This is a genomic window from Bacillus cereus group sp. RP37 (genome assembly GCF_040459695.1).
In the GTDB taxonomy this organism is placed as follows: Bacteria; Bacillota; Bacilli; order Bacillales; family Bacillaceae_G; genus Bacillus_A.
Genome location: NZ_JARVHP010000001.1, coordinates 681,565 through 912,250, shown reverse-complemented (window position 1 = coordinate 912,250; position 230,686 = coordinate 681,565). Strand labels below are relative to the sequence as shown.

Below are 230,686 nucleotides of genomic sequence, written 5' to 3'. Positions count from 1 at the left end.
GCACGCTTCACATCAGGAACAGTAATTTCAATGTACTCTGTTTGTTTTCCGTTAATGCTCTTCATTGAAACTTCTTTTATTAGTTTTCCATTTTGAATCACACCAATTGTATCTGCCATTAGTTCCATCTCACCTAAAATATGACTAGAAACTAATAATGTAATACCGTATTCTTTGCAGAGCATTTTAAATAAGTCTCTTAATTCTTTAATACCAATTGGATCTAAACCGTTAATTGGCTCATCTAAAATGAGTAACTCTGGCTTTGTCATGATCGCCCTTGCAATACCAAGTCGTTGCTTCATCCCTAATGAAAAATCTTTTACTTTTTTATCATCTATACCGTGCAGTTTTACTAAATGTAAAGCATGATCAATTGCGTTCTTATCGTAATACCCCATATATTCACAATGTAATTCTAAGTTTTCCTTCGCCGTTAATTTATCATAAAAGATTGGATATTCGATAATTGTCCCCATGCGCTTTAACAATTCATAAGATGTATCTGTTAACTTCTCACCAAAAATTTCAATATCACCGCTCGTCGGTTTTATTAAATTTGTGATCATTTTCATAATCGTTGTTTTACCTGCACCATTCGGCCCTAAGAAACCGTATATCTCTCCTTTTTTCACATGCATGTTAACGCTAGAAATAACTTCTTTCCCTTTAAATACTTTCGTCAGTTGGTTCGTTTTTAATATATATGTCATGTCACTTACCCCTTTCGCACTACTTTATATTTCTATAATAGACAACAGAAATCTCTTTTTTCTTACCCGTTTCTTACAAATTCCTTACGCTGCAAAAAAGCTTGTAGAATCTACTTCTCTACAAGCTAAAACAGCATCTTTGTTAATACAACTGTAAAAATTGTTTTTTCATACGGCTTACTAGAAAGGTGAATTTTCCCATCCATCGCTTCCACAAGCCTTTTCGTAATCGTTAACCCTAAACCGCTCCCTTGGTACAATCTATTTCTTGAATCTTCAAGTGTGTACATACGCTCAAACACTTTATCAATATGAGATTCATCAATTCCTTTTCCTGTATCCCATACGTCTATATACACATTTGTTTCGTCATCTCTTAACGTCATACCGAGTGTCTTTCCATCGTCTCCATATGTAATCGCGTTTGATATTAAATTATTCAATACTCTACCTAATACTTCTACATTTCCAAGTGCATATATATTTCTTTCTGGTATATCAATATGAACGTGAAACCCTTTCGTCGTCACTAAATCATAAAAAGATAAAATCTTCTCACGGCAAATTTCATTCATATTTACTTTTATCATCTCGATTGCCTTGTCACCAGATTCTAATTTTGCTAAATCAAAAAACTTATGAATTAGTTCCATTACTTCTAGTGTTTTCACATGCACCTTTTCAAGTAATATTTGCTGTTCTTCTTCATTTATCGTTTTATCCTTATTTAACATTTCTGTATATCCAAGAATAACTGTTAGTGGCGTCTTTAAATCATGCGAAATATTTGAAAGCATTTTTCTCATCGAAATTTCTACTTTTGCATGATCTGCATTCGTTTTCTGTTTTGCATCTAATAATTGATTAATTGCAACTAATAACTTTTGTAATTCTAGATCATCTGTCATAACGAGTAACTTCTCGCCTGTTTTTTCATTTACAATACTTTCTAACTTTTCATATGTGTATCGTAAATTTTTACTACTATTTTTTCTCATTTTATACTGTATGTAAATGACACATAACAATATAAAAATAATACCTATTAACAGATTGACCATATTACATCACTTCCAACTTATAGCCGATGCCCCATAACGTTTTAATATATTCTGGATTAGATGGATCACTTTCAATTTTCTCACGCAATCTTCTCATATGAACATTAATAACATTATCGTCACCGTAATACTCTTCATTCCAAACTAACGTATATATTTGTGCTTTTGTAAATACACGATTTTGATTTTTTACGAACAGTTTTAAAATCTCAAATTCTTTTAAAGTAAGCTTGAGAGGCTTCCCTTTTTTTTCCACAGTAAAATTAATTGGATCGATTGTTAAATCACCAATCTGAATCATCTTTTCTGTTGTTTCTGTAGCCGAATATTTCGTAGACCTCCGAATACCCGCTTTTACACGTGCAGCTAATTCAATCATAGAAAACGGCTTACAAATGTAATCATCTGCTCCAAGTCCTAATCCAACAGCTTTATCAACATCTGTATCTTTTGCCGACATCATTAAAATCGGAACGGCACTTTTTTCTCGAATGATTCTCACGACCTCTAAGCCATCTAGCTTTGGCATCATAATATCGAGGATAATCAAATCAAATGAACCTTTTAAATATGTATTCACCCCTTCTTCTCCATCAGATGCGATTGTAACTTGAAAGCCTTCTTTTACTAAATATGTTTCAACCATCTCTTGAATTGAAACGTCATCTTCAACTAATAAAATATGATGTGACATATTTCTATCCCCTTTTTTACAAACATTAACACTTTAATTGTATCGTAACGAATGAATACTGGAAAGAATTATGTGAATTTTCAAACCAACTTCCCTTCCTTCCTTAACAATGATATGATAAAATTCACTACTATTGTTCATAATTAACTTTATATAAAGGAGACTTATCATGTCAGAAAACAAAAAAGTAAGCTTAGCTGATTTAATGCGCGAACAACTTGCAAAGAAAAAGCAAGGTAACGGTAATGGTCAAAATAACACAAACCAAAGCCAAGCAACGAAAAAATTACAAAATCAACAAACGAAAAAAACGAACAACCAACGTAGACGTACAGGTGTATAAATGAACGGACAAAAACGTTCTAATATCGCACCCGGTCTTGAAGTTGATATTGTACTAAAACAAGATCAACGAACTGGTAAATTAACACGTGGAATTGTAAAAGATATTTTAACGAACTCCCCTTCTCATCCGCATGGCATTAAAGTACGATTGCAGGATGGGCAAGTCGGTAGAGTACAAAATATCGTTCAATAAGAAAAGGAGCTCATGTAAACTTGAGCTCCTTTTCTTTATTAACCTTTGATTTTCTCGATGAAAACTACTTTTAAATAGTCCCCTTCTTTAAATTGATCAATTGTACGGAAATCTTCTGGTAAAGAATGTTCTTCTAATATTTTATATTTGCCATTCATTTCTTTAAATGCTGTATCGATAAAGCCTTTAAACTTTTTCATATCGAATGCGCTACAATTTGTAGAAGCAACGATAATACCGTTATTTTCTGTAATGGCAATTGTTTCTTTTAATAAATTTTTATAATCTTTCGCTGCACTGAATGTATATTTTTTTGAGCGTGCAAAGCTTGGAGGATCAAGTACAACCATATCAAATTTCATCTTTTTCTTAGCCGCATATTTGAAGTACAGAAAGACATCTTCTACAATAATATCTTGTGCTTCATAATCAACTTCATTTACACTAAACTGCTCAATCGTTTTACTTAAACTACGATTTGCAAGGTCCACACTCGTTGTTTTACTCGCTCCACCAAGTGCTGCAAATACAGAGAAAGCACCTGTATAAGAGAACATATTTAACATGGTTCTCCCCTTTGCATACTTATCACGAATTTGTTTTCGAACGTTACGCTGATCTAAAAATACACCAACCATCGCTCCGTCATTTAAATAAACCGCAAAATTCACACCATTCTCTTTTACGATAAGCGGGAACTCACCGCGCTCTCCAGCTACGAAATCATCGCCTTCAATGTATTTCCCTTTCGTATCAAAACGCTTTTTCTCATAAATCCCTTTAAAGTTTGCTACTTTTTGAAGAGCTGCTATAATCTCATCTCTAAAAGTATAAATTCCTTCACTATACCAACTCACTACGTAATAACCGTCATAATAATCGATGATTAAGCCTCCAAGACCATCACCTTCACCGTTTAGGGCGCGGAATGCTGTTGTATCACTTGATTTGTAAAATTGCTTTCGTTTATGTAAGGCAGATTTTATTTTACTTTCAAAGAAAGATTGATTAATTTGTTCACTCTCTTTTCTCGTTAAAATCCAGCCATATCCTTTATTTTGTTTTCCATAATAACCTTTTCCGACAAAGTGGTTCTTCTCATCTACTACTTTAATGATTGTTCCTTCTTCCCGAACATCATTTAAATTTTGAATCGCATCTTTTAAAATAAGCGGATATCCACTTTTAATTTCTTTTATAAATTTCGGCTTTATTTTTATAGTTACTTCAGATCGCATGTAATGTCTTCCTTTCCATTTGAATGCTTTCTAATTAGTAGGAAGCATGTAAAAAAACGAGGCTGAAAAACAGCCTCGTTTCACTATACCATATTATCGCTTTACTAGTACAACCCACTCATTGTTGCACCTAATCGCCATATATTTACTAACTTATGAAATAAATATCGTACTTTCAAAAAAAAACTTATATATTTCATCATTACCATTGACAATGATAATGATTTTCATTATCATTTAATGTATATGAGTTCTCGAAAATAAAGGCAACATTTATAGGAGGAATAAAACATGATTATTGTTACAAATACAGCTAAAATTACAAAGGGAAATGGACATAAATTAATTGAGCGTTTTAATAAAGTAGGTCAAGTCGAAACGATGCAAGGCTTTTTAGGATTAGAAGTTCTTTTAACGCAAAATACAGTTGATTATGATGAAGTAACAATTAGCACACGTTGGAATGCAAAAGAAGATTTCCAAGGTTGGACGAAGAGCTCAGCATTTAAAGATGCTCACTCACATCAAGGCGGGATGCCAGAATATATTCTTGATAATAAAATCACTTACTACAATGTTGAAGTTGTACGTATGCCAATGGCCGCAGCACAGTAAACATATTTCTTTTTTAAAGTATAGAATATGAGAAGCGTTACCGCTTCTCATATTCTATACTTTTTTATTTACTGTCTTTTTACTAGTTTCGCATGCACGACTAACCTTCCTGCTTCCGGATCAAGTGCATAGTCACACGTCGAAAGTGTTACGATTTGATCACTTGCTGTCAATTTTGTATCCGTTTTGTACAGCGATTTTTCTTGAATTTTCTCCAAAAATGATGTGTATTCCGTATCACTGCTAAAATCCGTTTCAATGTAATAAAAATCAGTTGTTGTTGTATACACCGAGAACACTTCAAGATCATATCCTTCAAATAAGGTATCGTAATATAATTTACGATGCGACATGAAGAACTCTTCATCTAACATTTTCTTTAAACTTCCAAACATAGAACCATCTTTCATACGGTGACCATATAAAATAGTATTTCGATTTTGAGATTTCACATCATTACGATAGTCCATAAAGATGCTTCCTGCTCTCATATCTTCACCTTTATAATTACGAAATAAATAGTAATCATTGTCTTTCGCTTGAACGATTGGATAATTAATTTGTGTATCGTCCATCGTAACCCATCCAACTATTTCTTGGTTAATTTGCTGCAGAGGTTTGAACTGTTTACGCACTTCCCCATCTTGTGATTGCTCTTCCATCGGACTTTTTTCATAAATGTTTTGTGCTTCGGCCATTACTTTACGATTTTCATAGTAATCCATGAAAATATCACCTAATTCATATACTGAATAGAAAAAGGTACCTAAAAAAACAACTGTAAGTATTCGTTGAAAAAAAGAATTCTTCTTCCGTTCTTTTTTACTACTCAAATTATCACCTCAAAACGGATTGTTCGCATATTTAAATACCCATTGGGACCATATACAACCCTGTATCTTCATCTTGCTTTACAACGACATCTACACCGTATATCGTCTTTATCATACTTTCTGTCACAACATCATTTGGCTTACCTTTCGTAACAATTTCGCCGTCTTTCATAACAATGATATGATCACTATAGCGAATCGCCTGATTAATATCGTGTAATACCATAACGATCGTCAATCCATGTACTTCATTTAACTCTTTTACTAGCTCTAATATTTCAAGTTGATAATAAATATCTAAATAAGTTGTCGGTTCATCTAAAAAGAGCATTGGTGTTTTCTGGGCTAACGTCATAGCAATCCAAACACGTTGTCTTTCTCCGCCAGATAACGCATGAATCTCTTTATCACGTTTACTTAGCAAATTCGTACATGCTAAAGCCCTTTCGATCGCTTCTCTATCTTCATCAGTTTGCGAGGAAAAAATATTTTTATGAGGCATACGGCCAAAGCTTGTTAATTTCTCTACCGTCATATCTGCCGGTGCTTCATTTTGTTGATGGACAACGGCTAACTTTCTAGCAAACTCTTTCGGTTTATATTGGCTGATCGCCTTCCCATCCAGTATTACCTCTCCGCTACGAGGATCGTGATTTCTTGACATCACGCCAAGTAATGTCGATTTCCCGCAACCGTTTGGACCAATAATTGTTGTAATTTTACCAATTTCTATTTCACTACTAACCGACTTTAATCGATCCGTTACATTATCATACGAAAAGGTTACATTTTTAATTTCCATGAACTTTATCACTCTTTCTAAGCAAGAATATTAAGAATGGACCACCAATAACTGCCATAATCGTCGCCGCTGGAATTTCGTTAGGTGGCACAATTAACCTTCCAATCGTATCCGCCGTCAAAATTAGTAACGCTCCTGCAAGAGCAGAAAATGGAATTAATACTTTATGATCTGAACCGACTAATTGTCTTGAAATATGCGGAACGAGTAATCCCACGAAAGCAATAACACCCGCAATCGCTGTTGATACTGCCGCTAGGAGTACTGCAATAGCAGAAATAATAAGACGAACTCTCGTCACGTGCAAACCTAAGTTTTTCGCAGTCTTATCTTGTAGCGATAATAAGTTACACCAAGCTCCTACAAACAGAGCAAGAATAAGACCAATTGTTCCATACGTAACCATTATTTCTACATCGCCCCACGTCTTCATCGTTATATTAGAAGTCGTTGTTTGCTTAATACTTTTAATGAAATATCCGCAAATGGTAATGAACGATTCATTTAATCCAGTGAACATCGCATTAATAGCTATACCCACTAAAATAATGCGAAGTGGACTTAACCCTGACTTCCATGAAAATGCATAAACGAGATAACATGCAAACGCACCACCTAAAAAGGCGAATACTGGTGTCCAGAAAAAAAACTGCGGGAATAACGTAATAATAACAAGTGTCATAAAACTTGCTCCTGAAGATATACCGATCACTCCAGCATCAGCGAGTGGATTTTTCATAACAGCTTGAAAAAGCACACCTGAAACAGCAAGTGCCGCCCCAGTGAACAGTGCAATAATAATACGCGGGAAACGTAAATCTTTAATCACTTCAACATCTTCATTTCCCCCTGTAAATACCCCTTGTACAAGCTCAACAATACCTACTTCTAAACTCCCTTTCGTTGCTGACAATGATGTCATAACAATAAGTAATGCAGTAACGATGAGGAAACTCCAAGTTTTTTTATTCATTCCACTCTTCCTTTATATTAAAATGCATCACGGATACATCATTTTTTTCAATTCATCTAACGCTTCAATTGCTGCTAAGTTTCCTGTCGTTCCAAATAAACGCTCTTCTAAATCGTAAACACGATTATTTTTAACTGCCGCAAAATGTTTCCAAATGTCATTCGTTTTAAATTCTTTATCGAACATTTTTACAACTTCATCAGGCATACCGTGTGCTGCTCGTAAAATAATATCTGGATCAGCTTTCTTTAAATACTCCGTATTAGAAGCTAAATACTCTACTTGTTCACCTTGTACAATGTTTTTACCACCTAGTTGTTTTACTAAATCTCCAATATAAGAATGCTCTGTTGCTACCAAGTAACTTCCTGGCACACCTAATAAAATAAGTACTGTCGGTTCTTTCTTCCCTTTTACTTCTTTTTGAATGCTAGCAACTTTTTTATCTAACTTAGTTACTACTGCTTCAGCCTGCTTTTCACGTCCATATTTTTTACCTAAATCGTTAATTGAATTTTGCATGTTTTTCAAACTTGTTAAATCTAAAAAGTTTGCTTTCATACCCACACCATCAAAAACTGGCTTTAATTCATATTCAAGTGTTGTCACCGATAATACTTCTGACGGCTTTAATGATTTTACTTTTTCCATATCAGGGCTCATCGGATTCCCTACGTCTGGTAAACCTTTATATCGTTTTGGTAAAGTTTTAGAACTTGTTGGAACACCAACTAAATCTACTTCTAATGCATCCATAATTTCAGTTACAGCGACTGTCGTTGCAACAACTCTCTCTTTACTCTCGCTCTTTACCTGCTTCGCTGTTTCTTTCTTTGGTGATGAGCACCCAGCTATACTCACTAATAAAATGATAGCCATTAGTACACTTGCAATTTTCTTCACTCTCAATCACCACTCCTTTCCAAATAATATGAAACAAGTCTTGATGCATGCGGACATGCATCAAGACTTCAAAAATTACAATCTACCTGCTCTATATTTACGAACTAGTAAAGCAAGTGAACCTAGCAGTAACACCATGTATAAACCAAGTTGTGCTGTATCTGCTGTTTTTGAGTTTTTCTCTTTTTTTGAATCATTTTTTGTATCTTCTTTTTTCTTCTTATCATCTGCATTGCGGTTAAAATCAGGAGTACCAACTGTTTTTACATTGTCTACTTTCGGTGTAGTCACTGGATTTTTCGGATCATTTTTTGGATCTTTTTTTGGATCCTCTTTAATAGTCCCTACCGCTCCGATGTTATTTGTATCGAATTGAATTTGTACATCGTAGAAGTGGTGGTAGTTCATTGAATCGATATCTACCTTTACTTTTGCATTTAATTTTGCAAATAAGTCATTAACCTCAAATTCTACTACTCTTGTATTTGCAGCCTTATCTTCACTTACTACTTTTGCATCTGCAAATCCACCATTATTTTCTGTTTGGAATTTTGTAATCCATTCACTATTTTTTAGTGTCATTGCAATATACTTCTTACCATCTTTCACCGTTAATCTTGCTGGACTTACAACATATTGATTCATCATTGAAATTTCTTCAGTCTTATCTTTTAACACTTTAAAAGCAATATCATACTGACCATCTTTTAAATTTTTCGGATCAACTGTTGGGTTTTCATTTAGATTATTCGTTCCATCGTGGTTGTTACTTCCACCTTGATTATTGTTATCATCTTGGTTGTTGTTTCCACCTTGGTTGTCATTTTCGCCTTGGTTATCATTTCCAGGTTGATCACCTAAAGCTTTAATACTTCCTTTATCAAATGCAAATTGAATGTCATAGAAGTGATGATAATTCATCGCATCAATGTCCACTTTCACTTTTGCATTTAACTTTTTCGATAAATCATCTACTTCCACTTCTACTACTCTTGTATCTTGCTCTTTATTTGTACCTAATACTTTTGCATCGACGAACGCACTATTCTTTTCAAACTCAAACTTCGTAATCCATGAACTATTTGTTAATGTGAAGGACACATATTTCTTACCATCTTTCACTTTTAATACACCTGGACTCTTCGTATATGTGTTCATCATTGAAATTTCGTCTGTTTTATCTTTTAACACTTTAAAATTGATGCTGTATTCACCATCTGTAAGAGCATTGGGATCAATTGTTTTGTTATCGTCTTGGTTGTTGTTTCCGCCTTGATTGTTGTTTCCACCTTGGTTGTCATTTCCGCCTTGATTGTTGTTTCCACCTTGGTTGTTGTTTCCACCTTGGTTGTTGTTTCCACCTTGGTTGTCATTTCCACCTTGGTTGTTGTTTCCACCTTGGTTGTCATTTCCACCTTGGTTGTTGTTTCCACCTTGGTTGTTGTTTCCACCTTGGTTGTCATTTCCACCTTGGTTATCTACCGGCTGAATGCTATCTTTATCAAATGCAAATTGAATATCGTAAAAATGATGGTAATTCATTGAATCGATATCTACTTTCACTTTTGCATTTGATTTTTTTGATAAATCTGCTATTTCTACTTCCACTACGCGTGTATCAGCTTTTTTATCTTCACTTAATACACTTGCATCAAGAAATGAACCATTTTTCTCAAATTCAAACTTTGTAATCCATGAACTATTCGTTAATGTGAATGATACGTATTTTTTACCATCTTTCACCTTTAACACACCTGGACTCTTTGTATACGTGTTCATCATTGAAATTTCTTCAGTCTTATCTTTTAGCACTTTAAAACCGATGCTGTATTCACCATCTTTAATTGTTTCAGCATCTGGCTGCTTGTCTCCGCCTGGCTGTTTATCTCCATCCGGTTGTTTGTCTCCATCTGGCTGTTTGCCTCCATCTGGTTGCTTATCTCCATCTGGCTGTTTGCCTCCATCTGGTTGTTTATCTCCATCCGGTTGTTTGTCTCCATCTGGTTGCTTATCTCCATCTGGCTGTTTGCCTCCATCCGGCTGTTTGTCTCCATCTGGTTGCTTATCTTCACTTTTAATTGGTTCAAGTTTGTCTTGTTCAAATACAAGTTGTACGTCATGCGTTTGTTTATAATTTTTTGATGCCATCTCAATAAATACTTTTGTATTTAGTTTTTTTGATAAATCAGCTACTTCAAACTCTACTACTCTTGTATCTTTTTCTTTATCTTCACTCACTACTTTTGCATCAACAAATGCACCATCTTTTTCTGTTTGGAAATTTTTAATTAATGAGCTACTCTTTAGCGTTACAATTGCTTTTTTCTTACCATTTTCTACTTTCAATACTCCTGGATTTTTCATGTAACTATTCATTTTAGATTCTTCATCTGTTTTATCTTTTAATACTTTGAAAGGAATACTGTACGCACCATCTTCAATTGTGTTAGAATTTGGTTGTTGATCTGGGTCAGGCTTTTGGTCGGGCTTCTGACCTGGATCCGTAGTTTCATTTGGATCTGGCTTATTAGCTGGGTCCTCTTTTTCATCTGGTTTTTCTACATGAATTGGTGTAATACTATTTTGGTCGAATGAAATACGAATGTCATAGTAATGATGATAATTAAACGCATCAATATCAACTTTTACTTTTGCATTTAATATCTTCTCTACATCTTCTACATCAAATTCTACTACTCTTGTATCTTTTTCTTTATCCTCACTAATTACATTTGTCTCAACGAGCTGACCTGCTTTTTCTGTTTCAAATTTCGTAATCCATGAACTATGCGTTAACGTAAAGGATACTTTCTTTTTCCCATCCTTCACTTTTAAAGTTCCTGGACTTACAGAGTATTGATTCATCATAGATTCTTCATCTGATTTGTCTTTAAGAACTTTGAAACCAATTGAATATTCACCGTCAGCTAGTTGACTAGCAGCTTGAACCGCGAGGGGTTGTAATGTTGATACGAATGTAAATACCATTAAAAACATCGCAACAACCATTTTAAAATATTTATTCAATGGAATACCGCTCCTTTATTTAGTTTTGACGTACTTTACGGATTAAGAAAACACCTGAAATTAGAATTAGCGCTGCAAACAATCCAATACGTGCTTCATCGCCTGTTTTGGGGTTATCTGTTTTTTCAGCTTTTCCATTTTCATTTTTTGTTTCTTTGTTCGCTTCTTTAGCTGTTTCCTTACTCTCTACTTTTGTTTTCTCTTCTTTTACTTGTGTATCTGTTTTCGCTTGGTCATTATTTTTTGTTGTTGCAGCTACACCGTTATCGCCACCTACCGCTTTTACATTTGCATCAAACGCAAAGCGAATTGTGTAGTGATGGTCATAATTCACATCTGGTACAACAACATGAATCTTTACAGCTGCTGGTTTAGATAAGTCGTCTATTTTAAACTCTACAGTTCTTTTATCTGCTGATTCATCTTTACTAACAACTTTCGCATCAATAAAATTCCCATTCTCAGGTGCTTTAAATTCTGTAATCCAAGCACTATGATTCATCGGAATTTGTACTCTCATCTCACCATTTTTTACAACTAACTTAGCTGGTTTTTCAAAATAATCATTTGCCATTGAAGCTGAATCATTTTCCGCTTTTTGAATGACATAGTTAATATCATAAGTACCGTCAGCTAGTTGTGCTGAAGCTTTCCCATATGGCATGACAAGAAAAGCTAGCATACATACGAACGTTATAATAAAAGCGGGTAATACAGAAATCTTTCTCATTTGGCTTACTTCCTCCTTGTTTATCTTTCATCCATACTTTTTTTGAAAATGATAATTATTCTCAATTTATAAGAAAAAAATAATAATCCTCTATCATTATTTAATTGTACTTTCTTTATGTACTGTAGATATTATTGATTATCATTCTCACTTGATGTTAAAAATAATATCCCTCTCTATTCCGTATAAAGAGCGATTCCTATTTTAACATAAGTCCCTATCCCATTTGTTGATTATCATTCTCAATGAAACTCAAAAAAATAAAACTATCCATTTTCCTACTCTATCACCTCTATCTACAAAAATGATATTGTTATAGAAAACCTTATACCTTTCACTCCTCACTTTCCTTCCAATATTTCCACAACTAAGTCAATCTTAGCCTACTCGTAAATTTTTTGTCAACTATATTACGTATAAAATTTTTAATATCTAAATTTCTCTATATACGGCTTTTTCTACAAAAAAAGAGGCTTTCTTTCATAGAAAGCCTCTTTCCTCTATTTTTCTACAGCAATTTCCTGCTTTTGAAACTTAGAAACTATATAACCAAATCCTATACCGATTATGCCTGGAACTAACCAACCAATGCCTACACTATATAATGGAATCTTATCTAAAATAGGGGCTAGCGCTGCAATTTGAAGGTTTGCATTGTGTAATCCATCAAAGAAACTTATTGCAAATGCTCCTACAATACCACCTACATACATCGCTAATGGAAGACGAACGTAGTTTTCAACAAGTGATAATACAATCAGCACGATACCAATTGGGTAAATTGCAATTAAAATCGGTAATGCTAATGCATTTAACTGAGTTAATCCAAGATTCGCTACCATAAATGCTAATACACAGAAAATGAAAACGACCTTTTGATAAGAAAGCTTTGGTAATAAGGAAGAAAAATATTCCCCACAAGCTGCAACAATACCTACAGAAGTTGTTAAACATGCTGCTGTAATTGCAATTCCTAATAATAAAGTTCCATAACTACCAAACAAATGATTTACAACGTTTGTTAAAATAATTCCTCCGTTTGCTCCCATTCCAAGAGACACACTAGAAGCTCCCAGATAAGCAAGCGCTAAATAAACAAGTAGTAAACCAAGCGCTGCAATAAATCCTGCAAAGATTGTTACTTTTGCAATGCTGTTCTTATTTGTAACACCTTTTGCTTTTAACGCATTAATCACAACATTTCCGAAAACAAGTGCTGCAAGTCCATCTAAAGTTAAATATCCATCAATAAAACCTTTAAAGAGCGGAGCACTATACGCTTCTGTCGGTGCACCAAATTCTCCAATTGGTGTAATAAGTGCTTTACCTACGATAATTGCAATAACAGCTAACAAAATTGGAGTTAACACTTTACCAATACGCCCCACTAATTTCGACGGATTTAAAGCTAGATAGAAAGTTACGGCAAAGAAAATAAATGTAAAGATAACAAGTGGATATGATTGACCAGCTATCTCACTTGGTAAAAACGGTGCAACACTCATTTCATAAGCAACAGTTCCTGTACGCGGTACACTTACGAATACGCCTAAACATAAATAAATTGCAGTGATAAAAACTAGTGCGAATATAGGGTGTACACGCCCTGCTAGCTCATTAATATCTCCCTTTAAAGCTATAACAATTACCCCTAATAACGGTAGCCCAACTCCTGTTACGATAAAACCAAACAACGCGATCCATACATCTGTTCCAGCACCTTGTCCTAATGCTGGTGGAAAAATCATATTACCTGCACCGAAAAATAGTGCAAATAACATTAAACTTATTGCAAACATCTCAGAAAACTTTAAAGATGATTTCATTTCTACTAACCTCCTAATTTTTTATTTAACAAAATATTCTGAATTAAAATCCGTCATATATCCTCTTTCAAGCATACTTCCCCATAAAAGAACGCAAAAAACACCCGTCCCTAACAAAGGGACGAGTGTTGAAATCGTGGTTCCACCCTTATTCTAATAAAATGAATTTATAACGAAATAAGCTCATTTTATAGCTCGTGTAAATTGATAACGGTTTTATCCGCCAAGAATTACAATGCATCATGCATGCAGTTCACTCTTGAAGTTTAGAGGTGGTAAGCTTGTCTTTTCGTATTAGGAAGCTCACAGCCTAAGGCTTCCCTCTCTGAGAATCGTAGAAAACAACTCATGTCCTCATCATTACTTTTATAAAATATCTTGTCGAAACTTGTTGTTTTTTATTATATGGGCTATTTTTTAAAAAATCAATAGTTTTATTTTTTCTGACAAAAAAATATAGGGAGAAAATTTCCCCTCCCTATAACTGCCCTATTAATAATTCTAATTCTTCAGCTGTAATGTCTCTCCACTTTCCTACTTCAAGATCATTTAGCTCTATATTCATAACGCGTTCTCGCTTTAGTTTTGTCACAGTAAACCCGAAAGCACGGCTCATTCTACGAATTTGTCTGTTCATCCCTTGCGTTAAAACGATGCGAAATGTAGACTGATCAACTCTCGTCACTTTACATGGCTTCGTCATGCCATCTTTAATCTTTACACCGCTGGACATCTCCTCAATAAACCAATCTGTAAAAGGTTTATCGACTGTGACCATATATTCTTTCTCGTGCTCATGATCACCATGTAAAATTTGATTCGCAATCGCACCATCATTGGTTAATAAAATAAGTCCTTCTGACGCTTTATCCAATCGCCCAACAGGAAAGATACGCTCTGGGTAATTGATATAGTCAATAATATTATCTTCAATATGATCGGCTGCTGTACAAGTAATGCCAACTGGTTTATGAAAGGCAATATACACCTTTTCCTTCTCTTCTTTTGCAATAACCTGTCCATCAATCGTCACGACATCACCATCGCTCACAGGTGCACCGTGCGTACATATTTCACCGTTAATAGCCACGCGTCCAGCTTTAATAAGACGATCTGTCTCACGTCTTGAGCAGGATTTTGCTTCGCTTATGTATTGGTTGATTTTCATGTCTTATTCCTTTTCACATATATTAAAAGCGTCAATCTATGGCAATATCATTATGCCACGATTGACGCTTTTTCACTTCGCAAAAACAACTAAATAAATAACCCCAATCACCAAAAATATTCCACAACAAGCTAACAATACTTTTGCAAGTTTGTCCATAAACATATAATGGTTTCCCCTTTGTTTCGTTGTTTTCTATTTTAATTCGACAACTGTTACGCCTAGGCCTCCCTCGCCCATGTCACCGTAGCGGTAGTTTTTCACGCCGCGATGTTTCTTCAAGTAGTCTTGTACACCTTGGCGAAGCGCTCCTGTTCCTTTACCGTGAATAATTGAGACGCGAGGATAGCTTGCAAGCTGGGCATCGTCTAAATATTTTTCAACACGCATCATTGCATCTTCATAACGTTCACCACGAAGGTCAAGCTCTAAGGAAACGTGATAATCTCTTCCCTTCACACTTGCAACTGCTTTTTTCTCAGTTTGCTTCGGTGTATTAATGTATTCCATATTGGATTCTTTCACTTTCATCTTCAGAATACCAATTTGTACGCTCCACTCTGTATCACTTACCTTTTCAAGTAATTGACCTTTTTGGCCGAACGTTAATACTTTTACTTCATCACCTGCGCGTAATTGTTGTTTCGGCGCTGTGTTTTTCACGTTTACTTTTTGTTTCTTCACAAGCTCTGGCGCCGCACCTTCTAGACGGCTCTTCGCTTCAATAAGCTCATGGTCTTTCACGTTTACAAGCTGTGCTTTACGCAATTGACGAAGTTCTTGAATAATGCCTTCTGCTTCTTTCTTTGCAGCTTCGACTTTTTCTTCTCCTTCTTTTTGCGCTTTTAATAATTTTTCATCGCGCTCATCGTTAAATTCAATAATTTGACGCTGTAATTCGCGATGCAGTTTTTCAGATTGCTTACGAAGTGCTTCTGCTTCGTTCCAGTCACGTTCTGCGTTCTTTTGACTTTCTTCTAACTTCGCAATCATATTTTCAATTTTGTTTGTATCTGTACTAATGTGGTTACGAGCTTGATCAATCACGCGATCAGATAATCCAAGGCGTTTCGAAATTTCAAAGGCATTACTACGTCCTGGTACACCGATTAATAATTTATACGTTGGGCTTAATGTGTTTACGTCGAACTCAACGCTCGCATTAATAACTTGCTCACGGTTATATCCGTATGCTTTTAATTCTGGGTAATGCGTCGTTGCAACAACGCGAGCACCACGATTACATACTTCATCTAAGATTGAAATTGCTAATGCAGCCCCTTCTTGCGGGTCTGTTCCAGCTCCTAATTCATCGAATAAAACTAAGCTTTCAAAATCAGCTTTTTCTAAAATATCAACAATGTTCACCATATGTGAGGAGAACGTACTTAAACTTTGTTCAATCGATTGCTCATCACCGATATCAGCAAAGATATTTTTGAATACACAAATCTCTGATTCATCCATTACTGGAATATGAAGACCAGATTGCGCCATTAGTACACAAATACCAACTGTTTTCAGCGTAACTGTTTTACCACCTGTGTTCGGTCCTGTAATAACAATTGTCGTGAAATCTTTACCTAACATAATATTATTTGGCACGATAATTTCCGGATCAATAAGCGGATGACGTGCTTGTCTTAAATCCATATAGCGCTCGTTATTTACGATTGGCTTCGTTGCTTTAATACGCTTGGCATAAAAAGCTTTCGCAAAGATGAAGTCAAGATTCGCAACTACTTCTACGTTCGATAAAACGATATCCGCTTCTACTGCCACTTCTTCTGTTAACATCAATAAGATGCGTTCAATCTCTTGTTTTTCTTTCACTCGTGCTTCTTGAAGCGCGTTATTTAATTCTACAATGACTTGTGGTTCAATAAATAACGTTTGTCCAGAAGCTGATTGATCGTGAACAATACCGCCATATACGCCGCGATATTCTTGTTTTACTGGGATTACGTAACGTTCGTTACGAATCGTTACAATCGCGTCAGACAGCATCTTTTGCGCGTTGGAAGAACGCGTCATGTTTTCTAACTTTTCACGAATACGGCTTTCCGCAGTACGAATTTGAGTACGAATACCACGCAGTTTATCACTTGCGCTATCGACTACTTCACCGCCATCACCGATGCAATTTGTAATCTTCTTTTCTAAATCATATAAAGATACAATTTGAGCAACATGAGTTTCTAAAATGGGAAGCTCGACACCATTATCAACCATATCTTCAATGAAACGTTTCATATTGCGACTACCATACATCGTATTGGCAATATCCAGTAGTTCATTCGGGCTTAACATACTTCCAATCTTTGCACGCTTCACATTTGAGCGAATATCCGTAATACCACCTAATGGTGCATTACCTTTCAAACGAATGACTTTCGCTGCTTCATCCGTTGTATCTTGCATTTCTACGATTTCTTCAAAATCAGTGCTCGGCACTAAATGCTTCACTTTGTCACGGCCAAGTGAAGAGGCTGTATGTTCAAGTAATTGTTCTTTTACTTTATTGTATTCTAATACACGCAACGTTCTTTCTAACATGTTGCAGGTCCCCCTTGTGTTACTTATTACGTTTAATATAGTCTAATAAACGTTCAATATCCCATGTGTTAATTACGTTATCTTTTTGAATCCAACCTTTACGTGCCGCTGCTACACCTGTTTCCATATCTTCTAACATTTCAAGCGTATGAGCATCCGTATTAATCGCTACTTTTACACCAGCATCTTGTGCTTGTTTTAATAATTTCGCGCTTAAATCTAGACGGTTTGGATTCGCATTTAATTCTAAAACTGTATTTGTCTCTTTTGCGAGTTCAATTAATAAATCTGTATCTACATCATAACCCTCACGACGTCCAAGAAGACGTCCTGTCGGATGAGCAATCATTGTGACATGCTTATTCTCTAGCGCAGCGCGAAGACGTTTCATAATCGTTTCACGGTCTTGTGAGAAGCTAGAGTGAATCGCTCCAATAACATAATCTAATTCTGCTAGTACTTCATCATCAAAATCAAGTGTTGCATCCGGTAAAATATCCATTTCAATTCCGCGTAAAATTGTAATGTCTGGATACTTTTCATTCATACGTTCAATTTCTTTCGCTTGTTCACGAAGGCGCTCTTTCGTTAAACCGTTCGCTACTTTCAAGTATTGTGAGTGATCAGTGATTGCCATAAACTTATATCCACGAGCGCGGCACGCTTGTACCATTTCTTCAATAGAAAAAGCACCGTCACTCCACGTTGTATGCATATGTAAATCACCTTGTATATCGGAAAACTGAATTAAGTTTGGATACTCTTTAATTAATTCAATTTCTTTTCCATCTTCACGCACTTCTGGCGGGATAAACGGAAGACCGAAATGAGCAAAGAACTCCTCTTCTGTTTCAAACGTCTTCACTTCACCTGTTTCTAAGTTTTCTACACCGTACTCACTAATTTTCTCGCCTTTATCTTTTGCGATTTGACGCATTTTCACGTTATGGTCTTTTGATCCTGTGAAATGGTGAAGCGTTGTAATAAATTCTTCTGGTTTTACTAAACGGAAATCGATTGAAATATCATATTCATATTGAAGACGAACAGAAACTTTCGTATCTCCACTTGCGATTACTTCAATCATATTATCGAATTGCAGTAAATGCTCACGTACTGCTGCTGGTTCTGTCGTTGCAATGATAAAGTCTAAATCTTTCACTGTTTCACGAACACGGCGCAAACTACCAGCGCGAGAGAAACGAATTACTTCAGCAATATTCGACAATTTCTCCTCTATTTCCCCGGCAATAGGCAATACCATCGCGATTGGTAAACGCTCTGGACGAGAGCCTACTTGATCAATTGCTTCTAATATTTTCTCTTCTGTCTTCTTACCGAAACCTGCTAAAGCTTGTACTTTATTTTCCTCACAAACCGCTTTTAGCGATTCCATATCAACAACACCAAGTTCTTTATATAACTTAGCTACCTTTTTACCACCAAGGCCTGGTAATTTTAATAACGGTAATAAGCTACTTGGCACTTCTTTTTCAAGCTCTTGTAATACTTCAGATGTTCCCGATTCTATATATTCTTGAATAACTGCCGCTGTTCCTTTTCCGATACCTGGAATCTTCGTGAAATCTTCAATTTCAGAAAGACTGCGATCGTCACTTTCTAATGCTGCTGCCGCCTTACGAAATGCAGATATTTTAAATGGATTTGCGCCCTTTAGTTCCATAAAAAGCCCGATTGTCTCTAGTAATTTAATAACTTGTTTTTTATTTACTTTCATCATTACCCCGCCTTTCTTTCATAGAAAAAAACTCCTCTTTCCGAAAAAAGAGAAGTTATACTCTGCTACCTGTCTGCCATAGTTCCTTCACCTTTTCAGAGAGAATCGGTGTATCGTCTACAATTATTTTGCTAATTGATGATTTTTGTAATGGTGTTTGTACTTGTTCAATCGGAAGAATGTTTCCAATGATAATTAAGACAAACAAAATAATATATACTTCTAAAAATCCGAGGATTGCCCCCGCAAACGCATTTACTTGCTTTAAAACCGGTATTTCTGCAAACATATTTAACAAATTACCAAGTAACGAAAGTGCAATTTTTGTGATAATAAACAATATGATAAACGCAAGCGCTTGATAAAATACTGTCTCAATATTATTTGCATCAATCCATTCTGGAACAGATACGTTTTTATCAAATGGATACGGAATAAATTTCGCAAGTGCTGGCGCTAAATCTTTACAGTACCAGTATGCAACAAGGTATGCGATAATAAAGCTTGTTAACTTTACAAGTTGCAGAATAAACCCTCTGCGTAAGCCGAGGAAAAATCCCATAACAAGCAGTAAAATGATAATAATATCAATCATGTTATTCCATTCCTTTTTTTGTCATACTTTCTTTCAATTTCTCATGTTCTTCTTTTAATTTTATGTAATCGTGTATGACGTTTACCGCCGTCAATACCGCTAGTCTACTCGTGTCAAGCGAAGGATTCTTGGCATTGAGTTCGCGCATTTTATCATCCACAATCGCTGCTACCATGCGGATATGACTTGTACTTTCATCGCCAACAACTGAATATTGCTGACCATAGATTTCTACATTAATTCGACTTTTCTTTCCCTTTTGTTGTGACAACTCACCGGCCTCCAATCACGTACAGAATCCTAAAGTTTATCATACCATGAACCTTCATAATATGGAAACAGAAAGAACAATCCGATATGATAAAAATAACAATATAAAAAAAGGGGCGACCATTATGTCAAATTCTATCGTAATTCAAACAAATTCTACAGTAATTGAAGACATGAAACAACAATATAAACACTCGCTTAGCCCGAAAATCCCGCAAGGCGGGATCTTCATGGCAAAGGTACCATCTTGCACAATTACAGCGTATAAATCTGGAAAAGTAATGTTCCAAGGCGGACGTGCTGAAGCAGAGGCTTCTCGTTGGCAAACTGTCTCTCAAACACCGAAAACAGCTGTAAAAAAATCTGTCGATTCACACCGTTATGCACCGCCTACTTCCATTGGTACAATGTCTATCGTAGGGTCAGATGAAGTTGGTACTGGTGATTTCTTCGGGCCGATGACAGTAGTTGCTGTATATGTGGATGCGAAGCAAATTCCACTTTTAAAAGAACTTGGTGTAAAAGACTCTAAAAACTTAAATGACGATCAAATTACTGCCATTGCGAAACAACTTCTACACGTTGTTCCTTACAGTTCTCTTGTCCTTCATAATGAAAAATATAACGAACTATTTGATAAAGGAAACAACCAAGGTAAGTTAAAAGCTTTACTACATAATAAAGCTATTACAAACTTATTAGCTAAAATTGAGCCTACAAAACCTGAAGGCATCTTAATCGACCAATTCACACAACCTGATACATACTACAAATATTTAGCAAAACAAAAACAGGTACAGCGTGAAAATGTTTACTTCGCGACGAAAGGCGAAAGCGTCCATTTAGCAGTAGCCGCTGCTTCTATTTTAGCTCGCTACTCATTCGTAAAACAGTTTGACGAATTAAGTAAAAAAGCTGGTATGCCACTTCCAAAAGGTGCTGGTAAACAAGTTGATATCGCTGCTGCTAAATTAATTCAAAAACTTGGTAAAGAACGATTACCTGAGTTTGTGAAACTGCATTTTGCTAATACGGAGAAGGCGTTTCGCTTATTAAAATAGTATCGACAAAAACAGGAGCCTACAAACTCCTGTTTTTTGTTTCACCCTACTATCGACCTTATATTTTTGTTACAATATAAATATACAGATTATTCAAATTAAGGAAGGGGATTCCCATTGCTACTTCTACAAATGATTCTAAATATCTTACTAGGTGATCCACACGAAAGACAGTTCGAAATTAGAGAAAACATTCAGCTACTAAGTGAACAACGAGAGTTCAACGATTTAATAGAACGCTATGGCCGATCTTTCTTATTAAACTTTCGGATCCGAAGATTTATCGGGAAACACGATGCCCGCTCGTTAATACATAATCCAGCAAAACTACAACACTTCTGTGAGGAACTTGAATGTATGATAAGAAAAAGGAGGTTTTTCATATGAACGCTGTAAAAGTGAAAAAGTTATTATATGTTTTCGTACACCTAGTAGGCCCGCTTTCTTACTTCATTATTTCTACCATTTGGGGAGTTTTATTCACTACTAAATCCACATTCGAAAACATATCTGATAATCTTGGCGTTATGGCCATCTATTACGTGTTCATAAGCTTACTGTGGTTTTTCTATTTAGATCGATTAGACAAAGATGTAGATAACATTACAAAAGAAATTAACGATAATAAGATGTAACACATAAAAAGGAGAGCCGCCAAGACTCTCCTTTTTTATGTTAGCTTCGTTTCTGCTTCTTATTTGATGAAGATACTTTATGAGAACCTGTTTCATGTGTCGTCGTTCCTTGTCCTTCTATTTCTGGAGAACCAAGGCTTGATCTTGAATGATCTTTTTTCACTTTTTTACTCATTTATATTCACCCCTTCGCGTTACTTTTTGCTACGAGGTACTAAACTATTCAAAATAAAAAGCGAGAGGAAATCCTCTCGCTTTTTTCATATTTTAGAACTCAGAAGAACCTGGAGTTCTTGGGAATGGAATTACGTCACGGATGTTAGCCATGCCAGTGATATACATTAGGAAGCGCTCGAAACCTAGACCGAATCCAGCGTGTTTTGTACCGCCGTATTTTCTAAGTTCTAAGTACCACCAGTAGTCCTCTTCGTTCATACCTAATTCTTTAATTCTGTCTACTAAAACGTCCATTCTTTCTTCACGTTGACTTCCGCCGATTAATTCGCCGATGCCAGGAACTAGAAGGTCAGTAGCAGCTACTGTTTTTCCATCTTCATTCATACGCATGTAGAACGCTTTAATGTCTTTCGGATAGTCAGTTACGAATACAGGGCGTTTGAAGATCTCTTCTGATAAGTATCTTTCATGCTCTGTTTGTAAGTCAATACCCCATTCTACTGGGTATTTGAAGTCAGCACCTGATTCTTGAAGTACTTTAATTGCTTCTGTATATGTGATACGACCGAAGTCAGAGTTAATCACATTGTTCATACGCTCTAGAACTGTCTTATCAACGAAGCTGTTGAAGAATTCCATTTCTTCTGGCGCATGCTCTAGTACGTATTTCATTGCATATTTCAGCATATCTTCTGTAAGATCCATTACGTCACCTAATTCAGCGAATGCAATCTCAGGCTCAACCATCCAGAACTCAGCAGCGTGGCGAGTTGTGTTTGAGTTTTCTGCACGGAATGTAGGTCCGAATGTGTATACATCACGGAATGCTAATGCATAAGCTTCAGCGTTCAGCTGTCCACTTACTGTTAAGTTTGTTTCTTTGCCGAAGAAGTCTTTTGCTTCATCAACTTGTCCGTCTTCACCTTTTGGTACGTTGTTTAAATCTTGCGTTGTTACGCGGAACATTTCGCCAGCACCTTCTGTATCACTACCAGTGATGATTGGTGTGTGAACATGTACGAATCCACGCTCTTGGAAGAACTGGTGAATCGCAAATGCTGCGATAGAACGTACGCGGAACGTTGCAGAGAATGCATTTGTTCTTGGACGTAAGTGAGCGATTGTACGTAAGTATTCAAACGTATGACGTTTCTTTTGAAGTGGGTAATCAGAATCTGATAAACCCTCGATATCAATTTTTTCTGCTTTAATTTCAAATGGTTGCTTCGCTCCAGGCGTTGCAATTACTTTACCTTCTACTTTAACTGAAGAGCTAAGTGGAAGTTTTGCAATTTCTTTGAAGTTCTCTAATTCTGTATCGAAAACGATTTGAACGCTTTTGAAGAAGCTACCGTCGTTTAATTCGATGAAACCAAATGCTTTTGAATCACGTAAGTTACGAATCCACCCTGATACTTGTACTGTTTGACCTGCGTATTTATCTGTATCTCTATACAGACTTTTTACTAATGTGTTTTCCATAGTGAAATTCTCCTTTGCTGATATATTTAAATACAAAAAAACCTTTCATCCATAAAGGGACGAAAGGTTAAACTTCGCGGTACCACCCAATTTGTCATAAAGACCAACTTTAACTCGTATGTAATACATACTTCCCGGTTTGTAACAGGCCGGATTCCCGTCTAAGTCTACTCTTGAATACAAGATTCAATTTCGGTTAGCAACTCCAAGGTGTTCTTCACATATACCGCCTCATCAGGCTCTCACCATCCCTGACTCGCTTTGGATTATAGTATATACTACTTTTCCTTATCATCGTCTTTCGTTTTGTTAAACTAAAATTAATGTACTACATTCGAGAGAAAGATGCAAGATGCCAGAAAATATATAAGCGATTTTTATAATATATCGACTTACCGACATCTTTAGACGATTGTGCAATAAAAAAATTGCCGGAATGAATCCGGCAATTTTCTAATTACTTACGTAACTCCGCACCGAATTTCTCTTCTACCGTTGTTAACACACGGTTATGTGCTTCTGTTACTTCTTCGTCTGTTAACGTACGTTCTGCATCGAAGTAGGTCATAGAGAATGCAAGTGATTTCTTGCCTTCTTCCATTTTTTCACCTTCGTATAAGTCGAATAGCGTTACGTCTTTCAGAAGTTCTCCGCCAGTTTCAGCAATAACTTGCTTCATTTCACCAGCTTTTGTTTCTTTCGTTACGACAACAGCCATATCACGTGTCATAGATGGGAAACGTGGAATTGCTGAGTAATAAGTTTCCTCTGCGTCTGCACCGAATACTTTTACAAGAGATAATTCGAATACGAATGTATTTTTCACATCTAATTGTTTTTCTGCTTCAGGATGCAATTGACCGATGAAACCAATTACTTCGCCATCTAATACGATGTCAGCTGTACGACCTGGGTGCATACCTTCACGTTTTGCTGGTGCATATGTGATTTGGTTTGAAACGCCAAGTACGTCGAATAGTCCTTCTAGTACACCTTTCATAACGAAGAAGTCTACTACTTTCTTCTCACCTTGCCATGCATGGTGAAGAGCAAGACCTGTCATTACACCTGCAAGATGTTGTTCTTCTTTCGGAAGTTCTCCTGCTTCTGTTGGCAAGAAGATAGAACCTACTTCGTATAAAGCAACGCTATCGTTTTTACGTGCAACATTGTATGAAACTGCTTCTAACAACTGTGGCACTAAGCTTAGACGAAGTTGGCTACGCTCTTCACTCATTGGAAGTGCAAGGTTTACAGGAGCTTTTTCATTTGGCTCAACCATATATTGCTTCGCTTTATCAGCGCTTGTTAATGAATATGTGATCGCTTCATATAAACCAGCACCCTCTAGGAAGCGACGTACTTTACGACGTTTCGTTTGTGCTGCTGTTAATTTACCACGAGTCATCGTTCCAGAAGGTAATGTAACTGGAATGTGATCATAACCGTATAAGCGGCCCACTTCTTCTACTAAGTCTTCTGAAATTGTAATATCAGGACGACGTGCTGGTACATTCACATGGAATGTTCCTTCTACTTCTGTGAATGGGAATTTCAAGTTTGTGAACATTGTACCCATTTCACTTGCAGAAATATTTGTACCTAATACACGGTTTACTTTTTCAGCAGTAACAGATACTGTACGCTCTTGTACTTGTAAGTTGTCAGCTTCTACTACACCTTCAAGTGCTTCTCCTCCAGCGTATTTCGCCATTAAAGCAGCTGCGTGTTGAATTGCTTCAAATGTACGTGTTGGGTCGATTCCTTTTTCAAAACGTGCACTTGATTCACTGCGAAGACCTAAGTCTTTTGATGTACGGCGCACTGTTTGACCTGCGAAGTATGCAGATTCAATTAAAACGTTTACTGTCTCATTTGTAACTTCAGAATCCGCTCCGCCCATTACACCAGCAACAGCTAAAGCTTTTGTGCCGTTTGTAATTACAAGGTGGTGGCTTTGTAATGTACGCTCTTGATCATCTAACGTTTCAATTTTTTCGCCTTCTTTTGCAAGACGAACAACGATTTCTTTTGAACCTAATTTATCGTAATCGAATGCATGTAACGGTTGACCGTATTCCATTAAAATGTAGTTTGTAATATCAACTACGTTGCTAATTGGACGAATGCCAGCTGCCATAAGGCGAGTCTGCATCCACATTGGTGATGGACCAATTTTTACGTTTTTAACCATTTTTGCAATATATAATGGGTTTTCTTCTTTCGCTTCTACGCTTACAGAAATGTAATCAGAAGTTTTTTCTGCAGTTTCTTGTAAGTCGATAGCTGGAAGTTTTACTTCACGGCCATAAATAGCAGCTACTTCATATGCAACACCTAACATGTTTAAGCAATCAGCACGGTTTGGTGTTAAACCAAGCTCAAGTACTTCATCATGTAAGTTTAAAATTTCAAGTGCATCTGCACCAACTTCAGCGTCACTTGGGAAGATGAAGATACCATCTGCATATTCTTTTGAAACTAATTTCCCATCAATGCCAAGCTCTTGAAGAGCACAAACCATACCGTGAGAAGCTTCACCACGTAGTTTTGCTTTTTTAATTTTGAAGTTACCAGGAAGTACAGCGCCAACTTTTGCAACTGGTACTTTTAAACCTTTTGCAATATTCGTAGCTCCACAAATAATTTGAACTGGCTCTTCTTCACCGATATCGATTAAGCATTTGCTTAATTTATCAGCTTCTGGGTGTTTTTCACACTCTAATACGTGACCAACTACAACACCTTTTACACCTTTATTTAATACTTCAACACCTTCTACTTCAATACCACTTTTCGTGATTTTGTCTGCTAGTTCTTGTGCTGTTACATCTTTAATATCTACATACTCTTGTAACCAACGATATGATACGAACATACTTATCCTCTCCTTCCCTTACGCTCGTTTGAATTGTTGTAAGAAACGTACATCATTTGTATAGAAATGACGAATGTCATCTACGCCGTATTTCAACATTGCGATACGCTCTGCGCCCATACCGAATGCGAAACCTTGATATTCTTTTGAATCATAACCAGCCATTTCAAGTACGTTCGGGTGAACCATACCTGCGCCTAAAATTTCAATCCAGCCAGTTCCTTTACAAGTGCCGCAACCTTTGCCGTGACACATCATACAAGAAATATCCATCTCTACAGATGGCTCTGTGAATGGGAAGAAACTTGGACGAAGACGGATTTCACGATCTTCACCGAACATCTTTTTCACGAATACTTGTAGTGTACCTTTTAAGTCACTCATGCGAATGTTTTTATCAATTACAAGACCTTCAATTTGCATGAACTGATGTGAATGTGTCGCATCATCGTCATCGCGGCGATACACTTTACCAGGACAAATAATTTTAATTGGGCCTTTTTCTTTATTATTTTCCATCGTACGTGCTTGCACAGAAGATGTATGTGTACGTAATAACGTTTCTTCTGTAATGTAGAATGTATCTTGCATATCACGCGCTGGATGATCTTTCGGTAAGTTTAATGCTTCGAAGTTGTAGTAGTCTTTTTCTACTTCTGTTCCTTCAGCTACTTCATAACCCATACCGATGAATACATCTTCAATTTGCTCAACAACAGCTGTTAACGGATGGTGACAACCTGTTTCAACAGGGCGACCTGGTAGTGTAACATCAATTGTTTCAGTAGCTAATTTCGCTTCAATTACTGCTTTTTCTAAGTTACCAATTTTGTCGTCTAGACGCGTTTGAATCGCTTCACGTACTTCATTTACTAGTGCTCCCATACGTGGACGCTCTTCTGCTGATAATTTTCCCATGCCGCGTAATACTTCTGTAATTGGGCCTTTTTTCCCTAAATACGCTACGCGTACGTCATTTAAGCCCTTTAGCTCTTTCGCTTCTTCAATAAGCTCTAACGCTTTTTGCTTTAGCTCTTTTAAACGTGCTTCCATTTGGAACCCTCCTAATTTTAAAAATAAAAAAACCCCGCTCCCAAAAAGGGACGAGGTAAATTCGCGGTACCACCCTAAATTGACAGAACATGTCTGCCCACTCATTAGTTATAACGATCAATTCTGACCGGAACGCCTTTACATATACATGGTCCTGGCGCCAACTCCAGAGGTGAATTCACTTCCGTCTACCATAAGAATGCTTTCAGTCTAAGGCATTCTCTCCCTATATGGCGATTTTGTAAGTTACTCTTCTCTATCAACGTTTTTCGTTATTTAACTTTTAATATAATATACTTCAACTTATTATAAGAAGTTTTTTATTTGTTCGCAACTGGGCTTTGTAAATAATACGTTAAAATCCCTGCTGCAACTGCAACATTTAATGATTCTGCCCCGCCGTAAATCGGAATATACAAGTTTTGATCCGTTTTCGCAAGAATTTCTTGGCTTACGCCGCTTCCTTCATTTCCTACAATTAATGCAAAACTACCGACCGGTGTTACTTCACCATACGGAACTCCATTTTCAAGAGCTGTTCCATATACAGGAACGTGTTGTTCTTTTAGCTTGTCTACCCATTCTTCTAAGTTACCTTTTACAACTGGTAAATGAAAAATAGAACCTTGTGTAGAGCGAAGCACTTTACTATTATATGCATCAACGCACCCTTCTCCAAGCACAACGGCATGAATACCAGCTGCATCAGCTGTACGAATAATTGTCCCTAAGTTGCCTGGGTCTTGAAGGCCATCTAATAAAAGAAACTTCCCATCTGCAAGAGCTACTTCACTCTCGTGTTTCTCACAAACAGCAAATACACCTTGCGTCGTTTCTGTTTCACGAAGTACTTTTACGATTGCTTCAGGCACGATATACATTTCCACATCATTAACTGTCCAATCTTTCGGAAGATCTGTCTGATCAGAAACGATAAGTTCTGTTACAACTCCTGCTTTTAAAGCTTCCTCCACTAAGTGGAATCCTTCTACAAAAAATAAACCTTTTTTATCGCGCTCTTTTTTCGTCTGCAGCTTTTTCCACTGCTTCACGCGCGGATTTTGTACTGAATCAATGTTTTTCATAATATGTATTTCCCTCTTTTCTTGTCCTATCATTATAGCCTATTTTTCATACATATTTACATAAAAAAGAACAAAAACTAACGTCAGTTTCAATTCTGAAGAAGAGGTGAGAGCTATGAGTTTTAATTTACGTGGTGCTGTATTAGCGAATGTATCCGGAAATTCACAAGACCAATTACAAGAAACGATTGTCGATGCAATTCAAAGCGGTGAAGAAAAAATGCTGCCAGGTCTTGGTGTTTTATTCGAAGTCATTTGGAAAAACGCTGATGAAAATGAAAAGCACGAAATGTTAGAAACGCTAGAGCAAGGATTAAAAAAATAAGCAATTTGAAAATCACCTTCGCATAAGCCAAGGTGATTTTTTTACGAAAATTTTTTTCTTCTCCTAAACATTTCTACTTTACTAACGCTACCCCGATGGAGTACAATGTTCAAAATACATTTAAACCGATCGATTTTTCTTCATATACACCATTAGATTAAAGGAGTGAATGTTTTATGCACCGTATTACGCTTGAACAAATTTTCAAACACCATATTACACAAAAATACGTAAATCGTTCTGGGATGGTCCACGCGATTGCTGTCGCTTACCATGCGTTTCACTTAGCTAAAAAGCATCACGCCTCAGTCGATGCTGCGACAAAAGCCGGTTTCCTTCATGATATCGGACATCATACGTGGTACACAGGCGGCGAATGGGACTATGACTTATATAAAAAGAATGATATACACGCAATTAAAGGAGCAGAAAGAGCTCATAAATTGCTTATTAGATTAGGAGAACATCCGAAACTAGCAAAAGAAATTTCTATTGCAATTCTTCTTCATACAGATTCTTTCTTAATACAACAAGAAATTGAAAGAACATCTCTTCAAAACATTATTAAATGGGCAGACGAAGCAGATGAAGAACCGGGCGGAGCGCACCATTATAGAACAATTTCTTATGAAAAAGCACTAAAAGCGATTCAGCAGTTAGATCGATTGGTAGAGCGTGAATTGCAAATAGAGCAATCGAAATCGAACAATAAGGCAGAACATAGTTATCAATAAGAAAGAGGCATCACTATAGGGTGATACCTCTTTTATTATTTTATGGAAAATACACCTTTGTATGTAATATTTAAACATTACACCCGAAAACGAAATACTTTATAATTAAATATATAAATTTAAAGAGGTGATTCTACATATGCAACCCGCTACACAACTTTCTAATGAACAGAAATACTCTATGTCATGGGGACAATTTATTAGCTCCGTTTTATTCGCTTTTTTCGGAACCGGACTTATTACTGTGTTCCTCGCAATGCCCTTAACAATTTATACAGCAGGTCTTACAGATAAAAAACAAATTGCCCTGTATGAATCTATCGTAAATACCGCAAGTATCGTATTACAACTAGCCGTGTTGTTATTCTTCATTTTTAAATTCGAACCCGCAAAAAAATTACTACTAAAATCATTTAACTTTAAAGCACTGAAAGAATGGCGTACATACGTATACTTACTTCTTTTCTTCGCTATAAACATTTTACTCAATTACATCTTATTAAATTATATGTTCCAAGACGCAACAAAGCAGCAATCTTCCGCACTAAACTTAGACGTTTTTAAGCAGTATCAAATATTATTACTTCTCGGTTTCGCTATACTTACACCAATTTTTGAAGAACTTATTTTCCGTGGCTTTATACTTCGCTTCTTCTCAGAGCGCTTTCCATTTTGGATTGCAGGGATCTTAACAAGCTTCTTCTTCGGTATCGCTCATACATACTCACTTGGAGTAATGGTCATTACTTTCTTCATGGGATTATTAATGGCCATTTTATGTAAAAAAACAAAATCCATTATTCCAGCTATGTTATTTCATATTATGAATAATATGTTGGCATTCTTGAGTTAGAAAGAGGTATCATCGCGATACCTCTTTTTATTCTTTTATCACAACCTCAAACTCTTCCGTTTGCACAGAACATCAATGTAAAATTATTAAGGTCTGTAAATATTAGCTTCAAAATATCATTTTTACTACAATGATGACTTTTTTGTATAAATATTCTATAATCTTTATATATAACTATTAAATCAACAAGGATAGGTGATTCACTATTATACAAGCCACGCAACTAACTTACCCACAAAAGCACTCTATGTCACTCTCACAATTTCTATTTTCGCTTGTTTTCGCGATTTGGGGAACAGGATTTCTAGCCGATCTCTTTATAGGCCTTCCTACCGTTATTTATACAGAAGGTCTAACTGATCCAAAACAAATTACTTTAGCAAAATCACTTACTACTTTTGGAAGGCATTTATTTGTATTGTGCATTTTATTAATTTTAATTTATGCATATAAACCGTTAAGAAATTTAATTGTCCCAACACTAAACTTTACAGCATTAAAAAAAGTAAGCACATACATCTATATCATCCTTTTTTACGGACTACATATCGTTAATGATACATTTATAATTAATAATATTTTTCCTGATGCGGTAAAAGAACAGTCATCCGCTTTAGACCTAGAAATGTTAAAACAATACAAACTGTTATTGCTAATAGGTGGCGCTATACTTGTACCTATTTTTGAAGAACTTATAGTCCGCGGTATTATTCTTCACTTCCTACAACAGCGCTTCCCCTTTTGGATTGCAGCACTTGGATCTAGCTTCCTCTTCGGAATAGGTCATATATACTCAACTGGTGTGATGTTTAGTATGTTCATCATGGGTCTATTTATGGCCATTTTATGTAAAAAAACAAAATCCATTATTCCAGCTATATTACTTCATATTATGAATAATATGTTAGCCTTTTTAGGATAAAAAGAGGTATCATCGCGATACCTCTTTTCACTCTTTTATCAAAACTTCAAACTCTTCTTCCGTTAACACTTTTCGATAATTCGTTTTCTTTTCTCCCTCTTCACCAGAAGTTAGAACAGGCGCCAGTACAATTTTCGTTACACGATCTTCTAGTTTTTCAAATCGCCAATAACACATCATCCATACATTCCTCTTGCACATCTTCGAACGAAGCTAAATGCTTCTGAATAATACTTTTTATAAGTCCGCCGTACTGGTCGATAATAAAATATAATGCTTTTTCGTTCCTTTTCCTTAGCTGATTCACAACGTTCTCTTCTGTAATTTTCACGAGCCCCCTCCTCTCTAACTTACTCTACATCTATTAATTCGTATCGGTACTACTCATTTCTATCAATTTATACATATTCATTAATAATATCCAAAATAAACCTTATGCAGTAAAATATAACTCATTAACTAGAGGGAGATTATATATGCACGTTTTGAGCTTACTTTGGATTTTCTATGTACCACTTCTTACTCTATGTGGGCTTTTTGGCGGTATTTTTTTAATTATTGCAGGAATTAAACATCGCAAATTGCTCATTTGTTTAACAGGGATACTCAGCCTATCCTTTACCTTGCTACCTTATGTTTTTTGGAGCATGGGGATTAATGGTGATACAATCCTTCCTATTCCAACTTCTCTATACTGGATCCTTTTTTCTTTAACTGGATTATTAGCGGGATTCATTGGGTTAAAAGCAAAAATTAAAAGTATACGCAATATGGGATTCATTATTTTTATTGCAGGAATATTAGGGGTTATTTTTTGGGGACTCATTTCTGCAGAGGATTCATTCTATATTTAGTTGAATTCCTTTTATAAAAAGCACAAAAAAGCAGGGAAATTAATTCCCTGCTTTTTTATTTGTTTTATTGCCTGATGGTAAGAAGAACGATAACACCCAAGCAATCCCTGCTAATATCGTCGCAATTAAGAAGGCATCGTTAATACCGTTAATTGCAGATAGTTTTGAAATTTGCCCATATAATAGTTGCGTGCTCATCGCATCTCCTGCTTGCGCTGATCCAGCTAAGGCCGCTAAGCTTTGCCCCATGCCGTGTACTTTATCAACTAAAATTGGATTTGATGTTGTTAACATGTTGCCGTAATCTGCTACGTGAGCAGTCGTTTGTTGCGTCATAAGTGTAATTAATATCGCCGTTCCAATTGAACCAGCTACTTGTCTTGACGTATTTTGCGTTGCTGTACCGTGAGAAATTAATTTCATCGGCAGTGCGTTCATACCAGCTGTCATAATTGGCATCATAATGAATGACATACCAATCGAACGTATAATATAATCCGTCATAATAACGCTATACGGTGTATCCATCGATAACGTTGTGAATTCATATGTCGCAAATGTTGTAATGGCTAATCCGACAATTGCTAACGGACGAATACCATACTTATCAAATAGTTTACCTGCAATAGGTCCCATAATCCCCATAATTAATGATCCTGGAAGTAATAATAGACCTGATTCTATCGGTGTGAAACCGCGAATGTTTTGCAGATATACCGGAAGCAATAACATGCCTCCGAATAATGCCATCGTAACGATTGCGTTAATTACTAAAGTGAAAGTAAATACTGGATATTTAAATACTTGTAAATCAAGCATTTTATTGTCCGTTGTTAATTCTCTCCAAATAAATAACGCTAAACCAATTACACCGATAACAAGTGAAATAACAACTTCGGCACTAGTCCAACTATTATTTCCAGCTTCACTAAATCCATACAGTAAGCTACCTAGTCCAATACTTGAACTAATCACACCAAATACATCTAATTTTGTATTAGACACTGGCTGAGCAAGTGTAAAGAATTTTAAAGATAAGAACGTAATAATTAAACCAATTACAAACATTCCGTAGAACATTAAGTTCCAGCTATAGTTTTCAATAACCCAGCCCGTTACAGTTGGTCCGATAGCTGGTGCTAAAATCATCGCAACGCCTAGTAATCCCATCGCTGCCCCGCGCTTATGAGGCGGGAATAACGTCATGAAGATGTTCATACCAACTGGCATTAAAATACCTGCACCGACCGCTTGAATAATACGACCTGTCATCATCATTGTAAAGTTTCCTGATGTAGCACAAATGATAGATCCTACAGTAAAGAATAACATTGCTGCTACAAATAATTTACGATACGTAAATCGTGAAACTAAAAAGGCACTAATCGGTACTAAAATACCATTTACAAGCATGAATCCTGTAATTAACCATTGCGCCGTTGACGTTGATACGTTAAATTCATTCATTAACGGAGGTAATGCAACGTTAATGATCGTTTGGTTTAAAATAGAAACGAACATACCGAGAATTAATACTGTTACAACTGCTTTTACATTTACATTCTCTATCGGCATAGACGTTTGTTTTTTCGGCATTTCTTTTACTTCTTTTGTTTCTTCTTGCTTGCTTGTTTCTAACTCAACTACATTAGAAATTTCTACTTCTTGCTTTCGTTCATTTTCTTTCTCTTCTGTTTCTTCTTTACTTACTTCTATTTTACTTACGGCTGGGACTTGTTCTTCTCCCACGTTCGTTTTTTTCTTTCGTAAAAGACGATTTACAAGGAAGAAGACGATTATACAAAATAGTGCATATCCTACAATTGCAATTGAGGACATCTCATCTCCCCCTTACTTATGAATACGAACTGACACATTCATTCCAGGAACAATATTTACTGACTTACTATGATCTAAAGAAATTTTAACTGGTACAACTTGCTTTACTTTTGTATAGTTCGCTGTTGCGTTACTTGATGGTAACATTGAGAATGTATTTGCTGTTGTTAATCCAACTTGTTCTACTTTCCCTGTTAACGTTGTATCTGGGTATGCATCTACATATACATCTACTGTTTGACCTTTTTGAACATCGTCAATCACTGTTTCTTCAATGTTTGCTGTTACCCATAAATTGTTCATATCGAATGCGTAAGCAATCGGGCTACCTGCTCCAACAAAAGCATTTGTCGTCGCGTTTGATTGTACAACTGTTGCATTTTGCGGAATTGTTACATCTACTGTTTGTTCTCCATTAGCTGCCGCTACAGTAACAGCACCTAATTTATCGTTCTCATTGTAGTTTTTTCCTACTTCAGCTTTCCAGTCCGTTAATTTACCCGCTACTGGTGAAGCAATCGGAATTACCTTTCCATCAATTTTTGCATTGTCTGTTTTTAAGTAATTTTCCGTTTGGTTGTAATAGTAATAACCGCCAATACCGCCGCCAACTAGTACAATTAATGTGATAATGTTGATAATTACCATTCTTCGAAACTGATTCATTGCATTCCTCTCCTTATATCGCATATAATTTTTTTCTAAACTATTTACGTCCTTATTGTTTAGACTGTTTAATTGTTAATTATATTAACCTTTAAACAAAAAAATCACACCATTTACAGCGTAAACGAAAATATGTCTACCTGCGAGCGGTGCTGATTTCTGAAGGACTATCGTTTATAATTATAAATAATTATTTTGAATCTACAACCGACAATTTCCATATGAAATGTTGCTTAAACAACAATATAATATCAATATGTTGTTTAAGTATAGAAAATTAAACGAGGAGAAGTAAAAATGTCTATTAAAAATACAAATGATCCACGTGTAAAGCGGACGAGACAACTCATACAGGATGCTTTTGTCGCTTTAGTAGGCGAAAAAGGATTTGACGATGTAACTGTTCAACATATCGCAGAACGTGCTCCTGTAAACCGCGCTACGTTTTATAGCCATTACCATGATAAATATGATCTATTAGACAAAAGCATCGAAGAAATGTTAGAGAAATTAACAGAAGTTATTAAACCAAAAAATAGAAATAAAGAAGAGTTTCAACTTACATTTGATTCACCAAATCCAACCTTTTTAGCTTTATTCGAACATATTGCAGAAAATGTGAACTTCTATAACGTTATGCTTGGCGATAAGGCAGCCGGGAACTACTCTTATAAAATGATGAAAACAATCCAAACTCATTTAACACTAAGCTTATCTATTTCACAGCCAGATGATAAAGACCTTATGGTTCCTCGTGATATTTTAATTAGTTATGTGACAGGAGCTCATATCGGGATGATTATGTCCTGGTTAAAAAGAGGGATGATTTATACCCCGCATTTTATGGCCATGCAATTAACTCGTTTAATTATTTTAGGAGCTCATACTGCCGCTGGATTAGAGAGACCTTTTTAAAACATAAAAAAGCGAAGGAGAGGCTCCTTCGCTTTTTCTATTAATTAAATGTAATGTTATGTACAGCCTCTTTATCAAGACGTTTAATAACTTCTACAATTAACTTCACTGCATTTTCATAGTCATCACGGTGTAACATTGCCGCATGAGAATGAATGTAGCGCGTTGCAATTGTAATTGCCATAGACGGAATACCATTTACAGCAATGTGAATTGCACCTGCATCCGTTCCTCCGCCCGCTACTGAATCATATTGATACGGAATTTCTAATTCGTCAGCAACATCAACTACAAAGTCACGTAAACCAGTATGACCAATAACAGACGCATCATATAAAATAATCTGTGGTCCATCACCCATTTTACTTTGCGCTTCTTTTGCCGTTACACCAGGTGTGTCACCAGCGATACCAACATCTACTGCGAATGCGATATCTGGTTTAATATAGTTTGCAGATGTTTTCGCGCCACGAAGACCGACTTCTTCTTGTACAGTCCCTACGCCATATACAACGTTTGGATGCTTTTCATCTTTTAATTGTTTTAATACGTCAATTGCAATTGCACAACCAATTCGGTTATCCCATGCTTTTGCAAGTAACATTTTTTCATTCTTCATCACTTGGAATTCAAAGTAAGGTACAACTTGATCTCCTGGTCGTACGCCCCACTCCATCGCTTCTTCTTGGCTAGAAGCACCAATATCGATGAACATGTCCTTAATATCAACTGGCTTTTTACGTGCTTCTGGAGGTAAAATGTGCGGTGGTTTTGAACCAATTACACCTGTTACATCTCCTTTACGCGTTACAATTGTCACGCGCTGCGCAAGCATAACTTGTGACCACCAGCCACCAACTGTTTGGAAACGAAGGAAACCTTTGTCATCAATTTGCGTAATCATAAAGCCAACTTCATCTAAATGACCTGCAACCATAATTTTCGGGCCGTTTTCTTCCCCTACTTTTTTTGCAACTAAACTCCCTAAATTATCAGTAGAAAGTTCGTCTGCAAACGGCTCGATATATTTCTTCATTACTTCACGTGGTTCACGCTCGTTACCAGCAATACCACGTGCATCTGTTAATTCTTTTAGCATTGTCAATGTCGTGTCTAATTTTGTCATTGCCAACACCCTCCTTTTTCTTCAGTCACTTCATTATACAATAATTAAATTGAAATATTCAAAAATTAAATCAGTATCCTTGTGTTTGACGCTGATGATTTACTTCATTTTTATCTAAATATGCCTTCTCAATCTCTTCTTGCTCAAACTCAAGCGCTTGTCCAAGTCGAAGGTAGCTTGTAAATAATTCAATATAGTTCGTAATAGATGGTTGATCTGTAAAACGAATTACTTTTGCATATGTGTCTAAGAAAATTTCCACTTGTGTTTTATTCGTCTGTGCACATTTATAGAATAGGAAGTTTTTATCAATACCTAAATCAATTCCGATGGATAAAATAAAATGCAAACCATCTACGTATTCTTCTAAGATTACTTCACGTTCTGATGCTGGTTTGTTGCTCCAATATTTAAAACAACGTGTTTCGTTTGCAAGTTCTCCAATTTCCACAAGAAGAGCTAACATCTTTTCTTTTAACAACTTTTTCGGTTGTAAGTCATGCTCTTTCACAATACGGTCATCTAATTCTTTTTGTAATTTAAATAGTTGTAGTAAGTCCATTCTATTGTCCTCCTCCAACATCGCATTTTACGCAACAATGTTGTTTCATCTCAAAGTTCATTATTATTTTTCATTTCTTATTAATAAGTCAGCCATTTATCTCTTTACAAAATAGCTTGTCCTTAATTTACAAATACGTTTCAATCATCACGATTAGATTGTTCACTCCGATTGGTGATAGTTAATCATTATCGGGGGATTGCCCACTAATAAAAATTTTATTTTATCTGATGAAAGTTCCATATCATCTTTCCATTATAGCAGTGTCGTTTCAGGTAGGAAAGATACTCTTCTTTCCAAAGGGGTAGAATTAAAAAAAGCCAGGAGGATTCTCCTGACTTCATATATATATTCTTCTATATTGCTATAGCTTTTAGATTGATTTTGTCATATCAGTAACGACATACCTCTCTTTGCATACAAATAAAAAAACCTTAGAAGAAAAATCTTCTAAGGTTTCAACTAATTAATTAGTTAATGTTGTTTTTTGCAACTGTTGCTAATTCAGCGAAAGCTTTTTCGTCATGAACAGCTAAGTCAGCAAGCATCTTGCGGTTAACTTCGATGCCAGCATTTTTAAGACCGTGCATTAAGCGGCTGTAAGAAAGACCATTCATACGAGCTGCTGCGTTGATACGTGTGATCCATAATTTACGGAAGTCACGTTTCTTTTGACGGCGGTCACGGAATGCATACATTAGAGATTTCATAACCTGTTGGTTAGCAACCTTGAATAATGTATTTTTTGAACCGTAGTAACCTTTTGCTAATTTAATTACTTTTTTACGACGTTGACGAGTAACTGTACCACCTTTTACTCTTGGCATAATATTACCTCCTAATTGTTCTATATATCAGCCGAACTTATTTTAAGTTGTCAAGCATTTGACGAATGCGTTTGAAGTCACCAGCGCTTACTACACCAGCTTTACGTAGTTTACGTTTAGCTTTTGTAGATTTGTTAGCGAATAAATGGCTTGTGTAAGCGTGAGAACGTTTCAGTTTACCTGATCCAGTCTTTTTGAAACGCTTTGCAGAGCCGCGATGAGTTTTTTGTTTAGGCATAGGTATTTCCTCCTCTATCTATTGCTTATCGTTTTTCGGTGCTAAAACTAAGAACATACTACGTCCTTCCATTTTAGGCTTAGATTCAATTGTACTAACTTCAGCACAAGCTTCTGAGAAGCGATCTAAAACACGTTGACCGATTTCTTTATGAGTAATGGCACGTCCTTTAAAGCGAATTGACGCTTTAACCTTGTCGCCTTTCTCTAAAAACTTGATAGCATTACGAAGTTTTGTGTTAAAGTCGTGTTCATCAATTGTTGGACTTAAACGAACTTCTTTCATGCTAATTACTTTTTGATTTTTGCGCTGTTCTTTTTCTTTCTTCTGTTGCTCAAAGCGGAATTTACCGTAGTCCATAATGCGGCATACTGGCGGTTTCGCATTTGGAGCAACTAATACTAAATCAAGATTAAGATTTGCAGCTAAGTCTAAAGCGTCATTACGAGACTTGATTCCAAGTTGATCGCCATTTGCACCAACTAAACGTACTTCACGTGCACGAATTTGCTCGTTAATCATCATATCCTTGCTAATAGTAAGCCACCTCCAAGGTTTTTTCAGAACATATTTTGTAGTCATAGAACCCGACAAAAAAAGTGCGGGCATACGACACCCACACTTGTAAAATCTTAAGTAAGAAATACATTTACCTGTAAACTGCGAATGCGTCCATCAGGTGAGAAGCGGGTGCTTCTACTTGTTCCACAAAACAATATTCTATTATCCTTGATGAGTTTATCATAGGACATGACGTCTGTCAAGAAGACGCAATGTGTTTTACTAACAACAAGAAATATTGTAACAAACAACTAACATACTTGCAATACTTTTTTACGATAAGTGTTACATGGTTATTTTTTCTAATTCGCCTTACCTACATTACATAGAAAAGCCGCGGTATCCCGCGGCAATTTCTTATCGTTTTCCTTCTACTTTAATCATATCAACAAAAGCATCTAATGCGATTGTTTCTGATTTTTGTTCACCATATTTACGTACGTTTACGCCGTTTTCAGTTACTTCATTGTCACCTACTACAAGCATGTACGGAATTTTTTGCATTTGTGCTTCACGAATTTTGTAACCAATTTTCTCTTCACGAGTATCTAATTCAACACGGATACCAGCACGGCGTAATTCATCTTGCACTTTCTTCGCATAGTCTAAATGTACTTGCGGAGAAACTGGAATTACTTGTGCTTGAACTGGAGCTAACCAAGTTGGGAATGCACCTTTGTATTCTTCAATTAAGAAGGCTACGAAACGTTCCATAGTTGATACAACACCACGGTGAATTACAACTGGACGATGTTGTTTACCGTCTTCACCAACGTAAGCTAATTCAAAGCGTTCTGGAAGTAAGAAGTCTAATTGTACAGTTGAAAGTGTTTCGTCTTTTCCAAGAGCAGTACGAACTTGAACGTCAAGTTTTGGACCGTAGAATGCCGCTTCACCTTCAGCTTCATAGTAATCAAGACCCATTTCATCCATAGCTTCTTTTAACATACCTTGTGCTTTTTCCCACATCTCGTCATCAGCATAATACTTTTTAGTGTCTGCTGGGTCACGATAAGATAGACGGAATGAGTAGTTCTCTAAACCGAAATCTTTGTACACTTCTAGAGTTAAGTTTACAACACGTTTTAACTCTTCTTTAATTTGATCTGGGCGAACAAAAATGTGTGCATCGTTTAAAGTCATTCCACGTACACGTTGTAATCCAGATAACGCACCTGACATTTCATAGCGGTGCATTGTTCCAAGTTCCGCAATACGGATTGGTAATTCACGGTAGCTGTGAATATCGTTTTTATAAACCATCATGTGGTGAGGGCAGTTCATTGGACGAAGAACTAATTCTTCATTATCCATTTCCATTGATGGGAACATACCATCACGGTAGTGATTCCAGTGACCAGAAGTTTCATAAAGCTCTCTGCTTCCTAGTACTGGAGTGTATACGTGATCATAGCCTAAGCTAGCTTCTTTATCAACGATGTAACGCTCGATAATACGGCGAATTGTTGCACCTTTTGGTAACCAAAGTGGTAAACCTTGCCCTACTTTTTGGCTATTAGTAAATAGTTTTAATTCTTTACCTAATTTACGGTGATCGCGCTCTTTCGCTTCTTCAAGCATACGTAAGTGCTCATCTAATTCTGCTTTCTTAACGAATGCAGTACCGTAAATACGTTGTAGCATTTTATTATTGCTATCGCCGCGCCAGTAAGCACCCGCAACGCTTAATAATTTAAATACTTTAATTTTCCCTGTAGACGGAAGGTGAACACCACGGCAAAGGTCGAAGAATTCGCCTTGCTCATAGATTGAAATAACTGCATCTTCTGGAAGATCGTTAATTAAATCTAATTTTAACTCATCGCCGATTTCTTCAAAGCGACGAAGTGCTTCTGCACGTGGTACTTCATGACGAACGATTTCTAAGTTCTCGTTCACAATTTTTTGCATTTCTTTTTCGATTTTCTTGAAGTCTTCAACCGTAATTGCTTCTTCCATATCGATATCGTAGTAGAAGCCATTTTCAATTACTGGACCAATGCCAAGCTCAAGCTTAACATCTTTATATAAACGTTTTAATGCTTGTGCTAATAGGTGGGCTGTTGAATGGCGTAAAATGTATAAGCCATCTTCAGAATCTAATGTAATAATAGAAACTGCACCATCTTCTTCGATTGGTGTAACAAGATCAATCATCTCATCGTTTAATTTTCCAGCCACAGCTTTTTTCTTTAAGCCTGGGCTAATAGAAGCTGCGATTTCTTCAGTTGTTACGCCTTTTGGAAACTCCTTCACAGCTCCATCAGGGAAAGTAATTTTAACTACATCTGCCATCACTGGTCACTCCTCTTTTTTTTCAAAATAAAAAACACTCATCCCGTAAAAAGGGACGAGTGTTGAATTCGTGGTTCCACCCTTGTTCCAATTAACCTTATTGTTAATTGCTCAAGTTCAACATAACGGTGTTGTCCGTTAGCAATTACTAGAAAAACCGTTCACTGCTAAAGTTTAGAGGTGGTAAGTAATAATCCCGTACTAGGAAGCTCACACCCTAAGGCTTCCCTCTCTGAAAATCGTAGAAAACTACTCATGTCCTCATCATGACATTTCAATATATTTCATTTATGTAGGTAATTATATGCTCAAAAACTTAGAAAATCAAGGGCGTTACCTTTATTTTTTAATTTTTTCACATTGCGCTCAAACTCATGTAATCCATGTAATTGTACCCGCTCTTGAAATACATTTCGCAAAGTAATAATCATATTATGGTCTTGTTCTTTCGTATATAAATAAATTTTTTTCGGCGAAATAGAAAGAAGTGGTGCAATTACTTTCGTATCAATATATACATCCTTTTGCTTTAATAAGTCTTCATCTATATATTGAACCAATTTCTCTTGTTTTAAACGTCTACCTTTATCATCATAGAAAATAAAACTTTCATCAAAAATAAGATGCACACTGGACAACCGTGATTTTCGGCTACGTACTTGTTGCCGGAGCGTCTCAATAAACATTTGATATTCTTGTTCCAACTTATACTCATCAATCGCCACTTCAGCAATCTTAGCTACCATTTCCCTATATGTACGAAGACGAAAACGAACATATGATGAAAACGAGAACGAAAGCGGATCACAAAGCCAATTATTTAAAGAAGACTTAATATATGATTCGAATGCATGACGTGTTAATTCACGAGCAACCCCTTTTCTTCTTCCCTTTAATATCTCTTGTGCCATATGCAATATTTGATGACACTCTTCCTCTTCTTCATAAAAAAACTTTTCTTTTAAGATTGTATAAATCCACTCGTTTTGCTTTACATTCACAATGAAATATACCATTACTGGCAATAAAATCTTTTCAATATAATTCGATTCACATACTGGTATATGAATTACAATCTTTTGTTCCTGTAAATATACACTCGTTTCCTTATATAACAGTTCCGCTCTTTTCAGTAGCTGTCTATATACATGCATAGCATCATTTTTTTCTTCGAAGCAAATTTCAATCACTCTTGTCCCCCCTTTTATCCCTGCTCTAAAGGACTGTATCTATACGTTACAAATCCTATAAGAGTCCGTCCCGTGGAAGTTCACTCTTAGTAGAATTACAGTTCTTATCGCTAGAAAATCCACTCGATATGGCTTGCTAATTTTATATATATTAAGGGAGGGAGAAAAAAATGATACAAGCTACAATGAATTTTCCATAAGAACTTTTCGTTTTACAATTCACCTAGTCTGAAAAGTGTTCAAAACGAAAAAAGAGCAAGCTTCTCAGCTTGCTCTTTTACTTATGACGTCGGTTTTTCCCGCCAATTGGAATTGGTTTCGCTAAATATTTAATTCGTTCCATAATACGTGCTGCTTTCATTTGTTCTGCTTCACCACGTTGTGTATACGTTAAATGATGTTCCAATTCCTTGAAATCAAAGTTAGACGTAAAGAACGTCGGTAAGTTTTCTAACATACGGAATTGCAAAATTGCGCCAAGCACATCATCACGCACAAAGCTTGACATCGCTTCTGCTCCAATATCATCTAACATTAAAACTTGTACGCGTTTCACTGCATCAATCTTTTCCCCAATCGAATTATCTTGAATCGAACTTTTAATTTCACGTAGAAATTCAGGGAAGTATACGAGCATCGAACTTATTTTCTTTTGAGCAAGCTCATTCGCAATTGCTCCTAACAAATACGTTTTCCCTACACCAAATTTACCGTACAAATACAAACCTTGCACTTTTTTACCAGGTTCATATGTACTTAAAAATTCATTAGCTGCACCAATTGCATCAATACGTGCATCTAAATCTGAAGGGTCTAAGTTTTCCATCGTCGCTTGTAAAATGTCAGTTGGCATATATACACTTTGAACGAGTTTTTCATATTTCTTTCTCTCGTCATATGCTACTTTTCTAACGCAACGATCGTATTGAATATCAATCATCTTCCCTTGAATAACGAGCTTTGGCTCATATCCTTGCAGCATGTTTTTACACGAACCTAGATCCGGACAATCCGCACAACCTACACTTTGTCCAATATATTCGTATAACTTCACAAGGCTGCGCTCAATCATAGAAGTTGTTACTTCACCTTTATGTTCGTCTATAAATTCTTTCACACGCGGATGTGCCATTACTTCCGCCTTTAATACTTCATATCTATTTTTAAAATTTTTATTTTCCATTAACTTTGCAAATGAATTTTGAATATGCTCCATTTTCTCACCTCAAAGAGCGTTCATTCTCTTCTATTAATCACGCTTATATTTTTTCAACACTTCTTCTAGTCGTTTTCGTTCATCATCTAACGTACTTGCATCTTTTTTCTTATTTACATCTTTCTTCACTGTTTCTTTCTCTTGTTCTTTCGGCTCTTCTTTCAGCCAATCTGGCACCATTTCTTTTCGCACTGTTTTCCTCGAGGTACGGCCTTTTTTCTTCGTCTCAGCCCATTCTTGATATTGACGATTTTCTTCTTTCGCTAACGCCATTGCTTCAGCTACTGTACCGACCTTTTTACGTGCCCAATGCCCAGCAATCTTCTCCACATACGTTTTCGCAAGTTTCATATCTGAGCGTAGCATAACGTAATAAATAAGTACATTCACAACACCTGGCGTTAACTTTTGATTGATCATTACATCTTCAACGATTTGCAAGTCAGCCTTCGTCGCCTCTGCACCACCAGAAATTTCTTTCAATAGTTGTTTTGGTGAGATTTCCTCTAACTGTTGCATTAACATCTCTTCTTGTGTAGAAGGCTCTTTCTCTTTCATCACACGTGCAGCATGAGGCTGTACTCTTTCACTTAATACAGGTAACGCTTGACCATTTTCGAACTGATACCAATCACGTGCTCCTTTTCTAAGCCTTTCGATATCAATTGTCTGCATCTCTGTCACCGCACCAAGAACGATATTTTGCATCGATAACACATCTACATCATACACGTAAGCGAGTGTAATGACACATTCTCGCACTTGATCTGTAATCGCCTTTTTAGGGACAAGAGCGGACAAACCATCTACAAATAAGGAGAAATCAAAGAAATCATTCCAAACTTTTGGAGCGTCTCCCTTCTTGTTACTTGGCATCACTGTCGTTTTTGGAATACGAAGGTCCTCTTGCGCATGCTCAAGCTGTCCTGGATTAAACGAACCAAACACATCATTGAAAGAACGCGTAACATTCTCATAAGAAGCAAAATCAAATTCTTCTTCTAAGAAATATTGCTTTACTTGATTATATTTTGTCCGGCTCAATCGATTGTATAAAAAGATACTTAACACAATATCATCAAAAAATTGCTTTGGAGATAAAGGTGGTTGCAGCTCGTATATAAACATTCGAATATCTTTTTCTTTCTTAATATATACTTTTAAAAGCCCAATTGCCTCTAACTTTACTCGTTCCTCATATATTTCAGGAAGCTGCATTTGCATGGTCACCATAAGGGAATGATGTGTATTCTCTTTTCCAAATACACGATCTTGCTCTAACTCTCCCCATAGCGTCATGTACAAGCTAAAAGCTCTACTACCTATTAACGGCTGATACAACATCGTTAATACTTTTCGGTCGTAATTATGCAGTAACCCTTTCGCACTTACTTTATAACGATCAATTGGCAATAGCTCCATCCATGACTGTTTTTCCATTCTTGCTTTTCCTTTCTCTCATCCAATCTATACTCTACTTCATTCGTTCTATCTTCATTATATAATTTCTTAGCGAAAAAGAGCTATTAGCTTTCGCTTCTAGCTCTCTTATCTCATTACTTACGGTATGTAAGAGAATAAAATACAGCTTCTATTCTCTTTCTTTTTGCAGTATATCTTTTAATTCTTCAATAAATACATTTAAATCTTTAAATTGGCGATATACAGAAGCAAAACGTACGTAAGCAACATCGTCGATATCACGCAGTTCTTCCATAACAATTTCACCAATCATATCACTTTTCACTTCTGATATACCTAAATTACGAAGTTCACGTTCCACACTTTGAGTTACTTCTTCTAATTGCCTTAAAGATACTGGTCTTTTTTCGCACGCTTTAATTAAGCCGCGCAAAATCTTTTCTTTATTAAACTCTTCTCGTGTGCCTTCTTTTTTTACAACGATAAGAGGTGATTCTTCTACTCTTTCAAATGTCGTAAAGCGACTTAAACAACTTTCACACTCTCTCCTTCTTCGAATAGAGCGCCCCTCGTCTACCGGACGCGAATCTAACACTCTTGTACCATTATGAGAACAGGATGGACAACGCAATATATTCACTCCTTTACACTATACTCTTTATTTTTTCTCTACTTACTTCATCTACAATATATATACAGTATTATATAACTCATTCTAACTCTCTTACCACTTTAAGTTTCAGCACATTACTTTAACATCTCGTTTTTAAAAATAAGATGGTAGATGGGGTGATAACTTATTCGTAAGAGCTCAATTTATCTCACTAACGAGTACGTTATATGTTTCCTTTTTTATAAACTAAAAAAGAGGTGCATTATACACCTCTTTACATTTTAAATCAATTATGTTCTTTTTTAAAGAGCTTTTGTTTCTCTCTGCTTAATTTCGAAGCTACCAGTGCCTCGAGGAAGCTCGATGCTCTCACGCGTTTTCGCGTTTAAACCTTCTGCAATATATTCTGCAGCAACATTTGGATCAATACGATCCCCACAAGTATAAACATCAATACTTGCGTAACCGTGCTCCGGAAAGCTATGAATTGTTAAATGTGATTCCGAGATAATTACTACTCCACTTACACCTTGTGGTGCAAATTTATGGAAAGCAACCTCACGCACTTCAGCACCAGCTCTTAGTGCTGCATCCACAAATAATTGTTCAATATACGGCATGTCATTAAGCTTGTCGAAATCGCAATCCCAAAGTTCAGCGATCACGTGACGACCCATCGTATCCATAGTATCCATTCTACAGTTCCCCCTTGTAAATTTATTCTAACTGTTCGAATTGAAAACTAATTTGCAATTTGGCTTGCTCCACTACCACGGGGGAAAGTTAGTCCAGAGAGGTCCTAACCCTTTAAGTAGTGACTACGTACCTCAGCTCTTAAGTTTACGAGTGTTAGTATACTTTGTTTATTTTCATTTTGCAACAACAGTTTTTTCGATTTTCTGTCATATTTTCCTCTTTACTTTTCCCTAAAAAAAATAAACGATTCACAAATACAGTAATCACAACGTTTCGTGGTATGTCCACTTTCAAAAATATACTTATATAATTTTTTTCCTTTTCAGAAAAAAATAAAAAAAGAGGGCAAATATTCCCTTGCCCTCTCCCTTATTCACTTAAATATGTTGCACATTTTCTTGTTTCGCTAATTCTTCAACAACTAGCGTTACAAGATCTACAACACGACGAGAGTAGCCCCACTCGTTATCATACCAAGCAAGTACTTTCACTTTACGATCACCCATTACCATTGTAGATAAACCATCAATAATAGCTGAGTGTGTATTTGTATTAAAGTCAATAGATACTAAAGGTTCTTCACTGAATTCTACAATACCTTTTAACGCACCGTTTGCAACAGTTTTGAATGCTTCATTAATAGCTTCAACTGTCACATCACGTTTTACATCTACTACTAAGTCAACAAGAGACACGTTTGGTGTTGGTACACGAAGTGCCATACCATGAAGTTTTCCGTTTAAGTGCGGAAGAACTTTTGCAAGCGCTTTCGCGGCACCTGTCGTTGTCGGAATGATTGATTGTCCGCAAGCACGTGCTCTTCTTAAATCTTTATGTGGGTTATCAATATTTTTTTGGTCATTTGTATAAGCGTGAACAGTTGTCATTAAACCGTTTTCAATGCCAAACTGCTCATCTAACACCTTAACAACAGGCGCTAAACAGTTTGTTGTACAAGATGCATTTGAAATAACAGTATGTTTTGTAATATCTAATTGGTCTTCGTTCACACCAACTACAATTGTTACATCTTCATTCTTACCAGGCGCTGTTAAAATAACTTTTTTCGCTCCAGCTTCAACATGAAGAATTGCTTTTTCTTTTGAATTAAATTTACCAGTTGCTTCAATTACAACTTCAACACCTAAATCTGTCCAAGGCAATTCCTTTGGATCGCGGTTGTTTAAAAGGCGAATCATTTTCCCATCAACTAATAAGTGATCTTCAAATGCTTCTACTGTTCCGTCAAACTTGCCGTGAACTGTATCATATTTAATTAAATGTGCTAACGTTTCAGATGGATAGCTTGCATTGATTGCTACAATTTCGAATGCGCTTTCTTTTATTGCCTGACGAAATACCATTCTCCCAATACGTCCAAATCCATTAATTGCCACACGAGTCATAATATGTTATCCCCCTTGAATGCGTTATACTATTTATCTCCAATGCCAATAATAGTATAACACAAAAAGAGGATATGTCACTAAGCATTTTCATTAATTTCACAATTTTTTAGTCAATAATGTTCCAATTCTTTAAAATCACCTGTAATTGTGTTTTCGTTCCCATAATTGTGCCATCATTATTTATCACTTCATCTGCATTTTTCACTTTTTCTTCTAATGGCATCTGAGATTGAATACGAGCTGTTGCTTCTTCTTCCGAAAAATTATTTCGTTTCATTAAACGTTCTAATTGCGTATGCGACTTAACTGCTACAACTAAAACGCGGTCAACGAGACTTGTTAATTTACTTTCAAATAAGAGAGGAATATCTAAAACAACCGCTTGCGCACCTTCTTTTATGTACATTTCCTTTTGCCTATTCATTTCTTCACGCACTGCAGGATGAACAATTTTGTTTAACTGCAATCGTTTTTCTTCATTATAGAAAACGACACTTCCTAATTTTGGACGATCCAGTTCTCCATCTTCTTGTAATACTTCCGTTCCAAACACTTCTACAATTTTGTTATATGCTGGTTTTCCTCGTTCTACAACTTCTCGCGCAATAATATCTGCATCAATAACTGGTATACTCAGTTCACGAAACATTTGAGACACTGTACTTTTTCCACTTGCAATGCCTCCCGTTAATCCAATTACTACTGTCATCATAATCCTCCTCACAATATAAAAGGCGCGAAACTAATGTTCCACGCCCATACTTACATTTTCCAAATTCCAATAATAATGAGTAATACCCCAGGCAGGAATGTAAATTTTTGTAACCATTTCATATTTGATAAAACCGTTCCAAGTTTCATTCCAATAAATAAAAACAAAGAACTCATCACTGCAACTAATATCGCCATCATAGCAGGTGCATACCCTAATAAAGATGCACCAATTCCAGCACCGAACGAATCTATAGAAAGAGCGATACCAAGAAGTAACGCTTCTCCTGCAGAAATGGTGCCTGATTTATCAAAATCTGCAACAGTCGGTTTCCGTAAAATTTGAATCACTAGCCCGAGTGAAGCAATTTCTAATTTCCAAACCTTCTCCTCTTGCTTCGGTTCTTCTTTTTTTTCACTTCGAAAAAATTGGTATAACACCCAAATTCCAATTCCAATAAGAACAAGCCCACCGATACGCGTTGCGATAGCAGGTGAAAATATTTTCGCGATCATATGTCCAATTCCCATTGAAACAAGCATAACAGCCGCTGAACACATTCCGATAATTATAATTGATCTTAGTGGAATTCTTACGCTTCTTAAACCATATGTTAGCCCTACACTACAGCTATCTAAGCTTAATGTAAAAGCTAATAAAATAAGAGATAAATAAAGGTACATCGGTAAGCTCCTCCCTTATACATAGCCCTGCTGTATGTATATGACAAATGCCTATCCGATGTTATCTCTTTTCTATATTCTCGGCTGACAAATTGGACAGTAATGCGTTCCTCTTCCGCCAACAACTGTTTTTTCTAATATCGTACCGCAAGTTACACACGGTTCTCCCTTTTTTCCATATACATTTAGAAGTTCTTGGAACGAACCAATTTGCCCTTGCGAGTTGATATACGTTCGAATTGTACTTCCGCCTCGCTTCACTGCTTCACCTAACGTTGTAACAGTCGCCTCGTAAATTCGTTCAATTTCTTCTGCTGTTAAAGACGAAGCTTCTCGTTCCGGATGAATTTGAGAACGGAATAAAACTTCATCTACATATATATTTCCAAGCCCTACTAAAAGTCGCTGGTCTAATAATACGACTTTTATTTTACGATTCGTCTTTTGCAATCTTTCTTGTAAATACTGTGGTGTCAATTCAGCATCAAACGGCTCCGGACCTAAGTCAGCAAGAGGCATTTGATTCAACTCTTCACCTTTCTTAAAGAGATGCATCGTACCAAACTTTCTCACATCTTTATAATGTAATTCAGTTCCATCTGTAAATAAGAAACGGACGTGCGTATGCTTATCAATTGGTTCACCCTCTTGATGCAGTAAAAACTTACCTTCCATACGCAAGTGTGAAACAATAACATAATTCGTTACATATAAAAGCAAAAACTTTCCTCTTCGCTTTATACTTTCAATCTTCTCGCCTCTTAGCATTTCTTTAAAAATTTCTGCATCATCCGGTCGTTTTACTATTTTCGGATAAGTAACAATGACATCTTCAATTGTTTTTCCTGTCACAAGATTTTCAAGTGTCCGTCTGACGTTTTCAACCTCTGGTAATTCAGGCATTTCATCACTTCCTTATTTTGCGTCGTACCAAGTTGGACCGTAAGAATAATCAACTTTCAGCGGAACTACGAGTTCAATCGCATGCTCCATTACTTCTGGTACAAGCTTCTCTAATTTTTCAATCTCTTCTTTTGGTGCTTCAAATATCAATTCATCGTGTACTTGCAGAAGTAGACGCGCCTGTAATCCTTCTTCTTCTAGACGGTCTGCCATAATAATCATCGCTTTTTTAATAATATCTGCCGCAGTCCCTTGAATTGGTGTATTCATAGCCGTACGCTCAGCAAAGCTTCGTAAATTGAAATTACGACTCGTAATTTCCGGAATATAACGGCGGCGATTTAATAATGTAGCCACATATCCTTTTTGTTTCGCATCTTTTACGATGTCACTCATGTATTCTTGTACACCAGGGAAACTTTCTAAATACTTTTCAATAAATTCCGCTGCTGCTTTTCTTGTAATTCCTAAGTTTTGTGAAAGACCATAATCACTAATACCATACACAATTCCGAAATTAACAGCTTTCGCTTGTCGTCTCATATTCGACGTTACTTCATCTTTTTCAACGCCAAATACATCCATCGCTGTTTTCGTATGAATATCCATATCATGTTGGAACGCTTCAACTAGCCCTTTATCATTTGCAATATGAGCTAATACGCGAAGTTCAATTTGTGAATAATCTGCCGCGTACATAATCCATCCTTCTTCTGATGGAACAAATGCCTGACGAATCTTTCTTCCTTCTTCTAATCGAATCGGGATATTTTGTAAGTTCGGATCCGTTGAACTTAATCGACCCGTTTGCGTTAATACTTGATTGAAACGAGTATGGATTTTAGATGAATCTTCATGTACAACTTTTAATAAACCTTCAATATAAGTTGAATTTAGTTTCCCTAATTGACGATAATGTAAAATGTTTGGAATGATTTCATGGCGATCCATAAGCTTTTCTAGTACATCAGCTGACGTAGAATAACCTGTTTTCGTCTTTTTAATAACTGGTAAGTTTAAGTTCTCAAACAGAATAACACCAAGCTGCTTCGGTGAATTAATATTAAATTCTGTTCCTGCAAGCTTATAAATTTCCTGTTCCATTTCCTTTAATCTACCTGCAAGTTCTTCTCCCATATTACGAAGACGCTCTGTATCAACTTTTACACCTTTTACTTCCATATCAGCTAATACACGTGCAAGTGGTAATTCTAACTCTGTAAACAGTTCATATTGCTCATTCTTTTCTAACTCTTCAACGAATGTTTGCTTTACATCATATAATACATGCACTTTACGAGCTACATGCTCCGCTACTACTTCTAACTCTGGAACAGCACGCTTCGCGCCTTTTCCGTAAACTTCTTCATCCGATTTCACAGCATGCGTTTCTTTCATTTTCGCTACAGTACGGAAATCTTTATCTGTGTCAGCCGGGTCAAGTAAATAAGCAGCGATTAATAGATCAAAGTCAATCCCTTGCATATCTATCCCATTCCATTTAAGCGCAACAATCGCACGCTTCGCATCAAATGTATGCTTTCTCATTTCTCCATTTGCAAGCCATGCTTTGAAAGCATCCGATGCAAATGCAATATCCTTCTGAATAAAGTAACAGCCGTTTTCATTTTGAATACCAAAACCTTGAATATCTGCTTTATGATAGTTATCTTCTTGTACTTCAACAATAAGCGCACTATCTTGCTGAAGCATTTCTTCTGTAACTTCTTCCACAATATCAAATGTAATATCATCTAATTCCGCTGGAGCCGTTTCTTCTGGCGTAACACCTAATTTATTTAAAAGAGATGTAAATCCTAAATTCTCGAACATTGGAATCACATCACTTGCTTCATACCCTTTATACTCCATATCATCCACATGCACAGTAATTGGTGCATCTGTAATAATCGTTGCAAGATCTTTACTCATAAGAGCTTGGTCTTTATTTGCTTCCAGTTTTTCTTTTAATTTCTTCCCACTCACTTGATCTATATTTTCATACACTGCTTCAACCGTTCCAAACTGTGTTAACAATTTAATCGCAGTTTTTTCACCAACTCCTGGTACACCCGGAATATTATCTGACTGGTCTCCCATTAAACCTTTCATATCGATAATTTGCTTTGGTGATAAGCTGTATTTCTCAAATAAAGCTTCCGTCGTATATTCATCCACTTCTGTAATCCCTTTTCGAGGAATACATACAAGCGTGTTATCAGAAACCAGTTGAAGTAAATCCTTATCTCCTGAAATAACTTTTACATTTGCCCCTTGTTCACTCGCTTCTTTCGCTAACGTTCCCATAATGTCATCCGCTTCATAATTTTCTAATTCATAACGCGGTACATTGAATGCATCAAGCATCTCACGAATAAACGGGAATTGTTCTGATAATTCAGGCGGAGTCTTTTGACGTCCTCCTTTATAATCACTATACGTTTTATGACGGAACGTTGTTTTACCCGCATCAAACGCTACTAACATATGCGTCGGTTTTTCTTCCTCTAATATTCTCATTAACATCATTGTAAAACCGTAAATTGCGTTCGTATGTATACCTTTGTCGTTATTTAAAAGCGGTAGTGCAAAGAAAGCACGATACGCGATATTATTACCATCTACTAATACGACTTTTTTTTCCAAATCAGAAACCTCCCCATACAAATTTGAAATGGTTTTTTTCACAGAAAAAAACCGTTCCTTTCCTTTCTCTATATTAACATGACTAATAGAGAGAAGAAAAATAACGGCTATTTTCTATCATATATAAAAACGTTTACTAACATAAAAGGGAAGTGACGAGAACAGCATAACTATTCTCGTCCAAAATTACTCCTTGGATGAAGGGGTTTTCATGTATTATATTAACAGAGCTTTATTAATATTTAATTAAGCCATTGTTAATATATTGTAAACATCCTTCATCCTATTTTTCAGTTGCTGATTTCGGTAAAACAACTGTAAATGTTGTCCCTTCCCCAACTTCACTATCTACTGTAATCATACCGTGATGCGCCTCAACTAAATGCTTTACAATCGATAATCCAAGACCTGTACCACCAGTATTTCTACTTCTCGCTTTATCCACTCGGTAAAAGCGTTCAAAAATACGTGGAATTTCATCTTTACTAATACCAATTCCAGTATCTGACACTTTTATATAAGCATTATATTTATCTTCTGCTAATTCTACAGAAACAACGCCTCCAGCCGGCGTATATACGATTGCGTTATTCATTAAATTAATAAAGATTTGCTTCAAACGACTTGGATCTCCAATGACAGAGACACGTTTTAGCGCATTTACTTGTAAAGAGATTTCTTTTTCTCCCGCTTTGTTATCAAGCACCATATGAATGTCTTCAAGAAGTCCCTTCATATCAACGGTCCCCATACTCAATTTAAATCCTTGTTGCTCAATCTTTGATAAATCTAATAAATCTTCAATTAATCCTTGCATGCGTTCACTTTCTTTTAAAATAATGTGTAAGAAATGTTCGCAGAATTTCTTATTATCCATCGCTCCATCCAAGAGCGTTTCTGAAAAACCTTTAATAGAAGTAATCGGTGTCTTTAGTTCATGAGAAACATTCGCTAAAAAGTCTTTTCTCATTTGTTCTAATTTCTTTAGCTCAGTAATGTCATGGAATACAAGGACAATTCCTTTCCATTCATGGTTCGTCCCAATAATCGGTGCTCCATATACTTCGAAATGCTTTCGCTCAATCCCAAGCGGCAATAACATTTGTTTACGCACTTTCACTTCTGTCATAAAGATTTCTTCCACGAGCTCTATAATTTCTGTATGATGAAACGACTCATAATATAAACGATCTAAATATTCTTCATCTGTTACGTGGAAAGTCTCCTTATACGAACGGTTTACAAGGTTTATATAACCGCGGCTATCAATTAAAATCATTCCGCTTCCCATATTTTCAATTAACGTATGTAGACGATCTTGTTGCATTTCTTGTTCAAGTGTCATCTCTTGTAAATTACGAGCTAAAATATTAATCGCTTTACTTAACATTCCCGTTTCATCAGAATGACTTTCATAAGCGCGTGCTTTATAATTGCCCTTCGCTAATTCAATAGCCACTTTCGTAACCGATTCAATCGGCCTAATATATTGCCCTGTAATTTTCATACCTAAAAATACGACGACGAGACACGCGATAACAAATCCGATAATTAATAATCCCCACGTTTTTTGATGAACGGCTTTCAAAGGCTCAATTGTACTTTTCACCAAAATATACCCTTGTTTCCCTGCTACATCTTGAACGAACACCGCATGGTAAAATTCATTATTCTGATCTGTTTCTTTCGTAATGACTTTATTCCTTTGTTTCATTGTTTCAGAAGAAAGTTCTTTAATTATCTCTTGGCTAAACGCAGACTGTTCTCCGCCGCTATATTGAATTTTCTTTTTTTCATCTACAAATGCAATAGAAGCCTGTATTTTTTCTTCTAACTTTTCAAATACATATGGATTTTTTAAAACATCATCAAAACCTTGTTCTTCTGCTAATACCGCAACATACTCTGTCTCTTTTATCATTCTCTCTTTTGCATGATCAATATAGTAGTTTTCAAACACGGTTTCCAGCAATAAACCGAGTCCGACTAAAATAAACACAATAAGAGAAACAAATGTAAAAAGAAGCCTGGAACGAAATTTATTCATCCCCTTTTGGCTCCTCTAATTTATATCCTAAACCACGTATCGTTTTAATGTACGTCGGTTTTTTCGTATTTTGTTCAATTTTATCGCGCAAATGGCTAATATGAACGTCAACAATTCGTGTATCACCAGCAAAATCATAGTTCCATACAGCACTTAATAATTGATCACGTGTCAACACGCGACTTTTATTTTTCGCAAGATAAACAAGTAATTCAAATTCTTTTGGTGTTAATTCAAGCTTTCTTCCTTGGAAATAAGCCTCATAAAATTCCGGCAAAATTTTAAGTTCAGCAAGTGTGATGCTCTCTTCATCTGACGTTTCTGCAACTTGTTCTTCTTGTTGTAATTTCGTGCGGCGCAAAATTGCCTTCACACGTGCAACAACTTCCCTTGGGCTAAATGGCTTCGTCATATAATCATCTGCCCCAAGTTCAAGACCTAGCACCTTATCAAATTCATCATCTTTTGCTGTTAACATTAGAATTGGCGTCATAACGCGCTGCAATCGTAATTCTTTACACACTTCCATACCATCCATTTTCGGAAGCATTAAATCTAATATAATTAAATCTGGGCGTTCTGTTGTCGCTTTTTGAAGCGCCATTTCTCCATCCATAGCTGTTATCACTTCAAACCCAGCTTGTTGTAAATTAAATTCAATTAAAGTTAAGATAAACTCCTCATCATCAACTACTAAAATACGATTGTTCATTCTTTTCCTCCAAGTTATAGACTTGAAACCTTCTTCATCCTAGTATTTTCCCCGTTATTCTCATCATACTAGAAAACAAGGTCCCTCTCAATATAATTGTCTATTCATGGATTCAGATTGTTCTATCGTTATTACTCATTCACTCCAATTAACGTGTTGTTATCCATACTTTATACACCTCTATATTTTCATTAAATTCTACTTCCGTATGAATATTGAATTCTCGATTTTTCGCTAGAAAAAACGCAAGAGCATACGCTATTTTATAATCTAGTGTTTCATATCCATCAAATACTCTTCCATACATTTCATTCACGACCCCGTCTGCCCACACTTCAGCTTCTCTTATCGTATCAAAGAAAACGTCCTCTCTTTTCCATCTCACCTTAAAAACCACTTCTTTCATTGACTTCAATTACCGATGAATATATTATTAATTTAAATATATAAATAAATACGATTCGAGGGCTATTATGCGAGTATTACTACCTATTTTAACTTTAGTAGTAACATGTTTCCTTACTTTTAACGTACCAAGCTGGGATACGATTAAAACAGGTTGTTCAGAATTTGTCGAAGGTTTTAAAGAAGGATTTTTCAACTAAAAATAGCGCTAGCCCCTTATAATAAGGTATGCTAGCGCTATTCATATTTTCATGTTTTAAAAATTATCTAATGCTTTTTCCATAATAGAAACTGATTTAAAAGGCGGCGTTACTGTTAAAGCACCTTTTACAACCGTTTCCCCTTTTTCATCATGAGCAGATACAAGCATATCAATTGTATGTTCCTCCTCAGAAACAGCCACAACTTCAAAGTGGATTTGTAACGTTTCATAATGGTGAACATGCTTCACGAACGTAAGGTCCTTCCTCGTAATATGGCTACCTGGACCTGGTAAATATTTCGTAACTGCCGTTGTAATCATTCCAGTTAGCATAATGCTTGGTACAATCGGCTTTTCATACGGAGTTTGGGATGCGTAATCATGCTGAATATATAATGGATTGGCATCATTCGTTAACCCTAAGTACAATAACAAATCTTTATCCTCAATTTTTTCAGTGATAGATAATTTCTCTCCTACTGTAATTTCATCCATTCTACGACCAATTTGAACTTTTTTCTTTAACATGTTACAACCCCCTCCGATTTTTTCACCTTATTATCCTACTAAAAGCGATACCTTATCCGAAATTTACTATGATGAGGGCAATATATAGTATAAATCTATAGTTTCATTATAGGATACATTAAATGATAGCGTTTTCATGTTATTTCAAAAAAACATTTGAGTAAATAGTAGAAAAAGATTCGGGGCCCCGAATCTTTTTCCAATTATATTTAATTATTAAACAAGAACCTTCATAACATTACGTACAGATTCTACAGAACGATCTAACGCTTCTTTTTCATCTGCAAGAAGTTCTAATTCAATAATTTTTTCAATTCCGTTACCACCTAGAATTACTGGTACCCCTAAGTAAAGGTCGCTATAACCGTATTCACCTTCAAGGTACGCAATAGCCGGTAATACACGGCGTTGATCTTTTAAGATTGCTTCTGTCATTTCAACTAAAGAAGCAGCTGGTGCGTAATATGCACTACCGTTTCCTAGTAAGCCTACAATCTCGCCGCCACCTTTACGGGTACGTTCTACGATTGCTTCTAAACGCTCTTTCGGAATTAACGTTTCTAACGGAATGCCACCTGCATAAGAATAACGTACAAGAGGTACCATATCGTCACCGTGTCCACCAAGAACAAATCCTGTAATGTCTTTCACAGAAAGATTTAATTCTTGCGCGATGAATGTACGGAAACGAGCTGTATCTAACACGCCCGATTGACCGATAACACGCTCTTTCGGGAATCCAGCTTCTTTAAATACAGAATATGTCATTGCATCAACTGGATTTGTTAATACAACAATAATCGCATTTGGTGAATGTTTTGCAATGTCGCGCGTAATACTTTTCATAATTTTAGAGTTTGTTGCTACTAAGTCATCACGGCTCATACCAGGCTTACGTGCAATACCTGCTGTAATAACGACAACGTCAGAATCAGCAGTATCTGCGTAATCAGATGTTCCAATAATGTTAGCATCAAAACCTTGTACTGGGCTCGCTTCTAACATATCTAACGCTTTCCCTTTTGTTGGATTTTCCAGTTGTGGAATGTCCACTAATACAACATCTGCAAGTTCTTTTTGCGCTAATAAGAATGCTGTTGTTGCTCCTGTAAATCCTGCACCGATGACTGAAACTTTCTTGCGTTTGATTGTCATAATTTACCCCCCGCTTTAATTATGCGTTTTTGATTATCGCTACATCCATGTTTTTAATAAGTTCATTAGCGAACTCAGAACATTTCACTTCTGTTGCACCTTCCATTAAGCGTGCGAAATCATAAGTTACTACTTTTGAAGCAATTGTTTTCTCAACTGAAGCAGTTACTAATTTCGCAGCTTCGTTCCATCCTAAGTGCTCTAATAATAATACACCAGAAAGAAGAACTGAAGATGGGTTTACTTTATCTAAACCTGCATATTTTGGAGCTGTACCATGTGTAGCTTCAAAGATAGCATGTCCAGTTACATAGTTAATGTTTGCACCAGGTGCAATACCAATTCCACCTACTTGTGCAGCAAGTGCATCAGAGATATAGTCTCCATTTAAGTTCATTGTTGCAACAACATCGAACTCACGTGGACGAGTTAAAATTTGTTGTAAGAAGATGTCTGCAATAGAATCTTTTACGATGATTTTTCCAGCCACTTCAGCGTCTGCCATCGCTTTATTCGCTACATCTTTGCCATCTTTCTCAACGATGCGGTCATATTCAGCCCAAGTGAATACTTTGTCGCCGAATTCTTGTTCCGCTACTTCGTAACCCCAGTTTTTGAAAGCACCTTCTGTAAATTTCATAATGTTTCCTTTATGAACTAATGTAACAGAAGAGCGTTTTTCGTTAATTGCATATTGAATTGCAGCACGAACAAGACGCTTTGTCCCTTCTTCTGAGATTGGTTTAATACCAATACCAGATGTTTCTGGGAAGCGGATTTTATTAACACCCATTGCTTCTTTTAAGAAAGCAAGAACTTTTTCTGCTTCTGGAGATCCTTGTGCGTATTCAATTCCAGCATAAATGTCTTCTGTATTCTCACGGAAAATAACCATATCAGTATCTTCCGGACGTTTTACAGGTGAAGGAACGCCTTCAAAATAACGAACTGGACGTAGACATACATATAAATCTAATTCTTGACGAAGTGCTACGTTTAGAGAACGAATACCACCGCCAACTGGAGTTGTAAGTGGACCTTTAATCGCGATTAAATATTCACGGATTAAATTTAAAGTTTCTTCTGGTAACCACTCGCCTGTTTGGTTGAATGCTTTTTCCCCTGCAAGCACTTCTTTCCAAACGATTTTCTTCTCACCATCATAAGCTTTTTCAACTGCTGCTTCTAGTACACGAGATGCAGCTGCCCAAATATCAGGACCAATTCCATCTCCTTCGATAAATGGAATAATCGGATTGTTTGGTACATTCATAACACCATTAGTTACAGTAATTTTTTCACCTGTCGTCAATGTGATAACCCCCATGTTTGAAATTTCATATGTATGAAACTGAGGGAATAACCCCTCAGTTCAAACCGTTAGTCAAATTAAAATATTCTAATCATTACATCTTCCCAAAAAAATCAGACTTTTGAAAGCGTATTTTCACTATCGAAATAGTGTTTTTCGCTTATCGTTGTGCAATTGGAACGTACACTTGATGTGTTGGTCCATTATAATCAGCACGCGGACGGATTAAACGGTTGTTTTCATATTGTTCTAGAATATGAGCTAACCAGCCTGACATACGGCTAATTGCAAAGATAGGTGTAAATAAGTCATGGTCAATTCCTAAACAATGGTATACAGAAGCTGAATAGAAATCAACATTTGGTGGAAGACCTTTTTCTTTTGTTACAATGTCTTCAATTTTGATAGACATATTATACCATTTGTCTTCTCCTAAAAGCACGCATAATCTCTTAGACATTTCGCGTAAATGTTTTGCTCGCGGATCACCCTGCTCATATACACGGTGGCCAAAGCCCATGATTTTCACTTTATTTTGAAGAGCATTATGAATATATGATTCTACATTTTCTTCTTCGCCAATTTCAGTTAACATCTTCATTACATTTTCATTTGCCCCGCCGTGAAGAGGACCTTTTAACGCACCGATTGCTGCTGTAATACCAGAATATACATCTGAAAGTGTAGCTACACAAACGCGTGCAGTAAATGTAGAAGCGTTTAACTCATGATCTGCGTGAAGGACAAGTGCCTTATCAAAAGCTTCAATTTCAACTTCATTTGGCTCGCGATCATTTAACATGTACAAGAAGTTTGCAGCTAATGATAAATCGTTTCTAGGCTCAACAACATCTAAACCTTTACGAATTCTTGCATAAGCAGCAACTAAAGTTCCCACTTGAGCCTGTAATTTAACCGCTTTCAAATAATTGGACTTTTCATCCATAATTTCAGCGCTCTCATCGTATAATGATAGCATGGAAATTGCAGTTCGTAAAACAGACATCGGATGTGCGATCTTTAAATCTACTTGTTTCAAATATGTTAAAATCTCACCTGGAACTTTATAGTATTCCGATACAGTTTCTTTAAATTTCGCTAATTCTTGTTCGTTAGGAAGCTTGCGATGCCATAATAAGTACACTACTTCTTCAAATGTAGCATTCTCCGCTAAATCATCAATATTATACCCAACATAAGTTAATGTATCATCAATAATAGAGCTCACAGATGATGTTGTTGCTACTACCCCTTCTAAACCTCGAATAACAGTCATGACATTCTCTCCTTTTCCTGAAAATTCTCCCAACCTTGCTCCTTATATCTATTTGCTCCCCTTTTGAATTATGAACGCCCGTTCACTCTTTAGGCAAGCAAAATGCACGATCATGCAAATTTGTTGCGATGTTCCCCTCTTATTGTCCATTGTCTACATGGAAAGCATGAGCGTGAATGTCTCCCCGAATCCTCACGCTCAAAAAAACAAGTTAGTGAGGAAAATAAATTCCGAAGAGTTTTATGATAAAAACAACATAAAACAATATCATTATAAAATTGTTTTATGTTGTTTTTATTTTATCTGGTGTAAAGTCTCTGCTGTTATGTAACTTTTCAAAGTTTCTAATCCTATTATAAACAATTATCTGACTTTTGTGAACAGAAAGAATTCAAAATTTTTATATTACTATAAAATTCCTTATTTAAACATCTGTATAATACTCATAATCGCATAGGCAATTCCAGCCCCAATTAATGGACCGACAGCAACTCCATTAAATAAAGCAACCGCTATAATTGTCCCGAAAACGAGCGCAGTTGTAATATGAGGATCCGTCGTCAATAATTGCACGCCGCCTTTCGCTAACAAAGCAACCGCTACCCCTGAGGCTAAAGCAATCCATGCATAATACGATTTCGCCGCTTCTCCAAGTTGTTTAAAACCTATTTCCCCCGTCGCAATCGGTACGAGCACTGCTATTGTAATAACTGTAACACCGAGGTTAATCCCTTTCGTTTGTAGATAAGGAAAGACTTTATCTCCTAGAAACGTAAACTTCAATAAAAATAACACACCAATAGCTACAGTAAGCGATTGGTTTTTCGCAATAAGTCCGATAATAAGTAGTATGAATAAAAATAACGTTGACTGACTAATCATGTTTGCACTTCCTTTCTGAAAATAATGAACTCATTTCCAAACAAAAATACCTTTAAACTTATCGTTATACATGCTATATCGATGTATATTCAACAGTAACCACTTCATTTTTTTATGTATTTTAAAATGAAAAACTGAGACTTTTACCATCAAAAATTTAAGCATGTATACATTTTTTTAAAACAATTGTCTCTCCTTTCTTTTCTAATAAGAAACAGGTAAAATAAAAAGAAGAGAAAATGAAGTTTTTACCATATAGTAGAAGCATCAACACCAAGCTTTTCCAGTCACTCATGTACTGAAAAAGCAGGAAAAATCCATCATTCCACTATAACATAAAGTGAAACTTTAATCAGTGGGGCATTTTTCACTGATTATTAGTTGAACCAATCGGGCATTTACGGGCGGTTTATCTCCACCTAACTCCTTTGATCCAGCCGCACTTCAGGTAGGAGATTTACTTCCCGTTAATACGGGATAAAGTGAAACTTTAATCAGTGCAGCACACTCGTTATAAGTTGAACGAATTAGGATAATCCATATTGGAATGGGAGGTATACATCTTTGAATCGAAACTTACTATATATGATATTGCGACTCATATTCGTCATTATAGCGACGGTAGCAGGGTTCTATGCATTACTATATATGTCAGGACTTATCTACCCTTTTATTATCGCTTTCGCATTTGCTTATTTGATTAATCCTGTCGTCAATTTCCTTAACCAAAAACTACAATTCCCTCGTGCACTAGCAGTACTCGTTAGCTTAATTCTCGTATTCGGAGCTATCGTTGGACTTGTTACATATCTTGTAACGGAAGCAATATCTGCCACAACATACTTACTTCAACTTGTTACAATAAAGTTTCCAGATATCGTTACATTCGCGCAACAATTTGCACTTAATCATATTATGCCTCTCTATGATGATTTAATTTCTAAATTTAATCATCTTGGGGAACCACAGCGCTATACGATTACACAAAACATTCAAAACTTAGGAACTGAAGCAACGACGCAAATGAAAGAACTTTTAACAGCTATTATAAGCGGGTTAACAAATTTCATTAGTGCACTACCAACAACTTTAACTGTCCTTGTATTCGTTTTATTAGCGACTTTCTTCATTAGTTACGACTGGCACCGCCTTGCTCAGAAAGTAAGAAATCTTTTGCCCAATCGTGTTCATGGCTATGGAAAAACTATTTTTGTCGATTTAAGAAAAGCTTTATTTGGTTTTGTTAAAGCGCAACTTACACTCGTATCTATGACAACTGTTATTGTACTAATCGGGCTGTTAATATTACGCGTACCTTACGCCATTACTATCGCGATTATTACAGGGGTTGTAGATTTACTCCCATATTTAGGAACAGGCGCCGTCTTCGTTCCTTGGGTTATATACGTATTTTTCACTGGCGACACCGCTTTCGCCATCGGTCTTCTCATCTTATACATCGTCGTGATTGTCCAAAGACAAATTATGGAGCCAAAAGTACTTTCCTCTAATATCGGTCTTGATCCATTAGCAACACTGATCGCTCTATTTGTCGGCTTTAAGCTTTTTGGCTTTTTAGGATTAATCATCGGTCCAGTCACCTTAGTACTACTTAATACATTGCACAAAGCTCGTGTATTCCATGATTTGTGGAAATATATTAAAGGCTCACCTTCAAAATAATAGTTTCTAACTCATATACAACAAAAACTTACATGTAATCAGTGGGAATTTCCCACTGATTATTCCTTGTACTTATTTTTCACACTCATTACATACAACAAGAGAATTGCCCCCCAAAAGGATAGTTCTCTTATTTTTTTGCATAGAAAACGCATATTTCGAGGTATTTTTACATATTTATTCTATTATTTTTATAATTATTACTTACATTTATTACTTTTTATGTAAATGAATAAATATGCAAAATAACATAAAACGAGACTTAAACTAACAATTTTCCTACTCTTATCTAAGCTATTCCATACCAATTGATTCTTTTTATATACAAAAACAGGCTTGAGCTCAGAAGAATTTTTCTACAGCACACTCATTAAGAGCTACCAACTCCTCAAATCACATATCCAATCGAAAAATACACAGCAAATACATTAAAGTAAAACTTTAATCCGCAGGGATTTGTCCACTACTGATCATTACCCTTCACCAACCAGACTTTTATAGGTAGTCCGATTCCCCCCCCTTCACACTCAGCAAATCCCAAGGCAGACGTCTTCTTACCTTCAAATAGCCAGAGTAAAGCAAAACTTTAATTAACCGCTCTTTAACCACCCCCTCTCATCCTTTTACAGGCAAAAAAAATAGTACTTAGATCGCTATAATCTAAGCACTATTTCTGCACAATAATAGTAGAGTTCTTTCTAAACTTCCATTCCATCCACTTCATAACAAACGGCTTCAACAAAGCCCTCGTCATAGGGATAACAAAAATAAAACCTATTATATCCGTTACATATCCAGGAAGTACCAAAAGAATACCTCCTACAAAGATAAAAATACCATCCAGTACTGCCCCTCCTGGCATTTCTCCTCTATTTAACTTAGATTGAATCTCTCCAAGCACTTTAAATCCTTGCCTTTTCGCCAAATAGACGCCAACAATACCCGTAAATATAATCATTGCGAACGTAGACCATAAACCTATTACATGACTCGATCCAATTAAGACTGTAATCTCAATCGCTGGTATTAAAATAAACAAGAATAGTAACCACTTCATAGTTCCACACTCCTCTCACACATCACTTTAAACGCCCTCACGGCGCCCATATACATCATACAAAAACTAAACATCTTTTCCTATTAAAGCTCATAACAAACAGCTTTTAGAAGCAATTTCAGGCGTTTTAAGCTAGTTTTACCTCGTTTTTGTGTAAAAAAAAAGAGAAGGACTCCGATCCTTCTCTCCGTATTACTTATAGCACTTCCGCATGTCCATTATAAACAATTCCGCGTGCCGCATCAACTGTTACTTCTTGGCCATTTTTTAAAGTTGCTGTTACGCCGTTTACACCAACGATAACAGGAATACCGATTGATACACCTACAACAGCCGCATGGCTTGTTAGACCGCCTTCTTCTACAACTAGAGCAGCAGCTTTTTCGATTGCAGGAATCATATCTTTATCAGTGCTTGTTGTAACAAGGATATCACCTTCGTTTACGTTCGCTACAGCTTCAGCAGCTGTTTTTGCTACAACTACTTTACCTTTTGCAGCTTTACGACCGATTCCTTGTCCTTTAGCAACTTCTTCACCAACAACATGGATTTTCATTAAGTTTGTTGTGCCAGTTTCAGCAACTGGTACACCAGCAGTGATTACTACAGTGTCTCCAAGTCCGATTAGACCTGCATCCATACCTGTTTGAATTGCAGTATCTAACATTTCGTCAGTAGACGCTGCACGTTTTCCAGCCATAAATGCTTGTACACCCCAAACAAGTGCAAGACGACGTCCTACTTGCTCGTCAGATGTTACAGCTACGATTGGAGATTTTGGACGGTATTTAGAGATCATTTTCGCAGTATGTCCACTTTCTGTTGGAGCTACGATTGCAGCTACATCAAGAGCAAGTGCTGTATGCGCAACAGATTGGCTAATTGCATCTGTGATTGTTGGCGTGAACTCTTTAATACGTTTTTTGAACATATCTTCATATTGTAATGATTTTTCAACACGTACTGCAATGTTAGCCATCATTGTTACTGCTTCTACTGGGTATTGACCAGCAGCTGTTTCACCTGAAAGCATGATTGCATCTGTACCATCGAAGATTGCGTTCGCTACGTCACTTGCTTCCGCACGAGTTGGACGTGGGTTACGTTGCATAGAATCTAACATTTGTGTCGCAGTAATAACTGGTTTACCTAACACGTTACATTTTTTGATTAGACGTTTTTGTACTAATGGTACTTCTTCTGGTGGAATTTCTACACCCATATCACCACGAGCTACCATTAAACCGTCAGAAACTTCTAAGATTGAATCGATGTTGTCGATACCCTCTTGGTTTTCGATTTTTGGTACGATTTGGATGTATTGAGCGTTATGCCCTTCTAATAATTCACGGATTTCTAATACGTCAGATGCTTTACGTACGAATGAAGCTGCGATGAAATCAACTTTTTGCTCGATACCGAAGATGATATCTTTTACGTCTTTTTCAGTGATACCAGGAAGCTTAATGCTTACGTTTGGTACGTTAACACCTTTTTTATTTTTTACAGTTCCGCTGTTAAGAACTTTTGTACGGATGTTTCCGTCAGCTTTTTCGATTACTTCTAGTTCGATAAGACCGTCATCGATTAGAATACGAGAACCTGGGTCTACATCGTCATAAAGACCAGCATAAGATACAGAGAACTTCTCTGCAGTACCTAATACTTGCTCAGTAGAAAGAACTACTTCTGCACCTGTAACAAGCTCAGCTTGTCCGTCTACGAAGTCGTGAGTACGAATTTCTGGACCTTTTGTATCAAGTAAGATACCAACTGTTTTACCAGTTTTCTTTGAAGCTTCACGAATGTTTTTAATACGAGCGCCGTGCTCTTCATGGCTACCATGAGAGAAGTTTAAACGAGCAACGTTCATACCCGCTTCGATTAATTGTTCTAATTTCTCAATACTTTCACTAGCAGGACCTATAGTACATACAATTTTAGTTTTACGCATATTGCACCTCCGAAAATTATGAAACCGTTCCCAAATATCCGACATTAAGCCGATTAGATGGATAATTCTTTAGATAATTGATACATATCTTTATCGATTGTATGCTTTTGAGCTAACGCTTCGATAATATCATGATCAACAAGTTTATTATCTTGAATACCTACACAACGTCCACCTTTACCAGCAATTAATAATTCAACTGCTCTTGCGCCAAGACGACTCGCTAATACGCGGTCTTGCGCACTTGGTGATCCACCACGTTGTACGTGACCTAATACAGTTACACGAGTATCAAAGTTTGTTGCTTCTTCAATGTGCTTACCGATGTCAATTGCACTTCCAACACCTTCAGCCACAATGATAATACTGTGTTTTTTACCACGTTCACTACCGCGCTTCAGACGAGCAATAACATCTTCCATGTCATACTCTTCTTCTGGAATTAAGATTGTTTCAGCACCATCAGCTAAACCAGCCCATAATGCGATATCTCCAGCATGACGCCCCATTACTTCGATAACATATGTACGTTCATGAGATGTAGCTGTGTCACGAATTTTATCAATTGCATCAATAACAGTATTTAAAGCTGTATCGAAACCAATTGTGAAGTCTGTTCCAGGAATATCATTGTCGATTGTACCTGGTACACCAACACATGGGAATCCTTGTTCAGTTAATTTTTTAGCACCTTGGTAAGAGCCATCTCCACCAATAACAACAAGTCCTTCAATACCGTGTTTCTTTAATTGCTCGATACCCTTTAGTCGTACTTCTGGATCTTTAAACTCAGGACATCTTGCTGTATATAATTTTGTACCACCACGGTGGATAATATCGCCAACAGAACCAAGTTCTAATTTTTCAATATGACCAGAAATTAAACCAGCGTATCCATGGTAAATACCATATACTTCAATATCATGGAAAATCGCTTTACGAACAACTGCACGAATGGCAGCATTCATACCAGGTGAATCTCCACCACTTGTTAATACACCAATACGTTTCATTTGTACTCACCTCATAAAGATTATTTGCCTTATAATAAAATAACACGAAAAAATATAAAAACACAATGGAGAAGATGTGTCTTTTCATAATAAAAACGTGCATTCGCGAAGAGGAACGCACGCTTTTCTTATTTTATCCCAATGGAAGCGTTTGAAAACGAAACTTGCCCAATTTTCATATATTTTTCATAACGTTTTTCGATTAATTCATCTTTCGAAATTCCGCTTAATTGTTCAAAAGTTTTCTTAAGCATTAAATCTATATTTTCTGATTGTTTTAAAACATTACGATGCGCTCCGCCTTTTGCCTCTGGAATAATTTCGTCAATTACACCTAATTCTTTCAAATCTGATGCTGTAATTTTCATCGCTTCTGCAGCTTCTTTTGCTTTACCAGCGTCTTTCCAAAGAATTGCCGCCGCACCCTCTGGTGTAATAACAGAATACGTAGAATTTTCCAGCATATGAATGTAATCTCCTACTCCAAGACCTAACGCACCACCACTACCACCTTCACCGATAACAATACAAATAACAGGTACAGTTAAACCCGCCATTTCAAATAAATTACGGGCAATTGCCTCACTTTGTCCACGTTCTTCAGCTGCTTTACCAGGATAAGCTCCCTTCGTATCGATGAAACAAATAATAGGACGATTAAACTTTTCCGCTTGTTTCATTAGACGCAGTGCTTTTCGATATCCTTCTGGATGAGGCATCCCAAAATTACGACGAATATTTTCTTTCGTATCTTTTCCGCGTTGGTGCCCAATTACAGTTACAGGCATCCCTTTATATTTCGCAATGCCGCCGACAATCGCTGCATCGTCGCCAAATAGGCGATCTCCATGACATTCAAAAAAATTAGTAAATAAGTGCTCAATATAATCGAGCGTTGTCGGTCGTTCTGCATGACGAGCAATTTGAACACGGTCCCATACTTTCATATTGCCGTATATATCTTCCTCTAATTTTTCTAGCTTGTCTTCCAAAATACGAATCTCCTCACTGAAGTCCATCTGGCTGTTTTTCGTATAGTCTTTCAGTTCACGAATCTTATTTCTTAGCTCAACAACTGGTTTTTCAAATTCTAGCTCTGCCATACAGCCATTTCCCCTCCTTGATGAACTTCTAAAATCTTACGGAGCGATTCTCTCATATCATCACGATGCACCACCGCATCTAATTGACCGTGCTCTAGTAAAAATTCTGCCGTTTGGAAATCTTCCGGTAGCTTCTCACGCACTGTTTGTTCAATTACACGTCTACCAGCAAATCCGATAAGTGCACCTGGCTCTGCAAGATTGTAATCACCAAGTGAAGCGAAACTCGCTGAAACCCCGCCCGTCGTTGGGTGAGTCATAACAGAAATAAATAACCCTCCTGCATTACTATGCTTTTTCAAAGCTACGCTTGTTTTTGCCATTTGCATTAAACTTAATATCCCTTCTTGCATACGGGCACCACCCGACGCAGTAAAGATAATAAATGGAACTTGTAAGTCGTATGCTTTTTCAACTGCACGGGCAATTTTCTCTCCTACAACGGAGCCCATGCTGCCCATTCGAAAACGAGAATCCATTACTGCAACAACAACAAGCATGTCATCAATTGTTCCTTCACCAGTTACAACCGCTTCGTTCAATTCAGTCTTCTTACGATCGCTCTCTAGTTTCTCTTCATATGCTGGAAACTCGAGTGGATTTAATGAAACCATTTCTTTGTCATACTCACGGAATGACCCTTCGTCCAATATACTATCAAGACGTTCCCATGCATTCATAGAATGATGATATCCACAATTCACACATACTTTTAAATTTTTTAGAAGCTCTTTCGTATACATGATTTTTTTACATTTCGGACATTTTGTCATAACGCCATCTGGTACATCTTTTCGTACTTGTTCTGAAGGTATTGCAGCGTACTTTTTCTTTTTCACGAATAAATCTCTTAGCACAATTTGACCCCCTTCGTTGAGAGCTAAGGTTAGCGCAAGAAGAAAATTGGGCTAACACCAAAGTTTGATGTTAGCCTTATCTTCTCAATCTGTCTAATAACCTCACTCTTTACGTTTAACTTTAACCGCTACGCGATAGAATGTTTGTCATAACGTGTCATGGTCATTTCGACAAATTTTATACATTACGAGTGAAACTGTATATTCTCTACTAATTCATCGTAAATTTTTAGTGCATCATTTTCTTGTTTTTCTTCCAAGGTAGCATAAAGCTTTCTATACATATCAATAGAATCTCCTGAAACTTTACAAGAAAGAGTTGATACGTAATCATTTACGATCATCCAAATGCGATATAGTAAATAATTATCGACTTGTTCAATAAGTGTTTTAAAGAACGTTTGATGAAGCGTCGGAATTGAGTTTTCATTTTCTTCAAGCACTTGATGTAATTTACTTAGCACTTTAGAAAACGTTTCTTTCGGTAAATTACATACAATTCGAATCATATCTTTCTCAAGCAATCGTTTTGTTTGTAATAAATCACGAATTGTTTTCTCATCTTGCAGCAAAAACGGAGCAATCAATTGTACAAGACCGTTATCATAAAAGTTTCGAATAAACGTCCCTTCACCACGTCTCGTTTCAATCAATCCTACCAGTTCTAAAGCACGCAACGCTTCTCTTACAGAAGAACGTCCTACGTTTAAACGTGAACTTAACTCACGCTCAGACGGTAAACGATCCCCTGCTACCAATCCATCCTCTTCCATAATGGAACGGATTTTTTTTACAATTTCGAGATATACTTTTGTATTTGATGATGTCAATGGAAATTCCTCGCTTATTCTTTACCAATCAGCGCTAATTGTTTTGTTTTCTCAGCAACCTCATTTGGATCTACTTGACGGCGAGCTACTCCTGTTTCCATTGCTGCCTTCGCAACGTAAGCTGCCACTTGAGGCGCCACACGCGCGTCAAACGGTGCTGGAATGATATAGTCTGCATTTAACTCATCTTCTGCTACAAGCTCAGCAATAGCCTGTACAGCTGCCATCTTCATTTCTTCGTTAATTTGTGTCGCATGTACGTCAAGTGCACCGCGGAAAATACCAGGGAACGCTAGTACATTATTTACTTGGTTCGCAAAGTCAGAACGACCTGTTCCAACAACAGCTGCGCCCGCTGCTTTTGCCAATTCTGGCATAATTTCTGGAACTGGATTCGCCATTGCAAAAATAATTGCATCGTCATTCATTGTACGAACCATCTCTTCTGTTAATGCACCTTCTGCAGATACACCAATGAATACGTCCGCACCTTGTACAACATCAGCTAAAGAACCTTCGATACGATTCTTATTTGTATATTTTGCAACTTCATCCTTCACCGGATTCATACCTGTAGGACGACCCTCATAGATCGCGCCTTTACGGTCACACATAATAATGTCGCGTACGCCATAGCGATATAAAAGTTTAATAATTGCAATACCTGCTGCACCTGCGCCATTTGCGACAACTTTAATGTCAGACATTTTCTTTCCAACTAATTTTAGCGCGTTTACAAGACCTGCTACTGTTACGATAGCTGTTCCGTGTTGATCATCATGGAAGATAGGAATATTTGTTTCTTTTTTCAAACGTTCTTCAATAATGAAGCAGTTTGGTGCTGCGATATCTTCTAAGTTAACGCCGCCAAAAGTTGGCTCCATTAATTTTACAGTTTCAACAATTTTATCTACATCGTTTGTATTTAAGGCAATTGGGAATGCATCTACACCAGCAAAGCTCTTGAATAATACAGCTTTACCTTCCATTACTGGAAGAGATGCTTCAGGTCCAATGTTACCAAGACCAAGTACAGCCGTTCCATCTGTCACAACTGCTACCATATTTCCCTTCATCGTATATTCATATACCTTACTTTTATCGTCATAAATTTCTTTACAAGGTTCTGCAACCCCTGGAGAATATGCAAGACTTAAATCTTTTGCATTTTCTACTTTTACTTTTGATACAGTTTCTAATTTTCCTTGATGCACTTTATGCATGTGAAGTGCTTCTTCACGAAGTGTTGACAAACTATCCACTCTCCTCAAATTATTCTAGCTGATATCAATTTCTCCAAGTGGTCTGACCACGAACACTACTACTATAATAATCGAAGTGTAGGGAAATTGTCCATTATATTTTCACAACCACATTTTCTTCCCCGACAATTTCACGAAGTGCCCCTAAACATTCTTCACTTGGATGAATCGATAAACTCCGAGATAATTGTACCATTTTATGTTCCTTTTCATAATAAATTAGTACTTTCGCAAAACCTGAATAGTCAAACAATATTTTAGTAACCTGATTTAACAGCTTTTTCTCATACTGAGACGGCAATTTCACGTAAACAGATGCGTCTTTCTTTTCTTCATACACATCCATTTCTTCTAATGGATATAGCCCATTTACAATCCATTGTAACTTATGATTTCTTAGCTCAATCATACCGTCAACTAAAACAATTGCCCCTTCTTGTAACTTATCTGAGAAATGTATATACGTTTCTGGGAAAAGAACTGCTTCCATTTCATCATTTTGATCACAAAATGTAATAAACGCCATCTTTTGCAACTTTTTCGTACGAATCACTCTCACGCTTGTTATATACACGATAGCCCTTTGTACTTTTTTCTTATGTCGCATTGCCTGAGCGAGAGATGGAATTTCTAATTCTTTCGCTAACTTCACATACTGTGCTGTCGGATAGCTTGATAAATAAAAACCTAGTGCTTCCTTCTCTTTATTTAACTGTTCAATAAAAGAGAGCTCTTCTCCTTGCACGTATTTTGATTTTGGAACAGCATCTCCTAAATCACGTGCAAGATTTGCGTACTCTAACGCTCCTTTAAGGCTCTTCCATAAATTCGTTCTCGAAACACCAAAATCGTCAAAACACCCAGACCAGACGAACGCCTCTAAATTCCGTTCTGTTACAAACTTTGATGGCATGCGAAGGCAAAATTCAAATAAATCTTCAAACATTTTTTCCTCTCGTTCTTCGAGTAACGCTGTCACTGTAGCCATTCCGATGTTTCGAATGGAAAGTAAGCTGTAACGTATCGCATTGCCTTCTATTTGGAAATTGTAACCACTTCTCTGAAGAGACGGCGGCAAAACATGAAAACCTTTTCGCTTCGTTTCTCGTATATATTGCACAATCTTATCTTCATTTCCAATTGCACTTGATAATAGTGCCGTCATGAATTCCAACGTATAATTCGCTTTTAAGTAGGCAAGCTGATATCCAATCATACTGTAGGCTACAGCGTGACTTCGGTTAAAACCGTAATTCGCAAATCTTACAATCAAATCATAAATTTTCTCCGCGGATGTCTCATCATAACCATTTTGTAAACAACCTTGCACAAAATGCTTACGTTCCTGATCTAAAATATCACGATTTTTTTTACTCACTGCACGGCGTAATAAATCTGCTTCTCCGAGCGAGAATCCCGCCAACTTCGACGCAATTTGCATAATTTGTTCTTGGTATACAATTACACCGTATGTTCTTTCTAAAATCGGCTTTAAATCCGGATGTAAATATTCAATTTGTCTTTTTCCGTGCTTTGATTCAATAAAGGTCGGAATTTGTTCCATCGGTCCTGGTCTATATAACGAGTTAACAGCGACAATATCTTCAAATTCATTCGGTTTTAACCCGCGAAGTACATTTCGCATACCACCTGATTCAAGCTGGAATACACCTGTTGTATCCCCTCTCCCTAACAATTGGAACGTCTTTTCATCTTGAAGTGGTAAATTTCTTATATCGATTTGTGTCCCCGTCTTTTTCACGATAAACTTTATAATATTTTCAAGTAACGTTAAATTACGTAATCCTAAAAAGTCCATCTTGAGCAACCCAAGTTCTTCTAATGCATCAGCTGGGTATTGCGTAACATACACATCGTTATGCCCTTCTTGAATTGCAACACTTCCTGTTAACGGCTCTTGGCTCATAATAACGCCAGCTGCATGAATAGACGTATGACGTGGTAAGCCTTCTACACGTTTTGCAATTTCAAATACACGCTCATGCAAAAGATTCCCTTGTATAAACTCACGGAGTGATTGCGATTCCTCATATGCATCTTTTAACGTTATACCAAGCTTTGATGGGATAAGTTTTGAGAATATGTCAATATCTCGCGGCGGAAGCCCCATTACACGGGCGATATCTCTAATTGCCGCTTTCGCTGCAAGCGTCCCGAACGTTACAATTTGCGCAACACGAATCTGACCATATTTATCTTTCACATATCGAATCATTTCATCACGTCTTATATCTGGAAAATCGATATCAATATCCGGAAGTGTCACACGTTCAGGGTTTAAAAACCTTTCAAATAATAGATCGTATTCAATTGGATCAATATCTGTAATTTCTAATACGTAAGAAACGAGCGATCCAGCTGCCGATCCACGTCCTGGTCCTGTTAAAATATGATTTTCATGTGCGTATTTCATAAAGTCCCATACGATGAGGAAATAATCACTAAATCCCATACTAGAAATAACGTTTAATTCATGATTCAAACGCTGTATATGTACTTCTTTCGGCGTACTATATCGTTTGTGCAACCCTTCTTCACAAACGCGGCGTAAATACGTATCATTCGTCTCGTTAGATGGAACTGGAAATTTCGGTAATTGATTTACATGGAAAGGAATTTCTACTTGGCAACGTTCTGCGATTTTTATTGTATTTTGAATCGCTTCCTCAGCATGCGAAAATAGTGCTTCCATTTCATCCATTGACTTTAAATAATACTGATCCGTTTTCATTCTCGGCCTATCTGGATCCGTCATTTTCGTTCCACTTTCAACAGATAATAAGCATTCATGAACAAGTGCGTCACTTTGATTGATGTAGCGTACATCGTTTGTTGCAACGACCGGAACATTTACCTTATTAATAAATTCAGGTAGCTTTTCTTGTAAAAGCAGTTCATCTTGAATCGCATGATGCTGCAAACTCATATAAAAATTGCCGAACATACTTTGATACATGCGAGCTACTTCTTCAGCTTGACTCTCTTTGTCTTCTAATAATAATTGTTCAATTTCCCCATCTTTACCTGGTGAAATGGCAATTAATCCTTTTGCATAATGGGCAAGCCACTTTTTCGGAATACCTTCTTTGGACTTTGTCATAATGCTACTAGAAATCTTTAATAAATTTTGATAGCCTATTTCATTTTCAGCAAGTAAAACAAGCGGATAAGCCCTTTCTTCTTCTTCACTAAAAATAGAAGCTGTTAAGCCGATAATAGGCTGTATACCATGTTTCTTACATGCTTTATAAAACGGAATAACGCCATACATAACATTTTCATCCGTAATAGCCAGCGATGAAAAACCAAGTTCTTTCGCCCTGACTACAAGCTCATCAATTTTACAAGCACTTTTTAATAAACTAAAAACGGTTTGACATTGTAAATGCACAAACTTCACTGTTGTACCCTCTCTTTACCAATCTGACTACTTTTATTATAGGTGATGAGGAAAGCGGAAATCAAAACATACTTCTTATACTTTGTCCATATATATGAAGAAGAAAGGGGAATGACGATGGATGTAAGAGAACATACTTTTTTCTCTCTGCTCATTATTAGTTATTTTATTGCCTTTGGGGTTATACTTGGCGGTTCATTAATTGGCGGATTTGGTGCATTTCTTATCGGAAAACCAACTCTCACTTACATTAATCAATTCGCCCAAAATTTAAAGATTTGGGCACTCGTTGCAGCAATTGGTGGAACATTTGATACTTTTTATAGCTTTGAAAGAAGTTTCTTTGGCGGAGATATGAAAGATATCGTAAAACAAATTCTCCTTATTTTTTTCGCAACTGGTGGTATGCAAACAGGTCTTACTATTATTAAATGGCTAACGCAGGAACATGTATGAGAGTACCAAGTGCCAATACAGCCAAAAGATGGTATTTAGTTTTAGCTGGCGCTGCTGTTGGAGGCGTATTGAGCTGGTTTGTTTTTTTGTACATATACGGTGTTTTTCAAGAAGAACAAGCTAGTAAAATAGCAGAGCAACGAGAAATTATAGAAAAACAAGAAGCAAAGCTCCACGTCCTTCTCGAAGATCAAGAAAAATTGAACACTGAAAATAAACGACTCTTAACCATTCAAGAGATTAAAATAAAAATTATAAATCGAGAAAAATACGATTTAGACAATCTTACACTCGAAAATATGACCACTTCTATCCATAATGACCTCCAGCATCTTTTAACGAAAAACATTCAAAGTATCGCAAAAAATAAAGACCTACTCAAAAAAGCAATCGAAAATAAAACGTATAAACATTACGATCGTCTATACCGCTTTAAAGTCGATACAATATCTTTTGATACCGTGCTTGAAATCAGCATTGCTATAGAGAAAGAAAAATAAAGAAGGAGGGCTTTAGCGCCGCTCCTTCTTTTCGTTTTCATATATAATCTCTTATTTACATAGCTCACATAAATCAGCAAAAAGACGATCCGCTTCTTCCCAAGAAGATGCTTTTGCACCAGAAGCCATCGGATGCCCTCCGCCATTATATTGCATTGCTAATTTATTTATAACTGGTCCCTTTGAGCGAAGACGAACACGAATCACATCGTCTTCCTCTAAAAATAGAACCCACGACTTTAATCCATCAATATTACCAAGTGCTCCAACAACACCGGATGCCTCAGAAGGAAGTACATCAAACTTTTCTAATACTTCTTTCGTTAATTTAATGTAAGCTGCTCCTTCTTCTACCATCGTAAAGTTTTGTAAAATATAGCCGTTTAAACGAGCAATCTTTTCTTTCGTCTTATACATTTCATTGTATAAATCTGTGAATTTCACATCCATATCAACAAGCTCACTTACATAACGAAGTGTTTTCGCTGTTGTATTCGGGAATAAGAAACGACCTGTATCCCCAACAATACCCCCTAAAATAAGGCGCGCTGCTTCTTTTGTTATCTTTAATCCTTTATCTTTTCCATAACTGTAAAACTCATAAATCATTTCACTTGTAGAACTTGATGTCGTATCTACCCACGTAATGTCTCCGTACGGATCTTCATTTGGATGATGATCAATCTTGATTAACATCTTCCCTTTTGTATAGCGTTGATCGTCAACACGTTCTTGATTCGCAGTATCACAAACGATAACAAGTGCATTTTCATATACACTATCTTCAATATCATCCATTACTCGTAAAAATGATAACGACGGTTCATTGTACCCAACCATATAAATATTTTTCTTTGGAAACGATTCTTGTAGAATTGTACCAAGACCGCACTGAGAACCTAATGCATCTGGATCTGGACGCACATGACGGTGAATAATAATTGTATCAAACTCTTTAATTGCTCCTAAAATTTGCTCATGCATATGTATAATCTCCTTTTTACTCAACTTCTCCACTTTAACGTGCAGTAAAAGCCCAACCGGTGCAGGCTAATCATTAGCGCGCAGAAACACCCCCGCACTAATTAAAGTTTCACTTTATCCTTCATTATAACGGAAAGTATTTCATACATGCGAACAATTGCTTTATAATAAAAGTTAGAAAGTTTAGATATTTCTTTTTTCTCCACTATTATTTTTCACAAAGCGATAGGAGTGTGTATTATGCCAGTATTAGTCTTCTGTATTATCGTCTCATTTATGTTGTACCTCTTCTACAAAACAAAATACTTTCGTACAAGCCGCCCAATGGAGAAAGGTTGGCTCTCTGGAAAATCTGCAATGGCACTCGGTTCATTCGTCTTATTCTTCGGGATAAACCAATTCTTTTTAGAACTTTCAACCGCTCGTATTATCGTTGGTGTTTTATTTGTTCTATTTGGTAGTGCAAGTGTATTTAATGGATTTCGCCAATATAAACATTTCTTACCATTAGCAGTTGAAGAAGCTGAATCTGTCTGAAGCAACATAAAAAAGCATCAATATTGTGATGCTTTTTTACGTCCCTTAACTTTTAAAATCATATATGCAACAAAAGCAGAAGGTATATTAAAGGGGTTGCCTTGTACGTGAAAATGTAATTGTTCTTCTTCAAAAGACATTTTTTCATATAGTTCCCGCTGAGATAATCCTGTTCGTTTCTTTTTTTCATGCAATCCTTGTAAATATAAATATTGAAGCGGTATCATCACAAGAAAGTAAAATAGTGCGATCCCACCAAAAAAGAGCACTTCTGATGACATAATACATACCACCTTCCCGAAATCCATTTTCTTACAATGTAATTATAACATAGTATAAACTCTAATTGAATTAATATTCTGTTTTTTGTTTATACAATTGTCTCACCGCATAATTCCTCTTCAGCATACTGAATATATCGCCTAATAAAATTTCCGGGATTCTTTTTAATCGGTTCAATATCAAGTCTTAATGGTATTTTTCCGGCCATATAAAAGATTCTTGAAGCGGTCCCCAGTCGAATGGCTGCTTCCGAAATATTTTCCCCATATCCCATTATGAAGTTCCCCCATACTTCTTCTAACTGTCCCGAAGCAATTAAATGCAATCTCGGAACACCAATATCAAACTCTTTATACCCAAATCCACATTCATCAAAATCGAGCAAATACCAATCCTCTTTGTCTACAAGAACATTGCCAAAATGCATATCACCATGAACAAATTGTTTTTCTCCTAGTTGAGTTGAATTTGTAAGCTCTTGTATTCTTTCTGCAATTCTCATGCATTTATGCTTATCCTCATAAGATAAAAACGAAGTATTTAATAAACGTTGTAAAGGCTCGTGAATTGTCTTTTTCTCGCTATATATAGGCCTTTCATAACCTCCCCAAGTTTGTGGCACTCTTTTGAGCACTCCATTTGTTTTTTCATGAAACATTCGCATTAATGATCCAAGCTTTTCATAATCTTTATCCTTTGGTTCTAAAATTTCACTTCCGCTTATAAACCTAAAGACAACAAAATACCGGATACTTCCCTCGCCTTTCATAACAGATGTGATCCAGTCACCATTTTTATTTACAACTACTTCTGGTACTAACATTTGTTTTTGTATCGCTATTAACCAATGTATTTCAGCTTCTATTTGCTCGGCTGTATAACGTCCTTCTCTATACTGCCTAACTACAAATTTATTTTTGTCCGATTCGAATATATATGTTTGATTTTCTCCTCCATGCAATAATGAGACTTTCATAAGACTATTTAAATTATATTGCTTACATAACTGCTCTTTAATGTGAAAATCCATTCTTCTCCCCCTAGTTCGTATAGTGAAGCATAGTCTCCCTATCCAATTACATTATTGTTATCTCTTCATGATTAGTAGCGTAAGCTTTCTTATCCACTAACAACCAATTTTCTATCTATACTGATACATATCCTGCTATTTTTTCACTTCGCTACCCGAACTCTTACCGAGCTTAAGTAATAACTTCAAAATCAAATAAAACAAAATAAAGTTAAAGAAAAAGCCTAATGGATTAAACGAAATTTCCCATCCGCCATAATAAATGAAATTTTCTGCTGGTATACCAAAGTAAATAAAATCGCTATAATTTTCTCCAGTTGTAGGAATAAAGGAACAAATAATAGCGAAAATCAAACTTATTACATACAATTTCTTTTTATTTGAATCCATTCTTCTATGTGTTAACACATGAACAGTTATTGCAAATAGTAAACCTAAAAAGAAAAATATTACTCCCATTCGACACCCCCACAATTATTGTTCAAGCACCTTCAAATGATTGCGTGCCCTACTTATAAATATGAAACAGAACGTGATTTAACTTTCTCTTTTGCAATGCAATACATAATAGATTCAGTTGATAACTAAATTTTAATTTTTTCTAATATAGCGTTCTAAAAAAAATGGAACAAACCAAAGCGGCCTGCTCCATCTTTTTATTTATCGATCAACTGCACCATAAGTAATGCTTTCCCGACAACATTACCTTCATGATGTACTTCTACATCAACCTTACCAAATTTACGTCCAATTTCTAATACTTTTGGATGAACTGATACAACATTATCAATTTGAACTGGTTTTACGAAATAAATTGTTAAGTTCTCAACAATTAAATCGCTCTTCTTTTGCGCACGAATAACACGATTCGTTGCTTCCGTCACAATCGTTGCGAATACACCGTAAGATAACGTTCCGATTGAATTCGTCATTTGCGGCGTCACTGAAAATTGATATAGATGTTCATTTTTCGCTTCTTTCGGCGTCATAAATTGATTCGTTACAATATCATCGATCGTTTCACCAACTTGTGGTTGACGCTGAATCATTTGCAGTGCCTGAAGTACATCTTGACGGCTAATAATACCTTGCAATTTATTTCCTTCATCAACAACGGGAAGTAATTCAATACCTTCCCACACCATCATACGTGCGGCAGCCGCGACAGACATTTTTCCATTTACCGTAATTGGATGCTTTGTCATCACTTTATCAATTGGTGTTTCTTTTACAACACCAATCATATCCTTAGAAGTCACAATACCTAATACCTTTTTATTTTCATCAACAATCGGATATCTTCCGTGCATCGTCTCTTCGTTATACGCATGCCATTGCTGCACTGTATCATTTGGTTTTAAATATAACGTTTCTTCAATTGGCGTTAAAATATCTTCAACGAGTACAATTTCTTTCTTAATCAGCTGATCGTAAATCGCACGGTTAATTAACGTTGCAACTGTAAATGTATCGTAACTACTTGAAATAATCGGCAGTTTTAATTCATCTGCTAATTTCTTCACATGATCTTCCGTATCAAATCCGCCCGTAATTAATACAGCGGCTCCAGTTTCTAACGCTAATTGATGCGCGTTCGTACGGTTACCGACAATAAGTAAGTTTCCAGCTTCTGTATAGCGCATCATCGCTTCTAATTTCATTGCCCCGATTACGAATTTATTTAACGTTTTATGTAGTCCTTCTCTGCCTCCAAGTACTTGGCCATCAACAATGTTAACAACTTCTGCATATGTCAACTTTTCAATATTTTCTTTCTTCTTTTGTTCAATTCGAATGGTTCCGACACGTTCAATCGTACTAACATACCCTTTATTTTCTGCATCTTTAATTGCACGGTAAGCTGTCCCTTCACTTACACTCAAATCTTTTGCAATTTGCCTTACAGAAATTTTATGCCCTACTGGCAGGCTATTAATATGTTCTAAAATTTGGTTATGCTTGGTAGCCAAATGGTTTCACCATACTTTCTTTTCCCTAAATTCTTCATGTGTTGTATTTTCAGTATACTATATTTTCAAAACTGTTACACTCTCTCTTTATATATCTGTACTATTTTTTTTATAACAAAATACGCCTTACATGACACTACTTCTTCTATTACAACAATGTAATGGTATTGTCATCTCGTTCGATAGTTTGTCCAGCCGCTTCCATATACAATGAAGACAAGAAATGAAACAAAGGAGCGGATACATGATGAAAAAATTATTAGAGGTTGTAGGTGCTGTATTTTTAGCTTTCGTAGACGGAAAAAAAGTTGCAATGGAATTGAATGGAACACCTGAACAGCCACTTCCAAAAAGAAAAGAATCGTCAAAACAAGTACAACCTTTACAAGCTGTCCTACACACGTAAAAAACCCTTCACTTGTCTTTTCAAATGAAGGGTTTCTTTTCTATAGTGTAATACTTTCTCCAGCTTCTAATACTTTTCCTGTACAATTTTGTAGCTTTTCTACAAATTGATATGGATCTTGTTCAATAACCGGGAACGTATTGTAATGCATCGGTACAACAGTTTTCGCCTGAACCCATTTTGCTGCTAACACAGCATCTTCTGGTCCCATTGTGAAATTATCACCAATTGGTAAAAATGCTACATCAATGTTATTTAGTTCCCCAATTAATTTCATATCAGAGAATAGAGCAGTATCTCCTGCATGATACACAGTTTTCTCTTCTGCTGTAAATAAAATACCCGCTGGCATACCTGTATATGTAATCGTCTTATTTTCTTCATCAATATAACTAGAGCCGTGGAATGCTTGTGTAAACTTCACTTTTCCGAAATCAAATTCATGCGAACCACCGATATGCATCGGGTGTGTATTTACACCTTGCCAGCTTAAAAATGTCGCTAGTTCAAATGGTGCTACAACAACTGCATTATTTTTCTTCGCAAGCTCTACTGTATCGCCAACATGATCACCATGTCCATGCGATAAAAGAATCGCATCTACTTTTACATCTTCAGCCTTTAAATCTGTTGTCGGATTTCCCGTTAAAAATGGATCAATTAAAATCACTTTTCCATTCGTTTCAATTTTTACAACTGAATGCCCATGATAAGATACTTTCATTATTACATTCCTCCCCCTATTCACATTCTCACTTTTTATTCTACATGATTTTTCAATTCCCTGTCTTTTCTAACATCTATTTACTTGTCATAACACTTTCCTCCGATGTAAAGTTATATTTGTAATTAAATATCTCGGGGGTGCCAATCGATGAATGCTAGATTAGAAAATTTAATGCAATGGCTAAAAGAAAAAAACGTAGAAGCTGCGTTCTTAACTTCTACACCAAACGTCTTCTACATGACAAACTTCCACTGTGAACCACACGAAAGACTTCTTGGTATGTTTGTATTCCAAGAAAAAGAACCTATTTTAATTTGCCCTAAAATGGAAGAAGGCCAAGCACGTAACGCTGGCTGGGCACATGAAATTATCGGATTCACTGATACAGACAGACCATGGGATATGATTGCAAAAGCAATTAAAGACCGCGGTATCAATGCAAACGCAGTTGCAATTGAAAAAGAACATTTAAACGTAGAGCGCTACGAAGAATTAACAAAATTATTCCCAAATGCAGCTTTCAAATCAGCTGAAGAGAAAGTTCGCGAACTTCGTTTAATTAAAGATGAAAAAGAACTTTCTATTTTACGCGAAGCAGCTAAAATGGCAGACTATGCTGTTGAAGTTGGTGTAAATGCAATTAAAGAAAATCGTAGCGAGCTAGAAGTATTAGCAATTATTGAACACGAATTAAAAACAAAAGGCATACATAAAATGTCATTTGATACGATGGTATTAGCAGGTGCAAACTCTGCTCTTCCACACGGTATTCCAGGTGCAAACAAAATGAAACGCGGCGATTTCGTACTATTTGATTTAGGCGTAATCATTGAAGGTTATTGCTCTGACATTACACGTACAGTAGCATTCGGTGACCTTTCTGAAGAACAAACTCGTATTTACAACACTGTACTTGCTGGACAACTACAAGCAGTTGAAGCATGTAAACCAGGTGTTACACTTGGCGCAATTGATAACGCAGCACGTTCTGTTATCGCAGATGCAGGTTACGGCGACTTCTTCCCGCACCGCCTTGGTCATGGACTTGGAATTAGCGTACACGAATATCCAGATGTAAAAGCTGGTAACGAGTCTCCACTAAAAGAAGGTATGGTCTTCACAATCGAGCCAGGTATTTACGTACCAAACGTAGGTGGCGTTCGTATTGAAGATGATATTTATATCACAAAAGACGGATCAGAAATTTTAACGAAATTCCCGAAAGAATTACAATTTGTAAAATAATAAAAAAAGGCAGCGTGAATGCTGCCTTTTTTTTATTTCTCTACTATTTCAAATTTCTCTACTATCATTTTCGCTGGATAACTTTCAAGTGTTTTAGAAGACCATACTTTTATTTTATCCCCTGTTTTTAATTGATTATATGCGTCTTTATCCTTAAATCTCAACACTATATCTGATGGATGTTCTTTCTTCATTTGTTGTTCTATATCATGTTGCAACTCTACTTTTGTATTAAACGTTTTATCACCGACAAAAAATACCGTGTCATTTCTTACTATGACATACCCTTCTTCAGGTACTTTTTTTACTGCTACTGGCTCTACTTGTTTTGTAGTACACGCTGATAATATGATTAGAAATGCACCTAAAAACATAAACATAGAAAATTTTATATGCCTATTCATTTTTATCCCCTTACTCTATGCTATTTCCGCTTTAAAACCATTTTCTCCTCATACTTATCATCCCATTTAATCACAATCTCTATCGGTTCATCTTTAGATAGAGACGTGCAACTTACACAAGAAGACTTCATTTCAACCTTTGCTCCTTTATGATTTTCTGACGTTTGTGTCATTGTGCTAAAGGCTCCATTAATAGCAATCTCTAAATTCTTAAATTCTATATTCCCATCGCCGCCCTTATACTGAAATGTAAACACTCCATCTTCACTGTCATCCTGAATATGCCCTTTATATTGTCCTGTCCAACTTTTGCTCTCGCTAGAAAAAGTAACATACGAAATCGAACAACTTCCTAAAAAGAAAATACTAATAAAAAAGAATAATGCTCTCTTCACAATGTCCCTCCATTCAAAAGCACTTATGTATCCCGCATGAACGGGTAGTAAGACCCCCACCTCAAAATTCGGTGAAAGCAAAGAAGTTAGGTGGGGGATCAACTGTCCTTAAAAGTCCGATTGGTTCAACTAATAATCAGCGAGGGATGAACCCCCACTGATTAAAGTTTCACTGTATTGTCTATTTCTTCCTCTTATTATATTATTAAAATACAGAATTCTCTAAAAAAGGAGGTTTATATGTTACAACAACAGTTAGAAGAAATTCGTAATAATAATTACGTAATCAATGATGCCCTCAATATCGATTCTTTAAGTTCCATTATGCTTGAGCATATTGGGGATACTGATGGCTATTTAAGGGATAAACTTATCTACTCTACTTTTTATCATCTCATCAAAAAGGACTATATTTCACACACACACTTACAGAAACTATTATTAGAAAGCATCAGTGACAAATATTTATTGTATAAGATTCATTCAGATGACGAAGATGCGGTATTTACCCGCGCATTTACAACATTATTAATTGCGCTCATTATTGATGCCGATACAAATCATAATTTCTTATCACAGGCTGATCTTTTACATGTAAAAGATCGATTAGTGCTATATATGAACAACGAGCATGATTTCCGTGGATATGTGCAAGACCACGGCTGGGCACACAGTATCGCTCATGCTTCTGATACATTTGAAGCGCTTGTTCGTAGTCCTAAACTGGAAACTTTATATTACGAAGAAATATTACAAACTTTATTAAACAAAGTTTGTGTCCATTCTATTTACTACAAATATGAAGAAGACGAGCGTATCGTTTATCCAATTATCGCAATGCTGCAAAATGGTCTAAAGGAAGAAGTACTCATAGTAGCCCTTCATGACTTAGTAGCCCAATTACCCGTCCAAAAACAAACATTACCTATTAAATCATACGAGTTTCTATACGGAAATATTAAATCTTTCTTACGTAGTTTGTTTTTCCGACTACGCACACTGTCTATATGTGAAGAAACCGAATGCAAAATTGAAAAATTGCTACGAGAACTTCCAAAATATTATTAAAAAAAGAAGGCCACTTAGAAAGTGCCTTCTTCTATTTCACTAATATTTAATTGAAATTTCACGATCCAAACTGAGAAAAGGTGGACAAGAATCGCAAACGCCATACATGCTCCGCTTAAAAAAGTTAGTATAGGATGCGAATACACGTGCCCTAATCCATAGGATATCGCCACGAAAAACATTGTTATGTAAATATAAATTGCTCCATGTATTTGCCTCATATAAACCTCCTTTTCCCATATTATAACATAAATTTTCTGATTATTCACATTAATAGCTTGTAATCAATATTTCTCAACTGTTACACCTCTAACAGCAGCCTTAATATATGGTGCTCCTTGTAAACTTTGTAAATCCTCTGTTTTTCCTGTTACAACTACACCGTATATTCGTAATTCTTTCGGTTTGATGTTTTTTATTTCTTTATAGTTTGTCCTAAAAGATTCTTGCTATCCCCTTTTATTTTCACTTAAAGATATCCAAATACAGCTTTTCTAAATTTTTATCATAATAAAAAGCACATCTATTTTGATGTGCTCTTCACATATACTTTAGTAACATATGAATCATTTTTTTGAAACAAAAACTCCCACGCCTCTCTCCATAATATCGTTATGACTTAGTTGTCATAATAATTGAACGCGGGTAAAACCCCTGCTTTTCATAAAATGATACAGCTTCATTTCCGTACACTACTGTTAATTCAATTTTATCTATCTTCTTTTCTTTAAACCATTCTACTGCACTATTCAGTAACTTCAAACCAAATCCGTTTCTTCGGTATTTTTCATCGACAAATAAAACTTCAATCTTTCCGCTTGCCCTTTTACTATATGCTATACAAAATCCTAATATATCGTCTGTTTCTGATTCAACTAATAATTCAATTCTATATTCCCCGTACTGTGAATTTTTTTTATACTCTTCAATACGTTCCTCAAATGTCATTCTTGGATAATCACCAGAAAAATATTTTGATTTACCGTTATGATATTCATGTAATTTATCTAAGGATTCTCTTATTATCTCTATTTCATCGAGAGTGATATATTTATTACTAATTCTCATCCTACAGCATCTCCAATAATTTATATTCCAACCAAAAAGATGACCATGTTACGGCTATAAAATACCAATCTATTATTTCATCGCGTTCTTCACAACATCTTGAATCATAACGACTTCTGTTTTCATATCAACAGACGGTACTTCCTCATCGATACATTCACACCAAAATTCCAAATGCTTTTTATCAATTTCATGATGAGAATTTTCGACAAGAGCCCCGCCTTCTCCTTGCACAGAATACCAATATAAGTACTCTTCTCCATCTCTTATTTCCCGGAAAATTGTCTCTACATACATCTTTTCGTCGTTTAATGTCAAAAGCACTTCTTTCATATTGTCATTCAGAAGCTGCATCCATTCATCTACTCGGTGACTTTTACCAGGCTTCACTTTAAATCTCGATAATTCCACATTCATTTTTATTCCCCCGTTCTCTTACGTACAAACAATCTATATTCTATTGGATTATGAAAACTTAATTTACTAGCTAATTTTTGCGAAGGAATATTGTCTACATAACAATCCCAGCACGGTATAATATCATTTTGCATGCAATGTTCAATGAACCGTGTTGCAATAGCTTGGGCTAATCCTTTCCCTTGATATGCTTTATGCGTCACAATATCAATTTCAGCAAACCCATTCCCATTAAATATCGAAACACATTCAGCTACAATCATCCCATCTTGTTCTATATAAAATCCAAAACCACCATTCAAAAACGTTTCTTTTGATCCCCAATATTCTTTATAATACGCCTCTGTAAATTCATTGCTTCGTTCTATATCACTTTTATCAATACGCTTCACTTCATATGTATTTTTGTTACAATCTCGTTTTCTCTCTTCAAAGGTTACGCTTTGAAATTTCATTCGCGGGATGTTCCGAAGTACATTACTAAAACGCTCTTCTAACATCATTTCCCACTCGTCACTTGAAGCGAAGAGTGTAAATCTCTTCTCTGTTTTTTCAATAGACGTTTTTATATACGCAAATAAATCTTCGTTATAATTGTGATCATCAGTATCACCAAATAAATAATAAATACCATTAGCTGTAATAACTAGTCCTGCTGTTAACTTCTCGTTGGCAAAAATCTCACCATCTATCATTTGGTCACATACCGCATAAGCAAACGTCGTCGTTCTTGTAAGACTTTCTAAAATCGGAAGGATTTTTCTATACTCGGCTACAGATAATTTTTTCATAATTGCTCCACTTTGATCGTATCAACCTCTATATTTTCAAAACAAAGATTTACCGTTCTCTTTAATGCTCTCGTTCTATGAATCGTACATGCCGGAATTAAAATAGAATCATTTGGCTTTAAAACCGCCGTTTCTCCATCTTCAAAATCGATAAGTAATTCTCCCTCTAACACAATAAATAATTCATCCGAGTTAGAATGATAGTGCCAATCATATTCACCAGTAAATACAGCGATTCGTAAGCAATGACTATTTACATTTGAAACGACGAAGTTTTTATGTTGATCTTGAATGTCCTTCGTTAATTCTATTAAATTCACAGTTTCCATCTTTCATCCCATCCTTTCATTAGTCGTTCTTTTGAAAAACTAATTTAGTCTCCACCACCTCCGCAATCTCCTCCACCATCACTTGAGCTGCTACAATCGTTGCTACTGTAATCACCGAATCCACTTGATGAGCTTGAATAATAAGACGAATTTCTTTTCTTTTTTTGCCTTTTTTCTCCACCATTCTTATTAGTTGATAGTAATGTTCCAAACACTAAAACATGTACTAAAATAGCTACCATTAAAAAAATAATAAGTACAAATACATGTAAAGATAAATTTGAAACTGGTAACTTAATTAAGTTAATAAAAATAATACACATGACAATAAAATACATAACATTCGCCGCATCTATTAAACCACTTTCAAATTTAGACCTAGGTCTCTTTTTCGTAACTACTAACTCATGTTTACTCCTTATTACTCCTCTTTGTTTTTTATGCTTCCTCCGCTTACTTTTTCTTCCCAATCTAATCCCCCTCCCAAATTTTATATAATTCTAAATTATCACATTCCCTACTTATTAACAGTAATACACAACAATTTTTACAATTTATTACCTTATAAAAAAAGACCCTCCTCATAAAGGAAGGTCTCGAATTTGTCTCTATTATGATAAAGCAGGAGCTTTTTCAAGAAGCTCTTTCGCATCAGCGTATTGTAAGCCGTGAGCTTCTGCAACTGCTTCGAATGTTACATAGCCATCTAATGTGTTAATACCTTTTAGTAATGCAGTGTTGCCTAAGCAAGCATCTTTGTAGCCTTTGTTCGCAATTTGTACTGCATATGGTACTGTTACGTTTGTTAATGCAAGAGTTGATGTACGTGGAACTGCTCCTGGCATATTAGCAACTGCATAATGAACAACGCCATGTTTTTCGTAAGTTGGGTTGTCGTGAGTTGTAATACGGTCAGTTGTTTCGAAAATACCACCTTGGTCAATCGCGATATCTACAACGACAGAACCTGGTTCCATTGATTGAATCATTTCTTCTGTTACAAGTTTTGGCGCTTTTGCACCTGGAATTAATACTGCTCCAATAACAAGGTCAGATTCTTTTACAGCTTCTGCAATGTTGTATGGATTAGACATTAACGTTTTTACTTGGTTACCGAAAATGTCATCTAGTTGACGAAGACGTTCTGCGCTTAAGTCGATGATTGTTACATCTGCACCTAAACCTACTGCAATCTTCGCTGCGTTTGTACCAGCTTGACCACCGCCGATAATTGTTACTTTGCCGCGTTTTACCCCTGGAACGCCTGCAAGTAAAATGCCTTTACCACCTTTGTTTTTCTCAAGGAATTGTGCACCGATTTGTGCAGACATACGACCAGCTACTTCACTCATAGGTGCAAGTAATGGTAAAGAACGATTGTCTAATTGTACTGTTTCGTATGCAATTGATACAACTTTGTTATCAATTAATGCTTTCGTTAATTCTGGTTCTGGAGCTAAGTGTAAGTATGTGAATAAAATTAAACCTTCACGGAAATAGCCGTATTCACTTGCAACTGGCTCTTTTACCTTCATAACCATATCTTGATTCCATGCTTCTTCAGCAGTTTCAACAAGTTTCGCACCAGCTTGTACGTATTCTTCATCTGTAAAGCCTGATCCTATACCTGCTCCTTTTTGAACAAAAACTTCATGACCATTTTGTACTAAATGTACAGCTCCCGCTGGCGTCATTGCCACGCGGTTTTCATTGTTCTTAATTTCTGTTGGAATACCGATACGCATTATTAGTTCCCCCTTGAGTTATGAAATGACCCCTGAATCATTTTTTAAAGCGCTTTCTACGCTCTTATATTTTAACATAATATCTCAATATTTGACAAAAAATAATACAAGTTTTCCGATAGATTTAATCTTACATGAAAGGACAGCATTATCCGCGCCTCTCAGCACAATGGATAAACTGTCCTATTATTCGAAACTTCACTTTATTTCGCTCTATCGATGTCTATGAATAACATCTACTGCACCAGTTACTTCAATTATTGTACCGGTAATCATATCGGAATCGTCCTCACATAAAAACGAAATCGTTCTTGCGATATCTTCACCTGTTCCGGATCTACCAATTGGTGTCTTACGTTCTTTCAACTGACGTGCTTCTTGAATTGTCGCTTCTTTCATTTCACCAATAATATCACCAGGACATACCATGTTTGCAGTAATACCATATTCTGCTTCTTCGTAAGCAACTGTTTTCGTTAATGAAACAAGTCCTACTTTCGCTGCTGCAAATGCTGAACGATAAATCCATCCCGGTGCGCTATCTGCCCCTTGGAATCCGTAATTAATAATACGGCCAAATTTTTGTTTTCTCATAACTGGAACGACAAGTTTCAACAAATGAAACACCGCTGTTAAATTACCCTGAATCATTTCATTCCATTCGTCTTCTTCATAATCGACTAACTTTTTTCGTTCAAATACATATGGACCAGCATTATTAATTAAAAAGTCAATTTTGCCAAAACGGCTTATCGCTTCTTCTACTATTTTATGTAAATCTTCCTTTTTCGTGACATCCGCTTGCACGAATTGTAGACGCTCTTCCATATTTTTATATGTTTCTTTCATCTTTTCCATAGCCGTGATGTCGCTATGATACGTTACTGTTACTGAATATCCTTTAGCCAATAACTTTTCTGTTACTTGCTTTCCTAAACCTTTCGTACCGGCTGTAATGAGCGCATGTCTCACAAAACTGCCTCCTTTTAAATTGCTATACTTCATATGTAACAAGTTCTCGCACCAATTACAACTAAAATGAATTGAAACAGAGTTTTCAAAATTCTGTAACGTTTCCGACAAGCACATTACCAAAATTTGTTTTATAATAAAGTTGTAAACAGTAATAAAAATGATTGGGAGGAATTTACTATGAATAATACATATACAAATATTTTAATCGCGGTGGATGGTTCTAAAGAAGCAGAAAAAGCCTTTAAAAAAGCAATTCAAGTCGCAAAACGAAACAATGCAACATTAACAATTGCTCATATCGTTGATGTAAAAGCATACTCAGCAGTAGAAGCTTATAGCCGTGCAATTGCTGAACGTGCAAATCTATTTGCAGAAGACTTATTAGAAGACTACAAAAAAACTGCGCTTGAAGCTGGCCTTGAAAAAATTGAAACTGTATTAGAGTTCGGTAATCCTAAATCTAAAATTTCAAAAGAAATCGCTCCAAACCATAAAGTAGATTTAATTATGTGTGGTGCAACTGGTTTAAATGCTGTTGAGCGTTTCCTAATTGGTAGCGTCTCTGAACATATTATTCGCTATGCGAAATGCGATGTCCTTGTTGTTCGTGGTGATGAGGAGCAAGGTGATCTTTAATTCATAAAAATAAATAGGGTAGATAAGAGGCTTTCTCTTATCTACCCTATTTTCATTTATACTTTAGGAATTCTGTAATCCGGATTATGTTGTTGCCAGCCACCTTGTGTATCTACACTCGTATCGCCATCACCATCTACCCATATTGTTCTCCCGTCAGGTAAAACTCTTTCATGGGGTGTTACATGATGAGCATTTGGATTTTCCTCCGTCGTATATTCTACATCAGTTGCATCTGGATGTACCGCTTGTGCTATGCTATCACTTCCTACTCCCTCAGCAATTCCATCTACACCATCAACTATATCTATAACTCCAACCGAGAAAACACCTACAGCCGCAACCTTTGCTAATTCTTTTCCTGCCTCTATCGCTTTATCAGTATCTCCCTCTCGTATCGCTTGCACCGTTTCAACTCCCTTTTCTGAAACATGTACAATACCTTTTCCAATTGTCGTTGCCGTATCTTGAACCGTTCCAAGTATTTCTTCGTACCCTCGCTTCGCTTGCTGTTTATCGTCTGTAATAAGCCCACCTATAGCATCATATGTACCATCAGCAAGATTCCCAACAATTTCCCCAGTTTTCACAGTAGCTTTATTAACGCCTTTTCCAACATCTTTTATGAAATTACTATTCGTAACTTCTCCTACCGCTTCTATCGCACCACCCAATACTTCAGCTGCAGCTTTAGACACTGCTCCAGTTACTGATTTTATTAAACCCATACCGCATCCCCTTTTTTCAATAAATCATTATATAAAATTATTACAATTATAATTATAGAGCTGTAGCCTATATAACTACAACTTATTTCATATACTTCACTATAAACACAAAACAAACAATCACTACAACAACTACTGCCAACACATATGGCGGTAAGAACTTCAAAGACCACAGTGCCATCATAATCGTCGCAATCGTTAAATACGTTTGCTTTGCATCTTCTGTCATTTTTTTACGAAGCAAGAACACATACAAATAACCGATTGGCGGCGTAATGAAGCACAGAACATATATGACTTTAGATTTTAAATACCATTTTTGTTCTCCGAGTTTCTTTATATCTTCTTCTATTCTCTTATGCTCTTGTTCTCTCGCTTCTTCTACAAACGGATCTTCCTCTTCTCCTCGCTTTTCTTTCATATAAGGAAGAAAGTGCACGAAAAAATAGTATGCAAATACGAACGCTCCAAATCCAATATTTAATCTTTCTAATGGAATATGCTCACTAAAGAAAACAGCAGTAAGTACTAAAGACAAACAGTACGTCATCATCCAAAATGAACGTTTTCTCTTTTTCCGTTCGATTTCTTTTTTATCTTGTACATGTTTTCTTTTCGAAAGCCATATTGAAATACAGCAATCTACTACAAATAGAATAAAGATAAATATCCCAACGTGTACTGTTTCTACATCCTTAAATGAAAAGATATTTGGGAATGCAACGTGTAATACAATTAGCGTGTACAAAATTAACCCTATAAAATAAATACGCCTCATTTTCCATTCCTTTCTTATTTTCTAACTTTAGGTTAACATACATTTTTTAGAAATAGATGGACAAAATATATGTGTTTAAAAAAGGAGGATGCTGCATGGGTGATTCCGAACGCATTATTTTAGATGTGAATGGGAAAGAAATTGAAATGCTAGATACGATTCGTACTCATTTTAAAGATAAGCATGGCGTGGAACTAAGTAATGGTGCATTACTTAGAGATTTGATGGATATTGAGTATATTCGAATTACGGAAGATCGACATAAGTATGATTAATCGATGAAACTTTAAGCCTAGAGCAAAATGCTCTAGGCTTACTTACCTCCTCACGAAAAATGTTATAATTAGGAAAAAAACAAGTATGGAGGATGCTCTACTATGAAATCTGAAAATATCTCAAAACATTTTCACACATTACATGTACAAAGGAACGAGTTCCTTCCTCATCTCCATTCATTATCACAAGAACAACTATGGTATAGGAAAGAGGACAAAAAATGGTCTACTGGTGAACACTTTTATCACTTATATTTAATTACAAGGATGCTCAAAGTAGCGATTAAATTCTCTCTCACTCTTATCCCTTATGCAAAGCTAAGAAAAAATACCCCATTTGAAACTGAAATACACGACATTTATGCCGAATATAAAGAAAAGCATGGTAAAGGAATGAAAGCACCTTGGATTTTAGTCCCTTCAAAAAAGGTCTATCATTCTATGAATGGACAAGAATTAGAAGAATTACTTTCCCGTGAAACAGATGAAATAAAAAAACTTGTTCAAAATATAGAAGAAAATATCGCCGGGCATATCGTATTTTTAGATCCAATTGCTCACTATCCTAACCTGATTCAATCTATCCAACTATTAGCGATACATGAGAAACATCATTTTATGATTATGAAAAATAATTATGAAATGATAGATACCCCCCTAAAAATCTAAATACAAAAAAGTAAGGTGCTTTCTAAAAAAGCACCTTACCTTCTCTTTCATACATCATTTAATTCCTACAAACTCTCCAACAAATCCTTTCGCCTTCTCCAAAGCGTTTTGGATTTGCTCAAACCCAGTCCCACCAGCACTATTACGACGCTTTACAGCCGCATATGGTGAAAGAACTTCATACAAATCTTCTTCAAATAAAGAACTCATTTCTTTATACATTTCAAGTGGTACATCTACTAAATAAATTCCTTTTTGTGTGCAATGTAGAACTAGCTTCCCAACAATTTCATGAGCTTGACGGAATGGTAGTCCTTTGCTTGCTAAGTAATCAGCAATTTCGGTTGCGTTTGAAAAATCTTGGGTTACAGCTTGCCCCATTTTTTCTTTGTTGACAGTCATCGTTTCTAACATGCCTGCCATAATATGAAGGCAGCCTTCTACTGTTTTTACTGTATCAAACATTCCTTCTTTATCTTCTTGCAAATCTTTATTATAAGCGAGTGGTAGTCCTTTCATGACTGTAAGTAAACTAAATAAATTACCGTATACTCTGCCTGTTTTACCACGAATAAGTTCCGCCATATCTGGATTTTTCTTTTGCGGCATAATGCTGCTTCCCGTTGCGTATTGATCGCTCATTTCAATAAATTGAAACTCTTGGCTACTCCATAAAATAAGTTCTTCACAAAAGCGTGATAAATGCATCATGAGCATAGATGAATTACTTAGGAACTCCAGTATGAAATCACGATCACTTACTGCATCTAAACTATTTTCATAGATTCCATTAAATCCAAGAAGCTCCGCACTATATTCTCGATCAATCGGGAATGTTGTTCCAGCTAACGCTCCTGCTCCTAATGGCGAAATGTTAATACGCTTTAATGAATCTTCATAACGATTCACATCACGCTCTAACATCCAAAAGTAAGCAAGAATATGATGTGCAAATGAAATTGGCTGGGCACGCTGCAAATGCGTATAGCCAGGCATAATGGTTTCAATGTTATTTTCTGCTTGATGAACAAGAACCGTTTGCAATTGTTTTGTAGCCTTAATAATATGTTCTACTTTTTCTTTTAAATATAAGTGCATATCTGTCGCTACTTGATCATTACGGCTTCGGCCAGTGTGAAGTTTCCCTCCTACTTCACCGATTTTTTCAATTAACATCTTTTCGATATTTAAATGAATGTCTTCCGCTTCGACCGAAAAATGCAATTTATTTTGTTTCGCTTCTTCTAATAAATATTGAAGACCTACCTTGATTTTCTCTGCTTCTTCTTTCGTAACGATGCCTTGCTTTGCTAGCATCGTTACGTGTGCAATACTCCCGTTTATATCCTGATTTACTAATTGTTGATCGAAGGAGATGGATGCTCCAAACTCCTCAACCCACGCTTCCGCTTCTTCGGTAAAACGTCCGCCCCAAAGTTTGCTCACGCTTCCACCTTCTTTTGATTCACTTGGCTGTATACTTTCGTCGGTAAACCGAATAATGAAATGAATCCAACTGCTGCATCGTGATTAAATTCATCCTGAGCAGTATATGTTGCTAATTTCTCATCGTATAAAGAGTACTCAGATTTACGTCCTTCTACAATTGCATGACCTTTAAATAATTTCACACGCACTGTACCTGTTACATTCTTTTGCGTTTCTTGTAAGAATGCATGAAGTGCTTGTTTTAAAGGTGAGAACCATAAACCGTTATAAATCAGTTCTGTTATTTTCTGCTCAATCATCGGTTTAAAATGCGCTACTTCTTTTACGAGTGTTAAATCTTCAAGTTCCTTATGCGCCGTAATTAATGTCATTGCTGCTGGACATTCGTATACTTCACGCGATTTAATACCAACAAGACGATTTTCTACATGATCGATACGTCCAACGCCATGTTTTCCAGCAAGCGCATTTAACGTTTTAATTAATTCTGAAAGTGGATATGCAGTGCCATTTAAAGTAGTCGGTACGCCTGCTTCAAAGCCAATTTCTACAAATTCTGGTTTATTCGGTGTATCTTCTAATGCCAATGTCATCTCATATGCATCTTCTGGCGGTGCTGCCCATGGATCTTCTAAAATGCCACATTCGTTGCTGCGTCCCCATAAATTTTGATCGATTGAAAATGGGCTATCTAAATTAATTGGAATTGGTACATTATTTTCTTTTGCATATGCAATTTCTTCTTCACGTGACCATTTCCATTCACGTACAGGCGCAATCACTTCTAAGTAAGGATTTAATGCTTGAATAGAAACTTCAAAACGAACTTGATCATTCCCTTTCCCTGTACATCCATGTGCAACTGCAGTCGCCCCTTCTTGTTCTGCAATTTCTACTAATTTCTTAGCGATAAGTGGACGAGATAATGCAGAAACAAGAGGGTATTTCCCTTCGTATAACGTGTGTGCTTGCATCGCCATCAATGCATATTCATTTGCAAATTCCTCTTGAACATCAATCATATATGATTTAATTGCACCTACTGAAAGTGCCTTTTCTTTTACGAATGCTAAGTCTTTACCTTCCCCTAAGTCTAAACAAAGCGCGATAATATCATAATTCTTCTCTTGTAACCATTTAATTGCAACGGAAGTATCAAGACCTCCGGAATATGCTAATACCACTTTTTTCTTCTCCATTTTGCATCCCCCTAAAGAATAAATATTCATTTTCTTTTATAATAATACACACTTTAACACCTTTTACAAAATGTATCAAGAGTCATTTTCAAATTTTTTCAAACAATTTCGTCGAACTTCTTTCTGTTTTCATGTACAATAAACGCAGGAAAACGGGGGGTGAACTTATGGAAAAGTATTTCTTATACGATGAACATCTAGGAATTGAAATTCCGCATTTACAAGAAGACTGGGAAAGTATCCCCGAAAAAATGCAGCATGCTATTTTATTAAAATGGGAGCAAGTTCGCGGGAGAATCCCTGATCGTATAAAAGAACTGGAACACTATATAAATGCAAAACAACATCATTTAAATCACGAAGAAGACTTCGAAATTTCTTGCAAACTTAATTCAGAAATTGCCGATCTCGCTTCCATCATTAATGACCTTTGGCTTTGGTATCGACTCACTCAAAATGTATCTGAGGGAAAAGCACACCAATGAAAAAAGCATGCCCCTCAATTACTTTGGGTCATGCTTTTTTGTCGTAACACGATTTACAATATATCTCTTGTGCTGTTTTCGCCAAACACACATCAAACGGGCCAACTCATATACTTCTTTCTTTCGGCAACTTTACAAAAGCAACTAACTCTTCTTCATACTGAATCTTTTTTTGACATGAAACGCATGTTAATTCTTTTCTTTTGAATATGTCTTTTAGCATATCTTCATTCTCCCTTTCATCTATCTATATTAATATGCTCTCATAATAGTTAAGACTTGTAAAAAAATGACACATTCCGAATTGAATCATTCATATACTATGTACAAAAGGAGGTCTAAAGCTTATGCGCGCTTTCATTATTATCGCTTTAACTTTTTTAAGTGTGATTAGCTGGGATGCGTTTTTTAAAGATAAAAGTGATGAAAAGGATACAACTGAATAAAACACATTTTTTCCTACTTATTGGACAAACCGTTACAAACTGTCCAATTCTGCAAAATAACTTAGGCTTTTCTACAAAAATATTTAAACATAACAATTTTTGTAGATTCCCTCCGTTTATTGTCGGTTTCCATCCGCATACATTTTTTGAAAGTATGATATAATAATATAAATCTTGAAGGAAGGGATTTTGATATCATGATCGCTCGAAGGAGCATGTGGCATCGTATTGACGAATCATACACGTAGCGTATTTTCCAGCTTAGATACTTTAGTCTAGCGAAAAAAATACGAGAGTGGGGAAATTATGATTGCCCGAAGGATAATTTGGCAAAAAAAAGACTCTTCTTACACATAGCGTTTTGTTTAGGACTTAATTGTTACTAGCTAAACAAAACAAAGAAGAGCAGGATTGCTAAATGAAGAATCCTACTCCACGTTTTGTTTAGTCGTTTTAAGACTTAAACTAAAACGAAGGTAGGGAGAATTGATGGACGAGAGGATTATTCGTTATTTCTTCAGCGACATATAGCGTAGTTAGTTTTTTCGTAAACTAACTGAAAGCTACATGTGAGCTCGTAGTTAGTTTACAACACAAAAAGGACTACTAACTACGGAAAGAAGGAATAACGATGAGGAACATCCAAAGTCGACAAATTATTAAAGAAGTTTTTATGGTTTTAATCGGTTCATTTATTTTAGCAGCAGCGCTATATCACATTCACTTTCAAAACCACTTAACAGAAGGTGGCTTTGTAGGTATTGCACTATTCATCCAAAATTTTTATGATATTTCACCATCTATTTCAACTGTAATTATGGATATCCCAATTATTCTACTGTGTGCTTCATTTTTAGGTAGAAAAATGGTTGGCTATTCATTCTTAGGTTCAATCTCATTCGGAGTATTTTATTCTCTTATGGAAAATTATTCTCCATTTACGGTAGATTTATCAAATAATTTATTTGTAGCTGCAGTAGTTGGCGGTGCGTTAGCTGGTATTGGACTCGGTTTTATATTGCGATTTGGCGGTGCAACCGGTGGAGACGATATTTTAACAATTGTATTAAGTAAACGAACTCGCTTTACAATTGGGCAAATTTTCTTCGTCTTTGACGCGATTGTTCTTGCGCTTTCATTATATTATTTAAATTGGACAGAAATTGCTTTCACTATTCTTTCGATTGCCGTACAGGCAAAAACATTGGATTTAATTTATTATCCAAAAACAGAAAAAACAGCAGAAAAGCAACCAGTATCTGTTTCAATGCCAAAAAAACATGCAACAAATTAAAAAAGCGAAAGGCCTCGGCCTCTCGCTTTTTTTATGCTCTTTTTTCTTTCTCGACTATATGGCGCACTTGATAAAATCTATTGGCAAATTCAGTAACGTTTCTTGTTAAACGATAATTCACTGTAGATCCAATCGCCATTCCAATTACTGGAATACCTTGGAATAATTTACGACGAAGAGCATAAATCGAAAATGTTTTCAAAATTTGTTTTAATATAACCTCAGTAGAAGCTGGTTGTAACACCGCTTCATCTCCTTCATAGAAGAATGAATCTTCTTGCTCTAGCTCTTGCAATAAATTGTACCATGCGTATTGCTGAAGTCTTCCTGGTAGTAATGACGCATGAAATACCTTTAATGCAAGCATCATTTCATAAGGCTTGTTCACATCATGCCCAAATGATGTCGCAATAAGTTGGACAGCCTTCACATTTAACGCAATCATAACCGGAAAATCAGCCGTTAATAATAATAAACCTCCGGCACCGGTTGCTCCGCCTTGCACGAATGAATATAGACGATGGCGTGCTGTTTGCTGCTCTGCTATGTATGTTAATTGATCAATAGATAATGCTTTCAAATCCTCTAGTTGCTCAATCGATTCATCAAATAATCTCGACGTTCCTAAAATACGATTACGCGCATCTAACTGTGATTGTGAACTTTGAATTAATGCATGCAAATGAAAGAGCCATCCATCTGCTTTCGTAAAGAAATCTTTTCGTTTTTTCTCAGGCAATTTCGCAATTGTAGTATGTACCCATTTATCAAACATTTTTTGAAAATCAGTCGCTTCTTGCTCAAATAATTGCGATTCCCATTCTTTTATATTGTCTAAAATGGCTTGTTCTCGCTTCGATCGCATCGTAACAACCACCTCGTTCGATTTTTTTCTATTGTAACATATTTGCAAATATGCTTGTACATCGCATGCTTTTTATTTACATTAGTATTCGAAACAATCTATCCGAATACATGTTATCAATTTCTACTTAGCTACATTATAATCATCTTTATACAAAATAAATAAGGAGTGATTCTATATGTATCCACGTGCCAAAGCATTCGGTCTTGCCACACATCACGGTCGCCTTCTCGTACAAGAATATCATACAGGCGATGAAACGTATTACCGACCTCTTGGCGGCTCAATTGAACTTGGTGAGAAATCAGCAGATACCGTTATTCGTGAATGTAAAGAAGAGCTTCATACAGAAGTGGAAATTATCAATTATTTAGGTTGTTTAGAAAACATCTTTCATCTAGGTAAAGAAATTGGTCATGAAATCATTCAACTATACTCTTTGCGCTTATTAGACACATCACTATATGAAATGGAAAAAATGAATATACAAGATGAGCAAACAGTATTGTATGCGAGATGGATTCCCGTGACAGCATTCATTCAAAAAGAGAAAGCACTATATCCAGATGGAATTTTGAAATATCTCCAACAAAAGAAAGACGAGATCCTATAGGATCTCGTCTTTCTTTTCATATAGTATATTAACCAATATCTCCAAGACGTAGTACGTCACGAGCGATCATAACTTCTTCGTCAGTTGGAATTACGATAATTTTTACTGGAGAGTGTGGGAAGCTGATGAATGCTTCTTCACCAAATACGTTATTACGTTTTACGTCGAAGTATACGCCCATGTACTCAAGGCCTTCTAATACGCGCTCACGAATAATTGCACTGTTTTCACCTACACCAGCTGTGAAGATGATTGCGTCTACACCTTTCATACGAGCAGTGTAAGAACCGATGTATTTGTGGATACGGCTTACGAATACATCAAGTGCTACTTTCGCACGGTGATCGCCTTCTTCTTCTTTCGCAATGATGTCACGTAGGTCACTAGAGTAACCAGTAAGACCTAACATACCACTCTTCTTGTTTAATACGTTAACTACTTCTTCTACTGTTTGGCCTGTTTTTTCCATGATGTATGGAATTAACGCAGGGTCAAGGTTACCAGAACGTGTACCCATTGTTACACCAGCAAGTGGAGTGAAGCCCATAGAAGTATCGATAGATTTACCGCCTTCTACTGCTGCGATACTTGCACCGTTACCTAAGTGACAAGAAAGTAAGCTTAAGCTTTCAAGTGGACGACCTAATAGTTCAGCCGCACGCTCAGTTACGTATTTATGAGAAGTTCCGTGGAAACCGTATTTACGGATGCCGAATTTTTCATAGTACTCATATGGTAAGCTGTATAGGAATGCAGATTCCGGCATTGTTTGGTGGAATGCTGTATCGAATACTGCTACTGCTGGTACGTTTGGTAATACTTCTTGGAATGCTTTAATACCAACAACGTTTGCTGGGTTATGAAGTGGTGCTAAATCGCTTAATTCTTCGATATCAGCTAATACTTCATCAGTAATTAAAACAGAGTCAGCAAATTTTTCGCCGCCGTGAACAACACGGTGACCGATACCGCCAATCTCCTCTAGAGATTTAACGATTCCGTTTTCAGTTAATTTTTTAAGAAGCATATTAACTGCTACTGCGTGATCTGGAATGTTTGTAATTTCTTTTTGTTTTTCGCCATCTACAGTAATAGTGAAGATACTATCTTCTAAACCGATACGTTCTACTAAACCTTTTGTTAATACTGTTTCACTTGGCATTTCAAATAATTGGAATTTTAAGGAAGAGCTTCCTGCGTTAATCGCGATGATTTTTGACATCTAGTCTTTCGCCCCTTTTTCTCTTGGTAGTTGTGTGGATGTTTCCACAAACCGCTCGATTTTATCTAATTAAATTTACTACATATGAAAACGTTTCATCATTAGCAAATTTTATACTCACGATTTTAATTTAAACATCGTCCGACATATATTTCAAGTGAAAAAATTATAACACCAAGAAAAAATATATATTACAGATTTCAAAAAAATTCAGTTAAATCTAGTATATATTTAAAAATATGACATATCATATAAAACTGTACTACATGAATTACTAACTCTGTTACATATACCTACCCTTATTTATGTGTTGCAAACCAAGTATTTAATTGATCCATAATGTTCTCCATCGCCTTCATGTTGGAGAATTTAGGTAACTCCACTAATAACGCCTGTTTTGGCATTGTTACACTAGGACCTTTCTTTTGGAGAACAAATATACTTTTTGCATTTTTCTCGTTTTTAAACATGGAAACAGGTAGTTGCAATAGTCCTTGAATAAAACATGTTTCTTTAATAAATGCATGTAATTTAGGTGCTTGATCACTTTCAAAAATGAAGTTTGGCACTAAGAAGAATAAGTACCCGCCTTCTTTCGTATGTTTCACACTTTGTTCAATAAATAAGTGGTGAGCATATGACATTCCTTCATCTGCTTTTAACTTATATTCACTTGCACCGATCTCATTTGGATAGTAACCAATCGGTAAGTCTGAAATAACTGCATCAACTGGATCGATATAAAGTGGCGCTAGTCCATCTTGATGGAAGAATTCGATTGCATGCTTTTGTAAATTCGCATTTACTAAAGCAAGTTTAATTAGCACTTCATCCACTTCTACACCAAATCCACTCATTACTAGTTCTTCTTTGGCGCTATTAAATACGGTAGTCATTAAGTTACCCGTTCCAATTGCAGGGTCTAAAACAGTAATTTCTGCTTTACCTTGCATAAATTTATGGAATAAATAACTCATGAACATGCCAACTGCATCAGGCGTCATTTCGTGATTCGCTTGTACGCCTTCTTTCATCCCTTTTAAGATGGCTAACTGAAACGCTTTACGAATTTCTTCACCTTTATATGTTTCTTCATTAAACGTACTATATTCACGATTCAACCTTTCAATTGCTGATTCGGATAATTCTTCTTGTAAAATCGCTCCTTCAAACAAGTTATCCCCTGTTTCTACAAGCGCCTCTAAATATGTTACATCTAATTCTTTACGTAAAACTACCGCAGAAGAATCAAAAATAGAAAATAATGTTTCCACTGTCTGACTCACGTACATTCCTCCTTCTCTCTTTTACACATAACTTATATCATACCACAAAGTGTTTTTTTCCAAAAAGAAAAAGCGACCTCCTGCAAAGAGCTCCCCTTTAAGTTATATATGATATAACGTTTTTTCTCATATATTGGTACCATTACGCAGCAATATATGAGAAAAAACGACCTCTTTATAAGAGGTCATTTTCTTCACATTACTTTGCAGATTTAGCTGCTTCTAATGCTGCTTCATAGTTTGGATGACTTGTACCTTCGCTTACGTATTCTACGTAAACTACTTTGTCGTTGCTATCTACTACGAATACTGCACGAGCAAGTAAACGAAGTTCTTTCATTACTAAGCCGTAAGCTTCACCGAATGAAAGGTCGCGGTGGTCAGAAAGTGTAACAACATTTTCTAAACCGTTTGCTGCACACCAGCGTTTTTGAGCGAATGGTAAGTCAGCGCTAATTGTTAATACTTTCGCGTTTTCAATACCTGCTGCATCTTGGTTAAAACGACGTGTTTGTGCATCACATACACCTGTGTCGATTGAAGGTACAACACTAATTAATTTTACTTCGCCTTTGTATGTTTCTAAACTTACTGGAGATAAGTCGTTTGCTAATACTTGGAAGTTTGGCGCTTGATCGCCAACTTTAACTTCTGTTCCAACTAAAGTCATTGGATTACCTTTAAAAGTTACGTTTGCCACTTGAAAATCCTCCCTTATTTAAACAAAATATGTACAATGTAAATGATAGTTTGTCCCTATCGATAATGCAAATAAAATCGCTTTATTTACAAAAAAATTAAAGAAGCTAATCTATTGATCAGCTTCTTTATTCGTTAAATTTGAAATTCAGGATCGTCTTCTCTTCGTTTATCCATCATTTCCTTCACTTTATCAACAGCTTGTGGTGCTAATTCAATTATTTTATCGATGACGTGTGTTTGCTTATCTAAATGTAATACTTTCACACCATCTCCATTTATAACAAGAAAGGCAACAGGATTAATAGAAACTCCTCCACCGCTTCCCCCGCCAAATGGATGACGGCCTGAATGTTCTACTTTACCAAATTCACTTCCACCAGCAGCAAATCCGAAACTTACTTTCGAAACGGTAAGAATTACACTTCCATCTGCCGCTTTAATTGGGTCACCAACAATTGTATTTACATCAGTCATTTGTTTTAAATGCTGCATTGCCGTTGTCATTAAACCTTGAATTGGATGGTCCATTCTATATCCCCCCTATGCTTGAACAGATTTTTCTGTCATACCAGATTTTTGCTTCCTCATAAACATGAGTAATTTTATCGCTGTTTTTACAGTACGGAATATACGAAAAGATGCTGTTAACTCACATCTTGATGCAAATCCCTTCCCTTGAAAAACAGGAGTAATTTCAAATTCTGGTACGTCGACAATATGCATATATTGTCCTACAACTCCAGCAGCCATTCCTTTTGTCCCCCATGCATATCCAGTGACAATTCCAGTACTAGCTGCGTCGCCTGCTCCAATTTGCGTATGCCATTTCCAACCATTGATTTTCACTCGTTTGAGAAAATCTTTAACAATAGTATGAACTTCTTGCAGCTTTTTTATCAGTTCACCAATGCTATCAAGTTGCGCTATAATTTTATTATCTAGTCCGCCGTCCTCTTCAGCTTTTTCAATTTTTTGTCCTGTTTTCTTCTGCTGTTTTTCAATTCTTTCCAACACATCAAATGTATATCGAATCATCCAGATTTTCACTTGAAACAAACATTGCTTTTCCATTTCTGAATATAAAAATGTCACCTTAAGCGATATTTTCGACAATAGTATAAGCAAAATAAAAAGGAGAAGAATTATTATTCCAATTACGAGCCAATTCATACGTATCATCCTTTCACTCCGTACCCATTATCGACAAGTTTATTCATCATTAAACAGAACTCCTTAAGATTGAATATAAAAATTTTTCTAAAAATAAAAAGGTATTTTGACATTTTATATCGAAATATATTATTTGAACATATCGTCAGGGAACGGACTCTAATGATATGTAGCACGAAAAACAGAAAATTTAACTGCAGTGGAGGGATACATAATGGCAGATCGTCGCAATTTATTTTTCTTTTATGGTGATGACAAAGCAACGCTCGTTGAAAAAATGAAACCAATCTATCGTATTTTAGAAGAGAATGGATTTACCATATTAGATCATCCAAAAAATGCAAACGCTATCGTCAGTGTTGGAGATGATGCAACTTTCTTACAAGCCGTTCGTAAAACTGGTTTTAGAGAAGATTGTTTATACGCAGGGATTTCTACGAAAGATGAAATTTCGTTCTACTGCGATTTCCACCTTGATCACATTGATACAGCCCTTCAAGAAATTACAAAAAATGAAATTGAAGTGCGAAAATATCCAACAATTCAGGTAGATGTAGATCACGGTACATCTTTCCATTGTTTAAATGAGTTCTCATTACGTTCTAGCATTATTAAAACATTCGTTGTAGATGTTCACGTTGATGATTTATATTTCGAAACATTTAGAGGTGACGGTTTAGTTGTTTCTACCCCAACAGGAAGTACAGCTTACAATAAATCATTGCACGGTGCAGTTGTTGATCCGCTTATCCCTTGCTTCCAAGTAAGTGAATTAGCATCACTAAATAACAACACATACCGTACACTCGGTTCACCGTTCATTTTAAATCACGAACGTACATTAACTTTAAAACTAAGACCAGACGGTAATGATTATCCTGTTATCGGTTTGGATAATGAAGCGCTTAGCATTAAACAAGTGGAAAAAGCTGTTGTACGCTTAAGCGATAAACAAATTAAAACAGTTAAATTAAAAAACAATTCTTTCTGGGAAAAAGTACAGAGAACGTTTTTATAGTATTAAAATAACCGCCGACTTATGGGATTCCATAAGTCGGCGGTTATTTATTTCTCTCGCTATCGGCCACTACTCTTGTCATATTTTGTCGGTAAGTCGATATATTCCGAAAATCGCTGATATATTTTCACGCACCTTTTCTATACACAATCTTCCCATCAATTACGGTCATCGCCGCTTGTACTTCTCTTATTTCTTCTGGCTCTATTTCAAAAATATTGCGGTCTAATATCGTAAAGTCCGCTTCATAGCCTTTTGTAATTTGCCCTCGCTTCGCTTCTTTTCCGATTGCATAGGCACTTCCTGTTGTAAATAAAGAAACAGCCTCATATGCCGTTAGCCTTTCTTCCGGCATATAGCATACACCGTCAATAAAACTTCTGCGTGTAACAGCGCTATATATACCTAGAAACGGATTTACTTGTTCAATTGGAGCATCCGAGCCACCGTTACAGTGTAATCCTGCCTCCAGTAACGTCTTCCAAGCATACGCATAACGAAGACGATGCTCGCCTAGTTTTTCAATGACTGATGGGAAGTCCGATGACACAAATACGGGCTGAATATCAATAATGGCTTGTAAGTTTTTCATTCTCTCAATCAATTCTTCACGAGCAAGCTGGCAATGAATAATCCGATCACGTAATCCTTCTGCTGGTGGATATAATTCAAGTGCATCAATCACATACTGGAGCGATAAATCACCGATTGTATGAATCGCAACTGACATATGTAAATCTCGTGCTTTTTTCACTAACTCCGCAAGCTCTTCACGTGAGAAAATTGCAACCCCATTTGTTTCCTGCGCATCTTCATACGGTTCACTTAATAAAGCTGTTCTTCCGCCAAAAGAGCCGTCAGAAAAAATTTTCATCGCCCCCAATTCAATATAGTGCTCATTTTCATATTCTTTTCGTTCATGTGCTACTTCATGGTGTACGAGCAAGTGTGCTTTAAATGGCATTTCCTTTATAACATGAGAAAACGCATTGTGCGTTTTTCTAAAACCACCGTAATAATTTAAATCTTCCGTATGCCCGCCAACGAGTCCATATTGCCAGCAGTCTTTAATCGCTGTTTGCAAAGCGCTTTGTAAATAAGCTTCATCAATTTCAGGCTGAACATGTTTCATTAACTCTTGCCCTTGTTCATATAAAAGGCCTGTTAACATATTTGATGAATCACGGCCAATTTTCCCACCTTTCGGATCTTGCGTCGTTTCTGTTATGTTCGCTTCTTGTAGTATATATGAATTCACCCATGTAACGTGGCGACAAACACGTTTTAATAAAATCGGATGTTCTTTAGAGATTTCATCTAAATCACGTACGTGAACTTGTTTTGTATCTGTAAAATTATTTTCATTCCAGCCTTCTCCAATAATCCAAGAACCTTTTGGCGCTTCTTCTACTCGTTTCTGAACGAGAGTTAGCACTTCGCTATACGATGTACAATTTGATAGATCCAAACGAAGTAATCTCTCTCCATGCCCAATCAGATGCATATGACTATCAACGAGACCTGGAATCATTGTTTTCCCCTCTAAATCGTACAACTTCACCGCAACATATCGGTTTTCTAACTCTTCTTTAGTCCCGATATCCACAATCCTGCCATTTTCAACGTAAACAGCGTCCACTTTTTCGTTTTCTTCTCTCATCGTGTAAATGGTGCCGCCATACCAAATTTCTCCCATATATCTCATCTCCTTTGTTTTATTGTATAAAAAAAAGCACCATTTCAAAACATGGTGCTTTTCTAAAAATTACTTTTGTTCAGTAGTAGACGTTGTAACTTGCCATTCAATATTAAATTTATCTTTTACTTGTCCGTATGCTGGGCTCCAGAACGTTTCTTGAAGTGGCATGATAACCTCTCCACCTTCTTGTAACTTATCGAATACTTCTTTCGCCTTTTCCGCGTTACTAATTTGAATTGCGATTGTTACTTGAGATCCGATTGCATGCCCTTGACCTGGGAATGTATCAGAAATCATAAGTTCCGTATTACCAACTTTTAAAGTAGCGTGTAAAACGCGCTCTTTTGCTTCAGCTGGAATCGGGTATTCTGGATTTTCAGGCATGTCACCAAAAGTTTGCATGACTTCTACTTTTGCATCTAACGCCTCTTTATAAAACTGTACAGCTTCTTGCCCACTACCATCTAAAACTAAGTACGGATTAATACCTAAAATCATACGGACACCTCTTTTTTAAATTTATAAAATCGAACTTGTGTTCGTTTTTATAATATCATATGGTTTGTAGTTCATTCAACTATTTTCGAAATTATTTTGAAGGAATCTCCATCTCTTGTTTTCTAAGTTCAATACGGCGAATTTTTCCAGAAATCGTTTTTGGTAGTTCATCTACAAATTCAATTTTGCGAGGGTATTTATATGGTGCAGTAAGTTCTTTGACGTGTTGTTGGAGTATTGGAATTAATGTTTCTTCGTTCTTTTCTATATTCTCTCTTAATACGATAAATGCCTTCACGACACTTCCGCGAATTTCATCAGGGCTTGCGACAACCGCACACTCTCTTACGTAAGGATGTTTTACAAGTGCATCTTCTACTTCAAACGGTCCGATTGTATAGCCAGAACTAATAATAATATCATCTCCGCGTCCTTCAAACCAGAAATAGCCGTCTTCATCTTTCTTCGCTTTATCACCGGTAATATAATAATCACCGCGGAATTGCATCGCTGTGCGCTCATCGTCTTTATAATACTGTTTAAAGAGGGCTGGTGTTTCAATGTGAACTGCAATATCACCAACTTCTCCTATCTTTACCGGAATACCTTCCTCATCTACAATATCAACGTGGTTACCTGGCGTCGGTTTTCCCATTGATCCTGGTCTAATATCCATCCCTTTCATTACACCAACAAGTAATGTATTTTCCGTTTGCCCATAGCCGTCTCTTACTGTAATATCAAAGTGCTTTTGGAACGTTCCAATGACTTCTCTATTTAACGGCTCGCCTGCGGATACAGCGCTATGTAAAGCTTCTAAATTGTACTCACTTAAGTCTTCTACTTTTGCCATTAATCTATACTCAGTCGGCGTACAACAAAGTACATTCACCTTATTCTCATCTAATAAATTTAAATATGTTTTCGGTTCAAATTTACCGTTGTATACAAATCCTGTTGCCCCTGATCCTAGAGTTGCTAAAAATGGACTCCAAATCCACTTTTGCCAGCCTGGACTAGCTGTCGCCCATACAACATCATTCTCTTCAATTCCGAGCCAATTTGGAGCGCTCGTACGTAAATGAGCGTATGCCCATGCATGCGTATGAACAACACCTTTTGGATTTCCTGTCGTCCCTGACGTGTAAGATAAAAAGACCATATCTTCTTTATCTGTCTTCGCCATTTCTAACAGGTCACTTTCTGTTTCTAACGCTGTTTTTAAATTAATCCATCCACCTACTGACTGCTCGCTCAGAACGAATTTTTGAAGAGATTCCATCGCTTCTATATCATCAAACTGCCCAATGTACGGCTCATAACTTACGATTGCTTTTACTTCTCCGTGTCCAATGCGATATTCGATATCCTTTTTGCGCAACATTTCCGAACTCGGAATTACGACAAATCCTGCTTTAATCGCAGCGATATACGTCATGTATGCTTCAATTAAACGCGGCATCATGATAAGAAGCTTGTCCCCTTTTTGCAGACCACTCTTTATAAAAGCGTTTCCAATTCTATTCGCACCTTGCATTAACTCAGCGTATGTAACTTCTCGTCTATTCCCTTTATCATCTTGCCAAATTAAAGCAAGCTTCTCTTTATCACCTGTATATTTCTCTATTTCGGAAACTAAATTATAAGACGGTGGCGCCAACAATTCTTCTCTCTTCATAAAATATCCTCCTTCGTTTCTATGCCTCCCTTATATAATAAAGAATTTTCAGTTAATTTTGAACCCTCTTCTTTTGACAAATTTTTTATGTCTATGTCGAAATGAATGTATAACGATGCAAACAACAAAAAGAAAGAGCGGGAGAACCCGCTCTTTCTAAGCCATCGTATATGGGATTATTTTTGGAAACCGCCTAATTGTTGCTCAGCTAGTGAAACTAGACGTTTAGTGATTTCGCCACCAACAGAACCGTTAGCGCGAGATGTTGCATCAGCTCCAAGTTGAACACCAAACTCTTGAGCGATTTCGTATTTCATTTGATCTAATGCTGCTTGAGCACCAGATACTGCTAATTTATTGTTGCTTGCCATGTTGTATCACCTCCTTGTGAGTATAGAGTGTGATAAACAACATGACTTCATACATATTTTAGATATGGTAATTTATGGTTTTAGAAAAGTTCTTCGAATTTTTCTTCTTCCGCCACTACTTCTACCGTTTGTAATACCATTGTTTCTTTATTCGCTACAGCTTCGTCAATTAATGGTGCGAAATCGTATTTTGCTTCAAAACGATTCGCTTTTTCACGCTTTGGCTTCGTCGCTGGGCTTGCTGGTGTGAATACTGTACAGCAATCTTCGTACGGACGAATTGAAATATCATATGTGCCAATTTCTTCAGCGATTTTAATAATTTCTAATTTATCCATCGTAATAAGTGGACGAATAACCGGATAGTTTGTTACTTCGTTGATCGTATGCATACTATCTAATGTTTGGCTTGCTACTTGTCCAAGACTTTCACCAGTCGTGATTGCAAGTGCATTACGCTCCTCTGCGATACGCTCTGTAATATGCATCATCATACGGCGCATAACTGTCATTGAATAGCTAGATGGAATTTCTTTATTAATCGTTTTTTGCACTTCTGTAAATGGAACAAGGTGAAGCGTTACACGTTTACAGTACTTCGTTAACTCTTGTGCTAAATCGATTACTTTTTGTTTTGCACGCTCACTTGTGAAAGGTGGGCTATGGAAGTGAACTGCTTCCACAGACACGCCGCGTTTCATCGTTAAGTACGCTGCTACTGGGCTATCGATACCACCAGAAAGAAGTACCATTACTTTTCCGCCAACGCCAACTGGTAAACCACCAGCGCCCATATGCTCACCACACATAATATAGCTGTAACCACTGCGAATTTCTATACGTACATTCACATCTGGATTATGAACATCTACTGTGATATCCTCTGTATTTTCTAAAATGTGCCCACCGATTTCTGGAAGTAACTCCATCGTCTTCATTGGGAAGCGCTTATCAGAACGGTGCACTGTAATTTTAAATGTTTTCACATCATCTTTTACTTGCAAGAAAGCTGCCAATGCACCTTTTTTAATATCTTCTAATTCTGATGGTACTTTCATCGCTAAGTTAAATTTATGAATACCAAATACATCTTTCAATCTTTCAGAAATTGCTTCATGGTCTTCGCCATTTAATTGGATGTACATACGATCATGTGTTGCATCGATTTTAATATTTGGGAACTTTTTCAGTTTAAACTTTACGTTATCTTTTAATGTGCTTACAAATTTAGAACGGTTCTTACCTTTAGTCGTCATCTCTCCATAACGAACTAAAATATATTCATATGTCATCATATTTCTTTACCTCATCACTTCATATAATTTTGGCATCGTCTCTTTCACAATACCTTCAAATTGTTTTACTTCTTCCATCGTGTTTTCTGGTGCCAAACTAATGCGAATAGCACTTGCAGCAGCGGCATGCGGTACTCCCATTGCCACTAACACTCTGCTCACTTCATTTGCTTTTGAAGAACAAGCAGACTTCGTCGATACATATACACCGTGCTCTTCTAAAGCATGAACGACCACTTCTGGTTTTAAACCAACAAATGATACATTTAAAATGTGCGGTGCTGCATATGCAAGCGACGTATTAATCGTTACATCTTCCATCTCTTTAAAGAAACGGACAAGCTCTGTTTGTAAATTTTGCAAATGAGCTACCTTTTCTTTCACTTGTTCCATTGTCATGCGAAGTGCTTTCACCATCGCTACAATGCCAGGTAAGTTCTCTGTACCGGAGCGATACTTAAGCTCTTGTTGACCACCTGATAAAATTGGATCTAACCTTACGCCATCACGTACATAAAGAAGACCCGTTCCCTTTACACTGTGGAATTTATGTCCAGATATTGAGCAAAGATCAATATGAGAAGCATATAAATCAAGCGGTACTTTTCCTATCCCTTGTACATGGTCCACATGGAATCTTATTTTCGGATAGTTCGATAATAACGTTCCAATTTCAGCAACAGGCTGAATTGCTCCAGTCTCGTTGTTCACATGAATAATTGACACAAGAATCGTATCTTCACGAAGTGCTCGTTTTACATCCTCTACCGATACAACACCATGCTCATTAACCGGTAAATATGTTACATCAAAACCGAGATCTTCTAATTGTTTATATGCTTCAAACACAGACGCGTGTTCAATATTTGTTGTAATGATATGTTTACCGCGCGAACGATTCCTCATCGCTATTCCTTTAATCGCAAGGTTATTCCCTTCGGTTCCACCTGATGTGAAAATAATCTCAGAAGGTTTAACATGAAGAAGCTGCGCTGCAATCGTTCTTGATTGTGTTAATAGACGCTCTGCCTCTCCTCCAAGCGAATGAATAGAAGAAGGGTTTCCAAAATATTTTCCAGCAACCGTTACGTACGATTGAAGGGCTTCTGGATATGGCTTCGTCGTCGCACTATTATCAAAATAGATCATCGTTCTTCCCCTTTCAGCGCTATCACATCATATAATCATATCACAAATACGTGTAATTACGCTAAGACTACTCAAAGGTTCCATTTTATCCCGATTGTGAAGGCCGATAATTAGCTAGGATGACCCTACTGACTACAGTTTCACTATATTTTAAAACGAATAACCTTACTGTATTCCGCTATTCATTATAGCAACATCGTCCCCAAAATTACACAAAAAAACAAACCCTTATGAAAGGGTTTGTTCATTGTCTACATATTCAGCTATTTTTTGAACAACGCCAGGTTCAAGTTGCTCTAGTACAGAAGCCGCTTGTTCTAAAGCTGCATCGTATTGATATTCACGGAATAATTTCTCCGCATAATTTAAGCTCTCTGCAAGGTTCTCATCATGACTGCGGTAACGATTACCATATTGAATTAATTTTTCAACTAAATACGCTTGTCCAATTAACTCTTCTGTCATTTCAGCTACACCATTAACAGTTGTGTATGCTTCTTCTAAACTGCTATTTACAGCGTTCATATTTAACGGCTTCACTTCTAACTGTTCATATACAGCTTGCATTGCCATTTGTCCTCTTTTTAAATCTTCCATAATGCTTTCTGGAAGACCTGGCAAATTCGACTTTTGCATAAAACGTTTCGTTTCAAAAATGATATTTCGCATTTCTTGCAACTTCTCACGCGCTTCAAATTCCTCTTTACGCATCGTTTGCAGCATTTCTTTATATTCTGCATGAAGTACTTTTAACGTTTCACATTGCTCATAAACCTCTTCTAGTTCTTCACGAATAATAGAGAAGGCAATATCTTGTTCCGCAACGCGTAATTGCAGCATTTCAAAACGTTTCGTTAAAATATGCATTTGCTTTTCAATTACTTTCTGAGACTCAATGTCCTTATCTTGTAACTGATAACTCTGTTTCACAAGCTGTGTTTCTACTTTTGTTTCAATCGTTTCAGCGCGAATTTCTTCTAAGTCTTCATAAACAGAAAGTGTTTTTTGCTCCACATAATGTCTCGCATGTACTTCTTGTTCCAGTTGATCATAGAAGCCATCTAAACGCGTTTTTAAGTTTTCTACTTTTTCAGCAGCTTCTGTTATATGAAGCTCCTGTATATCCATTAAACATGTGTGTAGTTGTGTCGTCATATCACGAACTTCTTTAGGGACTTCCAAATACTCTAATACATAACCTTGTCTTACCATATCATTATGTCCGTGTAATAAATCTTCCAGCTGAACTGGTAACGTCGCTTGACACTCTACCAATAAATCTGGAATTTGGTGAATAATGATTTCTAAGCTTGCCAAACCTTCTTCTAAACTAATAACAATTTCTCTCGCTTTTAAATAGTCGCCATTATCTGTTGCCTCTTCAAAGCTTTTAAACTTATTAGATTCAGCATCTAGCATCTCTTCAATTTTCTGCTCTGCTGCTCCATACATATGTCTATGAGCAAGAACACTCTTCTTCATACTACGATATGTATCACGTAACTCTTCAATTTCCGAGCTATTTTTTTCATGGCTTTCTAACAATTGCTGTAATTCATTTAAAATGTCTGTAATACGATTATCAGCGTCATCTAAACCACTTATGGATTCATTCATCGCATGCTTTGCTTTTCGGAAGGAGAATTGCGAGGCGAATTTTCGCGCTTGCTCTAAATCTTTGTCTGCTTTCGGAAGGGTTGTTGATACAATCTCATCCCATTCTTCACGCCATTTACCAAACAGTTCTTCTGTTTGACCCGTCATATTTAAATCTTTCACCCGTTTTAGTTCATCTGCCACAGGTTTATCTTTTATCTCTTGTTTCCACTGCTCCAGTGCTTCAATATCTTTATATGAACGATTTCTTATCACAAGCTCTATCATGAGCAGCACTAGAATAGAGCTTACTACAATGATAACGATCGTCAGGATAGAATCCATGCAAAAAAGCCTCCTAGTTATATCTCTTTTTTTGTCCGTTCCGTTTATGAAATGGAAGGCATTATGTATAAAAAGGGAATTCCCCTATATTTAACAACTAACAATGTACTAATCATACCATGTAATGGTTTGTTTTTGACCTAGTTTTTTTTAAAATTTCATGTTTCTTTCAATGCAATTGTAATCTTTCTCAATCTTCTGTTTCGATTAGCTTCCATCATCAAATGATTGCAATAACGGGTTCTCTTCCATATGGGATACGAAATGAATTTTGCGTGCAAGTGGTGGTTCAATAGAAATCGCATGCACATTCCCTTGCTTTACCGCTTGCTTTACTGACATTTCTGGAAGTAACGTAATACCAAGTCCAGCTCCGACCATCGCAAGCATCGGTTCTGCATAAGAAGTTTCAAATGCAATGATTGGTTTCGCACCTATCCCCTGAAACATATTCGTAATCATTTTCCTTACATCACAGATTTCTGGGTATACGATTAACTTTTCATTTTGCAAATCTTCCATTCGGATCACTGTTTTCTCTTTATAAAGATGATCATTTGAAACGACACAAACAATTTTTTCTTCTCGCATTTCTTTTATACACGTAGCGCCTTCTACTATTGAATCGACGAACATCGCTTCAATCTTTCGTTCTTTAAAGAGTCCCATTAGTACTTTCGTATGCTCAATTTTCCATTCTACTTCGAATCCTTCACCTAATACATCTTTACATTTTGATATGTAATGAGCTGCTAAACTTGGCAATATGCCTATAGAAATTTTCCGCTTCTCCTGAAAAGTCTTCATTTCAGCTTTCACTTCATATATGTGTTCCAAAATCGGTAACATCCTTGTTATAAATAACTCTCCAGCTTCTGTTAATTCCACTCCTTGCGCGGAACGCTTGAGTAAAGTAACCTCTAAATCCGCTTCTAACCTTTGAATTTGCTTACTAAGCGCCGGTTGAGAAATATGTAAAAGCTTACTCGCCTTTGATAAACTGCGCGTATTCTTCACTTCAATAAACGATCGTACTGCCTCCAAATCCATCGTACACACCTCTAACAAAAAGTTATAACTGTTATAAAAAATCGATATTTCCTTCTATAAACAATTACTCTCTATACTTATTTCATCAACTTACTATAACGAAATGTAAAGGGGAAAGATACTCTTGGACAAAAAACAAATGCTACTCGGATCCCTCCTATGCTTACTTGCCGTAACGGCTTGGGGATTTATGTTTCCTGTCATGGCAAATGCTCTGCAGTTTATCGATCCGTTCTTCTTCACAACTATCCGATACGGATCAGCAGCTATTATTTTTCTTATTTTGCTATTCATTACTGAAGGAAAAACTTCACTCCACTTAGAAAAAAGAACACTTTCGTTATTCTTTTACGGAACAGTCGGTTTCGCTGGATATGGTTTTCTCATTTTTTACGGTCAACAACTTGCCGGGCCTTCTGGGGCCATCCATGCTGCGATGATTCAATCTCTTATGCCGCTCATCGCTTTATTATTGCAGTGGATAACAAAAAACAAACGCCCACAAAACTACACATTCCTTTGTATGTTCGTTGCATTGCTCGGTGTTATGCTTGTCATTTCAAAAGGAAATATTCACTTATTATTTGGAGCTGCCAGTCACCTCTCAACAAATATACTTATGCTATGCGGCGTTACTTGCTGGGTCATTTATACGAACGGTGGTGCTCGTTTTCAATCTTGGTCACCACTCAGGTATACGACGTTAACTTGTTTATTCGGCTCAGTTTCACTCATCGTTATCGTCACTTTCTTCACTTACACAAACATCGTTACTATGCCGTCACTTCGTACCATTATGAGCGTTCGTTTTGAACTCTTGTATATGTCGATTGTTGCAGGTGTTATCGCTGTATTTTGCTGGAACACAGGAAATCGCTATATTTCATCTATTAACGGCATATTATTTATGAATTTAGTTCCTGTACTTGCACTTATCGGTTCCATCTTTCGAGGTTATACAGTCGACAAAATTGAAATTGCCGGAGCCTCACTAACAATTATCGCGCTCTTATGCAACAATGTATGGCAAAGGAAAGAAAGCACAAAAATCCCCACCTCATTTCGTTAGGTGGGGATTTTTCACATATGAACAGCTCTTGGCAATTCATAGTACATATTCGTTATACATAATGTTTGCTCCATCCATTGCTCAATTTCTTTCGTGTACATTTCTATGAAAAATGTCTCAGACGGAAAAGAATGCAGCACTTCTGATATATATTGCGGATATAAAAAAGGCATATTCATCATGCCTTTTAATTGCGTCATAAACATTGTAAAAGATACCTTTTTAAATTCCTGCTTTATTTGTCCCTGTCTAATCATTTGCTCTATATAATATCTTTCTTTAGAAAAGTAAATGGTCATCACTTCGCGAATTAATGTCGTATCAAGTGAAAGCTCTCGGTAGAAGAAACGTGTCAGCTCCCTATTTTCAAATTGATATCGTAAAATTCCGCGCACCATTTGTACCATCACATCTTTAGCCGACAAATACTCCCTCTGTTCGAACGACATTTCAATCACATGAATATATCCTTCTAAAAAGTCAGTAATAAGCTGTTCTAATAAACCTTGCTTTCCAGCAAAATAATATGAAATATTCGCTACATTCACATCCGCTCGCTTTGCAATTTCTCGCACCGACGTTCCATCATAACCTTTCGTGTTAAACAACGATATTGCCGCATCAATTACTTTTTGTTTCGTCTGTTTCATGCGCTCACTTCCTCTCACTGAACAGCTATAATTTAAATTTCTTGACTTTTAAGACAAATTCCTTTAATTTTCTATCGACAAAGTCATGTGAAATACATCGTATTTTGCTAATATTTTACACATCTCGATAAAAAGGGAGTTGTTTCCATGTTTACAAAAGAAAGTTATGCAGGTTCTCGTGAAGAACAATACGAGACAGTAATTAAACAACTGGATGCATTATTAACTGGCGAACCGAACGTAGTCGCAAACTTATCAAATGCGTCCGCATTATTAAATCAATTTTTAGATCGTGTGAATTGGGTTGGCTTTTATGTAACAGAAGGAAATCAGCTTGTTCTTGGACCTTTCCAAGGAATGCCTGCTTGCGTGCGCATTCCATTTGGACGAGGCGTTTGCGGCGTTGCAGCTGAAACAAAAACAACGCAGCTTGTAGCAGACGTTCACCAATTCCCAGGACATATCGCTTGCGACAGTGCTTCGAATTCAGAAATCGTTGTACCGATCGTGAAAGAAGGAACTGTCGTTGGAGTACTTGATATTGATAGCCCTGAAAAAAATCGTTTTGATGAAGTAGATCAGCGCTATTTAGAAAAGTTTGTGGAAACACTCCTAAAACATATTTAAAAAAGAAAAGAGCGAGTTATCGATTGCGTACATCACGTACGAAACCGATAGCTCACTCTTTTTTATTGATTACTAACAGTAGATATTTTCTTTAGTGCCTGTTCTAAATCAAAAACGATATCCTCCCATGATTCTAAACCGACAGATAAACGTATTAAATTATCGTAAATACCCATTTCTTGTCTTAGCTTAGCTGGAATCGCAGCGTGCGTCATCGTTGCCGGATGCTGAATTAACGTTTCTGTATCCCCTAAACTTACGGCAATTGTAATAAAGTGAAGGTCATTGATAAACGCTTGCGTCTCTTCTTTTCCGCCTTTTACTGAAAAAGAAATCACACCACCGCCCCGTTTCATTTGGCGAGATGCTAACTCCCCTTCTGGATACCAAACACCTTCTACCGCATCATGATTTTTGAGGAACGATACAATTTTTTCGGCATTATCACAATGGCGGTCCATTCTTACCGCTAACGTCTTTAATCCGCGTAACAATAACCATGCATCAAACGGCGCCATAATACCGCCGATATCTTTTCGCATCGGGCGAATTTGTTCTGCTAACGCTTTCGTTTTACAAATCGTTACACCTGCCACAACATCACCGTGACCACCAATATATTTTGTCGCACTATGAACGACCGCGTCACAGCCCATTTCAAGTGGTCTTTGTAAATAAGGTGAACAAAACGTATTATCAACAATAACAAGTAAGCCATTTCGCTTCGCAACCCGAATCACTTGTTTTAAATCAATTAATTTCATTGTCGGATTAATCGGTGTTTCAACGAAAATAAGCTTTGTATTTGGGCGGATTTCATTTTCAATATCATCCTCTGTCTCCATATCACAAAACGAATGCGTAATCATAAATTTTTCTTCTAACACTTCTAAAAAACCGTACGTGCATCCGTATAATCCATTTGAACAAATAATATGATCTCCAGCCTTTAAAAAACCAATTAAAGTTGCGGAAATAGCTGCCATACCGGATCCGAAAGCAAGTGCTTCTTCTCCTCCTTCTAACACCGCCATACGTTCTTCAAATAATTTTACAGTTGGATTTCCAAGTCTTGAGTAAATATAAGACGGATCTACTCCCGCAAAACTCGCCTCTCCTTGCTGCGCAGTCTCAAATGTAAATGTAGACGTTTGAAATAACGGTGGTGTTAAACTTCCTTTATGTTCCTCAGATGTATACCCGTGATGAATTAACGCTGTCTCCATATGTTTCTTTTTCATAAAAACATCCCCTTTATGTTTTTATCCCGCTTTAACGGGCAGTAAGACCCCAACATCAAAATTCAGCGAAAGCAAAAAAGTTAGTTTTGGGGATTAACTGCCCATAAAAGCCCGATTCGTTCAACTAATAACCAGTGGTGGGGGACGTCCCCACCACTGGTTAAAGTTTCACTTTATCCCGCATATTCATCAACAAAAATTTGATGAACGTTTTACTTCATTTTATGTAAGCGTTTTATTTGTGTTTCTATCACTTCTTTTATATCGTTTTAAATTCCTTCTTGCTAATTTCCAAAATTTATATGCATAAAACAAAAATGTACTCGCTTGACGAAACTCTGGGTAAAAGATATAATAGCGTTTGTGTAAAATAAAAAGGCAGCCTTGTAATGTGAGTTTATCGTTTGTATTTTGTTCCTCTACGGAGGTGTATCTCGTAACTCCCTGCTGCTGGAGCGAAGGTACATGAAAACAAAATGCCCGTAAATATCGATTACGTCTGTTTTTATTTTACGTAAATAAAAACATTTTTAAAGGAGGAGTCAACTATGGCTCGTTATACAGGTCCAGCTTGGAAACTGTCTCGTCGTCTTGGAATCTCTCTAAGCGGCACAGGAAAAGAATTAGAAAAACGCCCTTACGCACCAGGTCCTCACGGTCCTAACCAACGTAAGAAACTTTCAGAATACGGTTTACAATTACAAGAGAAACAAAAACTTCGTCACATGTACGGCATGACTGAGCGTCAATTCCGTCGCACATTTGACCAAGCAGGTAAAATGCCTGGTAAGCACGGCGAAAACTTCATGATCCTTCTTGAAGCTCGTCTTGACAACTTAGTTTACCGTATGGGCTTAGCTCGCACTCGTCGTGCAGCTCGCCAATTAGTAAACCACGGTCACATCACAGTTGATGGATCTCGCGTAGATATCCCATCTTACCGTGTAAAACCTGGTCAAACAATCAGCGTTCGCGAAAAATCTAACAGCCTTGTTGTTGTTAAAGAAGCGATCGAAGTTAACAACTTCGTACCAGAATACTTAACTTTCGATGCTGATAAATTAGAAGCTACTTACACTCGTCACGCTGAGCGTTCTGAGTTAGCAGCTGAAATCAACGAAGCATTAATCGTAGAGTTCTACTCTCGTTAATCTCGGTACTCTAAAAAGAGTAGTATTAAAAGCCTTAGGAACCTTGTTTATCAAGGGGCCTGGGCTTTTTTTATTTGTTATTGATAATGGCAAAATAAGGCATAAAAACGAATGCACTTGGGGCTAAGTGGGGCTAGTTTGGGACCAAAAAATAAAAAAGGCTGGCGTGTGTATAGAAATGGATAAGTGCAAAAAACAAATTATAAAAGGAGTTAATTGTTTTGAAAGAAAAATTCAACGAGATCCCTCTTCATGTACAAGACTTTCAAAAATTTAAAATGCTATTAGAAGAATTAGTACAAGATGAAGTAATATTCATTGAAGGTCTTTCTAAGTATTCTTTAAATATTTCTTCTAAAGAACATAAGGTCACCATTAACCTTAGAAGTGAGTTTTTCCTAGATCCACACCTGGTAATTACTGCCATAAGCATTACCCCAAGTAATCAAGGTAAGGGAAGTATTGTTCTTGAATGGTTTAAAACATTCGCTAAAGAAAAAGGATTCGAACGATTAATATTACAAGAAGTTATAACCGAAGAAGGTTATAACTTTGCATTAAAAAATGGTTTCTCAAAAAAGGTTGGTCCATTCGAGGAAATTTTTAGAAAGCCCGATAGTACTGACGGAAATTATGAGCTACATTTATAAAGAGTAAAATAAAAGTGAACGAATATTTTCCTTATGCGTTCACTTTTTTACTTGATGAATTATCCACCACAGCTTATTCTTTTCTTTCCATAAGAGCAATTCCCCCTATACTTTTAAATATTAAAATCGCTGTCAAACACATACCCGCATCCATTTGATGTTAACACAACAATTGTTGTGATTTAAATAAGTAGAAACCTCTCATAATAGATAGAGAGCTCCTTGTTTCTTTATGTTAGTGCAACCTATTGTTTTAAAAAATGGTAAAATGTAGTTTTAGGAGGGGGAAGAATGAGGAAACTAAAAATAACTGTTTTTATCTTATTACTGAGCATACCACTATTCCTATTAAATGGTTGCTTTACAGACACAAAACTATTTGAAAAACCAATAGGAGATTATTTGTCCGAAAACTACGGGATAAAGAATGGGGAATTTAAAATTCTTTCTGCTGATAGTGCGCTTGGAGTTTCTGATCATAACACTTACGTGGAAATAAAAAAACCATACCACACTGTTGCTTATTTTATTGTAAACAGTGACTCCCATTATGAAGTAGTTAAAAATGAAAGCGATGATGTTTTTCTAGAAATATTCAAAGGGGCTTATGTTGAACAGCATCCTGATGTTTTGAAACAATCCGATAAGATGATAAAAAAGTATAACTTATTAAGTGAATCTCCTACCGAATATGGCAAAGGGAAACAAAATTTCTATTACTATTTACATATAAATATAGATAAACAACAAGAAAAGGAATTAGTTGAAAATTTCAAACGTGATCAAAAAATAAACACTGACAACATAATGAAAACGTTAAAAGATAGTACACCTAGAGATCATGCCAATTATATAGGAGTCATCAATTTTAGTTACTATTACAATACCTACAAAAATAGCGAAACTATTCAAAATGCTCAAAATATTATGGGTGATTTCGAAAAGAGCCACGTGTTAACAGAGGGTATTTATAACATAGCAGTTAAGACCATCTATTCCAGCCCTAATGAAACAGAGGAAGAAATGGATGATCGTCGTAATAATAATGTCATGTTTACCGTGGATGAACAAGGGAAATTCGAAATATTAAAAACAACTGTAGATTCTTGATAAAATACGCCAATTGTTGTGTTTTAAATAAAGGGCGACTTCCCACCAGGAAGATAGCCCTTTTTTTCTTATTACTGTTCTTGTTCTATTACTAATAACCCGGTGGTTCAAACCCACTTAGCCAAAAACGGGGACAGCTCAACTTTGAGCATACCCCCACTGAAAAAGGTAAGTCCAACTTTGGACAGTCCTCCCTCCTATTTAATTACATAAGCATAGATAACTAAATCTTGTTTATCACCTTCAAAGTCATAAATTCGAGTTATGCCATACTCTTTACCTCTAAACATAATGCTCATACTTGGATGTAAATCATTTCTCCATCCAATTCACCTATTTTCTTTTTAACTTCCTCTTCAGCTTTACGAGCAGCCAATATACGAGGTACTGATATTTTCATAAAAAACTCTGCCATTTTCAATGCAGTTTACTCACTTGGTGGATTATCTAATATAGTTCGTTCTTTTCTTTCTATAAGATCCTCCCTTTCATTCATGATTTTTTACATCTTTTCTTTTTATTTTCCTTGTAAGTGAATGTTTTAAACAAAACTCCATCTTTCAAAAAAAGTTTTTCTATCATAATTCACTAGGATTTCGACATCATTTGACGATTCTTCTTCACCATACCTCCAATATCCAGTTCTAAGTAAGAACTCAGAAAGCCCTTCCGGGATTGGAAAATCATAACCATCTATACTTACCTTTGTTACCTCAATACCTTCTCTAATTATCATCGAATCATCCTTTCAGTTGGAATATGGATAAATTCGCTTTTAGGTATATTAATATCTCTAATAAACTCATTGCAATGTAACATTTACAGTTATCTCCTTAAATCGGTATAATTTACTTATTAAAGGAGGGAGATTTTTGAGTTTAAATATGTATTTAGGGGAAGTACAGGCTCAAACACAAAGTATGAATGCTTTCTGTACCACTACTATTCAAGGTATGGAACAAGCTATTCAGTCGATTGATGCTTTCACCAGTGATACTATTCTACAAGGACAAACATATGACAGTGCAAAGGCATTCTTTGCAGAAACTTTTCGTCCTTTAGCACAAGGAATTATTTATTTGTGTGAAGAACTAATTCGTCAGAATGATGCCTTTCCAAATCAATTTCAATCACAGGTTGCTTCGACAGATGTAATCGAACAAGAAATATTAGAACAAATTCGAGAAATTGATCGAATGAAGGCAAGTATGGAAGCTATCAGTCAAGCTATGCCAATCCCAGGTCTAGATGCTATGGCAAATCTTTTTATTGCCATGAGGCACAAACTTCAAGAAAAGTTAGATCATTTGTATCAGTTCAACCAAACATCTAGCAATAACTACAGTACAGCAATTCAATTAGCTGCTAGTATTGCAACAGGTCTTGCAGAAGTCCAAAGTGGAAAAGGTTTTAGTCCTGCAAGTGGTACATTTAGTACACAAGGGTTGAATATGGAATGGGTGACTTCTATTCAAGCGATTACAGAGGCTAGGAATCGTCAGGCTGACAATCTTTTAAATGATAGTCCAATTGAAGAAGGAACGATTGAGGATAGACCTTCATCGGAATCAGAAGAAAAAGATTTTGATGGTAAAAAACTAGCAAGAGATATAGCTGGTGAACTAAGTGGAGAATATGATATTCGACGTGCTTGGGATGGTATTGATCCATCTACTGGCGAAAAACTTTCCACTTTGGAAAGGTTTTTCGCTGGAGGAATGGCTGTAGCTGGTCTTACACCAATCGGAAAAGTTGCTAAAATTGGTAAAGTCGGAAAAGCCATAGATAAGGCTGATACAGCTAAAAAGGAAATGCAGGAAGCCGCGGCATTATTGAAAGCTAGAAGACAGAAACAAGCTGCAATTAATCGAACATCAGGAGATAAGTTTGAAGCTGAATTGAAGACTAGCTTAGAAAGTACTGGCGAGTTTGAAACAGTAGTTAAGCAATTAACACTGGAAACGCCTAGCGGAATAAAAACTAGAGTTGATTTAGTCGCACTCGGTAAAGAAAACAGTAAAATTAATCTATACGAAGCAAAAGCTTCTTTAAGCGCACCTTTAACAAAAAATCAGAAGTTGGCTTTTCCTGAAATTGAAGAGTTTGGAGCTATCGTAAAAGGTAAAGGAAAACCACCGTTTGATGGTGGTACGGAAATACCGCCTACTAAAGTAGAAGTCATACGTAAACAATAAAAAGGAGGCTACCATATGTCTTTAAAAGAATTAGAACAAATAGACTTATTAGCTATCGAAAAAGAAACAGGATATGTCCATCTTATTATTGCTGACGAAGAGGATTGGTCAGACGAAGAAGAACACGTCTCGTTATTGATAGAAAAGATTTATGCTTACTTGGGATTTATTGAAAGTGGGACGATTTATGAAATATATCCTGATGCTAAGGGACGACAATTTGTTATTAGTATACACGGAAAATATCGTTGCACTGAGTATGGTGAAGAGTTTTTTGAAAAAACTGAGGAAATAGTTATGAAAGCTGGATATGGTTTCCAATATATACATAACCCCCACAAAGAAGGGGAAATGTAGCAGAATAAAAGAAACAAGAAGAACGCCTTGTAGTGAGGGTAAACGTTCTTCTTTTTTTATCGGTCTATGTAATTAGACATCAAAAATGTAATATTTACATTGCTTGCACATAAGTTGTAATTGCTGAACTTACATTAGGAGTTTTAATCACTTACGCTTCGAAGCTGAATAAAAAGAGATAATGAGTATTTGATAAAAGGTGAGATACCAAAAGACTATTTCAAAATCCATGAATACGAAGGCGCAAATATGAAATTATACTTTAAAGATACTGAAATAGGTGAAATCAGAGACGTTTTTGTAGAAACACCCTGGATGTATGAAACAATACATTTAAATGATAATAGTAAACCATTTCAGGAATATTTCCGTAAAATGGTAGATGAAGACAGTACTTTTGACTTTGAAAGTACTGATCCTGAATTTCTAGACGATGAAAATTGGTCCGTTTTCGATGAGAACGAAGGGAAATATTTAGGAATCGACATTCCAGCAATCCACATTAATCCCCCCCTTCTTCTAACACTTAAAAACACTACATTCTATCCCATAACTCATTTTTCTTTGCTGTACTCTCCTTTTGTTAACATTATTTTTACAACGTATTTATCTATATCTTCCCTTTTTCTATTTTCATTCAACCTTAAAAACCTCTTCATCACCAGAGCATCTGAATGAGATTAACAAACTTAATGAACAAGTACCTCTTTAATCGTGAAATTATTAGAATATTCCATTTACAACAACTCCCTTAAATTGGTATTATTTTCTTGTAAGAGGAGGGAAAGTTCATGTCTTTAAATATGTATCTCGGTGAAGTACAAGCTCAAACAGAAAGTATGAACTCTTTCTGTACCGCTACTATTCAAGGTATGGAACAAATCATTCATTCGATTGACGCTTTTGCATTGGATACTGTTCTACAAGGACAAACATATAGCAGTGCAAAAGCATATTTCTTACAAACCTTTCGTCCGTTAGCACAAGGAATCATTTACTTATGCGAAGAATTAATTCGTCAAAATGATGCCTTTCCAAGAGACTTTCAATCACAGGTAGCTTCTACAGATGTTATCGAACAGGAGATATTAGAACAAATTCGAGAAATAGATGGGCAATTACTAAAAGGAAAACATATTTTAGAAATTTCAGTATCTAATAAAAATTTCAGAAAAATAGATGAATATATAAAGCGAGCAAAAGACAAGTATGATATCGAGATTAGATTTAGGGAGGAATAATTAATGACATATTCATTGAAACCAGAAATACAGGAAGTACTTGAGAAAATTAATTTTACCGAGAGATACAAGTCCTTATCAAAACAATTTCCAGATAGAGAAAACACATTTGAAAACTATGAAAACGAAAAAGTAATTGCAGTATTTGAATCTCTTGGCTATAAAGCTCGTTTTATGAAAAAAGAAAACTTTTTTATTGTTGGAGAAGTAAAAAACAAAGATATCTATACTTTCAGGTTCAATATTAGCTTGAAATATGGACTCGTTGAATTAATTTGGGAAGCATGGCACACTGGTGAAGTTAGAGTTGGAACATCTTGGGCTATGTTTGTAGACGTATTATCCAATGATACTGAAAAAGTGCTCCGTCCAGGTTTCCATAGCTATGAAGAACTCAAAGAAATCATGAAAATTGCATTTGAAATGTACGAAGATTTCAAGCGAGCATTAATTCCTATTTATTCATGATTTTATATTTAAGAAAGGTAATTTTGTCTTAAATGTAAAAAGAGCAAATCCGACTTATAAGAGTCGGATTTCTTCATTTATCTAAAACTTTATACTGTTTTATTCAATCTAATGTTAGTATTTTTCCAATGTTGACACAACATTAGAGTTATCATTTCAAGGATAATAAGATTATAAGAGAGCATTCAGGCGGTCATACTTATCCAGATGATCCATCCCAAAATAGAGGATCACATTTCAATGATGTACATGGGAATCATTATGACTATTAAAATTGAGGTGGTAAAATGAAGTGTTGGAATGAAGTAGAAAAAGATGCATTCTCATACTACGAATGGTTTAGTAAAGATGAAGCAATTAAAAGAGTCGGTAATTTACCAAATTTAAGTTTATTCAGCGTTAATGGCTCCATGTTATTTAGCCCAGATGAAAAAAAGAAATTCAAAGAAGTATGTGGAACTGAAATCAAGCAAGTATTTATGAAACAGGATTTAACTAATGTCTACAAATTCTACTTGCTTGCAGCTATTGAAATCAAAGACAAAAACTCTAAAATTGAAAAATATCGAAAGGTATGGAAAGCTCTTCGAACCAAATGGAAACTTGAGGGATTTAATAAGGGTCCAGAAGTTGAAATGGAAGTTGGAGGAACAACTTTCTACTCAAGTATTGCAGAGTTTTGTCTCGAGAAACTTCCAGCTGCCATTGAAATAGTTTCTAGTAACCCTAAAAGATTTACAATCATTGCAAGTAAAAATAGTGATATAATTGCGGAAGAAAATGTTAGAAAAATTTTCAAAAAAGCATTTAATGAATATAACAAATGGAAAGATGAAATAGATTATTTTAACCTTTCCATTCATCTCTGCCCAAAAGACGATATAGTTTTTAGATGGGGAGATTCATTAGAGGAAGCGGAAATAGCTGCTATATTTAAGGGAAATATACTTACACTTTTAAATAGCTAACTGCAAAACCTTTCTAAAAATAACTACATTTCAATTAACAATTATATTATTTTAATAGAATTAAACTAAGAAAAATCCGACTCACAAAAGGCGGATTTCTTCATGTATCTAACATGTATACTGTTTTATTTGATCTAATATTAAAAATTAGGGAGGAGTAATTATTGGCGTATTCATTACAACCTGAAATACAAGCCTGCCTTACAAAAATTGATTTTATTAAGAGATATAAAGCATTATCAAAACAATTTCCAGATAGAGAAAATACATTTGAAAACTATGAAAACGAAAAAGTAATTGCAGTATTTGAGTCTCTTGGCTATAAAGCTCGTTTTATGAAAAAAGAAAACTTTTTTATTGTTGGAGAGGTCAAGAATAAAAACATCTATACTTTTAGATTTAATATTAGTTTAAAACATGGCCTTGTTGAGTTTATTTGGTCTGCACGACATAATGGTGCAATAAGAGCTGGAGATCCATGGGCTATGTTTGTAGCAATATTATCAAATGATACAGAAAAAATACTTCGTCCATGCTTCCACAGTTACGATGAACTCAAAGAAATCATGAAAATCGCCTTTGAAATGTACGAAGATTTTAAGCGAGAATTAATTCCTATTTATTCATGATTTCACCTTAAAGATATATGAAGTAATGACCCAAAAAAAAGGACAGACTTAAGGTTTTAGGAGAATTAATTATGAACTTAAAATTAAAATCGGAAATAGAAATAGCACTAAAAAAAATTGACTTTGTTAATAGATACACAGAACTTTCTTCTTTTTCGAGAGAAAATTATGATGCCGAAGAAATCATTCCTAATCCCAATATTGAAGAAATTCAACAAATACTTGAAAAGCTAGGTTATAAATCAGTTTATGATAAAAAAGAACAGTTTTTAAAAGTTGGAGAACTAGATGATAAAAAAGAAAATTTATTTTATTTTAATATTGGTATTAAAGTAAACGTTCTGGACTTTACTTGGGTAGTTTATCATAATGATGAACTACGATTAGGTAGTCCATGGAGTCTATATTCAAGACTTTTAATTTCTCCAGATACTAGAATTAAGCCCGTACTATTTAGCGATTATGACAGCTTAGAAAAAATTTTAAAAATTGCTTTAGGTATGTATGAAGATTTTAAACAAGAATTAATTCCTATCTATTCATAATTTTATATATAAGAAAGGCAATCTTATCTTATATATAAAAAAAGAAAATCCGACTTACAAGAGCCGGATTTCTTCATGTATCTAACATGTATACTGTTTTATTTGATCTAATATTAAAAATTAGGGAGGAGTAATTATTGGCGTATTCATTACAACCTGAAATACAAGCCTGCCTTACAAAAATTGATTTTATTAAGAGATATAAAGCATTATCAGAAAAATTTTCTGATAGAGAAAATACATTTAAAAACTATGAAAATGAAAAAGCTATTGAAGTATTCGAGTCTCTTGGCTATAAAGCTCGTTACAATAAAAAAGAAGACTTTTTTATTGTAGGAGAAGTAAAAAACAAAGATGTCTACACCTTTAGATTCAACATCAGCTTAAAATATGGTGTTGCTGAATTGATTTGGGAGGCATGTCATAACGGTGAAGTTAGAGCTGGAGACCCATGGGACATATTTATACGATTGTTATCAAATGACACGGAAAAAGTACCCGTGCTATATTTCCACAGTTACGATGAACTCAAAGAAATCATGAAAATTGCCTTTGAAATGTACGAAGATTTCAAGCGAGAATTAATTCCTATTTATTCATAATGTAAAAAGCTACCAAAGACAACTAAAATAGTTACTTCGAGTAGCTTTTATTTATATATATTAAAGTTATTTATTTTCCTCTTTCTGAACATATACATAAGCATCTTTCTGCTCTTTATGTATATCCACCTTCGAATTCTCTGCAAGCTGACCCGCATTTAGCAAAGAAAAAATAATGAGCGCTTCTAGTGACATTTCGTTTTACCACTCCTTTCTATTTGTTATACGTTTATCATACCGCTTACATGTGATTTCCGTATGAACTCGAAAAGGAGATTACAACAAAAAGGTTACAGGCATACGAATGCACGCTATAATAACCATAAAATAGGAGGTGGATTCTTTTTGACAATAAACCAAATGGTTCAACTCGGAAGTTCATTTATGTTGTTTATTACTTCAGCACTTATGAGTTGGTATCAGGGGAGTAATCTAATAGATTATCCTGATGAATGGAAATATAGCGCTAAGTTTACAAATTACTTTAAAGGCACCGTTTCAAATTACGAAGATATTTATCAAATCGACTTCTTTATATATGCAGCAAAATTTTATCCAACAGCATTTGTTCTTATGCTCATTAGCTTACTTTATATGCTCATATTAATTCTTCATATTTTATTTACAAGAAAAGATCAGGCAATCTAAATTCATACATAAAAACCCCGAATCATAGACTTTTCAGCCTACAATTCGGGGTACTATTTGTTTTATATTCGTTTCTGATTAGTAACGAATTAAGAAATATTTCTTCTTACCACGGCGAATGATTGTGAATTTACCTTCGATGCGGTCGTTTTCTGTTACAACGTAGTCTAATGCTTGTGTACGCTCACCGTTTACGTAGATTGCGCCGTTCGTTACATCTTCACGTGCTTGACGTTTTGATGGAGAGATTTTGCTTTCTACAAGTAAGTCGATTAATACTGTATCTTCTGCAGTACGTTCTACAGATGGTACGTCTTTGAATCCTTGTTCGATTTCGCTTGCAGTCAGTTCTGCTACAGAACCGCTGAATAATGCAGCTGAAATTTTAATCGCTTGCTCTAATGCTTCTTCGCCGTGAACAAGTTTTGTCATTTCAGAACCTAATGCTTTTTGTGCTGCACGTTTTTCTGGTGCTTCAGCTACTTGCTTTTCAAGCTCAAGAATTTCTTCATGAGATAAGAATGTGAAGTATTTTAAGTATTTAACAACATCGCGGTCATCTGTGTTGATCCAGAATTGGTAGAACTCGTAAGGAGTTGTTTTTTCTGGGTCTAACCAAATTGCGCCGCCTTCTGTTTTACCAAACTTCGTACCGTCAGATTTTGTAACTAGTGGAATTGTTAAACCGAATGCTTTCGCATCTTCTTCTGATTTACGGATTAATTCAAGACCAGCTGTAATGTTACCCCATTGGTCACTACCACCGATTTGCAGGCGGCAATTATGGTGTTGGTATAAGTTTAAGAAGTCGTATGATTGTAAAATCATGTAACTGAACTCAGTGAATGAAATACCAGTCTCTAAACGAGATGCTACTGTATCTTTTGCTAACATATAGTTTAAACCGAAGTTTTTACCGATATCGCGTAAGAATGAAATTACATCTAAGTTACCAAGCCAGTCATAGTTGTTAGCCATTGTTGCTGGGTTGTCCACGTTTTCGAACTCTAAGAAGTTTGAAAGTTGGTTTTTAATGCTTTCTGTGTAGTAAGCAACTGTATCTTTCGTATTTAATGTACGCTCTGCTTTTTTACCACTTGGGTCACCGATCATACCAGTACCTCCGCCAACTAGTGCGATTGGTTGATGACCAGCTAATTGGAAACGACGTAACATTAATACTGGTAACATATGACCAATGTGTAAGCTATCCGCTGTCGGGTCGAAACCACAGTATAATTTAACGCTTTCTTTTTCTAATAATTGCTCAAGTCCCTCAGCATCTGTTTGCTGATTAATTAGACCGCGAAATTCAAGATCTTGTAAAATACCCATATCCTACATACTCTCCTTTAAGTTCATTACTGGCGTGAAGGTTGAAAACATAAAAAAATCGCCCCTTTAAATAAGGGACGATTTTGATTATCGCGTTACCACCCTAGTTGCAGGCAAAAAAAAGCCTACCACCTTATTTACATAACGGCTTAGCACCGTCTTTTCCCTTTTGAATACAATTCAATCGAAAAAAGATGCTCTAGGGGCGTAATTCGCGATCATCTATGTGCTGATTTTCACCGGCCATCAGCTCTCTAAAACAGGGAAATGATCACTACTTCTCCCTTTCCACGCTCAATTATTCATATACTTTTCTTTATACCATCATTTATATAGGCATGTCAAATAGAGGTAGGTGTTCTCTCCTTGCCAATCCTTTACAACGTCGCAAAGAGTATCGTAATAAGAGAAAGAATTGGAACCCCAACTAATAACGATACGTGAAACACAACTGATAAATCATTCCCAATCGTCGCCTCCACAGGATCTTTCGCTGGAGAACCAAGAAAGCCAATGAATCGGTCGAAGCGACTTACCGTTTTTGGAAAATCCGGTATTTCTACATGGTCACTATCTAAATGTTGTTTTAATTTATATTCACTCTTAAAGGGATTTTCGCTCAATTTCATCCACCTCCAGCAATTGTTTCAATTTCTTTATCCCGTTATGAAGTCTCGACTTCACTGTTCCAATCGGAATGTTTAATATCTCTGCAATTTCTTTTTGCTGCATATCATGATAATAAAAAAGGATGAGGACAGCTCGCTGGTCTTCAGGAACTTTCAAAATTGCGTCCCTTACAGTAAGACGGTCTTCTTGTGAAAACTCTACCTCTTGAATTGGCACTAAAAATGGCAAAAGCGTACGCCACTTTTTTCTTCTATTTAATTTATTAATCATAAGACGATAACCAATTTGAAATAAATACGTTTTTATTTTTCCTTTCTCAAGTTCATACATATGTTTCTTACGCTCTAACGTCAAAAATGTATCTTGCACAAGGTCGATACTTAACTGTTCATCTCGGTTAAAGCGATACAAAAATGTATATAGCGCTGGTTTAATTAAAACATATAGTTTTTCCCCAGCCTCCTTATCCCCACTTTGGTACGCAAGCATGAGCTCCTCCTCAATCCCAATCTGCGCCATTTTTTTTGATCTCCTTTATTCCTTTTAACGTTAATGAAATACGGGAAATTAAATATGCACTTGCGACAATGACCCATGCTTGTGACTGATGCGTAAAAAATTGAACATATGGGTTTTGAATCGTAAATCCACTAAAAACGAAAATATTTAACGCCAGCACACATATACATGCATACACTGCAAGACAGACCGAAATTGTATCAAATACATTCCAACGAAAATATATTTTTGTTTTTGTAAAATCAATTTTATTTCCATTTTTTCGTACAATATACTTCTTATCCAACGGAATAATGATTGAAAAAATAACAATCATTATAATCCCAACTGTAATCATTGAAACTTTAAAGCCAATTGGCATCGGTAATAACAGACCACAAGAAAATACAACGATAATTCCAATTAAAGCAAAAGCAAGAAGTAATTTATTAGACATAAAAAAGCCTCCCTCATCTATTCTTTCATAAATGTATACAGACGAGGAAGGCACTTCGTTCAAATATTATTTTATTTTTTTAATAATCTTTGCAGGATTTCCGCCGACTACTACATTGTCCGGCACATCTTTCGTTACAACGGCGCCAGATGCGATCACCGCGTTGTCTCCAATTGTGACACCAGGATTAATAATCGCTCTTCCGCCAATCCATACGTTATCACCAATTGTAACTGGTTTTCCATATTCTGATCCGCTTATGCGCTCTACTGGATCAAGCGGATGTGTTGCTGTATAAATGTGAACACCTGGAGCTAACATACAGTTCACTCCGATTGTTACTGGACATACATCTAAAATTGTACAGTCAAAGTTCGCGTAAAAATTTTCGCCCACGTGAATGTTATAGCCGTAATCACACCTGAAAGAAGATTCAAGATGAATGTTATCCCCAGTCGTTCCGAATAATTCTTTTACGATTTCGCTACGCTCTTTTAATTGTACTTCTGGCGTATCATTTAATTTTCTCGTTAATATACGAGCTTGCTCCCTCTCTTGTACTAAAACTGGATCAGCCGGTATGTACATTTCTCCTAGTATCATCTTTTTCTTCTCTGTTTTCATCATACTATCCCCTTTCAACTTATATATATAAGTTGATGATATCATAAAAAAGAAAGGTCTGAACGTTATTTCGTTCAGACCTTTCTCTCTTAATCTTCCATCGTTGATAAGTCACCTGTTGGTAAGTTTAATTCCCACGCTTTTAATACGCGGCGCATAATTTTACCACTTCTCGTTTTCGGTAATTTATCTCTAAATTCAATTTGTCTTGGCGCTGCATGAGCTGCTAGGCCTTTCTTTACAAATTGACGAATCTCTTCTTTTAATTCATCAGATGGTTCGTATCCTGCTCGAAGCGCGATAAATGCTTTAATGATTTCGCCGCGCACCGGATCAGGAATACCAATTACCCCAGCTTCTGCAACAGCCGCATGCTCGATTAATTTGCTTTCTACTTCAAACGGACCAACGCGCTCACCTGACGTCATAATTACATCATCAATACGCCCTTGGAACCAGAAGTACCCATCTTCGTCCATATATGCTGAGTCACCTGATACGTACCAATCTCCCGGCATAAAGTAAGATTCATACTTTTGCTGGTTATTCCAAATTCCACGCATCATCGCTGGCCAACCTTTACCAATTGCTAAGTTGCCCATTGTGTATGGAGGCACTTCATTTCCTTCATTATCAACAATCGCTGCTTTCACACCTGGAATTGGTTTACCCATTGAACCTGGACGGATTTCCATACAAGGATAGTTACAAATAACTTGTCCACCTGTTTCTGTCATCCACCACGTATCATGAATACGAAGTCCAAATGCGTTCATACCCCAGCGAATTACTTCTGGATTTAACGGTTCACCAACGCTTAATACGTGACGAACTTGCGATAAATCATATTTTTTAATTGCGTCTTGTCCAGCACCCATTAACATACGGAAAGCTGTTGGTGCGCTGTACCAAACTGTTACACCGTAATCTTGCAGCGCTTCATACCACGCTTCTGGACTAAAGCGGCCACCTAAAATAACATTTGATGCTCCGACTAACCACGGCGCGAAAATACCGTAAGCCGTTCCTGTTACCCAGCCTGGGTCAGCTGTGCACCAATATACATCGTCCTCTTTTAAATCTAATACCCACTTCGCCGTTTGATAGTGCTGCACCATTGCGTTTTGCGCATGTAGCACACCTTTTGGCTTCCCAGTAGAACCAGATGTGTAATGTAGAATTAAACCGTCTTCACGGCCTAGCCATTCGATATGTAATTCTTTTGAAGCTTGTTCAAATAAAGGATTGAACGCTACCGTTTTACCGCCTTCTTCTACATTATCTCCAACAAGGAAGACTGTTTTTAAAGCAGGTAAATCATTTAATGGTACTCGCTCTAACAATTCAGGTGTTGTAATTAACACTTTTGCTTCGCTATCTTCTAAACGATCGCGAACTGCGCCTTCCATAAATGCTTCAAATAGCGGACCAACTATTGCTCCCAATTTCACTGCACCTAAAAGTGCAAAATATAACTCTGGGGAACGCGGCATAAAAATAAAAACGCGATCGCCTTTTTCTACATCGCCATAATTTTTCAGGACGTTTCCTGCTTTATTAGAAAAATCCTTCATTTCCTTAAATGTATATTTCTCTTTTCGCGATCCATCTTGATAATAAAGGGCTACTTTATTCTTTCGATCGGATTTCGCATGCTTATCAATTACCTCATACGCCATATTTACTCGGCCTGTTTCATTCCAAGTAAAATTTTTATTAACCTCTTCCCAGTTAAAATTCGCGTATGCCTCATCATAATTCGGCAAATTATTTTCTCCTTTAATGACAGGAAGCGTTTCTACTTTCATACTTTACATCCCCCTCCTATGTATTCTATTATCTATTATAATGATATTATTTAAAATTTTCAGTATATTTGTTGATTTTTAGACAAATTTTTAATGACAAAATTCGATTCACATCGCATATATTATAAAGTACGATATTAATAGATTCACAAACCCTCAAGGTGGTGAGCAATACATTGATCCATAAAAAAATATACAATGCCAGAAACTTAAAAACAGCGAAAGGCACTTTAATTATTGAAGGTCCTGTCTCTACACATAACTTAGAAATGTATGAATTTCATCCAGACTTAATTGCGTTTCGTCCTGCCGAGCAGCAATATAAAGCAATTGTCGAAATTTCTAAATTACCAGAAGCTCGTCTCATTATTGCTAGACATGACCGAACGATCGTTGGATATGTTACATACTTGTATCCTGATCCACTCGAACGATGGTCAGAAGGAAAAATGGAAAACTTAATTGAGCTCGGGGCGATTGAAGTAGTCCCAGCCTTCCGCGGGTGCGCTGTCGGCAAGAACTTATTAGAAGTTTCAATGATGGACGACCATATGGAAGATTACATTATATTGACGACTGAATATTATTGGCACTGGGATTTAAAACAAACAGGCTTAAATGTTTGGGAGTACCGAAAAGTAATGGAAAAAATGATGAATGCTGGTGGCTTACAATGGATGGCTACAGATGATCCTGAGATTTGTTCGCACCCTGCTAACTGTTTAATGGTCCGCATCGGTAAACGCGTTGATACGGATTCTATTCAAGCATTTGATCGTCTACGTTTTCACAATCGTTTTATGTACTAAATAAAGGGGGCAACTGGAATGATTGTAGAAGAAATTATGAATCAAGATGTGGTGACACTACACCCAAACGATACAATCGAAACAGCAATCCGAACGATACGCACGAAAGGCATTCGGCACATTCCAATTGTCGATCAAAATAATCATGTGGTAGGCATTATTTCTGATCGGGATGTAAGAGATGCAAGTCCATCAATTCTTGATGAACAAGTTCCACTCGCTATGCTGAAACAACCGCTCGACCTTATTATGAAACAACCTGTTATGACTTGCCATCCTCTTGATTTCGTTGAGGAAATTGCTACCTTATTTTTTGAAAATAAAATAGGGTGCCTTCCTGTGACAAAGGCTGGAAAGTTAGTTGGAATCATTTCTGAATCCACTGTACTGCACACGTTAGTGAAATTAACAGGAGCACATCAACCAAGTTCACAAATTGAAATTCAAGTAAAAAATGAACCTGGTATTCTTGGAAAAGTCGTTGCTATTTTTAGTGATTTGCAAATAAATATCGTGAGCGTTCTCGTCTATCCAGCAAAAGATGAGAATGATAAAGTACTCGTTTTCCGCATTCAAACGATGAATCCTCTAAAAGTGATTGATGCACTTGAAGCAGAGGGCTACCGCGTATTATGGCCGAACATTATGGGGATGCAAGCATGAGTAGCGCGTTTATTTATTCGGATGATTTTCGGGGCTATTCGTTTAGCCCTGATCATCCTTTTAACCAACTTCGCGTCACACTTACGTATGACTTATTACAAAAGGGTGGTTTCATCTCTCCTTCCCAAATCATCTCACCAAGGATGGCTACAGATGAAGAAATCGCCTACGTTCATACAGAGGAGTACATAAATGCGGTAAAACGTGCTGGAGAAGGTAAGTTAGAAAAATCAATTGCGATGACATATGGACTCGGTACAGAAGATACACCGATGTTTCCAAATATGCACGAGGCAAGTGCATTACTTGTTGGCGGAACATTAACAGCTGTCGATGCTGTTCTTTCTGGGAAAGTAAAACACGCGCTTAATTTAGGCGGCGGCTTACATCACGGCTTCCGTGGTAAAGCATCTGGATTTTGTATTTATAACGATAGTTCCATCGCAATGAAATATATTCAGAAGAAATACGGTTTACGCGTCCTATATATTGATACAGATGCTCATCATGGTGATGGTGTACAATGGTCTTTTTACGACGACCCTAACGTATGCACCATTTCATTACATGAAACTGGGCGTTATTTATTCCCTGGAACTGGCGCTGTAAATGAACGTGGACAAGGTAATGGCTATAGTTATTCTTTTAACGTTCCACTTGATGCATTTACAGAAGACGAATCGTTCTTAGATTCCTATCGAACTGTCGTAAAAGAAGTTGCCGCATACTTTAAACCGGATATTATTTTAACGCAAAATGGCGCTGACGCACATTATTACGATCCACTTACACACCTTTGCGCAACGATGAATATTTACCGTGAAATACCGAAGCTCGCTCGCGAAATCGCTAACGAATATTGCGAAGGTCGCTGGATCGCTGTCGGCGGCGGTGGCTATGACCACTGGCGCGTCGTCCCAAGAGCTTGGGCACTTATTTGGCTCGAAATGAACAACATCCAAAACATCTCAGGTTATCTCCCTCCAGAATGGATTGACGCTTGGAAAGGACAAGCTGAAACAGAACTTCCCCTCACATGGGAAGATCCAGACAACATGTATAAACCTATCCCCCGTAAACCAGAAATTGAAGAAAAGAATGCATTAACTGTAGCGAAATCCCTTGAAATTATTCGGAATAATATGACAAAATCTTTGTACTAAACGAAAAGGAGGCTCGTTTTTTTAATGGCCTCCTTTTATTTATTGACGACTTTTGTCGGTAAGTCGATATATTTTTAGATTCGCTGATATATTCTAATAATCGCCGATATATTTTATTTAAGAATTAGCCAGTCCAATTTTTATAAGAAAAGGTAGTGATATTATGTGGAAACAACACATGATCAACACAAAACGTGGCACATTCGAACTCTTCACAAAAGGAAATGGCGAACCTCTTTGCATTACACATCACTATTCACAATTTAATGAAACTGGTGATTACTTTGCGGATGTTTTCACTTCTACATATCGTGTATTCCTCATTAATTTGCGAGACGCTGGTAATTCTGTAAAAGCCAACGTAGAAAACGAATTAAGTATGATTGAAACGATTCACGACTTAGAAGCAATTAAAGAAGCTTTGCAACTTCCAACATGGCATTTCGCTGGCCATTCAACTGGCGGTATGCTTGGACTTTTATACGCGATTACATATTCAAATTCCTTACAATCATTAGTCGTCGTTGGAGCCGCAGCAAGTAACTATACCGAAACACCATTTTGCATTTATAACCTAGAACATCCACAGTTTCATTATATGCAACAGCTCATCGAAAACTTGAAAAGCCCTCACCTTACAAGTGAAGAACTGAAAGAACTATCTACTGAGAGAACAAAATTATCATTGTATAAACCTGAAAACTACAACTCTTATTTTTGTAAACCAATCCAAAAAGCAATGTCCGCTAGCCGGATGAACGCTTTCGCTCATGAATACCCTTCATTCGATTTAAGGACATCACTACCCTTTATTCAAACAAAGACCCTTATTATATGCGGAAGATATGATGTGCAGTGCCCGATTCAGTATTCTATCGAGATGCATGATGGCATACGTAATTCTATTTTTGTAACATTTGAAGAGAGTAATCATTATCCTTTTTTAGAAGAAGCTACTCAATTTACTTCTACTGCTCAAACGTTTTATAAATCATTACGCCACCGTAACTCTAAACAATGACAAAAAGCTCACAGCCTCTACAAGACTATGAGCTTTTTCAAAAGAAATATTTAACACTAGTAACAACTAAAAGAAGAACAGAAAAAACCACTAGGCCTAAATCAATATATACTGCCTTTTTATCTCCTTCTTTTAAACTTATCATAAAACTAGAAATTATTTTAATTCCAAAAAAGACCATCATAAATAACCCACCGAAATGATCATTCGTATAATCGTCATCATAAAACATTTGTATTGCACCAATAATTAATAAAATAAGTATGATATTCGTTCCAATCCTTAAAGCCTTGTTTGATTTACTATCTTTTCATGTATCTCCCAAAATGTAGCACGCCCTCTCATACTCTCCTATGTTATATCTCTCTTTATATTTTAACATAAATTACCTATTTTTCCTTTTTGTTCGAATAACATAAAAAAAACCTGCCAATTACTCGGCAGGTACATTACACATTAAAACGATAACCAGCTCCCCACACTGTTTCGATATACTGTGGGTGTGCAGGATCTCTTTCAATTTTCTCACGTAACTTTCTAATATGAACGACAACAGTGGCTAAATCACCAGCAGAATCTAATCCCCAAATACGTTCAAATAACTGTTCTTTATTTAATACTTGGTTTGGATGTGTTACAAAGAATGTTAATAAATCAAATTCCTTCGTTGTAAATGCGATTTCTTCATTGTTTATAAAAACTTTCCTCGCCCGTTGATCAATAGAGATTCCGTGAATATATAACGTATCACGTTGCTTACTTACATTTCCTGATAATCTTTCATAACGAGAAATATGTGCCTTTACTCTTGCAACTAATTCACTCGGGCTAAACGGTTTCGTTATATAATCATCCGCCCCTAAACCGAGTCCGCGAATTTTATCTATATCTTCCTTCTTTGCTGAAACAAGTAAAATCGGAATGTCTTTTATAGCACGTATTTGTTTACAAATTTCGAAACCATTCATCTTCGGAAGCATAATGTCTAAAATAATTAAATCATATTCTTCCTGCAAAGCCATTTGTAAACCTGTTTCTCCAGAGTGTTCTACATCAACTTGAAAATCACTAATTTCTAAATAATCTCGCTGTAATTCTGCAATGCTTACTTCGTCTTCTATTAGTAAAATTCTTTTCATTCTACTCACCACATTCCTGTACTTTTTTCAATGAGAAGAAAATACTTGTACCTTCCCCAAGCTTACTTTCCGCCCAAATTTCTCCGCCATGTTCTTCAACAATTTGCTTCGCTATCGCTAAGCCAAGTCCACTTCCACCTGTGCTAGAATTTCGCGATTGCTCTGCACGATAAAAACGTTCAAAAATATAAGGAAGTGTATCCGATTCGATACCTGATCCGTTGTCCATTACTTTCACAATCACTTTATTGTTATCACTCGATACTGTTACAGTAATTTTCTTTTCTTCTTTATCCATGTATTTCACACTATTATGAATTAAATTTGAGATCACTCTATTTATCTTTTCGCAATCAGCCGTTACATATAGTGGTGATGCATGTAATTGTAAGTTAACTTCTATATCTTCTTTACTTAAATCCATCTGCATCTCTTCTATTAATTCTTGCATAAACATATTTAATTCAACCGTTTCAAACCGAAATGGAACTCGATTCAAATCGAGCTTCGAAAATAAAAATAGTTCGTCAATGAGTGTATCCATATGCCTTGCTTTCGTATGGATAGTCGTTAAGTACTTATCCATTTTTTCTGGTGTATTTGCTACCCCGTCTTTTATGCCTTCTACATATCCGATAATAGATGTAATCGGTGTTTTTAAATCATGAGAGATGTTTGAAATGAGCTCTTTTCGATTTTCTTCATACTGCGTTTGTACCTCTATCGACTCTTTTAATTTCTTCCTCATTTCCTCAAATCCTTGATTCAATTGCCCTATCTCATCATGCGATGTAACTGGTATTTGAAAGTCTAAATTTCCTTCTTTAATTTTCTCAGTCGCATCTTTCAATACAAAGATTGGTTTTATCACACTTCTTGAGACAAGATAACTTAATAATCCAATAAGCAACACGGCTAACAGTAAAAGTGATACGAACAAAATCGGAAATAATTTTTGTGTAAGATCTACAAATGAACTTTGCTTTTTTAATACAAATATACTCCCCTCTTCTTCCTGAGGAAAATAAAAATCAAACTTTACATATCGATAAAATGTATCGCCTAGTTCCGTTGTACCACGACTATTAATATTTGCTGATTCAAATTTCGGAAGGGCTTCTTTTAAAGATACACTTTCAAATACTTTTGTAGCATAAGAAATGGTTTCTCCCTTTCTTACAACTATTTTCACCCCTTCTTTTTCAAGTGATGAAACGAACGATTCATCTAATAGTTGAGATTGATGTTTCTTTGCTGCCGACTTCAACTCAATATACGCATTCTCTTCTTCTGGTGTAAGCGGCTTTTGAATGTAAGAACTTTTATAGAAATTTTTCACTGACTCCAAATCACCTGTTATCGAAAAAACGATTAAAAATCCCGCAACTAATATAAGCGTAATGGAAACGAGAATGACAGCGATATAAGAAAATAAAAACCTTGTTTTAATAGACATATGTTACATCCTCACTTTACCCCGCATTAACGGGCAGTAAGATCCCCACCTCAAAATTCAGAGAAAGCAAAGAAGTTAAGTGGGGGATCAACTGCCCATAAAAGCCCGATTGGTTCAACTAATAATCAGTAGGGGATGAACAAAACCCCCACTGATTAAAGTTTCACTTTATCAAACCTTATTATTTACAAGCATAAAAATATATGTTCAAATACTCAAGCGATTTTATAGTAATTTTAGCGTCAGTTTATAAAAATTTAATGTTCTTATTTTACAGTTGAAATGAGGAGGTTAAAATTCCATGTTCAAAAAAACAGTAAGCATGATCTGTTGCGTAATTTTTTTGCAAGGCTGCTCGCAAGAACAAGAAATTAAAAAGGAGATGACAAACATGGAGACAGCACTACTAACAGCTACTGAGAAACAAGAAACGAATACGGTTATATCGTTACTCAAAAAAGGTGCTAACATAAATATAACAGACAATAAAGGACGTACCCCTCTTATGATTGCTACATACAAAAATGATGTAAAAACTGCAAAAGCGCTTATCGAAGCTGGTGCTGACGTAAATATCCAAGATGATATAAAAAACAATCCTTTTCTATACGCCGGCGCTGAGGGTTACTTGGATATTTTAAAACTAACGATTGATGCCGGTGCAGATTCATCGCTGACAAACCGTTACGGCGGTACAGCTCTTATCCCAGCATCAGAACATGGCTATATTGATGTTATAAAAGAACTACTCACGCGAACAAATATCGATGTAAACCATGTAAATACCCTCGGATGGACAGCTTTAATGGAATCTATCGTACTAAGTAACGGAAATGAAACACAACAACAAGTCATTCAACTTCTTATTGAACACGGTGCAGATGTAAATATTCCAGACAACGATGGTGTTACCCCGCTAGAGCATGCTCGTGCTCATAACTTTGACGAGATAGAGAAGATTTTGTTAGAAGGACATAAGTAAAAAGCTAATTTTTGCCTTCCTCCCCCACCCTATGCTACATTTAAGCCGTTACATCAATATGAATAGGTGGGAATAAACATGAACAAACCTAAAATTGGGATGATTGGACTTGGAAGTATCGCGCAAAAAGCCTATCTTCCAACACTTACAAAAGAAACAGATTGGAATTTTGTAGGGGCGTTTACACCTAACGCGGAGAAAAGGAAACAAGTTTGCCAGCAATACCGCATTCAAGACTTCCATTCTATTGAAACGTTAGCTTCGGAATGCGATGCAATCTTCGTTCATAGTTCAACTGCTACACATTATGAAATCGTTTCTGAACTTCTGAAAAAAGGAATCGACGTTTATGTTGATAAGCCGCTAGCAGCTACAGTAGACCAAGCTGAGAAACTAGTCGAGTTGAGCGAAAAGTATAACCGAAAGTTAATGGTCGGATTTAATCGCCGCTTCGTTCCTATGTATGTTGCTGCAAAAGAACAAGCTCATGATATTTCATGGATTCGAATTGAAAAACACCGTACAAATAAAGTCGGTCCATATACATACGACTTTACGATGTTAGATGATTACTTACATATTGTAGATACTGCTCGCTGGTTAGCTAACGATGAGCTTAACGTCGTTCACAATATGATGCAAATGAATGAAAAAAATGAACTTCTTTACGGCCATCATACATATACAACAACAAACGGCCTATTACTTTCAACAGCAATGCACCGCCATGCCGGTACAAATTTAGAACAAATTGAACTTGTTACGACAGGGAAAATCATTCGTGTAAAAAATATGAATACATTTGAAATTGAACAGGAAAACTCAGTTTCACAAAGCGGTTCCCCATCATGGGATACGACGTTAAAACAACGTGGTTTTGAAGATGCTGTTCATCATTTTATTGAATGTGTACACGGAGATACAAAGCCTGTTGTAGATGGATTAGAAGGATTAAAAACGCAGCAACTGTTACAATCTCTACTGGACGATCTAAACAAAAATTAAAACGGATACATTTTTCAGAATTTACTTTCATTCCCATTTTCCCTTTATTTCTCTCGTAAATTTCTATAGAATATGTTGATAGGAATTATAAATTTCATAATGAATCGTGGAAAGGATGGGATTAACACATGTGGAACGAGTTTAAAAAGTTCGCTTTCAAGGGGAATGTAATCGATTTAGCTGTCGGGGTTGTAATCGGTGCTGCATTCGGTAAAATCGTTAGTTCTTTAGTAAAAGATATTATTACACCATTACTTGGTATGGTATTAGGTGGCGTTGACTTTACAGATTTAAAAATCACATTCGGTAAATCATCTATTATGTATGGTAACTTTATCCAAACTATTTTTGATTTCTTAATTATTGCAGCGGCTATCTTTATGTTCGTTAAAGTATTCAACAAACTAACATCTAAAAGAGAAGAAGAAAAAGAAGAGAAACTTCCAGAACCAACAAAAGAAGAAGAACTTCTTGGCGAAATTCGCGACTTATTAAAACAACAAAACTCTTCTAAAGATAGAGCATAATTGAACGGATAAAAAGGCATGTCCCCTAGGGACATGCCTTTTTTATATGCTATAACGTTTCCGAATTCATATGAATAAATAAAATAATACCTGCAACCATAAGTACCATAATACTACCTGCAAATAGTGTAATACCCATAAACATTAAACTTGTGCTCATATCCACTGATACACTTTCAATAAAAATAGAAATTACATACGTGATAAGGGCAATTCCTGCAAGAATACTTCCTGGAACAAATCGCTTTAAGCCATTTTGTTTTAACGTCATATATGCAAAAATAGCAGTCATACAAAGCGTAATTATCCAAAGAACGATCATCTTTTCTCCCCCCTCACAAACCTTTTCTTTCTATTATACATGACATTGCCCTATAATAGTTGAATTTGCACTTATGTGACATATAACAAGGAGTCCTCCCTACTGTAGCGAAAGCATTACAACATACACTTACACAATAAGGAGGCTTTCATTTGAAATACACTACCATATGCAATTTGGAACTAACCGAACGATTTAATTACGTTACGATTGACCTAGAAAAACAATTTTTTTATATCGAAGTTATAAATTTACAAAGCAATACAGCTGTACTAAAAATATCAATTAACTTGGAAAAAGACGAAACGATAGTAGCAGGAAATATAATTCAATACGATACTTCTCACATAGATGCATTATTACAAGGATTGAAATGTGTTGCTCAAACATGTATTGATCACAATTTAAGAAACCAAAGGGAACTGTTCGCATTTTCAGAAGAAAATTAACCCGATAGAACTGGTTATTTTTTCTATAAATTGATATGATTACTATATGCAAATATTCTTTATACGGGAGTGTTCATAATGATTTGGATTTCACTAATCGTATTAGCCTATTTCATCATTCTCGTCCCAATACAGTATAACTATATGAAGATGCTCAAGGAAAAACAGAAGAGAATGAATGCCTCACAAAACGAACTATATGACAACATGTCTTATGAAGAATCCCAAATACACTATCATTATCAAAGTAACGTATTTACAATACCTGCTTCGCTTGTCGCAAGTATTATTTATAGAGTGAAACATGCAGCATAATATGTACGCTGTAAAATTATTGTTTGAATCTGTTCATTCTGGTGAGCCTGATCCTACGAAAATTGATGAGCATTATGAAGAGAATCCCGATACACTTTTTGAAGAAAGTATTATTCTTGTTAAGGCAAACAGTATAGAGGAAGCTCATGAATTAGGTGAAAAGATAGCTATACACTCTGAAGAATCGTACGATAATATGTACGGTGAGCAAGTAACGTGGACGTTTCGAAAAATATTGCATGTGTTTGAATTAGACGATACACCATTTGAAACGGGAAAAGAATTGTACGCAAGATTTTTACACGTTAAGAAAAATAAAACGGTAGATACCGTAGTAAAAGCATACTATCCTGAATACGAATAAAAGCTCACAGCAAATGCTGTGAGCTTTTTTATACTTACTTCGTTGAATCTCTAAATTGGATACGGTGAGGTAAGATTACAGTGTGATCTTCCACTTTTTCTTTGTTCATATACTTTGTTAATAGACGCATTGCTACTGCACCGATATCATACATCGGTTGTACAACTGTTGAAAGTTGTGGACGAACCATTAATGCAAGACGTGTATTATCGAAACCAAGTACTTCTACATCAGTTGGTACGTTTAATCCAGCGTCTTGTGCTGCATGGATTACACCTAGTGCCATTTCATCAGAAGATACGAAGATCGCTGTTGGCTTTTCATCAAGGCCCCAAAGCTTTTCGAATGCCTCGATACCTGAATCATATGTGTAATCTCCATCGATTACAAGATTTTCATCATATGAAATACTTACTTCTTCTAAAGCTTTTTGATAACCTTGTAACTTCTTTGCGTTTCCTGCTTTATCAATGAAAGGACCAGAGACGAAACCGATACGCGTATGTCCTTGCTCAATAAAGTGCTTCATCGCATCGTAAGCTGCTTGTGTATAATCAATGTTTACTGATGGCGTTTCATTTTGCTCATCAAATGACGCTGCTAATACAATTGGTACCGGAGACTTTTTAAATTCTTCAATGTGAATGTCTGTAATATCTTCACCCATGAAAACAATTCCGTCCACTTGTTTTCCAAGCATCGTATTTAATAAATGGAACTCTTTCTCTTTGTTTTGGTCAGAGTTACTTAAAATGATGTTATATTTGTACATTGTTGCGATATCTTCAATTCCACGAGCAAGTTCTGCATAAAACGTATTTGAGATATCAGGAATAATAACACCTACTGTAGTTGTCTTCTTACTTGCTAGTCCACGTGCTACCGCATTTGGGCGGTATCCTAAACGATCGATTGCTTCTAATACTTTCTTTCTTGTTGTAGGCTTTACATTTGGGTTACCGTTCACAACACGAGATACGGTAGCCATTGAAACGTTCGCTTCGCGCGCTACATCATATATTGTTACGTTCATCTCATCGCACACTCCTTCTATTTTTGTTATCTATTTTTATGTATCGGTTACTTGAATGAAAAAAAGACATCAACTCTATTTGCAGATGCCACCAATCGTCCCGAGTTCTTCCTTTTACTAATGATACGATAAAAACGCAGGCTCATACAATATTTTCCCGCAAAAGTTTCGAAAAAATTCGCTTCTTTTCTCGTATTTTCGTATTTTTTATGAAAAAAAGGGCATTTTTTGTAAAAAAATAGATATTCCATGAGTAGAAACTGTATATTAAGCCGTACGTTAGTAAATGAAATTTATATCAGCGATTTTGTAAATATATCGACTTACCAACAAAAATCGACAATGAAAGTCGCTATACAATAAGAGGCAGCAGTTCCAAATACTTTTAATTCGTTCATCAATTCATCGAAATGCGGAATATTTATTCGTTGTGCCTGGATCTGGGCTGGCAATAGAGGGTCACATCGTCCTGTAGAATACGTTATATCGACAACAACGGGTAAATGTGTTTCTTTCTTTAAAATCGGCACAGCGGTAACATGGAGCGTATTACGCATCGATCTTTCATTACTTCAGAAACTAATTGTACATCACTACCTATTTATTGGTAGTTTACATATATTAGTATTTAAATTTCAATCCCTCTAATTCCAAAAATTTTTCAAACCTATTTACTATATCTTCTTTCGTAGTTGGAACTTCTTGAGGCATATAATTAACAAAACTCACCATATCTTCTGGGTAGTGATGCTTTCCATAAAACTCTGCAATTTCATTTAATAATTCATTATCTTCTTTACATCTTTCTTTTATTTCAGATAAACAAACAAATCTTAGTTTTCTTTTCTCCTCTATTAATATTGTGCTTTCTTCATCTAATTGAGGAAAATAATTAGTTTTTATTTCTAACATCACCTTACTTAAATCTTCATTAGAGACTCCCCATGTAAGTTCACTAACAAACCCGCTTTCATCACCAATTCCCATCAATTCTACCGCATAATCAGAAATAACGTCTTTACTAAAATAATTTCCTTGGATGCCTACAAAAATAGTTTTCCAATCATACTTAATATGTTTATTTTTTAAATCTTTTAAGTTCATATGATTTCCCTCTTACTTTTTGGAATTTGATTTGTCTTACCCGTCATAACACCATTTTCAATAAAAAAAAGACAGTGTAAACACTGTCTTTTTTTTACAAGAAGGAAACAAACGGTTTATCGCTGTTTTTCTCTTTTATAATAATTGCCTCGATTTTACTCTCGGACTTTATCTGTAATTGTACTTTCGCATCCTTAGGTAATTTTTCTAACATACTTTGAGCAGCCATTTGAGTAAGAGCCATTAATTCTGTTTTACCATTGTATTTAATAACAATATTCATATTCAATGCATCCATTTGATTTTTCTTATAAGACACTTTAGCATTTACTGGAATAAAATCTCCAGGAGAAAACTCTTTCATTGTCTTAGCAAATTCAGTTATTTTTGTATTATCTTCTCCATGTGCTTGTTTAAATTCATCAGAAGGATATGAATACGCTTGTTCATCGATCGTACTCCAATTTCCAAGGTTCGTGTCATTCTTTTGAACGGTAGTACTGGCAATATACGTACCATTTTTTAAAGAACTTGTACTTTCTTGCTTAAAGATAGCAAACGTAATTGGAGATTTGTTGTACTTGTCATTTTTATTAATAGCTTCAATAAGTTGTTTGGCAACTTCAGTACCCTTAGACATAGCTTCTTCATTCGATACACTTGAAGACATAGCTAAACCAATCATAACACCAGATAAACTTAGTTCGTTTGAATTCTGCTTCCCGAAATAGTCTTGTTCTATAATATTTGTCAGAACTGGTGCTTCTACTTTTGCGACTAGTTCATCAACTAACTTCTCAGGAATATACTGATTTAATTGAAGCACATGGTTTTCTGTATCAAATTGCTCTTTTGCAATATTCATTAAACCATTTTCATACTCTGCTAAATCTAATTTAGAATTTGTTTTTACATTAGCTGTATTTATAACCTTTTGTTCTTTTAAAGGAATTACAGTTCTATAATAATCTTTAGAAACAGCAGTTCTCGGAATCATGCTTTTTTCTTTCGTATCCTTCTGTATAACTTCATCCTTCTTACTAATCGTATCATTACTACAAGCTCCCAGTAATAAACTTACGACCGCGAAGGATAATGCCATTTTCTTCATTACTTAAAACCTACTTTCAACAATCTAATTATTTAATTTGAACTATTAACAGTGTACCATTAAATATATTTCAACAAAAACAAAAAAAAGAAGCAAGCACCTTTAGCTTGCTTCTTTTTACTTAATATTCTCTTCTAAAGCAGCTTTTTTAATGTTCCAATGAGACGTATTCCATACTACCATCCCATCTTTTATGTATAACACTTGCGGAGATTCATGTTTCATGTTGTACTGCTCTGCAACACGATTCGAAACATCTCTCGCATCTTGTACGTATAAGTAATACGCTGGTACCGCTCTTTCTTCACTACAATAGGCTTGAAATTCTGTATAGGCACCATGACTAATCGGGCATGTCGTACTATGTTTAAAAAGAACATAAGGCTCATTTTTTTCTACTAATACTTCAAGCTCTTCAATTGTTTCAACTTTTGTCATATTCATCACGATTCACCTCTCATACGAAGTCTAGAGCGCTTCTCTTTCTTTTCAGCTTTTTTCTCAAGTCTTTCTAATTTACGCTCTTCTTTTTCAACCTTTTTCTCTTGTCTTGTCGCACGATAATGATTGTATACTTCAATTGCTGCGCTACTCCACTGTACAACTTGCGCTACTTTATCTGCATTATTTTCAATTTCGTCCGTAACAGACTCTGATACATTACGAAGTTTCGTATTTAAAGAATGGATTGTCGTTCCAATTCCATCTACACCCGATACCACTTTATTTAATGATTGTGATTTCTGTTGAATGTCATCAGCTAACGCATTTGTTTTATGTAATAATTGCTCCGTCTCTACGCTAATCCCTTGCATTTGCTTTTCTAAACCTTCTAACGTGCTTGCAACGTTTTCTAACGTCTTCTGAACCGATAACAACGTTCTGCATACATACACTACTAATACAGCGAAAGCAACCGCGATAATAGCTGCACTTACATATAAAAGAACTTGCATTTCATCACTTCCTTTATCTTTTTCATACTTTCTCCTATTATACAATCATTTTCCGTTTCGTTCTAATCCCTATCTTTTCATTAGAATTTTCATACTTATTCGTTAACTTTAACATAAATGATTCAACAAATTCCACTAAGTAGGTTACAATAGGAGAGGATACATAATTAGTAGGGAGGCTTTACATATGAAAGATCCACGCATTGAAAAGTTAGCATACAATTTAATTAACTATTCTATTCGCTTACAAAAAGGCGAGAAAGTATTAATTGAAAACTTTGGCTTACAAAAAGAACTTGTAACTGCACTTGTAAAAGAAGCTTATGCAGCTGGTGGTTTCCCATTCGTTTCTTTAAAAGATCATCAAGTAGATCGCTCTTTATTAATGGGTGCTACTGAAGAACACTTCGAACAAATCGCTGCATATGAAGCAAGCGTAATGAAAGATATGGACGCTTATATCGGTCTTCGCTCTGGCGATAACATTAACGAACAAGCTGACGTACCAAGTGAAAGAATGCAAATTCACGGTCAAACAGTTGGTAAGAAAGTTCATAGAGACATCCGCGTTCCGAAAACGCGCTGGGTTGTTCTTCGCTACCCAAATGCTTCTATGGCGCAGCTTGCTAAAATGAGCACAGAAGCTTTCGAAGACTTCTACTTCGAAGTTTGTAACTTAGACTACGGTAAAATGGATAAGGCGATGGATAGCCTTGTTACATTAATGAATAAAACAGATAAAGTTCGCCTAACTGGTCCTGGGACTGACTTAACATTCTCTATTAAAGACATTCCAGCTATTAAATGCTCAGGTCATTTAAACATTCCAGACGGTGAAGTATACTCTGCACCAGTTCGTGATTCTGTTAACGGTACAGTTTCTTACAATACACCATCTCCTTACAACGGTTATACATTTGAAAATGTACAACTTAAGTTCGAGAATGGCCAAATCGTTGAAGCAACTGCAAACGATACAGAGCGCATTAACAAAATCTTCGATACAGATGAAGGCGCACGCTACGTTGGTGAGTTCGCAATCGGCGTAAACCCATACATCTTACATCCAATGGGAGACATCCTATTCGATGAAAAAATCGATGGCAGCTTCCACTTCACTCCTGGACAAGCTTACGATGATGCATGGAACGGCAACAACTCGAACATCCACTGGGATTTAGTATGCATCCAACGTCCTGAATACGGCGGCGGCGAAATTTACTTCGACGACGTACTAATCCGTAAAGACGGACGCTTCGTTGTACCTGAATTAGAAGCTTTAAACCCAGAGAACTTAAAATAATAATAAAAACGCTCGGATACACTCCGAGCGTTTTTCATTTCTTCCCTACCCTTTCTATTTTCACATGTGGATTTTCTTTCTCGATAAGCGCCAAGAATTCATTCATATGTTGCGGCATCGCAACCATATGTACTTTGTATGCATTCGTCGTAATTTCAAGGGATTTCCCAACTTGACGAATGATTCTTATCTCTTTCAATACAATATCGTCATTTAAAATGCCGTACTTTAATACACCATTTTCTACTTTATGCTTTTTAATAAATACTTCCCAAACGAGCGGGACATTTACAATGAAACATAATCCCATTCCAATTAACGCTGACATCCACTGATCTTTATTTGCGACAATCATGACAAGTGGATATACAAACATAAAAGCTAACGTGAGACAAACGAAAATTACTACCGATTTACTTCTTTGAATCGGAATGTTCATACACGCACCCCCTACCCTAAATTATACCACTTTTTCCATTTTAGTTCATAAAAAAAGGTCATTTCTGAATGACCTTCTTAAACAATATATCTATAGAATTTCTTATCCACCTGTAACACCGGAAAACTTTTTGGCAACTCGTTTATACTCACACTTTGGAAATTATTCTTTTCATAAAAGCGATGCGCTGCTAAAAACTTCACTGTCGTTCCTAAATAAATATCTTTCAGCTTTTTATTCTCAGCCCATGAAATTGCTGTTTGAAGCAACTTATGTGATGCGCCCCACTCTTTTCCGCGAAATTCTTTTTTTACGAACATTTTTCTTAACGCTACTTGCTGATTCTCAATATCTAATAAAGCTACTGTTCCGACTACTTTATCGTCATAAGTTGCTACCCAAAAGTTTCCATGATTCCTTTGATAGAACGTTTCTATTTCAAGTAAGTCGGGCTGCTCTTCTTTCGTAATGGGAACATTGTACTCTTTTTGCTGAATATGAACGATAAGATCTACTACTTCATCTTGAAACGTACTTTCATACGGAATAATGCGTATCTTCTCGTTCATCGAATCTCCTTCCATTCTGAAGCTAGTAAACTATATACAGCGATATCATGGAAATGATCATATAACCATTCTTCATCTCTTAAAACACCGTCTAACTTAAACCCTAAACGTTCTGGGATCGCACGGCTTTTTACATTTTCAACACCACATCTAATTTCCATTTTATTTAATTTTAAATTCTCAAATGCATAGTGAAGTACAGCCTTCACGCTACGTGTCATAATACCTTTTCCACCAGCATCTTCTGCAAGGTAATACCCGAGACTTGCCGCTTTCTTCCCCCAACTCACTGGATGAATGCCTACCATCCCAACGAGCTTCCCTTTATAACGTATACCACTTTCAAAACCGTCTCCCTCTGCAAACTTCTTTAACCACATCGGACAAATCTCATCATAAGCATCAGCAGATTTCGTCCCATCTACCCAAGGGAGCCATCTTCTTAAATGATTACGGTTTTGGTCTATTAATTGATATAGTTCCTCTTTATGATGCTTTTCTAATAACTGTAATTCAATTTCGTCGTCTACTCGAAGTGTGAACATGTTTTTTAGCCCCTTTTAGTTTTCTTATTATTCTAACACTTATAGATGCAAAATGTTAAATATTCACACTTTTTCAGTTTTTATATAAGAACAATCACTATATATGATTGATATCTAGATATGAATCATATATAGTTAAAGTATGGAAAAAAATGATAATTTTATAATTCAATTACGTAAAGGTGTTTTTGATCTCGCTATTTTGTCTTTAATAAGCAAACAACCTATGTACGGATACGAAATTACAAGTGCATTACAAGATATCCCTGTGTTTCATATCCCAAACGGTTCGATTTACCCTATATTAAATCGAATTACGAAAAACAATTGGGCTATTTCCTATTGGGAAGAGTCCGGTGATGGCCCAAAAAGAAAATACTATCGCATTACAGACGAAGGGAGAGAAATTTTACATAATCGCTTAGATGATTACGAGGCAGTTTATCAAGCTCTAATGTTACTAGCTAAAGGAGAGGATAAAAAATGAACAAGGATCAATTCTTTGCAAATGAACTCATCACTTCTTTCTTACAGGATTTCCACAAAGGTTTAATGAACTTACCTACATCAGCACGAGAACAACATGTACTAGAAATCAAATCTGATTTATACGAAAATGCATTACGTAAAGAAAATGATGAGATACCATCAGCACTCATCCCTCAACACGTTATTGAAGAATTTCTTCCTCCAAAAGAATTAGCACAGGAAATTGCAGCAGAATATACAGACGTTATTGAAGAAGCACAGCAATCTACAAATACTTTTATTAAATACTATTCTGGCCTATCTATCGGTCCACTCGGCGCTTTATCAGTGCCTATTGTACTCGGTTTTATAAATTTTTCTGCTAATTTACCATTTTTACTATCCTTTATTGCAAGCAATATTTGGTTTATCTTTAGAGAAAACCATTGGAATATAGATTTATTAAAATACTTTAAAACAATTATTTTCATCAGTTCAAGACTGCTAATTGCTCTCCCATTCAGCTTTTTCGCAATTCGAATTATGATAACAAAACAATTCGATATGTTTTCATTCTATTATTTAATTGGATATGTACTTTTTAGTTCACTATATATCGTCTTATTAAAACAACTATACAAAAAGAATGAACAATACCAACATATCAATGCTTTTTAAAATATATCGAGCACAACAAAAAAGACGCATAGCCACCGCTATGCGTCTTTTTTATTACTTCTCTGCAACTTGAACTTCTTTTACGTAAGCTGCTTCGAATTTTTGGATGTCTCCTGCGCCCATGAAAATTAGAACGCCGTTTTTATGTTTCTTTAATACATCCGTTGTTGTATCTGTAATTAGTTCTGCACCGTCAATACGCTTTTGCAGATCTTCGATTGTTAATTCACCTTTGTTTTCGCGTGCTGATCCGAAAATATCACATAAGTATACTTGGTCAGCTTTGCTTAGACTTTCAGCGAACTCATCTAAGAATTTTTCTGTACGTGAGAATGTATGTGGCTGGAATACAGCGACAACTTCACGCTCTGGATGTTTTTGACGAGCTGCTTCAATCGTTGCATTAATTTCTGTCGGATGGTGTGCGTAGTCATCGATAATAACTTGCTCTCCCATTGGCTTTTCATTAAAGCGACGTTTTACGCCTTCAAAAGTTGTTAGCTGATGCTTAACTGCTTCTACATCAACGTTTTCATAATGGCAAAGCGCGATTACCGCTAATGCATTTAATACGCTGTGATTGCCGTATCCTGTAATTTTGAACGTGTCATAGTACGTATTACGAACGAATACATCGAAAATAGTACCATCTGTTCTCTTTTGAATGTTACGTGCTTGGAAATCATTATCTTCTCCAAATCCATAGAAAATAACAGGTACTTTCGCTTGAATTTTTTGAAGTTCTTCATCATCTCCACATGCAATAATGCCTTTTTTCACTTGCAATGCCATCTCTTGGAATGCATTGAATACATCATTGATATCTGAGAAATAATCTGGATGATCAAAATCAATATTTGTCATAATCGCATAGTCTGGATTGTAAGACAAGAAATGACGACGATACTCACAAGCTTCAAATACAAAATACTTACTATTTTCTACCCCATGCCCTGTTCCATCTCCAATAAGGTAAGATGTAGGGTGTGCACCTTGCATTACATGGGCTAACAAACCAGTTGTTGATGTTTTTCCATGTGCACCAGTTACAGCAACACTTGTGTATTGGTTCATAAGATCACCTAAGAAGTGATGGTAACGATGTACTGGGATGTTTAATTCTTTTGCTGCTACGATTTCTTCATGCGTATCAGGAAATGCATTTCCTGCAATAATCACTTGTCCTTCTTTTACATTATTTTTATCAAAAGGAAGGATCGAGATATTACGCTTTTCCAACGCTGTTTGTGTAAAGAAACGCTTTTCATAATCAGACCCTTGAACAGTATGCTTCATGTCATGAAGAATTTGTGCTAATGAACTCATTCCTGTTCCTTTAATTCCTACAAAATGGTAAACTGTCATCTTAAAGAACCTCCAACATTTCGAACTAATACAACGGCCTATCTATAAGACAGTATATGAATCTTTTCTTATTTTGGTAATCATCATACATTTTTGATGTAGTGAAGTTATTCTTTCCCTTCACTTATCAGGATAAACTCGTACGTACTTCTTTTTTATGTCCATAACAAGTCCATTATAGCAAAAAAGAAGCCGCTATACTATGATAACAGAAAAACTGATAGGGTCAATCACCTATCAGTTTTTCTCTCTTTTACATATCTTCTCTTTTTTCTAATTGAACACGCTCTAGACGTGGGTTTGGACGATATTTACGACCAGCTTTCGCTTCTGGTTTTCCATTTAATTCTACGTTATCACCAGTAAAGCCAATATTCATTTTTAATAAGCTACTTCCTACTCCGTATATATCAACAGGTACGTTTTGAGCTTCAAATTCACGAATACGCTTCTCATCAAATCCACCAGTTACAACGATGTCTACATGCTGGAATCCTTCTTCATCAAGTGCTTTACGAAGTGCGAATACAAGCGATGGGTTTACACCACGTGGATCGAATGTTCCAAGTACCTCTGGGTGGCGAATGAAGTATTGATCAATCATCGTGCGCGACGTATCTACACGTACGCCTTTTAATGTTGATCCAAATTCACGCGCTACGCGAAGTGCATCTGTAATGACATCATTATTGTAATCAATCAATACAACTAATTCATCTTCTGGGAATTTCTTATGATATGCTTTTGCCGCTTCCACAACATCACCATTAAACATTTGAATTAATGCGTGAGGCATTGTCCCCATACCACTTCTGCCCCACCATTCATTCATCGCGTGCGTCGCTTGTGCGCTCATACCTCCGATGTATGCTGCATAACCGTCACCAGCTTGCTGTGTATAATGATCGTCACGATCTCCCATGAAAATAACTGGTTTTTCTTTATCTACACTACGTGCAGCTTGGACAACGTTATATACATTTGTCGCAACTGATGTACGACGAGCTAAAATCCCATCAATGACACCTTCTAAAAATCCGAAATTTTCATAAGGACCATGAATTGTTAACACTGTTTCAAACGGACTAATATTATCGCCATCTTTTAAAGAGTTAATTTCAAGTTCCTCAGGATTTTTGGCGAATGTTTGTAGCAATGCAATCACTTCATCTGTTCCGCAAAGAACTGCATTTTCCTTTTGGAAAAATTGCATCGTCACAACACTTTTCGGGCGAAATTCTTCAATGATTTCTCTAGTCTTTAAAAAGTAAACGGCAGAGAACCAACCTTCTCCAACACGTTCGTCAAATTTAAATGTTCTATTTGTTAGTCTATTTATTTCACCTTTTAATTTTAATTCAATTTCTTTCATGTCGCTTTACTCCCTACTTTACTATCCAACATTTTCTCTTAGTATACAGCAAAACCGTTTCCTATACATTTGTTTCCTGCATAGCAGCGAATTCATCCTCAGAAATAAGGACATCTCTCGGTTTCGTTCCTCTTCCTTCAGAAATAATTCCTTGCGATTCCATCTCTTCAATGAGACGTGCCGCGCGATTATAGCCGATGCGGAATTTTCGCTGTACAGAAGATGTGGACGCTCCCCCTTGTTCTACAACAAATTGACATGCATCAAAGAACAATTCGTCTTCCGACTCAGCTTGTTCTGTTTTCGCTAATAAATCCTCTTGTTTAAATAAGTAGTTCGGCTTCATTTGCTTTCTCACATGATCAACTGTTTTCTCAATCTCATCATCCGATACATATACACCTTGTACACGAACTGGTTTAGACGTACCGTTTCCTAGAAATAGCATATCACCACGGCCAAGTAATTTCTCCGCGCCCCCAATATCAATAATTGTACGCGAATCAACTTGAGATGATACAGTAAACGCAATACGCGTTGGAATGTTTGACTTAATTAAACCTGTAATAACATCTACAGATGGACGCTGCGTCGCTACTAATAAATGAATACCACACGCACGTGCTTTTTGCGCAATACGACAAATTGCTTCTTCAACATCACCAGGTGCTACCATCATTAAATCGGCTAACTCGTCAATGACAATAACGATATAAGGTAATGTCTCTCCCGGAATTTCTCGCCCACTTACAATCGTATTGTAACGAGTTAAATCACGAGCACCAGCGTGCGCAAACAATTCATAACGGCGTTCCATCTCTTCGACTGCCCACTTTAAAGCCGCTGTTGCTGCTTTTACATCTGTAATAACAGGCGCTACAAGATGTGGAACAGAATTGTATGGTGCAAGCTCAACCATCTTCGGATCGATTAACATTAACTTCACTTCATGCGGTTTCGCTTTATATAAAATGCTCGTTAAAATTGCGTTAATGCACACACTTTTCCCAGAACCTGTTGCACCCGCAATAAGTCCGTGTGGCATTTTCCGAATATCAGTTACAATTGGATCGCCTGAAATATCAAGACCGAGCGCAACTGTAAGCGGTGATTCGCTCTTTGTAAACACAGGACTTCTTAAAATTTCACGAAGAAACACTGGCTTACTTTCTTTATTTGGAACTTCAATTCCAATCGCACTCTTCCCTGGAATTGGCGCTTCAATACGAATATCTTTCGCAGCTAAGCTTAACTTAATATCATCACTTAAATTTGTAATTTTATTTACTTTCACACCTGGGTCTGGCTGTACTTCAAAACGAGTTACTGCTGGACCTTGTGATACGTTAATAACATGTGCACCAACATGGAAATTATTAAACGTTGTATCTAATAATTCTTTCTGTTCATCCAACCATTCCGTATTATCTAACGCTGCTTGCTGTGGAATTGACAATAATGTTAATGGCGGAATTGTATATGTCGGTGGTGTTTGCAATACATTTCGCATATCGTTCTCTCTTTGATTGACAACATATGCTTTCTCTTGTACTTCCGTACTTGAAATTGGCTTTTGTACTTGCTCTACCACTACCTGTTGCACTGGTTTTTCTTCCACTTGTGGTTCTACCACTACTTGCTGCATTGGACGTTCTTCCACTCGGGATTCTACCACTACCTGCTGCACTGGTTTTTCTTCCACTTGTGGTTCTACCACTACCTGCTGCATTGGTTTTTCTTCCACTTGTGGTTCTACCACTACCTGCTGCATTGGTTTTTCTTCCACTCGGGATTCTACCACTACCTGCTGCATTGGTTTTTCTTCCACTTGTGGTTCTACCACTACTTGCTGCACTGGACGTTCTTCCACTCGGGATTCTATTACCTCTTGTTGCATCTGTTGTTCTTCTACTTGGTGTACAGGCTTATTCTCTACTCGTTCACTCATAGAAGATTGCATTGCATTCATTCTAGCCGCATGTCTTTCCCTTAATCGCGTTCTGTCTTGTTTCAACATAACAACATTAAATGGTACATGACGCTTTTTCTCACGTTTTGGCTCTTCTTTTTGTACAACTGGTTGTTCTTCCGCAATCGGTGCTTCTTCTACAACTCGGTGTTCTTCCACAACCGGTGCTTCTTCTACAACCCGTTGTTCTTCCGCAATCAGAACTTCTTCTACAACTCGGTGTTCTTCCACAACCGGTGCTTCTTCTACAACTTGTTGTTCTTCCACAATCGGTGCTTCTTCTACAACTTGTTGTTCTTCCACAATCGGTGCTTCTTCTACAACTCGGTGTTCTTCCGCAATCGGTGCTTCTTCTACAACTTGTTGTTCTTCTTCAATCGGTGCTTCTTCTACAACTTGTTGTTCTTCCACAATCGGTGCTTCTTCTACAACTTGTTGTTCTTCCACAATCGGTGCTTCTTCTACAACTTGTTGTTCTTCCACAATCGGTGCTTCTTCTACAACTTGTTGTTCTTCCACAATCGGTGCTTCTTCTACAACTTGTTGTTCTTCCACAATCGGTGCTTCTTCTACAACTTGTTGTTCTTCTGCAATTAAAACATTCGCAAAGCTTTGAACATCTTTCTTCGTTTGTTCATCAGCCTCAGCACCATGTATGAATTCGTTCTTTTGTTCAATTGCTTCATTTAACAACATTTCTTGCTGCGTTTCCTCAAGTGCTACAGGTTCCACTTCTTCTAGCTCTTCTGCTTCCGCAATTACTTCCACTTCTTCTGGCTCTTCTGTTTCTGCAATTACCTCCACTTCTTCTAGCTCTTCTGTTTCTGCAATTACTTCCACTTCTTCTAGCTCTTCTGTTTCTGCAATTACTTCCACTTCTTCTGGTTCTTCTGTTTCTGCAATTACTTCCACTTCTTCTAGCTCTTCTGTTTCTGCAATTACTTCCACTTCTTCTGGCTCTTCTGTTTCTGCAATTACTTCCACTTCTTCTAGCTCTTCTGCTTCTGCAATTACTTCCACTTCTTCTGGCTCTTCTGTTTCTGCAATTACTTCCACTTCTGGTATTTCCACAATGATTGTTTCTTCAAGCTTTACTTCTGCTTTAACAATCACTGATTCTTCTGGAGCTTGCTTTTCTACTTCAATAGTAGGTTGTTCTATTTCTGTATTACGTTTAATTTCTTCTGATAATATTGTATCCTCGTGCTCTACTTTAGAATCTACTAATTCTGCTTGTAGAATGTTTCGGGCCACTACATCACTTTCTTGCTTAGTATCTTCCATACGCTCAGCGATTGTTTGATGAAGTAATTCAGCCGCTGGAACTTCCTGCGGTGCACTCATTTCTTGAACCACTTCTTTTTCTTCTACTATAGGCTCTTGGCGTTCAATTTCATAACCGTTTTTCTCTAGCCATTGATCGACAACTGACTTTTCTTCCTTTTTACTTGGTTGATCTCGCTGATCAACTCCTTCATGACTGGAAGAAGTCTTTGCTTGTCCTTCAGAGAAATCAGATAATGTATATCCTTTTTTCTCTAACCAGGCATCAACAACTGATTTACCCTCTACAGATATTTCAAGGTCTTCTCTTTCCTTTTCTTCCTCCTGTTGTACAACTTTTTTCTCTACTGAAGGACGATTATATCCGTAAATTGGCGAAATCATTTCTGTTGGACGAAATGGTCTACGGTTACTTTCTTGCGAAGGTACAGGTGCTTTTTTTACGACAGGCTCTTGCTCCGGTTCATATTGCATTTCCGGCTCTTCATATGTAGAAACTACCTTCTCTACATACTGTCGTCTACTTCTTTCCACTTTGATTCCTCTTTGAATAGGCTGAGTTTCATATGTTACACCTTGAACAGGTTGTTCTTCAAAATGCCCTGTTTCTATAACATCCTCTTCATCGAACCCATTATCCGGTACTAATGGAAAACGGCATTTACCTGCATTCCTACTTGCCATTTGTGCTTCTCTTGCTTCAGTATAGTGGTTTACACGAGGAATTTTCGGCTGACTTTCAATTTGCTTTGGTACTTCTTTATTCATCGCTGTTTGTTCTTCCTCTTTGTTAAACAGCTTTTTCATCCAATCTAACATGCTTACCACTCTTTCTACTAAATAGTAACATCCTTTATTGTATCAGCATTCCGCAAAAAGTGCAGGTAAAATTAAGCATGTCATATTTATCCATAATTCTAATTTACGAGTGTTTTCATATAGAAAAACGCAGCCTTCCATGTAAGACTGCGTTTAAGCTTTACTCTTCCGATATTCATCTACACTATCCGTTACACTTTGTAATAAAGAATTTACATACTGCGGGTCAGATAATTTTTTATCTTCTTCAGGATTTGACATAAACCCAAGTTCTAATAGTACGCCAGGAACTTTTGACCAATTAAACCCAGAAAGATCATCCCTGAATTTAATTCCATTTACTTTCACTTGCTGATTCTCTCTCATTTTATTTACTATCGTTTGAGAGATTTGAAGACTTTCCGCATAAATCTCTTTGGTATACGGGCTTCCTTCTGCCGGCGTTAATACAGCGAATCCACTTTGATTCAGATTTTCAGAACCATCTGCATGAAGACGTAAAAACAAATCTGCCTTATGGTCATTCGCAAATGTCGCGCGTTCTTTATTACTCATATCAACATCTTGTGACGTTCTCGTCATTAATACTTGTATACCTTTTGCTTCTAACTTTTCTTTTAATACGAAAGCCATTTCTAATACAAGAACAGCCTCTCTTTTTTTCGTCACAATACCAGTTGTACCATCTGTCACTTTATATTTTTGCGTCGTTGCTCCTGGACCAACCGGCTCTAAATTTAAATTCGCTTTTTGTTGATGCCCCGGATCGATAACAACAAGAAACTTTCCTTGTTTTTCATTACTCTCTACTTTTTGTTCATTCTGTTGTACTGGTTGCTCATTTGGCTGCACTGGCGTAGCTTCCTCTTTCTTTTCCTCGGCCGGCACTTCCTCCTGCTTATGCTCCACTTGCTCATTTGTTTGAACTGCTTGTGGTTCTTCTTTCTTTTCTTGTTCTTCCTGCTGCTTTTCTACCGGTGCGTCTTCCTTTTTATCTTCGCTTGTTTCTTTTATAGAAGATGTTGTTTCTTTTTTCGGTTGTTCTTGTGAGCAACCTCCCATATATATTCCAATGAATGCAATCATGCTCATTATTTTTATATACTTCATGTTTTTCTCCCATCACTTTGCACCGGTCTCAAAGTTTTTCTTATAATTGTTTTATAATCTCAGCCATATTTCCAATATGAACGGGTTGCCACGTTTCTGTACCACGCTCCGCAGTATAAACTAGATAAGCATCATCAGCCACATTTACGAAAACCGGATCCCCCATATCTGTTTCATATCCGATAACAATCCATTCTTCTTGCCATTTACCGTTTTCTCCACTTATTAATGAATTTTTATGTTTATCATATCGGTAACCAATTTGCCCTTTTTCTAATTCATTTTCGCTAAACAAATATATTTCATAAGAACCTAACTCAATATCTTGCTGTTTTGAAGTTTCAATTCGTTTCAGAAGTTCTGCGATTTTTAGTTGTTGTTTCATACGTCTATCCCCTTCTATTTTTCTAAATTTTAACTAGTTTGTTTATAAAATACAATATAGATTTTGAGAAAAAAAGTGACATCCTATAATATGAACGATTTTTTGAATATATCTGTCACAACTCGCGATATATCAACGATTTTTCAAATATATCTATCACAACTCGCGATATATCAACGATTTTTCAAATATATCTATCACAACTCGCAATATATCAACGATTTGACACAGAATATCGACTTACCAGCAAAAAATGATAAAACAAAAAGAGAGGCTGTCCAAAAGACAACCTCTCTTTTCTTATATCAATTAAAATTTAAACTCTTGTCCAACTTCAAAGCTATCTTCTAATACAAGAATACCTTTTTCTTGTGGAGCATCTGGAAGCTCTAATTCACGTGCTGAGCAAATCATTCCAGAAGAAGGAACACCGCGAAGTTCAGCTGGTTTAATTAGCATACCGCTTGGCATTACAGCGCCGATTTTTGCAACGACAACTTTTTGTCCTGCATCAACGTTCGGTGCGCCACATACGATTTGTAATGTTTCTGTACCAATTTCTACTTTACAAATGTTTAACTTATCAGCATTTGGATGCTTCTCTTTCTCAGCTACATAGCCTACAACAAATTTTGGAGAAAGATCTGCTTCTACTGTTTCTTCAAAGCCGTTCTTCGCTAAAATTTCGTTGATTTTCTCAACAAGTTCTTTCGTTAATGTAAGGTTACCTGTTTCTGTTACTTCTAAATAAGAAGATGCATTAAAGATGTTGAATCCTGCTGTTACATTGCTTTCACGATCGTATACGCGTGCAACATCTCCTTTGCGATCAAAAGTACGGTTCTCTAAAGTAATATCTTGTAAGGCAACAATTAGAGTGTCACCAATTCCTTCAAGGTTGTAAAAAACGTTCACTTCGTTCATCCTTTCTCTTTTCCATCTGTCTTCTTCCGATTCTTCGCTAAAATAAAGATTGGTTCAAAGTCCCCATCTTCATATACGAATGAAAGTGATGTAATCGGAACATGCCCTTCGGCAAAAAATTTCATTGTCATTTGTGCAATAATATCATAACCGATTTCGTTGACGATATCAGCAATAATTAATACATCTTGGTGAGGAACAGCCACAACCATATCACCAGAAATCTTTTCACGCATCGATTGTAGTAACGATTCGTTTAAAATACGCGTCGCATCATACCCATCATTTGTGTTTAAAAAGTAGAATGTATTCCCTGCTACTGTGTCTTGTTTAAATTCATAACCTAATGAGCGAGCGTTGAATAATGCCATTTCACGCACTTGTTGCTCTGTAAGTTCTAATTTTTGTAATAGACGCTCATCAATGAGTCGATACGTTTTATTCGAATCTAACGCATAGTAAATACGTGTTTCCGCCGTATGATCCGTCATAATAAACGGATTTCCTTCTTCTGCTTGTTTCGGAAAAGAAGTAGAGCGAATAACAGGTAAAATTTTCGCTGCGTTATTTTCTTCTTTATGCATCGCAATTAGTGCTTCTTGTACGTAATAAGCAACTTCTTCAATCGCCTTTTCTTTGTTCACTTCCCATTTTGCTACAACTCCTGGAAGCGATACGTTAATACCTTTTTTCGAGTCTTTTTGTTCTATACGTAGAACTTCTTTCTCGCTATCATACTGAAAGTCCCATTCCGGGCGAGATAATTTCTTCATTAACTCATCTTTCATCTTTTTACTTGTCATCTTCATCTCTTTTTCCTCCCTTCCAAAAAAATAACCTCCCCCGCGAAGGTAGAGGTTGTTTTACAATTCAATTGGCAAATTGCCTTATTTTAAACCTTCAATAAACTCTTCGATTTGTTCTTGTGTTTTACGATCTTTGTTTACATAGCGACCTGTTTCTTCACCTTTATTGTACGCTACAAAGCTCGGAATGCCAAATACGTCTAATTTTACACATAGATCAATAAACTCATCACGATCTACATAGTAAAATGAGAAATCACTATATTTCTCTTCTACTTCTGGCATAAATGGATCTACAAAGCGGCAGTCTGGGCACCATTCTGCTGAGAACATAAAGACTACATTCTCTTCATTTTTCAATTGTTGGAATTGCTCCATGCTTTCTAATGATTTCATCTATATTTCCTCCTCTAACGAGTGCATTTTTTCATGTTATAATCTTTCTTTTATACTACCATACATCGCGCACGGTGCAAGGTTTATGCTTGCTTTTCATCATACTTATATTGCCCAACAAGTAACTTAACAACGTGTACAAATAATTCTGTGCGATCAACATAATCATCTGTAAAAATACCGATAGCACCTTCGTGGCTTCGAATATCTTTTCGCTGTACAAATTCTTCCATCACTTCGCTTAACTCTTTTCCTTCTTCCAGTGGCTTTAAAAAGTCATCTGGTAATTTAATACGAGCGCCTCCTGCAACAAATACTCTACCGTCACTTGTCGCCAAAGCACCCCAGTTACACATAAATAAGCCGTGTGCTGTTTTCATTACGCCGCCTTCTAGACCAATACCAATTTGAGCTTCTCCTTCTTGCAGCGCTCGCTTCGCTCTATTAACCGCTCCTTGCATCGTCTCTTCATCTGTAAACGGCTGGTTTGCTACTCCTGAAGGAACAGAAAGCGACGTAATTTCAGCATCTCTCCAAACCTTCTCCACAGCTCCAACTTTCGTTTTATTCTTCGATCCAACTACTACTTTCATTCCGCTCACCTCTGTAAAAATTTATCACTTTGTTCTAATATCCACTTCCGGTACAAATTAAGCACGAACCACTACCGCATATCACCGGGGCATCTATTCAACCTAAAGAAAGAGGTTTTTCTCACAACATTACCGGCTTCGAACTCAAAAACAGCCTTCCTCTCTCTTCCTATCCGCGGTCTTAATACATCATTCGAGCACCCATTAAGCACTAACCGCCACCACACACCGATGGGTCATCTCTTCAATCCAAAAAAAGAAAGGCTCTTCAGCCCTTCTTCCTTACGCGTTATTCTTAATTGTCTCTAACGTCGTTTTATCCGTTGCTCTTACAAGCTTCGTAATTAGTTCTTTCGCTGCCGCATAATCATCAACATGTAAAATAGAAGCATGTGTATGAATGTAGCGTGCGCAAACACCAATTACTGCTGATGGGATACCTGAGTTACTTGTATGTACACGGCCCGCATCTGTACCACCTTGTGAAATAAAGTATTGGTACGGAATGTTGTGTGTTTCAGCTGTATCTAAAATGAATTCGCGCATTCCTCTATGTGTTACCATCGTACGGTCGTAAATACGAAGAAGAGCACCTTTTCCTAATTGACCGAACTGCGTTTTATCACCAGATGCATCGTTTGCTGGACTTGCATCAAGCGCATAGAAAATGTCTGGTTGAATCATATTTGCAGCAGTTTGTGCACCGCGAAGACCAACTTCTTCTTGTACAGTCGCACCAGAGTATAATGTGTTTGGTAATGTTTCGTCTTTTAATTCTTTTAATAATTCGATTGCAAGGCCACATCCGTAACGGTTGTCCCAAGCTTTCGCCATAATTTTCTTTTCATTTGCCATCGGCGTAAACGGACAGATTGGCACGATTTGTTGTCCTGGTTTTACACCAATTTCAATCGCATCTTCGTAGCTATCTGCACCTATATCAATTAACATATTTTTTATATCCATCGGTTTTGCACGTTGCGCGTCACTTAATAAATGAGGCGGGATAGAACCAACAACCCCAATAACAGGGCCATTCTTCGTCATCACTTGTACACGCTGTGCTAATAATACTTGGCTCCACCAGCCGCCTAACGTTTGAAAACGAAGCATCCCGTTTTTCGTAATTTGCGTAACCATGAAACCTACTTCATCCATATGACCTGCTACAAGAACACGTGGGCCAGTTTCGTCCCCTTTTTTCAGACCAAATACGCTACCTAAACCGTCTTGCACAATTTCATCCGCATATTTGCTTAATTCTTGCTTCATAAAACGGCGTACATCATGTTCGAAACCTGATGCACCTTGTAATTCTGTTAACGTACGAAATAATTGTAATGTCTCTTTATTCACGAAGTCCCCTTCTTTCAAACCTTAGTAGAATACCTCTTTTATTGTAACGAAATTTTCGAAATGTTTCTAGTTTCTTCTTTTTTAACTGTATTTGCTTTATAATTATTATTGGTACACTATTTTTATTTTACAGAATTGAGGTGAATATATGAGCTGGAAAGGTTTAGTAGCAGGTCTTGGCGTTGGATTCGCAGCTGGTTATCTCGTTGCAAACAAAGTACAAGAACAATCCCATATTTCTTCAGAAAAAGCATTGAAAATGGTGAAACAAGCATTAAGTCATAAAGGTGAAATTACTGGCTCTTGGGTACATATGGTTCCAGAGACATTTGAAAAATATGATGTCGCATACGAAGTTTATCGTGGCGGTCTTACAACGATGTTAGATGATATACAAGAACGATTTGAATTTTTAGTTGATGCTAAAACAGGTACTGTTTTAGAGGTTATAGCAGCATAAAAAGGAGGGTTCCCATTAGGTGAACCTCTTATTTTTTTGAAATTACGGGTAGTGATTGAAATTATATCAGCGATTTTTCTGTTATCGGCTTACCGACAAAAGCCGATAACAGAAAAAAAGGCTGCCCCAACAGACTTCTGGAACAACCTCCTCCTTTTAAGCTTCTATACTCGTTTTCCGCTCTATCTTTTCTACAATATGCCCTTCCTCATTCCACTTTACTGCACGGTAATACGCGTCATGATAAAACGTAAACCATGCCTCTTTTTCAGCGCCGTACTTCATCCACTTTTGCTTATTTTCAATCGATGTCATCGGATAATCATCATAGGCCATTACCCATAGTACATTTTGATGTGCATGCGTCGGCAAAAGATCTGCTAAATGAAGCATCGTTTCACCTTTACTTTCCAAAGCAACAACTGCATGTCCATCACTATGACCGCCCGTATGCGCCATTTTTATTTCATCTGTAATTTCTATTTCTTGCTGAAACGTAACAACTTGATCTATAATTGGCTCCCAATTTTCCTTCCAATATGTATTGCGCGACCTGATATTTGGGTTCCTCATTTCATCCCATTCTGTTTCACTAACGTAAACTTTCGCATTCGGAAACGCTGGCACAAGTTGATCACCTTTCCATTTTGTTAAACCAGATGCATGATCAAAATGCAGGTGTGTCATTAAAACATAATGAATATCTTCAGACTTTAATCCTAGTTTTTCTAATGATTCATAAACCGATGACTCTTCTGTTACACCTTGATTTCGCTTCATCTTCTCATTCAATTTACCGTTTCCTATTCCGGAATCAATCAGCATATTACCATCTTTCGTTTGCAAAAGTAACGGATCTGTTCGTAAATAAATATGGTTTGTATCATTATGTTTATATTTACGTGACCAAAGTACTTTCGGCACGACACCAAACATTGCTCCTCCGTCTAAATGTGTATTCCCGCCTTTTAACCATGTCACTTTTATATCTCCAATTTGTAACTGTTCCATCACACATCCCCCTTTTTATTTAATTTTAACATAAAATTCTGATTATTTTAGTTACAAAAAACCTATGCATTACTGCATAGGCTCTGTACGATATTTCGCTTCAACTCGGTAAATACGATGACCTTTACTAGAGAATTTTTCTTCGTATTCAGTCATGATGTTACCTTCATAATCACTATTATGAAGATCTAAGCTTAAGTAAGTTAGTAACATACCATACTCAGCCATACTCATTAGAGAGTATTCAAATAAACCTTGGTTATCTGTTTTGAAATGAATTTCTCCACCTTCTACTAACACTTCTTCATAATTGCGTAAGAACGTTTTATACGTTAAACGACGCTTCGTATGACGTTTCTTTGGCCATGGATCTGAGAAGTTTAAATAAACGCGATCAATCTCACCTTGTGCAAAGAAAACTTTTAAATCTTCAGCATCTTTATTAATTAACTTTAAGTTCGGTAATTCTTCTTCAATTAATTTATCAAGTGCATCTACAACAACACTCGTGAATTTTTCAATTCCAATATAATTAATATGCGGATTTGCTTTTGCCATATCATACATAAAACGACCACGACCTGTACCTACTTCAATATGAATTGGGTGGTCATTTCCAAATACTTCTTTCCAGTTACCAGCGCGCTCCTCTGGGTTTCCGATTACGATATGTGAATACTCATTAATTCGATCCATTGCATATGGTTTATGTCTTAAACGCATAGATGTTTCCCTCTCTTTACATAGCTATTTTAAAGGAATAATTCCTTCTTTCTGTTTTAATCAATCTCCCAAACAAAAAACCAAGTACGTACGAGCACTCGGTCCGTTTCTTTCAAGTATAAGATGTACCATTTTGATAAAAACTACATACAGCATTAAACATTCCATGACGAAACAGCTTTTTCTCTTACATTTGAAGAGAAAAACAATCGAAAGGATGATCCGTTCATGCCAATTAATCAACAACATCAATTAGAAGTGCTGAAAGATATTTTAGTCAATCACCAAAGTGATTGCTGCGGGACAGTTTCTGAATGCGAGCAATTAGAGCGTCTCATTCAATCGTTACTCGCAAACGATAATATAAGTAGTGACGCTAAAACAATGCTAAACGATGTATATTCTTATAGTCAATCGGGTAAATCTTCCTCTAATTTGGACAACCACATTTCCAATAATCAAGAACAACTTACTCAGTGGATTGCTGGAATGGACAATTTTTCTTAAGTATTACTCTGAAGCAAGTAGTTGCTGTAAATATTGATGCCAATATTCAGCTTCTGCTTGCTGCTTTTTTGTTGTGTGCCATTGAATAGACAAAATCGTTTGTGCTATTACATACCATCTCATACGCCTAAGCAGCGATTCATCCATTTCAATATCATAATATTCGAGCCACTCGCTCCATTCTTGGCGCGGAATGTACCAATATAATAACATACCGAGGTCTAGAGCTGGGTCAGCAATTACAGCTCCATCCCAATCAATTAAAAACAACTCATCTTCATCCGACAATAACCAGTTGTTATGGTTTACATCACAATGGCATACAACGAATTCATTGTATTCAATATCTTTTAATGAATCCATTAAATATTGAAGGCCTTGCTGAATTGTTTCATCATCCCTTATATCTCCTCTTAAAACAAGTTGCAGTTGTTGTAATAACTCTTGTGCGTGAAGCGGCTGCTTCCCAAGTCTTTGAATCATCTGTACAAGCGCTTTAGAGGAGTGTATTTTCTTCAAAAGTTTCGCAACACGTTCTAGTTTCATATCCTCTGGCTCTAGCTTCTGTCCCGGAAGCCATTTTTGAGCAGAAATTACATCACCGTTCGTTACCCTTCTTGTCCAAAGTAATTTTGGAACAATTCCTTCTGCTGACAATACCGCTAAAAAGGGCGATGTATTCCGCTTTAAAAATAACTTCTGTTGTCCGTTTTGCGCAATATATGCATCGCCCGTTACTCCACCAGCCGGTACAAGACTCCACTCTTTTCCTAATAATTGTTCCAACCATTCCATATTCATTACCCGTTAACAAATCCTTATCTTTTATAGTTATGAAAAGAAAAACCGCAACATTTCTACACATGTTGTGGATTCATATATATTTTACCGTAAATGAAAAGAAAACTTGGCATAAGCCAAAAACTCTCTATTTTATTTTACAAAACCAGTCATAGAATGACAACTTATCAAAATCGTCACCTTTGTCAATTCTACATTTATTACATTCTCATCGTCAAGTAGCGATTTGTCACATTATCGTCAATATATACGTGCTAATTGGAGCGAGCCTCAGTTCCTTTCCTCTAAATGAAGAAATTGGCTCTATTTTCGCTTGCTTTTCGTTTACTAACACATGCCACGTTTCTTCTTTCGGAAGTTGCACCGTTTTAGCTTCTAAATCGCTATTAAATAAAACGACAATCTCTTTCCATGGTCCAAATGATTCTGCATGTTGTAGGTGATATGCAAGTACTTCTGAAGATGTTTGCAAAAAAGTCATGTGCTTTTTTATAAGTTCTACGTTTTGTAATCGGAATGCTCCGTGCTCTTTGCGAATCGCAATTAAACCTTTTATATAGTTAACGGTCTCTATCTCTTTCTCTTTTTGATCCCAATCTAATTGATTAATTTCATCATTTGCATTATAACTATTTTCATTTCCTTGCTTCGTACGATAAAACTCTTGCCCAGCATGTAAGAAAGGAATCCCTTGCGACAGAATCACCATTGCGCTCGCTAGAAGGTGACGTTTTTTCAAAATCTCTTCTGGCTCTTCATTACTACGCATTAGTTTATCCCACATCGTCATATTGTCATGACATTCTACATAGTTAATGCTTTGCACAGGCTCTAAAAACAAACCTGTTTCTTTCATACTCAAAAGGCTTCCTGATGCTATATACTGCAAATGATTACAGTCTACATGCCCACCAAGTGCAAACCCACGTTTATTTATATGAAAGGTACTCCCTTTTATCCCATCACGAAATTGATCATTAAATTGCGCGATATGCGGCATTTTTTTTGCATTATTTAACGTTGCTTTTTCCTCTAGAGGAAGTGGGGTTTGTAGATCCCATCCTTCTCCTAATAACAATGCATCTCGCTTTATGTTTCGCACTTCTTTTTCTATTATATTCAATGTATCAACATCTAAAATTCCCATTAAATCGAATCGGAATCCATCAACATTGTATTCAGTAAGCCAATATAAAATAGACTCTACAATGAATTTCCTCATCATTTTCCGTTCAGATGCTATATCATTGCCGACTCCCGTCCCATTAGAAGGCATACCATCTTCACCATGACGAAAATAATATCCTGGGACAAGCTTTTCAAATGATGATAGCTCTCTTTCATAAACATGATTATATACAACATCTATAATCACCCTTATGCCGTGCTCATGAAATGTTTCAATCAGTTGCTTACACTCTACTATCCTGTTATATGGGTCAGAGGGGTTTGTAGCATAAAATCCTGTTGGTGCATTGTAATATAATGGATTGTAACCCCAATTATATGCAGAGGAAGGATTCGCCTCATCTACACCACCGAAACAATATAAAGGTAATAATTCAACATGTGTAACACCTAAATCTTTTATATGAGACAAGCCTGTTAACGTCCCATTTTGCCCTGTTGTCCCTTCTTCCATTAGCCCTTTATATGTTCCTTTTTTACTCGCTCCACTGTTTGGATGAATAGTGGCATCACGAATATGCAGTTCATACAATATGACATCTGTCATTGCCTGCAATGGTGGTAATTGCTCTTGCTTTGTTACATTCGTCTTTTCCAAATCGATAACAACGCCGTACTTCCCATCTACAGTCACTGACTTTGCGTAAGGATCCACTGCTTCATTCCATATTAAATTAATACAAACAAGAAATGTATATCGAGCTCCATCGTGATCCCCTTGTAATGTATGGGCCCAAACGCCATTCTCTCCTCTATACATTTCATGATCGGTATATTCTTTATCACTTTTATAAATCCTTACTTTCGCAAGCCTCGCAGTTGGAGCCCATACTTTAAATGTCGTTGCCTCTTTTTGATACACAGCACCTAAATCTGTACCTTCGTAATAATACTTTTCATCGAAAATCGCTGTTCTTATGACAGCACCTATTTGTAAATCTGTTTCTTCATTCCGTTCATCTCGTACTGTATAATACTTCCCCACATCTAGCGGCTCTTTTATAAAACACTCATACTTCGTTGCATCCGGAAGCGCAATCGTATGAGAAATCGGTAAATCTTTCACGTTACTTCCTTCTTGCAAACGAAATGTCCGACTTGTTCCATACGCATGTGGGAGCAAAATTGTAATTTTATTCATTTCATCTAAATAGGCATCAAATGGACGTTTTACTTTCAACATAAAAAAATCACCATCATTCTCAAAGTTAAAATAAAGTGAACCTTTAATTAGTGGTTATTTTGTTCATCCCACTGATTATTGCCCCCAACAATCGGGCAGTTATCTCCCCACCTAATTTCCTCGCATTCGCCGAATTTTGAGGTAGAGTCTGACTGTCCGCAAATAGCGGGATGAAACGAGCTACAAATGATAAGGCTTTTCTGATCAGTAAGACTCTATACAGTAACTCCATTATTCTCTATAGTATATTCACCTGTATAAAAAACGTTTTCATACATTCTATTTTTGTAATTTTATTTCAGCAATCGCTTTATACTTCGGTGTCTCCTTCACGTGAGATTCGTATAAAGTAATCGTATCCGCTTGAAATGATATTTCAGGTACTTCCTTTATATGTTCTAAATCAAACTTTTCTTCTCCTACCCATTTACGAGCAACAGTAATATGCGGATGATACGGGCGTGTTTCTAAAGAAAATCCATTTCCTTCACACATATTGTGTACTTGCTTTTGCAATTGAAACAAATCTTGATTCTCGCTTACCTTCGACCAAAAAATACGCGGCCTGTCTTCCATACCGAACGTTGCAAATCCTTGTAATGTAAACGATAGTTCTTTCGTTTCTATAAGTGTTTGTAATCCATTCTTTATTCCTTCTAATTGTTCCTCTGTCGCACTCCCTAAAAATGAAAGGGTAATATGATAGTCTTCTTTATGTACCCATGAACGAAATGGCAATTCCTCTTTCATTTCCTCTTTATAGTTAGACAGCACTTCTTTTATATGATTTGGTAACGTAATCGCGACAAAATAATGCGGCTCCATCTACATTTTCTCCTTCTTTCTATTGTTGCTTTTCTTTCTTATCTCATTCAGGTAAAAAGAAGCCGCCCTCCAAAATAGAGAGCGGTCATTATTTATATATCCATTACTTCGCTAATTCATGAATTGCTTGCGCGTAAATTGCTGTTGCTTTTAATAAGTCTTCAATTTCAATGTACTCGTCTTTTTGATGCGCAAGTTCTTCTTTTCCAGGGAACAACGGACCAAACGCAACGCCAGCTTTCAATGAACGAGCGTAAGTACCGCCGCCAATTGCTAATAGCTCTGCTTTTTCTCCTGTTTGTTCTTCATATACGCGTTGCAACGTACGAATTAATACGTGATCTTTATCAACGTGATGCGGGCGAGAGTTTGAATAATCTGCCACTTCAAATCCATGAGTACCAACGTATTCTTTTAACTTTGCAATCGTTTCTTCAAAGTTAGTCGTAACTGGATAACGTACATTTAATCCTAAATTGCCACCATTTTCTTTCGTATAAGAAAGGCGACCAACATTTACTGTTAATGGTCCGCTAATATCGTCTTTATAAGAAATACCAGCTTTCTCTCCTAAAATATCTCCTGTAAATGTTTCTGTTACAAACGATGCAAACGAAGCCCCTTTTCCATCAAGAGCAACTTTCGTTAAAACGTTTGCCAGTAATAAACCGGCATTCTCGCCCTTCTCCGGAGTAGATCCGTGAGCTGAAATCCCTTTGATTTGCAACGTCACCGTATTACCTTCTACAATTGCTTCACCTATTTTTTTAGCAGTTTGTAAATACTCTTCATATGCTACTGTAAGAGCATTTACATCTTCTCCTGTAATAATCGCTTCTGCAAAATCAGGAACCATATTTAAACGGCGACCTGATTCAAATGAAACAAGTTCATATGTACCTTTCTTCTCTTCACTACCATTTTGCACAACTTGTATATCAGAAATTCCTTTTTCTGCATTAATAATCGGAAAGTCCGCGTCTGGCGCAAAACCAATTGTTGGCATTTCTTCGTTTTTAAAGTAGTGATCTACACATTTCCAATTGCTTTCCTCATCTGTTCCTAAAATCATACGAACGCGCTTTGAAAGAGGTAAACCTAATTCTTTCACAATTTTCATCGCATAATAAGCTGCCATCGTTGGGCCTTTATCGTCAATTGCACCACGTGCAAAAATCTTTCCATCGCGAATATCCGCGCTATATGCCGGAGTCGTCCAGCCATCTCCTTCTGGTACAACATCAACGTGACAAAGAATACCTACTAATTCTTCTCCTTGTCCCATTTCAAGATGACCTGCATACCCCTCTAAATTTTTAGAAGCAAAACCTTCAGCTTCTCCTTTATGTAACATGAAAGATAAAGCTTTTTCTACACCTTCACCGAATGGTGCGCCCTCTTTCGCCGATTCTTCTTCCCATACACTTTTAATTTGTAAAAATTGTTGTGTATCACGAATTAAATCATCTTTTCGTTTTGCAACTTCTTCTGTCCAATTAATCGCTGACATCACGCATCCATCCTTCACTATATTGTTTCTTTCATCATAACAAACCGAAATCTCTTATGCCATACACGAAACTCAAATACCGAACAATTGTAATATTTCAGATATTTCTCATTAGTTTTTCTTTTATTTTCCCAAAAAAATTTGCAGGAATTTGGCGTTTTACGTAGAATTTTATGTGTTAGTTGACTGACCATATATATAATGTCAACTACCAATATTTTTCTATATGAATCTTTGTTAAACTTTTGTAAAATTTAAGTAGATTAAAGCATGAATTTTATCATGTAGAGTACAATGGTAGTAACGACCTTCTTTCCTGAATGGGGTCAAAAAAACTAGTAGAGGAGTGGTTTTCTCTTGAAACCTACAACTACTCGTATGCTAACACGCATTAAATCAATTTATATGTACATCAATGAAAACGGAACGGTAACGACGAAAGACCTTGTAGATGAGTTCGGGATCACACCGCGAACGATACAACGTGATCTAAATGTGTTGCAGTTTAATGAACTCGTGTATAGCCCTTGCCGCGGTAAGTGGACAACAACAGGAAAGAAAGTGAGAATGACCTCATAACGAAAAATAATTGTATGTAAATAAATACATACCCCTTTCTAACTCATTAGAAAGGGGTCTTTTCTGCGCCTAAAAACAGCACTATTTCTCAGTATCTACTTGATATGTTCTTAACATTTCTACTTCTTCATCTGATAGCTCTCGGTATTGTCCAAGTTCTAGCTCTTCATCTAATACTAACGGTCCCATCTCTGTTCTCTTTAGGTAGACTACTTTTTTCCCTACCGCTTCAAACATACGCTTCACTTGATGGAACTTTCCTTCTGTAATGACAAGCTCGATTTCAGAAATATCATCGCTTTTTAATATTGTGAGTGCCCCTGGCTTTGTTTCATAGCCATCATCTAAAATAACACCTTTAGCAAACTCTTCTACATCCTCTTCTGTTACTACTCCTGCAACGTGTGCATAATATTTTTTCGGCACATGCTTTTTCGGAGATAACAATTGATGTGATAACTTCCCGTCGTTTGTTATTAATAAGAAACCTTCTGTATCAATATCAAGTCTTCCAACTGGGAACGGATCAAAGATTGCATCTTCTAATTCTAATAAATCTATTACCGTTTCATGGTTATCATCTTCTGTCGCTGAAATAACGCCTTGTGGTTTATGCATCATTAAGTAAACAAACTCTTTATATTCCACAACTTCACCGTGAATCATAACTTCTTGTTCTTCTACATTTACATGAACCTTTGCATCTTTCACTGGCGTTCCATCAATTTTCACAACGCCGTCTTTCAATAATTTCTTTACTTCTTTTCTACTTCCATATCCCATATTCGCTAATAATTTATCTAATCTCACGTTTTTCACCTTCTTTATTTATCATAGAAAAGGGGACGTAATTACGCCCCTTTTGATTTCAACTTTATTTTGAATCTACTGCCAAGTTTACGTTGAATTTTCTCTAATGCTTCTCCGCCAAATACTCTTTCAAGTACTCCTGTGCGAATCGCTAACAATCCGTAAACAAGACCACCAATACCTGCACAAACCACAACTGTAATAAGAGCACCAATTCGGCCATCAGGCGAAATCATGAAGGATAGAATCCATTGTGATAACTTTACAGCAACGACCATTACAAGTGTTAATACTGCAATTTGGAAAGTTCTCTTATATACAACACCAAATGAATAGTGTGCATGTTTTTTAATTTGTCTATTCGTATACCATACGGAAGCTAAGAAGCCGACTGCTGTTGCTAAAATCGCTCCAACTGTACCGAAATAACGAATAAAGATTACGTTACATACAAATTTCAAAATAACACCCATGATAAGCGCGATAATCGCATGCTTCTGTTGGTTAATCCCTTGCAAAATTGCTGCTGTTACTGTAAATAAAGCGAATAACAACGCAACCGGTGCATACCACATTAATACTTGTCCACCTAATGGATCTGAGTCGTAAAACGCAGTATAAATTGGATATGCAAGTGTTGAAATACCGACAACTGCTGGCAATGTTAAGAACATATTTGCCTGGAATGTTTGTGTAATTTGTAACTTTAAATAACGATATTGTTTTTCAGTAAATGATTTTGTAATTGCTGGTACAAGCGTTAAACTAAACGCTGTCGCAAGCGATACAGGAATCATAATTAATTTATGCGTCCACATTGTGAAAATACCAAGCGCACGTTCTGCGATATCACCTTGGCCAATCGCCTGCATAATTGAGTTAAATGTCAATGTATCAATTTGTTGATATAAAGGAATCGTTAACCCAATTACAACGTAAGGAATCGCATATGCAAATAATTCTTTAAATAGTTGAACGGTACTCACTGTCGATTCTGGTGCGGTTTGTTCAATTAAATATTGATCCAAATGTTTTTTCCGTTTTAACCAGTACCAAATGAGTACACCGAGCGCTCCAACTGCCGAAACGAACGCAGCAAATGTCGCTACCCCAACTGCTGTTGCAACTGTACCGCCAAGTACTTTAATAACGATAAAACTACCCGCTAATAAAAAGACGATACGAATAATTTGCTCAATAATTTGCGAAACAGTAGTGGGCCCCATTGATTGGTGACCTTGGAAATAACCACGAATTAAACTCGCTGCTGGTACAACAATAAGAGCAAAACTTACAAGACGAATAATCGTCGTAACTTCTTCTACATTACTGTGTATACTTTGTTTACCAAGCATTGCTTCTGCAAACAGTGGCGCCGTCATGTATAGAACTAGGAACGAAAGAACTCCTGTTACTATCATCATAACCATTCCCGAGCGGAACATTCTCCGGCTCGTTTTATAATCGCCAAGCGCATTATATTTGGAAACAAATTTTGAAACAGCAAGCGGCACCCCTGCCGTTGCGATACTTAAAAAGATCGTATATGGAATGTATCCATATGTATAGAGCGTTCCGCCTTCTGTACCTACTAATGCATGAAACGGAAAGACGTAAATCATGCCTAAGAACTTTACTAAAAATGTCCCTAACGTAACAATAAGCGTTCCGCGCAGAAATTTCGAATCGGACATACAAAAATCCTCCTACATCTACATAAAGTGAAACTATAATTAATTGAACTATTCGAGTATTTACGGGCTGCCAAACTCCCTTTTTATTTCTCTTACATCTTAAGGTTTTAGTTTTATTGCCCACAAATAGCAGGATAGTACTGAACTCTAACTTTTGTATTGTACCACAATTCTCCCTGTAAGCAGTACTTCACTCTATTTTTCTTTTAAGGGAAAACATGCTATTCTTTTAGGCAGGAAATGTAGAAAATGAGGTCGATATATTATGCATTATGATGTTATTGTCATCGGCGGCGGGCCTTCTGGGCTAATGGCTGCAATCGGTGCTGCAGAAGAAGGCGCAAATGTCTTACTTCTTGATAAAGGAAACAAATTAGGGCGTAAACTTGCGATTTCTGGTGGCGGTCGCTGTAACGTAACGAACCGTCTACCACTTGATGAGATCGTTAAACATATACCAGGAAATGGCCGCTTTTTATACAGCGCTTTTTCTATTTTCAATAATGAAGATATTATTACATTCTTCGAAAATCTCGGTGTAAAACTGAAAGAAGAAGACCATGGCCGTATGTTCCCTGTATCAAATAAAGCACAATCGGTAGTAGACGCACTTTTAACACGATTAAAAGACTTAGGTGTAAAAATTCGTACGAATACACCTGTTGAAACGATTGAATATGAGAACGGGCAAACGCAGGCAGTAGTACTGCAAACTGGCGAAGTACTCGAAACAAATCACGTCGTTATCGCTGTTGGCGGAAAATCTGTTCCTCAAACCGGCTCTACTGGAGACGGATATGCTTGGGCTGAAAAAGCTGGGCATACCATTACAGAACTATTCCCAACAGAAGTACCAATCCTTTCAAACGAACCATTTATTCGTGACCGCTCCTTACAAGGCCTTGCTTTACGAGATGTAAACTTAAGCGTATTAAACCCGAAAGGAAAAGTTATCATTTCTCATAAAATGGACATGCTCTTCACTCATTTCGGCCTATCTGGTCCTGCTGCTCTTCGTTGTAGCCAATTCGTTGTGAAAGCACTGAAAAAGTTTAAAACGAATACAGTTCAAATGAGTATTGATGCATTGCCAGAAGAAAATAGTGAACAACTATTCCAGCGCATGCTGAAACAAATGAAGGAAGATCCGAAAAAAGGAATTAAAAACGTGCTAAAAGGTTATGTTCCTGAACGTTACTTCCTATTCTTATTAGAAAAAAATGAAATTGACGGTAGTGAACAAGCTGGACAAGTTTCTCACGAGAAGATTCGTGCACTTGTGAAAGACTTTAAAGAGTTTACTGTAAATGTAAATGGTACGCAGTCAATTGAAAAAGCATTTGTTACTGGCGGCGGTGTATCCGTTAAAGAAATTAATCCGAAAGAAATGTCTTCTAAATTCACGAACGGCGTATATTTCTGCGGAGAAGTTCTTGATATTCACGGTTATACTGGCGGCTATAACATTACATCTGCTCTTGTTACTGGTAGAATTGCCGGAACAACAGCTGGAGAAAATGCAAAAATGCAGTATTAAAAAAGAAACAGGGCTTCCTGTTTCTTTTTTTATAGGTACATGAAATTATATAAGTGCTTTTGCAAGATATATCGGCGATCCAGCAAGAGATATCGACTTACCAACAAAGAACGACAAATATCCCCTCCTCTCACCCTCCCATTTCTTTTTTGTTGCTTTATATACCTTAGTACCTTTATATTTTATATTGTTGAACAATTGAAAAAGGGTAAGGGGAAAACAAATGAGAAAAAAAGTCATGATGTCTTTAATGCTAATGACGTTTCTTTCTGCGGTAGAAGGAACGATTGTTAGTACAGCGATCCCTCGTATAACGAGTGATTTGTCAGGCGTCGAACTTGTTAGTTGGGTATATGCAATTTATATGCTTGCAACAGCTGTTTCGACTCCAATATACGGAAAATTGGCTGATTTATTTGGCCGTAAAAAAGTTTTGCTCATTGGAGCAGCAATCTTCTTAATCGGTTCTGCACTTTGCGGAGTCGTTACATCAATGGAACAATTAATCTTCTTCCGTGCTCTTCAAGGTATAGGCGCTGGTGCTGTTATGCCGATCACAATGACGATTATTGGAGACCTATATAGCGAAGCGAAAGACCGCGCGAAAGCACAGGGCTGGATGAGTGCCGTTTGGGGTGTATCTGGTGTTATCGGGCCGTTAGTAGGTGGATTTTTAGTTGATTCTCTATCTTGGCGTTATATTTTCTTCTTAAACGTTCCATTCGGAATTATCGCTTGCTTAATGATTGCCATTTACTACAAAGAATCTATTAAGCCTGCTAAGCATCATATCGACTATCTTGGTGCAACAGTCTTCTCATTAAGTACGATCGCTCTACTATACGCACTATTAACAGGTAGCAGTAAGCAAAACTGGGGAGACATTACAATTATCGGTCTATTAATCTTTGCCGTCGTTTCATTCATTCTTTTCTTATTCATCGAGAAAAAATCTCCGGAACCATTAATTCCGTTAGCACTTTTCTCTAATCGTACATTATCTACGATAAACATACTAACTCTCATTGCCGGTGCCATGATTATTAGTATTACGGTATACCTTCCAATCTGGAGCCAAGGTGTATTAGGAAAAAACGCGACAGAAGCCGGACTCATTTTAATGCCGATTCCTGTTATGTGGACATTCGGTGCAATGTTCTCTGGTAACTTAGTTGGCAAATTAAAAACGAAACAAATTATTTTACTTGGAGCTAGCATTTTATCAGTCGCTACGTTCTTATTATTTACATTATCAACACATTCACCATCGTTTCTTATTTATGTAGCAGTCGGATTATTCGGCTTAGGAATGGGGCTTGTGACACCGATTTACATGGTAACAATTCAAGCAGCCGTACCAGCTCATACACGCGGAACAGCCGTTGGTTTAAACACATTTATTAATACATTTAGTCAAACATTAGGTGCTGCAATATTCGGCACAATCTTCAATACGATGATTCACGCACGTGGTATTAAAAACCTTGATCTTGTATCTGGTGGCGGACACGGAGGAACTACAGCAAACGTAGTAACCGAATCGCAAGAAGCGTTAGCAGCAAGTGTTCACGTCATTTATATGAGTACTTTCGTATTAGCAGTATTTACATTAATTATCGCTTGGCTTTTATTAAAGCCAGCTACACAAACAAGTGAGCAATAAAAAAGAGGATGACCAAAATGGTCATCCTCTTTTTACTCTTCATTCTCCACAATATGTTTCAGCATGGACAATTTATTATCCCAAAAACGCTCATAATACGAGAGCCACTGTTGTAATTCCTCTAGTGGTTCTGGATGCAAACGATATATCTTCTCTCTTCCACTTTTTCTTCCACTTACTAAATTTGCTTCTGAAAGAATATGAAGGTGCTTTACAACCGCAGTACGACTCATCGGAAAATGATCCGTTATTTTTGAAATCGGTAACTCTTTGTCACTTAATAACCGTATTACTTCTCGGCGGGTTGGATCAGCAATTGCTTGAAATACATCATATTTCGCTGCTGAAGAGGACACTTAACCTTCGACAACCTTTTTCAGTTTTTCATTTACAATCGCTACCCATCCACCGCTCATTCTATCGCGAATAATAGAGCTCTTCGCATTCGCTTTCGGAAGAATTTCATCAGGATGTTTCCAGCCGCCGTGAATTAATGTAAATTCTGTTTTATTATCTCCTAGATCTTTCAGATTAAATGAAACAACCCAGCCATCTGTATCCCATGAGAAAGATAGATGATTTGGCTCATCAATTTCTAACACTTTACATGGTGATGGCCCAAATGGTGATTGCACATGAAATTCATGCCCTACCTCTAATACAAAATCATTTGGCATAAACCATGAGGCAATCCCTTCTGCAGTTGATACTACATTCCATACTTTTTGAATAGACGCGTTGAAAACGATCGTTTGTTTAATATCAGTTAATGTATTTTGTTGTTCCATTTTCATTCTGCTACTAAAAATATAGACAAATGAATATTCTTAGAGTATTCCTGCTTCTACGTGCCCTGCCTCGCTAATCACTTGCTACTACAGTTTGCTGTGACACTCCACAGGCGTAAATTCCGATGTAGCCCACCGTACATATATACAATCTATTTACGTTAGTATTGTATATTTTTTTGCTTGTAAAAGGTTGATTGACGCATTTAAATCTCTATCTATTACATTGCCACATTCACATGTATATACTCGGTCAGACAGCTTTAAATCCGACTTTTTTTGACCGCAACATGAACATATTTTAGAAGATGGATAGAATCTGTCCGCTTGCCGTAGTTCAATTCCATATTCCCTACATTTCGTTGATAACAATGTTTTAAAAGCATAAAAACATTGTTGTGCTACAGCTTTAGATAGATGTTTGTTCTTCATCATACCTTTCACATTCAAATCTTCTACTGTAATAAACGTTGGCTTGGTTTTCACCACATCATTTACAATAGACTTTACATACTCTATTCGAATATTCGCTAATCGAGCATGCAACTTTTGCACTCTAAGAACATTTTTATCTATATTCACTCTTTTATTAGTAACAGATTTTTCACCTCTCTTTTTTAGATTTTCAAATTTACGTGCTAAAGAGCGTTGTTCACGTTTTAACCGTTTTTCTATCTTTTTTACTTTTATTGTTTTGTTGATGTTTTCATGAACGATACCATCGCTACGTGTAGCAAAATCCTTCACTCCTAAATCAATCCCTAGACCTATTTTATTGAGTGCTAACTTTGTTGCCATTTCTTCCAATTCACAAAGTACAGATACAAAATATCTTCCTGCTCTTTGATATACTGTGCCACTTTTTACAGTTGCATTTTTAGGGATATATCCATACTCTTTTAACCTTACCCAACCAATTGTAGGGACTTTTACTCTATGTCTTTCTACTGTCCAATCTGTTTTGTTGTTTTTCGGAAAGTAGCACTTCACATCTTGCTTCCTCTTTTTTTATATCGTGGAAACTGAGATAAACCTTTAAAAAATCGCTTAAAAGCTTTATCTCCATTCATAATCGCTTGTTTTACCGCTTTGCTCGACACTTCTTTAATCCACTGATCACACTCTTTTGTATGAATGTTGTTTAGCCATTTGGAAAAGTCATAGCCACTAAGAAATTTCCCCTCCGACTCATATGCCTCTTTATTTTTAGAGATATACAGGTTATATACATATCGACAGACCCCAATAGTTTGATGGATTTTACTAACTTGTTCAGTTGTCGGTTTGATTTCTATTAAATATGCTCTTTTCATAGGTCTTCATCTTCCGAGATTTTCTTTTTGTATTTTCTCAACCCATATATTCTACAGCTAAATACATGAATGATAGATATTAAATCCTGAACAAGTTCTTCTTGAGGAGATAATTTTTCATTGTTAACAATCATAATTTCCACTCCCATTTTACGAAGAAACTCTTCAAACCAATCATATCCAAAACGTACAAATCTATCTTTGTGTGCAATGATGATCGTCGAAATATTTCTTTCCATACAACTGTCAATCAGCTTATTACACTGTTTTCTTTTGTAGTTTAATCCGCTACCAATATCTTTGATAACTTCATCTACAATCATTCCTCGTGCATTTGCAAATGTTTTTAAAAACTCAACCTGATTTTCTAAATCATCTTTCTGACCTGAATTTGATACTCTTGTGTAAATAACTACTTTGCCTACTTTTGTCTATGTTTTTGTTTACTGTTTCTTTCTCCTTTATTCGGCGCTCAAATATAACACCTTTTGGTTATATTTAGATGATATAACACCTTTTAGTTTCATGTCAACGCTAATTCTTTTTTACTGTTGAGAAATCCTCAACATTTTTTCAACAGGACAAACACCCTCTCAGCATTCCTTCATAATATACTCACAAAGGCAACAAAAAATAAAAACTTCTCTTAACATGAAACCCCATCATTCATCTTGAAAGAAGAGCCTTGCTTATATCATGCGTATTTCGTCTCTCCTCCTTCCCTCAAGGGACACTACGCGGGATATGAAAAATCAGAAGGAATATGCCCACCATTTGAGTAGGTAGTTATTTCTCTTCTCCTCAACATTTCCTTAGGAGCGAAATGACTACCGACTCACTTTTTTCAAACAAAAATAAAAAGGGGATGAAAGCTATGTTCTATTGCATTAACTGTTCTGACATTCACCATGAAAAACATCCGAATGATAAAGTATTCAAAAACGGTTTTTATATCGATCCATTTTTAGGTGATCGCTATCACCTTGGTATGTGTACAGATGCCCAAAACCATGAAACAGGGGAGCCTCTTTTAACGACAAAGAAATTAGGTACACCCCAATCTATTATGAACGTATTACCGACACATGTTGTCCCAACATAAAGCATAAAAAAGAGCTGGCTCACCCAGCTCTTTTTTATGCTTTATAAACGATCATTGCTGAAAAACAATAAATTTGGTTTTCGTCATCGTTAATGGAAACACCAACTTGGTACTTAATATCTACAAAGTTACTATCATCAATCTTTTTCAAAAAAACATTTACAGCGTCTTCTAAGTCTTTTTCATGACTTTCATCAAACACTTTTACACGAATCATGTTAACACCATCCTAGATCGCAGCCCTCCGCCGCTTGATTATTGCCACGGTGCGTATCTATGATGCGATAAAATTTTCCGTCTTCATATATATATCCGTCTTCTAACACATATTGTTTACCTTCAGTATAGACATAAAACTTACCTATCATAAATTTACTCGTATATAATTCCAAACAATCTGGTCTAAATTTAGCTACCACTTTATTTGTAATATCAATTTTTATTGTGCGCCCCACCTTCTCTCCCTCCTTTGCAAAGAACGGATTTAGGTATATTGTATTAGCGATTTTACATTTTATGCTTAAAAATAAGTGGATATGCCTTCTTTCTTCGCCTGTACTATTTTTCTAAAAAACCATCAATAAGAAAAAGTAAAAAAATATAAAAAAAGAGTTTTTACTTATTGACTCAAATATTAATATTATGGTATTATATAAAATTTGACATTTTTACAAACTTGTGATATCATTAAAAGTGGTTACCACATATGGAGGTGGATGATTTGTTTCAAATTGGTGATAAAATCGTTTATCCAATGAACGGCGCAGGGGTCATCGAAGCCATTGAAGAGAAAGAAATATTAGGAACAACACGTCAATATTGTGTGATACGTATCATTAGTAAAGATATGCAAGTAATGCTTCCTATGGATCAACTAAAAAAATCAGGTATTCGTTATATCGTAGATAAATGTACGTTAGATGATATACTTATTGACTTTCAAAACGGGGAATCAGATACATCACTTTCCTGGAAACAAAGATATACAATGAATATGGAAAAAATGAAAAACGGCAATCTGCAAGATAGTGCAGAAGTTGTTCGGGATTTACTTCGCCGTAATAAAGAAAGAGCATTAAATGCGAGCGAAAAACAAATGCTAGATAATGCACGAAAAATGATGATTAGCGAAGTTGCACTCGTACAAAATGTTTCTGAACATCAAGCGACAGAATTTCTTCAAGATACAATTAATCATTAATTTTAAAATAGCTGGCCGCTATTTTTTTTTGCAAAAAGGACAAAGAGATCGAACTCTTTGTCCTTTTTATTACCCACGCCCAGCTTGAAATGATGGATATAACGTCATTCCGCCATCTGCAAATAGCGTAATTCCAGTTACATAGCTCGCCTCTGACGAAGCAAGCCAAGTTGCTACTGCTGCAATTTCTTCTGGTTTTCCAATGTAACCCATCGGTATCATACTTTCTACGTCAGCACGTTTTTTAGGGTCAGCAAACTTTTCTGCATTGATCGGCGTATTTATTGCACCTGGCCCAATATTATTTACTCGAATACCTTTCGGTGCGTATTCTAACGCTAACGTTTCTGTCATCAGTTTAATGCCACCCTTACTTGCTGCATAGTGCACAAATAATGGCCACGGAATCTTTTCATGAACGCTAGACATATTAATGACAGATCCTTTAATATCGTTTTCCACAAAATATTTAATCGCTTCACGGCTTCCTAAAAAAGCACCTGTTAAATTTGTATGAATTACTTTATTCCAATCCTCTAGCGGCATTTCATGAGATGGTACCGCGTTTTCTATTCCCGCATTATTAATCATAACGTCGAGCGTACCAAACTCTCTTACAGCAGATTGAATGAGATTCGCAACATCCGATTCACTCGTGACATCTCCTTTTACAGCAATCGCTTCTCCGCCTACCTTTTTAATTTCTTCTAGTACATCATGCGCTTCAGACTCTCGGGAGCGATAGTTAATAACCACTTTCGCTTTCTCCTTAGCAAACCTTACTCCCATCGCTCTTCCAAGACCAGTTGCTGATCCTGTAATAACGACGACTTTTCCTTCTAAATCACTATACATTTCAATACCCCCTTTAGCTTTTCGCAACACCTAACATAATTCCAGCTGCGATAATAAAAACGATACCGGCAACAATCCCCGTCAATTGGCGTTTCGTTTTCTTTTCACCTAATATAACAATCCCGCCAAGCGTCGAAATAATAATCCCCATTTGCGATAATGAAAAACTTGTTGCGACTCCGACACGCGGCTGCGAAATGAATAAAAACATATTTCCAGCTGCCCAAATTAATCCTGGAATAATATTTCGTATCGCATATTTATTAAATGGATGATGTTTAAACGTAAGTAAAATGCCCCCTAATACCATACCAACTGCTTGTGGTAATAAAGCCGACCAACCATCTACGTTAAATAGCCTAATCACTACTACGTAAACTAAATAACCGACTGTTGAAATTAATAAAATGATAATGCCTCTTTTAAAATTCCCTGCTTGCTCTGCATTCTTTTCTTCTTCACTTTGAAGCGATGTTAAAATAACACCGATAATAATACAAACGAGCGCCAACACGCCAAGAACGACTGATATTGTCGTAGACCACTCATGAAATACGATGACTCCAAATAAAGTCGTCGCAACTAATTGAAGTCCTGTCGAAATCGGCATCGTCCTCGAAACACCCATTAAATCAATACTTTTTAATTGATTCGCCTGACCAAGCGCCCAAAATAAACCTGACACAATTCCAACTCCAATAACAGTAGGAGTTAGTACTGGCTTCACAAAAATATAAACAACAATCGAGAAAATAAGTGCGCCAAGCGTCGTACCGAGCGTTTGACTATACGGTCCTCCGCCCAGTTTCACGTTAAATAACACAATACTTCCCCAAAATATAGCCGGTAAAATCGCTAAAAGTATATCCATCGCTCATTACCTTTCTCTACAAAATGTCATTAATTACCGCTCTACACCATGAGAGTGTGCTTTCATTTTTTCCTTCGCTCGTGCGCAAACCTTTTCTACGATTGCACTAGAGACATTTTTTTCTCGTTCCACCTTCTTTATTTTTATATGATCTAAATGATCTTCCAAAGTAAGTGTAACTTTATCATTCGGCGGATTATGCGCCCCTTGAAATGTAAGAAATTGTAGCGTCACTTCAAATCTAGGAACGAACTCATCTTTTTTGCCGAGACGCTTTATATTTATAACTGAATCACATTCATATTGATCTTCTGTCACTTGTCTAACAACTGAATAGTACCTATTCGATAATGCACTCTCTAAAAGTTGTTCTCTTGATTCTTTCGCGAAAGAATCACTTGGAGAAGAGAAAAAGGCCGCACATAGCATTGTGATAACTACACATATTTTTTTCATAGTTCCCTCCTTGTTCTATAGACTAGTGTTCTCAAAACTGCCATAAAAAAACGACTTTCCCTATGTAGGAAAGTCGTTTTAAGGAATCCAATATTAACCACCACTCACTGGCGGGATTAGTGCAACAACATCACCAGATTGAATCGTGTCATCTTCATTAGCGTATTCTTCATTAATCGCAACCATAATTGGTTCTGTCACTGCTACATTATATTCTTTCGCGACAACATTTTTTAACTCTGCAACCGTAATATTTTCTTTCTCTATTTGTAATTCACTTGTTCCTGCTTCCTCTTGCAAGTGCGCAAATAACAATACTCGAATCATACTTATAGCTCCTTCCCAGGCTCTCCAGCCGGATATGGCGTTTTTTCTAATTGATCACCAATCCAAGAGTCTCCATCTTCCCAAAACTCTTTTTTCCAAATCGGAACAATTTGTTTTATGCGTTCCATAATATATTCATTCGCCTCATAAGCCGCTTTACGATGCGGCGTTGAAACAGCAACAACAACCGCTATATCAGAAATCTGCAGTGTACCGATGCGATGTGTAATTGCAACGTGTGTACCTGGCCATTTTTCTTTCACTTCTAAGCCGATTTTCTGTAGCATCTTTTCTGCCATCGTTTTATAAGCGACATATTCTAAATATAATGTACGACGCCCTTTCGTAAACTCTCTAACCGTTCCAATAAATGTTGTAACAGCACCGCATTCACGGCGAATTACTTTCTTCGCTACCTCTTCAATCGAGATTTCTGTATCAATTACTTCATAATACGTATTTGTCATTTTGTACTCCTTACCGTTTGTAAAAACCAGTCTATATACAACTCTTCTTCTGTTATATGAAATACTTTATATTCTTCTCGTAAGTTCGCCGGAGCATCATGCCACGTAATAACCGCTACTATATTTTCTACTTTATGTAAAAGTTCAACGTCTTCTTCAGAACGAAGTAACACGACTTTCGGATAGCTCTCTTTTTTATAGCCCTCAATTAAGATTGTATCCACTTCAAAAAACTCATATAAGCGAATAATTTCTTGCAAAGGCCATTCCTCTCTTAATGACGAAAGTGAAAGTAACCCAGCGCCTTCTACGCTACTGACAACAGCACCAGCTTGGCGGTGCCTTTCACTATCTTTTTGCGCTACTTCTGGAAAACCTCCGTGTCCGTGATGTTTAATGGTAGCAACTTTCATTTTTCGTTCAGCTAATGCATACACAACTTTCTCAACAAGTGTTGTTTTCCCGCTATTTTGATACCCTACTATTTGTAAGATTGAAGGGGCTTTGCCCATGGCCAATCACATCCCTCGGCGTGCTCTAACAATAATACAGACACTTTCATCCCTGCCTCAAATCCTCTCGTTCCTCCAGGCAACACAATAAAAGCATTTGCATCCGCGAGTGAAGATACCGCACTCGATTTATCTAAACCGACCGGCATTGCTTGTAATGCCCCTTCCGCGATTGTCACCTTTGCTCTTACAAAACGAGTGAACGGATTTGGCTTTGGAAAATCTTTTTGTAAAATAGCATCAGCTCTATATACGTGAGGCTCCTTCGCATACAAATATGTCTTTATAACCGGATGCACAAATAACTCAAAGCCTACGTAGCAAGCTGATGGATTTCCTGATAAACCGAAAAGTAACTTTCCATCAACTTCAGCTACTGTCGTTACACTTCCTGGTCTCATCGCTATTTTATTAAAGAGTACATTCGCCTGTAATCTCTCATAAATAGCCGGCAAATAGTCATAATCTCCTACCGACACACCGCCTGTTGTAATTAAAATATCAACTTCATTCATCGCCGATTGAACAGCTGTAAAACATGCATCTAACTCGTCGGCAAGTTGGCCATAATAACGAACTTTTCCTCCGGCTTTCATAATTTGAGCCGCAATCATATAAGAGTTGCTATTTCTAATTTTCCCCGGCTCTAACGACTCATGTACTTCTAACAATTCACTTCCTGTCGTCACAATACCCACAACAGGCTGTTTCACAACTTTCACAGCACTATATCCAAACGTCGCTAATAAGGCCGCAACACCTGGATTGATTGCAACACCTTTCTTAACGAGAACTTGATTTTGTTTTATATCTTCTCCTTTAAATGACACATTGTCACCACTATTAAAAGGACGCTTTAACTTCATATATGCTTTTCCGTTCTTCTCAAAACCTTCCGTCAGCTCTAGCATTACGACTGCATTACAATCATCTGGAATAGCTGCTCCCGTCATAATACGAACTGCTTTAAAAGGGCCTACTTCATCTAAAAAAACAGATCCCGCCCCGATTTCTCCTATCACTTCAAACTCAATCGAATTCTCTTGATTTGCTTCTTTCGTATCTTCTGCTCGAATTGCGAAACCATCGTAAGGAGAACGATCAAAATGAGGAACGTCATGATCAGAGACAACATCCTCCCCAAGAATTCTCCCATAACTTTCCGTAATAGAAATCTCTTCTATTTCACCATTCTTCGCATATTCCATTACCCTCTCTACTGCCTCGGCAACTTGAATCGGAATTCGTTTTTCTACCATCGTTTCTCACCTCATATTTGCAATTTTTTTTATCTCGATTAAACTTTATATATTAAATAGAAATTACTTCAAGGAGGAATTCCATGTCTTCATTCACACACTTTAATGACCAAGGACACGCGAAGATGGTTGATATAAGCGACAAAAAAGCAACCGTTCGAACAGCAATTGCGTGCTCTAGCATTGTCGTTACAAAAGAAATTTACGATAAAATCTCTCACAATGAAATCGGGAAAGGTGACGTATTAGCAGTTGCGCAAATCGCAGGTATTATGGCTGCGAAACGCACTTCTGATATTATCCCAATGTGCCATCCTTTATTATTAAAAGGTGTTGACGTTTCTTTCGATTGGAAACAATCCGAAGAACAATATCGATTACTTATTGAAGTAAAAGTTAAAACAGAAGGTAGCACCGGTGTTGAAATGGAAGCTTTAACTGCTGCTTCCGCTACCGCTCTTACCGTGTACGATATGTGTAAAGCTGTTGATAAAGGTATGATTATTGGCGAAACGTACTTACTTGAAAAAACAGGTGGAAAAAGTGGAGATTATACGAGAAAGTCTTAACCTTCTCTCTGTTGAACCTAAAGGGTTTCTCTTTAGGTTCAACCTATATATCTTGCATATAAACGTTTTGCTACATTTATATCATTCGTCCCATGAATAAACGCCCTGCCATCTGTAAATAAAACAAAACGAAATTCCTCTACGAGAAATGATAATAAATACGGAGTAGCTTTTACATCCACACTTCTTTGTAAGCGCTTGTTAATTTCCTCTAAATTAAATTCATTCCGCACACCTGGACGAATTTGTACTGTATTTCGGCCACATAACACTTCTGTTTTCGTTTGTGCTTCAAATGTTAAACTCGGATATGTACGTAATCTTCCGCAAGATAAACACGTGTCTTTTTTCTGCCTATTTACTTTAAATGCCATCTGTTGATTATTCCAAAGATCAAACGATAACATCGTTTCGCGAAGCGCTCCATAGTCTTCTACTAATATTTTCAGCGCTTCCGTTATTTGATGCGCAACTACTAATTGCACTGCCGGCTGTATAATACCGGCCGTATCACATGTTGCCCCGCTCGCCGGATGCTCCATTAAACAGCGGAAACACGGTGTTTTTCCTGGTAAAATTGTATACGTTACTCCGTAGCTTCCGACACAACCACCATATATCCACGGAATATTATACTTTTGTGAAATATCATTAATAAGAAGACGCGTTTCAAAATTATCTGTCGCATCTAATATTAAATCTACATCATTCACTAGCTCTTCCATTTCTTGCACTGTTACATCAGTCACAACCGGATTTATTTCCACCTCAGAATTAATCGCTTGTAAATGTTCTGCCGCTGCTACCGCCTTCGGTTTATACTGCTTTGCATCTTCTTCTGTATATAATTGTTGCCTTTGTAAATTGCTCCATTCTACATAATCACGATCCGCAATTGTTATTTTTCCAACACCTGCTCTAACAATCGCCTCTGCATTCGCTGCACCGAGAGCACCAGCGCCGATAATAAGCACATGCTTCTCTCTAATTTTTCTCTGTCCCTCTTCTCCAACACCAGAAAATAATATTTGTCTTGAATATCGCTCCTGCATACGATAGCCCCCTTCCTTATCCTCCTATATAAGACATTTCAATTTTCGGACGATTCTTTGCACTTTCTTCTGTCCGTTCATCTGAATACCTATCTTTTCTATTCATCCATACATCTTGTATAACACTTACTAACTCATCATCCGAAAGATTTCCTCTAAGAAGTTCCCTTACATCCAATCCTTCTGTGGCAAATAAGCAAGTATAAAACTTTCCATCTGCCGAAATTCTCGCTCTCGTACAAGAGGAACAAAATGACTCAGAAACAGAAGTAATAAAACCGACTTCGACATTTGTTCCAACGTAACGATATCGCTTCGCAACTTCACCGAAATAATGCGCTTCAGCTGGCTCAAGCGGATACACGCTATGAATCATTTCGATTAATTCTCGCTTTGTAACGACTTGATCAAAGTTCCATCCATTTGTACTACCAACATCCATAAACTCAATAAACCTAAGCGCGATTCCTTGCTCTTTAAAATACGCAGCCATCGGAAGTACTTGATGGTCGTTCATCCCTTTTTTCACAACCATATTTACCTTTACATCAAGCCCGGCCTCTTTTGCAGCCATAATTCCCTTTATAACAGGTTTCGTATTGATATTCCGGCCATTAATGTCCTTAAATACATCGTCATCTATTGCATCCAAACTAACATTTACTCTATGTAATCCAGCTTCCTTTAATGCTTTTGCTTGCTTTGTTAAATGAATCGCATTTGTCGTTAATCCTATATCTACTAACCCATCAATTTTCACGAGACGTGCAATAAGTTTTGTTAAATCTTTACGAAGTAGTGGCTCGCCACCAGTAAGTCTAATTTTTCGTACACCGATACTAACAAATAATTTTGCCAAACGCTCAATTTCATCAAACGTCAGTAAAAACTCATCTTTTAAAAAAGCATAATCTGGCCCAAACACTTCCGCTGGCATACAATATGTACATCTAAAATTGCAACGATCAATGACAGATATGCGCAAATCTTGAAGTGGGCGTCCAAAAAAATCTTTAACCATCTCCTGCATCGCCACCCTCCTTTTCTGCCAAATTTCTCTCTTTTCATTCTATTATAATATATTTTCGAACTGCGATGTTTTTGCTCAAGTGAATAAAGTAAAACTTTCCTAACCAATTAGATTACCTACAAATAACGATATAAAAACCTTGAAGCATAAAAGCCCCAAGGTTTTCTTCCTATTAACTTAATCTAATAATAGTTAAAGTAGCTCCTGGCGTTGTCGTAGATAATGTAGCTATTGCAACTAATCCAAATAACTGCAGACTAATAGCAGCTCCCGCAGGCAAATTAGCAATTATCGGTGCGCTAAATGAACCAGTAGCCACTGTCGGAGCATTTATCGTTCCCGCAAGCGGACTACCATTTACAGTTATACGAGAACTTACAAGTAATCCTGCCGTTAAATTAATTGTATAAGCTATATAATAGTTTCCTGCATTCGCAACTGTAAATACAGTATTTCCACCACTAACGGTTATTCCTGGGCCAATATTTTGATTGTTTGGTAATGGTACGTTCGTACCACCTAATAAAACGGAAATAGCGGTTCCTGATGTATTATTCGCAAATGCATACGTTGCAGTTGTACTAACTCCAGTCACACCCGTTGCGCCAGTGGCCCCGGTTGCACCAGCTCCTGTTGGGCCTGTTGGACCTTGGATTCCTTGCGAACCGGTTGGACCCGTGGCTCCGGTTTGGCCTTGTGAACCTGTTACTCCCGTAGGACCTTGGATTCCTTGTGGGCCTTGAATTCCTTGTGGGCCTGTCGCTCCGGTTGCTCCAGTGGATCCCGTCGGGCCTTGTGGACCTTGAATTCCTTGGGGACCTTGTGCTCCGGTTGCTCCAGTGTCCCCTGTTGGGCCTTGTGGACCTTGTAATCCTTGCACACCTTGCGGACCGGTTGGACCTATGTCGCCTTGAACACCTTGAATTCCTGTTGGGCCTTGTGGACCGGTCGGGCCCTGCGCTCCCTGTATCCCTTGAATTCCCTGTGGACCTTGTGCTCCAGTGGCTCCGGTTGCTCCTTGTATCCCTTGGGGACCTTGTTCCCCTTGAATTCCTTGTGGACCTGTTGGACCTTGAATTCCTTGTGGACCTTGGATTCCCTGTGGACCTTGATCTCCTGTCGCTCCAGTTACTCCTTGTATCCCTTGGGGACCTTGAACTCCTTGCGGGCCTGTTGGACCTTGGATTCCTTGCACCCCTTGAATTCCTTGTGGACCTTGTAACCCAGTCACTCCTGTTGCTCCCGTTTGCCCCGTCGCTCCTGTCACTCCAGTTGAGCCTGTCGCCCCGGTATCTCCAGTTGCTCCTGTCACACCGGTTGCTCCTGTCGGTCCAGGTGGTCCACCAGATGGACCTGTCACTCCAGTCGGACCTGATGGCCCCGTTGGACCACTCGGTCCTGCTGGTCCTCCAGAAGGACCAGTTACCCCTGTTGGACCGGTTACTCCAGTTGGGCCTGTAGTTCCTTCCCCTGTCGCTCCAGTTACACCCGTATCTCCTGTTACTCCAGTTGGACCTTGAATTCCCTGTATTCCTTGTGGACCTTGCACTCCTTGAGCACCCGTTGCTCCTTGAATTCCTTGTACTCCTTGAACTCCTTGTGGACCCATCGGACCTGTTGGGCCAATCGCTCCTTGTGCACCTTGAACACCTTGCGGGCCCTCTGGACCTGTCGCTCCTATGTTCCCTTGAACGCCTTGAATTCCAGTTGCTCCTTGTGCTCCTGTTGCTCCCGTTACACCTTGAATCCCTTGTATTCCCTGTATTCCTTGTGGACCTTCTGGACCCGTTGCTCCTACTTGCCCTTGAATTCCCTGAATTCCTTGTGGGCCCTCTGGACCTGTTGCTCCAGCTGGTCCTGGCACTCCTTGTATTCCTTGCGGACCCTGAAGTCCTTCTGGCCCTTCTGGACCTGTTGGGCCTATCTCACCCATCGGACCTTGTATCCCTTGAACTCCTTGTGGTCCCGTTGCTCCTGATGGACCCGGTACTCCTTGTATACCTTGTGGACCTTGATCTCCGGTTGCTCCTGTTACACCTTGAGGCCCTATAGCTCCCTGTATTCCTTGTGGACCTTGATCTCCGGTTGCTCCCGTTATCCCTTGAATCCCCTGAACTCCCTGTATTCCTTGTTCACCAGTTACGCCCGTCGGACCAGGAATACCTTGTATTCCTTGCGGACCTTCTGGACCTGTTGGCCCAATTGGCCCTTGAATCCCTTGTATTCCTTGCAAGCCCTGTGCTCCTGTGCTTCCAGTCGGACCAGTAGTTCCCGTTGCTCCTGTTACCCCTGTACTTCCTGTTGCCCCTGTATTTCCTGTTGCTCCAGTCGCCCCTGTACTTCCACTCGGTCCACCCCCTGGACCTGTTGCTCCAGTCGGACCAGTTGGACCTGGAGGTCCTCCTGATGGTCCAGTTATCCCTGTTGGGCCTGTTATTCCAGTCGGGCCTGTAATCCCTTGACCAGTTACTCCTGTTGCTCCCGTATTTCCACTCGGTCCTTGTGGACCTTGTATCCCTTGCGCTCCTTGTATTCCTTGTGGACCAGTTGCTCCCGGTACTCCTTGTATACCTTGAATTCCTTGCGTTCCTTCTGGCCCAGTAGCTCCAATCGGACCCTGTAATCCTTGTATTCCCTGTATTCCTTGTACTCCAGTCGCTCCAGTTGGACCAATCGGACCTTGTAACCCTTGCACTCCTTGAGATCCTGTCGCTCCTGTTTCTCCTTGTGGTCCCCTTACTCCTTGTGGCCCTTGCTGTCCTTCTGGCCCTGTTGCCCCCATTTGTCCAACTGGTCCTTGAATTCCTTGCACACCTTGAGGTCCTGTCGGGCCCATCTCCCCCATCGGACCTTGAATTCCTCTTGGTCCTTGTGGGCCAGTCGGACCTTGTGGACCGGTTGGACCAGTAATCCCAATGCCAGTAAATCCCGTTGGAACGGGAGGAAAGGTAGGTCCAATAAGATTTGGCGAGATTCTGAAATTAGAGTTTAATGAATTTTGTTTATCGCGCTCTTTCATACTTTCACCACCTACACACCATCTTTTTTACATGAAACAAACCTCTTCTTAATATGTATTTACAAAAATAATCTCCAAGACTATTTTTATTTTAAATAATAAAAACTCCCTTAATTCCTTAAGGGAGTCCAGCAATTGAATCCATATTATCTGTATTAGGGACAGCTTGTGCTATACTCGATGCATTTACACTTTGCCCCATATTTGTTCCTGTTACAGTACCAGCAGGAGTACCTCTTGTATATGTTGTCGTCACCGAATCTCCCGGCTGCAAACAAAGCTTGGTCTCCGTCCCTATTACTGTAACAACGTCGATCCAAGTACACCCCATTGAACCACTGTACGATTTCGTAGCAGTAAAGGACGTATCACTTAAATTATCACCGGTAAATATATTCCCAGTGTTATTCACAATAACAAATTCTTTTATATGAGCAGGCATAATTACACTCTACCTTTCCTCTATGAACCTAATGTACGTGTACTCGTTGCTAATGGCGGAAGAAACACTGATGTTCGAATCACCGCTTCTGGCTGTCTTTTCCCATTTAAAAAAATAGCCGCACTCGACCCTCCAGCACCTGCATATATTTTTGCTACAGCTAAAGGTGAGATATCATAACAGTCACCAACATTAACAGCTCCTGTATTATTAATAATTTTTACTTTCCGCAAGTTAATCCCCATTTACCTATCCCCCTTTTGTACACTGTATGCAAAAGAAAAAAACTTGAAACAGACTCGTTTCAAGTTTTTTTAACTACTTATTTCGTTTCACCTTCATATTGAAGCATACCGCCAACCATGTTCATTGTTTTAAATCCTTGCTCATTTAAATAATGACATACATTTTCACTGCGCATTCCCGAACGACAAATAAAGATATATTCATTCTCTTTATCAAAGAAATCCACTTTATTTGGGATATCACCCATTTTAATATGTACAGCTTCTGGAATTTTCCCTGCTGCTACTTCTTCATCTTCCCTTACGTCTACTAAAAATAATGTTTCTCCATTTTCTAAACGCTCTTGTACTTCTTCTGTAGTAATTGTTTTAACTTCTGTCATATGTCGTTCCTCCTTATATACAATAAAACCTTTAGTCTCTTCCTTCAACAAGCATGTCTAATCAATTTTAGCATGCGAAAGAAAGAACGCAAAGAATGGAAAATTTATTTCTCAATTTTCCCGCAAAATTTATTCTTTACAAACATAACTCGTGCATTGTATCCTCAATATACTTGTTTTATGAAAGGAGCCAATGAAAATGACACTTTTTCTTTTCATTACGGGCATCATTTTCTTAATCGCTGCAATTATTGCCCTTAGTATGAAAAATAATAAAAAGATAAAATCGCCACAAGAAATATCATTCTTATTTCTATTACTTAGTATAGCGTTCTTCGGTATAGCAATTGCCACATATATTTTCCGTCTACAAATCATGTAAAAAAAGGTGCCTACTACATACATTGCACCTTTTTCACACCGTTTATTTTCTACACAAAACTAGATACTTTCCGATTTAAAAATTCATAAACTTTCCTTTCAAATAAATGAATATCAAATGCTCCCGCCATATGCCCATTTATACTTTCTATCTCATACACTTCCGCATATTTCCCTTGTTTTTGCAAAATGTCTACCATTTTATAATTATAGCGAGATGGCTGAAGTAAATCTTGTTGACATGGAATCATAAGGACATTTGCTTCTATGTTAGAAAGAGCCTCTTCTAAAGACGAAAATCCATGCGCAATATCATGTAATAAAACTGCTTTCGCCGTGTACATCCACGAATTTGCATCTACTAACTCTATACTTCTATATGCCACCTTATTTATTTCTTTCTCAAATGATGTTAATGCAGAAAATTTTTCATAAGGTTCTATCTCTATACTATTACGAGGAAATGTTGTTTCATAAAAGTGCTCGTCAAATGCGTTCATAAACATCATTCTATTTGCTAAATGAAGCCCCTTCGTTGGCTGCTCTTCTCCATATTTTCCGCCCTTCCAACTTGGATCCAATTGAATAGCCTCAATCGCATTTTGCGCTACATTTACCGACGTAATAATTGGATTTTGCGGGTTCGTAATAACACCAATCATCCTCTCTACCATATGAGGATAATGAACAGCCCATTGCTGCGCAATCATCCCGCCAGCCGACGGTCCCATTACAGCATGTAGCCTTACGATTCCCATATCTTTTATTAACTCATATTGCATACGAGCTACATCAAGAAATGTAAAAACCGGAAAATCCATCGCATATTCATCTCCAGTTTTCGGATTAATTGATTTCGGTCCCGTTGTAATCACATAAGGGTTCTTCACCTGCACATTACAAAGGTTATCAGTGCATATAACATAGTATTTATTTGTATCAACTGCTTTTCCCGGTCCAATTAAACCATCCCACCACCCAGACTCCCCATCATGCGCTGTGTATTTTCCTGCCGCGTGACTAGTTGCACTGAAATAATGACAAACCAAAATCGCATTTGACCTTTCTCTATTTAAAGTGCCATACGTCTCATATCCCATTTGAACAGGAATTACCCTACCATTTTCAAATGTAAACTCCTTTAAATCAAACTTCTCTTTTTTTACAAATTGCACAGACTCGCCCTCTTCCCGTCATAGTATGTACTGCTTACTAAAGGATTTTTTCTATGCAAACCAATCTCCTCCTTCTTTTCATAAATAAATGAATAATATACAAAATTAGCCACAAAATAGCACTATATTACACAATTAAAGAGGTCATACAGATGATTTGGAATTGGCTACGTAAGAAAAAAAAATCAAATGCAACAGAGAAAAGCGAAACAGATAATTCGGAGCAACAGCCTGATAGTCAAGAGAATGATAACCAAAAACCGGCTAGAGGTATGAAACATAATAAAGGTAACAATGGTGAGCAAAAAAAGGAGGAACACAAGGAGTCTTCTCAGGATCAGCAACAAAATTCTAAACAAGGTGACTCAGACCAGGATCAGCAACAACATCCTAAGCAAAATAATTCAGATCAACATCAACAACAAAATGCTAAACAAAACGACTCAGATCAGAATCAACAGCAAAATGCTAAACAAAACGACTCGGATCAACATCAACAACAATACTCTAAACAAAACGACTCAGATCAGAATCAACAGCAAAATGCTAAACAAAACGACTCGGATCAACATCAACAACAATACTCTAAACAAAACGACTCAGATCAGAATCAACAGCAAAGTGCTCAACAAGACGACTCAGATGAGAATCAACAGCAACACTCTAAACAAGACGACTCGGATCAACATCAACAGCAACACTCTAAACAAAACGACTCAGATCAGAATCAACAGCAAAATGCTAAACAAAACGACTCGGATCAGAATCAACAGCAACACTCTAAACAAAACGACTCAGATCAGGATCAACAGCAACACTCTAAACAAAATGACTCCGATCAGGATCAACAGCAACAACAAAATGCTCAACAAGACGATTCGGATCAGAATCAGCAACAAAGTGCTCAACAAGACGAATCTTCTCAAAATAAGCAGCAAAATGCTGAGCAAAATAACTCATCCCAGGATAAACAGCAACATTCTAAGCAAAACAACTCTACTCAAGATCAACAGCAAAGCTCTGGAAGTAATAGTATTTATGATTTTTCAAAACCAGAAAAAGACCGCATTCATTCTCTACAAGATTTAATAGCGAAGCTTAAAAATTCTAGTGATTTTGTTAATTATCACACATCTGACGATGAAACGATGCCTTATTGGATTTCTTACTATCGTCCTTCGCTTGATGGAGAGAAATTACAAAAGTATCTAATGCCTACTCTTTTAGAACGACCTAAAGCTTCACTAGAAGAATTGAAAGAACATATTCCAATGAGCGGTATTACAATTACGAACGATTTACAAAAAATTGAGGACATGGTTTTAAAGGGGCATGCGATTGTTCAAGTAAATCAGCAAGATCAAAAGTGTATGCTTGCAAACATTGCAATTGATACTTACCGGGCACCAAGCCCTCCATTAAATGAATCAACAGTTATCGGTCCACAAGAAGGCTTTGTAGAAGCTATTGATACGAATATTAATTTAGTACGAAAACGTCTTCCTGTTTTAGATTTACAAACAAAAGAAATGATTGTCGGTGAGTTTTCCAAAACAAAAGTTGTCATGATGTATTTAGACAACCTCGCTGAAAAAGATAATGTAGATTTTCTCGAGGAATCATTACGTGCTCTTGAGTATGATCAAATTAATGATAGTGCTTATATACAAGAATTAATGGGTGAAAAGTCGATTTTCCCTCTCTATATCAATACAGAACGTACTGATAGAGTTACAAAAGCACTAATTGATGGAAAAATCGCTATTTTTGTGGATGGTTCTCCAAGTGTTCTACTAACACCTGTATCCTATTTTGATTTTTTCATTTCACCAGAAGACTATAACGTCTCTTGGCTATACGCTACATTTTCACGCATTTTACGTCTTATCGCTGTTCTATTTTCAATCTGTGCTACACCGTTATACGTTGCAGTTTTAAATTATCATTATGAGCTCATTCCAAGTGATTTACTTGAAACTTTGATTTTATCAAGGGCACAAGTACCATTCCCACCTTTAATTGAGGCACTCTTTTTAGAACTTGCAATCGACTTACTGAGAGAAGCTGGCGCGAGGTTGCCGATGAAAGTTGGTCAAACGCTCGGTATTGTAGGCGGTATCGTAATCGGGCAGGCATCTGTACAAGCTGGTTTAACGAGTAACATTTTATTAATTATCGTTGCATTATCAGCACTCGCTTCCTTTATTACACCTATTTATAAAATGGGTAATGCCGTTCGATTACTACGTTTTCCATTTCTAGCATTCGCAGAAATAGGAGGACTCTTCGGCATCTCTCTTGGATTTATCTTTTTATTTACCCATCTATTTAGACTTACTTCCTTACGTAAACCATACGCTTTGTTTTATCCAACGAGACAACAATCTGTTAAAGATTCTTGGATTCGTTTTCCCTTAACAATGATTGATACAAGGGATGTACAAGCAAGGCCACAACATGTAAAAAAAGCAGCGAAAGGAATTTCAACAAAACATCGATCGGATTTTGATGAATAAGGAATGAGGTGCATTGATGAGTAAAGTTCAAGAGAAATATCAAATATCTCCTATCTTTGTTTTCTTCTTAATTCACAGTGCACAGTTTGGTGCCGGGGTTCTCGGTTTCGCTCGGATTATTGCAAAATCTGCTGGATACGACGGCTGGATAGGAGTTCTCCTCACAGGAATCATCATTCATATTCTCATCTGGATGATGTATTATTCATTGAAAAATGTAGAGGGAAACTTAATTGATTTACACAAACAACTTTTTGGAAAATGGATCGGAAATGGTATTAATATCATTTTTATGGCTTATTTTTTTATTGTAAGCATTTCTGTTGTTAGAACATATGTCGAAATTATTCAAGTATGGATGTTTCCTAGTGCATCCACCTGGATGCTCACATTCTTTATGTGTTTAATAAGTTATTACATTATTTCATCAGGATTCCGCGTCATTGCAGGAATTTGTGTTATTTCCGTTGGTGGAACACTAGGTTATCTCTTTCTAAGTCTTTTCATTTTGAAATTCTCACATTGGGATAACTTACTTCCAATATTTTCACATTCTTTTACAGATATTTTGAAAGCAGCTCAACTATCTATTTATAGCATGACAGGATTTGAAATTTTCCTTATGATTTATCCATTTGTTAAAGAACCAGAGAAATCCCATAAATTTGCGCAATATGGGGCATTATTTTCCAATATTCTATATTTGTTTAGTACCATTCTCGCTTTTACATTCTTTAGCGAAAAACAATTACTCAAAACTATTTGGTCTCAGCTGTCCATGACACAAGTTATTAAGCTTCCTTTTATAGAGCGACTTGAGTATATTGCTATTTCCGGTTATGCTCTCGTTATTATTACCAGCTTTATCCTACCTTTATGGGCTGCAACTAGAGGAACGCATGAAATCTTTCGTGTGAAGCAACGAGGTATTTTAATCGCATTTATGCTTATCACTTTAGTTGTTTCACAACTTTTAACGAACAGGCATGATATTAATGATTTTATTAGCAATATATCTAAAGTTAGTTTTTGGCTTATATATGTATACATCCCAATTCTATTTATTATTGTGTGGGTGAAAAGAAAATGGAAAAAACCAAAAGAAAATTAATACTTCTTGTTTGCATCAGTATCTTCAGTCTAGCTGGTTGCTTACAAAAAAATATTATTGATGATGTTCAACTCATTCAAGGAACTGTCTTCGATACAGCAAAAGATAATAAAGTAAAGGTTACATTCGTTTGCCCCATACAAAAAAAGGGAAATAAAGTTCAAGTTTATGAAGGCACAGGAAACGCAGTAAAACAAGTAAAGGCAGATACATCTTTAGAATCTTCGCAACCGTTCGCAAGCGGTCAAATGCGTGTTGCCTTATTCACAACAAAAATTGCTAAAAAAGGATTATCCAACTCCTTTGACACATTAATTCGTGATGTGAATATTGGTAACTCGCTGTATGTTGGACTATTAGAAGGCAATGGTACTGAACTATTTAAAGGAAAATATAGTACATCTTACAATGTTGCGATTTATATAAAAAAAATGTTAGAACATAATATGGACACTGGCCCTTTGCCAACTGACAATTTGTATTTAGGCGCCTTCAGGTACTACCGTGAAGGACAAGATTCCTATATGCCTATCCTAAAAAAACATGGAGATAAAATAAAGATTATTGGTATCGGTCTCTTGAAAAAGGATAAGTTAGTCGGAACAATTAAGTACCACGATATGTTTGTTTTCAAAGGACTGCTAGAAAAGCACCGCTTGGACTCACATGAATTTAAAACCAATCCTGGCTATGCAATGATTAATAACATTCGTTCCGTTCCTACCTACGAGGTAAACATAAAAAATGGGAAACCTTCTTTCTATATTCATGTAAAGGTGGAAGCTCGTATTCAGGAGCTCTCTAGAAAATTTAATTTAGAAAACAAAAAAAATACAACAAAAATAGCTAAGTCGGTCGAAAAACAATTAGATGCGAAAGCTACAAAACTAATTAAACAGTTTAAATCTCTAAATGTTGATCCCCTTGGACTTGGAGCAAAATATAGACAACATTATCGCCCATTTAAATTAGAAGAGTGGCGAAAAATGTACAAAGATGTGCCAATTAAAGTAAAGTACACCGTTGACATTACAAATTCTGGTGTAATTGAATGAGAAATGATTGAACTCCTCTCTCCAGCATGATACAACGGAGAGAGGAGTTTTTTATTACCAAAGAGAGAGAAGATATTTACGGGGGAGCTTATGTCTAAAAAATTAGTAAAGCCTATTTTAAATGGTATTTTATTTCTCGGCGTCTTTTTATTTGCTCATACATACTTAAAAAATGTTTCCTTCACACGTTATTTACTTGTCGTTATACCAATGTTGCTCGTTGGTATGTTTGGCATCGACCTTATTTTATCCGTTTTTATAAAAGAAGAAAAATAACGAGCAGGGCCGTCCCAAAAGTATTCCGGGATGGCTTTCTTTTATTAACAGGTTATGTCATATTTTATCCTTAAATCGATATAGTCTTTTACTATCGCTATCTTAACTAAAAGATGAAACTTTTAGACAGTCCCTTTTCATTTCATAATCACCTTATGTTACAATGGGATTCGGCACTAAGCGAGAAAGGATGAAACAACATGACAAACGAAAAAGGTTTAGATAAAGGATACGAACTTGTTGCAAAAATGCACGAAGTATTCGGACATCCCGTGACAAATACTCCAACAAAATTAACAGAAGAACGTGCAAAAATCCGTGCAAGTTTTATGCAAGAAGAGCTAGAAGAGTTTCTAGAAGCAACGACTGTTGAAGATCAATACGATGCACTGATTGACCTTATTTACTTTGCATTCGGCACGTTTGCCGAAATGGGCGTACGTCCAGATAAAGGATTCGAAATTGTAAATAATGCAAACATGGCAAAATTATTCCCTGATGGAAAACCTCGATTCCGCGAAGGCGACGGCAAAATCCTAAAACCAGAAGGCTGGCAAGCACCAGAACCACAACTTCGTGCTGAAATCGAACGTCAACGCCAAGAAGCTGAAAAAAACTGCTAGGATTTCCTAGCAGTTTTTTATTATGTCTTTTTTCCTTTGACTCGTTAATGACCCACGTGTCCAGCGTGCCCTGCTGCTCCACCAATACTAGCTGCTCCTGCTGCTGCCCCTGCTCCTCCTGCTCCAACTCCACCTGTCCAAGGAGAAGATTGTTGTTGATATTGTTGATACTGTTGATATTGTTGGTGCTGTTGACCTTGGTGACCGTGTTGGCCTTGATGACCTTGATGACCTTGGTGACCTTGATGACCGTGGTGCCCTTGGTGCCCTTGGTGCCCTTGGTGCCCTTGGTGCCCTTGGTGCCCTTGGTGCCCTTGGTGCCCTTGGTGGTGACCATGGTGGCCGTGCTGGCCTTGGTGGTGGTGGTGACCATGATGGCCTTGATGCGTTTGATAAAGAACAGCCTGCGGATGTATATGATGGTGTCCATGGTGATGTACTTGTTGCCCCTGATGTCCTTGATGGTGGTGATGACCATGGTGTCCATGCTGGCCTTGGTGATGATGATGACCATGATGGCCTTGGTGACCTTGGTGATGATGATGTACATGATGGCCTTGATGGCCTTGGTGGTGATGATGTACATGGTGGCCATGTTGTCCTTGGTGATGGTGATGTACATGGTGACCGTGAACACCTTGCGGATAACCACCTACTCCGCCTGCTACAACACCTACTCCCGGTACCGGAAATCCTGTCTGCACTCCTCCAACGAAAGAAGGAAATGTAGTTGGTACTCCTACTGGAATTCCTGTCTGTACGCCAGCTACTGATGTCGGAAATCCTCCTGTTACTGTAGGCATTCCAGCCCCTGATGTCGAAAATCCTCCCATTAATGTAGGCATTCCAGTTTGCATGCCAGCTACCGATGTTGGAGATCCTCCTGCTGCTCCACCCATCCAGCTCGGAATTTCACCGTATCCTTGTTGGTGACCTGCTCCGCCCATCCAGCTCGGAATTCCGCCATATCCTTGTTGACCTGCTCCTCCCATTAACATCATTTGTTCATAACTATCCGATCCACCTCCGAAAAAGCCGTGTGGTGCATTATTGTCCATCCCTTTCATTCCTTTCACCTCTTCTACTCAATTTAGCCTACCTTTTTTATCATATTTCCTATAGAAAAATAGGTGTTTGTCTGTATTGGAATTCCGCTCCTTTTTCTTCATTCATGATAAAATTAATTTACTGAATATTTTTTCTAGGAGGTATTTCTATTGAAGAACGTAACAAAAGCTTCTATCAATGATTTAGATTCAATCGTACATATAGATATTGACGTAATTGGAAACGATAGTAGACGAAATTACATTAAGCACACTATTGATGAGGGCCGCTGCATCATTGTAAAAGAAGATAATTCTATTTCCGGTTTTCTAACATACGATACAAATTTCTTTGGTTGTATTTTCCTCTCATTAATCATTGTTTCGCCAACTAAAAGAAGGCGAGGCTATGCAAGCTCGTTAATCTCATATATGTTAAGTCATTCTCCTACTCAAAAAATCTTTTCTTCAACGAACGAATCGAATGAAAGTATGCAGAAAGTATTTAACGCAAATGGTTTTATACGCAGTGGAATGATCGAAAACTTAGATGAAGGTGATCCTGAGATTATTTTCTACATAAAAAAGCTCAGAGCATAAATGCTCTGAGCTTTTCTTTCATTCATTAGTTTGCAACAACGTTAACAAGTTTTCCAGGAACAACAATTACTTTACGAACTGTTTTCCCTTCGATTTGGTCTTGAATTGCTTCAAGTGCAAGTTGTTCCATTTCTTCTTTTGATGCGTCTTTACTCATTGTTAGTTTCGCGCGAACTTTGCCCATAATTTGAACAACGATTTCAACTTCATCTTCTACAAGTTTAGACTCATCAAATGTTGGCCAGCTTGCATATGTGATTGTTTCATTGTATCCAAGTTTGCTCCATAGCTCTTCCCCGATGTGAGGTGCAACTGGTGCAATCATTTTTACGAAACCTTCTACATATTCTTTCGGAAGTGTTTCAGCTTTGTATGCATCGTTGATGAATACCATCATTTGAGAAATCGCTGTGTTGAAGCGAAGCTCTGCATAGTCTTCTGTTACTTTCTTCACTGTTTGGTGGTAAGCTTTTTCAAGCTCTTTATTTGGTGCATCAGTGATTTTCTCACTTAATTCACCGTTCTCTTGAACGAATAGGCGCCATACGCGGTCTAAGAAACGACGAGCTCCGTCAAGACCATTTTCAGACCAAGCGATTGAAGCATCTAATGGTCCCATGAACATTTCGTATAGACGAAGTGTATCTGCACCATGGCTTGCTACGATATCATCAGGGTTTACAACGTTACCTTTTGATTTACTCATTTTCTCGTTGTTTTCACCTAGAATCATACCTTGGTTGAATAATTGTTGGAACGGCTCTTTCGTTGGAACTACACCGATATCGTATAATACTTTATGCCAGAAACGAGCATATAGTAAGTGAAGTACAGCGTGCTCCGCTCCGCCAATATAAATATCAACTGGAAGCCATTGTTTTACTTTTTCAGGGTCTACAAGTGCTTCGCTATTGTTTGGATCGATGTAACGTAGGTAATACCAGCAGCTACCAGCCCATTGTGGCATTGTGTTCGTTTCACGACGACCTTTTTTACCAGTTTCAGGATCAACAACATTTACCCACTCGTCAATGTTAGCAAGTGGTGATTCACCTGTACCTGAAGGACGAATATTTTCTGTTTTCGGAAGAACTAATGGTAATTCTTCTTCTTTCACAGCTGTCATTGTGCCATCTTCCCAGTGAATTACTGGAATTGGCTCACCCCAGTAACGTTGACGGCTGAATAACCAGTCACGTAGACGGTATGTTACTTTTTGATTTCCTGCGCTCGTTACTTCAAGCCATTCAATCATTTTTGCGATTGCTTCTTCTTTATTTAAGCCATCAAGGAATGCTGAGTTTACGTGTGCACCATCACCTGTGTATGCTTCTTTCGTAATGTCTCCGCCTTTTACAACTTCCTTCATTGGAAGATTGAATGTTGATGCGAATTCATAGTCACGCTCATCATGCGCTGGAACTGCCATTACAGCACCTGTTCCGTAAGTTGCAAGAACGTAATCAGCGATCCAGATTGGCAATTTCTCACCATTTACTGGGTTAACTGCGTAAGCACCAGTGAATACGCCAGTTTTTTCTTTCGCAAGTTCTGTACGTTCTAAATCACTCTTCATTTTTACAGAATTAATGTAAGCTTCTACCGCTTCTTTTTGCTCAGCTGTTGTAATGTCTGCAACAAGCGCATGCTCTGGAGCAAGTACACAGTAGCTTGCACCAAATAGTGTATCAGGGCGCGTTGTGAAAACTGTGAATTTCTCGTCTGTACCATCGATGTTGAAGTGTACTTCTGCACCTTCAGAACGACCGATCCAGTTACGTTGCATATCTTTTAAGCTTTCTGGCCAATCAAGCTCATCTAGATCTTCTAATAGACGATCTCCATAAGCTGTAATTTTTAACATCCACTGTCTCATCGGACGACGCTCAACTGGATGTCCACCGCGCTCACTCTTACCATCAATGATTTCTTCGTTTGCAAGTACTGTACCAAGTGCTGGGCACCAGTTTACAGGTACTTCATCAACGTAAGCTAAGCCTTTTTCAAATAGTTGTAGGAAGATCCATTGTGTCCACTTGTAGTAGTTTGGATCTGTTGTATTTACTTCACGGTCCCAATCATAAGAGAAACCTAATGCTTTAATTTGGTTACGGAACGTATTAATATTATGCTCTGTAAATTCTGCTGGGCTGTTTCCAGTATCAAGTGCATATTGCTCTGCTGGAAGACCGAATGCATCCCATCCCATTGGATGAAGAACGTTATATCCTTGCATACGCTTCATACGAGATAAAATATCTGTCGCTGTATAACCTTCTGGATGTCCTACGTGTAGGCCTGCACCTGATGGATATGGGAACATATCTAGTGCATAAAATTTTGGTTTTTCTGTCTCATCTGGCGTACGGAATGTTTTATTCTCTTCCCAGTACCCTTGCCACTTCTTCTCAACTTCTTGATGATTAAAGCTCATGAGATACCCTCCTTGAAATTCTATTTATTTTCACCGCTCAAAATACAAAAAACCTCTCATCCCTAGAAAGGGACGAGAGGTTATAGATTCCCGCGGTACCACCCTAAATTAATGTACAAAAAATATACATTCGCTTAGATCCGTAACGTGGATTAACGGCAATTGCTACTATTAGTTTCACAACTGCAACTCAAAGGCGAGTTCATAACGAAACGTGGATTGACTTGCACCGACCGTCAACTCTCTAAACCAGCTTCTATTACTACTACTCCTTCTCACTGTTATTATAAATATGAGTGAATATGAACTACCCACCACTTCGTATATCTCATAAGAGCTTACTTAAAGCGGGGCTTCTCGGTTAATCGTTACTCTTAATAACTAACGAATGCGTCTTAGGACAGCCGAGCTATCTCCCTTGTTCAAAAGGTTGTTTTATTTAAATATATTCTAAAACATGTTACATGTTCCGTCAAACTAAACTGCAATTTTTTCTTCAACTGTTTCTTCTACTTTTACTCGTTTATCATACATGCTCGTTGCAATAAGCGCTACTACAAGCATTACCATGATTGCTATAAACAATACTTCCATATTGTATAAATCAACAATCGCTCCGCCAACGACTGGCCCGAACATTTTCCCTACAGTCGCCGCACTATTTACAACACCTTGATAAAACCCTAACTTATCTTTTGGCGCAAGTATATTTGCAATCGTCGGAACCGCTGGCCAAACAAATAACTCACCAATTGTTAAAGTTACCATCGCAACGAGGAACATCGTAAATTGCTGCGCTTGACTTAACACAACGAATGACGCCGCAAAAATGAAGATCCCAATCATAATTTGTTGTTTTAACGAACGCTTCATCCAGCGAATTAACATACTAACTAGCGGCTGCGCACAAACAATCATGGCTCCGTTTATCGTCCATAATAAACTATAGTGACGAAGACTAATATTTAATTCTTGCATATGTGTTGCAATCGCCCCTTGCCACTGTACGTATGTAACCCAGCATAAAGCATATGCTACACATACGATAAGAAGTGCTTTGAATCCAGGTGTAAGCGACCAACCTTTTTTCGTTTCGACTTCTTTTTGCACTCCTGGCTCTTTCTTGTCTTCCATACCACGGAATCCAATAAAAGCAATTAAGAAGAAAACAAAGTATAAAATAAAGTTTGCTAAGAAAATATAATCAAAACGATACGATGCAACTAATCCACCACATGCTGTTCCGATCGCAATACCAACGTTTTGTCCAACATACATCGCATTAAATGCTCGTCTTCCGCCCTCTGGCCAAACCGTACCAACCATCGCATACATCGATGGGAAGACCATTCCAGAACCAAAACCGATTAATGCTAGCCACACAACATATAACGGCCAGCCGTGGAAGAACACAAGGCCTAAAATCGATACAAGTGTAATCACAATTCCTACTAAAATTGATTTATATCCGCCCCATTTATCAAATAAAACACCGCCGAGCAAGTTTCCGATTACACCAGTAAGCGAGTTGATCATTAATACCATTCCGGCCACAGATAAAGATTTCCCTAGGTGATCATGCAAATAAATTGTATTAAAAGGCCATAAAAAAGAAGCACCCGTGACATTAATAATCATCCCAGCTACTAATAGCCATACTTTCCTTGGCATAGTCTCCCCTCCTATTCTATTTTTTTCGTTCATCTATAACAGTAAAATTGTAGTCGTTTTTAAATAGGAAGGCAACTGATTAATAGTTGATGAAATTCAGATAATGAGATGTCGGTAAGTGAAATTATATTGATTACTTCTTGGATTTTATCAGCGATTTTCTAATTATATCGACTTACTAACAAAAAGCGACAACAGAAACAATATATAAAAAAGAAGAGGCTGCATGAACTTCATGCAGCCTCTTCTTTTTTATATTATCCAACTTCTTTTTCTCGCTTTGCACGTTCTTTAGCGCTCCATTTAAATATTTTATCTAGTAGAGAATATATTCTCCCAGATTCCTTCGTTAATAACGGACCTAACGATGCTAATATTAAAACGTACAGTGCAGAGAACGGTTTAATCGCTGCCAGTAAGCCACCCGCAATGCCGATATTCGCTACAATAATGGAAAACTCTCCGCGTGATACAAGTGTTAAACCTATATTCGTAGAAGCCTTATGGGATAACCCTGCTTTACGTCCCGCAATCATTCCAGCAGTAAAATTACCGATTAGAGTAATGAAAACTGCTCCTAATGCCAACCACACTGCTCCTCCAAGCGAAAACGGATCTATGCTTAAACCGAAGCTGAAAAAGAATATGGCTCCAAAGAAATCACGGAATGGGACGACTAGCTTCTCAATCCGATCACTATGCTCTGTTTCAGAAAAGACGAGTCCCAACAATAACGCTCCAATCGCCTCTGCGACATGAATCGTTTCTGAGAATCCTGCTACAAAGAATAAAATAGCGAATATTACGATAATGAAAATTTCGTTAGACGAAATATCTAATACTTTATTTAAAAACGGCGTAGCTTTTCTAGCGATTACAAAGAATAGGAGCATATATCCTACTGCGATGAGCACCGATGTAAGAGCACCTAAAAATGATGTTGCACCACCGAGCACTAACCCTGAAACGACTGATAAATATACAGCTAAAAAAATATCATCAAACATAATGATTCCTAATATTAATTCAGTCTCTTTATTACCAGATCTTCTTAAATCAACAATTACTTTTGCAACAATTGCACTTGATGAAATTGTAATGATTCCAGCAATAATTAATGTTTCTAATAAGGGGAAGCCCATAACATATCCATAAAGCAAACCTAATATGAAATTAAGTGATATGTGGACAGTCCCCCCAAAAGCAATTGATTTTCCTGATTTAATTAATTTTTTTATTGAGAATTCTAAGCCTAAATAGAATAGGAGGAATATGACGCCAACACGTCCGAGGAAGGAAATAACTTCTCCGCTTTCAATAAATCTTAAATCGATAAGTCCTAAATCTGGGGCATGAGGCCCCACCAACATACCGAGTATAATGAGAAACGGAATAATCGAGAACTTTAACTTCGCAGCAAGGATAGCTGCAAAAGCTACTAATACTAACGCAGTTCCAACTTCAAAGATTAAAGTATCCATCGATTATGAATCACCTCCTGCTGAAAGCAATTCATTAATAATTCTTTTCACTTCATGTCTTTCACCCGATAACACGAGCATATCACCAGCTTCAATAATAGAGTCTGGACCTGGATTAAAGAATTTCTTCATATTCTTTTTCAAAATAGCAATAATCGTTACGTTATACGTTTTTCTGACATGTAAGCTACCAATTGTTTTTTGTACGACTGGTGCGTTATTTTCCACCTTAAACCATTCAATTGATAATCCTTCAAAAGCCATCTCAATTGTGTCTAACGCTTGTGGTCTGTATACCATTCCGCCTAATATAGCTGCAATTTGTCTCGCCTCAGAATCACGAAGAGAAATGCTTGAAATACTTTCATCATGATCCGCATCAAAATGATACATTTCTCTTCGGCCATCATCATGAATAACGATAACCATTTTTTCATTACCTTTTGTAATTACTTCAAACTTACATCCAATGCCCGGTAATTCACTCTCTCTAATATTCATATTCCCGCCTCCTAAAGTTTTTAGTTACGGCTTTTACAAATCTACATCAATCTCTGTTTTAAATTCTTCATCTTTTGAGATTCCCAAATACTTTAATGTCTCTGAAGGTGTCGCGTGATGAAAATGTTTTTGCAATAGCGCAATCGCTATCCCTCTTTTGTATGCATGAAATCCAAATGTTTTTCTCATTGAGTTCGTTCCGATTTTACCAACAACCCCAACTGCTTCAGCAGCATTATGAATTACACGATACGCTTGTTGACGCGTAATTGAATTTGTCGTTTTATTAGATTGAAATACGTAGTTTTCTCTTTGAGCATTAATAGATTGTACGTACTCTAAAAGTGCTTCTTTTACTTTTGTATTTAAATAAATATCTTGTTTGAATTTTTCATCTTTCACAGGAAGAGAATAAAACTCTTTAACAGTTCCATCTTCATTTAATACCTCTTCAAATTTCATACTAAGTAGCTCAGTAATCTTTAATCCTGTGTTAATTCCAATAACAAATAAAAGATAATCTCGCTGCGAGTGCTCTTTTAAATACTTTTTCATAGCCTCAATTTGGCTTATATCTTTTAATGCCTCTACAACTTCCATACATGTATTCTCCTCATCTTATGAACGGTAATTTTCTCATCATGTTGTCCATTTTACCTTATCACGCTATGGGATTTCCATGTATTATCCATTATTTTTACAATATACTTTTAGATTCGAAAATTTTTCATTTGGAAATTGATAATTGTGCAAATACAGTGGGGTAGGAATAATAGGGGGATACAAGTTCAGCCTCTTTCTACAGATCGGATTCCTCCTTTCATTATCCAGCTGCTTCTACTTTTATATTATGTTACTTATTTATATTATATTATATATTTCAGTAACATCAAAGTGTTTTTTCTGAAAATAATAAAAACCGAGCAGTTTCGCTCGGTTTTTTATTAATCTTCTTTCGGAAGAACAATTCCTTTATACAATTGAACGGTAATGAAGTAATAAATTGCATAAATCATTACAAAGATAACAATCGGTACCCAAATACGGAAGTACGGATCAAGTAAAATAAATCCGAAAATATTCATACCAACTAATACGTGAGCAATACCTACAATTGCTGGGAATAAGAATACTAAGAATAACTCTTTATAAATTGATTTTGTTAATAATTCACGGCGCACCCCAATTTTACGAAGCATTTGATAACGCGTAATATCTTTTGATGCACCAGAAAGAATTTTGAACATTAAACAACTTGCCATCATTGCTAAGAAAGCAATTCCAAGGAAGAATCCCATAAACACTGTTCCGCTCGCAACGCCGTAGAACATGTCGTAAGATTGATATTTACTGTTCATTCTTTCAGCTGTTACATTTTTATATTTATCTAGTTGCAACTCGTCAAGTTTTTTCCATTCTTTTGTATATGTTAAGAAATCATCTGTTTTTCCGATAAATGCTATACCTTCTTTACCATTTATCTCATCGTACATTTTTTGATCTACAATTTTAATTGCATGATCTTCGTATAGATAATACGGATGAATTGTGCTAAAAGCATCTACCCATTCTTCTGGAAGTTCTTTAGCGTTCGCATCTTTTTCATTCATTTCTCTAGAAACTGCGCCTACTGGTAGTTCCTGTGAAGCCTTCTTCGTATTCACTAAATCCTTCATCGATTTTATATTTGTCATATCTTTTACTAAAGGACGATTTTTCTCCAAATCCTCTTTTACATAATAAACGTATTTATCATCAACTTTGTAACGATATTCGCTTTTCTCTTTAAATGTAATACCGTCTAAGATTTTCTTTTCTTCAGCTGTTGGATTATGAACTACTGAATCATAGATTACTAAACCATCAACCATTTTTATAACGTTATTTTTAAACGCCATACCACCAGAAATCGCACCTGCTCCAAGAGCAACTAACATCGCTACTGTCGCAAGCACCTTTGTTAAGCTATTAATACGGAAGTTTAATTGTGCAAATGTAAAAGCGTTAAGTCCTTTTTCACTACGCTTTTTATTACTTTTTAACTTTTTAATAATCACTGGAAGAAGTGATCCAAATAGCATGTAAGTACCAGCTGTTGTTGTAATTAATGCGATAAGAATTCCCATTTCTCTTAGTTTTTCCATGTAAATCATTGATGCATAGCCCATTCCTAATAAAATAACCGCAAGGAATGCGACTAAACCTGTCATTTTTCCTTTTACCGCAACACGTTCTGTTTGTGCATCTGCATGTACAAGTTGCAGTACAGAAATACGTGATAACTTAATACTATTCATAATTGCTGATAATACAAATAATGCAAAGAAGAAGATACACGTAACAGTCATAGATGGCAGATAAAATGCTTTATAACCTTCACCTGCAAATTCTAATTGTTTCATTAATAACTGACCGATACCTTCTGCAAGTCCTACCCCAACTATAATACCAATCGCAAGAGACGCAGCACCTAATACGATTGTTTCAATAAACATAAGTAATGTAACTTTATGCTTTTTTGCTCCTAACATCATATACATACCAAACTCTTTTTGGCGAAGAGATAATAAGAAAGAGTTCGCATATAAAATATAGAAGAACGTTATAATGGCTAGTAAAAATGAACCTGCTTGGAATACGAATCCAATTTGACCAATAGTAGAATTTTCCTTAAGGAAGGCTTCGTTTAACGCTAACGTTTGAAACATATAAAAAATTGAAATCGACATGACAAGACCGACAAGTAAGACGATGTAATCTTTTAGCTTACTCTTTAGCCCTGACATGGAAAGTTTGAATAACATGCTCTAGACCTCCTTCCTTACGCTTTTTGTGTACCTAAATCTGCAAGTACATCTAAAATTTCTTTATAAAACTCTTCACGCGTACCACCGCGGTGAATTTCTTTATATAGCTCACCATCTTGAATGAATAAAATACGCTGACAGTAACTTGCACTATACGGATCATGTGTAACCATCATAATAGATACACCTTGCTCTTGATTTAAGTTTGTCATCGCATCAAGTAAGCTCGCTGCATTTTTAGAATCAAGAGCTCCTGTTGGCTCGTCCCCTAAAATAATTGCCGGCTCATGTACTAGTGCGCGAGCTGCTGCTGAACGTTGTTTCTGTCCACCAGATACTTCAGATGGATACTTTTGAAGAATTTCTGTAATCCCTAACATATCCGCTACTTTTTCTACTTTCGGTCCAATATTACGTGATGGAACACCTTGAAGAGAAAGTGGAAGTGCAATGTTTTCATAAATAGATAAGTTTTCTAATAGGTTAAAGTCTTGGAAGATGAATCCTAATTTTTGCGAGCGGAAATCAGAAAGCTCACCTTGCTTCATTTTCGTAATATCTGTTCCTGCAATTTCAACAACGCCGCCTGTTGCTTTATCTAACGTTGAAATTACATTTAATAATGTCGTTTTACCAGAACCAGATGGTCCCATAATTCCGACAAACTCACCCTCTTGAATCGAGAATGACACACCTTTTAACGCATGCGATTGGTTCTCACCTTTTTTACCGTACACTTTTTGAACGTTTTTTACGTCTACAACTGGTTTCGTCATATATATCCTCCTACGCTTGTTTTTCCATTACCTATTTTGCGCCTTTTGGAAGGGAACTGCTATTTGTTAACATTACATTTACCTTACACTTTTGTAATATAAAAAAGATGCGTGTGTAAGGTTCGTTGGTAAATGAAATTGTATTAGCGATTCGACAAGTAATATCGACTTACCGAAAAAGATGACAATAAAAAATAGGCTGTTCCACAAAAGGAACAGCCCACTTCTCTCTTTATTTCTTTAAAGGTGTTACCGTCCAATACGTAATAACACGCCAAATCCATTCTAGTGGACCCATTTTAAAGATTTTCATCCAAATCACACTAAACACAATTTGAATTGCGTAAATTGCAATACACACATATAACGTCTGCATGTACGTTAAGTTTTCTGCAAAGTTAAATACACTTCCTGCGATTAAAATCATTGCAGTTTGTCCAATATAATTCGTTAAAGCCATACGACCATAATATTTCAGTGGCGCTAACAATGTTTGAACTGGTTTTAATTGAAGTAATAAAATTAATGCTCCCACATAGAAAGCTGAAATAATTGGCCCAACTGTAATACCAATTTTTAAAAATTGGCTTGCAGCATCCATTGTTCCATCTTCGTTCTCCATTATCCCATTTACAAATGGTTCAGCAGGAACGTGCCCATATTGATACCATACAGCTAAGACACTTAAAACAAACATAATACCTGTAAAAATAGCGACTTGCTTTATATTTTTCGTGAGATTTTCAAACACACGATATTGTCCTGCAGCAAGCCCTAATAAAATTAAACCTAGCGGTAGAAATTCTTTCGCAGCAAGTACGCTAAAGGAAATTGTTAAAACAAGTCCAACTACTAAATTCACTTCTTTTTTCGCTTTATAAAACGGTAAAACAAGTAACCCGCAAATTGCGTATAACGCTAGTGCTTCTCCAGGCTGAAACATTTGATGAATCAAACCGAAAATAAATAGTGCAACTAAGCGGCGGAAAAATAAAACATACCCATTTTTCCCTTTCGCAATTGCTCTAGAGATAAAGATATAGAATCCCACTCCAAATAAGAATGAGAAGATTGAGAAGAAACGACCTTCTACAAATAAGTATAAAAATCTTTGATAGCTAGCATCCACTGTATTAGGATCTGGAATTTTAATGTTAAGTAGTGCGAGAATATTTACTAAAATAATCCCCAATAGTGCAAAGCCACGAATGTAATCTAACTCATCAATTCGTTTGTTTGTAATCTTGTTCCCCATAAAGCAACTCCTTGTATAAAGTGAAACTATAATCAGTGGGGGGTTCATCCCCCACTGATTATTAGTTGAACCAATCGGGCATTTACGGGCAGTGGATCTCCCCCTAACTTCTTTGCTCCAGCCGAATTTTGAGGTGGGAGTTTTACTGCCCGTTAATGCGGGATAAAATTTAATCCTTCCTTACTCTACTGGAGAAAGCGGCTCACAACTATCGACAAACCTTACAGAAATCTTACATTATTGTAATATAATAAAATAAAACCAGGTCATATTGCGACCTGGTCTACTCTGATTGCTTCGATCTTTGAGGTTGTCCCTTTTTACTGTTACGCTGTTTCACTTGAACAACTGGATCAAGCTCATTCGAAAACTCAGCGTTATGTCCATTTTGTGTTTTTTGCTCTGGGTTATTTTGATCTGAACGTTTCGCCATTACATTCACTCCTTATTAGCGCGGTGTAATAATCATTTGATGTTGCAATTGGCGAATTGCCATACGTGCTCTATTTAACTGCTCACGTTGCTCATCATTCGCATGTTGTTGCATCGTTTGTAAATCGTTATATGCTTGTTCTAATTGTAACTGCGCATCTGAATACTCCATCGTATTGTAATGCTCTTGTCTCATACCTTGGTCTAATTGTTCTTTCGCATATTCCACCGCTTGTTCCGCTTGTGTAATATACGATTCAAGTGATTGACGCTCTGCCATAATTGTCCCTCCTTGCTTCAATTCCCCTTTAGTGTGTCCCTTCCATATGAACCTTATGAGTATGTTATAATGTATTTTGTTTCATTTTGACTCGGCTTAGGAGGGAAAGTAATGAAGGTTCAAAACCCTTTTCCATATACAAACGACAATAAACGTTATCATACATGGAATTACCATTTAAGAAATGAATTTGGTGAAAAGATCTTTAAAGTTTCATTAGATGCTGGCTTCGATTGCCCGAACCGTGACGGTACAGTTGCTTATGGCGGTTGTACATTTTGCAGTGCTGCTGGATCTGGTGACTTCGCTGGTGATCGCCGCGATGATGTTATAACGCAATATCATGAAATGAAAGAAAAAATGCGCTCAAAGTGGAAAGACGGTAAATGTATCGCTTATTTTCAGGCGTATACAAATACACATGCACCGCTTGAAGTGTTAAAAGAAAAATTCGAACCGCTTCTAGCAGAAAAAGATGTTGTTGGTCTTTCTATTGCGACTCGTCCAGATTGTTTACCGGACGATGTCGTTGAATATTTAGCGGACTTAAACAAACGCACGTACCTTTGGGTTGAACTCGGACTACAAACAGTTCATGAACGTACTGCAAACCTTATTAATCGCGCTCACGATTATCCTTCTTACGTTGAAGGCGTAAATAAATTACGCAAACATGGCATTAAAGTTTGCTCCCATATTATTAACGGTCTTCCACTTGAAGATTACGACATGATGATGGAAACAGCTCGTGAAGTCGCGAAGCTTGATGTACAAGGAATTAAAATTCATTTACTTCATTTATTAAAAGGAACGCCAATGGTGAAGCAATATGAAAAAGGACAACTAGAGTTCCTTTCTCTTGAAGATTACGTAAGTCTCGTTGTTGACCAGCTTGAGATTATTCCAGAAGATGTAATTGTGCACCGTATTACAGGTGACGGTCCACCTGATTTAATGATTGGTCCAATGTGGAGCTTAAATAAATGGGAAGTATTAAATTCCATCGATGCAGAATTTGTACGCCGCGGAAGCTGGCAAGGAAAATATGCAAATGAGGAGAAACAAAAATGAAATTAGAACGTGTATTACCGTTTGCTCGCACACTGCTGCAAACGGCTGTTAAAGAAGACGATTACGCTGTAGATGCAACACTTGGAAATGGACATGACACTTGCTTCCTAGCTGAAATCGTTGGAGATAACGGAAAAGTATTTGGATTTGATATTCAAAAAGAAGCAATTGAAAGTTCTACGATCCGCCTAAAAGAAAAAGAGCTTTTCGAACGTACTGTTTTAGTTCATGATAGTCACGATACACTTCTATCCGTATTACCAGAGAATGCAAAAGGAAAAGTAACAGGCGCAATCTTCAACTTAGGTTACCTTCCAGGCGGAGACAAGCATATCGTTACAAAACCGAACTCAACAATCTCAGCGATTGAACAACTATTAGAAGTAATGGCACCTGAAGGTATCATCGTCCTTGTCATTTATCACGGGCATCCAGAAGGACAAGTAGAACGCGACGCTGTACTTAAATTTGCCGAAGAACTAGATCAAAAACAAGCTCACGTACTGCGATACGGCTTCATTAACCAGCAAAATAACCCGCCATTTATTGTGGCGATTGAGAAACGATAAAGTGAAACTTTAATCAGCGGGTTTTTCTGCCTGGTAAATAGCGGGATAATTATATCAACGATTTTTCAATTATATCTATCGTAATGCCGGATATATCAACGATTTTTTCAATATATCTATCATAACTTACAATATATCAACGATTTTTCAGATATATCGATAATTCGACAAAACATACCAAAAAAAGACGTGCACTCATTGCACGTCTTTTTCTCATTCTCCTATATAATGGATATATACACTATTTGAAGAAAGAAGGATAGAACTTTGCTAGTAGAACTAAGGGGAATTCAAAAGAAGTACGGCAAATCACTCATACTAGACAACATTGATTTATCCATTCCAGAAGGAGAAGCACTCGCCATTGTTGGCGGAAACGGGACTGGAAAAAGTACTCTACTCAAAATAATTGCAGGTTTTATTTCACCCACGGCAGGGACACTTCAAAGAAAAGAACATATACAAATCGGTTATGTACCTGAGCATTTTCCTGAAGGGATTCGTTTTACATTAGAAGATTATTTATATCATCTCGGCTGCATTCACGGTTTATCAACAAAATACTTACATAATAAAATTCCGATGCTCCTTGAATCTTTTCACTTACATCACGCAAGACATTCCGTTGTACGAAACTTTTCAAAAGGTATGAAACAAAAAACAGGTATTATGCAAGCATTACTTACAGACGTACATTTATTAATTTTAGACGAACCGCTTTCTGGGCTCGATCCTAACTCTCAGCAAGAATTAGAACATATTTTACTCTCATTAAAACAACAAGGTATATCTGTACTCTTCACATGTCATGAAAAACAACTATTAGAAAACTTCGCCGATAGAATTGTGACGTTAGCAAATCATACAATCACAGCAGATACCTTTGTACAAAAAGGGGCAGAACAAGTCTATATTGAAGCAATCGTTCACGATACATTTTCAGTGATAGAACTACGGAAACAATTAGGTTTTATACATGTTGTACACAATTCAAATCAAAACCTTATTCAATTACAAATCGAAAAAGAATATACAAACGAAATGCTTCAGTTTTTATTACATAAAAAAGCATCTATCACACTGCTACAACCTAACTTTTAAATCGAAAGAAGGTTTATTATGTTCGCGCTTATTCGTTACCATTTTCTCGACTACACAAAATCGTATAAGTACGTCCCTCCTATTGCGATGTACTGCATGAGCTTACTTTTTGTATATACATATAAACCGACTCCTATTGTACCCACATATTTAGAAACAGCACTCGCACTTTATTTATTATCTGCCTGGATTACGGTCACGATTTTCCATACGGAAGACCCTGTACAAGAGCAAATCACTATTTCACACACAAATAACATTTCAGCATTATACGTTGGTAAATATATTACAGCTCTTCTCATTTGTACTGTGTTATCTTTTATATCCGTAATCTATCCCATTATTTTGCAAATGTTCAATGAAAAAATGACAGTTTCTTTATTTCTAGTCGGATTTCTCGCTCACATGTCTTTCTCTATACTAGGAATTTCAATCGCAACATTATTTACTAGAAATATGATTCAAAAAGCAGGCACTGCTTGGCTTAGCCTTATATTTATATTACTTATAACGATCGCCTCCATTCAGTTTAAAAAAGAGTTGCTATGGCTTTTACCACCTGTCGAAAGCTTTCTAATGCTTGGACAATACAAATATAATATACTTACTCACACTTTATGGCTCACAGCTTGGGCTATCGTATATTCATTTTTATTACTTACGTTATTTCTTTTTCTCGTCCGCAAAAAACGTTTTTAATTACCTATTAAAGGAGACGAAGCAATGATCGGAATACTAGCAGGAATGGGGCCAAAATCAACTGGACCATTCGTCGATACAGTTGTAGCAAGATGCCAAACAATATACGGAGCAAAGCATGATATGGACTTTCCTCATATGATGATTTATTCGTGCCCAACACCGTTTTACATGGATTGCCCTATTGATCACGAGGCGATGAAAAAAGCGATTATTGAAGGGGCACAAAAACTCGAAAGTACTGGCGTAGACTTTATCGCTATGCCTTGTAATACGGCGCATCTTTATTTTGAAGAATTACAGCGTTCTCTTTCTATTCCGATTTTAAATATAGTCGATGAAACGTTACAAGCAATTCCTGAAAATATAAAAAGAGTCGCCCTTCTCGCAACAGAAGCGACAATTCAAGCTGGGATTTATCAAGACGGGATTGAAATACGTAATATAGAGTATATTCATCATGAAAAATGGCAGGAAATGATTAATCACATTATTACTTATATTAAAAACGGAGAAGTTGAAGTAGCTCGCCAATTATGGAGTGCGCTCGTTGTACAGTTGAAAGATGAAGTAGATACCGCAATTATTGCATGTACCGATTTGAATGTGGTAGCGAGTGAGGATTTTGTTGATTCCTCTCAATGTCTTGCTGAAGCGGTTGTTAGAATGTATGTAGAAAATATAAGGAGGTCCCAATGAATATACCTTTTGAAATGGGATACACATTTGACGAAAACCTTAGAGAAGAACCTTTATCCCTTGCTGAAATGAAGCAAGGGATTGTGTTTTTGAAAGAGCATTTACAGGAAGGATCGTTATATGGAAAAAACTGCGGATTAATCGGTGTTTATGAACGAATCGCTGGCAACCTTCCTGAAAGTAAGTATTACTTACAGGAAGCAATTGCATATTATACAAATTTAAATAATAAAGAAGGACTCTTTGTTAACAAACTACGTCTCGCACACACATACCATTGGGAACAAAATTTCCATACGGCAAATACACTATTTACCGAACTTCAACATATGTTGCCGAACGTTCCTACTTATAAAGACTTCTTCTACCAACATTACGGAAAAAGTAAATTAGATGAGGGTGACTTCCACACCGCCCTTACTTATTTTCAAAAGGCACTTCAAATTAGGCTACAAAAAGGAAATGAAGAGCTAATTCATTCAACTAAGCTTTGCATTGCGTATTGTATGTCTCGCCGATAAAATCTGCCCTAAAAACTTTTAACTTTCTTCACAATTCTTTCAAAGTAATCACACTTAATCTCGCTATATTAAATAAGTAGTTATTCATATAGGGAAGGTTAGGGGAACTGAAAGTATGAAAGTAAATCGTTCGCTTCATTACATTTTTTGGCGTTGGCATTTTTACGCTGGTCTTTTTATTACGCCGCTTCTTATTACTTTGTCACTGAGCGGAATTGGTTATTTATTTCGAGAAGAAGTTGAAGATTTCATCTATAAAGATTTATATTTTGGGAAGAGCGCCCAAACAGAATCTATTTCGATGTCTGATTCGCTTTCTTTAACAGAGAAAAAGTATCCACACTATAGTGTGGCGAAAATTAGTGAGTTTAATGGGGATTATAATACGAGACTTACGATTGCAAATGAATATACTGGGCAACAAAAATATGTGTATTTAGATAGCAATAATCAAATTGTTGGGGATCAAAACGCAAGTGAAACGTTTGCGAATATAATGAGGGAATTACATAGTTCTCTTTTAGTTGGTGGTACTGTCGTTAACTATATTGTAGAACTTGCGGCGTGCTGGACAATCTTTTTAATTGTAACCGGATTGTATATGAGTATACGCCAGTTCAAAAACACATCAGCATCCAATAAACGAGAAAAGGCAAAACGACGTCATTCTATTATCGGTATTATATTTACAATTCCTCTCGTTTTGTTAGTCGCATCTGGATTGCCGTGGTCAGGGTTTATGGGTAACCAAATTTATAAAATCGCATCGTCGAATGAATCGCTCGGGTATCCGAAATTGTATATGGCACCGCCTGAATCAAAGGTAAAAGAATTGCCGTGGGCAACAAGAAAGGAAGCTCCTCCTGAATCAAATTCAAATGAGCCAAAAGCAATTTCAGTTGATACATTACAAAAAGGAATTGAAATACAGAAGCCATATGTAATCTCACTACCGGCTGATCCGAAAGGTGTATTCACTGTTTCGAAATCGAGCGGTTCTGGTATTACGGGTATGCATGTCGCACCAAATGAAGAAATAACAGCTTACTTTGATCAATATAGCGGTGAACTCATTTCAAAAACGGACTATCGTGATTATGGATTATTTGCACAATGGTTCACTTACGGTATCCCGCTTCATGAAGGTCATTTATTCGGATGGCCAAATAAAATATTATGCTTACTAACGACATTATCTTTATTACTTCTCATTTATTACGGAATAAAAATGTGGTTAGCAAGAAAGCCCAAAGGAAAATTAGCAGCACCTCCAAAACAAAGAGATAAGAAAAGTATATTTGTTTTCTTTATCATGATGGTTATACTAGGCGCTGTCATGCCTTTATTCGGACTATCTGTGTTAGTTATTTTTGCGATTGAACTTCTTATATATGTATTTTCAAAAATACGGTCATAATGAAAAAGCATTTGTACTCCCGTGTACAAATGCTTTTTTATTTACTATTTTCTTTTTTTCTACCACTTATTAAAAAGACAATATCTACTATAATAATCAATGCAATGATAACTTGGGCTACATAATCCATCGTTGTCGGACCGCCAGCTTTATTCATCATCATATACATTCCAGTTATAAATGAAATGGAAAGTAGCACGAGTAATGTTACTTCAATATTGTCATATAGCTTTTGAAACAATCGCTTCATTTCCATCACCACCTTTACCATATTATAACAAAAAACCACTCTACATGAGTGGTTTTCTTCATCACTGCGCCATTTTCTTTCGGTACATCTTCCCGTTCCAATAGAAGAATCGTGAAGTGAGGCCTCCGTATTTTACAATGCGCCGTGCCATTTTGTGCATATTCTTTTGCGCTGATACTTTTTGGTCTGATAAGTAAATACCAAGTAACCCTCGGCTTATGAGACGATGAAACTTCGCATGAGGCAAATCACCAATGCTCTTCTCTGCTTCTTCTACAAAATGTTTCATACGATCTAATATAGCTTGCTCATTTTCATAATAACTACAGAAATTCAAATCTCCGCCTATACGGTCTTCTTCTTGATCGATGAAATAATCAAGTAAAATGTGAAGTCCTTGTACGTAAGGGAAATATCCTTGTCTAATTTTCGCAATATCTTCATCATGTAATTCATCATGAAAGGCATATGCTACAAGACAGAAGATTCCAAGCGTAGAACCAGCACATGCTGAAAATTCGAACCAACTCATCTCTGGTAAGTTTTCTTTATGTGCTTCAAACCATGTTTGTAAGCGTGGTTCTCTTTCTTCTAACTTCACGTGTTTATGAATTTGCAAATCACAATAATAACAAGCAAGTTCATGAAGAACAGGAGCAATTTTGTCATAGTGCTTCGTTTTCTTTAAAACATCTTGGCATGTTTCAACAAGTTCATCTAAATAGCCACCATCATCTTGATCATCACGATAACGATAATAATTACCGCCACCTTCTACTTCAGGTGATAAAGCCATTAACATGGACTCATGCAGCGCGGCAAAATCATTTGGATCAAGTGATGTACTGCGATCACATAAGTTATCTAAATAATCGCTAATCGTTTGATACGCTACGATAAAACGAATACATTCCTCTCGGTGTTCATTTGCTAATAGCGCTAAAATGCCACCGCCCTCGCAATGAAACGTTTTATTCTCAATACTTGCGATTGCCTGACTATGAAGCTCGTCATTCGGAATATGGTAGGCACGCTCTTTCCACATCGCTAGCTCATGGTGTACAACCGGAAACACATCACGGTATACTTTCGCCATGAGCGTTATGGGATTACTCGGTACGTTCACTTCTTCCTTCATCTCCTCTATTCAATGTACAAATAATTTACTTATTTGTTTCTATTATGTTATTGATGTGTATTTCAGTAAATGACTGAATATAATTCAAAATTTCATCACGCTCATACTCATTTAATAACTCATGATAACAATTCGGCCATTCTTTAAAAGCCTTATCACTTATTTTAACATTATCAAACCAAGTACGGACACGTGTTTTATCTACAAGTTTATCCTTACAAGCTTGCATTAGCAAGAGTGGAACGTCTGGAAAATCGCCTATTTTTTTATGCGCAATTTCGATAGACTTAATCAATTCACTATACCAACGTACTGATACTTTGCGCAAGAACAATGAATCATTCTCCATCGCATCCCGAACTTCATGATTACGAGTTGACATTTCTACTGTAAGATTCGTTGCAAATTGCAATTTTGGAGCAATAACATTTAATATTTTTGAGACAGCTTGAAGCGGTGCAGAAGGTCCAGTCACTACCCCTAAGCAGGGTGAACTTAAAATAATGCCGTCTACATCTTCTCTCTTCGTTTCTTGCATCATACGAATGACAATAAGACCACCCATACTATGACCAAATAGAAAGATAGGTAACCTATACTTTCTTGCCTCTTTCACCCATAATTTAACTTCCTCTATGTATTCATCAAATGAATCAATATGTCCTCTATTTCTTGAAGTCGTTCCATGTGACGGAAGGTCCCCCATCACGACGTGGTAGCCGATATGATTCCACATTTCCGCAACGGCTTCATAACGTCCGTGATATTCCATTGCGCCGTGCACGATAACAACGACAGCTTTCGCTTCCTCTGCTTCATAATTCCACATACGGCTCTCCTCCATTTCACTCTTTCTCATAATTTGATACACTAAAACTAGTCTCTAGGAAAGGAAGGCTTTACATGATATATCCTTACAAAGAAAAAAATCCAAAAATTGCGAGTAGTGCTTTTATCGCTGACTACGTAACCATTACAGGTGATGTGACAATTGGCGAAGAAGCAAGTATTTGGTTTAATACAGTCATACGCGGCGATGTATCACCAACAATCATCGGAGACCGAGTAAATGTACAGGACCAATGTACACTTCACCAAAGCCCACAGTACCCTCTTATTTTAGAAGATGATGTGACAGTTGGGCATCAAGTTATTTTACATAGCTGCCATATAAAAAAGGATGCTTTAATTGGAATGGGCTCTATTATATTGGATGGTGCTGAAATTGGCGAAGGAGCCTTTATCGGTGCTGGAAGCCTCGTTTCACAAGGAAAAAAAATCCCGCCAAACACATTAGCGTTCGGTCGCCCAGCGAAAGTCATTCGTGAATTAACAGAAGAAGACCGTAAAGACATGGAGCGTATTCGCACACAATACGTTGAAAAAGGTCAATATTATAAATCACTACAAAAGTGATTTTACCGCTGCCATAATACTGGCAGCTTTTTTATAAAAAAACTAACTTTTTCTTTACAAAACATTATTACTCCCTCAATAAAATCTTATTAAAATAAAAGCTAATATCTCCATATATATGTAAACGAGGGAGGAGAATTTTCATGAAGGTCAGTGGACTGTATAAAATAGAATGTTACATTTTCAAAGGAATTAACCGATACTTTGATCAAAAAACGTTAAATATCTTTTTCAGCAATATTACTCATATCGGTGGCGCGACTTTCTCCATTGCACTCACACTGTTCTTTTTAATTTTCGCAAAGGGAACTTTGCACCAAGCTGCAATCGCAACTGCTATTTCGTTAGCAATTAGCCATATTCCTGTGCAAATATTAAAAAGATGGTATCCGCGAAAACGTCCTTATTTAACAATTCAGGATGCAAAATATCCAGTCCATCCATTAAAAGACCACTCTTTCCCGTCTGGTCATACAACAGCCGTTTTCTCTGTCTTTATTCCATTTATTTGCTATAATCCAAACTTATTTGTTTTTCTATTACCGTTAGCATTATGCGTTGGTATTTCTCGCATTTATTTAGGGCTTCACTATCCGTCTGATGTATTCGTCGGTATGTGCCTCGGCACTTGCTCTGGCATCATCTCTTTTTATCAATTCATCCCACTTTTCACATAAAGGAGTGATATGATGAGAGTCGCCATTTTTACCGATACTTTTACGCCACAAGTCAACGGGGTTGCGAAAACATTAGAACGATTAACACGTTACTTTCAGAAAGAAAAGATTGCCTATTCTGTTTTCGCCCCTCAGCATACAGCTGAAGATAATTTCGTAGCGAATGTGAATAAGATGAGAAGTATCCCGTTAACAATATTATATCCAGAATGTCGTTTTTCTTTTCCTACTCCGCGCATTAAACGTGAACTTCTTTCCTTTCAACCTGACATTATTCACATTGCCACACCTTTCAACATGGGACTTTGTGGATTGTATTATGCAAAAAAGTTAAACATCCCAGTTGTCGGTTCTTATCATACTGATTTCGATGCTTATTTACGCTACTACAAAATTGAATTTCTCTCTAATATGCTTTGGAACTATTTAAAGTGGTTTCATAGTCATATGCAAAAAAATTTCGTTCCATCCCCTGAAACATTACATCAATTAAAAAATAAAGGCTTTCAGGCCCTCTCGATTTGGGGACGGGGTGTAGATTGCACACTCTTTCATCCAGCTTACAATACAGACCTATTCCGGAAAAAATATAATATTACAGCGAAGTATGTCCTTTCCTATGTTGGACGAATTGCTCCTGAGAAAGATATTGATACGTTGCAAAATCTTATCGTTAAATCAGCGCATACTCGAAACGATATTCATTGGCTTATAGCAGGAGACGGTCCCCTAGCAACAAGTCTTCGTGAAGCTGTTCCGAAAACAAATATCACTTTTACTGGATATTTACAAGGCGAGGATTTAGCTGAAGCATATGCTTGTTCTAATATCATGGTATTTCCATCAGCTACTGAAACATTCGGAAATGTTGTACTTGAATCACTTGCATGCGGCACACCTGTCATTGGTGCAAATAGTGGCGGGGTAAAAAACATTATTACAGATGGAAAAACGGGAGTTCTTTGTCCGTCCAAAAATGAAGACGCATTTCTATCATCCATTTATTCTTTATTGCAAAATGAAGAAAAACTTGAGCAGATGGGAATAGCAGCTTCATCTTTTGCGAAATCAAAGAGCTGGGATGAGATTTTTCTTGGCTTGTTTAAACAATATGAAGAAGTCCTTCAGCACACCGCATCAGAGTTACTCGCTTAAATAGAAAAACTCCCTTCAAAAAAACGAAGGGAGTTTATTACACAGTTGTAAATTTTAGTTTAATAAATGATACACATAGTGAAATACCACTTTATTCCTATATTCATTATAGCAAAAAGATACATAACTAAATAGACTTGTAATAAAAACCCATAAAAATTAATATATGGTTATACAGTATTTTAAGAATTCCCCTTAAAATCAACTTACTCACATACCTTTATACAGGAATTGTTCCCCAATTTCTGTATATCAAAAAAACCTTTCATTCATTTGAAAGGTCTTTTTGAGCCTGCACATATTCTTCTTTCGTATTTACATTTATAAACCAATCCGCATTCGCTTGTACATCTTCACCAGCAACATATTTCACATTGCATTGTGATAAAAGTTGGCCCATACTTCTTTTTTCTTCTTGAAGCAAAGCATAAATCTTTTCTTTCACACGGTTATGATATGCTGCAAGTAACGGTTGTTTTCTTCCATTAATAATAGGTACAACCGCATCATATTCATTGCTCGTTTGCTCTAATAAAATGGTAAACCATTCATGCGAAACATTTGGCGCATCGCAAGGCATAATAGCATACCAGTCTGCTTCTATGTATTCCATACCTGATACAATCCCAGCAAGTGGTCCGTTTCCTTTATAGTGCGGAATATCTTCTATAACAGGAACTTGTACGAATTGCTCTACTCGCTCTTTTATATCGGGGTGACTAATGATTACAACTTCTTGCAAAGTACTTGTCATCACTTTCACAATATGCTCAACGAAAGTAGTCCCCTTCCAAATTGCTAACGCTTTCGGCTCACCGAATCTACTCGACATACCGCCCGCTAATACAATTCCAGCATATTTACTCATTGGCGATGCAGCTCAAATGTAATATGACCTAATTCCGGCAAAATTAATTTATTCATCGCAAGGCGAACTGCTCCGCTAGACCCTGGCATTGAAAAGACGACTTTGCGCCCAATTGTACCGCCGATTGCTCTACTTAACATAGCGCTGCTTCCGATATCTTCTAAATAACTAATCATACGGAACAACTCACCAAACCCGACAATTTCTTTATCTAATAGCGCTGATACCGCTTCAATCGTTACATCACGTTTCGTAATACCAGTCCCGCCATTTGTTAATACAACATCTACGTCTTCCTTATGATAACCAGCTAACACTGCTTGCTGAATACTCTCTTTATCATCTTTTACAATTTCATAAGAAGTCACTTTATGTCCTGCTTCTTTTAACAATTCATGTAATAATTGTCCGCTCTTATCTGTCTCTTCCGTACGTGTATCGGAAATTGTTACGATCTTACAACGCACTTCTTTTGGTGCTTGTTTTTTATGTTCGGTTACGCTCATTTTTCATCTTTCCTTTCTTAAAGGCTTTTCTTCATTTTATCATATATATCTTTGCACAATTATGTATGAAGCCAACGATGCATCATGATACAATATAAGTATACTAACCCACAAAAAGGAAAATGAAAAACCATTTCCTAGACTTCACATCTTTAACTACTCTCTATATTTTCTACATAATAGAATTCAATTTTATAACTTGCACTACAAAATAAGCCGGAGGTCTAATACTATGGAACTTTATAAAAAACTAACAACAACATTCATCCTCTTATTCGTCGCTTCCATTACTGTTGGCTTTTCCTTAAAAGGCGCAATCCCATACGCTACATTAGTAAGCATTATATTCGCGACACTATTTTTACTAAGCAGTGCCTTTTGCGCTGGTAAAGCACGTCAACTGAAAGGGTGATCATCTATGTTCCGTAAGAAACAAATCCTTTGTAAATCATGTGAAAAAGAAATACAAACGTATGAAAAAGCATGGATTCATATGCCCTTTCCGGCCAGTGGTATGACGAATATGAAAAAGTATATTGAGCTAGACGGCGAAGTGTATTGTGGCTCATGCATTCAAATTGTAAGTAAAGCGCAATAAAAAAAGCTTTGCGCTCACCGCGCAAAGCTTTTTTTCATATATTATAGACCAGCTTGCTCTTTTAAAGTTGCAGCTTTGTCTGTACGTTCCCATGATAGATCTACATCAGTACGTCCGAAGTGGCCGTACGCTGCTGTTTGTTTGTAAATTGGGCGACGTAAGTCTAGCATTTTAATAATACCAGCTGGGCGAAGATCGAAGTTGTTACGAACTAGTTCTACTAATACGTCTTCAGATACTTTACAAGTGCCAAATGTATCAACTGAAATTGATACTGGTTGTGCTACACCGATTGCGTATGCAAGTTGTACTTCTGCTTTATCAGCAAGACCAGCTGCTATGATATTTTTCGCAACATAACGAGCTGCATATGCTGCAGAGCGGTCAACTTTTGTTGCATCTTTACCAGAGAATGCACCGCCACCGTGGCGAGCGTATCCACCGTAAGTATCAACGATGATTTTACGTCCTGTTAAACCAGCATCACCTTGTGGTCCACCAATTACGAAGCGGCCAGTTGGGTTAATGAAGAATTTCGTTTCTCCATCCATTAATTCCGCTGGAACTACAGCCTTAATTACATGCTCTTTTAAATCGCGATCGATTTCTTCCCATGTAACATCTGGATGATGCTGTGTAGAAATTACAATTGTATCTACACGTACAGGTTTACCATTTTCATCATACTCAACTGTAACTTGCGTTTTTCCATCCGGACGTAAGTATGATAATGTGTCATCTTTACGTACTTCAGTTAAACGACGAGCTAATTTGTGAGCAAGCGAGATTGGAAGTGGCATTAATTCTTGTGTCTCATTACATGCGAAACCAAACATTAAACCTTGGTCTCCTGCACCAATTGCCTCAATCTCAGCGTCAGTCATTTGACCTTCGCGTGCTTCTAGCGCTTGGTCAACACCCATAGCGATGTCAGCAGATTGCTCATCGATAGATGTTAAAACTGCACAAGTTTCTGCATCGAATCCGTATTTTGCGCGTGTGTAACCAATGCCTTGAATTGTTTCACGAACGATTTTTGGAATATCTACGTAAGTAGAAGTCGTAATTTCCCCCGCTACCAATACTAAACCAGTTGTTACAGTTGTTTCACAAGCTACACGTGCATTTGCGTCTTTTGATAAGATCGCATCTAAAATTGAATCAGAAATTTGGTCACAAATTTTATCTGGATGTCCTTCAGTTACAGACTCAGATGTGAACAGATGACGTTTTTTTGTCATGTGGTAAACCTCCCTACAGTAATTGTATATATTGTACGGAACTCATCCTTAATTTGCCACAAACTGCGACATACATTTATTCTCCCACAAGCATACAGAAAAACCTTTCCTACTTTACATAGAGGAAAGGTTTAATTTGCTACTTGCATACTGCTTTTTGCCCTTTGCTCTTATCGTTCGAGACCATTAGCCTCGCACAGGTTTTAGCACCTATTCACCTGTATTTACCACTACAAATGAGGTTGCTGGGCTTCATCGGGCCTGTCCCTCCGCCAGCTCGGGATAAGAGAGTATCCGTCCCAACCTATACTAAAGAAATGATATTCATTTGTCAATTAATATTCACATTTTCCTGAAAGTTTTTCTCAATGCGCCTAAAGTGAATTATTAATAAGGAAATAATGTATTCACACAAACAAATAGAAATAAATAGTATACATTATTTATATAATTGTGTTATACTCTTGTTGGGGATTACGAGAAATATTTCATTAAATGAAAAGGATGGTATATAAATATGAGTACTGTGAATGTCCAAATTGGTTTACACGAATTATTGAACGGAAGCAATGCACAGATTCAACTAAGTGTTCCGCAATTAGTGGAAAAAGTATTAATGCGAAATGAAGGGAAATTAACTTCTACTGGTGCGGTTTCTGCTTCAACAGGAAAATATACAGGACGTTCTCCTAAAGATAAATTTATTGTGAAAGAAGCATCGGTTGCTGACAAAATTGCTTGGGGAGCTGTGAATCAACCGATTTCTGAAGAACATTTTAATAAATTATATACTAAAGTTTTAGAATACTTAAAAGAAAAAGAAGAGTTATTCGTCTTCAATGGATTTGCAGGCGCTGACCGCAATTACCGCCTACCAATTCAAGTTATTAACGAATATGCATGGCACAATTTATTTGTACATCAATTATTCATTCGTCCAACTGAAGAAGAATTAACAACTCATGAATCAGAGTTCACAATTGTTTCTGCGCCGAATTTCAAAGCTGATCCAGCTGTTGACGGTACAAACTCTGAAGCATTCATTATGGTTTCATTCGAAAAACGTATCGTACTAATTGGTGGTACAGAATACGCTGGAGAAATGAAAAAATCAATCTTCTCTATTATGAACTTCTTACTACCTGAACAAGATATTCTTTCTATGCATTGCTCTGCAAACGTAGGTGAAGAAGGTGACGTAGCACTATTCTTCGGTTTATCTGGAACAGGTAAAACAACATTATCTGCTGATC

General features: G+C 36.7%; 244 protein-coding genes, 12 pseudogenes, 1 riboswitch and 7 other annotated features (2 of these 264 running past the window's edge). Of the genes and pseudogenes, 84 read left to right on the top strand and 172 right to left on the bottom strand.

Going from position 1 to position 230,686, the window contains the following annotated elements:
* The 3 genes from QCI44_RS04835 to QCI44_RS04825 form a co-directional block, all read right to left on the bottom strand.
* Positions 1 to 713, bottom strand: partial view of an ABC transporter ATP-binding protein gene (locus QCI44_RS04835; RefSeq protein ID WP_000221077.1) — the 5' portion only. Its footprint begins 211 nt before the window's first position; only the first 713 of its 924 coding nucleotides appear in the window; it begins with the start codon at positions 711 to 713; its stop codon lies beyond the left edge, outside the window.
* Between the two features lie 125 nt (positions 714 to 838).
* Positions 839 to 1,774 carry a HAMP domain-containing histidine kinase gene (locus QCI44_RS04830; protein WP_353811019.1) on the bottom strand — a complete coding sequence of 312 codons (936 nt, stop codon included), beginning with the start codon at positions 1,772 to 1,774 and terminating at the stop codon, positions 839 to 841.
* Between the two features lies 1 nt (position 1,775).
* Positions 1,776 to 2,468, bottom strand: coding sequence for a response regulator transcription factor (locus QCI44_RS04825; RefSeq protein WP_098985961.1), 693 nt, complete (start codon positions 2,466 to 2,468; stop codon positions 1,776 to 1,778).
* A gap of 169 nt (positions 2,469 to 2,637) precedes the next feature.
* On the opposite strand from QCI44_RS04825, the gene QCI44_RS04820 reads away from it, so the two are divergent.
* Both QCI44_RS04820 and QCI44_RS04815 read left to right on the top strand, forming a co-directional pair.
* Positions 2,638 to 2,811 carry a hypothetical protein gene (locus tag QCI44_RS04820; RefSeq protein WP_016086044.1) on the top strand — a complete coding sequence of 58 codons (174 nt, stop codon included), beginning with the start codon at positions 2,638 to 2,640 and terminating at the stop codon, positions 2,809 to 2,811.
* Complete coding sequence (locus QCI44_RS04815; protein ID WP_001014310.1) at positions 2,812 to 3,006, top strand: YwbE family protein; 195 nt, start codon at positions 2,812 to 2,814, stop codon at positions 3,004 to 3,006.
* Between the two features lie 38 nt (positions 3,007 to 3,044).
* On the opposite strand, the gene QCI44_RS04810 is transcribed toward QCI44_RS04815, so the two are convergent.
* Positions 3,045 to 4,244 (bottom strand): class I SAM-dependent rRNA methyltransferase, encoded by a 1,200-nt coding sequence (locus tag QCI44_RS04810; RefSeq protein WP_016086043.1) that lies wholly within the window; start codon positions 4,242 to 4,244, stop codon positions 3,045 to 3,047.
* A 291-nt stretch (positions 4,245 to 4,535) separates the two neighbouring features.
* Between QCI44_RS04810 and isdG the strand changes: the two genes are divergently transcribed.
* Positions 4,536 to 4,859, top strand: a complete 324-nt coding sequence (gene isdG / locus QCI44_RS04805; RefSeq protein ID WP_016086042.1) for a heme oxygenase — start codon at positions 4,536 to 4,538, stop codon at positions 4,857 to 4,859.
* Between the two features lie 68 nt (positions 4,860 to 4,927).
* On the opposite strand, the gene srtB is transcribed toward isdG, so the two are convergent.
* From srtB to zapA, 12 genes are all read right to left on the bottom strand, one after another.
* Entirely contained in the window at positions 4,928 to 5,692 is a 765-nt protein-coding gene (gene srtB, locus QCI44_RS04800) for a class B sortase (RefSeq protein WP_353811018.1), read from the bottom strand.
* 31 nt (positions 5,693 to 5,723) lie between these two features.
* Positions 5,724 to 6,494 carry an ABC transporter ATP-binding protein gene (locus QCI44_RS04795; RefSeq protein ID WP_016086040.1) on the bottom strand — a complete coding sequence of 257 codons (771 nt, stop codon included), beginning with the start codon at positions 6,492 to 6,494 and terminating at the stop codon, positions 5,724 to 5,726.
* A complete protein-coding gene (locus tag QCI44_RS04790; RefSeq protein ID WP_016086039.1) occupies positions 6,484 to 7,467 on the bottom strand; it encodes a FecCD family ABC transporter permease in 984 nt (327 codons plus the stop codon). Before QCI44_RS04790 ends, QCI44_RS04795 begins: the two co-directional genes overlap by 11 nt.
* A gap of 27 nt (positions 7,468 to 7,494) precedes the next feature.
* Entirely contained in the window at positions 7,495 to 8,376 is an 882-nt protein-coding gene (isdE, locus tag QCI44_RS04785) for a heme ABC transporter substrate-binding protein IsdE (RefSeq protein ID WP_016135421.1), read from the bottom strand.
* Between the two features lie 69 nt (positions 8,377 to 8,445).
* Complete coding sequence (locus QCI44_RS04780) at positions 8,446 to 11,367, bottom strand: NEAT domain-containing protein (protein WP_353811520.1); 2,922 nt, start codon at positions 11,365 to 11,367, stop codon at positions 8,446 to 8,448.
* 49 nt (positions 11,368 to 11,416) lie between these two features.
* On the bottom strand, positions 11,417 to 12,127 hold the full coding sequence (gene isdC / locus QCI44_RS04775; RefSeq protein WP_016086035.1) for a heme uptake protein IsdC: 711 nt from the start codon (positions 12,125 to 12,127) through the stop codon (positions 11,417 to 11,419).
* A gap of 500 nt (positions 12,128 to 12,627) precedes the next feature.
* The gene (gene brnQ6 / locus QCI44_RS04770; RefSeq protein WP_016086034.1) at positions 12,628 to 13,953 is read right to left on the bottom strand and encodes a branched-chain amino acid transport system II carrier protein BrnQ6; all 1,326 of its coding nucleotides are present in this window, start codon (positions 13,951 to 13,953) and stop codon (positions 12,628 to 12,630) included.
* Between the two features lie 114 nt (positions 13,954 to 14,067).
* Positions 14,068 to 14,323, bottom strand: a binding site (T-box leader).
* A gap of 108 nt (positions 14,324 to 14,431) precedes the next feature.
* On the bottom strand, positions 14,432 to 15,121 hold the full coding sequence (locus QCI44_RS04765) for a 23S rRNA pseudouridine(2604) synthase RluF (RefSeq protein WP_016135425.1): 690 nt from the start codon (positions 15,119 to 15,121) through the stop codon (positions 14,432 to 14,434).
* Positions 15,122 to 15,316: 195 nt separating this feature from the next.
* Positions 15,317 to 17,677 (bottom strand): endonuclease MutS2, encoded by a 2,361-nt coding sequence (locus tag QCI44_RS04760; protein ID WP_016086032.1) that lies wholly within the window; start codon positions 17,675 to 17,677, stop codon positions 15,317 to 15,319.
* Positions 17,678 to 17,696: 19 nt separating this feature from the next.
* Positions 17,697 to 19,415 carry a DNA polymerase/3'-5' exonuclease PolX gene (gene polX / locus QCI44_RS04755; RefSeq protein ID WP_016086031.1) on the bottom strand — a complete coding sequence of 573 codons (1,719 nt, stop codon included), beginning with the start codon at positions 19,413 to 19,415 and terminating at the stop codon, positions 17,697 to 17,699.
* Between the two features lie 55 nt (positions 19,416 to 19,470).
* Positions 19,471 to 20,010 (bottom strand): CvpA family protein, encoded by a 540-nt coding sequence (locus QCI44_RS04750; RefSeq protein WP_000565409.1) that lies wholly within the window; start codon positions 20,008 to 20,010, stop codon positions 19,471 to 19,473.
* Position 20,011: 1 nt separating this feature from the next.
* Positions 20,012 to 20,281, bottom strand: a complete 270-nt coding sequence (gene zapA / locus QCI44_RS04745; RefSeq protein ID WP_000082701.1) for a cell division protein ZapA — start codon at positions 20,279 to 20,281, stop codon at positions 20,012 to 20,014.
* 124 nt (positions 20,282 to 20,405) lie between these two features.
* On the opposite strand from zapA, the gene rnhC reads away from it, so the two are divergent.
* From rnhC to QCI44_RS04730, 3 genes are all read left to right on the top strand, one after another.
* Positions 20,406 to 21,341 (top strand): ribonuclease HIII, encoded by a 936-nt coding sequence (gene rnhC / locus QCI44_RS04740; RefSeq protein WP_016135426.1) that lies wholly within the window; start codon positions 20,406 to 20,408, stop codon positions 21,339 to 21,341.
* A 117-nt stretch (positions 21,342 to 21,458) separates the two neighbouring features.
* Positions 21,459 to 21,728, top strand: coding sequence for a hypothetical protein (locus QCI44_RS04735; RefSeq protein WP_033660118.1), 270 nt, complete (start codon positions 21,459 to 21,461; stop codon positions 21,726 to 21,728).
* Complete coding sequence (locus tag QCI44_RS04730) at positions 21,725 to 21,976, top strand: hypothetical protein (RefSeq protein WP_016086028.1); 252 nt, start codon at positions 21,725 to 21,727, stop codon at positions 21,974 to 21,976. Before QCI44_RS04735 ends, QCI44_RS04730 begins: the two co-directional genes overlap by 4 nt.
* Before the next feature lie 40 nt (positions 21,977 to 22,016).
* Here the strand turns inward: QCI44_RS04730 and QCI44_RS04725 are convergent, their stop codons facing one another.
* The 5 genes from QCI44_RS04725 to QCI44_RS04705 all read right to left on the bottom strand — a co-directional run bounded on the left by QCI44_RS04725 (position 22,017) and on the right by QCI44_RS04705 (position 28,684).
* Entirely contained in the window at positions 22,017 to 22,151 is a 135-nt protein-coding gene (locus tag QCI44_RS04725; protein WP_016086027.1) for a YuzL family protein, read from the bottom strand.
* Positions 22,152 to 22,243: 92 nt separating this feature from the next.
* A complete protein-coding gene (gene asnS, locus QCI44_RS04720; RefSeq protein WP_016086026.1) occupies positions 22,244 to 23,635 on the bottom strand; it encodes an asparagine--tRNA ligase in 1,392 nt (463 codons plus the stop codon).
* 52 nt (positions 23,636 to 23,687) lie between these two features.
* Positions 23,688 to 23,939 (bottom strand) — a binding site (T-box leader).
* 153 nt (positions 23,940 to 24,092) lie between these two features.
* On the bottom strand, positions 24,093 to 26,513 hold the full coding sequence (gene pheT, locus QCI44_RS04715; protein ID WP_016135427.1) for a phenylalanine--tRNA ligase subunit beta: 2,421 nt from the start codon (positions 26,511 to 26,513) through the stop codon (positions 24,093 to 24,095).
* 18 nt (positions 26,514 to 26,531) lie between these two features.
* Positions 26,532 to 27,566, bottom strand: coding sequence for a phenylalanine--tRNA ligase subunit alpha (gene pheS / locus QCI44_RS04710; RefSeq protein WP_000388217.1), 1,035 nt, complete (start codon positions 27,564 to 27,566; stop codon positions 26,532 to 26,534).
* Positions 27,567 to 27,609: 43 nt separating this feature from the next.
* Positions 27,610 to 27,838: a binding site (T-box leader), on the bottom strand.
* A 48-nt stretch (positions 27,839 to 27,886) separates the two neighbouring features.
* Positions 27,887 to 28,684, bottom strand: a complete 798-nt coding sequence (locus QCI44_RS04705; RefSeq protein WP_016086024.1) for a TrmH family RNA methyltransferase — start codon at positions 28,682 to 28,684, stop codon at positions 27,887 to 27,889.
* Between the two features lie 82 nt (positions 28,685 to 28,766).
* Here QCI44_RS04705 and sspI point away from each other — a divergent pair, with 82 nt between their 5' ends.
* The 4 genes from sspI (at position 28,767) to QCI44_RS04685 (ending at position 31,485) form a co-directional block, all read left to right on the top strand.
* Positions 28,767 to 28,976, top strand: a complete 210-nt coding sequence (gene sspI / locus QCI44_RS04700; protein ID WP_000009509.1) for a small acid-soluble spore protein SspI — start codon at positions 28,767 to 28,769, stop codon at positions 28,974 to 28,976.
* 176 nt (positions 28,977 to 29,152) lie between these two features.
* Positions 29,153 to 29,710: an HD domain-containing protein gene (locus QCI44_RS04695; protein WP_016086023.1), complete on the top strand. Its 558-nt coding sequence runs from the start codon at positions 29,153 to 29,155 to the stop codon at positions 29,708 to 29,710.
* A gap of 139 nt (positions 29,711 to 29,849) precedes the next feature.
* Entirely contained in the window at positions 29,850 to 30,563 is a 714-nt protein-coding gene (locus tag QCI44_RS04690; protein WP_353811017.1) for a CPBP family intramembrane glutamic endopeptidase, read from the top strand.
* A 247-nt stretch (positions 30,564 to 30,810) separates the two neighbouring features.
* Positions 30,811 to 31,485 carry a CPBP family intramembrane glutamic endopeptidase gene (locus QCI44_RS04685; RefSeq protein WP_016086021.1) on the top strand — a complete coding sequence of 225 codons (675 nt, stop codon included), beginning with the start codon at positions 30,811 to 30,813 and terminating at the stop codon, positions 31,483 to 31,485.
* Positions 31,486 to 31,512: 27 nt separating this feature from the next.
* Here QCI44_RS04685 and QCI44_RS04680 read toward each other — a convergent pair.
* A pseudogene (locus QCI44_RS04680) lies at positions 31,513 to 31,656 on the bottom strand (DUF4179 domain-containing protein); the annotation flags it as partial.
* Positions 31,646 to 31,816: pseudogene (locus tag QCI44_RS04675) on the bottom strand (sigma-70 family RNA polymerase sigma factor); the annotation flags it as partial. The pseudogenes QCI44_RS04680 and QCI44_RS04675, both read right to left, overlap by 11 nt.
* 145 nt (positions 31,817 to 31,961) lie before the next feature.
* Between QCI44_RS04675 and QCI44_RS04670 the strand changes: the two are divergent.
* On the top strand, positions 31,962 to 32,339 hold the full coding sequence (locus QCI44_RS04670; RefSeq protein ID WP_016136837.1) for a hypothetical protein: 378 nt from the start codon (positions 31,962 to 31,964) through the stop codon (positions 32,337 to 32,339).
* Positions 32,340 to 32,378: 39 nt separating this feature from the next.
* Here the strand turns inward: QCI44_RS04670 and QCI44_RS04665 are convergent, their stop codons facing one another.
* Together QCI44_RS04665 and QCI44_RS04660 are read right to left on the bottom strand one after the other, a co-directional pair.
* A complete protein-coding gene (locus QCI44_RS04665) occupies positions 32,379 to 34,178 on the bottom strand; it encodes a DHA2 family efflux MFS transporter permease subunit (protein ID WP_016136838.1) in 1,800 nt (599 codons plus the stop codon).
* Between the two features lie 12 nt (positions 34,179 to 34,190).
* Positions 34,191 to 34,844: an HlyD family secretion protein gene (locus QCI44_RS04660; RefSeq protein WP_016086016.1), complete on the bottom strand. Its 654-nt coding sequence runs from the start codon at positions 34,842 to 34,844 to the stop codon at positions 34,191 to 34,193.
* A 297-nt stretch (positions 34,845 to 35,141) separates the two neighbouring features.
* Between QCI44_RS04660 and QCI44_RS04655 the strand changes: the two genes are divergently transcribed.
* Positions 35,142 to 35,759: a TetR/AcrR family transcriptional regulator gene (locus QCI44_RS04655; protein WP_000023656.1), complete on the top strand. Its 618-nt coding sequence runs from the start codon at positions 35,142 to 35,144 to the stop codon at positions 35,757 to 35,759.
* 40 nt (positions 35,760 to 35,799) lie between these two features.
* On the opposite strand, the gene QCI44_RS04650 is transcribed toward QCI44_RS04655, so the two are convergent.
* The 19 genes from QCI44_RS04650 to QCI44_RS04560 all read right to left on the bottom strand — a co-directional run bounded on the left by QCI44_RS04650 (position 35,800) and on the right by QCI44_RS04560 (position 56,002).
* Positions 35,800 to 36,885, bottom strand: coding sequence for a M42 family metallopeptidase (locus QCI44_RS04650; protein WP_016086015.1), 1,086 nt, complete (start codon positions 36,883 to 36,885; stop codon positions 35,800 to 35,802).
* 70 nt (positions 36,886 to 36,955) lie between these two features.
* Positions 36,956 to 37,447, bottom strand: coding sequence for a dUTP diphosphatase (locus QCI44_RS04645; protein ID WP_000365057.1), 492 nt, complete (start codon positions 37,445 to 37,447; stop codon positions 36,956 to 36,958).
* Between the two features lie 470 nt (positions 37,448 to 37,917).
* On the bottom strand, positions 37,918 to 38,274 hold the full coding sequence (gene rplT, locus QCI44_RS04640; RefSeq protein ID WP_001138362.1) for a 50S ribosomal protein L20: 357 nt from the start codon (positions 38,272 to 38,274) through the stop codon (positions 37,918 to 37,920).
* A gap of 37 nt (positions 38,275 to 38,311) precedes the next feature.
* On the bottom strand, positions 38,312 to 38,512 hold the full coding sequence (rpmI, locus tag QCI44_RS04635; RefSeq protein ID WP_001125946.1) for a 50S ribosomal protein L35: 201 nt from the start codon (positions 38,510 to 38,512) through the stop codon (positions 38,312 to 38,314).
* Between the two features lie 18 nt (positions 38,513 to 38,530).
* On the bottom strand, positions 38,531 to 39,037 hold the full coding sequence (gene infC, locus QCI44_RS04630) for a translation initiation factor IF-3 (RefSeq protein WP_170959974.1): 507 nt from the start codon (positions 39,035 to 39,037) through the stop codon (positions 38,531 to 38,533).
* 62 nt (positions 39,038 to 39,099) lie between these two features.
* Positions 39,100 to 39,220: a sequence feature (ribosomal protein L20 leader region), on the bottom strand.
* Between the two features lie 210 nt (positions 39,221 to 39,430).
* Positions 39,431 to 41,368 (bottom strand): threonine--tRNA ligase, encoded by a 1,938-nt coding sequence (thrS, locus tag QCI44_RS04625; RefSeq protein ID WP_000786076.1) that lies wholly within the window; start codon positions 41,366 to 41,368, stop codon positions 39,431 to 39,433.
* Positions 41,369 to 41,416: 48 nt separating this feature from the next.
* Positions 41,417 to 41,645: a binding site (T-box leader), on the bottom strand.
* A gap of 31 nt (positions 41,646 to 41,676) precedes the next feature.
* Positions 41,677 to 42,558: a putative sporulation protein YtxC gene (gene ytxC / locus QCI44_RS04620; RefSeq protein ID WP_016136839.1), complete on the bottom strand. Its 882-nt coding sequence runs from the start codon at positions 42,556 to 42,558 to the stop codon at positions 41,677 to 41,679.
* 277 nt (positions 42,559 to 42,835) lie between these two features.
* Positions 42,836 to 43,774, bottom strand: coding sequence for a primosomal protein DnaI (dnaI, locus tag QCI44_RS04615; protein ID WP_016086012.1), 939 nt, complete (start codon positions 43,772 to 43,774; stop codon positions 42,836 to 42,838).
* Positions 43,775 to 43,807: 33 nt separating this feature from the next.
* Positions 43,808 to 45,214 carry a replication initiation and membrane attachment family protein gene (locus tag QCI44_RS04610; protein ID WP_016135430.1) on the bottom strand — a complete coding sequence of 469 codons (1,407 nt, stop codon included), beginning with the start codon at positions 45,212 to 45,214 and terminating at the stop codon, positions 43,808 to 43,810.
* A 151-nt stretch (positions 45,215 to 45,365) separates the two neighbouring features.
* Entirely contained in the window at positions 45,366 to 45,827 is a 462-nt protein-coding gene (gene nrdR / locus QCI44_RS04605; RefSeq protein ID WP_001203687.1) for a transcriptional regulator NrdR, read from the bottom strand.
* Positions 45,828 to 46,111: 284 nt separating this feature from the next.
* On the bottom strand, positions 46,112 to 46,495 hold the full coding sequence (gene speD, locus QCI44_RS04600) for an adenosylmethionine decarboxylase (protein ID WP_002003660.1): 384 nt from the start codon (positions 46,493 to 46,495) through the stop codon (positions 46,112 to 46,114).
* A 387-nt stretch (positions 46,496 to 46,882) separates the two neighbouring features.
* Positions 46,883 to 47,911: a glyceraldehyde-3-phosphate dehydrogenase gene (locus QCI44_RS04595; RefSeq protein WP_000198979.1), complete on the bottom strand. Its 1,029-nt coding sequence runs from the start codon at positions 47,909 to 47,911 to the stop codon at positions 46,883 to 46,885.
* 109 nt (positions 47,912 to 48,020) lie between these two features.
* Complete coding sequence (gene coaE, locus QCI44_RS04590; RefSeq protein WP_016086010.1) at positions 48,021 to 48,623, bottom strand: dephospho-CoA kinase; 603 nt, start codon at positions 48,621 to 48,623, stop codon at positions 48,021 to 48,023.
* A 53-nt stretch (positions 48,624 to 48,676) separates the two neighbouring features.
* On the bottom strand, positions 48,677 to 49,309 hold the full coding sequence (ytaF, locus tag QCI44_RS04585) for a sporulation membrane protein YtaF (RefSeq protein WP_016135431.1): 633 nt from the start codon (positions 49,307 to 49,309) through the stop codon (positions 48,677 to 48,679).
* A gap of 72 nt (positions 49,310 to 49,381) precedes the next feature.
* Positions 49,382 to 50,212 (bottom strand): DNA-formamidopyrimidine glycosylase, encoded by an 831-nt coding sequence (gene mutM / locus QCI44_RS04580; protein ID WP_016135432.1) that lies wholly within the window; start codon positions 50,210 to 50,212, stop codon positions 49,382 to 49,384.
* 12 nt (positions 50,213 to 50,224) lie between these two features.
* The gene (gene polA / locus QCI44_RS04575; RefSeq protein WP_016086008.1) at positions 50,225 to 52,858 is read right to left on the bottom strand and encodes a DNA polymerase I; all 2,634 of its coding nucleotides are present in this window, start codon (positions 52,856 to 52,858) and stop codon (positions 50,225 to 50,227) included.
* Positions 52,859 to 53,141: 283 nt separating this feature from the next.
* Positions 53,142 to 54,905 carry a sensory box histidine kinase PhoR gene (gene phoR, locus QCI44_RS04570; protein WP_353811016.1) on the bottom strand — a complete coding sequence of 588 codons (1,764 nt, stop codon included), beginning with the start codon at positions 54,903 to 54,905 and terminating at the stop codon, positions 53,142 to 53,144.
* Positions 54,898 to 55,617 carry a two-component system response regulator PhoP gene (gene phoP / locus QCI44_RS04565; protein WP_016086006.1) on the bottom strand — a complete coding sequence of 240 codons (720 nt, stop codon included), beginning with the start codon at positions 55,615 to 55,617 and terminating at the stop codon, positions 54,898 to 54,900. Before phoP ends, phoR begins: the two co-directional genes overlap by 8 nt.
* Positions 55,618 to 55,765: 148 nt before the next feature.
* Positions 55,766 to 56,002: a hypothetical protein gene (locus QCI44_RS04560; RefSeq protein WP_033659780.1), complete on the bottom strand. Its 237-nt coding sequence runs from the start codon at positions 56,000 to 56,002 to the stop codon at positions 55,766 to 55,768.
* A gap of 88 nt (positions 56,003 to 56,090) precedes the next feature.
* On the opposite strand from QCI44_RS04560, the gene QCI44_RS04555 reads away from it, so the two are divergent.
* Positions 56,091 to 56,222 (top strand): hypothetical protein, encoded by a 132-nt coding sequence (locus tag QCI44_RS04555; protein ID WP_016086004.1) that lies wholly within the window; start codon positions 56,091 to 56,093, stop codon positions 56,220 to 56,222.
* Between the two features lie 56 nt (positions 56,223 to 56,278).
* Here the strand turns inward: QCI44_RS04555 and QCI44_RS04550 are convergent, their stop codons facing one another.
* The 5 genes from QCI44_RS04550 to QCI44_RS04530 form a co-directional block, all read right to left on the bottom strand.
* Positions 56,279 to 56,752, bottom strand: a complete 474-nt coding sequence (locus QCI44_RS04550) for a MaoC family dehydratase (RefSeq protein WP_016086003.1) — start codon at positions 56,750 to 56,752, stop codon at positions 56,279 to 56,281.
* 216 nt (positions 56,753 to 56,968) lie between these two features.
* Entirely contained in the window at positions 56,969 to 57,907 is a 939-nt protein-coding gene (gene mdh / locus QCI44_RS04545) for a malate dehydrogenase (RefSeq protein ID WP_000153232.1), read from the bottom strand.
* 19 nt (positions 57,908 to 57,926) lie between these two features.
* Complete coding sequence (icd, locus tag QCI44_RS04540; protein WP_016086002.1) at positions 57,927 to 59,219, bottom strand: NADP-dependent isocitrate dehydrogenase; 1,293 nt, start codon at positions 59,217 to 59,219, stop codon at positions 57,927 to 57,929.
* A 160-nt stretch (positions 59,220 to 59,379) separates the two neighbouring features.
* Positions 59,380 to 60,528 (bottom strand): citrate synthase, encoded by a 1,149-nt coding sequence (citZ, locus tag QCI44_RS04535; protein ID WP_016086001.1) that lies wholly within the window; start codon positions 60,526 to 60,528, stop codon positions 59,380 to 59,382.
* Between the two features lie 387 nt (positions 60,529 to 60,915).
* Entirely contained in the window at positions 60,916 to 61,377 is a 462-nt protein-coding gene (locus QCI44_RS04530; protein WP_016086000.1) for a DUF441 domain-containing protein, read from the bottom strand.
* A gap of 564 nt (positions 61,378 to 61,941) precedes the next feature.
* On the opposite strand from QCI44_RS04530, the gene ytvI reads away from it, so the two are divergent.
* Complete coding sequence (gene ytvI / locus QCI44_RS04525) at positions 61,942 to 63,060, top strand: sporulation integral membrane protein YtvI (protein WP_016135434.1); 1,119 nt, start codon at positions 61,942 to 61,944, stop codon at positions 63,058 to 63,060.
* Positions 63,061 to 63,727: 667 nt separating this feature from the next.
* Here the strand turns inward: ytvI and QCI44_RS04520 are convergent.
* The 8 genes from QCI44_RS04520 to dnaE form a co-directional block, all read right to left on the bottom strand.
* Positions 63,728 to 64,117 (bottom strand): FxsA family protein, encoded by a 390-nt coding sequence (locus tag QCI44_RS04520; RefSeq protein ID WP_016085998.1) that lies wholly within the window; start codon positions 64,115 to 64,117, stop codon positions 63,728 to 63,730.
* Positions 64,118 to 64,313: 196 nt separating this feature from the next.
* Positions 64,314 to 66,071 carry a pyruvate kinase gene (pyk, locus tag QCI44_RS04515; RefSeq protein WP_016085997.1) on the bottom strand — a complete coding sequence of 586 codons (1,758 nt, stop codon included), beginning with the start codon at positions 66,069 to 66,071 and terminating at the stop codon, positions 64,314 to 64,316.
* A 53-nt stretch (positions 66,072 to 66,124) separates the two neighbouring features.
* On the bottom strand, positions 66,125 to 67,084 hold the full coding sequence (gene pfkA / locus QCI44_RS04510; RefSeq protein WP_000821161.1) for a 6-phosphofructokinase: 960 nt from the start codon (positions 67,082 to 67,084) through the stop codon (positions 66,125 to 66,127).
* A gap of 128 nt (positions 67,085 to 67,212) precedes the next feature.
* A complete protein-coding gene (accA, locus tag QCI44_RS04505) occupies positions 67,213 to 68,187 on the bottom strand; it encodes an acetyl-CoA carboxylase carboxyl transferase subunit alpha (protein ID WP_016085996.1) in 975 nt (324 codons plus the stop codon).
* A complete protein-coding gene (gene accD / locus QCI44_RS04500) occupies positions 68,175 to 69,044 on the bottom strand; it encodes an acetyl-CoA carboxylase, carboxyltransferase subunit beta (protein ID WP_016085995.1) in 870 nt (289 codons plus the stop codon). The genes accA and accD overlap by 13 nt, the downstream gene beginning before the upstream one ends.
* 185 nt (positions 69,045 to 69,229) lie before the next feature.
* Positions 69,230 to 69,874 carry a FadR/GntR family transcriptional regulator gene (locus QCI44_RS04495; RefSeq protein WP_016085994.1) on the bottom strand — a complete coding sequence of 215 codons (645 nt, stop codon included), beginning with the start codon at positions 69,872 to 69,874 and terminating at the stop codon, positions 69,230 to 69,232.
* Between the two features lie 14 nt (positions 69,875 to 69,888).
* Positions 69,889 to 71,097 carry an NADP-dependent malic enzyme gene (gene ystJ / locus QCI44_RS04490; protein WP_011199012.1) on the bottom strand — a complete coding sequence of 403 codons (1,209 nt, stop codon included), beginning with the start codon at positions 71,095 to 71,097 and terminating at the stop codon, positions 69,889 to 69,891.
* Between the two features lie 133 nt (positions 71,098 to 71,230).
* On the bottom strand, positions 71,231 to 74,557 hold the full coding sequence (gene dnaE / locus QCI44_RS04485) for a DNA polymerase III subunit alpha (RefSeq protein ID WP_353811015.1): 3,327 nt from the start codon (positions 74,555 to 74,557) through the stop codon (positions 71,231 to 71,233).
* A 42-nt stretch (positions 74,558 to 74,599) separates the two neighbouring features.
* Between dnaE and ytrH the strand changes: the two genes are divergently transcribed.
* Entirely contained in the window at positions 74,600 to 75,013 is a 414-nt protein-coding gene (gene ytrH, locus QCI44_RS04480) for a sporulation membrane protein YtrH (protein ID WP_116329186.1), read from the top strand.
* Positions 75,010 to 75,513: a sporulation membrane protein YtrI gene (gene ytrI, locus QCI44_RS04475; RefSeq protein WP_016085992.1), complete on the top strand. Its 504-nt coding sequence runs from the start codon at positions 75,010 to 75,012 to the stop codon at positions 75,511 to 75,513. The genes ytrH and ytrI overlap by 4 nt, the downstream gene beginning before the upstream one ends.
* 51 nt (positions 75,514 to 75,564) lie before the next feature.
* Here the strand turns inward: ytrI and QCI44_RS04470 are convergent, their stop codons facing one another.
* A complete protein-coding gene (locus QCI44_RS04470; RefSeq protein WP_353811014.1) occupies positions 75,565 to 76,497 on the bottom strand; it encodes a DHH family phosphoesterase in 933 nt (310 codons plus the stop codon).
* A gap of 240 nt (positions 76,498 to 76,737) precedes the next feature.
* Here QCI44_RS04470 and QCI44_RS04465 point away from each other — a divergent pair, with 240 nt between their 5' ends.
* Complete coding sequence (locus QCI44_RS04465; RefSeq protein WP_001144784.1) at positions 76,738 to 77,034, top strand: YtpI family protein; 297 nt, start codon at positions 76,738 to 76,740, stop codon at positions 77,032 to 77,034.
* A gap of 17 nt (positions 77,035 to 77,051) precedes the next feature.
* On the opposite strand, the gene QCI44_RS04460 is transcribed toward QCI44_RS04465, so the two are convergent.
* The 4 genes from QCI44_RS04460 to QCI44_RS04445 all read right to left on the bottom strand — a co-directional run bounded on the left by QCI44_RS04460 (position 77,052) and on the right by QCI44_RS04445 (position 80,316).
* Positions 77,052 to 77,315 (bottom strand): DUF3949 domain-containing protein, encoded by a 264-nt coding sequence (locus QCI44_RS04460; RefSeq protein ID WP_016135438.1) that lies wholly within the window; start codon positions 77,313 to 77,315, stop codon positions 77,052 to 77,054.
* Positions 77,316 to 77,404: 89 nt separating this feature from the next.
* The gene (locus QCI44_RS04455) at positions 77,405 to 78,346 is read right to left on the bottom strand and encodes a phosphotransferase enzyme family protein (RefSeq protein ID WP_016135439.1); all 942 of its coding nucleotides are present in this window, start codon (positions 78,344 to 78,346) and stop codon (positions 77,405 to 77,407) included.
* A 135-nt stretch (positions 78,347 to 78,481) separates the two neighbouring features.
* On the bottom strand, positions 78,482 to 78,805 hold the full coding sequence (locus QCI44_RS04450) for a hypothetical protein (RefSeq protein ID WP_016135440.1): 324 nt from the start codon (positions 78,803 to 78,805) through the stop codon (positions 78,482 to 78,484).
* Positions 78,806 to 79,002: 197 nt separating this feature from the next.
* Positions 79,003 to 80,316, bottom strand: a complete 1,314-nt coding sequence (locus QCI44_RS04445) for a CBS domain-containing protein (RefSeq protein WP_000201589.1) — start codon at positions 80,314 to 80,316, stop codon at positions 79,003 to 79,005.
* Between the two features lie 244 nt (positions 80,317 to 80,560).
* On the opposite strand from QCI44_RS04445, the gene QCI44_RS04440 reads away from it, so the two are divergent.
* Positions 80,561 to 80,722: a hypothetical protein gene (locus QCI44_RS04440; protein ID WP_016135441.1), complete on the top strand. Its 162-nt coding sequence runs from the start codon at positions 80,561 to 80,563 to the stop codon at positions 80,720 to 80,722.
* A 40-nt stretch (positions 80,723 to 80,762) separates the two neighbouring features.
* Here QCI44_RS04440 and QCI44_RS04435 read toward each other — a convergent pair whose 3' ends face one another.
* Positions 80,763 to 81,446, bottom strand: coding sequence for a metal-dependent hydrolase (locus tag QCI44_RS04435; protein WP_016085985.1), 684 nt, complete (start codon positions 81,444 to 81,446; stop codon positions 80,763 to 80,765).
* Positions 81,447 to 81,596: 150 nt separating this feature from the next.
* Between QCI44_RS04435 and pepQ the strand changes: the two genes are divergently transcribed.
* A complete protein-coding gene (gene pepQ, locus QCI44_RS04430) occupies positions 81,597 to 82,694 on the top strand; it encodes a Xaa-Pro dipeptidase (protein WP_016085984.1) in 1,098 nt (365 codons plus the stop codon).
* A gap of 32 nt (positions 82,695 to 82,726) precedes the next feature.
* Here pepQ and QCI44_RS04425 read toward each other — a convergent pair whose 3' ends face one another.
* The gene (locus tag QCI44_RS04425) at positions 82,727 to 83,098 is read right to left on the bottom strand and encodes a DUF3221 domain-containing protein (protein WP_016136842.1); all 372 of its coding nucleotides are present in this window, start codon (positions 83,096 to 83,098) and stop codon (positions 82,727 to 82,729) included.
* Between the two features lie 20 nt (positions 83,099 to 83,118).
* On the bottom strand, positions 83,119 to 83,496 hold the full coding sequence (locus QCI44_RS04420) for a hypothetical protein (RefSeq protein WP_080118151.1): 378 nt from the start codon (positions 83,494 to 83,496) through the stop codon (positions 83,119 to 83,121).
* Between the two features lie 237 nt (positions 83,497 to 83,733).
* Here QCI44_RS04420 and QCI44_RS04415 point away from each other — a divergent pair, with 237 nt between their 5' ends.
* Positions 83,734 to 84,561, top strand: a complete 828-nt coding sequence (locus QCI44_RS04415; RefSeq protein ID WP_016085981.1) for a DUF2785 domain-containing protein — start codon at positions 83,734 to 83,736, stop codon at positions 84,559 to 84,561.
* Between the two features lie 14 nt (positions 84,562 to 84,575).
* Here QCI44_RS04415 and QCI44_RS04410 read toward each other — a convergent pair whose 3' ends face one another.
* The 9 genes and pseudogenes from QCI44_RS04410 to QCI44_RS04370 form a co-directional block, all read right to left on the bottom strand.
* The gene (locus QCI44_RS04410; RefSeq protein ID WP_001248904.1) at positions 84,576 to 84,782 is read right to left on the bottom strand and encodes a hypothetical protein; all 207 of its coding nucleotides are present in this window, start codon (positions 84,780 to 84,782) and stop codon (positions 84,576 to 84,578) included.
* 63 nt (positions 84,783 to 84,845) lie between these two features.
* Positions 84,846 to 85,037, bottom strand: a pseudogene (locus QCI44_RS04405) (anti sigma factor C-terminal domain-containing protein); the annotation flags it as partial.
* 136 nt (positions 85,038 to 85,173) lie between these two features.
* Entirely contained in the window at positions 85,174 to 85,629 is a 456-nt protein-coding gene (locus tag QCI44_RS04400; protein WP_016085980.1) for a GNAT family N-acetyltransferase, read from the bottom strand.
* Between the two features lie 72 nt (positions 85,630 to 85,701).
* On the bottom strand, positions 85,702 to 86,046 hold the full coding sequence (locus QCI44_RS04395; protein ID WP_016085979.1) for a DUF6176 family protein: 345 nt from the start codon (positions 86,044 to 86,046) through the stop codon (positions 85,702 to 85,704).
* Between the two features lie 2 nt (positions 86,047 to 86,048).
* Positions 86,049 to 86,837, bottom strand: a complete 789-nt coding sequence (locus QCI44_RS04390) for a GNAT family N-acetyltransferase (RefSeq protein WP_016085978.1) — start codon at positions 86,835 to 86,837, stop codon at positions 86,049 to 86,051.
* On the bottom strand, positions 86,834 to 87,166 hold the full coding sequence (locus QCI44_RS04385; protein WP_016085977.1) for a cupin domain-containing protein: 333 nt from the start codon (positions 87,164 to 87,166) through the stop codon (positions 86,834 to 86,836). Before QCI44_RS04385 ends, QCI44_RS04390 begins: the two co-directional genes overlap by 4 nt.
* 44 nt (positions 87,167 to 87,210) lie before the next feature.
* Entirely contained in the window at positions 87,211 to 87,636 is a 426-nt protein-coding gene (locus QCI44_RS04380; protein ID WP_016085976.1) for a hypothetical protein, read from the bottom strand.
* A 141-nt stretch (positions 87,637 to 87,777) separates the two neighbouring features.
* Complete coding sequence (ald, locus tag QCI44_RS04375; protein WP_001219390.1) at positions 87,778 to 88,911, bottom strand: alanine dehydrogenase; 1,134 nt, start codon at positions 88,909 to 88,911, stop codon at positions 87,778 to 87,780.
* A 213-nt stretch (positions 88,912 to 89,124) separates the two neighbouring features.
* On the bottom strand, positions 89,125 to 89,916 hold the full coding sequence (locus QCI44_RS04370; protein WP_033660193.1) for an SDR family oxidoreductase: 792 nt from the start codon (positions 89,914 to 89,916) through the stop codon (positions 89,125 to 89,127).
* Between the two features lie 147 nt (positions 89,917 to 90,063).
* Between QCI44_RS04370 and QCI44_RS04365 the strand changes: the two genes are divergently transcribed.
* Positions 90,064 to 90,522, top strand: coding sequence for a universal stress protein (locus tag QCI44_RS04365; protein ID WP_001066672.1), 459 nt, complete (start codon positions 90,064 to 90,066; stop codon positions 90,520 to 90,522).
* 56 nt (positions 90,523 to 90,578) lie between these two features.
* Here the strand turns inward: QCI44_RS04365 and QCI44_RS04360 are convergent, their stop codons facing one another.
* Positions 90,579 to 91,250: a hypothetical protein gene (locus tag QCI44_RS04360; RefSeq protein WP_016085974.1), complete on the bottom strand. Its 672-nt coding sequence runs from the start codon at positions 91,248 to 91,250 to the stop codon at positions 90,579 to 90,581.
* An 82-nt stretch (positions 91,251 to 91,332) separates the two neighbouring features.
* Positions 91,333 to 92,028, bottom strand: a complete 696-nt coding sequence (locus QCI44_RS04355; protein WP_016085973.1) for a hypothetical protein — start codon at positions 92,026 to 92,028, stop codon at positions 91,333 to 91,335.
* A gap of 95 nt (positions 92,029 to 92,123) precedes the next feature.
* On the opposite strand from QCI44_RS04355, the gene QCI44_RS04350 reads away from it, so the two are divergent.
* Positions 92,124 to 92,303: a hypothetical protein gene (locus QCI44_RS04350; protein ID WP_000502807.1), complete on the top strand. Its 180-nt coding sequence runs from the start codon at positions 92,124 to 92,126 to the stop codon at positions 92,301 to 92,303.
* 102 nt (positions 92,304 to 92,405) lie between these two features.
* A complete protein-coding gene (locus tag QCI44_RS04345) occupies positions 92,406 to 92,972 on the top strand; it encodes a DinB family protein (protein ID WP_098486243.1) in 567 nt (188 codons plus the stop codon).
* A gap of 54 nt (positions 92,973 to 93,026) precedes the next feature.
* On the opposite strand, the gene argH is transcribed toward QCI44_RS04345, so the two are convergent.
* Together argH and QCI44_RS04335 are read right to left on the bottom strand one after the other, a co-directional pair.
* Complete coding sequence (gene argH, locus QCI44_RS04340) at positions 93,027 to 94,418, bottom strand: argininosuccinate lyase (RefSeq protein ID WP_016135450.1); 1,392 nt, start codon at positions 94,416 to 94,418, stop codon at positions 93,027 to 93,029.
* Positions 94,415 to 95,620: an argininosuccinate synthase gene (locus tag QCI44_RS04335; protein WP_000412328.1), complete on the bottom strand. Its 1,206-nt coding sequence runs from the start codon at positions 95,618 to 95,620 to the stop codon at positions 94,415 to 94,417. The genes argH and QCI44_RS04335 overlap by 4 nt, the downstream gene beginning before the upstream one ends.
* A gap of 167 nt (positions 95,621 to 95,787) precedes the next feature.
* On the opposite strand from QCI44_RS04335, the gene QCI44_RS04330 reads away from it, so the two are divergent.
* A complete protein-coding gene (locus tag QCI44_RS04330; RefSeq protein WP_016085969.1) occupies positions 95,788 to 96,105 on the top strand; it encodes a hypothetical protein in 318 nt (105 codons plus the stop codon).
* Between the two features lie 28 nt (positions 96,106 to 96,133).
* Here QCI44_RS04330 and QCI44_RS04325 read toward each other — a convergent pair.
* Positions 96,134 to 96,328 (bottom strand): annotated as a pseudogene (locus QCI44_RS04325) (hypothetical protein).
* Between the two features lie 854 nt (positions 96,329 to 97,182).
* On the opposite strand from QCI44_RS04325, the gene QCI44_RS04320 reads away from it, so the two are divergent.
* A complete protein-coding gene (locus QCI44_RS04320) occupies positions 97,183 to 97,845 on the top strand; it encodes a YitT family protein (protein ID WP_016085966.1) in 663 nt (220 codons plus the stop codon).
* Between the two features lie 31 nt (positions 97,846 to 97,876).
* On the opposite strand, the gene QCI44_RS04315 is transcribed toward QCI44_RS04320, so the two are convergent.
* Positions 97,877 to 98,710 carry an EcsC family protein gene (locus tag QCI44_RS04315; RefSeq protein WP_016085965.1) on the bottom strand — a complete coding sequence of 278 codons (834 nt, stop codon included), beginning with the start codon at positions 98,708 to 98,710 and terminating at the stop codon, positions 97,877 to 97,879.
* A 178-nt stretch (positions 98,711 to 98,888) separates the two neighbouring features.
* Here QCI44_RS04315 and QCI44_RS04310 point away from each other — a divergent pair, with 178 nt between their 5' ends.
* Positions 98,889 to 99,323, top strand: a complete 435-nt coding sequence (locus QCI44_RS04310; protein ID WP_016136843.1) for an NUDIX hydrolase — start codon at positions 98,889 to 98,891, stop codon at positions 99,321 to 99,323.
* 28 nt (positions 99,324 to 99,351) lie between these two features.
* On the opposite strand, the gene ackA is transcribed toward QCI44_RS04310, so the two are convergent.
* From ackA to QCI44_RS04285, 5 genes are all read right to left on the bottom strand, one after another.
* Positions 99,352 to 100,545 (bottom strand): acetate kinase, encoded by a 1,194-nt coding sequence (gene ackA / locus QCI44_RS04305; RefSeq protein ID WP_016085963.1) that lies wholly within the window; start codon positions 100,543 to 100,545, stop codon positions 99,352 to 99,354.
* Positions 100,546 to 100,844: 299 nt separating this feature from the next.
* Positions 100,845 to 101,831: a class I SAM-dependent methyltransferase gene (locus QCI44_RS04300; protein ID WP_016085962.1), complete on the bottom strand. Its 987-nt coding sequence runs from the start codon at positions 101,829 to 101,831 to the stop codon at positions 100,845 to 100,847.
* A 199-nt stretch (positions 101,832 to 102,030) separates the two neighbouring features.
* Positions 102,031 to 102,531 carry a thiol peroxidase gene (gene tpx, locus QCI44_RS04295; protein ID WP_000024529.1) on the bottom strand — a complete coding sequence of 167 codons (501 nt, stop codon included), beginning with the start codon at positions 102,529 to 102,531 and terminating at the stop codon, positions 102,031 to 102,033.
* Between the two features lie 134 nt (positions 102,532 to 102,665).
* Positions 102,666 to 103,061 carry a GerW family sporulation protein gene (gene ytfJ, locus QCI44_RS04290; RefSeq protein WP_016085960.1) on the bottom strand — a complete coding sequence of 132 codons (396 nt, stop codon included), beginning with the start codon at positions 103,059 to 103,061 and terminating at the stop codon, positions 102,666 to 102,668.
* 12 nt (positions 103,062 to 103,073) lie between these two features.
* Positions 103,074 to 103,712 carry a DUF2953 domain-containing protein gene (locus QCI44_RS04285; RefSeq protein ID WP_016085959.1) on the bottom strand — a complete coding sequence of 213 codons (639 nt, stop codon included), beginning with the start codon at positions 103,710 to 103,712 and terminating at the stop codon, positions 103,074 to 103,076.
* 205 nt (positions 103,713 to 103,917) lie between these two features.
* On the opposite strand from QCI44_RS04285, the gene QCI44_RS04280 reads away from it, so the two are divergent.
* Positions 103,918 to 104,721, top strand: a complete 804-nt coding sequence (locus QCI44_RS04280) for an NAD kinase (protein WP_016085958.1) — start codon at positions 103,918 to 103,920, stop codon at positions 104,719 to 104,721.
* A gap of 127 nt (positions 104,722 to 104,848) precedes the next feature.
* Here QCI44_RS04280 and QCI44_RS04275 read toward each other — a convergent pair whose 3' ends face one another.
* The 8 genes from QCI44_RS04275 to QCI44_RS04240 all read right to left on the bottom strand — a co-directional run bounded on the left by QCI44_RS04275 (position 104,849) and on the right by QCI44_RS04240 (position 114,402).
* Entirely contained in the window at positions 104,849 to 106,417 is a 1,569-nt protein-coding gene (locus tag QCI44_RS04275) for an amidohydrolase (RefSeq protein ID WP_016085957.1), read from the bottom strand.
* 69 nt (positions 106,418 to 106,486) lie between these two features.
* Complete coding sequence (locus QCI44_RS04270; RefSeq protein WP_016085956.1) at positions 106,487 to 106,918, bottom strand: VOC family protein; 432 nt, start codon at positions 106,916 to 106,918, stop codon at positions 106,487 to 106,489.
* A 91-nt stretch (positions 106,919 to 107,009) separates the two neighbouring features.
* Positions 107,010 to 108,596, bottom strand: a complete 1,587-nt coding sequence (mbcS, locus tag QCI44_RS04265) for an acyl-CoA synthetase MbcS (protein WP_016085955.1) — start codon at positions 108,594 to 108,596, stop codon at positions 107,010 to 107,012.
* 176 nt (positions 108,597 to 108,772) lie between these two features.
* Positions 108,773 to 108,967, bottom strand: coding sequence for an alpha/beta-type small acid-soluble spore protein (locus QCI44_RS04260; RefSeq protein WP_000157912.1), 195 nt, complete (start codon positions 108,965 to 108,967; stop codon positions 108,773 to 108,775).
* An 80-nt stretch (positions 108,968 to 109,047) separates the two neighbouring features.
* Positions 109,048 to 110,262: a tRNA uracil 4-sulfurtransferase ThiI gene (thiI, locus tag QCI44_RS04255; protein ID WP_353811013.1), complete on the bottom strand. Its 1,215-nt coding sequence runs from the start codon at positions 110,260 to 110,262 to the stop codon at positions 109,048 to 109,050.
* A gap of 6 nt (positions 110,263 to 110,268) precedes the next feature.
* Complete coding sequence (locus QCI44_RS04250; RefSeq protein ID WP_016085953.1) at positions 110,269 to 111,411, bottom strand: cysteine desulfurase family protein; 1,143 nt, start codon at positions 111,409 to 111,411, stop codon at positions 110,269 to 110,271.
* 228 nt (positions 111,412 to 111,639) lie between these two features.
* Entirely contained in the window at positions 111,640 to 113,352 is a 1,713-nt protein-coding gene (ezrA, locus tag QCI44_RS04245; RefSeq protein ID WP_353811012.1) for a septation ring formation regulator EzrA, read from the bottom strand.
* Positions 113,353 to 113,559: 207 nt separating this feature from the next.
* Entirely contained in the window at positions 113,560 to 114,402 is an 843-nt protein-coding gene (locus QCI44_RS04240) for a LysR family transcriptional regulator (RefSeq protein WP_353811011.1), read from the bottom strand.
* 124 nt (positions 114,403 to 114,526) lie between these two features.
* Here QCI44_RS04240 and QCI44_RS04235 point away from each other — a divergent pair, with 124 nt between their 5' ends.
* The gene (locus QCI44_RS04235; RefSeq protein WP_000358806.1) at positions 114,527 to 115,471 is read left to right on the top strand and encodes a DMT family transporter; all 945 of its coding nucleotides are present in this window, start codon (positions 114,527 to 114,529) and stop codon (positions 115,469 to 115,471) included.
* Between the two features lie 11 nt (positions 115,472 to 115,482).
* On the opposite strand, the gene refZ is transcribed toward QCI44_RS04235, so the two are convergent.
* Positions 115,483 to 116,121 (bottom strand): forespore capture DNA-binding protein RefZ, encoded by a 639-nt coding sequence (gene refZ, locus QCI44_RS04230; RefSeq protein WP_000814937.1) that lies wholly within the window; start codon positions 116,119 to 116,121, stop codon positions 115,483 to 115,485.
* A gap of 147 nt (positions 116,122 to 116,268) precedes the next feature.
* Here refZ and QCI44_RS04225 point away from each other — a divergent pair, with 147 nt between their 5' ends.
* Positions 116,269 to 116,748, top strand: coding sequence for a GAF domain-containing protein (locus QCI44_RS04225; RefSeq protein ID WP_061673030.1), 480 nt, complete (start codon positions 116,269 to 116,271; stop codon positions 116,746 to 116,748).
* A 62-nt stretch (positions 116,749 to 116,810) separates the two neighbouring features.
* Here QCI44_RS04225 and megL read toward each other — a convergent pair whose 3' ends face one another.
* Positions 116,811 to 117,989 carry a methionine gamma-lyase gene (megL, locus tag QCI44_RS04220; RefSeq protein WP_353811010.1) on the bottom strand — a complete coding sequence of 393 codons (1,179 nt, stop codon included), beginning with the start codon at positions 117,987 to 117,989 and terminating at the stop codon, positions 116,811 to 116,813.
* Between the two features lie 548 nt (positions 117,990 to 118,537).
* On the opposite strand from megL, the gene rpsD reads away from it, so the two are divergent.
* The 3 genes from rpsD (at position 118,538) to QCI44_RS04205 (ending at position 120,900) form a co-directional block, all read left to right on the top strand.
* Positions 118,538 to 119,140: a 30S ribosomal protein S4 gene (gene rpsD / locus QCI44_RS04215; RefSeq protein WP_000135322.1), complete on the top strand. Its 603-nt coding sequence runs from the start codon at positions 118,538 to 118,540 to the stop codon at positions 119,138 to 119,140.
* 221 nt (positions 119,141 to 119,361) lie between these two features.
* Positions 119,362 to 119,790: a GNAT family N-acetyltransferase gene (locus QCI44_RS04210; protein ID WP_098705127.1), complete on the top strand. Its 429-nt coding sequence runs from the start codon at positions 119,362 to 119,364 to the stop codon at positions 119,788 to 119,790.
* A gap of 291 nt (positions 119,791 to 120,081) precedes the next feature.
* Positions 120,082 to 120,900, top strand: a complete 819-nt coding sequence (locus tag QCI44_RS04205) for a hypothetical protein (RefSeq protein ID WP_116363352.1) — start codon at positions 120,082 to 120,084, stop codon at positions 120,898 to 120,900.
* A gap of 295 nt (positions 120,901 to 121,195) precedes the next feature.
* Here QCI44_RS04205 and QCI44_RS04200 read toward each other — a convergent pair.
* Together QCI44_RS04200 and QCI44_RS04195 are read right to left on the bottom strand one after the other, a co-directional pair.
* Positions 121,196 to 121,396 (bottom strand): annotated as a pseudogene (locus QCI44_RS04200) (hypothetical protein).
* Positions 121,393 to 121,636, bottom strand: a pseudogene (locus tag QCI44_RS04195) (hypothetical protein). Before QCI44_RS04195 ends, QCI44_RS04200 begins: the two co-directional pseudogenes overlap by 4 nt.
* A gap of 136 nt (positions 121,637 to 121,772) precedes the next feature.
* Here QCI44_RS04195 and QCI44_RS04190 point away from each other — a divergent pair.
* The 10 genes and pseudogenes from QCI44_RS04190 (at position 121,773) to QCI44_RS04145 (ending at position 127,905) form a co-directional block, all read left to right on the top strand.
* A complete protein-coding gene (locus tag QCI44_RS04190; RefSeq protein WP_189655083.1) occupies positions 121,773 to 123,095 on the top strand; it encodes a pre-toxin TG domain-containing protein in 1,323 nt (440 codons plus the stop codon).
* 15 nt (positions 123,096 to 123,110) lie between these two features.
* On the top strand, positions 123,111 to 123,452 hold the full coding sequence (locus QCI44_RS04185; RefSeq protein WP_098705125.1) for a DUF6572 domain-containing protein: 342 nt from the start codon (positions 123,111 to 123,113) through the stop codon (positions 123,450 to 123,452).
* A 249-nt stretch (positions 123,453 to 123,701) separates the two neighbouring features.
* Positions 123,702 to 123,956 (top strand): annotated as a pseudogene (locus QCI44_RS04180) (hypothetical protein); the annotation flags it as partial.
* A gap of 287 nt (positions 123,957 to 124,243) precedes the next feature.
* Positions 124,244 to 124,564 (top strand): annotated as a pseudogene (locus QCI44_RS04175) (T7SS effector LXG polymorphic toxin); the annotation flags it as partial.
* A 132-nt stretch (positions 124,565 to 124,696) separates the two neighbouring features.
* Positions 124,697 to 125,161, top strand: a complete 465-nt coding sequence (locus tag QCI44_RS04170; RefSeq protein WP_098985976.1) for a hypothetical protein — start codon at positions 124,697 to 124,699, stop codon at positions 125,159 to 125,161.
* 161 nt (positions 125,162 to 125,322) lie between these two features.
* Positions 125,323 to 125,433: pseudogene (locus QCI44_RS04165) on the top strand (HNH/endonuclease VII fold putative polymorphic toxin); the annotation flags it as partial.
* Between the two features lie 15 nt (positions 125,434 to 125,448).
* Complete coding sequence (locus QCI44_RS04160; protein ID WP_098985977.1) at positions 125,449 to 126,129, top strand: hypothetical protein; 681 nt, start codon at positions 125,449 to 125,451, stop codon at positions 126,127 to 126,129.
* Positions 126,130 to 126,293: 164 nt separating this feature from the next.
* Positions 126,294 to 126,758, top strand: coding sequence for a hypothetical protein (locus QCI44_RS04155; RefSeq protein WP_116349188.1), 465 nt, complete (start codon positions 126,294 to 126,296; stop codon positions 126,756 to 126,758).
* Positions 126,759 to 126,829: 71 nt separating this feature from the next.
* Positions 126,830 to 127,303, top strand: coding sequence for a hypothetical protein (locus QCI44_RS04150; RefSeq protein WP_098986736.1), 474 nt, complete (start codon positions 126,830 to 126,832; stop codon positions 127,301 to 127,303).
* Between the two features lie 137 nt (positions 127,304 to 127,440).
* On the top strand, positions 127,441 to 127,905 hold the full coding sequence (locus QCI44_RS04145) for a hypothetical protein (RefSeq protein WP_116349189.1): 465 nt from the start codon (positions 127,441 to 127,443) through the stop codon (positions 127,903 to 127,905).
* Between the two features lie 66 nt (positions 127,906 to 127,971).
* On the opposite strand, the gene QCI44_RS04140 is transcribed toward QCI44_RS04145, so the two are convergent.
* Positions 127,972 to 128,100 (bottom strand): hypothetical protein, encoded by a 129-nt coding sequence (locus QCI44_RS04140; RefSeq protein ID WP_000050940.1) that lies wholly within the window; start codon positions 128,098 to 128,100, stop codon positions 127,972 to 127,974.
* 63 nt (positions 128,101 to 128,163) lie between these two features.
* Here QCI44_RS04140 and QCI44_RS04135 point away from each other — a divergent pair, with 63 nt between their 5' ends.
* Positions 128,164 to 128,553: a YjdJ family protein gene (locus tag QCI44_RS04135; RefSeq protein WP_088084429.1), complete on the top strand. Its 390-nt coding sequence runs from the start codon at positions 128,164 to 128,166 to the stop codon at positions 128,551 to 128,553.
* A gap of 78 nt (positions 128,554 to 128,631) precedes the next feature.
* Here the strand turns inward: QCI44_RS04135 and tyrS are convergent, their stop codons facing one another.
* The 6 genes from tyrS to acsA all read right to left on the bottom strand — a co-directional run bounded on the left by tyrS (position 128,632) and on the right by acsA (position 133,905).
* A complete protein-coding gene (gene tyrS / locus QCI44_RS04130) occupies positions 128,632 to 129,888 on the bottom strand; it encodes a tyrosine--tRNA ligase (protein WP_000512081.1) in 1,257 nt (418 codons plus the stop codon).
* A 70-nt stretch (positions 129,889 to 129,958) separates the two neighbouring features.
* Positions 129,959 to 130,188 (bottom strand) — a binding site (T-box leader).
* A gap of 77 nt (positions 130,189 to 130,265) precedes the next feature.
* A complete protein-coding gene (locus tag QCI44_RS04125; protein ID WP_001293777.1) occupies positions 130,266 to 130,511 on the bottom strand; it encodes a hypothetical protein in 246 nt (81 codons plus the stop codon).
* On the bottom strand, positions 130,492 to 131,037 hold the full coding sequence (locus tag QCI44_RS04120) for an RNA polymerase sigma factor (RefSeq protein ID WP_000057177.1): 546 nt from the start codon (positions 131,035 to 131,037) through the stop codon (positions 130,492 to 130,494). Before QCI44_RS04120 ends, QCI44_RS04125 begins: the two co-directional genes overlap by 20 nt.
* Entirely contained in the window at positions 131,018 to 131,473 is a 456-nt protein-coding gene (locus tag QCI44_RS04115) for a hypothetical protein (RefSeq protein ID WP_000066430.1), read from the bottom strand. The genes QCI44_RS04120 and QCI44_RS04115 overlap by 20 nt, the downstream gene beginning before the upstream one ends.
* Before the next feature lie 66 nt (positions 131,474 to 131,539).
* Positions 131,540 to 132,100 (bottom strand): maltose acetyltransferase domain-containing protein, encoded by a 561-nt coding sequence (locus QCI44_RS04110; protein WP_002107575.1) that lies wholly within the window; start codon positions 132,098 to 132,100, stop codon positions 131,540 to 131,542.
* A gap of 86 nt (positions 132,101 to 132,186) precedes the next feature.
* Entirely contained in the window at positions 132,187 to 133,905 is a 1,719-nt protein-coding gene (acsA, locus tag QCI44_RS04105) for an acetate--CoA ligase (protein WP_016085936.1), read from the bottom strand.
* Positions 133,906 to 134,081: 176 nt separating this feature from the next.
* Here acsA and acuA point away from each other — a divergent pair, with 176 nt between their 5' ends.
* From acuA to QCI44_RS04085, 4 genes are all read left to right on the top strand, one after another.
* On the top strand, positions 134,082 to 134,714 hold the full coding sequence (gene acuA / locus QCI44_RS04100) for an acetoin utilization protein acetyltransferase AcuA (RefSeq protein ID WP_016135466.1): 633 nt from the start codon (positions 134,082 to 134,084) through the stop codon (positions 134,712 to 134,714).
* Positions 134,715 to 134,732: 18 nt separating this feature from the next.
* Entirely contained in the window at positions 134,733 to 135,377 is a 645-nt protein-coding gene (locus QCI44_RS04095; protein ID WP_000634565.1) for an acetoin utilization AcuB family protein, read from the top strand.
* On the top strand, positions 135,374 to 136,540 hold the full coding sequence (gene acuC / locus QCI44_RS04090) for an acetoin utilization protein AcuC (RefSeq protein ID WP_000092820.1): 1,167 nt from the start codon (positions 135,374 to 135,376) through the stop codon (positions 136,538 to 136,540). The genes QCI44_RS04095 and acuC overlap by 4 nt, the downstream gene beginning before the upstream one ends.
* A 163-nt stretch (positions 136,541 to 136,703) precedes the next feature.
* Entirely contained in the window at positions 136,704 to 137,561 is an 858-nt protein-coding gene (locus QCI44_RS04085) for an alpha/beta fold hydrolase (RefSeq protein ID WP_353811009.1), read from the top strand.
* A gap of 37 nt (positions 137,562 to 137,598) precedes the next feature.
* Here QCI44_RS04085 and QCI44_RS04080 read toward each other — a convergent pair whose 3' ends face one another.
* The 3 genes from QCI44_RS04080 to QCI44_RS04070 form a co-directional block, all read right to left on the bottom strand.
* Positions 137,599 to 137,841 (bottom strand): hypothetical protein, encoded by a 243-nt coding sequence (locus tag QCI44_RS04080; protein ID WP_223272484.1) that lies wholly within the window; start codon positions 137,839 to 137,841, stop codon positions 137,599 to 137,601.
* Between the two features lie 169 nt (positions 137,842 to 138,010).
* On the bottom strand, positions 138,011 to 138,700 hold the full coding sequence (locus tag QCI44_RS04075) for a response regulator transcription factor (RefSeq protein WP_033659783.1): 690 nt from the start codon (positions 138,698 to 138,700) through the stop codon (positions 138,011 to 138,013).
* 1 nt (position 138,701) lies between these two features.
* A complete protein-coding gene (locus QCI44_RS04070) occupies positions 138,702 to 140,156 on the bottom strand; it encodes a sensor histidine kinase (RefSeq protein ID WP_098986753.1) in 1,455 nt (484 codons plus the stop codon).
* Between the two features lie 301 nt (positions 140,157 to 140,457).
* On the opposite strand from QCI44_RS04070, the gene QCI44_RS04065 reads away from it, so the two are divergent.
* The 3 genes from QCI44_RS04065 (at position 140,458) to mscL (ending at position 142,670) form a co-directional block, all read left to right on the top strand.
* The gene (locus tag QCI44_RS04065; protein ID WP_098986752.1) at positions 140,458 to 141,138 is read left to right on the top strand and encodes an ankyrin repeat domain-containing protein; all 681 of its coding nucleotides are present in this window, start codon (positions 140,458 to 140,460) and stop codon (positions 141,136 to 141,138) included.
* A gap of 78 nt (positions 141,139 to 141,216) precedes the next feature.
* Positions 141,217 to 142,143, top strand: coding sequence for a Gfo/Idh/MocA family protein (locus QCI44_RS04060; protein ID WP_016085928.1), 927 nt, complete (start codon positions 141,217 to 141,219; stop codon positions 142,141 to 142,143).
* Positions 142,144 to 142,271: 128 nt separating this feature from the next.
* Positions 142,272 to 142,670, top strand: coding sequence for a large-conductance mechanosensitive channel protein MscL (gene mscL, locus QCI44_RS04055; protein ID WP_016135469.1), 399 nt, complete (start codon positions 142,272 to 142,274; stop codon positions 142,668 to 142,670).
* Between the two features lie 49 nt (positions 142,671 to 142,719).
* Here mscL and QCI44_RS04050 read toward each other — a convergent pair whose 3' ends face one another.
* Complete coding sequence (locus QCI44_RS04050; RefSeq protein ID WP_000636592.1) at positions 142,720 to 142,992, bottom strand: DUF3917 domain-containing protein; 273 nt, start codon at positions 142,990 to 142,992, stop codon at positions 142,720 to 142,722.
* A 152-nt stretch (positions 142,993 to 143,144) separates the two neighbouring features.
* Here QCI44_RS04050 and dhp61 point away from each other — a divergent pair, with 152 nt between their 5' ends.
* The 3 genes from dhp61 to QCI44_RS04035 all read left to right on the top strand — a co-directional run bounded on the left by dhp61 (position 143,145) and on the right by QCI44_RS04035 (position 144,120).
* A complete protein-coding gene (gene dhp61, locus QCI44_RS04045; protein WP_016085926.1) occupies positions 143,145 to 143,441 on the top strand; it encodes a protein Dhp61 in 297 nt (98 codons plus the stop codon).
* A gap of 78 nt (positions 143,442 to 143,519) precedes the next feature.
* Positions 143,520 to 143,756, top strand: a complete 237-nt coding sequence (locus tag QCI44_RS04040; protein WP_016085925.1) for a DUF3949 domain-containing protein — start codon at positions 143,520 to 143,522, stop codon at positions 143,754 to 143,756.
* Between the two features lies 1 nt (position 143,757).
* Positions 143,758 to 144,120, top strand: a complete 363-nt coding sequence (locus QCI44_RS04035; protein WP_033660194.1) for a DUF4288 domain-containing protein — start codon at positions 143,758 to 143,760, stop codon at positions 144,118 to 144,120.
* 34 nt (positions 144,121 to 144,154) lie between these two features.
* Here QCI44_RS04035 and ccpA read toward each other — a convergent pair whose 3' ends face one another.
* From ccpA to QCI44_RS04005, 6 genes and pseudogenes are all read right to left on the bottom strand, one after another.
* Positions 144,155 to 145,153, bottom strand: a complete 999-nt coding sequence (ccpA, locus tag QCI44_RS04030) for a catabolite control protein A (protein ID WP_098986751.1) — start codon at positions 145,151 to 145,153, stop codon at positions 144,155 to 144,157.
* Between the two features lie 323 nt (positions 145,154 to 145,476).
* Positions 145,477 to 145,719: pseudogene (locus QCI44_RS04025) on the bottom strand (hypothetical protein); the annotation flags it as partial.
* 55 nt (positions 145,720 to 145,774) lie between these two features.
* Entirely contained in the window at positions 145,775 to 146,257 is a 483-nt protein-coding gene (locus QCI44_RS04020; RefSeq protein WP_016085922.1) for a DUF2247 family protein, read from the bottom strand.
* 94 nt (positions 146,258 to 146,351) lie between these two features.
* Positions 146,352 to 147,368 (bottom strand): CamS family sex pheromone protein, encoded by a 1,017-nt coding sequence (locus QCI44_RS04015; protein ID WP_016135471.1) that lies wholly within the window; start codon positions 147,366 to 147,368, stop codon positions 146,352 to 146,354.
* Positions 147,369 to 147,485: 117 nt separating this feature from the next.
* Entirely contained in the window at positions 147,486 to 147,812 is a 327-nt protein-coding gene (ytxJ, locus tag QCI44_RS04010) for a bacillithiol system redox-active protein YtxJ (RefSeq protein ID WP_016085920.1), read from the bottom strand.
* Positions 147,812 to 148,324, bottom strand: coding sequence for a DUF948 domain-containing protein (locus QCI44_RS04005; RefSeq protein ID WP_001197726.1), 513 nt, complete (start codon positions 148,322 to 148,324; stop codon positions 147,812 to 147,814). The genes ytxJ and QCI44_RS04005 overlap by 1 nt, the downstream gene beginning before the upstream one ends.
* Positions 148,325 to 148,511: 187 nt before the next feature.
* On the opposite strand from QCI44_RS04005, the gene QCI44_RS04000 reads away from it, so the two are divergent.
* Positions 148,512 to 149,627 carry an aminopeptidase gene (locus tag QCI44_RS04000; RefSeq protein ID WP_000654739.1) on the top strand — a complete coding sequence of 372 codons (1,116 nt, stop codon included), beginning with the start codon at positions 148,512 to 148,514 and terminating at the stop codon, positions 149,625 to 149,627.
* Positions 149,628 to 149,661: 34 nt separating this feature from the next.
* On the opposite strand, the gene QCI44_RS03995 is transcribed toward QCI44_RS04000, so the two are convergent.
* From QCI44_RS03995 to QCI44_RS03985, 3 genes are all read right to left on the bottom strand, one after another.
* Positions 149,662 to 150,066 (bottom strand): PH domain-containing protein, encoded by a 405-nt coding sequence (locus tag QCI44_RS03995; RefSeq protein WP_016135472.1) that lies wholly within the window; start codon positions 150,064 to 150,066, stop codon positions 149,662 to 149,664.
* A 77-nt stretch (positions 150,067 to 150,143) separates the two neighbouring features.
* Complete coding sequence (locus tag QCI44_RS03990; protein ID WP_016135473.1) at positions 150,144 to 150,635, bottom strand: GNAT family N-acetyltransferase; 492 nt, start codon at positions 150,633 to 150,635, stop codon at positions 150,144 to 150,146.
* Positions 150,632 to 151,180: a GNAT family N-acetyltransferase gene (locus tag QCI44_RS03985; protein WP_016085917.1), complete on the bottom strand. Its 549-nt coding sequence runs from the start codon at positions 151,178 to 151,180 to the stop codon at positions 150,632 to 150,634. The genes QCI44_RS03990 and QCI44_RS03985 overlap by 4 nt, the downstream gene beginning before the upstream one ends.
* Before the next feature lie 142 nt (positions 151,181 to 151,322).
* On the opposite strand from QCI44_RS03985, the gene QCI44_RS03980 reads away from it, so the two are divergent.
* Both QCI44_RS03980 and QCI44_RS03975 read left to right on the top strand, forming a co-directional pair.
* On the top strand, positions 151,323 to 151,667 hold the full coding sequence (locus QCI44_RS03980; RefSeq protein ID WP_098986750.1) for a PadR family transcriptional regulator: 345 nt from the start codon (positions 151,323 to 151,325) through the stop codon (positions 151,665 to 151,667).
* On the top strand, positions 151,664 to 152,326 hold the full coding sequence (locus QCI44_RS03975) for a hypothetical protein (protein WP_098560963.1): 663 nt from the start codon (positions 151,664 to 151,666) through the stop codon (positions 152,324 to 152,326). The genes QCI44_RS03980 and QCI44_RS03975 overlap by 4 nt, the downstream gene beginning before the upstream one ends.
* A 54-nt stretch (positions 152,327 to 152,380) precedes the next feature.
* On the opposite strand, the gene murC is transcribed toward QCI44_RS03975, so the two are convergent.
* The 10 genes from murC to QCI44_RS03925 all read right to left on the bottom strand — a co-directional run bounded on the left by murC (position 152,381) and on the right by QCI44_RS03925 (position 164,705).
* Positions 152,381 to 153,691: a UDP-N-acetylmuramate--L-alanine ligase gene (gene murC, locus QCI44_RS03970; RefSeq protein WP_000219461.1), complete on the bottom strand. Its 1,311-nt coding sequence runs from the start codon at positions 153,689 to 153,691 to the stop codon at positions 152,381 to 152,383.
* A gap of 253 nt (positions 153,692 to 153,944) precedes the next feature.
* Complete coding sequence (locus QCI44_RS03965) at positions 153,945 to 155,063, bottom strand: nicotinate phosphoribosyltransferase (RefSeq protein WP_000658380.1); 1,119 nt, start codon at positions 155,061 to 155,063, stop codon at positions 153,945 to 153,947.
* A 61-nt stretch (positions 155,064 to 155,124) separates the two neighbouring features.
* Positions 155,125 to 159,135 (bottom strand): DNA translocase FtsK, encoded by a 4,011-nt coding sequence (locus QCI44_RS03960; RefSeq protein WP_353811008.1) that lies wholly within the window; start codon positions 159,133 to 159,135, stop codon positions 155,125 to 155,127.
* A gap of 153 nt (positions 159,136 to 159,288) precedes the next feature.
* On the bottom strand, positions 159,289 to 160,245 hold the full coding sequence (locus QCI44_RS03955) for an N-acetylmuramoyl-L-alanine amidase (RefSeq protein WP_016135478.1): 957 nt from the start codon (positions 160,243 to 160,245) through the stop codon (positions 159,289 to 159,291).
* Positions 160,246 to 160,285: 40 nt separating this feature from the next.
* Positions 160,286 to 160,630 carry a hypothetical protein gene (locus tag QCI44_RS03950; protein ID WP_016085909.1) on the bottom strand — a complete coding sequence of 115 codons (345 nt, stop codon included), beginning with the start codon at positions 160,628 to 160,630 and terminating at the stop codon, positions 160,286 to 160,288.
* 309 nt (positions 160,631 to 160,939) lie between these two features.
* Complete coding sequence (gene ytpR, locus QCI44_RS03945) at positions 160,940 to 161,554, bottom strand: YtpR family tRNA-binding protein (protein WP_016136869.1); 615 nt, start codon at positions 161,552 to 161,554, stop codon at positions 160,940 to 160,942.
* Positions 161,551 to 162,363: a DUF1444 domain-containing protein gene (locus tag QCI44_RS03940; protein WP_016135479.1), complete on the bottom strand. Its 813-nt coding sequence runs from the start codon at positions 162,361 to 162,363 to the stop codon at positions 161,551 to 161,553. Before QCI44_RS03940 ends, ytpR begins: the two co-directional genes overlap by 4 nt.
* A 78-nt stretch (positions 162,364 to 162,441) precedes the next feature.
* A complete protein-coding gene (locus QCI44_RS03935) occupies positions 162,442 to 162,756 on the bottom strand; it encodes a thioredoxin family protein (RefSeq protein WP_000838193.1) in 315 nt (104 codons plus the stop codon).
* 83 nt (positions 162,757 to 162,839) lie between these two features.
* Positions 162,840 to 163,349 (bottom strand): DUF84 family protein, encoded by a 510-nt coding sequence (locus QCI44_RS03930; protein ID WP_016136870.1) that lies wholly within the window; start codon positions 163,347 to 163,349, stop codon positions 162,840 to 162,842.
* A 282-nt stretch (positions 163,350 to 163,631) separates the two neighbouring features.
* Positions 163,632 to 164,705, bottom strand: coding sequence for a M42 family metallopeptidase (locus QCI44_RS03925; RefSeq protein WP_001031515.1), 1,074 nt, complete (start codon positions 164,703 to 164,705; stop codon positions 163,632 to 163,634).
* A 148-nt stretch (positions 164,706 to 164,853) separates the two neighbouring features.
* Between QCI44_RS03925 and QCI44_RS03920 the strand changes: the two genes are divergently transcribed.
* A complete protein-coding gene (locus tag QCI44_RS03920) occupies positions 164,854 to 165,165 on the top strand; it encodes a PepSY domain-containing protein (RefSeq protein WP_000118541.1) in 312 nt (103 codons plus the stop codon).
* Between the two features lie 156 nt (positions 165,166 to 165,321).
* Here the strand turns inward: QCI44_RS03920 and QCI44_RS03915 are convergent, their stop codons facing one another.
* Positions 165,322 to 166,176 carry a YtnP family quorum-quenching lactonase gene (locus QCI44_RS03915; RefSeq protein ID WP_016085905.1) on the bottom strand — a complete coding sequence of 285 codons (855 nt, stop codon included), beginning with the start codon at positions 166,174 to 166,176 and terminating at the stop codon, positions 165,322 to 165,324.
* A gap of 69 nt (positions 166,177 to 166,245) precedes the next feature.
* On the bottom strand, positions 166,246 to 166,899 hold the full coding sequence (gene trmB / locus QCI44_RS03910) for a tRNA (guanosine(46)-N7)-methyltransferase TrmB (protein ID WP_016135481.1): 654 nt from the start codon (positions 166,897 to 166,899) through the stop codon (positions 166,246 to 166,248).
* Between the two features lie 228 nt (positions 166,900 to 167,127).
* Between trmB and QCI44_RS03905 the strand changes: the two genes are divergently transcribed.
* Complete coding sequence (locus QCI44_RS03905) at positions 167,128 to 167,406, top strand: YtzH-like family protein (protein ID WP_001122235.1); 279 nt, start codon at positions 167,128 to 167,130, stop codon at positions 167,404 to 167,406.
* 3 nt (positions 167,407 to 167,409) lie between these two features.
* On the opposite strand, the gene QCI44_RS03900 is transcribed toward QCI44_RS03905, so the two are convergent.
* From QCI44_RS03900 to pepV, 4 genes are all read right to left on the bottom strand, one after another.
* The gene (locus QCI44_RS03900) at positions 167,410 to 168,207 is read right to left on the bottom strand and encodes a phosphotransferase family protein (protein WP_016085903.1); all 798 of its coding nucleotides are present in this window, start codon (positions 168,205 to 168,207) and stop codon (positions 167,410 to 167,412) included.
* A gap of 229 nt (positions 168,208 to 168,436) precedes the next feature.
* Positions 168,437 to 170,578 carry a type I pullulanase gene (gene pulA / locus QCI44_RS03895; RefSeq protein WP_353811007.1) on the bottom strand — a complete coding sequence of 714 codons (2,142 nt, stop codon included), beginning with the start codon at positions 170,576 to 170,578 and terminating at the stop codon, positions 168,437 to 168,439.
* 279 nt (positions 170,579 to 170,857) lie between these two features.
* Positions 170,858 to 171,403: an RNA 2',3'-cyclic phosphodiesterase gene (thpR, locus tag QCI44_RS03890; RefSeq protein WP_016135483.1), complete on the bottom strand. Its 546-nt coding sequence runs from the start codon at positions 171,401 to 171,403 to the stop codon at positions 170,858 to 170,860.
* Between the two features lie 103 nt (positions 171,404 to 171,506).
* Positions 171,507 to 172,913, bottom strand: a complete 1,407-nt coding sequence (gene pepV / locus QCI44_RS03885) for a dipeptidase PepV (protein WP_016085900.1) — start codon at positions 172,911 to 172,913, stop codon at positions 171,507 to 171,509.
* Positions 172,914 to 173,270: 357 nt separating this feature from the next.
* Between pepV and QCI44_RS03880 the strand changes: the two genes are divergently transcribed.
* Positions 173,271 to 173,492, top strand: a complete 222-nt coding sequence (locus QCI44_RS03880) for a DeoR family transcriptional regulator (RefSeq protein ID WP_000805512.1) — start codon at positions 173,271 to 173,273, stop codon at positions 173,490 to 173,492.
* Between the two features lie 81 nt (positions 173,493 to 173,573).
* Here QCI44_RS03880 and QCI44_RS03875 read toward each other — a convergent pair whose 3' ends face one another.
* Positions 173,574 to 174,302: a pseudouridine synthase gene (locus QCI44_RS03875; protein WP_016085899.1), complete on the bottom strand. Its 729-nt coding sequence runs from the start codon at positions 174,300 to 174,302 to the stop codon at positions 173,574 to 173,576.
* Between the two features lie 41 nt (positions 174,303 to 174,343).
* The gene (locus QCI44_RS03870) at positions 174,344 to 175,996 is read right to left on the bottom strand and encodes a putative polysaccharide biosynthesis protein (RefSeq protein ID WP_016085898.1); all 1,653 of its coding nucleotides are present in this window, start codon (positions 175,994 to 175,996) and stop codon (positions 174,344 to 174,346) included.
* A gap of 265 nt (positions 175,997 to 176,261) precedes the next feature.
* On the opposite strand from QCI44_RS03870, the gene QCI44_RS03865 reads away from it, so the two are divergent.
* Entirely contained in the window at positions 176,262 to 177,533 is a 1,272-nt protein-coding gene (locus QCI44_RS03865; protein ID WP_016085897.1) for a BaiN/RdsA family NAD(P)/FAD-dependent oxidoreductase, read from the top strand.
* Between the two features lie 223 nt (positions 177,534 to 177,756).
* A complete protein-coding gene (locus tag QCI44_RS03860) occupies positions 177,757 to 179,196 on the top strand; it encodes an MDR family MFS transporter (RefSeq protein ID WP_016135484.1) in 1,440 nt (479 codons plus the stop codon).
* Positions 179,197 to 179,228: 32 nt separating this feature from the next.
* Here QCI44_RS03860 and QCI44_RS03855 read toward each other — a convergent pair whose 3' ends face one another.
* The 4 genes and pseudogenes from QCI44_RS03855 to QCI44_RS03840 form a co-directional block, all read right to left on the bottom strand.
* On the bottom strand, positions 179,229 to 179,552 hold the full coding sequence (locus QCI44_RS03855; protein ID WP_000098837.1) for an ArsR/SmtB family transcription factor: 324 nt from the start codon (positions 179,550 to 179,552) through the stop codon (positions 179,229 to 179,231).
* Complete coding sequence (locus QCI44_RS03850) at positions 179,553 to 179,984, bottom strand: SRPBCC family protein (protein ID WP_000437776.1); 432 nt, start codon at positions 179,982 to 179,984, stop codon at positions 179,553 to 179,555. It abuts the gene before it with no gap.
* A gap of 156 nt (positions 179,985 to 180,140) precedes the next feature.
* Positions 180,141 to 181,297 (bottom strand): annotated as a pseudogene (locus QCI44_RS03845) (RNA-guided endonuclease InsQ/TnpB family protein).
* Positions 181,294 to 181,716, bottom strand: a pseudogene (locus QCI44_RS03840) (IS607 family transposase); the annotation flags it as partial. The pseudogenes QCI44_RS03840 and QCI44_RS03845, both read right to left, overlap by 4 nt.
* Positions 181,717 to 182,171: 455 nt before the next feature.
* Between QCI44_RS03840 and QCI44_RS03835 the strand changes: the two are divergent.
* Positions 182,172 to 182,399 (top strand): DUF3973 domain-containing protein, encoded by a 228-nt coding sequence (locus QCI44_RS03835; RefSeq protein WP_033659785.1) that lies wholly within the window; start codon positions 182,172 to 182,174, stop codon positions 182,397 to 182,399.
* Between the two features lie 34 nt (positions 182,400 to 182,433).
* On the opposite strand, the gene QCI44_RS03830 is transcribed toward QCI44_RS03835, so the two are convergent.
* Together QCI44_RS03830 and QCI44_RS03825 are read right to left on the bottom strand one after the other, a co-directional pair.
* Entirely contained in the window at positions 182,434 to 182,616 is a 183-nt protein-coding gene (locus tag QCI44_RS03830; RefSeq protein WP_000621751.1) for a sporulation protein Cse60, read from the bottom strand.
* A 1-nt stretch (position 182,617) separates the two neighbouring features.
* The gene (locus tag QCI44_RS03825; protein ID WP_000533797.1) at positions 182,618 to 182,854 is read right to left on the bottom strand and encodes a DUF2553 family protein; all 237 of its coding nucleotides are present in this window, start codon (positions 182,852 to 182,854) and stop codon (positions 182,618 to 182,620) included.
* 251 nt (positions 182,855 to 183,105) lie between these two features.
* On the opposite strand from QCI44_RS03825, the gene QCI44_RS03820 reads away from it, so the two are divergent.
* Positions 183,106 to 183,600 (top strand): CarD family transcriptional regulator, encoded by a 495-nt coding sequence (locus QCI44_RS03820; protein WP_080117830.1) that lies wholly within the window; start codon positions 183,106 to 183,108, stop codon positions 183,598 to 183,600.
* A gap of 69 nt (positions 183,601 to 183,669) precedes the next feature.
* Here the strand turns inward: QCI44_RS03820 and QCI44_RS03815 are convergent, their stop codons facing one another.
* The 7 genes from QCI44_RS03815 to moeA form a co-directional block, all read right to left on the bottom strand.
* A complete protein-coding gene (locus QCI44_RS03815) occupies positions 183,670 to 184,455 on the bottom strand; it encodes a glucose 1-dehydrogenase (RefSeq protein ID WP_016136872.1) in 786 nt (261 codons plus the stop codon).
* A gap of 13 nt (positions 184,456 to 184,468) precedes the next feature.
* Positions 184,469 to 185,326 (bottom strand): glucose uptake protein GlcU, encoded by an 858-nt coding sequence (gene glcU / locus QCI44_RS03810; RefSeq protein WP_016085890.1) that lies wholly within the window; start codon positions 185,324 to 185,326, stop codon positions 184,469 to 184,471.
* 33 nt (positions 185,327 to 185,359) lie between these two features.
* Positions 185,360 to 185,782, bottom strand: coding sequence for a DUF3888 domain-containing protein (locus tag QCI44_RS03805; protein WP_016085889.1), 423 nt, complete (start codon positions 185,780 to 185,782; stop codon positions 185,360 to 185,362).
* Positions 185,783 to 185,875: 93 nt separating this feature from the next.
* A complete protein-coding gene (gene moaD, locus QCI44_RS03800) occupies positions 185,876 to 186,109 on the bottom strand; it encodes a molybdopterin converting factor subunit 1 (protein WP_016085888.1) in 234 nt (77 codons plus the stop codon).
* Positions 186,110 to 186,111: 2 nt separating this feature from the next.
* Positions 186,112 to 186,576, bottom strand: coding sequence for a molybdopterin synthase catalytic subunit MoaE (gene moaE / locus QCI44_RS03795; RefSeq protein WP_016085887.1), 465 nt, complete (start codon positions 186,574 to 186,576; stop codon positions 186,112 to 186,114).
* A complete protein-coding gene (gene mobB, locus QCI44_RS03790; RefSeq protein WP_033659786.1) occupies positions 186,573 to 187,088 on the bottom strand; it encodes a molybdopterin-guanine dinucleotide biosynthesis protein B in 516 nt (171 codons plus the stop codon). The genes moaE and mobB overlap by 4 nt, the downstream gene beginning before the upstream one ends.
* The gene (moeA, locus tag QCI44_RS03785) at positions 187,058 to 188,347 is read right to left on the bottom strand and encodes a molybdopterin molybdotransferase MoeA (protein ID WP_016085885.1); all 1,290 of its coding nucleotides are present in this window, start codon (positions 188,345 to 188,347) and stop codon (positions 187,058 to 187,060) included. The genes mobB and moeA overlap by 31 nt, the downstream gene beginning before the upstream one ends.
* A gap of 83 nt (positions 188,348 to 188,430) precedes the next feature.
* On the opposite strand from moeA, the gene moaC reads away from it, so the two are divergent.
* A complete protein-coding gene (moaC, locus tag QCI44_RS03780; RefSeq protein WP_088084437.1) occupies positions 188,431 to 188,916 on the top strand; it encodes a cyclic pyranopterin monophosphate synthase MoaC in 486 nt (161 codons plus the stop codon).
* 38 nt (positions 188,917 to 188,954) lie between these two features.
* Here the strand turns inward: moaC and QCI44_RS03775 are convergent, their stop codons facing one another.
* The 6 genes from QCI44_RS03775 to QCI44_RS03750 all read right to left on the bottom strand — a co-directional run bounded on the left by QCI44_RS03775 (position 188,955) and on the right by QCI44_RS03750 (position 195,087).
* The gene (locus QCI44_RS03775) at positions 188,955 to 189,968 is read right to left on the bottom strand and encodes a molybdopterin-synthase adenylyltransferase MoeB (protein WP_016085883.1); all 1,014 of its coding nucleotides are present in this window, start codon (positions 189,966 to 189,968) and stop codon (positions 188,955 to 188,957) included.
* A gap of 16 nt (positions 189,969 to 189,984) precedes the next feature.
* Entirely contained in the window at positions 189,985 to 190,998 is a 1,014-nt protein-coding gene (gene moaA / locus QCI44_RS03770; RefSeq protein WP_016085882.1) for a GTP 3',8-cyclase MoaA, read from the bottom strand.
* A gap of 172 nt (positions 190,999 to 191,170) precedes the next feature.
* A complete protein-coding gene (locus QCI44_RS03765; RefSeq protein ID WP_353811006.1) occupies positions 191,171 to 194,017 on the bottom strand; it encodes a BclA-related collagen-like exosporium protein in 2,847 nt (948 codons plus the stop codon).
* Between the two features lie 118 nt (positions 194,018 to 194,135).
* Positions 194,136 to 194,459, bottom strand: coding sequence for a hypothetical protein (locus QCI44_RS03760; protein ID WP_001110863.1), 324 nt, complete (start codon positions 194,457 to 194,459; stop codon positions 194,136 to 194,138).
* A gap of 20 nt (positions 194,460 to 194,479) precedes the next feature.
* A complete protein-coding gene (locus QCI44_RS03755) occupies positions 194,480 to 194,704 on the bottom strand; it encodes a spore germination protein (RefSeq protein WP_000512461.1) in 225 nt (74 codons plus the stop codon).
* A gap of 77 nt (positions 194,705 to 194,781) precedes the next feature.
* Positions 194,782 to 195,087, bottom strand: a complete 306-nt coding sequence (locus QCI44_RS03750; RefSeq protein WP_000141210.1) for a rhodanese-like domain-containing protein — start codon at positions 195,085 to 195,087, stop codon at positions 194,782 to 194,784.
* Positions 195,088 to 195,286: 199 nt separating this feature from the next.
* Here QCI44_RS03750 and QCI44_RS03745 point away from each other — a divergent pair, with 199 nt between their 5' ends.
* The gene (locus tag QCI44_RS03745; protein ID WP_016085879.1) at positions 195,287 to 195,469 is read left to right on the top strand and encodes a hypothetical protein; all 183 of its coding nucleotides are present in this window, start codon (positions 195,287 to 195,289) and stop codon (positions 195,467 to 195,469) included.
* Between the two features lie 49 nt (positions 195,470 to 195,518).
* Here QCI44_RS03745 and QCI44_RS03740 read toward each other — a convergent pair whose 3' ends face one another.
* The gene (locus QCI44_RS03740) at positions 195,519 to 196,643 is read right to left on the bottom strand and encodes a homoserine O-acetyltransferase family protein (RefSeq protein ID WP_016135492.1); all 1,125 of its coding nucleotides are present in this window, start codon (positions 196,641 to 196,643) and stop codon (positions 195,519 to 195,521) included.
* A gap of 152 nt (positions 196,644 to 196,795) precedes the next feature.
* On the opposite strand from QCI44_RS03740, the gene QCI44_RS03735 reads away from it, so the two are divergent.
* The 5 genes from QCI44_RS03735 (at position 196,796) to QCI44_RS03715 (ending at position 202,224) form a co-directional block, all read left to right on the top strand.
* Positions 196,796 to 199,159 (top strand): spore germination protein, encoded by a 2,364-nt coding sequence (locus tag QCI44_RS03735; protein WP_353811005.1) that lies wholly within the window; start codon positions 196,796 to 196,798, stop codon positions 199,157 to 199,159.
* A gap of 16 nt (positions 199,160 to 199,175) precedes the next feature.
* Complete coding sequence (locus QCI44_RS03730; RefSeq protein WP_000049079.1) at positions 199,176 to 200,270, top strand: spore germination protein; 1,095 nt, start codon at positions 199,176 to 199,178, stop codon at positions 200,268 to 200,270.
* On the top strand, positions 200,246 to 201,325 hold the full coding sequence (locus tag QCI44_RS03725; protein ID WP_016085875.1) for a Ger(x)C family spore germination protein: 1,080 nt from the start codon (positions 200,246 to 200,248) through the stop codon (positions 201,323 to 201,325). Before QCI44_RS03730 ends, QCI44_RS03725 begins: the two co-directional genes overlap by 25 nt.
* A 90-nt stretch (positions 201,326 to 201,415) precedes the next feature.
* Positions 201,416 to 201,601: a hypothetical protein gene (locus QCI44_RS03720; protein WP_016085874.1), complete on the top strand. Its 186-nt coding sequence runs from the start codon at positions 201,416 to 201,418 to the stop codon at positions 201,599 to 201,601.
* A gap of 200 nt (positions 201,602 to 201,801) precedes the next feature.
* Entirely contained in the window at positions 201,802 to 202,224 is a 423-nt protein-coding gene (locus tag QCI44_RS03715; RefSeq protein WP_000180554.1) for a pyrophosphohydrolase domain-containing protein, read from the top strand.
* A gap of 44 nt (positions 202,225 to 202,268) precedes the next feature.
* On the opposite strand, the gene QCI44_RS03710 is transcribed toward QCI44_RS03715, so the two are convergent.
* Positions 202,269 to 203,291 carry a hypothetical protein gene (locus QCI44_RS03710; protein WP_353811004.1) on the bottom strand — a complete coding sequence of 341 codons (1,023 nt, stop codon included), beginning with the start codon at positions 203,289 to 203,291 and terminating at the stop codon, positions 202,269 to 202,271.
* A 150-nt stretch (positions 203,292 to 203,441) separates the two neighbouring features.
* Between QCI44_RS03710 and QCI44_RS03705 the strand changes: the two genes are divergently transcribed.
* Positions 203,442 to 203,870 carry a GNAT family N-acetyltransferase gene (locus QCI44_RS03705; protein WP_000800323.1) on the top strand — a complete coding sequence of 143 codons (429 nt, stop codon included), beginning with the start codon at positions 203,442 to 203,444 and terminating at the stop codon, positions 203,868 to 203,870.
* 25 nt (positions 203,871 to 203,895) lie between these two features.
* Here the strand turns inward: QCI44_RS03705 and leuS are convergent, their stop codons facing one another.
* The 10 genes from leuS to QCI44_RS03655 form a co-directional block, all read right to left on the bottom strand.
* A complete protein-coding gene (gene leuS / locus QCI44_RS03700) occupies positions 203,896 to 206,304 on the bottom strand; it encodes a leucine--tRNA ligase (RefSeq protein ID WP_098986697.1) in 2,409 nt (802 codons plus the stop codon).
* Positions 206,305 to 206,369: 65 nt separating this feature from the next.
* Positions 206,370 to 206,592: a binding site (T-box leader), on the bottom strand.
* Between the two features lie 189 nt (positions 206,593 to 206,781).
* Positions 206,782 to 207,975 carry an MDR family MFS transporter gene (locus QCI44_RS03695; protein WP_001137539.1) on the bottom strand — a complete coding sequence of 398 codons (1,194 nt, stop codon included), beginning with the start codon at positions 207,973 to 207,975 and terminating at the stop codon, positions 206,782 to 206,784.
* Between the two features lie 257 nt (positions 207,976 to 208,232).
* Positions 208,233 to 209,456 (bottom strand): cation:proton antiporter, encoded by a 1,224-nt coding sequence (locus QCI44_RS03690; protein WP_098560099.1) that lies wholly within the window; start codon positions 209,454 to 209,456, stop codon positions 208,233 to 208,235.
* Between the two features lie 3 nt (positions 209,457 to 209,459).
* Positions 209,460 to 209,957, bottom strand: a complete 498-nt coding sequence (locus QCI44_RS03685; protein ID WP_001026047.1) for a cation:proton antiporter regulatory subunit — start codon at positions 209,955 to 209,957, stop codon at positions 209,460 to 209,462.
* Between the two features lie 33 nt (positions 209,958 to 209,990).
* The gene (locus tag QCI44_RS03680; protein WP_016085869.1) at positions 209,991 to 210,557 is read right to left on the bottom strand and encodes a tyrosine-type recombinase/integrase; all 567 of its coding nucleotides are present in this window, start codon (positions 210,555 to 210,557) and stop codon (positions 209,991 to 209,993) included.
* 344 nt (positions 210,558 to 210,901) lie between these two features.
* The gene (locus tag QCI44_RS03675; RefSeq protein ID WP_088084444.1) at positions 210,902 to 212,761 is read right to left on the bottom strand and encodes an FtsX-like permease family protein; all 1,860 of its coding nucleotides are present in this window, start codon (positions 212,759 to 212,761) and stop codon (positions 210,902 to 210,904) included.
* A 17-nt stretch (positions 212,762 to 212,778) separates the two neighbouring features.
* Complete coding sequence (locus QCI44_RS03670) at positions 212,779 to 213,540, bottom strand: ABC transporter ATP-binding protein (protein WP_016135500.1); 762 nt, start codon at positions 213,538 to 213,540, stop codon at positions 212,779 to 212,781.
* A 232-nt stretch (positions 213,541 to 213,772) separates the two neighbouring features.
* Positions 213,773 to 214,795, bottom strand: coding sequence for a DUF418 domain-containing protein (locus QCI44_RS03665; protein ID WP_116363733.1), 1,023 nt, complete (start codon positions 214,793 to 214,795; stop codon positions 213,773 to 213,775).
* A gap of 283 nt (positions 214,796 to 215,078) precedes the next feature.
* The gene (locus tag QCI44_RS03660) at positions 215,079 to 215,228 is read right to left on the bottom strand and encodes a hypothetical protein (RefSeq protein WP_001129345.1); all 150 of its coding nucleotides are present in this window, start codon (positions 215,226 to 215,228) and stop codon (positions 215,079 to 215,081) included.
* Positions 215,229 to 215,243: 15 nt separating this feature from the next.
* On the bottom strand, positions 215,244 to 215,507 hold the full coding sequence (locus QCI44_RS03655) for a YtzC family protein (RefSeq protein ID WP_000840870.1): 264 nt from the start codon (positions 215,505 to 215,507) through the stop codon (positions 215,244 to 215,246).
* Positions 215,508 to 215,618: 111 nt separating this feature from the next.
* Between QCI44_RS03655 and mnmL the strand changes: the two genes are divergently transcribed.
* The 7 genes from mnmL (at position 215,619) to QCI44_RS03620 (ending at position 221,584) form a co-directional block, all read left to right on the top strand.
* On the top strand, positions 215,619 to 216,578 hold the full coding sequence (gene mnmL, locus QCI44_RS03650) for a tRNA modification radical SAM protein MnmL/YtqA (protein WP_000868029.1): 960 nt from the start codon (positions 215,619 to 215,621) through the stop codon (positions 216,576 to 216,578).
* A complete protein-coding gene (mnmM, locus tag QCI44_RS03645; protein WP_016085866.1) occupies positions 216,575 to 217,147 on the top strand; it encodes a tRNA 5-(aminomethyl)-2-thiouridylate-methyltransferase MnmM in 573 nt (190 codons plus the stop codon). Before mnmL ends, mnmM begins: the two co-directional genes overlap by 4 nt.
* Positions 217,148 to 217,414: 267 nt before the next feature.
* The gene (locus tag QCI44_RS03640; RefSeq protein ID WP_016135503.1) at positions 217,415 to 218,248 is read left to right on the top strand and encodes an ABC transporter ATP-binding protein; all 834 of its coding nucleotides are present in this window, start codon (positions 217,415 to 217,417) and stop codon (positions 218,246 to 218,248) included.
* A gap of 18 nt (positions 218,249 to 218,266) precedes the next feature.
* Positions 218,267 to 218,947 carry a hypothetical protein gene (locus QCI44_RS03635; RefSeq protein WP_016135504.1) on the top strand — a complete coding sequence of 227 codons (681 nt, stop codon included), beginning with the start codon at positions 218,267 to 218,269 and terminating at the stop codon, positions 218,945 to 218,947.
* A gap of 24 nt (positions 218,948 to 218,971) precedes the next feature.
* Positions 218,972 to 219,646, top strand: a complete 675-nt coding sequence (locus QCI44_RS03630) for an aspartate/glutamate racemase family protein (RefSeq protein ID WP_016135505.1) — start codon at positions 218,972 to 218,974, stop codon at positions 219,644 to 219,646.
* The gene (locus QCI44_RS03625; protein ID WP_016085862.1) at positions 219,643 to 220,167 is read left to right on the top strand and encodes a hypothetical protein; all 525 of its coding nucleotides are present in this window, start codon (positions 219,643 to 219,645) and stop codon (positions 220,165 to 220,167) included. The genes QCI44_RS03630 and QCI44_RS03625 overlap by 4 nt, the downstream gene beginning before the upstream one ends.
* A gap of 115 nt (positions 220,168 to 220,282) precedes the next feature.
* Positions 220,283 to 221,584, top strand: a complete 1,302-nt coding sequence (locus tag QCI44_RS03620; protein WP_016135506.1) for a PepSY-associated TM helix domain-containing protein — start codon at positions 220,283 to 220,285, stop codon at positions 221,582 to 221,584.
* A 37-nt stretch (positions 221,585 to 221,621) separates the two neighbouring features.
* Here QCI44_RS03620 and QCI44_RS03615 read toward each other — a convergent pair whose 3' ends face one another.
* From QCI44_RS03615 to QCI44_RS03605, 3 genes are read right to left on the bottom strand one after another with little or no spacing between them, the layout of a single operon-like run.
* A complete protein-coding gene (locus tag QCI44_RS03615; RefSeq protein ID WP_074651699.1) occupies positions 221,622 to 221,855 on the bottom strand; it encodes a hypothetical protein in 234 nt (77 codons plus the stop codon).
* Between the two features lie 40 nt (positions 221,856 to 221,895).
* On the bottom strand, positions 221,896 to 222,960 hold the full coding sequence (locus QCI44_RS03610) for a tetraprenyl-beta-curcumene synthase family protein (RefSeq protein ID WP_001102478.1): 1,065 nt from the start codon (positions 222,958 to 222,960) through the stop codon (positions 221,896 to 221,898).
* A 37-nt stretch (positions 222,961 to 222,997) separates the two neighbouring features.
* Positions 222,998 to 223,801, bottom strand: a complete 804-nt coding sequence (locus QCI44_RS03605; protein WP_088084448.1) for an alpha/beta hydrolase — start codon at positions 223,799 to 223,801, stop codon at positions 222,998 to 223,000.
* A gap of 74 nt (positions 223,802 to 223,875) precedes the next feature.
* On the opposite strand from QCI44_RS03605, the gene QCI44_RS03600 reads away from it, so the two are divergent.
* From QCI44_RS03600 to QCI44_RS03590, 3 genes are all read left to right on the top strand, one after another.
* On the top strand, positions 223,876 to 224,388 hold the full coding sequence (locus tag QCI44_RS03600; RefSeq protein WP_016085859.1) for a gamma carbonic anhydrase: 513 nt from the start codon (positions 223,876 to 223,878) through the stop codon (positions 224,386 to 224,388).
* 143 nt (positions 224,389 to 224,531) lie between these two features.
* A complete protein-coding gene (locus QCI44_RS03595; protein WP_000868580.1) occupies positions 224,532 to 225,065 on the top strand; it encodes a phosphatase PAP2 family protein in 534 nt (177 codons plus the stop codon).
* 12 nt (positions 225,066 to 225,077) lie between these two features.
* Complete coding sequence (locus tag QCI44_RS03590; RefSeq protein WP_016135508.1) at positions 225,078 to 226,220, top strand: glycosyltransferase family 4 protein; 1,143 nt, start codon at positions 225,078 to 225,080, stop codon at positions 226,218 to 226,220.
* 265 nt (positions 226,221 to 226,485) lie between these two features.
* Here the strand turns inward: QCI44_RS03590 and QCI44_RS03585 are convergent, their stop codons facing one another.
* Complete coding sequence (locus QCI44_RS03585; protein ID WP_016085857.1) at positions 226,486 to 227,088, bottom strand: molybdenum cofactor guanylyltransferase; 603 nt, start codon at positions 227,086 to 227,088, stop codon at positions 226,486 to 226,488.
* The gene (locus QCI44_RS03580; RefSeq protein WP_000117124.1) at positions 227,085 to 227,594 is read right to left on the bottom strand and encodes a MogA/MoaB family molybdenum cofactor biosynthesis protein; all 510 of its coding nucleotides are present in this window, start codon (positions 227,592 to 227,594) and stop codon (positions 227,085 to 227,087) included. Before QCI44_RS03580 ends, QCI44_RS03585 begins: the two co-directional genes overlap by 4 nt.
* A gap of 232 nt (positions 227,595 to 227,826) precedes the next feature.
* Between QCI44_RS03580 and QCI44_RS03575 the strand changes: the two genes are divergently transcribed.
* Entirely contained in the window at positions 227,827 to 228,006 is a 180-nt protein-coding gene (locus tag QCI44_RS03575) for a hypothetical protein (RefSeq protein ID WP_002067722.1), read from the top strand.
* 6 nt (positions 228,007 to 228,012) lie between these two features.
* Positions 228,013 to 228,192 carry a hypothetical protein gene (locus QCI44_RS03570; RefSeq protein ID WP_016085856.1) on the top strand — a complete coding sequence of 60 codons (180 nt, stop codon included), beginning with the start codon at positions 228,013 to 228,015 and terminating at the stop codon, positions 228,190 to 228,192.
* 41 nt (positions 228,193 to 228,233) lie between these two features.
* On the opposite strand, the gene metK is transcribed toward QCI44_RS03570, so the two are convergent.
* Positions 228,234 to 229,433: a methionine adenosyltransferase gene (gene metK / locus QCI44_RS03565; RefSeq protein ID WP_353811003.1), complete on the bottom strand. Its 1,200-nt coding sequence runs from the start codon at positions 229,431 to 229,433 to the stop codon at positions 228,234 to 228,236.
* Between the two features lie 167 nt (positions 229,434 to 229,600).
* Positions 229,601 to 229,722: riboswitch (SAM riboswitch) on the bottom strand.
* 228 nt (positions 229,723 to 229,950) lie between these two features.
* Here metK and pckA point away from each other — a divergent pair.
* Positions 229,951 to 230,686: the beginning of a phosphoenolpyruvate carboxykinase (ATP) gene (pckA, locus tag QCI44_RS03560; protein ID WP_016085854.1), read on the top strand. The gene runs 851 nt beyond the window's last position; the window shows 736 of its 1,587 coding nt (coding positions 1-736); it begins with the start codon at positions 229,951 to 229,953; the stop codon falls past the right edge of the window.

Bases quoted from the DNA above. Each gene is read 5' to 3' on its own strand.
- QCI44_RS04830 (WP_353811019.1), bottom strand. From the start codon at position 1,774: ATGGTCAATCTGTTAATAGGTATTATTTTTATATTGTTATGTGTCATT.
- QCI44_RS04825 (WP_098985961.1), bottom strand. From the start codon at position 2,468: ATGTCACATCATATTTTATTAGTTGAAGATGACGTTTCAATTCAAGAG.
- QCI44_RS04820 (WP_016086044.1), top strand. From the start codon at position 2,638: ATGTCAGAAAACAAAAAAGTAAGCTTAGCTGATTTAATGCGCGAACAA.
- QCI44_RS04815 (WP_001014310.1), top strand. From the start codon at position 2,812: ATGAACGGACAAAAACGTTCTAATATCGCACCCGGTCTTGAAGTTGAT.
- QCI44_RS04810 (WP_016086043.1), bottom strand. From the start codon at position 4,244: ATGCGATCTGAAGTAACTATAAAAATAAAGCCGAAATTTATAAAAGAA.
- isdG (WP_016086042.1), top strand. From the start codon at position 4,536: ATGATTATTGTTACAAATACAGCTAAAATTACAAAGGGAAATGGACAT.
- QCI44_RS04795 (WP_016086040.1), bottom strand. From the start codon at position 6,494: ATGGAAATTAAAAATGTAACCTTTTCGTATGATAATGTAACGGATCGA.
- QCI44_RS04790 (WP_016086039.1), bottom strand. From the start codon at position 7,467: ATGAATAAAAAAACTTGGAGTTTCCTCATCGTTACTGCATTACTTATT.
- QCI44_RS04780 (WP_353811520.1), bottom strand. From the start codon at position 11,367: ATGTTTTTAATGGTATTTACATTCGTATCAACATTACAACCCCTCGCG.
- isdC (WP_016086035.1), bottom strand. From the start codon at position 12,127: ATGAGAAAGATTTCTGTATTACCCGCTTTTATTATAACGTTCGTATGT.
- brnQ6 (WP_016086034.1), bottom strand. From the start codon at position 13,953: ATGAAATCATCTTTAAAGTTTTCTGAGATGTTTGCAATAAGTTTAATG.
- QCI44_RS04765 (WP_016135425.1), bottom strand. From the start codon at position 15,121: ATGAAAATCAACCAATACATAAGCGAAGCAAAATCCTGCTCAAGACGT.
- QCI44_RS04760 (WP_016086032.1), bottom strand. From the start codon at position 17,677: ATGTTAGAAAGAACGTTGCGTGTATTAGAATACAATAAAGTAAAAGAA.
- polX (WP_016086031.1), bottom strand. From the start codon at position 19,415: ATGAAAGTAAATAAAAAACAAGTTATTAAATTACTAGAGACAATCGGG.
- QCI44_RS04750 (WP_000565409.1), bottom strand. From the start codon at position 20,010: ATGATTGATATTATTATCATTTTACTGCTTGTTATGGGATTTTTCCTC.
- rnhC (WP_016135426.1), top strand. From the start codon at position 20,406: ATGTCAAATTCTATCGTAATTCAAACAAATTCTACAGTAATTGAAGAC.
- QCI44_RS04730 (WP_016086028.1), top strand. From the start codon at position 21,725: ATGAACGCTGTAAAAGTGAAAAAGTTATTATATGTTTTCGTACACCTA.
- QCI44_RS04725 (WP_016086027.1), bottom strand. From the start codon at position 22,151: ATGAGTAAAAAAGTGAAAAAAGATCATTCAAGATCAAGCCTTGGTTCT.
- asnS (WP_016086026.1), bottom strand. From the start codon at position 23,635: ATGGAAAACACATTAGTAAAAAGTCTGTATAGAGATACAGATAAATAC.
- pheT (WP_016135427.1), bottom strand. From the start codon at position 26,513: ATGTTCGTATCATATCGTTGGTTACAAGAGTATGTAGATATTAAAGAT.
- pheS (WP_000388217.1), bottom strand. From the start codon at position 27,566: ATGGAAGCACGTTTAAAAGAGCTAAAGCAAAAAGCGTTAGAGCTTATT.
- QCI44_RS04705 (WP_016086024.1), bottom strand. From the start codon at position 28,684: ATGATAGGACAAGAAAAGAGGGAAATACATATTATGAAAAACATTGAT.
- sspI (WP_000009509.1), top strand. From the start codon at position 28,767: ATGAGTTTTAATTTACGTGGTGCTGTATTAGCGAATGTATCCGGAAAT.
- QCI44_RS04695 (WP_016086023.1), top strand. From the start codon at position 29,153: ATGCACCGTATTACGCTTGAACAAATTTTCAAACACCATATTACACAA.
- QCI44_RS04690 (WP_353811017.1), top strand. From the start codon at position 29,850: ATGCAACCCGCTACACAACTTTCTAATGAACAGAAATACTCTATGTCA.
- QCI44_RS04685 (WP_016086021.1), top strand. From the start codon at position 30,811: ATGTCACTCTCACAATTTCTATTTTCGCTTGTTTTCGCGATTTGGGGA.
- QCI44_RS04670 (WP_016136837.1), top strand. From the start codon at position 31,962: ATGCACGTTTTGAGCTTACTTTGGATTTTCTATGTACCACTTCTTACT.
- QCI44_RS04665 (WP_016136838.1), bottom strand. From the start codon at position 34,178: ATGTCCTCAATTGCAATTGTAGGATATGCACTATTTTGTATAATCGTC.
- QCI44_RS04660 (WP_016086016.1), bottom strand. From the start codon at position 34,844: ATGAATCAGTTTCGAAGAATGGTAATTATCAACATTATCACATTAATT.
- QCI44_RS04655 (WP_000023656.1), top strand. From the start codon at position 35,142: ATGTCTATTAAAAATACAAATGATCCACGTGTAAAGCGGACGAGACAA.
- QCI44_RS04650 (WP_016086015.1), bottom strand. From the start codon at position 36,885: ATGACAAAATTAGACACGACATTGACAATGCTAAAAGAATTAACAGAT.
- QCI44_RS04645 (WP_000365057.1), bottom strand. From the start codon at position 37,447: ATGGACTTACTACAACTATTTAAATTACAAAAAGAATTAGATGACCGT.
- rplT (WP_001138362.1), bottom strand. From the start codon at position 38,274: ATGCCAAGAGTAAAAGGTGGTACAGTTACTCGTCAACGTCGTAAAAAA.
- rpmI (WP_001125946.1), bottom strand. From the start codon at position 38,512: ATGCCTAAACAAAAAACTCATCGCGGCTCTGCAAAGCGTTTCAAAAAG.
- infC (WP_170959974.1), bottom strand. From the start codon at position 39,037: ATGATGATTAACGAGCAAATTCGTGCACGTGAAGTACGTTTAGTTGGT.
- thrS (WP_000786076.1), bottom strand. From the start codon at position 41,368: ATGGCAGATGTAGTTAAAATTACTTTCCCTGATGGAGCTGTGAAGGAG.
- dnaI (WP_016086012.1), bottom strand. From the start codon at position 43,774: ATGGAGCATATTCAAAATTCATTTGCAAAGTTAATGGAAAATAAAAAT.
- QCI44_RS04610 (WP_016135430.1), bottom strand. From the start codon at position 45,214: ATGGAAAAACAGTCATGGATGGAGCTATTGCCAATTGATCGTTATAAA.
- speD (WP_002003660.1), bottom strand. From the start codon at position 46,495: ATGGATACGATGGGTCGTCACGTGATCGCTGAACTTTGGGATTGCGAT.
- QCI44_RS04595 (WP_000198979.1), bottom strand. From the start codon at position 47,911: ATGACTCGTGTGGCAATTAATGGATTTGGACGTATTGGGAGAATGGTA.
- coaE (WP_016086010.1), bottom strand. From the start codon at position 48,623: ATGACAGTAGTAATTGGATTAACGGGAGGCATTGCAAGTGGAAAAAGT.
- ytaF (WP_016135431.1), bottom strand. From the start codon at position 49,309: ATGTACCTTTATTTATCTCTTATTTTATTAGCTTTTACATTAAGCTTA.
- mutM (WP_016135432.1), bottom strand. From the start codon at position 50,212: ATGCCTGAATTACCAGAGGTTGAAAACGTCAGACGGACACTTGAAAAT.
- phoR (WP_353811016.1), bottom strand. From the start codon at position 54,905: ATGAATAAATTTCGTTCCAGGCTTCTTTTTACATTTGTTTCTCTTATT.
- phoP (WP_016086006.1), bottom strand. From the start codon at position 55,617: ATGAACAATCGTATTTTAGTAGTTGATGATGAGGAGTTTATCTTAACT.
- QCI44_RS04555 (WP_016086004.1), top strand. From the start codon at position 56,091: ATGCGAGTATTACTACCTATTTTAACTTTAGTAGTAACATGTTTCCTT.
- QCI44_RS04550 (WP_016086003.1), bottom strand. From the start codon at position 56,752: ATGTTAAAGAAAAAAGTTCAAATTGGTCGTAGAATGGATGAAATTACA.
- mdh (WP_000153232.1), bottom strand. From the start codon at position 57,907: ATGACAATCAAACGCAAGAAAGTTTCAGTCATCGGTGCAGGATTTACA.
- QCI44_RS04530 (WP_016086000.1), bottom strand. From the start codon at position 61,377: ATGATTAGTCAGTCAACGTTATTTTTATTCATACTACTTATTATCGGA.
- QCI44_RS04520 (WP_016085998.1), bottom strand. From the start codon at position 64,117: ATGAAGTGGTTACTATTCTTGTTTATTTTAATACCAGCGATTGAGATT.
- pyk (WP_016085997.1), bottom strand. From the start codon at position 66,071: ATGCGTAAAACTAAAATTGTATGTACTATAGGTCCTGCTAGTGAAAGT.
- pfkA (WP_000821161.1), bottom strand. From the start codon at position 67,084: ATGAAACGTATTGGTGTATTAACAAGTGGTGGAGATTCACCTGGTATG.
- accA (WP_016085996.1), bottom strand. From the start codon at position 68,187: ATGGCAGAGCTAGAATTTGAAAAACCAGTTGTTGAGCTAAGAAATAAG.
- ystJ (WP_011199012.1), bottom strand. From the start codon at position 71,097: ATGCATAAAGTGCATCAAGGAAAATTAGAAACTGTATCAAAAGTAAAA.
- ytrI (WP_016085992.1), top strand. From the start codon at position 75,010: ATGAGAGTACCAAGTGCCAATACAGCCAAAAGATGGTATTTAGTTTTA.
- QCI44_RS04470 (WP_353811014.1), bottom strand. From the start codon at position 76,497: ATGCATGAGCAAATTTTAGGAGCAATTAAAGAGTTTGATACAATTATT.
- QCI44_RS04465 (WP_001144784.1), top strand. From the start codon at position 76,738: ATGCCAGTATTAGTCTTCTGTATTATCGTCTCATTTATGTTGTACCTC.
- QCI44_RS04460 (WP_016135438.1), bottom strand. From the start codon at position 77,315: ATGTCATCAGAAGTGCTCTTTTTTGGTGGGATCGCACTATTTTACTTT.
- QCI44_RS04455 (WP_016135439.1), bottom strand. From the start codon at position 78,346: ATGGATTTTCACATTAAAGAGCAGTTATGTAAGCAATATAATTTAAAT.
- QCI44_RS04450 (WP_016135440.1), bottom strand. From the start codon at position 78,805: ATGGGAGTAATATTTTTCTTTTTAGGTTTACTATTTGCAATAACTGTT.
- QCI44_RS04440 (WP_016135441.1), top strand. From the start codon at position 80,561: ATGATGAAAAAATTATTAGAGGTTGTAGGTGCTGTATTTTTAGCTTTC.
- QCI44_RS04435 (WP_016085985.1), bottom strand. From the start codon at position 81,446: ATGAAAGTATCTTATCATGGGCATTCAGTTGTAAAAATTGAAACGAAT.
- pepQ (WP_016085984.1), top strand. From the start codon at position 81,597: ATGAATGCTAGATTAGAAAATTTAATGCAATGGCTAAAAGAAAAAAAC.
- QCI44_RS04425 (WP_016136842.1), bottom strand. From the start codon at position 83,098: ATGAATAGGCATATAAAATTTTCTATGTTTATGTTTTTAGGTGCATTT.
- QCI44_RS04415 (WP_016085981.1), top strand. From the start codon at position 83,734: ATGTTACAACAACAGTTAGAAGAAATTCGTAATAATAATTACGTAATC.
- QCI44_RS04410 (WP_001248904.1), bottom strand. From the start codon at position 84,782: ATGAGGCAAATACATGGAGCAATTTATATTTACATAACAATGTTTTTC.
- QCI44_RS04400 (WP_016085980.1), bottom strand. From the start codon at position 85,629: ATGAGAATTAGTAATAAATATATCACTCTCGATGAAATAGAGATAATA.
- QCI44_RS04395 (WP_016085979.1), bottom strand. From the start codon at position 86,046: ATGAATGTGGAATTATCGAGATTTAAAGTGAAGCCTGGTAAAAGTCAC.
- QCI44_RS04390 (WP_016085978.1), bottom strand. From the start codon at position 86,837: ATGAAAAAATTATCTGTAGCCGAGTATAGAAAAATCCTTCCGATTTTA.
- QCI44_RS04385 (WP_016085977.1), bottom strand. From the start codon at position 87,166: ATGGAAACTGTGAATTTAATAGAATTAACGAAGGACATTCAAGATCAA.
- ald (WP_001219390.1), bottom strand. From the start codon at position 88,911: ATGCGTATCGGTATTCCAACAGAAATTAAGAACAATGAAAACCGCGTG.
- QCI44_RS04370 (WP_033660193.1), bottom strand. From the start codon at position 89,916: ATGAAGTATAGCAATTTAAAAGGAGGCAGTTTTGTGAGACATGCGCTC.
- QCI44_RS04365 (WP_001066672.1), top strand. From the start codon at position 90,064: ATGAATAATACATATACAAATATTTTAATCGCGGTGGATGGTTCTAAA.
- QCI44_RS04360 (WP_016085974.1), bottom strand. From the start codon at position 91,250: ATGGGTTTAATAAAATCAGTAACTGGAGCAGTGTCTAAAGCTGCAGCT.
- QCI44_RS04355 (WP_016085973.1), bottom strand. From the start codon at position 92,028: ATGAGGCGTATTTATTTTATAGGGTTAATTTTGTACACGCTAATTGTA.
- QCI44_RS04350 (WP_000502807.1), top strand. From the start codon at position 92,124: ATGGGTGATTCCGAACGCATTATTTTAGATGTGAATGGGAAAGAAATT.
- QCI44_RS04345 (WP_098486243.1), top strand. From the start codon at position 92,406: ATGAAATCTGAAAATATCTCAAAACATTTTCACACATTACATGTACAA.
- QCI44_RS04335 (WP_000412328.1), bottom strand. From the start codon at position 95,620: ATGGAGAAGAAAAAAGTGGTATTAGCATATTCCGGAGGTCTTGATACT.
- QCI44_RS04330 (WP_016085969.1), top strand. From the start codon at position 95,788: ATGGAAAAGTATTTCTTATACGATGAACATCTAGGAATTGAAATTCCG.
- QCI44_RS04320 (WP_016085966.1), top strand. From the start codon at position 97,183: ATGAGGAACATCCAAAGTCGACAAATTATTAAAGAAGTTTTTATGGTT.
- QCI44_RS04315 (WP_016085965.1), bottom strand. From the start codon at position 98,710: ATGCGATCGAAGCGAGAACAAGCCATTTTAGACAATATAAAAGAATGG.
- QCI44_RS04310 (WP_016136843.1), top strand. From the start codon at position 98,889: ATGTATCCACGTGCCAAAGCATTCGGTCTTGCCACACATCACGGTCGC.
- ackA (WP_016085963.1), bottom strand. From the start codon at position 100,545: ATGTCAAAAATCATCGCGATTAACGCAGGAAGCTCTTCCTTAAAATTC.
- ytfJ (WP_016085960.1), bottom strand. From the start codon at position 103,061: ATGGACCATCCAATTCAAGGTTTAATGACAACGGCAATGCAGCATTTA.
- QCI44_RS04285 (WP_016085959.1), bottom strand. From the start codon at position 103,712: ATGATACGTATGAATTGGCTCGTAATTGGAATAATAATTCTTCTCCTT.
- QCI44_RS04280 (WP_016085958.1), top strand. From the start codon at position 103,918: ATGGCAGATCGTCGCAATTTATTTTTCTTTTATGGTGATGACAAAGCA.
- QCI44_RS04275 (WP_016085957.1), bottom strand. From the start codon at position 106,417: ATGGGAGAAATTTGGTATGGCGGCACCATTTACACGATGAGAGAAGAA.
- QCI44_RS04270 (WP_016085956.1), bottom strand. From the start codon at position 106,918: ATGATTTTAGGTATTAATCCGTACTTAGTTTTAGATGGTAGTGGGCAA.
- mbcS (WP_016085955.1), bottom strand. From the start codon at position 108,596: ATGAAGAGAGAAGAATTGTTGGCGCCACCGTCTTATAATTTAGTTTCC.
- QCI44_RS04260 (WP_000157912.1), bottom strand. From the start codon at position 108,967: ATGGCAAGCAACAATAAATTAGCAGTATCTGGTGCTCAAGCAGCATTA.
- thiI (WP_353811013.1), bottom strand. From the start codon at position 110,262: ATGATGACATATGAATATATTTTAGTTCGTTATGGAGAGATGACGACT.
- QCI44_RS04250 (WP_016085953.1), bottom strand. From the start codon at position 111,411: ATGATCTATTTTGATAATAGTGCGACGACGAAGCCATATCCAGAAGCC.
- ezrA (WP_353811012.1), bottom strand. From the start codon at position 113,352: ATGGATTCTATCCTGACGATCGTTATCATTGTAGTAAGCTCTATTCTA.
- QCI44_RS04240 (WP_353811011.1), bottom strand. From the start codon at position 114,402: ATGGATTTGGAGGCAGTACGATCGTTTATTGAAGTGAAGAATACGCGC.
- refZ (WP_000814937.1), bottom strand. From the start codon at position 116,121: ATGAAACAGACGAAACAAAAAGTAATTGATGCGGCAATATCGTTGTTT.
- QCI44_RS04225 (WP_061673030.1), top strand. From the start codon at position 116,269: ATGTTTACAAAAGAAAGTTATGCAGGTTCTCGTGAAGAACAATACGAG.
- megL (WP_353811010.1), bottom strand. From the start codon at position 117,989: ATGAAAAAGAAACATATGGAGACAGCGTTAATTCATCACGGGTATACA.
- rpsD (WP_000135322.1), top strand. From the start codon at position 118,538: ATGGCTCGTTATACAGGTCCAGCTTGGAAACTGTCTCGTCGTCTTGGA.
- QCI44_RS04205 (WP_116363352.1), top strand. From the start codon at position 120,082: ATGAGGAAACTAAAAATAACTGTTTTTATCTTATTACTGAGCATACCA.
- QCI44_RS04185 (WP_098705125.1), top strand. From the start codon at position 123,111: ATGTCTTTAAAAGAATTAGAACAAATAGACTTATTAGCTATCGAAAAA.
- QCI44_RS04170 (WP_098985976.1), top strand. From the start codon at position 124,697: ATGACATATTCATTGAAACCAGAAATACAGGAAGTACTTGAGAAAATT.
- QCI44_RS04160 (WP_098985977.1), top strand. From the start codon at position 125,449: ATGAAGTGTTGGAATGAAGTAGAAAAAGATGCATTCTCATACTACGAA.
- QCI44_RS04150 (WP_098986736.1), top strand. From the start codon at position 126,830: ATGAACTTAAAATTAAAATCGGAAATAGAAATAGCACTAAAAAAAATT.
- QCI44_RS04140 (WP_000050940.1), bottom strand. From the start codon at position 128,100: ATGTCACTAGAAGCGCTCATTATTTTTTCTTTGCTAAATGCGGGTCAG.
- QCI44_RS04135 (WP_088084429.1), top strand. From the start codon at position 128,164: ATGAACTCGAAAAGGAGATTACAACAAAAAGGTTACAGGCATACGAAT.
- tyrS (WP_000512081.1), bottom strand. From the start codon at position 129,888: ATGGGTATTTTACAAGATCTTGAATTTCGCGGTCTAATTAATCAGCAA.
- QCI44_RS04120 (WP_000057177.1), bottom strand. From the start codon at position 131,037: ATGGCGCAGATTGGGATTGAGGAGGAGCTCATGCTTGCGTACCAAAGT.
- QCI44_RS04115 (WP_000066430.1), bottom strand. From the start codon at position 131,473: ATGTCTAATAAATTACTTCTTGCTTTTGCTTTAATTGGAATTATCGTT.
- QCI44_RS04110 (WP_002107575.1), bottom strand. From the start codon at position 132,100: ATGATGAAAACAGAGAAGAAAAAGATGATACTAGGAGAAATGTACATA.
- acsA (WP_016085936.1), bottom strand. From the start codon at position 133,905: ATGAAAGTAGAAACGCTTCCTGTCATTAAAGGAGAAAATAATTTGCCG.
- QCI44_RS04095 (WP_000634565.1), top strand. From the start codon at position 134,733: ATGATTGTAGAAGAAATTATGAATCAAGATGTGGTGACACTACACCCA.
- acuC (WP_000092820.1), top strand. From the start codon at position 135,374: ATGAGTAGCGCGTTTATTTATTCGGATGATTTTCGGGGCTATTCGTTT.
- QCI44_RS04085 (WP_353811009.1), top strand. From the start codon at position 136,704: ATGTGGAAACAACACATGATCAACACAAAACGTGGCACATTCGAACTC.
- QCI44_RS04075 (WP_033659783.1), bottom strand. From the start codon at position 138,700: ATGAAAAGAATTTTACTAATAGAAGACGAAGTAAGCATTGCAGAATTA.
- QCI44_RS04070 (WP_098986753.1), bottom strand. From the start codon at position 140,156: ATGTCTATTAAAACAAGGTTTTTATTTTCTTATATCGCTGTCATTCTC.
- QCI44_RS04065 (WP_098986752.1), top strand. From the start codon at position 140,458: ATGTTCAAAAAAACAGTAAGCATGATCTGTTGCGTAATTTTTTTGCAA.
- QCI44_RS04060 (WP_016085928.1), top strand. From the start codon at position 141,217: ATGAACAAACCTAAAATTGGGATGATTGGACTTGGAAGTATCGCGCAA.
- mscL (WP_016135469.1), top strand. From the start codon at position 142,272: ATGTGGAACGAGTTTAAAAAGTTCGCTTTCAAGGGGAATGTAATCGAT.
- QCI44_RS04050 (WP_000636592.1), bottom strand. From the start codon at position 142,992: ATGATCGTTCTTTGGATAATTACGCTTTGTATGACTGCTATTTTTGCA.
- QCI44_RS04040 (WP_016085925.1), top strand. From the start codon at position 143,520: ATGATTTGGATTTCACTAATCGTATTAGCCTATTTCATCATTCTCGTC.
- QCI44_RS04035 (WP_033660194.1), top strand. From the start codon at position 143,758: ATGTACGCTGTAAAATTATTGTTTGAATCTGTTCATTCTGGTGAGCCT.
- ccpA (WP_098986751.1), bottom strand. From the start codon at position 145,153: ATGAACGTAACAATATATGATGTAGCGCGCGAAGCGAACGTTTCAATG.
- QCI44_RS04020 (WP_016085922.1), bottom strand. From the start codon at position 146,257: ATGAACTTAAAAGATTTAAAAAATAAACATATTAAGTATGATTGGAAA.
- QCI44_RS04015 (WP_016135471.1), bottom strand. From the start codon at position 147,368: ATGAAGAAAATGGCATTATCCTTCGCGGTCGTAAGTTTATTACTGGGA.
- ytxJ (WP_016085920.1), bottom strand. From the start codon at position 147,812: ATGAATATGACAAAAGTTGAAACAATTGAAGAGCTTGAAGTATTAGTA.
- QCI44_RS04005 (WP_001197726.1), bottom strand. From the start codon at position 148,324: ATGCAAGTTCTTTTATATGTAAGTGCAGCTATTATCGCGGTTGCTTTC.
- QCI44_RS04000 (WP_000654739.1), top strand. From the start codon at position 148,512: ATGAAAGATCCACGCATTGAAAAGTTAGCATACAATTTAATTAACTAT.
- QCI44_RS03995 (WP_016135472.1), bottom strand. From the start codon at position 150,066: ATGAACATTCCGATTCAAAGAAGTAAATCGGTAGTAATTTTCGTTTGT.
- QCI44_RS03990 (WP_016135473.1), bottom strand. From the start codon at position 150,635: ATGAACGAGAAGATACGCATTATTCCGTATGAAAGTACGTTTCAAGAT.
- QCI44_RS03985 (WP_016085917.1), bottom strand. From the start codon at position 151,180: ATGTTCACACTTCGAGTAGACGACGAAATTGAATTACAGTTATTAGAA.
- QCI44_RS03980 (WP_098986750.1), top strand. From the start codon at position 151,323: ATGGAAAAAAATGATAATTTTATAATTCAATTACGTAAAGGTGTTTTT.
- QCI44_RS03975 (WP_098560963.1), top strand. From the start codon at position 151,664: ATGAACAAGGATCAATTCTTTGCAAATGAACTCATCACTTCTTTCTTA.
- murC (WP_000219461.1), bottom strand. From the start codon at position 153,691: ATGACAGTTTACCATTTTGTAGGAATTAAAGGAACAGGAATGAGTTCA.
- QCI44_RS03965 (WP_000658380.1), bottom strand. From the start codon at position 155,063: ATGAAAGAAATTGAATTAAAATTAAAAGGTGAAATAAATAGACTAACA.
- QCI44_RS03960 (WP_353811008.1), bottom strand. From the start codon at position 159,135: ATGTTAGATTGGATGAAAAAGCTGTTTAACAAAGAGGAAGAACAAACA.
- QCI44_RS03955 (WP_016135478.1), bottom strand. From the start codon at position 160,245: ATGAAGTATATAAAAATAATGAGCATGATTGCATTCATTGGAATATAT.
- QCI44_RS03950 (WP_016085909.1), bottom strand. From the start codon at position 160,630: ATGAAACAACAACTAAAAATCGCAGAACTTCTGAAACGAATTGAAACT.
- ytpR (WP_016136869.1), bottom strand. From the start codon at position 161,554: ATGAACGAAGTGAACGTTTTTTACAACCTTGAAGGAATTGGTGACACT.
- QCI44_RS03940 (WP_016135479.1), bottom strand. From the start codon at position 162,363: ATGAAGATGACAAGTAAAAAGATGAAAGATGAGTTAATGAAGAAATTA.
- QCI44_RS03935 (WP_000838193.1), bottom strand. From the start codon at position 162,756: ATGAAATCATTAGAAAGCATGGAGCAATTCCAACAATTGAAAAATGAA.
- QCI44_RS03930 (WP_016136870.1), bottom strand. From the start codon at position 163,349: ATGAAAGTAGTAGTTGGATCGAAGAATAAAACGAAAGTTGGAGCTGTG.
- QCI44_RS03920 (WP_000118541.1), top strand. From the start codon at position 164,854: ATGAGCTGGAAAGGTTTAGTAGCAGGTCTTGGCGTTGGATTCGCAGCT.
- QCI44_RS03915 (WP_016085905.1), bottom strand. From the start codon at position 166,176: ATGGAACAGTTACAAATTGGAGATATAAAAGTGACATGGTTAAAAGGC.
- trmB (WP_016135481.1), bottom strand. From the start codon at position 166,899: ATGCGTTTAAGACATAAACCATATGCAATGGATCGAATTAATGAGTAT.
- QCI44_RS03905 (WP_001122235.1), top strand. From the start codon at position 167,128: ATGCCAATTAATCAACAACATCAATTAGAAGTGCTGAAAGATATTTTA.
- QCI44_RS03900 (WP_016085903.1), bottom strand. From the start codon at position 168,207: ATGAATATGGAATGGTTGGAACAATTATTAGGAAAAGAGTGGAGTCTT.
- pulA (WP_353811007.1), bottom strand. From the start codon at position 170,578: ATGTTGAAAGTAAAACGTCCATTTGATGCCTATTTAGATGAAATGAAT.
- thpR (WP_016135483.1), bottom strand. From the start codon at position 171,403: ATGGAGCCGCATTATTTTGTCGCGATTACGTTACCAAATCATATAAAA.
- pepV (WP_016085900.1), bottom strand. From the start codon at position 172,913: ATGTCAGCGATTAATTGGACAGAAGAAGTTGCAAAACGAAAAGATGAT.
- QCI44_RS03870 (WP_016085898.1), bottom strand. From the start codon at position 175,996: ATGTCCGATTCGAAATTTCTGCGCGGAACGCTTATTGTTACGTTAGGG.
- QCI44_RS03865 (WP_016085897.1), top strand. From the start codon at position 176,262: ATGCATTATGATGTTATTGTCATCGGCGGCGGGCCTTCTGGGCTAATG.
- QCI44_RS03860 (WP_016135484.1), top strand. From the start codon at position 177,757: ATGAGAAAAAAAGTCATGATGTCTTTAATGCTAATGACGTTTCTTTCT.
- QCI44_RS03850 (WP_000437776.1), bottom strand. From the start codon at position 179,984: ATGGAACAACAAAATACATTAACTGATATTAAACAAACGATCGTTTTC.
- QCI44_RS03835 (WP_033659785.1), top strand. From the start codon at position 182,172: ATGTTCTATTGCATTAACTGTTCTGACATTCACCATGAAAAACATCCG.
- QCI44_RS03830 (WP_000621751.1), bottom strand. From the start codon at position 182,616: ATGATTCGTGTAAAAGTGTTTGATGAAAGTCATGAAAAAGACTTAGAA.
- QCI44_RS03820 (WP_080117830.1), top strand. From the start codon at position 183,106: ATGGAGGTGGATGATTTGTTTCAAATTGGTGATAAAATCGTTTATCCA.
- QCI44_RS03815 (WP_016136872.1), bottom strand. From the start codon at position 184,455: ATGTATAGTGATTTAGAAGGAAAAGTCGTCGTTATTACAGGATCAGCA.
- glcU (WP_016085890.1), bottom strand. From the start codon at position 185,326: ATGGATATACTTTTAGCGATTTTACCGGCTATATTTTGGGGAAGTATT.
- QCI44_RS03805 (WP_016085889.1), bottom strand. From the start codon at position 185,782: ATGAAAAAAATATGTGTAGTTATCACAATGCTATGTGCGGCCTTTTTC.
- moaD (WP_016085888.1), bottom strand. From the start codon at position 186,109: ATGATTCGAGTATTGTTATTTGCGCACTTGCAAGAGGAAGCAGGAACA.
- moaE (WP_016085887.1), bottom strand. From the start codon at position 186,576: ATGACAAATACGTATTATGAAGTAATTGATACAGAAATCTCGATTGAA.
- mobB (WP_033659786.1), bottom strand. From the start codon at position 187,088: ATGGGCAAAGCCCCTTCAATCTTACAAATAGTAGGGTATCAAAATAGC.
- moeA (WP_016085885.1), bottom strand. From the start codon at position 188,347: ATGGTAGAAAAACGAATTCCGATTCAAGTTGCCGAGGCAGTAGAGAGG.
- moaC (WP_088084437.1), top strand. From the start codon at position 188,431: ATGTCTTCATTCACACACTTTAATGACCAAGGACACGCGAAGATGGTT.
- QCI44_RS03775 (WP_016085883.1), bottom strand. From the start codon at position 189,968: ATGCAGGAGCGATATTCAAGACAAATATTATTTTCTGGTGTTGGAGAA.
- moaA (WP_016085882.1), bottom strand. From the start codon at position 190,998: ATGCAGGAGATGGTTAAAGATTTTTTTGGACGCCCACTTCAAGATTTG.
- QCI44_RS03765 (WP_353811006.1), bottom strand. From the start codon at position 194,017: ATGAAAGAGCGCGATAAACAAAATTCATTAAACTCTAATTTCAGAATC.
- QCI44_RS03760 (WP_001110863.1), bottom strand. From the start codon at position 194,459: ATGCCTGCTCATATAAAAGAATTTGTTATTGTGAATAACACTGGGAAT.
- QCI44_RS03755 (WP_000512461.1), bottom strand. From the start codon at position 194,704: ATGGGGATTAACTTGCGGAAAGTAAAAATTATTAATAATACAGGAGCT.
- QCI44_RS03750 (WP_000141210.1), bottom strand. From the start codon at position 195,087: ATGACAGAAGTTAAAACAATTACTACAGAAGAAGTACAAGAGCGTTTA.
- QCI44_RS03745 (WP_016085879.1), top strand. From the start codon at position 195,287: ATGACACTTTTTCTTTTCATTACGGGCATCATTTTCTTAATCGCTGCA.
- QCI44_RS03735 (WP_353811005.1), top strand. From the start codon at position 196,796: ATGATTTGGAATTGGCTACGTAAGAAAAAAAAATCAAATGCAACAGAG.
- QCI44_RS03730 (WP_000049079.1), top strand. From the start codon at position 199,176: ATGAGTAAAGTTCAAGAGAAATATCAAATATCTCCTATCTTTGTTTTC.
- QCI44_RS03725 (WP_016085875.1), top strand. From the start codon at position 200,246: ATGGAAAAAACCAAAAGAAAATTAATACTTCTTGTTTGCATCAGTATC.
- QCI44_RS03720 (WP_016085874.1), top strand. From the start codon at position 201,416: ATGTCTAAAAAATTAGTAAAGCCTATTTTAAATGGTATTTTATTTCTC.
- QCI44_RS03715 (WP_000180554.1), top strand. From the start codon at position 201,802: ATGACAAACGAAAAAGGTTTAGATAAAGGATACGAACTTGTTGCAAAA.
- QCI44_RS03710 (WP_353811004.1), bottom strand. From the start codon at position 203,291: ATGAAAGGGATGGACAATAATGCACCACACGGCTTTTTCGGAGGTGGA.
- leuS (WP_098986697.1), bottom strand. From the start codon at position 206,304: ATGAGCTTTAATCATCAAGAAGTTGAGAAGAAGTGGCAAGGGTACTGG.
- QCI44_RS03695 (WP_001137539.1), bottom strand. From the start codon at position 207,975: ATGCCAAGGAAAGTATGGCTATTAGTAGCTGGGATGATTATTAATGTC.
- QCI44_RS03690 (WP_098560099.1), bottom strand. From the start codon at position 209,456: ATGGATACTTTAATCTTTGAAGTTGGAACTGCGTTAGTATTAGTAGCT.
- QCI44_RS03685 (WP_001026047.1), bottom strand. From the start codon at position 209,957: ATGAATATTAGAGAGAGTGAATTACCGGGCATTGGATGTAAGTTTGAA.
- QCI44_RS03680 (WP_016085869.1), bottom strand. From the start codon at position 210,557: ATGGAAGTTGTAGAGGCATTAAAAGATATAAGCCAAATTGAGGCTATG.
- QCI44_RS03675 (WP_088084444.1), bottom strand. From the start codon at position 212,761: ATGTTATTCAAACTTTCCATGTCAGGGCTAAAGAGTAAGCTAAAAGAT.
- QCI44_RS03670 (WP_016135500.1), bottom strand. From the start codon at position 213,540: ATGACGAAACCAGTTGTAGACGTAAAAAACGTTCAAAAAGTGTACGGT.
- QCI44_RS03665 (WP_116363733.1), bottom strand. From the start codon at position 214,795: ATGGGGAACAAGATTACAAACAAACGAATTGATGAGTTAGATTACATT.
- QCI44_RS03660 (WP_001129345.1), bottom strand. From the start codon at position 215,228: ATGGCGAAACGTTCAGATCAAAATAACCCAGAGCAAAAAACACAAAAT.
- QCI44_RS03655 (WP_000840870.1), bottom strand. From the start codon at position 215,507: ATGGCAGAGCGTCAATCACTTGAATCGTATATTACACAAGCGGAACAA.
- mnmL (WP_000868029.1), top strand. From the start codon at position 215,619: ATGAAGGTTCAAAACCCTTTTCCATATACAAACGACAATAAACGTTAT.
- mnmM (WP_016085866.1), top strand. From the start codon at position 216,575: ATGAAATTAGAACGTGTATTACCGTTTGCTCGCACACTGCTGCAAACG.
- QCI44_RS03635 (WP_016135504.1), top strand. From the start codon at position 218,267: ATGTTCGCGCTTATTCGTTACCATTTTCTCGACTACACAAAATCGTAT.
- QCI44_RS03630 (WP_016135505.1), top strand. From the start codon at position 218,972: ATGATCGGAATACTAGCAGGAATGGGGCCAAAATCAACTGGACCATTC.
- QCI44_RS03625 (WP_016085862.1), top strand. From the start codon at position 219,643: ATGAATATACCTTTTGAAATGGGATACACATTTGACGAAAACCTTAGA.
- QCI44_RS03620 (WP_016135506.1), top strand. From the start codon at position 220,283: ATGAAAGTAAATCGTTCGCTTCATTACATTTTTTGGCGTTGGCATTTT.
- QCI44_RS03615 (WP_074651699.1), bottom strand. From the start codon at position 221,855: ATGGTAAAGGTGGTGATGGAAATGAAGCGATTGTTTCAAAAGCTATAT.
- QCI44_RS03605 (WP_088084448.1), bottom strand. From the start codon at position 223,801: ATGTGGAATTATGAAGCAGAGGAAGCGAAAGCTGTCGTTGTTATCGTG.
- QCI44_RS03600 (WP_016085859.1), top strand. From the start codon at position 223,876: ATGATATATCCTTACAAAGAAAAAAATCCAAAAATTGCGAGTAGTGCT.
- QCI44_RS03595 (WP_000868580.1), top strand. From the start codon at position 224,532: ATGAAGGTCAGTGGACTGTATAAAATAGAATGTTACATTTTCAAAGGA.
- QCI44_RS03590 (WP_016135508.1), top strand. From the start codon at position 225,078: ATGAGAGTCGCCATTTTTACCGATACTTTTACGCCACAAGTCAACGGG.
- QCI44_RS03585 (WP_016085857.1), bottom strand. From the start codon at position 227,088: ATGAGTAAATATGCTGGAATTGTATTAGCGGGCGGTATGTCGAGTAGA.
- QCI44_RS03580 (WP_000117124.1), bottom strand. From the start codon at position 227,594: ATGAGCGTAACCGAACATAAAAAACAAGCACCAAAAGAAGTGCGTTGT.
- QCI44_RS03575 (WP_002067722.1), top strand. From the start codon at position 227,827: ATGGAACTTTATAAAAAACTAACAACAACATTCATCCTCTTATTCGTC.
- QCI44_RS03570 (WP_016085856.1), top strand. From the start codon at position 228,013: ATGTTCCGTAAGAAACAAATCCTTTGTAAATCATGTGAAAAAGAAATA.
- metK (WP_353811003.1), bottom strand. From the start codon at position 229,433: ATGACAAAAAAACGTCATCTGTTCACATCTGAGTCTGTAACTGAAGGA.